Origin of the sequence: Pseudomonas brassicacearum, from assembly GCF_003732265.1 — a bacterium.
In the GTDB taxonomy this organism is placed as follows: Bacteria; Pseudomonadota; Gammaproteobacteria; order Pseudomonadales; family Pseudomonadaceae; genus Aquipseudomonas; species Aquipseudomonas brassicacearum_D.
This window is the reverse complement of sequence record NZ_MOBK01000013.1, coordinates 57,672-229,632: the sequence shown is the minus strand read 5'-3', so window position 1 is coordinate 229,632 and position 171,961 is coordinate 57,672. Positions and strand designations below refer to the sequence as shown.

The 171,961-nt window shown below is 60.4% G+C and carries 148 protein-coding genes and 3 pseudogenes (1 of these 151 running past the window's edge); 90 read left to right on the top strand and 61 right to left on the bottom strand.

Translation table 11 applies throughout. The features are described from left to right. Positions 1-324: 324 nt before the first annotated feature. Positions 325-1,818 (bottom strand): CoA-acylating methylmalonate-semialdehyde dehydrogenase, encoded by a 1,494-nt coding sequence (locus BK660_RS27765; protein ID WP_123436029.1) that lies wholly within the window; start codon positions 1,816-1,818, stop codon positions 325-327. 65 nt (positions 1,819-1,883) lie between these two features. Then, a complete protein-coding gene (aptA, locus tag BK660_RS27760; protein WP_123436028.1) occupies positions 1,884-3,233 on the bottom strand; it encodes an omega-aminotransferase AptA in 1,350 nt (449 codons plus the stop codon). A gap of 123 nt (positions 3,234-3,356) precedes the next feature. Here aptA and BK660_RS27755 point away from each other — a divergent pair, with 123 nt between their 5' ends. The 6 genes from BK660_RS27755 to BK660_RS27730 all read left to right on the top strand — a co-directional run bounded on the left by BK660_RS27755 (position 3,357) and on the right by BK660_RS27730 (position 9,751). Next, on the top strand, positions 3,357-4,277 hold the full coding sequence (locus tag BK660_RS27755) for a LysR family transcriptional regulator (protein ID WP_123436027.1): 921 nt from the start codon (positions 3,357-3,359) through the stop codon (positions 4,275-4,277). A 95-nt stretch (positions 4,278-4,372) separates the two neighbouring features. Next, positions 4,373-5,023: a TetR/AcrR family transcriptional regulator gene (locus tag BK660_RS27750; RefSeq protein WP_123436026.1), complete on the top strand. Its 651-nt coding sequence runs from the start codon at positions 4,373-4,375 to the stop codon at positions 5,021-5,023. 7 nt (positions 5,024-5,030) lie between these two features. Continuing rightward, positions 5,031-5,612 carry an IMPACT family protein gene (locus BK660_RS27745; protein ID WP_123436025.1) on the top strand — a complete coding sequence of 194 codons (582 nt, stop codon included), beginning with the start codon at positions 5,031-5,033 and terminating at the stop codon, positions 5,610-5,612. Between the two features lie 532 nt (positions 5,613-6,144). Beyond that, positions 6,145-7,710 carry an ABC transporter ATP-binding protein gene (locus tag BK660_RS27740; RefSeq protein WP_123436024.1) on the top strand — a complete coding sequence of 522 codons (1,566 nt, stop codon included), beginning with the start codon at positions 6,145-6,147 and terminating at the stop codon, positions 7,708-7,710. Positions 7,711-7,721: 11 nt separating this feature from the next. Further along, complete coding sequence (locus BK660_RS27735; protein WP_123436023.1) at positions 7,722-8,825, top strand: ABC transporter permease; 1,104 nt, start codon at positions 7,722-7,724, stop codon at positions 8,823-8,825. After that, complete coding sequence (locus tag BK660_RS27730) at positions 8,825-9,751, top strand: ABC transporter permease (protein ID WP_123436022.1); 927 nt, start codon at positions 8,825-8,827, stop codon at positions 9,749-9,751. Before BK660_RS27735 ends, BK660_RS27730 begins: the two co-directional genes overlap by 1 nt. A gap of 83 nt (positions 9,752-9,834) precedes the next feature. Here the strand turns inward: BK660_RS27730 and BK660_RS27725 are convergent, their stop codons facing one another. Beyond that, positions 9,835-10,257 (bottom strand): hypothetical protein, encoded by a 423-nt coding sequence (locus tag BK660_RS27725; protein WP_123436021.1) that lies wholly within the window; start codon positions 10,255-10,257, stop codon positions 9,835-9,837. A gap of 82 nt (positions 10,258-10,339) precedes the next feature. Between BK660_RS27725 and BK660_RS27720 the strand changes: the two genes are divergently transcribed. The 3 genes from BK660_RS27720 (at position 10,340) to BK660_RS27710 (ending at position 13,032) form a co-directional block, all read left to right on the top strand. Next, complete coding sequence (locus tag BK660_RS27720; protein ID WP_123436020.1) at positions 10,340-10,690, top strand: MerR family transcriptional regulator; 351 nt, start codon at positions 10,340-10,342, stop codon at positions 10,688-10,690. Between the two features lie 24 nt (positions 10,691-10,714). After that, a complete protein-coding gene (locus BK660_RS27715) occupies positions 10,715-11,401 on the top strand; it encodes an SDR family oxidoreductase (protein ID WP_123436019.1) in 687 nt (228 codons plus the stop codon). Positions 11,402-11,673: 272 nt separating this feature from the next. Then, positions 11,674-13,032 (top strand): 8-oxoguanine deaminase, encoded by a 1,359-nt coding sequence (locus BK660_RS27710; protein ID WP_123436018.1) that lies wholly within the window; start codon positions 11,674-11,676, stop codon positions 13,030-13,032. Between the two features lie 125 nt (positions 13,033-13,157). On the opposite strand, the gene BK660_RS27705 is transcribed toward BK660_RS27710, so the two are convergent. Then, positions 13,158-14,246: a calcium:cation antiporter gene (locus tag BK660_RS27705; RefSeq protein WP_123436017.1), complete on the bottom strand. Its 1,089-nt coding sequence runs from the start codon at positions 14,244-14,246 to the stop codon at positions 13,158-13,160. Positions 14,247-14,544: 298 nt separating this feature from the next. On the opposite strand from BK660_RS27705, the gene BK660_RS27700 reads away from it, so the two are divergent. From BK660_RS27700 to BK660_RS27690, 3 genes are all read left to right on the top strand, one after another. Beyond that, a complete protein-coding gene (locus tag BK660_RS27700; protein ID WP_123436016.1) occupies positions 14,545-15,627 on the top strand; it encodes a BMP family ABC transporter substrate-binding protein in 1,083 nt (360 codons plus the stop codon). A 142-nt stretch (positions 15,628-15,769) separates the two neighbouring features. After that, positions 15,770-16,735 carry an isopenicillin N synthase family dioxygenase gene (locus BK660_RS27695; protein WP_123436015.1) on the top strand — a complete coding sequence of 322 codons (966 nt, stop codon included), beginning with the start codon at positions 15,770-15,772 and terminating at the stop codon, positions 16,733-16,735. Positions 16,736-16,817: 82 nt separating this feature from the next. After that, positions 16,818-17,771 carry an adenosine deaminase gene (locus tag BK660_RS27690; protein ID WP_123436014.1) on the top strand — a complete coding sequence of 318 codons (954 nt, stop codon included), beginning with the start codon at positions 16,818-16,820 and terminating at the stop codon, positions 17,769-17,771. A 118-nt stretch (positions 17,772-17,889) separates the two neighbouring features. Here the strand turns inward: BK660_RS27690 and BK660_RS27680 are convergent, their stop codons facing one another. The 3 genes from BK660_RS27680 to BK660_RS27670 form a co-directional block, all read right to left on the bottom strand. Next, a complete protein-coding gene (locus BK660_RS27680) occupies positions 17,890-19,272 on the bottom strand; it encodes an MFS transporter (RefSeq protein ID WP_123436013.1) in 1,383 nt (460 codons plus the stop codon). A 135-nt stretch (positions 19,273-19,407) separates the two neighbouring features. Continuing rightward, entirely contained in the window at positions 19,408-20,142 is a 735-nt protein-coding gene (locus tag BK660_RS27675) for an ArsR/SmtB family transcription factor (protein WP_123436012.1), read from the bottom strand. A gap of 316 nt (positions 20,143-20,458) precedes the next feature. Next, positions 20,459-21,388: a LysR family transcriptional regulator gene (locus BK660_RS27670; protein WP_123436011.1), complete on the bottom strand. Its 930-nt coding sequence runs from the start codon at positions 21,386-21,388 to the stop codon at positions 20,459-20,461. A 118-nt stretch (positions 21,389-21,506) separates the two neighbouring features. Here BK660_RS27670 and BK660_RS27665 point away from each other — a divergent pair, with 118 nt between their 5' ends. From BK660_RS27665 to BK660_RS32695, 3 genes are all read left to right on the top strand, one after another. Further along, positions 21,507-21,800, top strand: a complete 294-nt coding sequence (locus tag BK660_RS27665; RefSeq protein ID WP_027921853.1) for a putative quinol monooxygenase — start codon at positions 21,507-21,509, stop codon at positions 21,798-21,800. Positions 21,801-21,834: 34 nt separating this feature from the next. After that, the gene (locus BK660_RS27660; protein ID WP_123436010.1) at positions 21,835-22,848 is read left to right on the top strand and encodes a zinc-binding alcohol dehydrogenase family protein; all 1,014 of its coding nucleotides are present in this window, start codon (positions 21,835-21,837) and stop codon (positions 22,846-22,848) included. A 150-nt stretch (positions 22,849-22,998) separates the two neighbouring features. Further along, positions 22,999-23,172: a hypothetical protein gene (locus BK660_RS32695; protein WP_172825920.1), complete on the top strand. Its 174-nt coding sequence runs from the start codon at positions 22,999-23,001 to the stop codon at positions 23,170-23,172. A gap of 8 nt (positions 23,173-23,180) precedes the next feature. Here BK660_RS32695 and BK660_RS27655 read toward each other — a convergent pair whose 3' ends face one another. Continuing rightward, positions 23,181-24,377 (bottom strand): multidrug effflux MFS transporter, encoded by a 1,197-nt coding sequence (locus tag BK660_RS27655; protein ID WP_123436009.1) that lies wholly within the window; start codon positions 24,375-24,377, stop codon positions 23,181-23,183. Positions 24,378-24,610: 233 nt separating this feature from the next. Then, positions 24,611-24,808 (bottom strand): cation transporter, encoded by a 198-nt coding sequence (locus tag BK660_RS27650; protein ID WP_054043979.1) that lies wholly within the window; start codon positions 24,806-24,808, stop codon positions 24,611-24,613. A 147-nt stretch (positions 24,809-24,955) separates the two neighbouring features. On the opposite strand from BK660_RS27650, the gene BK660_RS27645 reads away from it, so the two are divergent. The 3 genes from BK660_RS27645 (at position 24,956) to cueR (ending at position 28,411) form a co-directional block, all read left to right on the top strand. After that, positions 24,956-25,339, top strand: a complete 384-nt coding sequence (locus BK660_RS27645; RefSeq protein WP_123436008.1) for a hypothetical protein — start codon at positions 24,956-24,958, stop codon at positions 25,337-25,339. A 268-nt stretch (positions 25,340-25,607) separates the two neighbouring features. Beyond that, complete coding sequence (locus BK660_RS27640; protein WP_123436007.1) at positions 25,608-27,998, top strand: heavy metal translocating P-type ATPase; 2,391 nt, start codon at positions 25,608-25,610, stop codon at positions 27,996-27,998. Continuing rightward, positions 27,998-28,411, top strand: coding sequence for a Cu(I)-responsive transcriptional regulator (gene cueR / locus BK660_RS27635; protein ID WP_027921859.1), 414 nt, complete (start codon positions 27,998-28,000; stop codon positions 28,409-28,411). The genes BK660_RS27640 and cueR overlap by 1 nt, the downstream gene beginning before the upstream one ends. On the opposite strand, the gene BK660_RS27630 is transcribed toward cueR, so the two are convergent. Then, entirely contained in the window at positions 28,365-29,582 is a 1,218-nt protein-coding gene (locus tag BK660_RS27630) for an MFS transporter (RefSeq protein ID WP_123436006.1), read from the bottom strand. The two genes, cueR and BK660_RS27630, sit on opposite strands and share 47 nt — an antisense overlap. Positions 29,583-29,939: 357 nt before the next feature. Further along, complete coding sequence (locus tag BK660_RS27620; RefSeq protein WP_123436005.1) at positions 29,940-30,833, bottom strand: PA4780 family RIO1-like protein kinase; 894 nt, start codon at positions 30,831-30,833, stop codon at positions 29,940-29,942. A 445-nt stretch (positions 30,834-31,278) separates the two neighbouring features. Between BK660_RS27620 and BK660_RS33735 the strand changes: the two are divergent. Continuing rightward, positions 31,279-32,367 (top strand): annotated as a pseudogene (locus BK660_RS33735) (cache domain-containing protein); the annotation flags it as partial. A gap of 90 nt (positions 32,368-32,457) precedes the next feature. After that, positions 32,458-33,225 (top strand): methyl-accepting chemotaxis protein, encoded by a 768-nt coding sequence (locus tag BK660_RS33730; protein WP_404942960.1) that lies wholly within the window; start codon positions 32,458-32,460, stop codon positions 33,223-33,225. 142 nt (positions 33,226-33,367) lie between these two features. Here the strand turns inward: BK660_RS33730 and BK660_RS27605 are convergent, their stop codons facing one another. Both BK660_RS27605 and BK660_RS27600 read right to left on the bottom strand, forming a co-directional pair. Further along, on the bottom strand, positions 33,368-34,159 hold the full coding sequence (locus BK660_RS27605; RefSeq protein WP_123436003.1) for an AraC family transcriptional regulator: 792 nt from the start codon (positions 34,157-34,159) through the stop codon (positions 33,368-33,370). Positions 34,160-34,355: 196 nt separating this feature from the next. After that, positions 34,356-35,633, bottom strand: coding sequence for an acetyl-CoA C-acetyltransferase (locus tag BK660_RS27600; protein ID WP_123436002.1), 1,278 nt, complete (start codon positions 35,631-35,633; stop codon positions 34,356-34,358). A 303-nt stretch (positions 35,634-35,936) separates the two neighbouring features. Here BK660_RS27600 and BK660_RS27595 point away from each other — a divergent pair, with 303 nt between their 5' ends. Beyond that, positions 35,937-37,289 (top strand): 3-oxoacyl-ACP reductase, encoded by a 1,353-nt coding sequence (locus tag BK660_RS27595; RefSeq protein WP_123436001.1) that lies wholly within the window; start codon positions 35,937-35,939, stop codon positions 37,287-37,289. Between the two features lie 2 nt (positions 37,290-37,291). Beyond that, on the top strand, positions 37,292-38,146 hold the full coding sequence (locus BK660_RS27590; protein ID WP_123436000.1) for a MaoC family dehydratase: 855 nt from the start codon (positions 37,292-37,294) through the stop codon (positions 38,144-38,146). Positions 38,147-38,273: 127 nt separating this feature from the next. Here BK660_RS27590 and BK660_RS27585 read toward each other — a convergent pair whose 3' ends face one another. Then, positions 38,274-38,678, bottom strand: a complete 405-nt coding sequence (locus tag BK660_RS27585; RefSeq protein ID WP_123435999.1) for a response regulator — start codon at positions 38,676-38,678, stop codon at positions 38,274-38,276. 68 nt (positions 38,679-38,746) lie between these two features. Beyond that, the gene (locus tag BK660_RS27580; protein WP_123435998.1) at positions 38,747-38,959 is read right to left on the bottom strand and encodes a Flp family type IVb pilin; all 213 of its coding nucleotides are present in this window, start codon (positions 38,957-38,959) and stop codon (positions 38,747-38,749) included. Positions 38,960-39,281: 322 nt separating this feature from the next. Here BK660_RS27580 and cpaB point away from each other — a divergent pair, with 322 nt between their 5' ends. The 9 genes from cpaB to BK660_RS27535 all read left to right on the top strand — a co-directional run bounded on the left by cpaB (position 39,282) and on the right by BK660_RS27535 (position 47,575). Then, positions 39,282-40,226: a Flp pilus assembly protein CpaB gene (gene cpaB / locus BK660_RS27575; RefSeq protein ID WP_123435997.1), complete on the top strand. Its 945-nt coding sequence runs from the start codon at positions 39,282-39,284 to the stop codon at positions 40,224-40,226. 21 nt (positions 40,227-40,247) lie between these two features. Then, on the top strand, positions 40,248-41,510 hold the full coding sequence (locus tag BK660_RS27570) for a type II and III secretion system protein family protein (protein ID WP_123435996.1): 1,263 nt from the start codon (positions 40,248-40,250) through the stop codon (positions 41,508-41,510). Continuing rightward, positions 41,507-42,697, top strand: coding sequence for a CpaE/TadZ family protein (locus tag BK660_RS27565; protein WP_123435995.1), 1,191 nt, complete (start codon positions 41,507-41,509; stop codon positions 42,695-42,697). Before BK660_RS27570 ends, BK660_RS27565 begins: the two co-directional genes overlap by 4 nt. Further along, positions 42,694-43,974 carry a TadA family conjugal transfer-associated ATPase gene (locus BK660_RS27560; RefSeq protein WP_123435994.1) on the top strand — a complete coding sequence of 427 codons (1,281 nt, stop codon included), beginning with the start codon at positions 42,694-42,696 and terminating at the stop codon, positions 43,972-43,974. The genes BK660_RS27565 and BK660_RS27560 overlap by 4 nt, the downstream gene beginning before the upstream one ends. Positions 43,975-43,983: 9 nt before the next feature. Continuing rightward, positions 43,984-44,868: a type II secretion system F family protein gene (locus BK660_RS27555; protein ID WP_123435993.1), complete on the top strand. Its 885-nt coding sequence runs from the start codon at positions 43,984-43,986 to the stop codon at positions 44,866-44,868. Then, positions 44,865-45,755 carry a type II secretion system F family protein gene (locus BK660_RS27550; RefSeq protein ID WP_123435992.1) on the top strand — a complete coding sequence of 297 codons (891 nt, stop codon included), beginning with the start codon at positions 44,865-44,867 and terminating at the stop codon, positions 45,753-45,755. Before BK660_RS27555 ends, BK660_RS27550 begins: the two co-directional genes overlap by 4 nt. A 10-nt stretch (positions 45,756-45,765) precedes the next feature. After that, positions 45,766-46,479 (top strand): tetratricopeptide repeat protein, encoded by a 714-nt coding sequence (locus tag BK660_RS27545; RefSeq protein ID WP_123435991.1) that lies wholly within the window; start codon positions 45,766-45,768, stop codon positions 46,477-46,479. 13 nt (positions 46,480-46,492) lie between these two features. Further along, positions 46,493-46,765 (top strand): DUF3613 domain-containing protein, encoded by a 273-nt coding sequence (locus BK660_RS27540; RefSeq protein ID WP_123435990.1) that lies wholly within the window; start codon positions 46,493-46,495, stop codon positions 46,763-46,765. A 432-nt stretch (positions 46,766-47,197) separates the two neighbouring features. After that, the gene (locus tag BK660_RS27535) at positions 47,198-47,575 is read left to right on the top strand and encodes a DUF6124 family protein (RefSeq protein ID WP_123435989.1); all 378 of its coding nucleotides are present in this window, start codon (positions 47,198-47,200) and stop codon (positions 47,573-47,575) included. 843 nt (positions 47,576-48,418) lie between these two features. On the opposite strand, the gene BK660_RS27525 is transcribed toward BK660_RS27535, so the two are convergent. Both BK660_RS27525 and BK660_RS27520 read right to left on the bottom strand, forming a co-directional pair. Beyond that, a complete protein-coding gene (locus BK660_RS27525; protein ID WP_123436032.1) occupies positions 48,419-49,198 on the bottom strand; it encodes a response regulator transcription factor in 780 nt (259 codons plus the stop codon). Positions 49,199-49,312: 114 nt separating this feature from the next. Then, positions 49,313-49,783: a prepilin peptidase gene (locus tag BK660_RS27520; RefSeq protein ID WP_123435987.1), complete on the bottom strand. Its 471-nt coding sequence runs from the start codon at positions 49,781-49,783 to the stop codon at positions 49,313-49,315. A 75-nt stretch (positions 49,784-49,858) separates the two neighbouring features. Here BK660_RS27520 and BK660_RS27515 point away from each other — a divergent pair, with 75 nt between their 5' ends. Beyond that, the gene (locus BK660_RS27515) at positions 49,859-50,299 is read left to right on the top strand and encodes a TadE/TadG family type IV pilus assembly protein (RefSeq protein ID WP_123435986.1); all 441 of its coding nucleotides are present in this window, start codon (positions 49,859-49,861) and stop codon (positions 50,297-50,299) included. Next, a complete protein-coding gene (locus tag BK660_RS27510; protein ID WP_123435985.1) occupies positions 50,296-53,064 on the top strand; it encodes a PAS domain-containing sensor histidine kinase in 2,769 nt (922 codons plus the stop codon). The genes BK660_RS27515 and BK660_RS27510 overlap by 4 nt, the downstream gene beginning before the upstream one ends. Here BK660_RS27510 and BK660_RS27505 read toward each other — a convergent pair. From BK660_RS27505 to BK660_RS27480, 5 genes are all read right to left on the bottom strand, one after another. Further along, positions 53,034-54,875 (bottom strand): pilus assembly protein TadG-related protein, encoded by a 1,842-nt coding sequence (locus BK660_RS27505; RefSeq protein WP_123435984.1) that lies wholly within the window; start codon positions 54,873-54,875, stop codon positions 53,034-53,036. The two genes, BK660_RS27510 and BK660_RS27505, sit on opposite strands and share 31 nt — an antisense overlap. Before the next feature lie 219 nt (positions 54,876-55,094). Further along, the gene (locus tag BK660_RS27495; protein ID WP_123435982.1) at positions 55,095-55,661 is read right to left on the bottom strand and encodes a DUF4136 domain-containing protein; all 567 of its coding nucleotides are present in this window, start codon (positions 55,659-55,661) and stop codon (positions 55,095-55,097) included. A gap of 53 nt (positions 55,662-55,714) precedes the next feature. Further along, positions 55,715-56,329, bottom strand: a complete 615-nt coding sequence (locus tag BK660_RS27490; protein ID WP_123435981.1) for a DUF4136 domain-containing protein — start codon at positions 56,327-56,329, stop codon at positions 55,715-55,717. 12 nt (positions 56,330-56,341) lie between these two features. Beyond that, positions 56,342-57,091 (bottom strand): methyltransferase domain-containing protein, encoded by a 750-nt coding sequence (locus tag BK660_RS27485; RefSeq protein WP_123435980.1) that lies wholly within the window; start codon positions 57,089-57,091, stop codon positions 56,342-56,344. Continuing rightward, complete coding sequence (locus tag BK660_RS27480) at positions 57,091-57,393, bottom strand: MazG-like family protein (protein ID WP_007947666.1); 303 nt, start codon at positions 57,391-57,393, stop codon at positions 57,091-57,093. Before BK660_RS27480 ends, BK660_RS27485 begins: the two co-directional genes overlap by 1 nt. A gap of 155 nt (positions 57,394-57,548) precedes the next feature. Here BK660_RS27480 and BK660_RS27475 point away from each other — a divergent pair, with 155 nt between their 5' ends. Together BK660_RS27475 and BK660_RS27470 are read left to right on the top strand one after the other, a co-directional pair. Then, positions 57,549-57,842 (top strand): hypothetical protein, encoded by a 294-nt coding sequence (locus tag BK660_RS27475; protein WP_123435979.1) that lies wholly within the window; start codon positions 57,549-57,551, stop codon positions 57,840-57,842. Positions 57,843-57,998: 156 nt separating this feature from the next. Continuing rightward, entirely contained in the window at positions 57,999-59,348 is a 1,350-nt protein-coding gene (locus BK660_RS27470; RefSeq protein ID WP_123435978.1) for an MATE family efflux transporter, read from the top strand. Here BK660_RS27470 and BK660_RS27465 read toward each other — a convergent pair. From BK660_RS27465 to BK660_RS27435, 7 genes are all read right to left on the bottom strand, one after another. Further along, positions 59,342-60,217, bottom strand: a complete 876-nt coding sequence (locus BK660_RS27465) for an alpha/beta hydrolase (RefSeq protein WP_123435977.1) — start codon at positions 60,215-60,217, stop codon at positions 59,342-59,344. The genes BK660_RS27470 and BK660_RS27465 overlap by 7 nt on opposite strands. 18 nt (positions 60,218-60,235) lie before the next feature. Next, entirely contained in the window at positions 60,236-61,033 is a 798-nt protein-coding gene (locus BK660_RS27460; RefSeq protein ID WP_123435976.1) for a DUF4123 domain-containing protein, read from the bottom strand. After that, positions 61,030-62,097, bottom strand: a complete 1,068-nt coding sequence (locus tag BK660_RS27455) for a contractile injection system protein, VgrG/Pvc8 family (protein ID WP_123435975.1) — start codon at positions 62,095-62,097, stop codon at positions 61,030-61,032. Before BK660_RS27455 ends, BK660_RS27460 begins: the two co-directional genes overlap by 4 nt. A gap of 233 nt (positions 62,098-62,330) precedes the next feature. Then, positions 62,331-64,244, bottom strand: coding sequence for an arginine decarboxylase (gene speA, locus BK660_RS27450; protein ID WP_027921890.1), 1,914 nt, complete (start codon positions 64,242-64,244; stop codon positions 62,331-62,333). Positions 64,245-64,463: 219 nt separating this feature from the next. Continuing rightward, complete coding sequence (locus tag BK660_RS27445; RefSeq protein ID WP_027921891.1) at positions 64,464-64,835, bottom strand: translation initiation factor Sui1; 372 nt, start codon at positions 64,833-64,835, stop codon at positions 64,464-64,466. 177 nt (positions 64,836-65,012) lie between these two features. Beyond that, positions 65,013-65,570, bottom strand: coding sequence for an NUDIX hydrolase (locus BK660_RS27440; protein WP_123435974.1), 558 nt, complete (start codon positions 65,568-65,570; stop codon positions 65,013-65,015). Between the two features lie 3 nt (positions 65,571-65,573). Beyond that, complete coding sequence (locus tag BK660_RS27435) at positions 65,574-66,641, bottom strand: DUF2333 family protein (RefSeq protein ID WP_123435973.1); 1,068 nt, start codon at positions 66,639-66,641, stop codon at positions 65,574-65,576. 286 nt (positions 66,642-66,927) lie between these two features. Here BK660_RS27435 and BK660_RS27430 point away from each other — a divergent pair, with 286 nt between their 5' ends. The 13 genes from BK660_RS27430 (at position 66,928) to BK660_RS27370 (ending at position 84,900) form a co-directional block, all read left to right on the top strand. Beyond that, the gene (locus BK660_RS27430; protein WP_123435972.1) at positions 66,928-68,598 is read left to right on the top strand and encodes a response regulator; all 1,671 of its coding nucleotides are present in this window, start codon (positions 66,928-66,930) and stop codon (positions 68,596-68,598) included. A 52-nt stretch (positions 68,599-68,650) separates the two neighbouring features. After that, positions 68,651-70,597, top strand: coding sequence for a methyl-accepting chemotaxis protein (locus BK660_RS27425; protein WP_123435971.1), 1,947 nt, complete (start codon positions 68,651-68,653; stop codon positions 70,595-70,597). Between the two features lie 181 nt (positions 70,598-70,778). Continuing rightward, complete coding sequence (locus tag BK660_RS27420) at positions 70,779-72,524, top strand: protein-disulfide reductase DsbD (RefSeq protein WP_123435970.1); 1,746 nt, start codon at positions 70,779-70,781, stop codon at positions 72,522-72,524. 131 nt (positions 72,525-72,655) lie between these two features. Then, a complete protein-coding gene (aroQ, locus tag BK660_RS27415) occupies positions 72,656-73,111 on the top strand; it encodes a type II 3-dehydroquinate dehydratase (protein WP_007947649.1) in 456 nt (151 codons plus the stop codon). A gap of 24 nt (positions 73,112-73,135) precedes the next feature. Then, entirely contained in the window at positions 73,136-73,600 is a 465-nt protein-coding gene (accB, locus tag BK660_RS27410; protein WP_027921898.1) for an acetyl-CoA carboxylase biotin carboxyl carrier protein, read from the top strand. A 17-nt stretch (positions 73,601-73,617) separates the two neighbouring features. Beyond that, positions 73,618-74,976, top strand: a complete 1,359-nt coding sequence (gene accC / locus BK660_RS27405) for an acetyl-CoA carboxylase biotin carboxylase subunit (RefSeq protein WP_027921899.1) — start codon at positions 73,618-73,620, stop codon at positions 74,974-74,976. A gap of 265 nt (positions 74,977-75,241) precedes the next feature. Continuing rightward, positions 75,242-76,120, top strand: coding sequence for a 50S ribosomal protein L11 methyltransferase (gene prmA / locus BK660_RS27400; protein WP_123435969.1), 879 nt, complete (start codon positions 75,242-75,244; stop codon positions 76,118-76,120). A 30-nt stretch (positions 76,121-76,150) separates the two neighbouring features. After that, entirely contained in the window at positions 76,151-77,368 is a 1,218-nt protein-coding gene (locus BK660_RS27395; protein ID WP_123435968.1) for a DUF3426 domain-containing protein, read from the top strand. A gap of 185 nt (positions 77,369-77,553) precedes the next feature. After that, positions 77,554-78,564 carry a tRNA dihydrouridine synthase DusB gene (gene dusB, locus BK660_RS27390; protein ID WP_027921902.1) on the top strand — a complete coding sequence of 337 codons (1,011 nt, stop codon included), beginning with the start codon at positions 77,554-77,556 and terminating at the stop codon, positions 78,562-78,564. Further along, positions 78,561-78,881, top strand: coding sequence for a DNA-binding transcriptional regulator Fis (gene fis, locus BK660_RS27385; RefSeq protein WP_007907419.1), 321 nt, complete (start codon positions 78,561-78,563; stop codon positions 78,879-78,881). The genes dusB and fis overlap by 4 nt, the downstream gene beginning before the upstream one ends. Before the next feature lie 81 nt (positions 78,882-78,962). Beyond that, positions 78,963-80,570, top strand: coding sequence for a bifunctional phosphoribosylaminoimidazolecarboxamide formyltransferase/IMP cyclohydrolase (gene purH / locus BK660_RS27380; RefSeq protein WP_123435967.1), 1,608 nt, complete (start codon positions 78,963-78,965; stop codon positions 80,568-80,570). A gap of 156 nt (positions 80,571-80,726) precedes the next feature. After that, the gene (purD, locus tag BK660_RS27375; RefSeq protein WP_123435966.1) at positions 80,727-82,022 is read left to right on the top strand and encodes a phosphoribosylamine--glycine ligase; all 1,296 of its coding nucleotides are present in this window, start codon (positions 80,727-80,729) and stop codon (positions 82,020-82,022) included. Between the two features lie 100 nt (positions 82,023-82,122). Then, positions 82,123-84,900, top strand: a complete 2,778-nt coding sequence (locus BK660_RS27370) for a hybrid sensor histidine kinase/response regulator (protein ID WP_123435965.1) — start codon at positions 82,123-82,125, stop codon at positions 84,898-84,900. A 51-nt stretch (positions 84,901-84,951) separates the two neighbouring features. On the opposite strand, the gene BK660_RS27365 is transcribed toward BK660_RS27370, so the two are convergent. The 3 genes from BK660_RS27365 to BK660_RS27355 form a co-directional block, all read right to left on the bottom strand. Continuing rightward, complete coding sequence (locus BK660_RS27365; RefSeq protein WP_123435964.1) at positions 84,952-85,647, bottom strand: hypothetical protein; 696 nt, start codon at positions 85,645-85,647, stop codon at positions 84,952-84,954. Between the two features lie 54 nt (positions 85,648-85,701). Next, entirely contained in the window at positions 85,702-86,508 is an 807-nt protein-coding gene (locus BK660_RS27360; protein ID WP_123435963.1) for a hypothetical protein, read from the bottom strand. Positions 86,509-86,668: 160 nt separating this feature from the next. After that, positions 86,669-87,340 carry a hypothetical protein gene (locus BK660_RS27355; RefSeq protein WP_123435962.1) on the bottom strand — a complete coding sequence of 224 codons (672 nt, stop codon included), beginning with the start codon at positions 87,338-87,340 and terminating at the stop codon, positions 86,669-86,671. A 158-nt stretch (positions 87,341-87,498) separates the two neighbouring features. Between BK660_RS27355 and BK660_RS27350 the strand changes: the two genes are divergently transcribed. Further along, a complete protein-coding gene (locus BK660_RS27350) occupies positions 87,499-88,095 on the top strand; it encodes a MarC family protein (RefSeq protein WP_007937197.1) in 597 nt (198 codons plus the stop codon). Between the two features lie 14 nt (positions 88,096-88,109). Here the strand turns inward: BK660_RS27350 and BK660_RS27345 are convergent, their stop codons facing one another. The 5 genes from BK660_RS27345 to cobG all read right to left on the bottom strand — a co-directional run bounded on the left by BK660_RS27345 (position 88,110) and on the right by cobG (position 99,899). Then, positions 88,110-95,210 carry a TcdA/TcdB pore-forming domain-containing protein gene (locus BK660_RS27345; protein WP_185045229.1) on the bottom strand — a complete coding sequence of 2,367 codons (7,101 nt, stop codon included), beginning with the start codon at positions 95,208-95,210 and terminating at the stop codon, positions 88,110-88,112. Positions 95,211-95,538: 328 nt separating this feature from the next. Next, positions 95,539-97,242: a precorrin-3B C(17)-methyltransferase gene (gene cobJ, locus BK660_RS27340; RefSeq protein ID WP_123435961.1), complete on the bottom strand. Its 1,704-nt coding sequence runs from the start codon at positions 97,240-97,242 to the stop codon at positions 95,539-95,541. Further along, entirely contained in the window at positions 97,242-97,973 is a 732-nt protein-coding gene (locus BK660_RS27335) for a precorrin-2 C(20)-methyltransferase (RefSeq protein ID WP_123436030.1), read from the bottom strand. The genes cobJ and BK660_RS27335 overlap by 1 nt, the downstream gene beginning before the upstream one ends. Beyond that, positions 97,973-98,599, bottom strand: a complete 627-nt coding sequence (locus tag BK660_RS27330) for a precorrin-8X methylmutase (RefSeq protein ID WP_123435960.1) — start codon at positions 98,597-98,599, stop codon at positions 97,973-97,975. Before BK660_RS27330 ends, BK660_RS27335 begins: the two co-directional genes overlap by 1 nt. Beyond that, positions 98,592-99,899, bottom strand: a complete 1,308-nt coding sequence (gene cobG / locus BK660_RS27325; RefSeq protein ID WP_311202913.1) for a precorrin-3B synthase — start codon at positions 99,897-99,899, stop codon at positions 98,592-98,594. The genes BK660_RS27330 and cobG overlap by 8 nt, the downstream gene beginning before the upstream one ends. A gap of 144 nt (positions 99,900-100,043) precedes the next feature. Here cobG and cbiE point away from each other — a divergent pair, with 144 nt between their 5' ends. From cbiE to BK660_RS27260, 12 genes are all read left to right on the top strand, one after another. Then, positions 100,044-101,255 carry a precorrin-6y C5,15-methyltransferase (decarboxylating) subunit CbiE gene (cbiE, locus tag BK660_RS27320; protein ID WP_123435958.1) on the top strand — a complete coding sequence of 404 codons (1,212 nt, stop codon included), beginning with the start codon at positions 100,044-100,046 and terminating at the stop codon, positions 101,253-101,255. Continuing rightward, the gene (locus BK660_RS27315; RefSeq protein ID WP_123435957.1) at positions 101,248-102,345 is read left to right on the top strand and encodes a cobalt-precorrin-5B (C(1))-methyltransferase; all 1,098 of its coding nucleotides are present in this window, start codon (positions 101,248-101,250) and stop codon (positions 102,343-102,345) included. The genes cbiE and BK660_RS27315 overlap by 8 nt, the downstream gene beginning before the upstream one ends. Next, the gene (locus tag BK660_RS27310; RefSeq protein WP_123435956.1) at positions 102,342-103,076 is read left to right on the top strand and encodes a cobalt-precorrin-6A reductase; all 735 of its coding nucleotides are present in this window, start codon (positions 102,342-102,344) and stop codon (positions 103,074-103,076) included. Before BK660_RS27315 ends, BK660_RS27310 begins: the two co-directional genes overlap by 4 nt. A gap of 162 nt (positions 103,077-103,238) precedes the next feature. Further along, positions 103,239-103,550 (top strand): hypothetical protein, encoded by a 312-nt coding sequence (locus tag BK660_RS27305; RefSeq protein ID WP_123435955.1) that lies wholly within the window; start codon positions 103,239-103,241, stop codon positions 103,548-103,550. A gap of 47 nt (positions 103,551-103,597) precedes the next feature. Continuing rightward, complete coding sequence (locus BK660_RS27300) at positions 103,598-103,996, top strand: DUF2946 domain-containing protein (protein WP_123435954.1); 399 nt, start codon at positions 103,598-103,600, stop codon at positions 103,994-103,996. A 48-nt stretch (positions 103,997-104,044) separates the two neighbouring features. Continuing rightward, positions 104,045-104,524 carry a copper chaperone PCu(A)C gene (locus BK660_RS27295; RefSeq protein ID WP_123435953.1) on the top strand — a complete coding sequence of 160 codons (480 nt, stop codon included), beginning with the start codon at positions 104,045-104,047 and terminating at the stop codon, positions 104,522-104,524. A gap of 20 nt (positions 104,525-104,544) precedes the next feature. Continuing rightward, on the top strand, positions 104,545-104,994 hold the full coding sequence (locus tag BK660_RS27290; protein ID WP_123435952.1) for a DUF2946 domain-containing protein: 450 nt from the start codon (positions 104,545-104,547) through the stop codon (positions 104,992-104,994). Positions 104,995-105,218: 224 nt separating this feature from the next. Further along, positions 105,219-107,336 (top strand): TonB-dependent copper receptor, encoded by a 2,118-nt coding sequence (locus BK660_RS27280; protein WP_123435950.1) that lies wholly within the window; start codon positions 105,219-105,221, stop codon positions 107,334-107,336. A gap of 129 nt (positions 107,337-107,465) precedes the next feature. After that, positions 107,466-108,848, top strand: coding sequence for a PepSY-associated TM helix domain-containing protein (locus tag BK660_RS27275; protein WP_123435949.1), 1,383 nt, complete (start codon positions 107,466-107,468; stop codon positions 108,846-108,848). 240 nt (positions 108,849-109,088) lie between these two features. Continuing rightward, positions 109,089-109,877, top strand: a complete 789-nt coding sequence (locus tag BK660_RS27270; RefSeq protein WP_123435948.1) for an ABC transporter ATP-binding protein — start codon at positions 109,089-109,091, stop codon at positions 109,875-109,877. Beyond that, complete coding sequence (locus tag BK660_RS27265) at positions 109,874-110,821, top strand: ABC transporter substrate-binding protein (RefSeq protein ID WP_123435947.1); 948 nt, start codon at positions 109,874-109,876, stop codon at positions 110,819-110,821. The genes BK660_RS27270 and BK660_RS27265 overlap by 4 nt, the downstream gene beginning before the upstream one ends. Next, on the top strand, positions 110,818-111,828 hold the full coding sequence (locus BK660_RS27260; protein ID WP_123435946.1) for a FecCD family ABC transporter permease: 1,011 nt from the start codon (positions 110,818-110,820) through the stop codon (positions 111,826-111,828). Before BK660_RS27265 ends, BK660_RS27260 begins: the two co-directional genes overlap by 4 nt. A gap of 58 nt (positions 111,829-111,886) precedes the next feature. Here BK660_RS27260 and BK660_RS27255 read toward each other — a convergent pair whose 3' ends face one another. Then, positions 111,887-116,497: a DUF4329 domain-containing protein gene (locus BK660_RS27255; RefSeq protein ID WP_123435945.1), complete on the bottom strand. Its 4,611-nt coding sequence runs from the start codon at positions 116,495-116,497 to the stop codon at positions 111,887-111,889. A gap of 572 nt (positions 116,498-117,069) precedes the next feature. Between BK660_RS27255 and BK660_RS27245 the strand changes: the two genes are divergently transcribed. The 12 genes from BK660_RS27245 to ureC all read left to right on the top strand — a co-directional run bounded on the left by BK660_RS27245 (position 117,070) and on the right by ureC (position 128,138). Beyond that, positions 117,070-117,441, top strand: coding sequence for a DUF6124 family protein (locus BK660_RS27245; RefSeq protein WP_123435943.1), 372 nt, complete (start codon positions 117,070-117,072; stop codon positions 117,439-117,441). Between the two features lie 397 nt (positions 117,442-117,838). Next, the gene (gene urtA, locus BK660_RS27240; RefSeq protein WP_123435942.1) at positions 117,839-119,104 is read left to right on the top strand and encodes an urea ABC transporter substrate-binding protein; all 1,266 of its coding nucleotides are present in this window, start codon (positions 117,839-117,841) and stop codon (positions 119,102-119,104) included. Positions 119,105-119,266: 162 nt separating this feature from the next. Continuing rightward, complete coding sequence (urtB, locus tag BK660_RS27235; RefSeq protein ID WP_123435941.1) at positions 119,267-120,769, top strand: urea ABC transporter permease subunit UrtB; 1,503 nt, start codon at positions 119,267-119,269, stop codon at positions 120,767-120,769. Next, positions 120,769-121,848, top strand: coding sequence for an urea ABC transporter permease subunit UrtC (urtC, locus tag BK660_RS27230; RefSeq protein WP_123435940.1), 1,080 nt, complete (start codon positions 120,769-120,771; stop codon positions 121,846-121,848). The genes urtB and urtC overlap by 1 nt, the downstream gene beginning before the upstream one ends. Beyond that, a complete protein-coding gene (gene urtD / locus BK660_RS27225) occupies positions 121,845-122,714 on the top strand; it encodes an urea ABC transporter ATP-binding protein UrtD (protein WP_123435939.1) in 870 nt (289 codons plus the stop codon). Before urtC ends, urtD begins: the two co-directional genes overlap by 4 nt. Positions 122,715-122,845: 131 nt before the next feature. Next, positions 122,846-123,544: an urea ABC transporter ATP-binding subunit UrtE gene (urtE, locus tag BK660_RS27220; protein ID WP_123435938.1), complete on the top strand. Its 699-nt coding sequence runs from the start codon at positions 122,846-122,848 to the stop codon at positions 123,542-123,544. 43 nt (positions 123,545-123,587) lie between these two features. Beyond that, on the top strand, positions 123,588-124,427 hold the full coding sequence (locus tag BK660_RS27215; protein WP_123435937.1) for an urease accessory protein UreD: 840 nt from the start codon (positions 123,588-123,590) through the stop codon (positions 124,425-124,427). A gap of 159 nt (positions 124,428-124,586) precedes the next feature. Then, positions 124,587-124,889 (top strand): urease subunit gamma, encoded by a 303-nt coding sequence (locus tag BK660_RS27210; RefSeq protein WP_007945249.1) that lies wholly within the window; start codon positions 124,587-124,589, stop codon positions 124,887-124,889. Between the two features lie 9 nt (positions 124,890-124,898). Continuing rightward, positions 124,899-125,432 carry a GNAT family N-acetyltransferase gene (locus BK660_RS27205; RefSeq protein ID WP_123435936.1) on the top strand — a complete coding sequence of 178 codons (534 nt, stop codon included), beginning with the start codon at positions 124,899-124,901 and terminating at the stop codon, positions 125,430-125,432. A 6-nt stretch (positions 125,433-125,438) separates the two neighbouring features. Continuing rightward, entirely contained in the window at positions 125,439-125,972 is a 534-nt protein-coding gene (locus BK660_RS27200) for a GNAT family N-acetyltransferase (RefSeq protein ID WP_123435935.1), read from the top strand. Continuing rightward, positions 125,972-126,277, top strand: a complete 306-nt coding sequence (locus tag BK660_RS27195) for an urease subunit beta (RefSeq protein ID WP_123435934.1) — start codon at positions 125,972-125,974, stop codon at positions 126,275-126,277. The genes BK660_RS27200 and BK660_RS27195 overlap by 1 nt, the downstream gene beginning before the upstream one ends. Before the next feature lie 160 nt (positions 126,278-126,437). Then, positions 126,438-128,138: an urease subunit alpha gene (gene ureC, locus BK660_RS27190; protein ID WP_123435933.1), complete on the top strand. Its 1,701-nt coding sequence runs from the start codon at positions 126,438-126,440 to the stop codon at positions 128,136-128,138. Positions 128,139-128,205: 67 nt separating this feature from the next. Here ureC and BK660_RS27185 read toward each other — a convergent pair whose 3' ends face one another. Further along, on the bottom strand, positions 128,206-133,491 hold the full coding sequence (locus BK660_RS27185) for an NEL-type E3 ubiquitin ligase domain-containing protein (RefSeq protein ID WP_123435932.1): 5,286 nt from the start codon (positions 133,489-133,491) through the stop codon (positions 128,206-128,208). Positions 133,492-133,728: 237 nt separating this feature from the next. On the opposite strand from BK660_RS27185, the gene BK660_RS27180 reads away from it, so the two are divergent. After that, on the top strand, positions 133,729-134,856 hold the full coding sequence (locus BK660_RS27180; RefSeq protein WP_123435931.1) for a sensor histidine kinase: 1,128 nt from the start codon (positions 133,729-133,731) through the stop codon (positions 134,854-134,856). A 141-nt stretch (positions 134,857-134,997) separates the two neighbouring features. On the opposite strand, the gene BK660_RS27175 is transcribed toward BK660_RS27180, so the two are convergent. Both BK660_RS27175 and BK660_RS27170 read right to left on the bottom strand, forming a co-directional pair. Next, positions 134,998-135,303: a chaperone modulator CbpM gene (locus tag BK660_RS27175; protein WP_123435930.1), complete on the bottom strand. Its 306-nt coding sequence runs from the start codon at positions 135,301-135,303 to the stop codon at positions 134,998-135,000. A 23-nt stretch (positions 135,304-135,326) separates the two neighbouring features. After that, positions 135,327-136,274 carry a DnaJ C-terminal domain-containing protein gene (locus tag BK660_RS27170; RefSeq protein WP_123435929.1) on the bottom strand — a complete coding sequence of 316 codons (948 nt, stop codon included), beginning with the start codon at positions 136,272-136,274 and terminating at the stop codon, positions 135,327-135,329. Between the two features lie 294 nt (positions 136,275-136,568). Between BK660_RS27170 and BK660_RS27165 the strand changes: the two genes are divergently transcribed. Next, positions 136,569-137,843: an Hsp70 family protein gene (locus BK660_RS27165; RefSeq protein WP_123435928.1), complete on the top strand. Its 1,275-nt coding sequence runs from the start codon at positions 136,569-136,571 to the stop codon at positions 137,841-137,843. A 143-nt stretch (positions 137,844-137,986) separates the two neighbouring features. On the opposite strand, the gene BK660_RS27160 is transcribed toward BK660_RS27165, so the two are convergent. The 4 genes and pseudogenes from BK660_RS27160 to BK660_RS27150 all read right to left on the bottom strand — a co-directional run bounded on the left by BK660_RS27160 (position 137,987) and on the right by BK660_RS27150 (position 140,558). Next, positions 137,987-139,000, bottom strand: coding sequence for an AI-2E family transporter (locus BK660_RS27160; RefSeq protein WP_123435927.1), 1,014 nt, complete (start codon positions 138,998-139,000; stop codon positions 137,987-137,989). A 252-nt stretch (positions 139,001-139,252) separates the two neighbouring features. After that, positions 139,253-139,348: pseudogene (locus tag BK660_RS33725) on the bottom strand (PsiF family protein); the annotation flags it as partial. A gap of 45 nt (positions 139,349-139,393) precedes the next feature. Next, positions 139,394-139,699: pseudogene (locus BK660_RS27155) on the bottom strand (PsiF family protein); the annotation flags it as partial. 64 nt (positions 139,700-139,763) lie between these two features. Next, positions 139,764-140,558 carry an AraC family transcriptional regulator gene (locus BK660_RS27150; protein WP_123435925.1) on the bottom strand — a complete coding sequence of 265 codons (795 nt, stop codon included), beginning with the start codon at positions 140,556-140,558 and terminating at the stop codon, positions 139,764-139,766. Positions 140,559-140,655: 97 nt separating this feature from the next. Between BK660_RS27150 and BK660_RS27145 the strand changes: the two genes are divergently transcribed. After that, positions 140,656-141,531: a DMT family transporter gene (locus BK660_RS27145; protein ID WP_123435924.1), complete on the top strand. Its 876-nt coding sequence runs from the start codon at positions 140,656-140,658 to the stop codon at positions 141,529-141,531. Between the two features lie 38 nt (positions 141,532-141,569). Here BK660_RS27145 and BK660_RS27140 read toward each other — a convergent pair whose 3' ends face one another. From BK660_RS27140 to BK660_RS27130, 3 genes are all read right to left on the bottom strand, one after another. Beyond that, positions 141,570-142,460 carry an esterase/lipase family protein gene (locus tag BK660_RS27140; protein WP_123435923.1) on the bottom strand — a complete coding sequence of 297 codons (891 nt, stop codon included), beginning with the start codon at positions 142,458-142,460 and terminating at the stop codon, positions 141,570-141,572. A 97-nt stretch (positions 142,461-142,557) separates the two neighbouring features. Continuing rightward, entirely contained in the window at positions 142,558-142,863 is a 306-nt protein-coding gene (locus tag BK660_RS27135) for a DMT family transporter (RefSeq protein ID WP_123435922.1), read from the bottom strand. After that, entirely contained in the window at positions 142,864-143,502 is a 639-nt protein-coding gene (locus BK660_RS27130) for an FMN-dependent NADH-azoreductase (protein WP_123435921.1), read from the bottom strand. 120 nt (positions 143,503-143,622) lie between these two features. Here BK660_RS27130 and BK660_RS27125 point away from each other — a divergent pair, with 120 nt between their 5' ends. Then, complete coding sequence (locus BK660_RS27125) at positions 143,623-144,525, top strand: LysR substrate-binding domain-containing protein (protein WP_123435920.1); 903 nt, start codon at positions 143,623-143,625, stop codon at positions 144,523-144,525. 114 nt (positions 144,526-144,639) lie between these two features. Then, complete coding sequence (locus tag BK660_RS27120) at positions 144,640-145,170, top strand: ferritin-like domain-containing protein (RefSeq protein WP_123435919.1); 531 nt, start codon at positions 144,640-144,642, stop codon at positions 145,168-145,170. A 136-nt stretch (positions 145,171-145,306) separates the two neighbouring features. Here BK660_RS27120 and BK660_RS27115 read toward each other — a convergent pair whose 3' ends face one another. Continuing rightward, positions 145,307-147,382 (bottom strand): AsmA family protein, encoded by a 2,076-nt coding sequence (locus BK660_RS27115; protein WP_123435918.1) that lies wholly within the window; start codon positions 147,380-147,382, stop codon positions 145,307-145,309. 389 nt (positions 147,383-147,771) lie between these two features. On the opposite strand from BK660_RS27115, the gene BK660_RS27110 reads away from it, so the two are divergent. The 7 genes from BK660_RS27110 to BK660_RS27075 all read left to right on the top strand — a co-directional run bounded on the left by BK660_RS27110 (position 147,772) and on the right by BK660_RS27075 (position 152,973). After that, the gene (locus BK660_RS27110; RefSeq protein ID WP_123435917.1) at positions 147,772-148,200 is read left to right on the top strand and encodes a hypothetical protein; all 429 of its coding nucleotides are present in this window, start codon (positions 147,772-147,774) and stop codon (positions 148,198-148,200) included. Between the two features lie 157 nt (positions 148,201-148,357). Then, on the top strand, positions 148,358-148,990 hold the full coding sequence (locus tag BK660_RS27105; protein ID WP_027921952.1) for a TetR family transcriptional regulator: 633 nt from the start codon (positions 148,358-148,360) through the stop codon (positions 148,988-148,990). 269 nt (positions 148,991-149,259) lie between these two features. Next, positions 149,260-149,760, top strand: a complete 501-nt coding sequence (gene ureE, locus BK660_RS27095; protein ID WP_123435915.1) for an urease accessory protein UreE — start codon at positions 149,260-149,262, stop codon at positions 149,758-149,760. Beyond that, positions 149,757-150,431, top strand: a complete 675-nt coding sequence (locus BK660_RS27090; protein WP_123435914.1) for an urease accessory protein UreF — start codon at positions 149,757-149,759, stop codon at positions 150,429-150,431. The genes ureE and BK660_RS27090 overlap by 4 nt, the downstream gene beginning before the upstream one ends. Before the next feature lie 23 nt (positions 150,432-150,454). After that, complete coding sequence (gene ureG / locus BK660_RS27085) at positions 150,455-151,069, top strand: urease accessory protein UreG (RefSeq protein WP_007947546.1); 615 nt, start codon at positions 150,455-150,457, stop codon at positions 151,067-151,069. Between the two features lie 29 nt (positions 151,070-151,098). Further along, positions 151,099-151,671 (top strand): HupE/UreJ family protein, encoded by a 573-nt coding sequence (locus tag BK660_RS27080; RefSeq protein ID WP_123435913.1) that lies wholly within the window; start codon positions 151,099-151,101, stop codon positions 151,669-151,671. Positions 151,672-151,845: 174 nt separating this feature from the next. After that, on the top strand, positions 151,846-152,973 hold the full coding sequence (locus BK660_RS27075; protein ID WP_123435912.1) for an AGE family epimerase/isomerase: 1,128 nt from the start codon (positions 151,846-151,848) through the stop codon (positions 152,971-152,973). Positions 152,974-153,067: 94 nt separating this feature from the next. Here the strand turns inward: BK660_RS27075 and BK660_RS27070 are convergent, their stop codons facing one another. The 9 genes from BK660_RS27070 to amaB form a co-directional block, all read right to left on the bottom strand. Further along, on the bottom strand, positions 153,068-153,835 hold the full coding sequence (locus BK660_RS27070; RefSeq protein WP_027921957.1) for an SDR family oxidoreductase: 768 nt from the start codon (positions 153,833-153,835) through the stop codon (positions 153,068-153,070). Between the two features lie 901 nt (positions 153,836-154,736). After that, positions 154,737-155,051 (bottom strand): HdeA/HdeB family chaperone, encoded by a 315-nt coding sequence (locus BK660_RS27060; RefSeq protein WP_185045227.1) that lies wholly within the window; start codon positions 155,049-155,051, stop codon positions 154,737-154,739. Positions 155,052-155,344: 293 nt separating this feature from the next. Continuing rightward, positions 155,345-156,061 (bottom strand): ABC transporter ATP-binding protein, encoded by a 717-nt coding sequence (locus tag BK660_RS27055; RefSeq protein WP_027921958.1) that lies wholly within the window; start codon positions 156,059-156,061, stop codon positions 155,345-155,347. Beyond that, positions 156,058-156,933, bottom strand: coding sequence for an ABC transporter ATP-binding protein (locus BK660_RS27050; protein ID WP_123435909.1), 876 nt, complete (start codon positions 156,931-156,933; stop codon positions 156,058-156,060). The genes BK660_RS27055 and BK660_RS27050 overlap by 4 nt, the downstream gene beginning before the upstream one ends. Continuing rightward, entirely contained in the window at positions 156,930-158,213 is a 1,284-nt protein-coding gene (livM, locus tag BK660_RS27045; RefSeq protein ID WP_027921960.1) for a high-affinity branched-chain amino acid ABC transporter permease LivM, read from the bottom strand. The genes BK660_RS27050 and livM overlap by 4 nt, the downstream gene beginning before the upstream one ends. Positions 158,214-158,216: 3 nt before the next feature. Next, positions 158,217-159,131, bottom strand: a complete 915-nt coding sequence (locus BK660_RS27040; RefSeq protein ID WP_027921961.1) for an ABC transporter permease subunit — start codon at positions 159,129-159,131, stop codon at positions 158,217-158,219. A gap of 170 nt (positions 159,132-159,301) precedes the next feature. After that, positions 159,302-160,435, bottom strand: coding sequence for a branched-chain amino acid ABC transporter substrate-binding protein (locus BK660_RS27035; protein WP_123435908.1), 1,134 nt, complete (start codon positions 160,433-160,435; stop codon positions 159,302-159,304). A 364-nt stretch (positions 160,436-160,799) separates the two neighbouring features. Further along, positions 160,800-162,083 (bottom strand): L-pipecolate oxidase, encoded by a 1,284-nt coding sequence (amaA, locus tag BK660_RS27030; RefSeq protein ID WP_123435907.1) that lies wholly within the window; start codon positions 162,081-162,083, stop codon positions 160,800-160,802. Positions 162,084-162,312: 229 nt separating this feature from the next. Beyond that, positions 162,313-163,803, bottom strand: a complete 1,491-nt coding sequence (amaB, locus tag BK660_RS27025) for an L-piperidine-6-carboxylate dehydrogenase (protein ID WP_123435906.1) — start codon at positions 163,801-163,803, stop codon at positions 162,313-162,315. Positions 163,804-163,978: 175 nt separating this feature from the next. Between amaB and BK660_RS27020 the strand changes: the two genes are divergently transcribed. From BK660_RS27020 to nadE, 3 genes are all read left to right on the top strand, one after another. Beyond that, entirely contained in the window at positions 163,979-164,890 is a 912-nt protein-coding gene (locus BK660_RS27020; protein WP_027921965.1) for a LysR family transcriptional regulator, read from the top strand. 230 nt (positions 164,891-165,120) lie between these two features. Continuing rightward, entirely contained in the window at positions 165,121-166,347 is a 1,227-nt protein-coding gene (pncB, locus tag BK660_RS27010; RefSeq protein ID WP_123435905.1) for a nicotinate phosphoribosyltransferase, read from the top strand. A 4-nt stretch (positions 166,348-166,351) separates the two neighbouring features. Further along, entirely contained in the window at positions 166,352-167,179 is an 828-nt protein-coding gene (gene nadE, locus BK660_RS27005) for an ammonia-dependent NAD(+) synthetase (RefSeq protein WP_123435904.1), read from the top strand. A gap of 181 nt (positions 167,180-167,360) precedes the next feature. Here nadE and azu read toward each other — a convergent pair whose 3' ends face one another. Beyond that, positions 167,361-167,807: an azurin gene (gene azu, locus BK660_RS27000; protein WP_123435903.1), complete on the bottom strand. Its 447-nt coding sequence runs from the start codon at positions 167,805-167,807 to the stop codon at positions 167,361-167,363. A gap of 344 nt (positions 167,808-168,151) precedes the next feature. Between azu and BK660_RS26995 the strand changes: the two genes are divergently transcribed. Continuing rightward, positions 168,152-168,739, top strand: a complete 588-nt coding sequence (locus BK660_RS26995) for an LOG family protein (protein ID WP_123435902.1) — start codon at positions 168,152-168,154, stop codon at positions 168,737-168,739. A gap of 68 nt (positions 168,740-168,807) precedes the next feature. After that, a complete protein-coding gene (locus BK660_RS26990; protein WP_007947526.1) occupies positions 168,808-168,996 on the top strand; it encodes a hypothetical protein in 189 nt (62 codons plus the stop codon). A 137-nt stretch (positions 168,997-169,133) separates the two neighbouring features. Here the strand turns inward: BK660_RS26990 and BK660_RS26985 are convergent, their stop codons facing one another. Beyond that, entirely contained in the window at positions 169,134-170,024 is an 891-nt protein-coding gene (locus BK660_RS26985; RefSeq protein WP_123435901.1) for a transglutaminase family protein, read from the bottom strand. Then, positions 170,024-171,961 carry the 3' portion of a circularly permuted type 2 ATP-grasp protein gene (locus BK660_RS26980; protein ID WP_123435900.1) on the bottom strand. 549 nt of this gene lie beyond the right edge of the window, so only the last 1,938 of its 2,487 coding nucleotides appear in the window; its start codon lies beyond the right edge, outside the window; it ends in the stop codon at positions 170,024-170,026. The genes BK660_RS26985 and BK660_RS26980 overlap by 1 nt, the downstream gene beginning before the upstream one ends.

The following is a 171,961-nucleotide window of genomic DNA, read 5'->3' as shown; positions in this document are numbered from 1 at the left end:
CTTGGAAATCTTTAACAACTTCAACCACTTGCGCTTCCGATCACTCGGTAGCGGGAGGCGAATCCTACAGCGTTACACGCTGCTGTCAACACCTCTTTTTCAACTCCCTTTCGGGCTTCGATGACCTGAAGCCGCTCACTGTCGAAAACTGCGTAACTCTTTGTTTACCAAGGAGTTTTCCGTTTCGACTGCGCCGGAAGTGGGGCGAATTATAGACATCCAGAATCTGCCGTCAACCTTTAATTTCACAATTCTGTCATATGAGTCAAAAACCCTCGTAAACACAAAGGCCGGCCCCAAGGGGCCGGCCTTCTTCCCCTCTACTTACAAGCTAGGGAATGCGAATTGCGACGCTTCATGGCTCGCACGTTGCGGCCAGCGCTGGGTGATGGCTTTGCGGCGAGTGTAGAAACGCACACCGTCCGGGCCATACGCATGCAGGTCGCCAAACAGCGAACGCTTCCAGCCACCGAAGCTGTGATAGGCCACTGGCACTGGCAACGGTACGTTAACGCCAACCATGCCCACCTCGATCTCATCGCAGAACAATCGCGCCGCTTCACCGTCACGGGTGAAGATGCAGGTGCCGTTGCCATACTCGTGATCGTTGATCAGCTGCATCGCCTCTTCCAGGCTGTTCACCCGAACGACGCACAGCACTGGCCCGAAGATTTCTTCTTTATAGATGCGCATCTCTGGCGTGACGTTATCGAACAGGCAGCCACCCAGGAAGAAACCTTCCTCATGGCCGGCCACGCTCAGACCCCGACCGTCGACCACCAGGGTCGCGCCGGAAGAAACGCCGTCTTCGACATACCCGCTGACCTTGTCGCGCGCCTGACCGGTGACCAGTGGCCCCATGTCCAGGCCACACGTAGTCCCCGCGCCGATTTTCAGCGCCTTGATCTGCGGCACCAGTTTTTCCACCAGCGCATCCGCCACCTGGTCACCGACGCACACAGCCACCGAGATCGCCATGCAACGCTCGCCGCAAGAACCGTAGGCCGCGCCCATCAGTGCGCTGACCGCGTTATCCAGATCCGCATCCGGCATCAGCACCGCATGGTTCTTCGCGCCGCCCAATGCCTGGACGCGTTTGCCGCGCTTGGTGCCTTCGGCGTAGATGTATTCGGCAATCGGCGTCGAACCGACAAAGCTCAGCGCTTTGACTTCCGGCGCTTCGATCAGCGCGTCCACCGCAGCCTTGTCACCGTGCACGACGTTCAGCACGCCTTTAGGCAAACCGGCTTCCAGCAACAGTTGAGCGATCAACAGCGTAGAGCTCGGATCGCGCTCGGACGGCTTGAGGATAAAGCAGTTGCCGCAGACGATCGCCAGCGGATACATCCACAGTGGCACCATCGCCGGGAAGTTGAACGGGGTAATACCGGCCACCACGCCCAACGGCTGGAAGTCCGACCAGGCATCAATGTTCGGGCCGACATTACGGCTGTATTCACCCTTGAGGATTTCTGGCGCTGCGCACGCGAACTCGACGTTCTCGATACCGCGCTTCAATTCGCCCGCCGCATCTTCCAGGGTCTTGCCGTGCTCTTCGCTGATCAACTGAGCAATGCGTGCTTCGTTCTGTTCCAGCAGTTGCTTGAATCGAAACATCACCTGGGCACGTTTGGCCGGTGGCGTGTTGCGCCAGGCAGGGAATGCGGCCTTGGCCGAGTCGATGGCTTTTTGAATGGTTTCGCGGCTGGCCAATGGCAGCTTGTGGATCGCCTGGCCGGTGGACGGGTTGAACACGTCAGCCGTGCGACCGTCTTCGGTCACCAGTTCGCCATTGATCAAATGCGGGATAAGGCTCATGTAACGCTCCTGAAAAGTTGTCCACAGGCGCCCCGTAAAAGGACGCCTCTATATAGAAGAGAAAATCAGTCGATCTTGTTCAGCACTTCGCCGACCGCGTCGAACAGACGATCAAGGTCTTGCGGCTTGCTGTTGAAAGTTGGGCCGAACTGCAGGGTGTCGCCGCCGAAGCGCACATAGAACCCGGCTTTCCACAGCGCCATACCCGCTTCGAATGGACGCACGATCGCGTCGCCATCACGCGGCGCGATCTGAATCGCACCGGCCAGGCCGAAGTTACGAATGTCGATGATGTTCTTCGAACCTTTCAGACCGTGCAGCGCATTTTCGAAATGCGGCGCCACCTCGGCCACGCTCTGCACCAGGTTTTCCTTTTGCAGCAGGTCGAGTGCTGCCAGGCCAGCGGCGCACGCCACCGGGTGCGCGGAGTAGGTGTAGCCGTGCGGGAATTCCACCGCGTACTCAGGCGTCGCCTGGTTCATGAAGGTCTGGTAGATCTCGGAGCTGGCAATCACCGCGCCCATCGGGATCGCGCCGTTGGTGACTTGCTTGGCGATGCACATCAGGTCCGGGGTCACGCCGAACGTGTCGGCACCGAACATTTTGCCGGTACGGCCGAAACCGGTGATCACTTCGTCGAACACCAACAGGATGTTGTGCTGATCGCAGATCTCGCGCAGACGCTTGAGGTAACCCTGTGGCGGAACCAGAACGCCAGCGGAACCGGCCATCGGCTCAACGAATACCGCGGCGATGTTCGATGCGTCGTGCAGCTCGATCAACTTCAGCAGCTCATCGGCCAAAGCGATACCACCCAGCTGCGGCATGCCGCGAGAGTAGGCATTGCTCGCCAGCAGCGTGTGCGGCAGGTGATCAACGTCCATCATCGCCTGACCGAACATTTTACGGTTGCCGTTCACACCGCCGAGGCTGGTGCCGGCGATGTTCACGCCGTGGTAACCGCGAGCACGGCCGATCATTTTGGTTTTGGTCGCCTGACCTTTCAGGCGCCAGTAAGCGCGGACCATTTTCACCGCAGTGTCAGCACACTCGGAACCCGAGTCGGTGAAGAACACGTGATTCAGGTTGCCCGGGGTCAGGTCGGTGATTTTCTCGGCCAATTGGAACGACAGCGGATGGCCGTACTGGAAGCCTGGCGAGTAGTCGAGCGTGCCCAGTTGCTTGGCAACCGCTTCCTGAATTTCCTTGCGAGTGTGCCCGGCGCCGCAGGTCCACAGACCGGACAGCGAGTCATAAACTTTGCGGCCCTTGTCGTCGGTCAGCCAGCTGCCTTGCGCCGCAACGATCAGACGCGGGTCGCGCTGGAAGTTACGGTTCGCGGTATAGGGCATCCAGTGAGCATCAAGCTTGAGCTGGCTGGCCAGGGAAGACGGGGCGTTTTCAGGCAAGTTCATGGGCAAAACCTCGCAGGCAATAAGCGGCATAGAGATCAAAAGCGTTCTTGCAGCTAAATTGCCACGGGGATAAAGTCTGTGAAATCCAACTTTTCTAACGTTCAGTCAGGCTGCTACTAAACTATGAGCACGCGTCGTCCCGATCCACTGGCGCAAGTCAGCGACTTTGATATCCGCTTGTTACGGATCTTTCGCAGCGTGGTCGAGTGCGGCGGCTTCTCGGCGGCGGAAAGCGTGCTGGGGATCGGTCGCTCGGCGATCAGTCAGCAAATGAGCGATCTGGAACAACGCCTGGGCTTGCGGTTATGCCAACGCGGGCGCGCCGGGTTCTCCCTGACCGAAGAAGGTCGCGAGGTGTACCAATCGGCCTTGCAGCTATTAAGTGCGCTGGAAAGTTTCCGCACCGAGGTCAATGGCCTGCACCAACACTTGCGCGGCGAATTGACCATCGGCCTGACCGACAACCTCGTCACCCTCCCCCACATGCGCATCACCCACGCCTTGGCACAATTGAAGGAGCGCGGCCCCGACGTGCAGATTCAGATCCGCATGATCGCGCCCAACGAAGTGGAACAAGGCGTGCTCGACGGGCGCTTGCACGTCGGCGTCGTGCCCCAGGCCAGCGCGCTGTCGGGACTGGAATATCAGCCGCTGTATAGCGAACGTTCGCTGTTGTATTGCGCGGTTGGGCATCCGCTGTTTTATGTCGACGACAAACAACTCGACGATGATCGCCTCAATAGCCAGGACGCAATCGCGCCGACCTTCCGACTGCCAGCGGACATCCAGGCCCATTACCAGGCACTCAACTGCACCGCCAGTGCTTCGGACCGTGAAGGCATGGCGTTCCTGATTCTGACCGGCCGTTACATCGGCTATCTGCCGGATCATTACGCCAGCCTCTGGGTGCAACAAGGTCGCTTGCGTGCACTGAAACCGAAGGCGCGTTTCTATGACCTGAGCCTGGCATCGGTCACGCGCAAGGGCCGTCGCCCGCATCTGGTGCTGGAAAGCTTCCTGGAGAGCCTCGCCGCGACGCGCTGAACAACCAAAGAAACCTGTGCCCCGGGACTTGTCTGAAGCCCAAGGGTGCGCTATCAACGCACTGGTTGCACCCACCTACTTGTCTGGAAGTGCCTATGACCTTTGAAGTCCCAGCTCACGGCGGTAAACCTGCCAGCCGCATTCGTCAGAAGAACGAAGAGACCATCATCAAAGCCGCCGAAGACGAGTTTGCCCGTCACGGGTTCAAAGGCACCAGCATGAACACGATTGCCCAGAATGCCGGGTTGCCCAAGGCGAACCTGCATTACTACTTCACCAACAAACTCGGTTTGTACGTGGCGGTGCTGAGCAACATCATCGAGTTGTGGGACAGCACCTTCAATACCCTGACGGCCGAGGATGATCCGGCCGAGGCATTGACCCGCTACATCCGCGCAAAAATGGAATTCTCCCGGCGCCAGCCTCAAGCCTCGCGAGTCTTCGCCATGGAAGTGATCAGTGGCGGCGAATGCCTGACCGAGTATTTCAACCAGGACTACCGCGCCTGGTTCCAGGGCCGGGCAGCGGTGTTCCAGGCGTGGATCGACGCCGGCAAAATGGACCCGGTCGACCCGGTCAACCTGATCTTCCTGTTATGGGGCAGCACTCAGCATTACGCCGACTTCGCGACTCAGATCTGCCGAGTCAGTGGCCGCACCAAGCTGACCAAGCAAGACATGGAAGAAGCCGGCAACAACCTGATCCGCATCATTCTCAAAGGCTGCGGCCTGATCCCATCTATTTAAGAAACTTATGCCTTTTACCCTCAGCGCCTTTTGCGAATACCGCGAAGAGATTCGCAAAAGTCGCTTCATCACCTTCGCCGCGCCGATCTCAAGCCCGGCTGACGCCCAGGCGTTCCTCGAACAGCACAGCGACCTCAATGCCTCGCACAATTGCTGGGCGTGGAAACTCGGCGACCAGTACCGCAGCAACGATGATGGCGAACCCGGCGGCACCGCAGGCCGGCCGATTCTGGCAGCGATCGAAGCGCAGGACTGCGACCAGGTCGCGGTGCTGGTGATTCGTTGGTACGGCGGCATTCAATTGGGCACCGGCGGCCTCGCACGGGCGTATGGCGGCGGTGCCAACAAGTGCCTGCAAGCGGCACCCAAGGTTGAGCTGATCAGTCGGGTGCCGGTCAGTTGCGCTTGCGCCTTCAGTGAACTGGCGCTGGTGAAACTTCGTGTGACGGAAATGGGCGGACTGGTCGTGGAAGAAACGTTCACCGCCAACGGCGTTGAACTGCAATTAGCGATGGGAAAAGCGCAGATCCCTGCCCTGCAAACGCAGCTGGCGGACTTGAGTCGCGGACGCATCGTGTTGCAGCACTGAGCGCACCAACAACGTTCACCCTTATTCCGTCGACGTCGGGATTTTGCCCACATCTACTGTGCACCCGGCTGTGGATAACCTGAGCACATGTGCCTGTAACCCTTCTGTCATGCGGGTTTGCGGGCTTTGTTCATTTTTCGTCCAATTCGCCACCGCTAACGTTAATTTCACGTAAAAACAAACAGTTAGCGCGGGTTATCACCTTTAGAAGATAGCCGCACAGTGCTTATGCCCGTCGTTTGAGCTTGCGCACAAATACTGTGGAGCAATCTGTGGATAACCCGTTCATGGTCGTCGCGGCCCCATGTCCGGCATGGCTTGCGGGCTACTGTTCATTTTTTAACCAGTTGCCTGCGAGCAAAACTGGAGCCTGATCAACGGCTTCGCCCTCAAGTGGTGCTTGATTCGGCGTCGATAGATCGCAACGCATTGTCCTTGAGGCCTGTGGTTGCGCGGATTTTCAGCTTTCCTGACCCAATGGCCAGGAAATTGCTTTATCCACAGGCATCACGCCCATCGACCCGAGTCAGTCATGCCCAACCCCGTGCCGATCCCCGATCAAACGCCCCGTCTGCAATTGCGCCACATCAGCAAACGCTATCCCGGATGCCTGGCCAACGACGCCATCGACCTGACCATTGCGCCTGGCGAAATCCATGCCCTGCTCGGGGAAAACGGTGCCGGCAAAAGTACGCTGATGAAGATCATCTACGGCGTCACCCAGGCCGATTCCGGGGAGATGACCTGGCAAGGGCAACGCGTGAACATACGCAACCCTTCCCAGGCCCGGGGTCTTGGGATCGGCATGGTGTTCCAGCATTTCTCGCTGTTCGAGACATTGAGCGTGGCACAGAACATTGCCCTGGCGATGGGCGCAGCGGCCGGCACACCGAAACAGCTTGAACCGAAGATTCGTGAAGTGTCCCGCCGTTATGGCATGGCGCTGGAGCCGGAGCGACTTGTCCACAGCCTGTCGATTGGCGAGCGGCAACGGGTGGAAATCATTCGTTGCCTGATGCAGGACATCCGCCTGTTGATCCTCGATGAACCAACCTCGGTACTGACCCCGCAAGAAGCCGAAGAACTGTTCATCACCTTGCGCCGGCTCGCGGCCGAGGGCTGCAGCATTCTGTTCATCAGCCACAAGCTCGGTGAAGTCCGGGCGCTGTGCCACAGCGCCACCGTGTTGCGCGGTGGTCGAGTGGCTGGGCATTGCCAGCCGGCCGAATGCTCGGACCGGCAATTGGCGCGGCTGATGGTCGGCGAAGCGGCCGAGACGATTACGGACTATCCGAAGGTGGTGGGCGCTGCTTCGTATCTCAGCGTGAACCAGTTGTCCTGGCTCAATCCCGATCCGTTCGGTTGCTCGCTAAAGGACGTTGATCTTGAGGTGCGCAGTGGTGAAATCGTCGGCATCGCCGGGGTCGCTGGGAATGGTCAGGATGAATTGCTGGCGTTACTCAGCGGCGAAGAACGGCTGAGCCAAAACGACGGCGCAACGATCAGTTTCGCCGGGCAAGCGGTCGCCCACCTGCGACCCGATGCACGACGCGAACTCGGCCTGGCCTTCGTCCCCGCTGAACGGCTGGGTCACGGCGCAGTGCCAGAACTGAGCCTCGCCGACAACGCGCTGCTCACGGCGTTCCAGCAAGGACTGGTCAGCCATGGCTTGATCCAGCGCCGCAAGGTCGAAGCGTTGGCCGAAGAGATCATCCATCGTTTCGGGGTCAAGACGCCCGATGCCCAGACACCGGCCCGCAGCCTGTCCGGCGGCAATTTGCAGAAATTCATCCTCGGCCGGGAAATCCTCCAGCAACCCAGACTGCTGATCGCCGCACACCCGACCTGGGGCGTGGACGTCGGCGCTGCGGCGACCATTCACCGAGCGCTGATTGCCTTGCGCGATGCCGGCGCGGCGATCCTGGTGATCTCCGAAGACCTCGACGAATTGTTCCAGATCAGCGACCGCCTCGGCGCGTTGTGCGGCGGTCGCCTGTCGCCACTCAAAGCGACCGTCGACACACGCTTGATCGACGTCGGCGGCTGGATGGCCGGCCAGTTCGACGCCTCTCACTCACCTGCACCCGCAACGGCTTAACGGAGTTTTCCATGCTGCTTTCTCTCGAACCCCGTGGCCAGCAATCGCGCCTGATGCTCTGGTGCTCGCCGTTGCTCGCGGCGGCGCTGACGCTGGGCTGTGGCTCATTACTGTTTATCGCGCTGGGCCACGATCCGTTGCTGACCTTGCACACCTTGTTGATCGCGCCGATCAGCGACTGGTATGGCGTCTCGGAACTGTTGGTCAAAGCGTTGCCGATTTTGCTCTGTGCGTTGGGGCTGGCCGTGGCCTATCAGGCGCGCATCTGGAACATCGGCGCCGAAGGTCAATTGCTGCTCGGCGCGCTGGCCGGAAGTGCCTTGGCGGTGAACATCATCGACCTGCAAAGTCGCTGGGCACTGGTGTTGATTCTGCTGGTCGGCACCCTGGCCGGCGCGGCGTGGGCCGGACTGACCGCGTGGTTGCGCACGCGCTTCAATGCCAACGAAATACTCACCAGCATCATGCTCAATTACATCGCCCTGAACCTGCTGCTGTTCTGTGTCCATGGGCCGCTTAAGGACCCGGCCGGGTTCAATTTTCCGGAGTCGGCGATGTTCAGTGACTTCAGCCGATTGCCATTGCTGATGGAGGATGGCCGGGTTCATGCCGGGGTGTATTTCGCCTTGCTGGCGTTGGTCGCTGTGTGGGTGTTGTTGCAGAAAAGCTTTATTGGTTTCCAGATCAAAGTGCTGGGGCTGGACAAGCGCGCAGCGGGTTTCGTCGGGTTTCGCGAGAAGCGCCTGATCTGGCTGGCGCTGTTGATCAGCGGCGGTTTGGCGGGGCTGGCCGGCGTGTGTGAGGTGACCGGGCCGATCGGCCAATTGGTGCCGCAGGTCTCGCCGGGCTATGGCTACGCGGCGATCACCGTGGCGTTTCTCGGGCGACTCAATCCCATCGGCATTCTGTTTTCCAGCCTGCTGATGGCGCTGCTGTACATCGGCGGCGAGAGCGCGCAGATGAGCATGAACCTGCCGCAAGCCATCACCCAATTGTTCCAGGGAATGATGCTGTTTTTCCTGCTGGCCAGCGACGTGTTGATTCTCTACCGACCCCGTTTGAACGTGCGCTGGGCTCGCCGTGCGCCAGCCACCGTACCTGCAGGAGCGCTGTGATGGATATCGATCTGCTGAGCAATATTTTCTACGCGATGGTGCGTTGCGGCACGCCGTTGCTGCTGGTGGCGCTGGGGGAATTGATCTGCGAGAAAAGCGGCGTGCTCAACCTCGGTCAGGAAGGGATGATGCTGTTTGGTGCGGTGATCGGTTTTATCGTCGCGCTGAACAGCGGCAACCTGTGGCTCGGTGTGTTGCTGGCGATGCTCGCCGGGATGTTGTTGTCGTCGCTGTTTGCCTTGGTGGCGTTGGTGTTCAACGCCAATCAGGTGGCCACCGGGTTAGCGCTGACGATCTTCGGCGTTGGGTTGTCGACGTTTGTGGGGGCGGCGTGGGTTGGTAAACCGCTGGCCGGGTTCGAGCCAGTGGCGATCCCTTACTTGAGCGAGATCCCGCTGATCGGGCGGATGCTGTTTGCCCAGGATCTGTTGGTGTACCTGTCATTCGCGCTGTTTGCGTTGGTGGCGTGGGTGATTCTGAAAAGCCGCGTCGGGTTGATCATTCAAGCGGTCGGGGAAAACCCGGACGCCGCCAGCGCGATGGGTTTGCCGGTGCTGGGTGTGCGCACGCTGGCGGTGTTGTTTGGCGGTGCGATGGCCGGGTTGGCCGGGGCGTATTTGTCCCTGGCGTACACGCCGATGTGGGCGGAGAACATGAGCGCCGGGCGCGGCTGGATTGCGCTGGCGCTGGTGGTGTTTGCCAGTTGGCGGGTGTGGCGTTTGCTGCTGGGCGCGTACCTGTTCGGGCTCGCCAGCATCCTGCATTTGGTGGCGCAGGGGTTGGGGCTGGCGATTCCGTCGAGCCTGCTGGCGATGTTGCCGTATGTCGCGACGATTGTGGTGTTGGTGTTGTTGTCGCGAGATGCCGTGCGGACCCGGTTGTATGCGCCGGTGTCGTTGGGGCAGCCGTGGCAGAGCGGGCATTAAAGGGGACCAGGCCGGCCCCTTCGCGAGCAAGCCCGCTCCCACATTTGACCGAGTCAACCCCATTTCCTGTGACCGGCATAAATCTACTGTGGGAGCGGGCTTGCTCGCGAAGAGGCCCCAACAGGCAACACTTGAGCCACGCCCCACGCCAATTCAAAGGCTAAGAAAACCACCAACAGCGAACTGGCCCCATGCAGCAAGGCATACAGCTGCCAAGCCGCAAACAGAAACCTGCCAACCGCGTCATACCGCCCAAACACCTGCTGCGGATCCCGAATCCGCAGCACCGCCCAAACGCACACAATCGACCCCAACAGGTTCGCCATCAGCATGTGCATCGGCTCAAATGCCGGCAGCGCTCCAGGTAAATCAAAGGCCTGGCTTACCCCCGTCAACCCTCCATGCAAAACCGCAAAACTCCATGGCGTGACAAATGCCGCCGTCACGATCAAGTCATACCAGGCACTGCCCCGCACCAACCGGCGATATTGCGCTGAAGTCCACATCGGCGTTGCTCCATACATTCGAGAAGCAACAAGGCTAAAGCCTGGAGTATGCTCCAGGGTCAAGCCCTCTCGAGACGTCAACATGCGCATCGGTGAATTAGCCCAGGCCAGCGCCGTCAGCCGCGATACGCTGCGGTTTTACGAGCAACGCGGATTGATCGCGGCGCAACGCAGCGCCAATGGTTATCGCGACTACCCGTCAGACATGGTGCAACTGGTGCAGTACATCAAGACCGCCCAACGGCTCGGTTTTACCCTCGGCGAGATCGGCAACAGTGTCGCGGCAATCTGGCAGTCCCCAGACCCGGACAGTGCCGTCACGCAACTGCTGCAAGACAAACTCAAACTGATCGAAACCCGGATGGATGAACTCGGCGCGTTGCGTCACGAGTTGCAACAACGGCTCGGGCAACGCTGTCCACTGAATCCGTGAACCTCTTTTTTAAGGAAGCCACTCATGTCCAAGGCAAAAACCGCGCTCATCATCGGAGCCTCCCGTGGCCTGGGCCTCGGCCTGGTGAAAACCCTGCTGGCCGACGGCTGGCAAGTCACTGCCACCGTGCGTAACCCGCTAAACGCCGACGCCCTGCGGGCCGTGGGCAACGTACGGATCGAGAAACTCGACATGGACGATCAGTCTGCGGTGGTCGCCCTCAGCCAACAACTCAAAGGCGAAGTGTTTGACCTGCTGTTCGTGAATGCCGGGGTCAAGGGCCCGGACGTTCAAACACCGGGCGGTGCGACGCTGGCCGAGGTGGGCCAGTTGTTTTTCACCAACGCCGTGGCCCCGATCAACCTGGCCCAGCATTTTGTCGGGCAGATTCGCCCGGACAGCGGCGTGCTGGCGTTCATGAGTTCAGTGCTCGGCAGCGTGACCATGCCGGACGCGCCGGAACTGGCGCTGTACAAGGCGAGCAAGGCTGCACTGAACTCAATGACCAACAGCTTTGTGACGCAACTGGGCGAGCAGAAACTCACCGTGCTGTCGCTGCATCCGGGCTGGGTGAAAACCGACATGGGCGGTGAGGGTGCGGACATTGATGTGGAGACCAGCACCCGTGGGCTGCTTGATCAGGTGAATGCCTACACCGGCAAGGGCGGGCATCACTTCGTGAATTACCGAGGTGAAACCATTCCCTGGTAACCCCCACAATCCCTATGTAGGAGTGAGCCTGCTCGCGATGGCGGTGTGTCATTCAACATCGATGTGACTGACACGGCCTCATCGCGAGCAGGCTCACTCCTACAAAGGATCATTCCACACAGGGATTTGTGTTGTCTGGTCGGGTCGGGCTTGCCCGGCGCTACGTTTTGTCCGAAACTCCGCACCTCGCCCCCGCGGCGATCCTGGATCAGCAGACAGGGTAATCACTGAGCTGGCAACCCTGAACCCAACTTTCAGAGGAGCCGGCCAACATGCCCGCATCCCGTACCTGGTTAAAAAATCCCCTCGCGATCTTCACTGCCAATGGCCTCGATGCCCGTGGCGGTCTGGTTGTGCAAGACGGTGTGATCGTCGAAGTGCTCGCCGCCGGCCAGCAACCGTCCGCGCCCTGTGGACAAGTGTTCGATGCCCGCGAGCATGTGATCCTGCCGGGGCTGATCAACACCCATCACCACTTCTATCAAACCCTGACCCGTGCCTGGGCGCCGGTGGTCAATCAGCCGTTGTTCCCGTGGCTGAAAACCCTGTACCCGGTCTGGGCCCGCCTCACCCCGGAAAAACTCGCCCTCGCCACTAAAGTCGCGCTGGCCGAGTTGCTGCTGTCCGGCTGCACCACCGCCGCCGATCACCATTACCTGTTTCCCGAAGGCCTGGAAAACGCGATCGACGTGCAAGTCGAAAGCGTTCGCGAACTGGGCATGCGCGCCATGCTCACGCGCGGTTCCATGAGCCTCGGCGAGAAGGACGGTGGCCTGCCACCGCAGCAGACCGTGCAGGAAGGCCAAGTCATCCTCGACGACAGCCAGCGCTTGATCGCCGAGTACCACGAACGCGGTGACGGTGCGCAAATCCAGATCGCCCTCGCGCCGTGCTCGCCGTTCTCGGTGACTCCGGAAATCATGTCCGCCAGTGCTGAAATGGCAAACAAACTCGACGTGCGCCTGCACACCCACCTGGCCGAAACCCTCGACGAAGAAGATTTCTGCCTGCAACGTTTCGGCCTGCGCACCGTGGATTATCTGGACAGCGTCGGCTGGCTCGGCCCACGTACTTGGCTGGCCCACGGCATCCACTTCAACCCGGACGAAATCGCCCGCCTCGGCGCTGCCGGCACGGGTATTTGCCATTGCCCAAGCTCGAACATGCGCCTCGCTTCCGGCATCTGCCCGACGCTGGACCTGACGGCGGCGGGCGCATTGCTCGGGCTGGGCGTGGACGGTTCGGCGTCCAACGATGCGTCGAACATGATGCTCGAAACCCGCCAGGCGCTGTACATCCAGCGCCTGCGTTATGGCGCGGAGAAGATCACACCGGAGTTGGTGCTGGGCTGGGCGACCAAGGGTTCGGCGAGCTTGCTGGGGCGTGCCGATATCGGTGAACTGGCGGTTGGCAAGCAGGCGGATCTGGCGTTGTTCAAACTCGATGAGCTGCGCTTCTCCGGCAGCCACGATCCGGTGTCGGCGCTGCTGCTGTGCGGCGCGGATCGGGCGGATCGGGTGATGGTTGGCGGCAAGTGGCGGGTGATTGATGGGCAGGTTGAAGGGTTGGACCTCAAAGGATTGATTGCCGATCACAGCCAGGCCGCTCGCCAACTGATTGCCGGGACCTGACACAACACAGGTCAAAACTGTAGGAGTGAGCCTGCTCGCGATGACGGAGTGTCAGTCGACATTGATAGTGTCTGACACAACGCTATCGCGAGCAGGCTCACTCCTACAGGGGATTTGTGGTGTGGTCAGAGACCCAGCAGCGACAACATGATGAATGTCGCGAACAGCACAAAGTGGGTCATGCCTTCGATGGCGTTGGTTTCCCCGTCGTTGAGGTTGATCGCGCTGACGATCAGCGTCAGGAAGATCATCACCGTCTGCACCGGCGTCATCGCCATCTGAAATGGCTGACCGGTATACAGCGCCATCGCCTCCATCACCGGCACCGTCAGGATCACCGTCGATAGCGACGCACCCATCGCGATGTTGACCACCGACTGCATACGATTGGCCAGTGCCGCGCGCAATGCCGTCAGAATCTCCGGCGCCGCCGAAATGGCCGCCACCAGAATCGCCGTAATCACCGGCGGAGCGCCCGTCCCTTCCAGCCCCAGATCGAGGGTCTTGGACATCACTTCAGCCAGCGCACCAATCACCATCACGCCAAACACCAACGTGCCGATACTCAGCGCCACATTGACCGGTTCAGGTTCCTCTTCCGGGACTTTCCGGCGGCGTTTTTCCGGGTAGCTGTAGCTGAAAAAGTAACTGTGCGGCCCGACCTGCATCCGCAGGAACAACGCATAAAGCACGACCATCGCACCGATGGTGAAGCCCGAATACAGCTTCCAGTTGGCCTCGGGAATGAACTCCGGCACCACCATCGACACGCCCATGGCCGTGAGGATCATCACGCTGTAGCTGCGCGCCGAATCATCGTTGTAGGACTGCTCGCCGTGCTTGAGCCCGCCCATCAATGCGGCGAGGCCGAGGATGCCGTTGATGTCGAGCATGACGGCCGAGTAAATCGTGTCGCGCACCAAAGTCGACGAGGCTTCGTTGCTCATCATGATCGCCAGGATCACCACTTCCACCAGCACCGCGGCCAGCGTCAGGATCATCGTGCCGTAGGGGTCGCCGACTTTTTCCGCCAACAGCTCGGCGTGATGGGCGACGCGCATGGAGGCGACGACAATGAACCCAATCAACACCAACCCGGCGCCCAGCGCGACCGGTTGGCCGCTGTGGAGCATCCAGTGCTCCAGCGGGTACGCGACGACGGCGGCGAGCACGGCCAGCAGCAGAAATGTTTCTTGCTTGAGGTGTGTGAACATTGCGGGCCTTTTTGCGCAGTGGAGCGAAAGCAGAGTGATGAGCTACTGACTGCGGTGCAGCGCTAACGTTTCGTTACACCTTAGCGCACCAGTGGATGGCAGCTGTGCCCGGCCATGCACTTTTATTGGCCTTGCGGGCCCCTTCGCGAGCAAGCCCGCTCCCACATTAGATCGCGGTCCCCTGTGGGAGCGGGCTTGCTCGCGAAGGCCGCGACTCGGTTGCGGGCTGTTTGTTGTCTTGTTGGTCAGTAATTTGCATTGGCCTTTCCAACCTCAAAACAAAATGGAGTTGGAATTCATGCATAAACGTCCGCTGAAGAAGCTGCTTTGCGCCGTCGTCGCCGCCATTGGTCTAAGCGCCAGCCTGACCGCCAGTGCCGCCGACCCGCTGAAAGTCGGCTTCGTCTATATCGGTCCGATCGGTGACCACGGCTGGACGTATCAGCATGAACAGGGGCGCAAGGTGCTGGCCGAAAAATTCGGTTCGCAGATCACCACCAACTATGTGGAGAACGTCGCGGAAGGCGCCGACGCCGAGCGGGTGATCCGCAACATGGCCAAGGACAACTACGACCTGATCTTCACCACCTCATTCGGCTACATGAACCCGACCCTGAAAGTCGCCAAGCAATTTCCCAAGGTGACCTTCGAACACGCCACCGGCTACAAGCAGGACAAGAACCTCGGCACCTATCTGGCGCGAACCTATGAAGGTCGCTACGTCGGCGGTTTCCTCGCGGCGAAGATGACCAAGACCAAGAAAATCGGCTATGTCGCGTCCTTCCCGATTCCCGAAGTGATCCGCGACATCAACGCCATTCAACTGGCCCTGAACAAGTACAACCCCGGCACCGAGATCAAAGTGGTGTGGGTCAACTCGTGGTTCGATCCGGGCAAGGAAGCCGACGCCGCCAACGCGCTGATCGACCAGGGCGTGGACGTGGTGTTCCAGCACACCGACAGCCCGGCGCCGATCCAGGCGGCTGAACGTCGCGGTGTGTACGCCGTCGGCTACGCTTCGGACATGGCGCATTTCGGGCCGAAAGCGGTGCTGACGTCCATCGTCAACGACTGGGGCCCGCATTACGTTCAGGCGACCCAAAGCGTGCTCGACCACGACTGGAAATCCCAGGATTACTGGGGTGGCTTGAAGGAAGGCACGGTTGAGTTGCCGATCAGTGACGTGGTGCCGGCACCGGTGAAAGCCGAAGCCGAACAGATCATTGCCGACATCAAGAGCGGCGCACTGCACCCGTTCACCGGGCCGATCAAGGATCAGGCCGGCGCAGAGAAAATTGCCGCAGGGGCGACGGCGAGCAATGCGCAGCTGGCATCGATGAACTACTACGTTGAAGGCATGAAGGCCGAGATTCCGAAGTAATCCTTCAACCCAACACAAAACCCTGTAGGAGTGAGCCTGCTCGCGATAGCGGAGTGTCAGACGCTATCAATGTCGAGTGACACCCGCTATCGCGAGCAGGCTCACTCCTACAATGGATTTTCAGCGTTCTTGAGAATTGCGCATGAACCAACTCCCGATCATCGACATCGCCCCGCTCTACAGCGATGACCAAGCCGCCTGGCAGTCCGTCGCTGCAGAGATCGACCACGCCTGCCGCGAATGGGGTTTCTTCTACATCAAGGGCCACCCTATTTCCGCGCAACGCATCGCCGCCGTACTCGTTCACGCCCAACGCTTCTTCGCCCAACCCACCGCCGAAAAGCTCAAGATCGACATCACCCAAACCCGCCACCACCGCGGCTACGGTGCCATCGCCACCGAACAACTCGACCCGAGCAAGCCCAGCGATCTCAAGGAAACCTTCGACATGGGCCTGCACCTGCCGGCAGATCACCCCGAAGTCCTCGCAGAAAAACCGTTGCGCGGCCCAAACCGCCATCCCTCGCTGCCCGGCTGGGAAGCGCTGATGGAGCAACACTACGTCGACATGCAGACCCTCGCCCAAACCCTGTTGCGTGCGATGACGTTGGCCCTGGGCATCGAGCGGGATTTTTTCGACAGCCGTTTCAACGAACCGGTCAGCGTACTGCGCATGATTCACTACCCGCCGCGCCACACCGCCAGCTCCGCCGAACAACAAGGCGCCGGCGCTCACACCGATTACGGTTGCATCACCCTGCTGTATCAGGACGCCGCCGGTGGCTTGCAAGTGCGCAATGTGAAAGGCGAATGGATCGACGCGCCACCGATTGAGGGCACGTTCGTGGTCAACCTCGGCGACATGATGGCGCGCTGGAGCAACGATCGTTACCTGTCGACGCCGCATCGGGTGATCAGCCCGTTGGGGGTGGACCGTTATTCGATGCCGTTCTTTGCCGAGCCGCACCCCGACACCCGCATCGAATGCCTGCCCGGTTGTCAGGATGACCTGCACCCGGCGAAATACCCGGCCACCACTTGCGCCGAATTCCTGCTCTCGCGCTTCGCCGATACCTACGCCTATCGACGGGAACCGGAGGCGGTGTAATCAACCGGCTGGTCAGGTTTTGCTAAATGTTTCTCCGAGCATCTGTAGAATGCTCGCCATCTGCACCTGATGAGAAAAGACCATGTACGACTGGCTGAACGCCCTGCCCAAGGCAGAACTGCATTTGCACCTCGAAGGCTCGCTGGAGCCTGAGCTGCTGTTCGCCCTGGCCGAACGCAACAAGATCGCCCTGCCGTGGAGCGACGTCGACACCCTGCGCAAAGCGTACGCCTTCAACAACCTGCAAGAATTCCTCGACCTGTATTACCAGGGCGCCGACGTGTTGCGCACCTCGCAGGATTTCTACGACCTGACCTGGGCGTACCTGTTGCGTTGCAAGGCGCAGAACGTGATTCACACCGAACCGTTCTTCGACCCGCAAACCCATACCGACCGTGGCGTACCGTTCGAAGTGGTGCTCAACGGCATCGCCGCGGCCCTCAAGGATGGCGAGCAGCAACTGGGCATCACCAGCGGTTTGATCCTCAGCTTCCTGCGCCATTTGAGCGAAGACGAAGCGCAGAAAACCCTCGATCAGGCGCTGCCGTTCCGCGACGCATTTGTCGCCGTGGGCCTGGACAGTTCCGAGATGGGCCACCCGCCGAGCAAGTTCCAGCGTGTGTTTGACCGTGCCCGTCACGAAGGCTTCCTGACCGTGGCCCACGCTGGTGAAGAAGGCCCGCCCGAGTACATCTGGGAAGCCCTCGACCTGCTGAAAATCCAGCGCATCGACCATGGCGTGCGCGCCATCGAAGACGAGCGTTTGATGCAGCGGATCATCGACGAGCAGATCCCGCTGACCGTGTGCCCGTTGTCAAACACCAAGCTCTGCGTGTTCGATCACATGTCCCAGCACAACATCCTCGACATGCTTGAGCGTGGCGTGAAAGTCACCGTGAACTCGGATGACCCGGCGTACTTCGGCGGCTACGTGACCGAGAACTTCCATGCGCTGTACACCGATCTGGGCATGACCCAGGATCAGGCCAAGCGCCTGGCGCAGAACAGCCTGGATGCCAGACTGGTCAAACCGTAAGCCACACCGCATAACCCCTTGTAGGAGTGAGCCTGCTCGCGATAGCGGTGTGTCAGACACTTAAATGTCGACTGACACACCGCTATCGCGAGCAGGCTCACTCCTACAAGGATTGTGATCAGTTGACGATCACTGCCTCAGTCAACTCCTCCAGCGTCTTCCCTCGCGTCTCCATCCCGAACACCCACACCACCCCCGCCGCAATCGCAAAACACATCGCCCCCAACGCGAAGACCCCGCCCTGCCCGGTCACCGGAAACACCAGCCCCGTCACCAATGGACCCAGCAACGACCCTACCCGGCCAATCGCCGAGGCAAAGCCCGAGCCCGTGGCGCGTGCCGACGTGGGGTACAACTCCGGCGTGTAGGTGTAGAGCACCGCCCACATGCCGAACAGGAAGAACTGCATCAACAGCCCCGAGGCAATCAACAGGCTGACATTGCCGCCAAACACCGCGCTTTGCCCATAAAGAAACGCCATCACCCCGCCGCCGAGCAAGGTCACGACGCACACCGGCTTACGCCCCCAACGCTCCACCAGCCAGGCCGCCATGAGGAAACCGGGAATCCCGCCGAGGGAAATCAGCACCGTGTAATACACCGACTGAGTCACGGCAAAACCCGACTGCTGCAGCAAGGCGCTGAGCCAGGATGTAAGGCCGTAAAAACCCAGCAAGGCAAAGAACCAGACGCTCCAGATCATCATCGTGCGCTGGCGATACTGCGGCGACCAGATCTGCCGCAACGCCGAAAAGAAGTTACCTGGCGTCGTCGCCACGTGCGGCAGGCGAATCGGCTCAGGCAAGTCCGCACGCCCCAGCGACACACGCACACGCTGTTCGATCCGTCGCAGCACCGTGTCGGCCGCCGCATGATGCCCGGCCTGTTCCAGCCAGCGTGGTGACTCGGGAATGAAAAAACGGATCGCCAGCACAAACACCGCCGGCACCGCCAGAACGAGGAAGATGTCCCGCCAGCCGATCACCGGCAACAGAAAATAGGACAGCACCCCGGCCGCGACAAAACCCAGCGGCCAGAAACCGTCCATCAATGCGATGTAGCGTCCACGCCCCTTGGCCGGGATCAGCTCGGACAGCATCGACTGGGCAATCGGAAACTCCATGCCCATGCCGATGCCCAGGAGGATTCGGAACAAAGTCAGCGACTCAACGCTCTGCGCCGTGGAACACAGGTAACTGGCGATGCCCCACAGCACGATGCTCCACTGGAACACCGGCTTGCGACCAAAGCGATCGGCCAGCATGCCCGACAGTGATGCGCCCAGCACCATGCCGAAGAAGCTCGAACTGGCCAGCAACCCGGCCTGCGCCGAACTCAGGCCAAACTCGGTTTTGATCGAGCCGAGCAGGAAGGTCATCATCGCCAGGTCCATGGAGTCGAAGAAAAACGCCAGGGCAATGATGATGAAAATGATCCGGTGATAACCGCTGATGGGCAGACGTTCCAATCGTTCTGCCGCGCTGAAGCCTCGTGTTTCCATGCCACATCCCCCCATCCGAAAGTCCCTGGATCGAGTGTGCGCGATAGCGTCTGGCGGATTTTGCTGGATACGACCTGTCCACAGCTCTGAACGACGCCTGAACCCGCTGGCGGCAGACGTCGGCAGCAGGACCCTCTAAAGCGCCATTTCCAGCTCGGTTTCCTTGGCGAAACGATGGATTTCACGCTGCCCTGTGGCGGTGACCTGCAAGGCGCGGGATTCGTTGGGCAGGCTCAACCAGCCCGATTGCATGAACAGCTGCAACAGCGCCGCCCCCAGTGAACCGCCCATGTGCGGGCGTCTTTCGCTCCAGTCCGGGCAGGCGCAGGCCACTCGACTGTTGCGATGGGCCAGCGCCTGGATGAACACGCCGCGTGTCGCCAGTTGCGTGGAGCCTTTGTGGGTAATCAGGACCCGCTGATCGACCTGTTCGATCCAGCCCGCATCCAGCAATCGCTGGTAAAGGTCGGCGGCCAGGGTGCCGCCCAAATGGTCGTCGCACAGTCGCGCCCGCAGCAGCGATGAAGGCGCCGTCTGAGGTTTGGCGATGGGATTGGGGCGTTTGAACACTTCAGGGACTTCCCGCGGCGTACTGGCCAGCGTTGCGCTGGCCAGTGCTTCGATGGCCGCGCCGACTTCGGGGGCGGCCAGGCGGAAAAACCGCTTTCGCCCGCGAACGTCAACTTTCAACAGACCGCCTGCGGACAATCGCCCCAGGTGCGCGCTGGCCGAAGAGGGTGACAGGCCGGCCAACAACGCCAGCTCTTCGGTATGCCGCGCCGCGCCGTCCATCAAGGCCCACATCATTGCGCTGCGCTTTGGGTCAGCCAGTAACGTGGCGATCTGGCTGATGCAAGGTGCATGTTCCATGTATTCACTCCCTGTTGAATCGTTTCGTCTGCTGCTCAGAGACATCTTGACCAGTAATGTGTCGTCGGCCAAGACGCGGAAACCGCCATTAGCCGGGCAAAGTCCCCCGCTCACCCAAGCCATTGCTCCGCAGCCAGGGCGAAGGTCGGGAACTTGAACGGAGTGCCAGCCGACTGTAACGCGGACTCGCCATCGCGAGATCGACGGTGCGTACATGAGGCGGGCGCTAGTATAAGCGGGTTGACCGCCGGTTCCTGCCCTTGGGAAACCGTGGGTGCTGATAGTTGCTGACAGAAATTTCGCTATTTGCCTGCGACTAATGATCATTGCCCGATATCGTCGGGAATTGCCGGCCCAAATCAGCGCATCGACTGGCAAGCATTTCCCGTAGCAGGTTCACAGGCTTACTCAATTGTGCGCGATGGGCGCACAGCAAATTCAGCGGTGCGCGCTCACAGAGCAGTTCCGGCATCAACACTTTCAACCGTCCGGCGAGCACATCGGCGGCGACATCGAGCCAGGACTTGTAAGCGATCCCGGCGCCGGCCACCGCCCACAGGCGCACCACATCAGCATCGTCACTGAAACGATCACCGCTGACCGTCAGGCCGACTTCGCGCTTGCCGTCATGAAAGCTCCAGTGATCGTGGACCCGACTGCCGAGCATGAACAACAAACAATTGTGCTGAGCCAATTGCTCCAGTTGCCGGGGCTCGCCATGTCTGGCCAGGTAACCCGGCGCGGCGCACAGGACGCGGCGGTTCTGTGGGGCGATGGGCAGCGCCACCAGGCTTGAGTCTTCCGGCTCGCCATAACGCAGGGCGATGTCGACCGGTTGGCGGAACAAATCGGCGATGCGATCACCCAGCAGCAACCGCACCGTCAGTTTCGGATGCTCGCGCTGAAACTCGTCCAGCCACGGCAACAGCAGGTTGCGGCCAAAGTCCGACGGAGCGGACAGCTGCAGAATCCCGCTGACCTGGTCCTGACCGCTGGCCAGCAAGCGGCGCCCTTCATCCAGATTGCTCAGGGCCGCCCGGGCATACTCCAGAAAGCCCTCGCCTTCGGCGGTCAGGCGCAGGCTGCGGGTGGACCGCGCGAGCAAACGTGCGCCGAGTTGTTGCTCGATGCGCTTCAACGCCGCGCTGGCCACCGCAGCCGACATGTCCATCACTCGCGCCGCCGCCGACAGGCTCCCCAGGTCGGCAGCGCGGACGAACAGCTGCAAGTCATCGAAACGCAGCATTTTCAGCCTCGATTATCAAAAAAATATTGAAAGAGACTGCTCTTTTAGCGGATTTTATCTTGCGGCGAAATAGCCAATCATCTGTGCCATCGAATTCATCACGCTCCCGGAGTCGTCCATGTCCCAGCCATTTACCGCCATCGCCACCCTCATCGCCAAAGCCGGCCAGCAAGACGCCCTCGAACAACACCTGCGCGCGCTGCTTGAACCGACCCGCGCCGAGGCCGGTTGCGGCCAATACGATCTGCACCAGGACCTCGCCAATCCCCTGGCCTTTTACATGATCGAACAGTGGAGCAGCGACGAAGCCCTGCAAGCGCATGACGCCAGCGCCCACATCCAGAATTTCCGCGCCAAGGCCGGTGACTTCCTCGAACACTTCGACCTCAAGCGCCTGCGAACCGTGGCCTGATCCCTTTCTTTATTACCTTTTGGGAATTCTTTAAATGAAAGCCATTGCCTACTACACCTCGCTGCCAATCAGTGACGAACAATCCCTGCAAGACATCGAGCTGCCAGAACCGGTTGCCGGCCCGCGCGACCTGCTTGTGGAAGTCAAAGCCATCTCGGTCAACCCGGTGGACACCAAGGTCCGCCAGAACGTCCAGCCCGAAGAAGGCGCGGCCAAGGTACTGGGTTGGGACGTGGCCGGCGTGGTCACGTCCGTCGGCAGCGACGTGACCTTGTTCAAGGTCGGCGACAAGGTTTTTTACGCGGGCTCCATCGCCCGTGCCGGTGGCAACAGCGAACGCCATGTGGTGGATGAGCGGATCGTCGGCCACATGCCGAAAAGCCTCGGTTTCGCCGAAGCCGCCGCACTGCCGCTGACCGCCATCACCGCTTGGGAATTGCTCTTTGAGCGTCTGCAAGTGCGCGAAGGCAACACCGATGAAGGCCAGAGTCTGCTGATCGTCGGTGCGGCCGGTGGCGTGGGTTCGATCCTCACGCAACTGGCCAGCCAGCTCACCGGGCTCAAAGTCATCGGCACTGCCTCCCGCCCGCACACCCAGGACTGGGTACGTGAACTGGGCGCAGACCTGGTGATTGATCACAGTCAACCGCTGAGCGAAGAGCTCAAGCGTGCCGGCGTGGACGCCGTGACCCATGTCGCCAGCCTGACCCAGACTGATCAGCATCTGGACCAATTGGTCGAGGCGCTGGCGCCGCAAGGCAAACTGGCGCTGATCGATGATCCCAAGTCGCTGGACGTGACCAAGCTCAAACGCAAGAGCCTGTCGCTGCACTGGGAGTTCATGTACACCCGCTCGCTGTTCGAAACCGCGGACATGATCGAGCAGCACAAACTGCTGAACCGCGTTGCCGGGCTGATCGACGCCGGCACACTGAAAACCACGGTCGGCGAGCACTTCGGCACCATCAATGCGGCCAACCTGCGCCGTGCACACGCGCTGCTGGAGAGCGGCAAAGCCAAGGGCAAGATTGTGCTGGAAGGCTTCTGAAATATGATGAAACAGTGTCGCCCGGCAATGGGCGACACCGTCAGTCCGAAGGTTGACGTCTGTCACAATAGCGATCGTATTCGGGTCTACAATCGAAACCTCTGCGGCACAATCTTTAAGTAGCAACTTTTACGAGAGGAGAGATCAGCAATGAAGATCCTGATAAAAGAAGTGGCTAAATCTCAGTGGCAAGTCCGTCTGGACCAGCATGCCGTGACCTTTCGCAGTGAAGCCGAAGCACTGGCCTTTACCCGAACCCTCGAAGCCCGCCTGTACGCTCCCCACCAGATTCCCGGTCGCCAACAGCAGCGAGCTGCTGGCTGAACCCGTCCTCAAACCTGGGCTTGCGCCAACGCCCGGGCATTTTGCAAATGACGGGTGAGCATCGCCATGCTCACCACCAACACTCCGCACAGGCTGATGACCATCGCCATCGGCACGGCGCTGCCATCGTGTAAAACACCGACCAGCGCAGCCGCACCGGCCGCGACGGTGAACTGCAGGCACCCGAGCAATGCCGACGCACTGCCAGCGCGGGCGCCCTGCCCGTTCATGGCACACGCCGACGCATTGGGCAGGATGCAACCGAGGCTGGAGATGCAAATAAACAGCGGGATCAGCAACGGCCACAAATGTTCGGGGTGGAGCGCACTGACGGCGAGCAGCGCCAGGCCGGCGGTCAGGTAAACCCACACGGCACGCACCAGCAAGAATGCCGGACCGCGCTTGGCCAGCAATCGCGCGTTGACTTGCGCCACCAGAATGAACCCCGCCGCGTTGGTGCCGAACAGCCAGCCGAAATGCTCGGCCGGTACGCCATAGAGTTTGATGAACACGAATGGAGATCCGGCGATGTAGGAAAACATCCCGGCGATGGCGATACCACCCGTCAGGGCGTGACCGAGATAGACCCGATCCGACAACAGGCGGCCGTACTGCCGCAAAGCCCCCGCCAACGGCTGGCGCGGCATATGCGCGGGCAGACTTTCCGGCAACCCGAGTGCCACAGCCAAGGCGGCCAGGGCACTGAAACCGGACAACACGAGGAAGATCGACTGCCAACCCGTGGTGTTGACCAGCAAGCCACCGAGCATCGGCGCAAGAATCGGCGCCAGGCCCATGACCAGCATCAGTTGCGAATAAACTTTCGCCGAGCCCACGGCGTCGCATTTATCGCTGACCACCGCGCGGGAAATCACCATCCCCGCACAACCGCCCAACGCCTGGACAAAACGCGCGCCGATCAGCCATTCGAGGTTTGGCGCATAGGCGCAGGCCAGCGAAGCGAGGGTGAACAGACCGACCCCGGTCAGCAACGGGATACGCCGCCCAAAACGATCCGCCACCGGGCCGTAGGCCAATTGACCAATCGACAGACCGAGGAAGTACGCCGCCAGGGTCAGTTGAACGTGTTTTTCATCGGTGCCAAAGGCCAGCGCCATCGCCGGGAAGGCAGGCAGATAGAAGTCGATCGCCAGCGGACCGAAAGCGGTCAGGGCGCCAAGAATCAAAATGGTACGGAAATTCATCAGGCATCCAGTTGAGCATGCGTCGGCAGGCCCCACAGTCTAGCCGCGCATGAACGCCTTGAACATTCCGATAGCTCGCTAACTATTAAAAACCCACTGAATATTGCAGATCCTGTGTGGTAGACCTATGTGGGAGCGAGCCTGCTCGCGATAGCGGTGTGTCATTCAGCATTGTTGTCGACTGACACACCGCCATCGCGAGCAGGCTCACTCCTACAGGGGATTGCATTGGGTCAGGCGACTTTGGCGTCGTAGCCTTCTTCAGTGATCGCGGCGATCACTTGCTCAGTAGTCAGCGCGCTCTCAACCCCGACTTCCTTGGCCGCCAGGTCAACCCGTACGCTGGCCGCCGGATCCTTGGCCTGCAGGGCCTGGGTGATGGCTTTGACACAGTGACCGCAAGACATGCCTTGAACGTTGAACACTTGCATGGTGTGGCTCCTTGATTGAGGTTGCGAGCAGTCTCGAGCTTGCCACCATGGCAAGGTCAAGTTCTTCGACAATCTGCCGGGCTGGCATTCGGCGGCGTGCTCGGCCAAGCTGCGTGCATCAATGACTCGATTTCAGGAGATTCAGCCATGCGCTGGTCAGCTATCAGCCTGTTTGGCTTCCTCAGCCTCTTTGCCGCGACTCCTTCGGTTCAAGCTTCCGGGGAGGACTATGGCGTACTGATCATTTCCCGCGAGCGCCTGGAAGTCGCGACCTCCTGCGAAATCGGTGTGTACATCCAGGATCAACTGTCCGCGCGGCTGTTCCAGGAGCAAAGCACCTCGTTCAACCTGCCACCAGGCCCTGTCTCCCTGCGTCTCAAACTGCTGCCGGGCCAGGCGCCGGGCTGCAACCCGGGCATGCTCGCGCCGGGTTCGCAGATCATCTCGCTCAAGGCCGGTGATGTGCTGAAGTTCCGGATTGCGATGACGCAGGAAAGGATGTACCTCAAGCCTGCCGCTCTCGAATACTGACATTCACCTTTGATGTTGGATGACAGGGCCCCTTCGCGAGCAAGCCGAATCGTCGCACCGCCGCTCCCACATTTGACCGAGTTTTTTCAGACAGGACTCGATCGAATGTGGGAGCGGCGGTGCGACGATTCGACTTGCTCGCGAAGGGGGCAACCCGGTCTTCTTGCTCACCTCATATCCGGCCTCCCAGTAACTTTTAGATTGGTGCTTGACCTTGCCCACATGGCAAGGTTGATCCTGTAGGCATCTACTACAGGGAGCGCGACCGATGTCCGAATCCACCACGTTCGATCTGCCGATTGCCGGCATGACCTGCGCCAGTTGCGCCGGGCGTGTCGAGCGAGCCTTGAGCAAAGTCATCGGCGCCACCGCCGTCAGCGTCAACCTCGCCACCGAACAGGCCCGCGTCCAGGCGCCCAGCGACAGCCTGCCGGCGTTGATGGACGCTGTTGAACAGGCCGGTTATAGCGTGCCCCGCCACAGTCTGGAACTGAGCATCGACGGTATGACCTGCGCCTCGTGCATCGGCCGGGTCGAACGTGCGCTGACCAAGGTGCCGGGGGTCCAGAGCGTCAGCGTCAACCTGGCCAACGAACGCGCCCACCTCGAATTGCTCGGCCAGATCGATCCGCAGACCTTGATCGCTGCAGTGACCAAAGCCGGTTACTCGGCCAGTGTCTGGGAAATCGAACATCCGCCCACCGACACTCAACAACAGCGCCTGCACCGTGAGCGTTGGGCATTGATCATGGCCCTCCTCCTCGCCTTGCCGCTGGTGCTGCCCATGCTGCTGCAACCGTTCGGCGTGCACTGGATGCTTCCCGCCTGGGCGCAATTCGCCCTGGCAACACCGGTGCAATTGATCTTCGGTGCACGTTTTTATGTGGCAGCCTGGAAAGCCGTGCGCGCCGGGGCCGGGAATATGGATTTGCTGGTCGCCCTCGGCACCAGCGCCGGTTACGGCCTGAGTCTTTACGAATGGGCCACCGCCGCTGGGCGCATGCCGCACCTGTATTTCGAAGCCTCGGCCGTGGTGATTGCCCTGGTCCTGCTCGGTAAATACCTGGAAAGCCGCGCCAAACGTCAGACCGCCAGCGCCATTCGCGCCCTCGAAGCCTTGCGCCCGGAGCGGGCGATTCAAGTGATCGAGGGTCGCGAACAAGACGTCGCCATCAGTGCCCTGCGTCTCAATGACCTGGTCATGGTCAAACCCGGTGAACGCTTCCCGGTGGATGGCGAAGTGGTCGAAGGCCAGAGCCACGCCGACGAAGCGCTGATCAGCGGCGAAAGCCTGCCGGTGCCCAAGCAACCCGGCGACAAGGTCACCGGCGGCGCGATAAACGGTGAAGGGCGATTATTGGTGCGCACCCAGGCCTTGGGCGCGGAAACCGTGTTGGCGCGGATCATTCGTCTGGTCGAAGACGCCCAGGCCGCCAAGGCACCGATCCAGAAACTGGTGGATAAAGTCAGCCAGGTGTTCGTGCCCACCGTCCTATTGATCGCGCTGGCGACCTTCATCGGCTGGTGGCTGTACGGCGCGCCGATCGAAACCGCGCTGATCAATGCCGTCGCGGTGCTAGTGATTGCCTGTCCGTGTGCCTTGGGACTGGCCACGCCAACAGCCATCATGGCCGGGACCGGCGTGGCCGCACGTCACGGGATTCTGATCAAAGACGCCGAAGCGCTGGAACGCGCGCATGAAGTCAGTGCGGTGGTGTTCGACAAGACCGGCACGCTGACCTCCGGCGCACCGCGCATTGCGCATTTGACGGCCATCGACGGTGACGAAGCCGCCCTGCTGAAAATGGCCGGCGCGCTGCAACGGGGCAGCGAACACCCGCTGGCCAAGGCCGTGCTGGACGCCTGCGCTGAACGCGGCTTGACCGTGGAGGATGTCAGCGACAGTCAATCGCTGACGGGGCGAGGCATCGCCGGCACGCTTGAGGGGCGTCGACTGGCCTTGGGCAATCGTCGTCTATTGGAAGAAAGTGCTTTAAACGCGGGTTCGTTGGAGGACTCGGCAACCGCCTGGGAAACCGAAGGCCGAACCCTGTCCTGGCTGATCGAACAAAGTCCCGAACCGAAAGTGCTCGGCCTCTTCGCCTTTGGTGACACCCTCAAACCCGGCGCCCTGCAAGCCGTGCAACAGCTCAACGCGCGGCACATCAGCAGCCACCTGCTGACCGGTGACAACCGTGGCAGCGCCAAAGTCGTCGCCGAGGCGCTGGGCATCACCGATGTCCACGCCGAAGTGCTGCCCGCCGACAAAGCCGCCACCGTCGCCACACTAAAAAAAACCGGCGTGGTGGCGATGGTCGGCGATGGCATCAACGACGCCCCTGCGCTGGCTGCGGCGGACATCGGCATCGCCATGGGTGGCGGCACCGACGTGGCGATGCACGCGGCCGGGATCACGCTGATGCGTGGCGATCCACGGCTGGTGCCGGCGGCGCTGGAGATCAGCCGCAAGACCTACGCGAAGATCCGCCAGAACCTGTTCTGGGCGTTCGTCTATAACCTGATCGGTATTCCGCTGGCGGCGTTCGGCTTCCTCAACCCGGTGCTGGCCGGTGCGGCCATGGCGTTGTCGAGCGTCAGCGTAGTGAGCAATGCGTTACTGTTGAAAACCTGGAAGCCCAAGGACCTGGAGGACAATTGATGAACATCGGTCAAGCAGCCCGTCAAAGCGGCCTGAGCGCGAAGATGATCCGTTACTACGAGTCCATCGGCCTGCTCAAGGCGGCCCATCGTACTGACAGCGGCTACCGGGTTTACGGCGACGATGACCTGCACACGCTGGCGTTCATCAAGCGCTCCCGGGACCTGGGGTTTTCACTGGAAGAGGTCGGCAAGCTGCTGACCCTCTGGCAGGACCGCCAACGCGCCAGCGCCGACGTGAAGGCCCTGGCCCGTCAGCACATCGACGAGCTGAACCAGAAGATCCGCGAACTCGGCCAGTTGCGCGACACCCTGCAAGACCTGGTCGAGCATTGCCAGGGCGACCATCGACCCGACTGCCCGATCCTCAAGAACCTGGCGTCGGGCTGCTGCGCCGAACCTGTGCGCCCCTGATCGCCAGGCCCTTCACTACCAGCAAGGTGGTGAGGGGAATGCCGTGGAACAGCAACACCACCGCACCCGGTGTCCACCACGAATAAAACGGCGCGGCGATCAACATGCCGACGCCGAACCCGGTCATTTGCAGCAGGGTCAGGAGGCTGAAAATCGGCAGACGCAGGTTGTCCGGCTCACGTTGCAGACGTGACATCAGGCCGACTTCCGAGAAGCCGTCGCCCAATCCTGCTGGCAACGAAAACAACAGCAAACCGTAAAGGGTCTGCTGCTGAAACATCAGGATGAAGCCGCAGGACATCAGCAACACCCCGAAGAAAAATCGCCGCTCCAGATTGATGTTGTCCGAGCCTTTCAGGCGACTGGCGATTCGCGCACCGATCAGTTTGCCGCACGCCCAGACTGCCAGCGCCAGGCCCAACGTGGTGCTGGCTGATTCGGGGGTCAGTAGTTTGGAAACGATGGGCAACCCTACGTTGTGCGCGGCACTGCCGAGGGTGTCGGCCATGGTGACCGCGAGCATCGCCGCCACTACCGGTGCGCTGCGCAACCCTTGGCGCAGGGCCGACCATTCGCCTCCCTTGTGGGCCGATTCATCACTGGCCACCGGGACGGAAAAGCGCAGCGGCAGGATGAACAACGCGGCCAACAGGTACGTCACCACGTTCAGCGCAAACACCGTTTCAAACCCAAACGCCGCCACCAACAGCCCCGCCACCAGACTGCCGCCGACCATCGCGGCCGAGGAGGCGGAGGTGATCCAGGCGTTGGTCTTGAGCAGGTGATCGCCATCGATCAAGTGCGGCAGCTGACTGTTCAGGCCGATGGCAAACATCGAGTTGCCCAAGCCCAGGCCGAACGCGATGACGGGAAGCAGCAGCGCCTGTTGATCAACCGGCAGCACCAGTAACAAGCCGAGCAATCCTGCACGCAACAGGTCGAAGGCAATCAACGGCATGCGCCCGCCCAAGCGGCGGTAGAACGTGGTGCCGATCAGACTGGCGAAAATCCCGCCACCCACACGGCTGGCGAGGAAGATGCCGACACTCATGGCGCTGTTGCTGAGCAGGTAAACGTAAGTGGCCAGGGCGACCATGTTGAGGAAAGCGCCAAAGTCCGAAACCAGACGGGCGGCGATGATCAGTCGGGCGTTGCGGGTGGAGGTGTTCACATTCAATCCTTGAGTGTGGGAAGTCCGGGAAACTCAAAACTCAGCTACACCGGAAATCCAGTGTAGGAGTGAGCCTGCTCGCGACGAGGCCATCACATTCAGCATCATCGTCGCCTGACAGTCCGCTATCGCGAGCAGGCTCACTCCTACAGTCGTTTTGCGGCGAACACACATCTGCGTATGGCACCGATTTAGTGTGGGAGCGGGCTTGCTCGCGAAAGCGGTGGATCAGTCGACATCACCTTTGAATGACACACCGCATTCGCGAGCAAGCCCGCTCCCACATTAATCTTCAGTGTTTGGGAAATTGGGGGCACTACAAAAAACCCGGCCGAAGCCGGGTTTTTGTTCAGCCCATCACTGCATCCACGGCGGAGGCGGTTCTTCGGCTTTGCTCGGTGGCGCGTCGTCGGCAGCGCGGATCGCTTGCTTACGCTCTTCGTCCAGCCGTGCGGCCTCGATTTCACGGATGACCCCACCGACGTCGGCCAACTCTTCCGGCTCGTCGAACTCGCCGGTCAAGATGCTCGCCGGGTGCAAGGTGCCGGCTTCGTACAACGCCCACATTTCCTTGGCGTATTTGGTCTTTTTCAACTCCGGCGCAAACCGCCCGAAGTAGGACGCCATGTTGCCCACGTCCCGCTCCAGCATGTTGAACGCGTGGTTGTTACCCGCCGCATCCACTGCCTGAGGCAAGTCGATGATGACCGGGCCGTCCGGGGTCAACAGCACATTGAACTCGGACAGGTCACCGTGCACCAGACCGGTACACAGCATCAGCACGATCTGCGAAATCAGGAACGCGTGATATTCGCGCGCCTGGTCCGGCTCCAGCACCACGTCGTTCAGACGCGGCGCGGCATCGCCGTATTCATCGGCCACCAGTTCCATGAGCAGTACGCCTTCGAGGAAGTCATACGGCTTGGGCACCCGCACACCGGCACCGGCCAGACGGAACAGGGCCGCCACTTCGGCGTTTTGCCAGGCGTCTTCGGTTTCTTTCTTGCCGAACTTGGAGCCTTTGGCCATGGCGCGAGCCTGACGGCTGTTGCGCACCTTGCGGCCTTCCTGGTACTCGGCCGCCTGACGGAAACTGCGTTTATTCGCCTCCTTGTAGACCTTCGCGCAACGTAACTCGTTGCCGCAGCGCACCACATAAACAGCTGCTTCTTTACCACTCATGAGTGGGCGCAGCACCTCGTCGACCAGACCGTCCTCGATCAGGGGTTCAATGCGTTTTGGAGTCTTCATCAGCTTTTATTGTGGGTCCTTTATTACCAAACACGCGAAAGTCATTCGTTATACGGCAATCCACTCGTTCGGGGGAGGGGTTGCCGACCTATGAACGTCGTGATGCACACAATGTGCCGGATTAATCGCTCATCCGCCGCCGGTCGTCAATGACCGCCGCAGATCATAGCTGAGCCGACGACATGCGTAAGCGAATGGTTTTGAGGGCATTTACGACAGAAGCTGACATCTGAATTCGCACCCTTCGTAGGATTTTTCCAAACAGGCCTAAATTTCCCCTGCCAGCTGCCGAAGTCCTCAGTGACAAAAGGTATTTGTCCGACAATCGTTCCTACAGAAAACGACGGCGCACTCACGGACCCGAGAAAAAAAACAACGTTTTCGGCTGCCAATATTCCGCGAGTCATCTGCACTGCGTGGGCCTACAAGAAAATCTGGAGCGCGGATGAACATCAAACAGAAGTTGACCTGGGCGTTTGCAATCATCGCCTGCTTGCCCGTGGTGCTGGTCGCCACCCTCGTGGTGATGAACCTGCGCAGCGATGCCAAGGAGAGTTTCGTCGACGGCAGCGGCCGCGAAATTCGTCAGGTCAGCAACGCCATGCAACTGTTTTTCGACGGCATCAGCCAGAACGTCGATTACCTGGCCAAACAACCGCTGATCAAGAACTCCGACGACAGCCTCAAGACCTACATGGCCGCCAACGCCGAGAGCATCCCTCAGGGCGAGATGGACAAAAAAGTCTTCGGCCTCCTGCAGGACCTGGGCAACAGCCACCCGTCCTACGCCTATGCCATTCTCGGCACCGCAGCCGGCGGATATGTGTCTTGGCCGGACGATGCGAAGCTGAACAACTACGACCCGCGCCAGCGCCCTTGGTACAAAGCGGCCCAGGCCAAACCGGGCAAGCCGTTCCGCACTGAAGCCTATTATTGGGCACAGGACGATGCGACTTACGTCAGCACCGTGCGCACCATCGACAACAAGTTGGGCAGCAACGGCGGCGTGGTCAGCATCGACGTGACGCTCAAGCAGCTCACCGAAATCGTCAAACAGATCAAGCTCGGTGAAACCGGCTACCTGATGTTGCTGGAAAACACCGGCATGGTCCTGGTAGACCCGAAACAACCGGAACACAACTTCAAGCCGCTGAGCAGCCTCGGCGAGGGTTACGCGCAACTGGCCAAGGCCGGCAAAGGCCTGGTGGAAGTCGAGCTCAACGGCGAGCGCTACATGGCCAACGTCTGGCCGTCGGAGCAACTGGGCTGGACCTTCATCGGCCTGATCAAGCAAAACGACGTGATGAGCTCGGCCACCCAACTGACCTGGCTGATCGCAATCATCGCCGCCGTGCTGGCGGTGTTCTTCGCCATCCTCGGCGCCAGTTTCGCCAGTGTCATCGTGCGACCGATCCGCAGCGTGGCCAGCGGTCTGGAAGGCATCGCGCAAGGCGAAGGCGACCTGACCAAGAACCTGGAAATCCGTGGCAGCGACGAAACCGCGCAGCTGGCCAGTTGGTTCAACCAGTTCTTGACCGCGATTCGCAACCTGATCCAAAGCATCGGCGGCGCCGCGACCAAGATTCTCGCGACTTCCAAAAGCTCGACCCAAGTCTCCAACGACATGGCCGAAGCCGCCGGGCGTCAGCGTGAAGCGGTGGACATGGTGTCCACGGCGTTCCACGAAATGGTCGCCACCGCCAACGAAGTCGCGCGCTCTTGCAGCCAGGCGGCGGACTCTGCCGACAGTGGCCAGCGCCAGGCACGCGAAGGTCAGCAGCAAATTGATGCGGCGGTGAGCAGCGTTGATCGCTTGAGCCAGGAAATCGAACAGTCGGCGCAGTCGATGCAGCAACTCGAACGCGACAGCAACGACATCCAGTCGATCCTGGGGACGATTCGCTCGATCGCCGAGCAGACCAACCTGCTGGCGCTGAACGCGGCCATTGAAGCGGCGCGTGCCGGTGAGCAAGGTCGCGGGTTTGCGGTGGTGGCTGACGAAGTGCGGGCGCTGGCCAAACGCACGGCGGACTCCACGGCAGAAATCGACGGCCTGCTCGGCAACCTCGCCAAGCGCACCAGCCAGGTGACGCAACAGATGCACGCGAGCCTGGAAGTGTCGCAGCAGTCGGTGACCCGCATCGGCGAAGCGCGCAACAGTTTCGGGCTGATTCGTGAATCGGTGGACGTGATCCGCGACATGAACACGCAGATCGCGACAGCGGCCGAAGAACAGCATCACGTGGCCGAAGACATCAACCGACACATCAGCCAGATCCATGGCGATGCGCAATTGGTGGCGGAACTGGCGAACTCGGCGCGTCTGGATTCCCAGAGCCTGGCCGGGCTTTCGAATGAACTGGACGGGTTGGTTCGACGCTTCAAAACCTGATCTCATAAACACCGCACATAAAATGTGGGAGCGGGCTTGCTCGCGAAGGCGGAGTGACAGTCGACATCTTCATTGACTGAAACACCGCCTTCGCGAGCAAGTCGAAACGTCGCACCGCCGCTCCCACACTCGACCTGCGGTGTTATTGCTTGAAGAGCTCGCCAGGGGTAAACCCGAACAGCCCTTTGAACGCCGCAATAAACGCCGACGTCGAGTCATACCCACACGCCAGCGCGGCATTGGTCACGCTGTCGCCCTCCTCCAGCAAACTCAACGAAGACAACAGCCGCATCCGTTGGCGCCAGCCGCGAAAGCTCAGCCCCGTCTCGCGCTGAAACAGGCGCATCAGGGTCTTTTCCGACGTACCCAAGCGCTCTGCCCACGCCTGCAACGTCACGTTCTGCTCAGGGCTTTCAATCAACTCGTTGCACAAACCCAGAAGCCGCTCATGCCGTGGCAGCGGCAGGGAAAACCCCACCTCCGGCAAATTCGCCAACTGATCCAGCAACACACCCACCAACCGCGCTTCCTGGCTATCGCCCTGTGGATATTCCACGGGCAGCAAGCAAAAACGCTTGATCAACTCCCGCGCCAACGGCGTGACCTCCAGCACCCGGCAGCGCCCGTCCGCCCACTCGCAATCTTCGCGGCGTACGTACAGGCTGCGCATTTCGGCGCGCATCGAGGTTACGACTTGATGTTCAAGGTCCGCCGGAATCCAGATGCCCCACTGCGGCGGCGCATAGAAACTGCCTTCGGCAGTGTGCACGCCGAGGACGCCGCTGATGGCGTAGGAAAACTGCACCCAGTCGTGACGATGGGGCGGTGTCCAGGAACCGGCGTTGAGGCTTTCTACCCGGGCGAATAGCGGACGGGGCAACGACGACAGGGTCGGGATTGTTCGTTCGAGGGAAAGTTGTCCGTTGGACGTCATAGAGGGGCCTTATGTCGCATGACGGCTGATGGGGCCGACGTTAGGCCAAGTAGCGGATCCATACAAATCTATTTTTTGCACAGAGATCTAATGTGGGAGCGGGCTTGCTCGCGAATGCGGTGTGTCAGTCAACAATTAAGCTGAATGACACACCGCATTCGCGAGCAAGCCCGCTCCCACAGGTTCCGTGCTAGCTTCAGCGCTCGATTATGGCGGTGACGCCCTGGCCGCCCGCCGCGCAGATCGAGATCAATCCCCTGCCCTTGCCCGCCGCATCCAGCAACTTCGCAAGGTTGGCGACAATGCGCCCGCCGGTCGCCGCAAACGGATGCCCGGCCGCCAGTGAACTGCCTTTGACGTTGAGGCGGCTGCGGTCGATGGAGCCCAGCGGCGCATCAAGCCCCAGGCGGGTTTTGCAATACTCAGGATCTTCCCAGGCCTTCAACGTGCAGAGCACCTGCGCGGCGAAGGCTTCGTGGATTTCGTAGTAATCGAAGTCCTGCAAAGTCAGGCCATTGCGCGCCAGCAAGCGTGGCACCGCGTAGACCGGCGCCATCAACAGGCCTTCGGCACCGTTGACGAAATCCACCGCCGCCGCTTCGCCGTCACGCAAGTACGCGAGGATCGGCAAGCCACGTTCCTTCGCCCATTCTTCACTGCCCAACAGCACCAGCGACGCACCGTCGGTGAGTGGCGTCGAGTTGCCCGCCGTCATCGTGCCCTTGGCACTTTTCTCGAACGCCGGTTTCAGCTTGGCCAGTTGTTCCAGGGTCAGGTCCGGGCGCAGGTTGTTGTCGCGGGTCAGGCCGAGGAACGGGGTCATCAGGTCGTTGTGCCAGCCTTCGGCGTAGGACGCGGCCAGGTGGTGATGACTTTCCAGCGCCAGTTGATCCTGCTCCTCGCGGGGGATGTTCCAGGTCTGCGCCATCAGCTCGCAATGTTCGCCCATGGACAATCCGGTGCGAGGCTCGCCGTTGCGCGGAAATTCCGGAATCAGATGCCGGGGCCGCAATTGCAGGAATGTTTTCAGCTTGTCGCCGGTGGTCTTGGCGCGATTGGCTTGCAGCAAAATCTTGCGCAGGCCTTCACTGACGCTGATCGGCGCATCCGAGGTGGTATCAACGCCGCCGGCAATGCCGCAATCGATCTGCCCCAAGGCAATCTTGTTCGCCACCAACAACGCTGCTTCCAGCCCGGTGCCGCATGCTTGTTGAATGTCATAGGCCGGCGTTTGCGGCGACAGCCGCGAGCCGAGCACGCATTCGCGGGTCAGGTTCATGTCCCGCGACAGTTTGAGCACCGCCCCCGCGACCACCTCACCCATGCGCAAGCCGTGCAGGTTATAGCGTTCGATCAAGCCTTCGAGCGCTGCGGTGAGCATCGCCTGGTTACTGGCGGTGGCATACGCCCCGTTGGAACGGGCGAAAGGAATACGGTTACCGCCGATAATCGCGACGCGGCGCAGCTGAGTCATGAAAAGCTCCTTGTGAAAATTAATGTATGGATGCGGTCCATTGTGGGAGCGAGCCTGCTCGCGAAAGCGGTGGGTCAGTCACCTCAATGTTGGCTGACACACCGCTATCGCGAGCAGGCTCGCTCCCACAGGGGTATGCATTCCAATTCGGGGTTTTGCATTCCAATTACGGTCTGCGATCACCCTGAAAGTGCCGCTACAAACTACTCTGCAATGTTCAAGCGTAGGCCTTATCTCGTGGATCGAACGACTGATTGCCATTCGTGGTCCACACTTTGAACCCCAGCCGCCGGAGCACGTTCCATGTCAGACCGTTATATCGACTTCGCCAATTCGTCCATTGGCCATCGCCTGGTCGGGGCCTTGGGTTTGCCGTCGCCGGTTCGCCTGGAGCGCTGGCAGGCAGGCCGGCTGCGGCCTGTCGAAGGGGCGCTGTTGATCGGTGGCGGTCCGCTGACGGAGAAGGTCAACGCTTTCGCCAATCGCCTGACCGACGCGATCTACAGCTACGGCACCGAGCCGTCCCTGGCCACCGCGTGGATTCCCGGCCACGGTCCGAAACTCAAAGCCGTGGTGTTCGACGCCAGTCATTTGCTGCAGACCGATCAGCTCAAACAGCTGCGCGAATTCTTCCAGCCACTGATGAAAAACCTCGATCACAGCGCGCATGTGGTGATTCTGGGCCGTGCGCCGGAGACCTTGAGCGACCCGTTCGCCGCCAGCGCCCAGCGCGCACTGGAAGGTTTCAGCCGTTCGCTGGCCAAGGAACTGCGCAGCGGCGGCACGTTGCAGTTGATCTATGTCGGCGACGGTGCGGACGATCAACTGGAAGGACCGCTAAGGTTTTTCCTTTCGCCGAAAAGTGCGTTTGTGTCCGGGCAAGTGATTCGTTTGAAAGCGTGCGCCACGCCCGTTCAGGACTGGACGCGACCGCTGGCCGGGCGCAAGGCGTTGGTAACCGGTGCCGCGCGTGGCATCGGCGCTTCGATTGCAGAAACGCTGGCCCGTGACGGTGCCGAGGTGATTCTGCTCGACGTGCCACCGGCCAAAACCGATCTCGACGCCCTCGCCGCGCGCCTCGGCGGGCGCAGCATCACCCTCGACATCTGCGCCGAAGACGCCGCTGCACAATTGATCGAGCACCTGCCCGACGGCGTCGACATCGTGGTGCACAACGCGGGGATCACTCGCGACAAAACCCTGGCCAACATGACCCCGGAATTCTGGGACGCCGTGCTCGCGGTCAATCTCAATGCGCCGCAAGTGCTGACCAAGGCTCTGCTCGACAGCGGCACCCTGCGCGACAACGGTCGGGTGATTTTGCTGGCCTCGATCAGCGGCATCGCCGGCAATCGCGGGCAAACCAATTACGCCGCGAGCAAGGCTGGACTGATCGGTCTTGCGCAAGCCTGGGCGCCGCTGCTGGATCAGCGCGGCATCAGCATCAACGCGGTGGCGCCGGGGTTTATTGAAACGCAGATGACCGCGCACATTCCGTTCGGGTTGCGTGAAGCGGGCCGACGCATGAGCTCGCTGGGCCAGGGCGGCTTGCCGCAGGACGTCGCCGAAGCCGTCGCATGGCTGGCGCAACCGGGCACCGGCGCGTTTACCGGCCAGGCGCTGCGGGTCTGTGGACAAAGTGTTCTGGGGGCCTAGTGATGATCACCGACTGGCACACACTCAACCGCGAACCGAGCCTGCCGGCGTTGTACGTGCGAGCGGCGACGCGACGCAAAATCACCGGCACCACCTTGCCCGACACCGGGTTGCACTGCTGGGTCAATGTCGATCCCAAACGCCTGGCGGCGTATCGCACTGTCTGCGGATTTGCCGACGACGGTTTGCTGCCGCCGACCTATCCGCACATCCTCGCGTTTGCCTTGCAGATGCAATTGCTCACGGCCAAAGAGTTTCCGTTTCCCCTGTTGGGGCTGATTCACCTGAGCAACCGCATTCGCGTGTTGCGACCCATGGGCGGGGTGAATCGGGTACGGGTCAGCGTGCAGGTGCAGAATCTGCAACCCCACGCCAAGGGTGCGACGTTCGATCTGCTGACCACGCTGGACGACCAATTGGGAACACTCTGGGAAGCGCAAAGCATGATGCTGTGCCGGGGCGTCAAACTGGACGGCGAACCGGTCGAGGAGGTGCTGGCTCCGACGCTGGAGATGATGGAAGTGACCCGCTGGAATGCACCGGCCGACATTGGCCGCCAGTACGCCAAGGTGTCTGGCGATTACAACCCGATTCACTTGAGTGCCGTCAGCGCGAAACTGTTTGGTTTCCCGACCGCCATTGCCCACGGGTTATGGAACAAGGCGCGCACGTTGGCGGCGCTGGCTGATCATTTGCCGACGGCGAACATCGAGATTGCCGTGCAGTTTCGCAAACCGGTGAGGTTGCCCAGTGAGGTGACATTGCTGGCGAGTGCGGCGGGGTCCAGCGGGGATTTTCGGTTGGTGGGGGCTGGGGATCTTGAGCACATGGTCGGGCATTGGCGGCCGGTGGCCTGAGGGCTGGCAGGGAAGTCTTGGGTGAGTTTGAAATGGCTATCGCGAGCAGGCTCGCTCCCACACTGGATTTGCGTAACAACACAAATCCCTGTGGGAGCGAGCCTGCTCGCGAAAGCGGTCGTCCAGACTAAGCCTGAACCAGAGGCTGCGGAAACAGGTTATCCAGCGTCTCCAGTAATCGAACGTGATAAATCGGCTTGCGAAACAGGTCGAGCACCTGCAAGCGCAGCATGTCGCTGACGTCCTCCATGTCCGCATGCCCCGACGTGACGATCACCGGCAAATGCTGACGCGACGTGTGCTCGCGCAAGCGCTTGATCAGTGACATGCCGCTTTCCTCAGGCATACGCAGATCCGTGATCACCAGGGCAATGTCCGGGTGACGGGTCAAGTGCTGCAAGGCGAGCTTGACCGACGTTGCGGTAAAACAGCAAAAACCCTCCCCTTCCAGCAACTCCGCCAGTTCCATCAATGCATCCTCCTCGTCATCGACCAGGAGCAGCTGTTGGCGTTGCGGCAAAGGAGCGGTCATGGGGGATTCCTGCAATGGGCTCAGTGCTGAAGTTAGTTGTGCCATGACAGGTTAGCAAGCTGCAGCGATCAAGGAGCAGGCGCCGGCAGTACAGCTTTGATGCTGTTGAAAATAGTGGTGATCGAACCCGAAATTGGCGTCATGAACGCAGCCAGTGCAACCGCCGCCATTCCCGCGATGATGGCGTACTCGATACCCGAAGCGCCTTCGGTGTCTTTGGCCAGGTTGTAGTAAAAAACGATCTCGCTCTTGATGTGCTGAACAGCGCTTTTAAAGGACATGACGACTTCTCCTGAGACTGCGGGTGTTGCACGGCCGCAACATGATTCCCCTGTGCCAGCATCAGCATTGTCGGCATTCCTCATCCCAACAACTGTAAGAACGTATTAATACTTAAGTAGTACCCCACCCGTTTTCGGCAAAAAACGGGGTTTGGCGGATCAGTCACCCACTTTCGTCGGTTTTTTGCCAGCCGGTAATGGCATTTTGCTCTAGCTGAACTACCTTCAAATAGCGAAATAGTTCCATGAATTTACGTGCTTTTTTGGGAAATTTTCGCGTTTGACGGTACGGATCATCCGCCATAGGAAAGGGAGAGCCCTCATGAACAGCCGCGTCACCATGGGACTGGCCGGATTGTTTCTGGTGGGTGCCATCATTGCCGGTTACTGGGGACTTGCCCTGAGCCGTCAACCCGCTCCCGAGCCTGTCGTGCAACCCGTCGTCACCTCATCGCCAACCAATCCAACACCTGTGCCAGTGGATGACCCCACACGCCAACCGGTGGTGGTCCTGCTGCACGACGTAGCGCCCTTCGTTGAAATCACCGCCGCCGACGTCACCCTCGAAAAACTGCGTACCGCCCCGGCCGGCAGTTTGACCACGCTTGAGCAAGCGATTGGCCGCACGCCGTGGCACGCCCTCACCGCCGGCACCTGGCTGAACGATCAAAGCTTCGAAGCCGGCAGCTCGCTGGCACGGATGATCCGCCCGAATGAACGCGCGCTTGCAGTCGCAGTGGATGAAGTGACCAATGCCGGCGGACAACTGAGCCCCGGGGATTATGTCGACGTGATGCTGTTCCTGCGCGCCGACGCCAACAACACCCAGCAGTCAGCCCAGGTAGTCGTCCCGGCGTTGCGCGTACTCGGGGTCGGCGAACAGTTGGGGCTGACCAACGACGGGCGCCCCGCCAACCCGGCGCGCAGCAGTGAAGAACAACTCAAGCAGGACCAACTTCGGGCCAACGCCCGCTCGGTGTTGCTCGCCGTCCCCGAACCCTTGCTGAGTCGCCTGACGCTCGCGGCCCAGGCCGGCACATTGCGCCTGGCCGTGCGCAGCGCCGAAGAAAAACGCCTGGCGCATTACTGGGCCGGCGAAAGCGCTGCGCCGGCCAATCTCGCCAGCGCCAATCGCGACCTCGTGCAATTCAGTCAACTGGCCCTCGTCGGCACCCCCAAACCCCTCACCCTCGGTGCCAGTTCGGCGTCGCAGAAAAAAGGTGTGGAAGTCATTCGCGGCAATCAGATCACTCAACAAACTCCCTGAATTGAGCAAGGACGCATCTACATGCGCAGAAGTACCATGTTCATGTTTCAAGGCCTGCTCTGGGGCTCGCTGCTGAGCAGCTTGCCACTCACGGCGACCTTTGCGGCTAGCGGTAACTGCGCCGCACTCGGCCAATTGCCGGCGACACTGGAAGTCGGCGAAGGCTTGCAGCAGGAAGTGCAATCCCCGGTGGCGATTACGCGGCTGGCCGTCGGTGACCCGAAAATCGCCGACGTGCGGGTCAACGGCAACCAGGCCTTCTTGCTCACCGGCATGGCGCCCGGCGCCACCAGCCTGATGGTCTGGACGGCGTGCGCCAGCGCCCCGCGTCAAAGCATGGTGTTCGTGAAGGGGCGGGCCACGGCGGCCATGACCGGCAGTTCTTCCCTGCCCTCTCAGGACCCGTTGCTGCCGTCGCAAGTGCAGACCGACATTCGTTTCGTCGAGGTCAGCCGGACCAAGCTGAAAGAGGCCAGCACCTCGATCTACGGCAAAAGCTCGAACTTCCTCTTTGGCTCCCCCGGCACCGTGCCGAACACCGCCGTGACCCCGCGCGTGCTGCCATTGCGCAACCTCGATCCGCGGATCGCTGTGCCGAGCATTCCGCTGGCCAATGACATGTACAACATCGTCGCCGGTGGCGGCAATTTCCTCGCGATTATCAACGCCCTGGAAGGCAGCGGCTTCGCCTACACCCTGGCGCGGCCGAGCCTGGTGGCGATCAGCGGGCAGAGCGCGAGTTTTCTCGCGGGCGGCGAAATCCCGATCCCGGTGCCGAGTGCCAACAGCAACAGCTACTCCATCGAGTACAAGGAGTTCGGGGTCCGCCTGACGCTCACGCCGACCGTGGTCAGCAACGATCGCATCGCCCTGAAAGTGGCGCCGGAGGTCAGCGAGCTGGATTTCGCCAACGCCGTCACCATCGGTGGCACCACCGTCCCGGCGTTCACCATTCGCCGCACCGATACCAGCATCTCCCTGGCCGATGGCGAGAGTTTTGTCATCAGCGGTTTGATCAGCACGCAAAACTCCTCCCAGGTCGACAAGTTTCCGGGGTTGGGGGATATCCCGATCCTCGGCGCATTTTTCCGCAGTTCATCGATCAGGCGCGAAGAGCGTGAACTGCTGATGATCGTCACGCCGCACCTGGTTCAACCGCTGGCCGTCAATGCGCCCCTGCCGTCGTTGCCCGGTGAACAACTGCGCAACTACGACCCCGGTTTCTATCGCATGTTCTTCCTCGAAGACGGCAACTTCGATAAACGCAGCGGGTTATCGCAATGAGCCAGAACCTGAGCCAGACCTTCCTCGCGATCACGCGTAACGACACTGACCTTGAGTGGCTGCAAGGCGCCCTCGCCCCGTTGGGCCAGGTGGTCAGCGCCGGCGGCGGCAGCCTTGACGAACTGTTGGCGCTGGTCGACGTCACCTTCGCCAGCCTGGTGTTCGTCGGGCTGGACCGCGAACACGTGGTCGCGCAAAGCGCACTGATCGAAGGCGCACTGGAAGCCAAGCCGATGCTGGCGATCGTGGCCCTGGGCGATGGCATGGACAATCAGCTTGTGCTGAATGCGATGCGTGCCGGCGCGCGGGATTTTGTCGCCTATGGCTCGCGCTCCAGCGAAGTCTCGGGGCTGGTGCGCCGCCTCGGCAAACGCTTGCCAACGGTGGCGCCGAGCACCCAGCTCGGTGGCCTGACCGTGCTCTACGGTGCGCAAACCAACGCCGACGGTGCGCTGCTCGCCAACCACATGGCGCAAGTGGTGCAGAAAAGCGGCCAGCAAACCCTGTTGCTGGATTTGGGTTTGCCGCGCGGCGACAGCCTCGCCTTGCTCGGGCTGGAGAGCTCGTTTCACTTCGGTGATGCCCTGCGGCATCTGCGGCGCCTCGACGCCACGCTGATCGACAGCGCGTTCACCAGTAATGAGGCGGGACTGCGAATCCTCGCCTACGCCAGCCACGATGAACCGCTGGAGCGCACCAGTGCCGCCGAGTTGTACATGCTGCTCAGCGCCCTGCGCCAACACTTCCAGCACATCGTGGTGAATCTCACCGGTCAACCGGACAGCGAAGCGCTGCGCACTTTTGTCAGCCATTGCGACAAGTTGCTGTGGTACACCGATCAGAACGTGCTCGACTGCCGGCGCAACCTCGCGGTGCTCAACCTGTGGCGCGAAAAAGGCATGAAGCTCGATCACGCCCGGCTGCTGGTCGACCGCTATCTGCGCAATGTCGCCCCCGACGCCGACACCCTGGGCAAAAGCTTCGGCATGGAAGTCTTCGCGATTCTGGCCTTCAGCCCGGAAGTGCGCCTGAACGCGAAAAACCAGGGCGTGAGCCTGTTCGAACTGGCCCCGCGTGAAGGCCTGACCCAAAGCCTGCGCACCCTCGGCGAACGCCTGGCCAAACGCTCCGAAGGCCTGGCCAAACCCAAGACCGGCTGGTTCAACCGGCTGAGGGGTGCGCAATGAGTACGGAAAAACTCTTCGGCGCCCCGTCGCGCACGCCGGCCGGCAACACCGACAACGAAGGCCTGAAACTGGTGTTGCACCGCTACATCATCGACGCCATTGAAGAGTCCGGAAAAAACCTGTTGGAAGGATCGCGGCCAGCGCTGTCGCAGTTCGTCATCGACAAAGTGGCCGAATACATCGCCCGGCTGCACCTGGCGATTTCCCGCTATGAAATGGAGCGCCTCGCCGAAGAACTGGTCGACGAACTCACCGGTTTCGGCCCGCTGGAAGTGCTGCTGCGCGACCCGTCCGTGACCGAGATCCTGGTCAACGGCCCGCACCGGGTGTTCATCGAACGCGACGGCGTGCTGCATCAAAGTGACTTGCGCTTCATCGACTCGCACCACGTCGAACGCGTCATGCAACGCATCCTCGCCCCTCTCGGACGACGGCTCGATGAGTCCTCGCCGATGGTCGATGCGCGTCTGCCGGATGGCAGCCGGGTCAACGCGATCATTCCGCCGATTGCCCTAGACGGGCCGTGCCTGTCGATTCGAAAATTCCGCAAGGACATGCTCAAAAGCAACGACCTGATGGCGATGCAAACCATCGATCAGGCGATCTTCGATTTCATTCAGGAAGCCGTGGGCAAGCGCTGCAACATCCTGATCAGTGGCGGGACCGGCACCGGCAAAACCACGTTGCTGAACATCCTCAGTCAGTTGATCAACCCGCACGAACGCCTCGTCACCATCGAAGACGTCGCCGAACTGCAACTGGGCCACCCGCACGTCGTGCGCCTCGAAACCCGGCCGCCGAATGCCGAGGGCCATGGCGAAGTGAAGTCCAGCGACCTGATCCGCAACGCCCTGCGGATGCGCCCGGACCGGATCATCCTCGGTGAAATTCGCGGCGTCGAAGTGCTCGACGTCCTCACCGCCATGAACACCGGTCACGACGGTTCGATGAGCACCGTGCACGCCAACAATGCCCAGGACGCGCTGCTGCGCCTGGAAACACTGGTCGGACTGACCGGCCGCACCATCGCCGAAAAGACCTTGCGCCAGATGATCTGCGCCGCGCTGGACGTGGTGATCCAGCTCACTCGCATGCCAGACGGCCGCCGCTGTGTCAGTGAAGTGGTAGAGGTGGTCGGCGTGCGCGATGACGTCTACGTCACCAACACCTTGTTCAGGCTGGACCGTCGCACCGGTTTCGGTTTTATGCGCGAGGCGGTCAACCCCGCCGGCGACAAACTGCGCCGCGAGACGGCACTTGTTTCCTCACCGCACTGAGGCCACGGCATGCTCAAACCGGCGCTGCTGATTGTCGTTTGCCTGATCCTGTTCGGGCTATCGATCCGCTTGTTGCTCCGTGGATTACGTCAGACCGGGACCGAACGCGTGCTCGGCCGTCTGACCCAAGGGCAACCGCAAATCGTGGTCGAGAAAACGTCCTGGGCCGGACCGGAACGGGCGTTTCTGCGTGCCGGTCTCGGGCGTCCGACCGAACGGCTGGGGCGCTGGTTGCTGCTGTGGGCCCTCGGCATTTTGCTGGGCTTTGTCGTCGGTGGCTGGATCGGTGCACTGGTGTTTGTACTGGTGCCGCCGGTACTCCTGCGACTGTATGTGGGCGTGCGGTATCAACGTCGACTCAAGCGCATGATCGAGCAACTTCCGCCGTTGCTCGATCACACCGTGCGCAGCCTGAAATCCGGGCGCACCCTGGCCGATGCCCTGCTCGGCGCCATCGAGGCCGCCGACGACCCGCTGAAAAACGCGATGGGCCGGGTCCAGCGCAACGTGCAGTTGGGCGTCAGCCTGCCCGACGCCGCGTCGGACTTCGCCGAGCTGTATGAGAAAGATGAACTGCGCCTGCTGGCCCTGGGTTTGAAGGTCAATCACCGCTACGGCGGCAATGCCAGTGAACTGCTGGAGAACCTGATCAAGATGATCCGCGAGCGCGAGCAGGCCGCCCGCCAGCTCAGCGCCATGACCGGTGAAACCCGGGTGACCGCGTGGGTGCTGGGCTGTTTGCCGCTGGGCCTGGCCGGTTATTTTCTGGTCGCCAACCCTGCCTATTTACTCGCCATGTGGAATGACCACTCGGGACAAATCATGCTCGCGACTGCGTTTGGTTTGCAGGCCGTGGGCAGTCTGGCGCTTTGGCGCATGTTGCGCAGCGTATGAAAATACCTCTGCTGATTAGCGCGCTGCTGTTTCTGGGGGCCACGCTGTTGCTGCTCAGCAGTCTGCTGGACCAGCGCCGACGGGCGCGCCAAGTAGCCCAGCGGCTGGACGGCAAGCCGCTCGGCCACAGCCAGTTGGGGCTCTGGTTGCAGGCGTTGGGCAATAGCCGGATCGGTCAGCGCTCGGTCAATCTGGACAACGAAACCCAGGCACTGCTCAACCGCCTCGGCTGGCGCAGCACCCGCCGGCGCTCACTGTTCGCCGCGTGCCAGGTGGGCGTGCCGGTGTTGGCACTGGCCATGAGTCTACTGATTCAGGGGGTTTTCTATCCTGATGCGCAGAACCACTGGATGGCCCCGCTGTTTGCCACGGCCATCGGGTATTTGCTGCCCAAGCGCTTACTTGCCGCTGCCGCACAGCGTCGACAAAAACAACTGGCGTCCGAGATCTCCACCTTCATCCCGCTGCTGCGCATCCTGTTCGAATCGGGGATGGCGGTGGAGCAGTCGTTGCGTGTCCTGAGCACCGATGGAAAACAACTCATGCCGGCGCTGACCCATGAACTGCGCCTGGTGCTGGCCCGTGTCGACTCCGGCCTGGAACTGGGCGAGGAATTGCACAAGGTCAGCCGTTTGCTGGCGGTTGATGAATTCACCGACACCTGCGTGATCCTTGAGCAGTTGATCCACCAGGGCGGCGGCGCGATGAAATCCCTGCTGACGCTCAAGCAATTATTCGATGACCGGCGCCTGACGCGCCTGCAGGAATACATCTCCAAGATGTCCGCCAAAATGTCCGTCGTGATGATGCTGTTTCTCTTCCCGGCGTTATTGATCGTGCTGGCCGGCCCGGGCTTCACTGCCCTGGCCCGGGCCATTGGTTCGTAGAGGGATCCTGATGAAAGCAATGATTGCCGGTTTGAGTTTGCTGTTATTGGGCGGTTGCGCCACCGACGGCCAGGCACCGTGGAACGCCCTGACCAGCAGCGCCAGTTGCAGCAAATTGAGTGGCGATGAACAGCTGAAATTGAACCTGGCCGATGACATGGCCAACGACGGCAAACTGCACGCCAGCCTCGCCAATTTGCAAAGCCTGCCGGAAAACGTGGCCGACGTGCGCCTGCGCCGGGCCAAGGTCTACCGCCTGCTGGGCCGCAGCGAAGCCGAGCCGTTATACCGCGGCCTGCTCGGCACCTGCATGGCCGCCGAAGCCGAACACGGCCTGGGCCAACTCGCCGCCGCCAAGGGCGATAACGGCCTGGCCCAGGCCCACCTGCTGCGCGCCGCACGGCTGGCGCCCACCGACGACAAAATTCGCAACGACCTCGGCGTGGTGTACCTCAATCAACTGCGCGTCGACGATGCCCGCTTCGAATTCCTCACCGCCATGGAGCTCAAACAAGGCGATCAACTGGCTGCGTTGAATATGGTGACGCTGCTGATCTACCAGGACGACTGGAGCCGCGCCGCCGAACTCGTCAGCCGCCTCGGCCTCAGCCCCGCCCAAGTCACCGCAGCCCAGGAACGCGCACAAAAACTCAAGACCCCGGGCAAGACAGGCCCGATTCCTGCGAACCAGGTCGCCGTCGTCACGACGCCGAGCCTTCAATAAGGAGTCCTTTGCGATGAAACCAATCGTCCTCTGCTGCCTCGGCCTGCTGGTCCTGCCCCTCACCGCCCATGCGCTCGACGGCCCATCCTCGCCACAACAAGCGGAAACCGAAGGCTGGCTGCAGCTGCAAAGCAGCAACAAGGCTGCTTCGCAGAAACCACAGACCTCGACGGCGACTGAACGGGAACTGAGCATGCAGCGCTGGTTGAAGAGTTATGAGCATGAGATCCCGCAGTTTTTTGATCAGGATCAGGGAGGGACGGTGAGCAGTGGCTCGGGGGGGTAGGTTTTGATTTTTTTGTGTCTGAGCTGCCGTCTTCGCGAGCAGGTCGAATCGTCGCACCGTCGCTCCCACATTTCGAGTGAGATCAGTCTGAAAATTTTGCGCTGGTCCTACAGCCGGGACGGTTTTTGAGGGGGATTCCGACAGGTTGTGTCGGTTGTTGGGTCAGACGGGAAATGGGTAGGCTTTGGGTGTCGCTGCAAATTCAGCGACCGGGCGTCGCAGTCCGTCTTAGCTTACTTGGTGCATAATCACCGTCCTCAATCGACTCTCCTTCATAGATTGTCGATTGGTTTTATGGTGGCTGTGCGCGGGATACCTTCGGGTATGCCGGGTTTACCAAGTAGCTCGGTCTGCGACCCCGCGTACAGCTGCCTCCTTCAAATCGCGTCGCAGCGATCAGTGGCAGCTCCACAATTTACTTGGAGTCTCACCATGTTCAAAGAAACACCAAATCCCCCGGAAACCGACGACGTTTCCCCCTACGAATCCGTCGATTCCAAAAAATTCCACGACGCCGCCGAACGCGCGCTGAATCACTACCTCAACCCCGCGGCCCTTAAATCACCACCCACCCGCAAACCCAGCACCATGTTCATGCTTGCACCGGACCTCAAAGACGAAGACCTGCTGGCCCACACCTGTGAATCCCTGGCCCAGGCCAGCGTTATGGCCGGCGATTTCGCCGCTCACCTGGAAGGCCCGCATCGCAATACGGCAATGGCCATCCAGCAAATCGTCATGCTCGCCGAACTGGCCGCGAACCGGATGATGGACAACCTCGAAATACCCAAGTCCATGCCGCACCGCTAATCCCCAGCAACCCCCAATCTCCTGTGGGAGCGAGCCTGCTCGCGAAAGCGGTAGGTCAGACAACATTGATGTTGAATGTTAAATCGCCTTCGTCGGAACGCCGCCCGGAGCCGGCTCGCTCCCACAATTGGATTGGGTACATCTGATGGGGATTGGTTAGCTGTGAGGCAGTCTTCGCGAGCAAGCCCGCTCCCACATTTTGAGTTGAGTACATCTGATGGAGATTGGTCGGCTGTCAGGCCGCCATCGCTGGCAAGCCAGGCTCCTACAATTGATCGGCGTACAGCCCTTGCTCCTCACCACTCAACAGGCCGAGCGTTAGCTCGCCTGCCGCTTTTGATCTGCCCGCCCCTTCGGGAGGCTGAGTGGAGGTGTGCATCCGGGGAGTGGCGCGCAGCGCCGTTCGACGCAGTCGAACACGCTGCATGTAGGTCGTAGCGAAGCAGACCGGAGGGCAGTGTCCCCGGATGGATACCGGAGCGAAGGAACGCCGAGCCTAAGCGAGGGGCCGGACGCTCGGGGCGAGACCTTTGGTTACTTTGGGGCGTTTGCCAAAGTGACACGCCGTAAGGGCGGAACCATTAGTGGCCGTTACCGCAGGAATGGATATGTACACCGAGGAAGAGAATGGTCGTCTGTCAGGACGCCATCGCGAGCAGGCTCGCTCCCACAGTTTGATCTGAGTACATCTGATAGAGATTGGTCGCCTGTCAGGACGCCATCGCAGGCAAGCCAGCTCCCACAGTTTAATCCGGGTACATCTGGGAGAAATTGGTCGGATGTGAGGACGCCATCGCGAGCAGGCTCGCTCCCACAGGTCAAACAGTGTGCAGCGGAGGAAAATCAGTGAGCCGTAACCCGCTGGCGCATCCCGGAACTGCTGGGCGACAACGCCAACGCCAACTGCGTCCGGTTATGCATATGCGTCAAACGCAACACCTGCGATACATACAGCTTCACCGTGTTCTCGGTAATCCCAAGCTCACAGGCAATCTGATAATTGGTCTGCCCCTTGCCCACCAACCGCGCCACATCCAACTGACGAGGCGACAACTGATTGAAAATCGCCGGCATCTCCACCCGATCCACATCACTGACCTCAGCATCGCCAACATCCGCCTGAGGCCCACGTCGAACCTTATCCAGATCCTGATACAAATCATCGATCGACTCGGAAAGGTACTGCAACTTCTGATTCAAATGCCCCAGTTGCAGATTTTTCTGCCGCTCATGCAACGCCACTTCCTGACGCTGAACCCCTTCCAGCAACTCACCCAGATCGACCGGCTTCTGATAGTAATCAGCAAACCCGGCCCGCAGCGCCTTGATCACATCCTGCTTGTCCGCGCGCCCCGTCAGCATGATCGCCTCAAACGCCCGGTGCTTGCCGGACAACCGCTGCAACGCCTGAACCAGCTCAATCCCGTCCAGCCCAGGCATCTGCAAATCACACAGCACCAGACCGATATCCAGATCCTCCTCAAAACGCTCGATCGCCTGCTGGCCAGACCCACACGGAATACAGCCATAGCCCTTGCTCTCGAGGAATTCGCACAGCTCCTCCACGATCAAAGGCTGATCATCGACCACCAGGATTTTTATCGCAGACGTAAACTTATTCACGCGCCACTCCATGCTCAGGCCAACGCTGACCGCTCCTGTACCGACAGCCCGAGGCTGTACAACCAGTGATTTGAAAGTAGACGCACTTTTTGACTCTGTACATAGAGCGGGCGACTAGTGAATCCAGGCGAACGTGAACAACAACCCCACCAGCACAAAGGGCGCAAATGGCTGCTTCCTTGACACTCCCGGCTCCAGGTAGCGAAGACGAGCCCTAAGCCCTTGACCCAAATGAAGCCAGACTCTTGGCGCCACCAGCAGCCATAAAATGCTCGCCAGCGCGGCGCCGATAAAGCTGCCCAGCAGGTGCATACCGTCCGTCGCAAGCCCCAGGGCGCCCATCAGTTTTACATCGCCTGCGCCCATGCGACGCAGCGCATAACCGGGCAAGGTGAAGGCCAGCGCCAGCAACAACGCCCAACCGCCCTGCGCGGCCTCGGCGCCCAGCCAGGTGGTGTCGGTCCACAGCAGCCAAGTCAGCGCCAACGCACCTGCGCCGAGGGTCAGGCTGTTGGCGATGTGCTTTTCCCGAGCATCCTGTGCCGCGCAAAGCGCCAGCCAGATCAATAAAACAAGGCTTTGCATTCGGTAAAAAACATCCGTTATGGCTGAATGATTCTATGCTGATATCACGCTGTGTCAGTCAGGGTAGACGCACTCATGAAATCAAGCCTCCCCCGCAAGCAAAAAGGCGCCGTTGCGATTGAGTTCGCCCTGGTGTTCGTGCTCTTTTTCGCCGTGTTCTATGGAATCGTGAGCTACAGCTTGCCGCTGTTGCTGATGCAGTCGTTCAATCAGTCGACTGCTGAAGCGGTGCGCCGCAGCGTGGCGGTGGACCCCAGCGCACCCGGTTACGCAACCGTGGTGCAAGCGACTGCTGCAGCCGAACTGACCCGGCAGCTGGCCTGGATTCCTGCCGCACTGAACTTCAATGCCGCCACCGATTCCACCATCTCCTTTGTCGGCGGAGTGCTGAAGGTGCAAATCAATTACCCCACCACCAAGCTCAACCAGGTGGTGCCGTTTCTGGTGCTGCCGGGGATCGGCTCGGTGCCCAATCTGCCGGCTACCCTCAGCGCCAGTTCGAGTCTGCAATTTTGAGTTCCGGCGACAAACTGTTCGGCCGTCTGCTGAACCGCCATCCACCACAACCTGTGGCCATGCCCGACACCCTGTGCGTGCAGAGTGTCGGCTTGCAGTTGTACCTGGATGCCGAAGGCCGGGTGATTCATCAGACCGGACCGCTGCGGCATATGCTGGCCCAACAGATTCCAGCCGCGCAGTCTCCGCTGCTGGTGGATTACCTCATGCCTCACAGCAGCCTCGCGGTCGAAGGCGTGCCCGCCGACTGGCAGGGACAGACCCTGGACCTGGACTTCTACACCGTCAGCGGCCAACCGCTGCACCTGCGCGGCTGGGTCCAACCGGTGGAAAAAAACTGGTTGTTGCAGTTGCTCGACATCGGCGACGTGTTGCTCGAGCGCCGACAATCGCGCAGCCGCGAACACAATCAGTTACTCGCGGCGAAGATCAGCGAACAGCTGCGCCTGTGCAGCCTGGCGCGCCTTCCCGATGTGTTGCTGGATCAGCTGCAGGTGCTGGCGCAACGTTTTCACATCCCGTGCATCGCGGTGGCGTTGCTCGATGAGCAGGCACAGGGCTGGCAAATTCATCAGCACTACGCCGCCCTCGATGCGCCGAAGCTGTGGCAAAACGCTCAGCGCCTGGGCACCGGGCTCGACAGTTTGAACGGCTCGGCCGCACAACACCTGACGCCCGCCGCACACCCGCGCCTGCAAGACATCTTCGGGCATGCCGACGGCTTGGCGGTGCCCTATTACGATGCCCACGGCGTGGTTGCCTGGTTACTCTGCGGTGTCTATACGGCGCAGCAACGTGCCCCGGACCTCAACGACAGCGACTGGTTGCAACTCTGCGCTTCGCTGGCCAGCCCGCTGCTGGAACGCCTGCGCGAGCATCGTCATCAATTGCAACTGGAGCGGCTGGAGTCGCTGCAAGGATTGCTCGGCACCGGTTGGTGGGAAGTGTTCAGCGACAGCGCCGAGGTGCAATTGGCGCCGTCGCTCGCCAGTGTGCTGAACCTGACGAGCACGCAATTACCGCTGAGCGAATGGCTCGACCACATCCACCCCGCCGACCGCGAAGAACTGCGCAGTCGCCTGCAGGATTTGCAGGACGCCGGCACCCCGTTGTTGCTGTGTGTACGCCTGCACCGACCCGAATCAACACAAACGCCGATCTGGTATCGCCTGCAAGGCCAGGCCCTGGGCGCCGGCAAACAGCGGCGTTTGGTCGGTTTCATGCTCGACATCAGCGACATCAAGAACCAGGAACAGAACGCCGCCACCGCCCATGCGCGGCTGGACAATCTGATCGCCAGCTCACCCGCGGTGATCTACGTGCAGCGCTACGTCGAAGGCGCGCTGCAACCGACCTTTTTCAGCGACAGCCTGTTGCCACTGCTCGGGCTGACCCTCGCCGATTGCAGCGCCGGGGCCTTGATCGAACGTATTCACCCGCTGGACCGCGATCAGTATTTCGAGCGCACCCGGCAGTTGCTGCGCGAAGGCTCGGTGCGTGCCCGTTACCGACTGCGCGACCATCGCGGCGATTACCACTGGCTGCTCGACGAGGCCAAGCTGCTGCGCGACGACCTCGGCCTGCCGGTGGAAGCCGTCGGCTTGTGGCTGGACGTCACCGAAGCGACCCTGGCCGCCGAACAGGTAAAACAGAGTGAAGAGCGCTACCGGATTCTGGTGGAGGATTCGCCAGCGATGATTTGCCGGTATCGCCCGGACCTGACGCTGACCTTCGGCAATCGGCCGTTGGCGACCTATCTGGAATGCCAGCCCGACCAATTGCCCGGGGTGAATCTGGGCCAATGGATGTCGGACGAACAGCGCGAGGCGTTCGTGCAGCGGCTCAGTCAACTGAGCCCGGAATTCCCGGTGAGCACCGCGGAAATCAACCTGCAACTGCCCGGCCGGGAGCACGCGTGGTGGGTCTGGTCGGATCGCGGGGTGTTCGATGACCAAGGGCACCTGCTGGAAATTCAGGCGGTCGGCCGCGATAACACCGAAGTCCGGCGCTCGCAGCAGCAGCTCACGCAGAGCGCGAAAATGGCCACCCTCGGCGAAATGGCCACCGGCCTGGCCCACGAAATCAATCAGCCGCTGAACGTGATGCGCATGGCCATCGTCAATGTACTCAAGCGCCTGAGCACGGGCGAAGTGCAGATCGACTACCTGACCGACAAGCTCAACCGCATCGATTCACAGGTCCAGCGCGCCGCGCGGGTGGTGGATCACATGCGGGTGTTTGGTCGCCGTTCGGAGATCGAACAGCATCCGTTCAACCCGGCACAGGCCATCGAGGGCACGCTGTCGCTGCTGGGCGAAGGCATGCGCGGCAAAGGCGTTGAACTTCGCGTCAGCGAGACCGGTTTTGACGTGCAGGTGCGCGGCTACGTCGATCAGCTGGAGCAAGTGTTGATCAACCTGATGGTCAACGCCCGGGATGCGCTGCTGAGCAAACGCGAGGCCGACCGCGAGTTCAAGCCGTGGATTTCGGTGTACGCCGAACGGGACAAGCAGTCGGTGCGACTGTGGGTCGAGGACAATGGCGGCGGCATTGATCCGCGGTTGATGGAGAAAATTTTCGAACCGTTCTTCACCACCAAACCGGTCGGCATCGGCACGGGGTTGGGGTTGTCGGTGAGCTACGGCATCGTCGAGAACATGGGCGGACGCCTGAGCGTTCGCAACTCGGTGGAGGGTGCACGGTTTTGCATCGAGCTGCCGGTTGCATTGGATGATCAGAGCAGCAGTGATGCACGACCGGAGTGACAGCTGAGGTTGGCGCCGACCTGAATTTTCCCGACCTCGATCCCTAGGGTTTTCAGGACGGTGTTGAGCAGGTTGTCCAGTAGCGGGCTGAGGATCGAGTTCAGCGTTGTCGTCAACAACGAAAACACGCCGGTGAGCAGCGAGTTCAGCAGGTCGAACACAACCTGTAACAGGAAGCCGGGACTGAATGACGGCGTGTGGACAATCAATGGCAAGGGATTGATCGCTTGCGACAAACCGGAGATCGCATTGGTGGCGGTCAAGGTGTAAGGCGGATTGGAGGGGGCCAGCCCGACTTTCGGCGGGTTGATGAACGTGGTTGATGCGCTGGTCGGTACGACGGGGCTGTCGATCCTGAGTTCAGCACCACCGCCGGAAAAGGGCACGCCGGCGTGCCGGATATCGAGCAAGGTGAAGGGCGTGACGCTCAGAGGTGCCGTTGAGGAGGCCCAATCCGAATTGACCCGCCCGACCCGTAACTCAGCCACCGTGGTGGTGGTGAAGGCGGTCAGGCTTTTATTGGTCTCGCTGGCGCAGGTGTAGTCGGTGACGTAACTGCTGCCGCCACCGGCTTCAAGACTGATGTCCAGATTGGGATTGGGCAATACGCGCAGATCGAGTCCTAGCGGCGCGACGACAACGGACAGGATGCCCGGCACTACACTGGCCAGGCTGGTGACCAACGACAAATCCAGGCTCACCAATACCCGGACCTGCCCAGTGCGCACATAGATTCGATTGGCCCCCAAAGGCGCCAGTTTTGCCAAGGCCGGGTTACCGACCACCGACAACTGCGGCGGCTCGATCACTTTGATATTTGCCGTGGCCCCGAGGCCGAGCCCCAGCAAACTCACTGGAAGCGTGCCAGTCACCGCACTCTTGCTGTTGCCCAGTTCGATAAACGCCTGTACCAGTTGAAAGGCATTCACGTTGGCGTTCAGACCGGACGCGGTACTGCCCGTTTGCAACTGCAAGATGTCACCCAAATGCACTTTGAGCGGGTTGACGACGGTGTTGGCCAGCCCATTCAGACCAGTCTGTACGTCCGCCGTCGCGCCGTTGGCCTGGGCTACCGTCGCGGCGGCTCGCAGCAATTGGCCCACAGTGGCGTCGGCACCGAGCAGTTGCGTGTAGTCACCGGCGGTGACCTGCAGATCGATAGCGAGTTGATCCATGAACTTGAGCAGGTTGATGTTGGCGGCGACCAAACCGTTCCAGCTTGCGACTGTCAGGTTGATAGGCGCACCGCTCAAGCCGGACATAATGCCGTTCAACAAATTAACGTCCGCCAGGGTGCTGCGAATACTCAGTTGGGCCACCGGCGGCCCCGCAACACCCGCGACGGCCGTGGCGCTCAGGTTAATGGTCGAGTTGGCAGGGGCGCCGCCGAACATCGCACCGAGACCACCGACCAGACTTTGCGGCACCACATGGCTGGCGATTACCTGGATTGCTTCGCTTTTGCTCGCGTCAGCCGCGAACACCCGAATATTGCCGGCGCTCACGTTCACCACGCCACAGGCAACGGCCAGGGCGCGCCCGGCGCTGGGGATGGCGAAACCATTGCGTTGGGCGCTGGCGGTGGCGTAGGTGACGGCGGATGTGCCGGCCAAACAGTCACCGCCCCGTGTGGCGGCTTCGAGCGCGGCCATGTCGGCGACCCGTTGCAGGTTGCGTTTTTCCAGGTAGAGCCGACCGCTGTCGATCACCACCAGCAAGAACACCAGCGCCATCGCCAAGGTCAGCGCGGCCATCAAACCAATCGCCCCCCGTTGCCGGGCCGGTCCACGAAACTGCAAGCGGGGAGACATCGCGCACTCCTTTGCCGGTGCACCGCCGGGGGCTTTCTCCGATCGTGAAGAGCAGTGTAGACAAGGCTTGGACAGACTGCTGGCAACTCGCCAGCAAAAACACCACAAATCAAAATGTGGGAGCGGGCTTGCTCGCGAAGAGGCCATTACATCCAGCATATTTGTTGGATGTTAGTCCGCCTTCGCGAGCAAGCCCGCTCCCACATTGGATCGGTGGTGTTAGTGAGTCAGCTTCGGTGGGTAGTTGGCGAGGATGCGCGTCACGGTTTCGTGGATCGCATTGCTGCGATCCGACGGGTTCGGCGAGCCGCTGAGCAGTTGCTCGTCGCTGCCGCGCCACACCAGTTTGCCGTCCTTGCCGTCGAGCAGGTCGATCTGGATGGTCGCCACTTTGTAGGTGACGTTGCGGGTTTCGTTGTACATCGGCGCGCCCCAGTAACCGTTCCAGGGGTTGCCATAACCGCCGCCATAGCTGGTGGTGACTTGTTGCTGGCGCTCTTCGACGATCAGATAAGTCTGTACGTTCAAATCGCCCCGGGTGCCGCTGGCGGCTGGACGCAAGCCACGCTGATCAAGCTGATCGGTCACCGATTCGCGGATGCGTTGTTCAGTCAGGTCACTCTTGATCCGCGGATCATCCGGGCGGTATTGCAGGGCGGGTTCTTTCCAGCTCCAGCTGCGGTAGGCGGCAAAATCGCGGCTGGCGTCAAAGTCATGATTGACCTGGTTGGCGGCGCAGGCGCTGAGCAGCGCGGCCACGGCCAGTACAGCGAGACGGCGGAACATGATGTTTCTCCGGTTATAGGCAAAACCAGCGCAATGCTTCTTATCCACAGAAGCTAACTGGGAGGATACGCCGACATTGCCTTTTCTACAGCCTTTCGCAGGGCATCGGCTTGTTCGCTCTGGCTGCCGCTTTGGCCGGTTTCAGCGCTGCCGCTCCACACGGGCTGACCGGTGCCGGCGTCGTACAGATCCACTTGCACCACCAGGACTTGCTCCTGATACGTGCGCACGATCGGCACGCTGCCGTACATGCCGTAGCCGTTGCCATAGTGGTTGTAACCGCCATAGCCCGCGCCGTAGTAACCATAGTCGTCGCGGTCCTGGCGCCAGCGGGTTTCCTGGTGCAGGTTGGCACTGACAAACAGGTCGGCCGGACGGTTATCGTGCAGCGGACGCAAGCCGCGCTGATCGAGGGCATTGCTGACCACTTCGGCCACCTGCGCCGGGTCTGCCCAAGTGGTGCCCGGCGGCAGGTGGCCGTCGAGCCACGCCCAGCTGCGGTAACGCCCGTAGTCATGCGGTGGCGCCGGGTAGGCGCTGCGATCGAAAACCTTGTCCGCGCCGGGCGGCGCCGGCGGAATCGGGTTGGACGATGCCACATACGGGTTGCTGCCCTGACAGGCCGCCAGCCCGAGACAGATCACCAGTAACCCTGAACGACTTTTCATTTCGACCTCCGATCAGACCGGCCGACAGATCCAGTGCAAATAACGCCCGAGCCCGGCAAAGCTCGGGTGACGACGGTGGGCCAGCTCCATTTCGAGCAGGTCCACCAGCTCGGCGCGGGCCTGGAATTCCACCGGCATGTAGTCATGAAAAACCCGCACTCCACTCTGGGTTTCGACCTGCCACAGGCCTTCAAGTTGCGCCGCCAATTCACGCGGGTCGAGCGGTTGTTGCGGGGTCAGGCTCTGCTTTTCGCCGGCCATGTCGTTCTTGCGCATCTTGCGAAAGTGGCCCTTGAGCAGGTTGCGGTAAATCAACGCATCGCGGTTGTAGAAGGCCAGGGACAACCAGCCGTCTTGCTTCGTCAATTGATGCAATACCGGCAAGATCGCGTGGGGTTCGGCGAGCCATTCCAGCACGGCATGGCACAGCACCAGGTCGTAGGGTTCGGTGAGTTGACCGAGCAGTTCCTGCCACGGTGCCTGAATGAAAGTCGCGCTCTGCCCGGCCTCGGCGAACCGTTGGCGGGCGCCTTCGAGCATCGGCTCGGCGGGCTCGGCCAGGGTGACGTCATGACCACGTTGTGCCAGCCACAACGACATGTGGCCCAGACCGGCGCCGATGTCGAGCACCCGCAGCGGCCGGTCCGGCAGGGTTTCGGCCAGGTCGGCCTGAAGCACCGCCAGGCGGATCGCGCCTTTGGCACCACCGTAGATTTTTTCGGCGAAGCGAGTCGCCAGTTGATCGAAATGACGATCACTCATCAGCTGAACCTCTTTTCGCTGTCCGCGAGTTTGCTGCGCACGACTTCATTCATGTCCAGCCCCAACTCGCTACACAGCAGCAATAAATAGAGCACGATGTCGCCGACTTCCTGCCCGGCGTGAGCGAGCTTGTCGGCCGGCAACTGACGCGACTGGTCTTCGGTCAGCCACTGGAAAATCTCCACCAGCTCGGACATTTCCACGCTGGCGGCCATGGCCAGGTTTTTCGGGCTGTGGAATTGGCGCCAGTCGTTGCGGTCACGGATGGCGTGCAGGCGTTCGGTCAGTTCAACAAGGTTCATCGGGCTCTCCTGAAGGCGTATAGCTTCGGGGGGATGGCCGGGGATGGCAAGGGCGCTTTTCCCACAGGTGCAATGCAACCCTCTATGCTTGTGGGGAACTCGCCACCGCGATCAATGGCCCAAGGCTCAATCACTTTCATCAGGACGTTAACAACATGCAGGTAGAAGGTTTTTTCGAATGGCTCGGCCAGGCGCTCGGTTCGGTCATCCGCTTTATCGTTGACGCCCTCAGTGGCTTGTTCAACCTGTTGAGCCACGCCGGCAGCAACTTTGTCGACGGGTTGTCCCGGACACTGGGGATGGACACTTCGATCATCAGCATCATTGCGCTGATCCTGGGGTTGATGCTGTTGTGGTCGGCGATTCGGGCGTTCATGAATGCGTCGGTCATCATGGGGATTATCTGGCTGTTGCTGGGGCTGTGGCTGCTGAGTTGGATCATCCACTGACACCCAAAAACCCCTGTAGGAGCGAGCCTGCTCGCGAAAGCGGTGTGTCATTCAGCATTAATGTCGACTGACACTCCGCTTTCGCGAGCAGGCTCGCTCCCACACTCGCTATGCGCTCGCCTACCGCTACAATGCCGGCTTCGCCAAGGAGCCTGCATGTCCAACCTGATTGCCGACTGGCGTGACCGCCCGACCCATCGCCGGGTCTGGGCGCTGGCTGCGCCGATGATTCTGTCGAACATTTCCGTACCGCTGGTGGCGCTGGTCGACAGTACGGTCATCGGCCACCTGCCCCACGCCCATCAGTTGGGCGCCGTCGCGGTCGGGGCCAGTTTGTATACCTTCCTGGCCTGGGCCATGGGTTTTCTGCGCATGGGCTCCACCGGTTTCGCGGCGCAGGCTGCCGGACGCGGGGATGGCGCGGCGTTGCGGCAGATTTTGCTGCAAGGCCTGTTGCTGGCCATGGGCCTGGCGATTGTCCTGGGGGCTGCGGGCGTTCCCTTGAGCGGCGTCGCGCTGCACTTCATGCAACCGTCGGCGGAGCTGGATCACCTGACCCGCGAGTTTTTCCACACCCGGCTGTTCGGACTGCCAGCGGCACTGGCCAGTTATGCACTGGTCGGCTGGTTCCTCGGCACCCAGAACGCCCGGGCGCCGCTGGCGATTCTGCTGAGCACCAACCTGGTGAACATCGCGCTGAACCTGTGGTTCGTCCTCGGGCTGGAATGGGGCGTGGTCGGTGCAGCCCGCGCCTCAGTGATTGCCGAATGGACCGGTGCACTGATCGGCCTGCTGATGACGCGCAAAGCCTTGCGCGCCTACCCCGGTCACATCGTCTGGGCCGCGTTGGCGCTGTGGCAGAGTTGGCGGCCCTTGCTGGCGGTCAATCGCGACATCTTCATCCGTAGCCTGGCGCTGCAATCGGTGTTCTTCCTGATCACCGTGCAGGGCGCGCGACTCGGCGATGCCACTGTTGCCGCCAACGCGTTGCTGCTGAACGGCTTGTTGCTGACGGCCCACGCACTGGACGGTTTGGCGCATGCCGTGGAAGCCCTGTGCGGGCACGCCATTGGCGCCCGTGATCGAGAGGCGTTGCGCCGTTCTCTGGTGGTCGCCTGCGGCTGGTCATTGCTGGCAAGCCTGGGCTTTGCCGTGCTGTTTGCGTTCGCCGGGCATTTGTTTATCGAGATGCAGACCAACATCCAGAGCGTGCGCGACACCGCCTTCATTTACTTGCCCTACCTCGCCGCGCTGCCGCTGATTGCGGTGTGGAGTTACTTGCTCGACGGGCTGTTCATCGGCGCTACTCGCGCCCGGGAAATGCGCAACGGCATGCTGCTGACTGTGGTCCTGCTGCTGCCCTTCGCCTGGGCGCTGCAAGGTCTGGGCAACCATGGACTGTGGATCACCTTTTTACTGTTCATGGTGTTGCGCAGCCTGACCCTCGGCGCGATAGCCTGGCACTTGCGCACGAACGATGGCTGGTTCACCGGCAAGGTTCACTGAGTCGGCGTGGCGTTGACGAAGGCCGTGACCTCATCCAGCACAGGCGCCAAACCGCGCAGGGGCCGGGACAGCGTCGCTACCAGCGTGGCGTGACTGGTGCGGGCAAAGTAAAAGTCCTGAACCGGCACCCCGGCCTGGCGCAATTTCAGTGCCAGGCCTGCGGTGTTGCGGGTCGGATTGACGACATCATCATCGCGTGAAGCCATCAACAGCGCGGGTGGAGCGCCTCGACTGACGTGGTTGATCGGCTGGGATTGGGGGGGAGAATCTGGCCAGAAAAACACCGGGCGCACCTCCGGATTTTGTATGGGTAAAAAATCATAAGGCCCGGCCAGGCCAATCCACCCACTGAGGTCGTGCGGCGACATGCCCTGCGCGCCCAGCAACCTCGAATCCAGCGCCAGCATTGCAGCGTTGTAGGCCCCGGAGCTGTGTCCCATCAGGTACAGGCGCTGCGGGTTTGCGCCAAACTGGCGAATGTGTTCATGCGTCCAGACCACGGCTTTCGCCGCATCTTCGAGAAACAACGGATACCGCACCTGCGGATACAACCGATAGTCCGCCACGACCGTCACCATTCCCCGAGACGCCAGCGCCTCGCCGACAAAAGCGTAATCACTACGCGACCCGCTGTTCCAACTGCCGCCGTAGAAAAATACCACCACTGGCGTGTTTTCAATGGCGTGTCGCGGCACGTAAACATCGAGTTTCTGTCGCGGGTCATCGCCATAAGCAATGCCCTCGGTTTTGTCGAACGTACCGTCAGGGGTCAGGACATTAAGCATGTTCAATGGCGAGCACGCCGTTATCAGGGTCAGCAAAAGTGCGCCCACGACCAGTCCGAACCAAACGCGGATTTGACTCACCATCAATGGGTAACCTCGTGTTCAGGGCTGATCGTTCTGCCACAGGTTGCGCAGGCTATCGAGACGCTCCTGCTGGGTGAATCCCGACAACGGCTGCTCAGGCGAAGCGTCGGGGTACTGCAAGCGTAGCCATAACCAGCCATCGAGCACGGGCCGCTCGCTGAAGCCCAGCACCAGCCCTTCCATCAGATGGGACCATAGACGGGTGTAATCGCGACCGGTGGATTGGCTCCAGCGCCAGGCATGCTGCTCCAGCAGGCAGGTTTGCAAAGCGTCCCGCTGACGCGCACTGAGGTCTTCCTCGATGCCTAGCGGTTGGACGACAAGCCCCGGATTGAACAATTGCTGCCAGCCCTGACAACCGATGGCCCGATCAGCCCAGGTGCCACCGAACCAGCGCATCTGCCTGATCGGGCCGAGCCAGCGACTCAATTCCCGGGCATCGCACGCATCGAAAAAGTAACTGGCCGTGTGCGGGTTGTAGTAACTCAGCAAGGCGCGGTGATGCAGGCCAACGGTGACGGTGAGCATGCGGCGCAAATGCTCGAGCAATTGCGACGGCGATGCTTCACTGACCAGCCACAATCCATTCCAGAGATGGGGTTCGCACAGGCAACGTTCGGCCAATGCCGGGCAGTCCTTGAGGTCGACCAGCACCGGCCCGTGATCCCGTAACGACTGCCATTCGGTATCGTCAAACAGCCCGTACTGTCGGGCGTCGGCAAATTGTTCCTGCAGCGCCGCCCCGGCCCCGGGTTCGCCCGGCGCATCGAGCAACAGCCATTGTGAGGTTGGATCGGGAGCCAGGGTGGCAATCATGGTGCACCGCTCTGGCCAAGCTGCGTCGCTGCCCGGCACGCACAAAGGACGTGTGTGCAATGTACGAAACTGCCCCCGCCGGGCAGCAGACACAGCAACACCAACGGCTCGCTGGATTGCAGCAGGTGCAACAATCCGTCAACCGACACATCGTCGTCCGCAGCAGCAGCAGCAGCAGGTTGAGGATCGGCCGCTTGGGTGACTGGCGCACCGCAAAGAAATCCGGTGATCAGCGGTTGATCGGGATCGCCTTCGATAAAGCTCACCAGCACCTCAAGACCTTCTCTCAACGGCATGGTGTGGTCGCCGCTCAATTCAGGCGCCATCGACAACCAACAGTGGCTGGGGGCCGCGCCTTCGCCCTGATAGAGCCAATCAAATTGCACCGCGACGGGCCTGGTTGCATCGGGTTGAGGCTCATCGACCTCAACCACCCAAGCCCGTTGCAAGCTGTGCATCCGCGGACCAATGACCTTCGTCACACAGGGCAACTCTGCGCCGTCCTGAACCTGCCCGTCCCCCATGACCAGACAATGACCACGCCTGCGGTGCTCGAAGTGGTAGTGCAAGCGTTCCTGCGCGCATAGCCGCTGGAAAAATTGCAGGTCCGATTCCTGATACTGCGTGCAGAAATCCCGAGGCGGGTAATCGCCGGTCAACTCGAAACGCCGATCCTTGCCCGCAATGCCATGCTCCTTGAGCACTTGGGCGAGGATCTCCGGCACCGAACGGTTGCTGAAAATACGCTGGCTGAACCGCTGGGCCAGGCAAGCCAGTTTCGGCTTCAGGCGCACACGACAACGCCTGAGTGTGGCGCCCTGCCCGGTCTGGACAAGCTCATGCAACTGTCCGTGAAAACCGTTTCCCGGCGGACCGACATGCAAAAAGGCCGGCCGGTACAACAGGCTTGCCAGGTCGAGTGCCGGATCGCCGATCAGCAGATCCATGTTGAACTCAAAGGGTTCGCTGATCGCTTCACTGCCGGTAAGGGCCAAGACCGCAAAGGGATCGGGCAGACCCTCTACATCCAGACGAAATGACGGCTCGTTGGCTGGATCGAACATCGGCGATTCTCTACAGGAAGGGCGGCTGAGGATTCTCTCCGAGAGAGTTGGCCGAGTAGAGAGCTGAACGACAACTTAGGAAATGACCTACGCGAAAAGAGGACCACATCGCCGGGATAGACGAGGATGTGAGTCATTTCGCGGGAAAACAAAGACGCGTCGCACCAGGTCATCTGAAATTTCCGCAGCGTGCGGGACATTTTCAGACAACCTGATGGGAGCGGTGCCCTACCTTACGAAGACAGGTAAGACGAACGGGTCAGGCCCAGGCGCAGAGCGTCGAGGAACTGGGTGCGCTCGGCAGCGGTGATGCGGGCACTGGCGCACTTGTCGCGGTAGTGGGTCATCAACTCTTCCGGCGACAAGTGCACGTAACGCAGCATGTCTTCGATGGTGTCGTGGGTTTCGATACCAGCGTGGTACACGCTGCCATCGGCGTTCTGGTAGATGTTCACTGAGTCAGTGTCACCGAACAGGTTGTGCATGTCGCCGAGGATTTCCTGGTAAGCGCCGACCAGAAAGATACCCAGCAGGTAGTCTTCACCCTCGTTCAGCGCGTGCACCGGCAGGCTGGTTTCGATGCTCTGCTCGTCGACGTATTGCTTGATCTTGCCGTCGGAGTCGCAGGTCAGGTCTTGCAGCACGGCGCGGCGCAGCGGCTCTTCGTCGAGACGGTGCAGCGGCAGGATCGGCAACACCTGGCCGATGGCCCAGGTGTCCGGCAGGCTCTGGAACACCGAGAAGTTGCAGATGTACTTGTCGGCCAGCTTGTCGTTGAGCTCGTCCAGCACCTGACGGTGCGAACGCTGACGGGCTTTCAACGAGTTGTGCAGGCGACGGCACACGGCAAAGTAGCATTGTTCGGCCAGGGCTTTTTGCGCCAGGGTCAGCTTGCCATCGGCGTACTGGGTGGCCACGTCGCTCATGTAGTGCGTCGCGCGCCAGTAGGTTTCGGTGACCATTTCGATGTCGGTCGGGCCCAGCAGGTCAACCAGCCACTGCACTGTTTCCGGCAGTTCTTCCTTGTTGTCGATCTGCGGCACGTCGTCGTTGTGTTTCTCGACGTCGGTGACCTGCACCACCAGCATGGCGTGGTGAGCGGTCAGGGAGCGGCCGCTTTCAGAAAAGATGTTCGGGTGCGGCAGGTTCTGCGCGTCGCAGAATTCCTTGAGCATCCCGACCACGACACCGGCGTAATCGTCCATGTCGTAGTTGATCGAACTGGCGTTACGCGAATGCGTACCGTCGTAGTCCACGCCCAGGCCGCCACCGACGTCGATGTGATCCACCGGCAGGCCGAGGTTGCGCAGTTCGCCGTAGTAACGAATCGCTTCCTTGAAACCGTGCTGGTAGTCCGCCAGGTTGGCGATTTGCGAACCCATGTGGAAGTGCAGCAGGCGGATGCCCTGGTCCAGGCCAGCAGCGCGGAAACGCTCGACCACCGACAGCAACTGCGCCGCCGATAGACCGAATTTGGATTTCTCGCCGCCGGTGTCCGCCCACTTGGACGAAGCCAAGGACGACAGGCGTACGCGCAGTCCGACCTGAGGCTTGACCTTGAGCGACGCCGCTTCTTCGATCACCAGGCCGACTTCGGATTCTTTCTCGATCACGATAAAGACGTTGTGGCCCAGCTTCTGGCCCATCAGCGCCAGACGAATGAACTCGCGGTCCTTGTAACCGTTGCAAACGATGGTGCCGCCCTTCGGCGCCAGCGCCAGCACGGCCAGCAACTCAGGCTTGGAGCCGGCTTCCAGGCCGATGGAGACGTCCTGGGTGGCAATGATGTTTTCGATCACCGCTTCTTGCTGGTTCACCTTGATCGGGTACAGCGCGGTGTACTTGCTCTGGTATTCCAGACGCTCGATGTTCGCATCGAAGGCGCCGGTCAGCTGACGCACGCGGTCTTGCAGGATATCCGGGAAACGCACCAGCAATGGCAAGGACAAACCGCTTTTGCGCAGTTGGTCGACTTGCTCGAACAGATCAATAGGCGAACTGGTCGGACCGTTCGGACGAACTTCGACGCGACCGGCGTCATTGATCGCGAAATACCCGGCCCCCCAATGGCGAATCCCGTAAACACTGCGGCTGTCCGCAACTGTCCATTGGCTGCCATCGTCTTTGCGTGTGCGTCGTACGGACATTGAAGTCCCCTATAAAGAAGTCATAGAGCGTCGCCTGGGTTCAGGCCGGCGCAGTCTAAAGAATGAAAATGACGATTAGCCTGCATGCAAGGGCGATAGACCTCACATTCAGGTTTGAGTTTAGAAACCGGTCAGAACAGGCTCTGTGAAAACCATGTAGACGACGCCAGAACTGTTGTCAGGACTGGATCAAGCCGAGGGTGGTTTTCACAGAGGCTGCTAGCCGCCGGACTTCTTCGCTTTGAAACCGAGTTTGATCAGCTCGCCCAAGAGTAGCTCGACATGATCGCCCTGGATTTCAATGATCCCGTCTTTCAACGCTCCGCCTGTGCCACAACGCTTCTTCAACGTAGTGGCCAGTTCCTTGAGAGCGTCTTCGGCCAACGGCACGCCGGTGATGGTGGTCACCGTCTTGCCGCCACGGCCCTTGCTTTCGCGACGCACGCGAGCGATGCCGTCGCCGGCCGGGATAACGGTCTGTTTGCAGATACAGGCGTCCACCGGTTTACTGCAATCCGGGCAATGACGACCTGCGTCGGTGGAAAATACCAGGCCACCAAGGGCGGCGAAGGATGCGGCTTTTTTGGCCACCGGCAATCCTCTTGGGAGGACAAAGACTGGTCGCGGCGACTTGGGAAGCCGCCATCGACCGCGAAGCCCCACTCAGGCAGGGGCAGCGCTACTGAACCAGACATGCCGGTTCAGCTTGAAAAGGTCGCGCAGTGTAACGGCAAAAAGCCGACTTGCTAAGAGCCAATCGGCGCCAATTTACAGCTCTTTTGCGACGCCATCCCGTTGCGCACGCAGATAGCGCTTCAATGCCGCCAGAGAGTCCGGGCAATAAGGCTTTTGCTGGATTTCCAGCATGACCTGATCGATGGGCATAAAGCGTGCTTCAAGCACCTCTTCGGGCTGCAGAATCAATGGTCCGTCCCAGACCGCCGAAAACGCCGAACACCAGAGCCGGTTGTCGGTGTCTTCAAAGAAGAAGTGATCGTGGGCGGTGAGTTGCACGCCGCTCACGCCCAGCTCTTCCTCCAGTTCGCGGGCGGCTGACTCGGCGTAGGTTTCACTGGCGAGCACCATGCCCCCCGCCGCCACGTCCCAGTACCCCGGATAAATGGCTTTGCTCAGGGTTCGGCGATGCACGCAGAGTTCACCGGCCGAATTAAACAGCATGATGTAGGTGCCGCGCCCGATCAGCCCGCGCTCGCGCAAGTCGGAACGGACCAGGGCGCCGAGCAGGTTGTCCTGCTCGTCGACCCAGGCGATCTGTTCGGCATCCGAGGCCGCTCGATGGGCGGCTTCTTTGGCGTTATCAACCATGACTCAGCCTTGATTGAGCAATTGACGCAGATCGATCACGGCGGCGTTGGCCCGGGAAATGTAGTTGGCCATGACCAGCGAGTGGTTGGCCAGCACACCGAAGCCGCTGCCGTTGAGAATCATCGGGCTCCAGACCGGCTCTTGCGAGGCTTCCAGCTCACGAATGATCTGGCGCACGCTGACCGTGGCGTTCTTCTTGGCCAATACATCGGCGAAGTCGACTTCGATGGCGCGCAGCAAGTGCGAGAGCGCCCAGGCCTGACCGCGCGCTTCGTAGAACACGTTGTCGATCTGCATCCACGGCGTCTCGACGATTTCTTCGTCCACCTGTGGCACTTGCCCTGGCGCGAGGACTTCGGTCTTCAGCGAAGTGTTGAGTTTGACCCGGCCAACGCTGGCCGACAGGCGTTGCGATAGTGAACCCAGACGGGTACCGACGTCACCGAGCCAGTTGTTCAGGTTGTCGGCGCGGGCATAGAACAGCGCGCTTTTCTGGTTCGGATCGGACAAACGCGCCTGATAGCGGCTCAGGGAATTGATGCCTTCCTGATACTCGGACTCACTGGAAGGCAGCACCCAGCTCTTGTTGTCGAAGTTGAAACGCGGCTCGGCCTTGGCCAGGTCGGCGTCTTCGGCCGATTGCGACTGGGAACGGGCGAAGTCTTTACGCAGCGCGCGGCTCAAATCGCGAACCTGGACCAGCACGCCATATTCCCAGCTCGGCATGTTGTCCATCCACAAGCCCGGCGGGAAACGGTCGTTGGAAATGTAGCCACCCGGCTTGGTCAGCAACGTGCCGGCGACGGTCTTGAGGGTTTCCACCGTGGTGTAGCCGACGACCATTTGCTTGCCTTCTTTCTCGGCAGCGATCTGGGCATTCTGCTGGACCGGAAACAACGCGGGCTCCTCGCTCCAATACCAACCCAGGGCAATCGCCACCAGCAGGTAAAGACCGATCAAGGTGGCCAGCGCCCGGCTGAACAGCAGGCCGCCGATATAACTGCGGGTGGCCGACTTCGGTTCGGCGGCACGTTCAGGGGCGCTGCCCGCGCGGTTCTTCCAGTCCAGCATGGCGATATCCTTTCAATCACTTGAGTTCATCGGTTCGACCACAACCCTACGCCATCGTGCCTCGTTTTGCCGCGTATTAATCCGCGCGCTGCCGTGAGCCAGGATTGCATCGTCGAGGCGCCACTATAAAGGAAGCACACGCCTTGAGCCTATCCGACCGACCGGTCATAAACTGAATGACGCCGCATTACAGATTATTGACGTCCGACACTCGTGCAATTGCAAAGAGGTGCTAGCATAGAGCCACCAGTCGATCTCAGCTTTTACCCTAACTAGTAGTCAGGATATGACCGAGCCAGAAGACCCCAGCCGTGAGCGCCTCAAGCACCACTTTGCCCAGCGGGTAATTCATCAGGCACGTCAAATTCTTGAGATCTGGCAGCGCCTGCAACGCAGCGAGTGGTCCGCCACCGACTTATCGGAACTGAGCGAGGCCAATCTGCGCCTGCTGCGGTTTGCCGAGCGCTTCGAACAACCGGAACATACTCAACTGGCACGTCACATCGGCCAGTCGCTGGAGGCTGTCGAAGCCAATCGCGGACGCCTGAGCAGCGGGCTGATCACCGATCTCAATCGCTTGATGCAGCGCCTGTCGCGCACCGGCCTGCGCCATGGCGATCAGTACGAACAAACTTTCCTGCCGCCGTTGCGCAAGCCGATCTACGTGATGCTGCAGGATCACGACCGCGCCGAGCGCCTGGCCAAGCAACTGGAATTTTTCGGGCTCAGCGCCCAATCCCTCGACAGCGTTGCTGCATTCCGCTCCGCGATGGTCGAGCGCTTGCCGGCGGCGATCGTCATGGACGTGGACTTCAGTGGCGCCGGTATCGGCCTGAAACTGGCCGCCGAAGCCCAGGAAGGTCTCGATCATCGCCTGCCGCTGTTGTTCTTCAGCCTGCACGAAACCGACACCCCGACCCGCCTCGCCGCCGTGCGCGCCGGTGGCCAGGAGTTTCTCACCGGCACCCTGGAGGCTTCGAGCCTGCTGGAGAAAATCGAAGTCCTGACCTGCGTCGCGCAGTACGAACCTTATAAAGTGCTGATCATCGACGACTCCCGCGCACAGGCCCTGCACACCGAACGCCTGCTCAATAGCGCCGGGATCGTCACGCGCACGTTGATCGATCCGATTCAGGCCATGGCCGAACTCTCGGACTTTCAGCCAGACCTGATCATCCTCGACATGTACATGCCGACCTGCACCGGGACGGAACTGGCCAAGGTGATCCGTCACAACGACCGTTATGTCAGCGTCCCGATCATTTACCTGTCGGCCGAAGACGATCTGGACAAGCAGCTCGACGCCATGAGCGAAGGCGGCGACGACTTCCTGACCAAGCCGATCAAGCCGCGCCACCTGATCACCACCGTGCGCAACCGCGCGGCACGGGCGCGCAATCTGAAAGCCCGAATGGTCCGCGACAGCCTGACCGGTTTGTACAACCACACGCACATTTTGCAATTGCTCGAAGACTGCAGCTTCCGCTCCCGCCGCGAGGGCAAGCCGCTGAGCTTTGCGATGCTCGACATCGACCACTTCAAGCGAGTCAACGACAGCCACGGCCACCCCATGGGCGACCGGGTGATCAAGAGCCTGGCGCTGTTCTTGAAGCAACGCCTGCGCAAGACCGACTTCATCGGCCGCTATGGCGGTGAAGAGTTTGCGATCGTGATGCCGGACACCGACCTCGCATCGGCTTACGCCGTGCTGGATGAAATTCGTCAGCGCTTTGCCGAGATTCACTACCCGGCCCAGCCACAGGACCTGTGGTGCACGTTCAGTGCTGGCGTGGTGGAATTGTGCGAGCACTCCGACAGCCTGATGATGGCCAGTCAGGCAGACGAGGCGCTGTACCGCGCCAAGGACGCCGGACGAAATCGCGTTCAGGCGGCGCGAACGTCACAGCAAAGTGCCACCTTTTCATCTGAATTCACCGATTCGGTCATAACCCTGTAACACAAACGCAATAAATTCAGACGCTTACCATTCTGCCGTTGGTAGATCCGCCATGCGCCTGAAGTTGCTGACCAATCTCAATACCCTCCTTTTAGTCGCCGTGTGCGTGGCCCTTGGCGCCACGCTGTGGTGGTCGCAAAAGGCTCTGGAACGCCCGTATCTGTTGATGGAGCGGTATCTGGGGCTATCCCAGCAATTTCAGAATGAAGTCGCGCGCAATATCGAGGATTACCTCGCCAGTGGCGATGCCCTGCGCCTGAGCAGCGCCAGCCAGGCGATTGATGTCCTGCAAAAAGAGCTCGGTGAGTTGCCGCCGGCCCTGGCCGACACCCTGCGCCCGAGCCTGTCGACGCTGGAGGAGTTCAGCAAAACCGATCTGTTGGCCGCCGGCAAACTCGCGGGCGATCCGCAAGCACTGTTGCTGCAAGCCGAACGCGAACTCGGCGCCAGCCTCGACCAGCTCAGCCAGTATGCCAGCTCGAACGCCGCCTACCTGACGCCGCTGCTCGCCGCTTCTCAACACCTGGGCAAACTGTCGCTGGCCCGGGACAAACTGGTCAGCAGCGGCCGCAGTGAACTGGCCGCCGACGTCGAGCGCGAAGTGGCCAACATCCGTACTCAGGCAGAGCTGTTGAGCGGCCTGCCACTGCTCGGCGTAGCCGCCAAGACCGAATCCAGCACCGATGATTTCGCCTCGATGATGGGGCTGGAGAACAACGAGAAAGCCACTGCGGAAGACGCCGGTGTCGGCCTCAAGCGTGAACTCAACAGCCTGCTGACACGCTACCCGGCCGAACTGTCACGCACCCGTGATCAGATCCAGAAACGCACTGACCTCAGCGCCGCCACGCACCTGAAAATCGCCGCCGTGCAGCAAGCGATTGCCGGGCTCGAACCGGTGGTCCGCGCCCAGCACGGGCAGATTCAGGGCGAAGTGCGCTTGATGCAGGGCGTGATGATTGGGCTGATCCTGCTGATCGCCCTGCTCATCGACACCCTGCAACGGCGTCTGGCACGAACCCTGACCAACCTGGCACCGGCCCTGTCCACTTGGGCCGAAGGCGACTTCAGCCGGGACATCGAGCTGGGCAACACCAATCGCGAATTGCATGACATCCAGGCGTCGCTCAATCGCTTGCGCGCCTACCTGGTGGATCTGGTCGGGACCATTCGGCTCAATGCCGAACAAGTCGCCGGCAGCAGCCGAACCCTGGCGGATTTGAGCAATGACCTGCACAGCGGCGCCGAACATCAAGCAGGCGACACCGCCCTGATCCGCGATTCCCTCGGCGAACTGGAGGCGACCATTCAACAAGTTGCCGGCGATGCCAGCCAGGCCGCGGACGCCAGTCGCCATGCCGGCCTGGCGGTCGAGCACGGGCAGAAAGTCATCGGCCTCAGCCTGACCGGCCTGCATGCACTGGTGGGTGAAGTGCAGGGCAACGCGCAAATGATCGAGCACCTGGCAGAAGAGTCGGCGACCATCGGCGGCGTGCTGACGGTGATCCGCTCGATTGCCGACCAGACCAACCTGCTGGCCCTGAACGCCGCCATCGAAGCGGCCCGCGCCGGGGAAATGGGTCGCGGGTTTGCGGTGGTGGCGGAAGAGGTTCGCTCACTGGCGCAACGCACCGCAGGCGCGACGGCAGAAATCCAAACGCTGATTGCCGGCCTGCAAACCGCCGCGCGTCAATCGGTAGAAGGCATGCGCGCGCAGGTCGAACACGCCGAAGCCACGGCCAATCAGGCGCAAGCGGCGGATGGTGCGCTGGATAAAATCGTCGGCGCGATCCAGACCATTGCCGACACTGCGGTGCGCATCGCCGATGTCACCGCCCAGCAGAGCGGCGCGGTCAGCGAGATTCGCGACCACAGCGAGCGCATTCACCAATTGGGCGGGGATAACTTGCTGCGCATTGGTGAAGGGCGTGAGCAAGGGGAGAACCTGTTGGTGCTGGGTGGGCGGCTGCGTACCGCTGTTCAGGCCTTCCGCGTCTGATAGACCGCCTTCGCGAGCAAGCCCGCTCCCACATTTGACCGCATTCTCATTGATGAACTCGGTTGAATGTGGGAGCGGGCTTGCTCGCGAAGGCGCCAGTACAATCACCGCATAACTCCCTACCCTGCACACCCGCCCGCCGTCCGCTATCATGCCCCCAATTCCGATACGCGAGATTGTCATGCGCCGTTTGCTCTGCCTGCTGCTTTTAGTGCTCGCCCTGCCGGCCACCGCCGCCGGGTTGCTGGACACCCGGCCCAGCTCCACCCTGGGCTCGACCAACAACAGCGCCGACTTCCTGCCGGTGCGCGAAGCCTTTCAACTGAGCCTGGTAGACAGCACGGCGCAATCGATCAAGCTGCGTTTCGTCGCCACCGAAGGCTATTACCTCTATCGCCATCGTTTCCAGTTTCGGGCTGACCCGGCCGAGGTAACGCTGGGCACCGCCCAACTGCCCAAGGGCGAGCAGAAGCACGACGAGTACTTCGGTGATGTCGAGGTCTATCACGGGATCATCGAGGTGCAACTGCCGCGTACCGATCAGCGCGCCTTCACGCTGGCCGTGACCTATCAAGGCTGTGCCGACAAAGGCCTGTGCTATCCGCCGGAAACCGAACGCCTGAGCATTGATGGCATCGGCGCTCCGGCTCCGGTGCAAAACTGGGGATGGCGCGAACTCGCGCTGTTCTTCCTCGCCGGCCTCGGTCTGACATTCACACCTTGCGTATTACCGATGCTGCCCATCCTGTCCGGCGTGGTGTTGCGCGGTCAGGTCGGTGGTTTGCGCGGCTTCAACCTGTCCCTGGCCTATGTGCTGCCGATGGCCGCCTGCTTTGCCCTGCTCGGTGCACTGATGGGCCTGTTCGGCGCACAACTCAATCTTCAGGCGCGCCTGCAATCGGCGTGGGTGCTGGTGCCGTTCGCGACGTTTTTTGCGGTGTTTGCCCTGGCCATGTTCGGCGTATTCGAACTCAAGCTGCCGCACGCCATCAGCAGTCGCCTGGATCGCATCGCCGGGCGCACGGAAGGCGGTTCGCTGTGGGGCGCCGCAGTGCTGGGCGTGGTCTCCAGCCTATTGGTTTCGCCTTGCGTTTCGGCGCCGCTGGCCGGTGCGTTGCTGTACATCAGCGCCAGTGGCGATGCGTTGGGCGGCGGTTTGAAGCTGTTCATGCTCGGCCTCGGCATGGGTGCGCCGCTGTTGCTGGTGGCCACCGGTGGCGCGGCGTGGCTGCCGAAAAGCGGGCCATGGCTGGTCTACGTGAAAAACGCGATAGGCGTGTTGTTGCTGGGACTGGCAATCGGCCTGCTCAGCCGCGTACTGCCGGGCCAGATCACCTTGCTGCTGATCGGTTTGTTGGCCGGTGGCGTCGGCTTGTTCATGGGGGCGCTGGAGTTCGTCTACAAACCTCCACGAAAACGCCTTGGCCAATTGCTCGGGATGTTCCTGCTGTTTTACGCATTGGCCTGCTGGTTTGGGGCGTTCAGCGGTCAGACCGATCCGCTCAATCCGATTGGCCAATCACGTGCGATTGCAGGTAACGCCCCTGCGCAAAACACCGGCGCCTGGCAAACCATCAACACGCCTTCAGAGCTGGACCGCGTGCTCGCCGACGCTCAATCCTCCGGCACCCCGCTATTGCTCGACTGGTACGCCGACTGGTGCATCAGCTGCAAAGTCATCGAACACGAAGTGCTCAACGACGCCAAGGTCATGGAGCGCCTGCAAGGCTATCGACTGGTTCGTTTCGATATCACCGCCAGCAATGCCGAACAACGCGCCCTGCTCGACCGTTACAAATTGTTCGGTCCTCCGGCCCTGATGTTTTTCGGCAAGGACGGTGTTGAACGTGCCGATGTGCGAGTGATCGGCGAGATCAACGCCAAGGACTTCGCCGAACGTGTTGCGAAGGCAAATGACCGGATTTAATCAGCTGGTCACATATTTCGCGCAAACATCGGCTATCGTGCTGGCTATTGCATAGAACTGGACAGTCACAAAGGCTTTGCGGCATAGTCGCCGGGTTCTGACACTTGCACACAGATAACAAGGAACCGCAGATGGCGACCCTATTGGTGCTGCACGGCCCCAACCTGAACTTGCTCGGCACCCGTGAACCGGGCACCTACGGCGCTACGACACTGGCGCAGATCAACCAGGACCTGGAACGCCGCGCCCGTGAAGCCGGCCATCATCTGCTGCACCTGCAAAGCAACGCCGAGTACGAATTGATCGACCGCATTCACGCCGCACGTGGCGAAGGTGTGGACTTCATTCTGATCAATCCAGCAGCTTTTACACACACAAGCGTCGCATTACGTGACGCGCTGCTGGCGGTGAGCATCCCATTCATCGAAGTGCATTTGTCTAACGTGCACAAACGCGAACCTTTCCGCCATCACTCTTACTTCTCCGACGTAGCGGTGGGAGTGATCTGCGGCCTTGGCGCCAGCGGTTACCGACTGGCCTTGGAGGCTGCACTAGAGCAGCTTGAACAACAAGCTATACGCCCCTGACCGACCCTTGGGAGTTGATGATTCATGGATATCCGTAAAGTTAAGAAACTGATCGAATTGCTGGAAGAGTCCGGCATCGACGAGCTCGAGATCAAGGAAGGCGAAGAGTCCGTTCGCATCAGCCGTCACAGCAAGACGCCGGCTCAGCAATACTACGCACCTGCTCCAATGCAGCACGCTCCGGCACCTGCGCCAGTTGCCGCTGCTCCTGCTGCCGCCGCTGCACCTGCTGCACCGTCCGCACCCGTCCTGAACGGCACCGTTGCCCGTTCGCCGATGGTCGGCACCTTCTATCGCAAATCTTCGCCATCCTCGCCTTCGTTCGTTGAAGTTGGCCAGACCGTGAAGAAAGGCGACACCCTGTGCATCGTCGAAGCCATGAAGATGATGAACCACATCGAAGCTGAAACCAGCGGTGTGATCGAATCCATCCTCGTCGAAGACGGCCAGCCGGTTGAGTACGACCAACCGCTGTTCACCATCGTTTGAACCGCGGAGAAACTTTGATGACTGCGAAGTTGGAAAAAGTTCTGATCGCCAACCGCGGTGAGATTGCCCTGCGGATCCTGCGTGCCTGCAAAGAGATGGGCATCAAGACTGTCGCCGTTTACTCCAAGGCTGACAAAGAGCTGATGCACCTGGGCCTGGCAGACGAATCCGTCTGCATCGGTCCGGCCTCGGCCGCGCACTCTTACCTGCACATCCCGGCCATCATCGCCGCGGCTGAAGTGACCGGCGCTACCGCCATTCACCCCGGCTACGGTTTCCTTGCGGAAAACGCTGATTTCGCTGAACAGGTCGAGAACTCCGGCTTCGCCTTCATTGGCCCGAAAGCCGACACCATTCGCCTGATGGGCGACAAGGTATCGGCCAAGCACGCCATGATCGCTGCGGGCGTTCCAACCGTTCCGGGTTCCGACGGCCCGCTGCCTGAAGACGAAGAAACCGCTCTGCGCATCGGTCGCGAAGTCGGTTACCCGGTGATCATCAAGGCCGCTGGCGGCGGTGGTGGTCGCGGCATGCGCGTTGTGCATAAAGAAGAAGACCTGATCTCCTTCGCCAAACTGACCCGCACCGAAGCTGGCGCGGCGTTCGGCAACCCGATGGTCTATCTGGAAAAATTCCTGACCAACCCACGTCACGTGGAAGTGCAGGTGCTTTCCGACGGCCAGGGTCACGCCATCCATCTGGGCGACCGCGACTGCTCGCTGCAACGTCGTCACCAGAAAGTTCTCGAAGAAGCGCCGGCACCGGGCATCGACGAGAAGGCTCGCCAGGAAGTCCTCGCTCGCTGCGTCAAGGCGTGCATCGACATCGGCTACCGTGGCGCCGGCACTTTCGAGTTCCTTTACGAGAACGGCCACTTCTACTTCATCGAGATGAACACTCGTGTCCAGGTAGAGCACCCGGTTTCGGAAATGGTCACCGGCATCGACATCGTCAAGGAGATGCTCAGCATCGCCGCTGGCAACAAGTTGTCGTACACCCAGGACGACGTGGTGATCCGCGGTCACGCCCTGGAATGCCGTATCAACGCCGAAGACCCGAAAACCTTCATGCCGAGCCCGGGCACGGTCAAGCATTTCCACGCACCAGGCGGCAACGGCGTTCGCGTCGATTCGCACCTGTACAGTGGTTATGCCGTTCCGCCGAACTACGATTCGTTGATCGGCAAGCTGATCACCTACGGCGCAACCCGTGACGAAGCCATGGCGCGCATGCGCAATGCGCTGGACGAAATCGTTGTCGACGGGATCAAGACCAACATCCCGCTGCACCGCGACCTGGTCCGTGATGAAGGCTTCTGCAAAGGGGGCGTGAACATTCACTACCTCGAGCACAAGCTGGCAGGCGAGAAGCACTAAGCTTCGACCCGACCAACAAAGCCGCCTTCGGGCGGCTTTGTTGTTTCTGGACATTTCACAAATCCCCCTGTGGGAGCGAGCCTGCTCGCGAAGACGGCGGCACTTTCAACATTGATGTGATTGAGACACCGCTTTCGCGAGCAGGCTCGCTCCCACAGGGAACTGCGAGACCAAGCGACTCCCACAAAACCTCCGCGCTCGCGTAAACTTGCGCGCTTCTCGCAGCCCGCTAGGCTGCAATCAATATTTTTCAAAGGTGCCCGCCATGCCTTGGCTGCAAGTCCGTCTCGCCATCAGCCCAGAACAAGCCGAAACCTACGAAGACGCTTTCCTTGAAGTGGGCGCCGTGTCGGTGACCTTCATGGACGCCGAAGATCAGCCGATCTTCGAGCCAGAACTCAACACCACGCCGCTGTGGTCGCACACGCATTTGCTGGCCCTGTTCGAGGGCGGCACCGAAGCCGCCAGCGTGTTGGCCCACCTTGAGCTGCTGACCGGCAGCCCGCTGCCCGAGCATCACAGCGAAGTGATCGAAGACCAGGATTGGGAGCGCAGCTGGATGGACGATTTCCAGCCAATGCGCTTCGGTCAGCGCCTGTGGATTGTCCCGAGCTGGCACGCCGCCCCTGAACCCGACGCTGTGAACATCCTGCTGGACCCGGGCCTCGCGTTCGGCACCGGCACCCACCCGACCACCGCGCTGTGCCTTGAATGGCTCGACGGTCAGGACCTGAAAGACTGCAACGTGCTGGACTTTGGCTGCGGCTCGGGGATTCTGGCGATTGCCGCCCTGCTGCTGGGTGCCAAGGAAGCCGTCGGCACCGACATCGACGTGCAGGCGCTGGAAGCCTCCCGCGACAACGCCGGGCGCAACAACATCGACGACGCGCTGTTCCCACTGTACCTGCCGGAAGACCTGCCACAGGTGAAGGCCGACGTACTGGTCGCCAACATCCTCGCCGGCCCACTGGTTTCCCTGGCACCGCAGCTGTCCAGCCTGGTCAAGCCGGGCGGTCGCCTGGCGTTGTCCGGGATCCTCGCTGAACAAGGCGAAGACGTTGCCGCCGCGTACGCTCAAGACTTCGATCTGGACCCGATTGCCAATCGCGATGGCTGGGTGCGCATCACCGGCCGTCGGCGCTAGAATGAACGCCTGCATAAACCGGATCGCCGCATGACCGACAGCTTCGTCACCCAGTGCCCGCATTGCCAAACCAGCTTCCGCGTCAGCCATGCTCAGTTGAGCGTGGCACGCGGAGTGGTTCGTTGCGGCTCGTGCCTGCAAGTGTTCAACGCGGCCAAGCAGTTGCTTGAGCAACGGGCCGGCAAGGAAGCTGTCACGCCGGTCACCCCCGCCATCGTTGAACCGCCAGCGCCACGCGCGATCAGCCAAAAGCAGTGGACGGCCTCCGAACTGGACCTGGACAGCCTGGACCTGGACGAAGAACTCGCCCGGCTCGAACAGCGGGAGATCCAGCCGACCAAGGAGTTTGGCCGGCACCGCGAAGACGGCCTCAGCGCCCGACGCGACGCTAACGAGCACGACGAAGAACAGTGGCCCGACAGCCTCTTCAGTGAATCGGCCGCTGACCGCGCCCAACCGGTAGAAACCAAACAACCGGAAACAGAACCCGAACCGGACAACCACGAACGCACCGAGCCTTCGTTTTCGCTGGAACCGGTTGATCTCGATGATGAACCCCAGGTGCCTCATCTGCGCCTGCACGACCCACTCGACACCCCGCTCCACCACGAACGCCTGTCGGCAACCGAAGCGCTCGACGACGACCTGCCGTCGATCGAACCGCTGCGCAAACGTCGCGAGCGCAGTGAACCAGGCGTGCGCGCCGAGGTATTGCAGGACCTGACCGACGATCCGCTGCAACTGGACTGGCAAAAACGTCGCTCCCCCTGGGGCCGCCGGTTGTTCTGGTTGCTGCTGGTCTTGCTCGGCGCCGCTGCGCTGGCTGGTCAATACATCGCTTACCATTTCGACGAATTGGCCCGTCAGGACCAATACCGCCCCTGGTTCCAGCAACTGTGCCCGCAACTTGGCTGCACGGTGCCGTCCAAAGTCGACATTGCGAAAATCAAGAGCAGCAACCTGGTGGTCCGTAGCCATCCGGAGTTCAGTGGCGCACTGGTGGTCGATGCGATCATCTACAACCGCGCCCCGTTCTCGCAGCCCTTCCCGCTGCTGGAACTGCGTTTTGCCGACCTCAATGGCCACTTGATCGCCAGCCGTCGCTTCAAACCCGGCGAGTACCTCAACGGCGACCTCGAAGGCATGGCGGAAATGCCACCACAAACGCCGATCCACATCGCGCTGGATATTCTCGACCCCGGCGCCAAAGCGGTGAACTACAGCCTGAGCTTCCACTCCCCCGAGTGAAACGGTTCACCGTTACAGGCTTGGCGGCAGATTTCTGACTGGCACCGTCCGTACCAAACTGCTGGCAATAACAGAATAACTGTTCAGATTTTGTTCAATTCAGCCTTTATCCAGTCATCGAGAGCGGGTATCATGCCAACCCTTTTTCGAACTCTAATGATCCGGCCCCACAACAGGGAAGTCCTATGTCGGCGGTACGCATCGGTCCATACACATTGCAGAACGGCTTGATTCTCGCCCCGATGGCGGGAGTCACCGACCAACCCTTTCGTCAGCTGTGCAAACGATTGGGCGCGGGACTAGTAGTCTCGGAAATGGTCACCAGCGACATGAGTTTGTGGAACACCCGCAAGTCGCGGATGCGCATGATCCACGAAGGTGATCCCGAGCCACGCTCGGTACAGATCGCCGGTGGTGATGCGCAGATGCTGGCGGACGCGGCCCGGGCCAACGTTGAGCTGGGTGCACAGATTATTGACATCAACATGGGCTGCCCGGCGAAGAAGGTCTGCAACAAGGCTGCCGGTTCTGCGCTGTTGAAGGATGAAGCATTGGTCACCGAGATCCTGCAGGCCGTCGTGGCTGCGGTGGATGTGCCGGTGACCCTGAAGATCCGTACCGGCTGGGACCGGGACAACAAGAATGGTTTGACGGTGGCGAAGATCGCCGAGCAGGCAGGCATTACGGCGTTGGCGGTCCATGGCCGCACCCGTGCCGACCTCTACACCGGTGAAGCCGAGTACGACACCATTGCCGCGATCAAGCAGGCGGTGTCGATGCCGGTGTTTGCCAACGGCGATATCGATTCGCCAGAGAAGGCCCGTTACGTGCTCGACGCGACCGGTGCCGATGGCTTGTTGGTAGGCCGGGCTGCCCAGGGGCGGCCATGGATTTTTCGCGAGATCGACCATTTCCTGCGTACCGGCGAGAAACTCCCGGCGCTGGAATTGATCGAGGTGGAACGCATTCTGCTAGAGCATCTGGCTGCCCTGCACGTCTTCTATGGCGATGTCATGGGTGTACGGATCGCTCGAAAGCATGTGGGCTGGTATCTCGCAACCTTGCCGGGCGCCAGGGAGTTTCGCGCCCACTTCAATCGTTTGGAAGATACGGAAGCACAATGCGCCAACGTTCAGGGCTTCTTCGCCGAACGTTATAAGAGCCTGACAGGGGACGGAGAAGGGGTGGCCGCATGACGATGATGACCGAGACTTTAGTGAGTGGAACAACACCCGTGAGCGACAACGTGAATTTGAAACAGCACCTCAATACGCCCAGCGAAGAAGGTCAGACCCTTCGCGGGAGTGTCGAGAAGGCGCTGCACAATTATTTCGCCCACCTTGAGGGCGCTGCCGTCACGGATGTGTACAACCTGGTGCTCTCCGAAGTCGAGGCTCCCCTGCTCGAGTGCGTGATGAACTACGTCAAGGGCAACCAGACGAAGGCCAGCGAGCTGCTCGGACTCAACCGGGGCACGCTGCGCAAGAAACTCAAGCAGTACGATTTGCTGTAAGCATTCAATCAAACCAGAAAGGCGCCCGCGTAAAACCGGTCGCCTTTTTTGCTGACTCCTTTGCTTTTGATGGAAATTGAAATGACCGACCAGACTACCCGCCTGCCGATCCGCCGCGCCTTGATCAGCGTTTCCGACAAGACCGGGATCCTCGAATTCGCCAAAGAGCTTGAAGCCCTGGGCGTCGAGATCCTCTCTACCGGCGGGACGTTCAAGCTGCTGCGTGACAACGGCGTCGCCGCAGTGGAAGTCGCGGATTACACCGGTTTCGCAGAAATGATGGACGGTCGGGTGAAAACCCTGCACCCGAAAATCCACGGCGGGATCCTCGGTCGTCGCGGTATCGACGACGCGATCATGAACGAGCACGGCATCAAGCCGATCGATCTGGTTGCGGTCAACCTGTACCCGTTCGAAGCCACCATCAACAAGCCAGGCTGCGACCTGCCGACCGCGATCGAGAACATCGACATTGGCGGCCCGACCATGGTCCGTTCCGCGGCCAAGAACCACAAAGACGTGGCCATCGTGGTCAATGCCAGCGATTACGCCAGCGTCCTTGAAGGCCTCAAGGCCGGCGGCCTGACCTACGCTCAGCGTTTCGACCTGATGCTCAAGGCGTTCGAACACACCGCGGCCTACGACGGCATGATCGCCAACTACATGGGCACCGTGAACCAGGCCGCTGACACCCTCAGCACCGAAGGTCGCAGCGAATTCCCGCGCACCTTCAACAGCCAGTTCGTCAAGGCTCAGGAAATGCGCTACGGCGAGAACCCGCACCAGAGCGCGGCGTTCTACGTGGAAGCCAAGCCTGCCGAAGTCGGCATCGCCACCGCGACTCAACTGCAAGGCAAAGAACTGTCGTACAACAACGTGGCCGACACCGACGCCGCGCTGGAATGCGTGAAGAGCTTCGTCAAGCCAGCCTGCGTGATCGTCAAGCACGCCAACCCGTGCGGCGTGGCCGTGAGCCCGGACGCCGAAGGCGGTATCCGCCAGGCCTACGAACTGGCCTACGCCACCGACACCGAATCGGCGTTCGGCGGCATCATCGCCTTCAACCGCGAACTGGATGCTGAAACGGCCAAGGCCATCGTCGAGCGTCAGTTCGTCGAAGTGATCATCGCCCCAAGCGTCAGCGAAGAAGCCCGCGCCATCGTGGCTGCCAAAGCCAACGTGCGCCTGCTGGCCTGCGGCGAATGGTCGGCTGATCGTGCCGCTGCCTGGGATTACAAACGTGTCAACGGTGGCCTGCTGGTACAGAGCCGCGACATCGGCATGATCGGTGCCGACGACCTGAAAGTCGTGACCAAGCGCGCCCCGACCGAACAGGAAATCAACGACCTGATCTTCGCCTGGAAAGTCGCCAAGTACGTCAAGTCCAACGCCATCGTCTACGCCAAGAACCGCCAGACCATCGGTGTCGGTGCCGGCCAGATGAGCCGCGTGAACTCTGCCCGTATTGCTGCGATCAAGGCTGAACACGCTGGTTTGCAGGTAGCCGGTTCGGTGATGGCTTCCGATGCGTTCTTCCCGTTCCGCGACGGCCTGGACAACGCGGCCAAAGTCGGCATCACTGCGGTGATCCAGCCAGGTGGCTCGATGCGTGATAACGAAGTGATTGCTGCCGCTGACGAAGCCGGCATCGCCATGGTCTTTACGGGCATGCGCCATTTCCGTCACTAATACGACAGATCAACTGTGGGAGCGAGCCTGCTCGCGAAGACGGCGGCACATTCAGCAATGATGTGACTGACACACTGCTTTCGCGAGCAGGCTCGCTCCCACAGAAAAGCAGCTCCAGTGCTGCCTCCAGAATTAGCGTCATCCGAGGTTTTTGAAATGAATGTTTTGATCATTGGCAGCGGTGGCCGTGAACACGCACTGGCCTGGAAAGTGGCTCAGGATCCTCGCGTGCAGAAAGTGTTCGTGGCCCCCGGCAACGCCGGCACCGCCATCGAAGCCAAGTGCGAAAACGTCGCCATCGACGTGCTGGCTCTCGAACAGCTGGCAGACTTTGCCGAGAAAAACGTTTCCCTGACCATCGTTGGCCCGGAAGTGCCGCTGGTTGCCGGCGTCGTCGATCTGTTCCGCTCCCGCAACCTGGATTGCTTCGGTCCGACCGCTGGCGCTGCCCAGCTGGAAGGTTCGAAGGCCTTCACCAAGGACTTCCTCGCGCGCCACAAGATCCCGACCGCCGACTACCAGAACTTCACCGAGATCGAGCCTGCCCTGGCTTATCTGCGTGAAAAAGGCGCACCGATCGTGATCAAGGCCGATGGCCTGGCCGCCGGTAAAGGCGTGATCGTCGCCATGACCCTGGCCGAAGCCGAAGACGCCGTGCGCGACATGCTCGCGGGCAATGCCTTCGGTGATGCCGGTTCGCGCGTAGTGATCGAAGAATTCCTGGACGGCGAAGAAGCCAGCTTCATCGTCATGGTCGACGGCAAGAACGTGCTGCCAATGGCCACCAGCCAGGACCACAAACGCGTCGGCGACGGCGACACCGGCCCGAACACCGGCGGCATGGGCGCTTACTCCCCTGCACCGGTCGTGACTGCCCAAGTGCACCAGCGGGTCATGGACCTGGTGATCTGGCCGACCGTTCGCGGCATGGCCGAGGAAGGCAACGTCTACACTGGCTTCCTGTATGCCGGCCTGATGATCGACAAGGCTGGTAACCCAAAAGTCATCGAGTTCAACTGCCGTTTCGGCGATCCTGAGACCCAACCGGTGATGCTGCGTCTGCAGTCGAGCCTGGTATTGCTGGTCGAAGCGGCTCTGGCGCAAGCGCTGGACAAGGTCGAAGCGCAATGGGATCCACGTCCGAGCGTCGGCATCGTGTTGGCCGCTGGCGGTTATCCGGGTGACTACGCCAAAGGCGTGGCCATCAACGGTCTGGATGCAGCCGCCGCACTGGAAGGCAAAGTCTTCCACGCCGGTACTGCACTCAAGGACGGTCAAGTGGTGACGGCCGGTGGTCGGGTGCTCTGCGCCACTGCCATGGGCGCCAGCGTCGATGCGGCTCAGCAGCAAGCCTACAAACTGGCGGCAAAAATTGACTGGGTAGGCTGTTTCTACCGCAAGGACATTGGCTACCGTGCCATTGCCCGTGAACGTGGCGAAAGCCAGGAGTAAGGCCATTCATTTGGCCGGGCAAGGGCCGCTGGTCCTTGCCCCACTGTTCCGGCACTGCGCATCGTTATAATCTGGCATCAACCTACGAAGGGATTTCGCCGTGCGCTGGCTCAGGATCGCCATAAGCCTTACCGTCACTCTGCTGACCTTGCTCTGCATGCTCCCGGCCCAGTCCGCGCAAGGCAGTGGCTGGGCAGTATTGCTTGACGAACAGGGCGATCTGCAGCTCAGCGACATCCGTTCCGCTCGCTACACCAACCAATTCAGCCCCATCGAGCTTGATCGCCTCAACGCGGCCGAGCCCGATGGCGCGTTATGGCTACGCTTCAGGCTGGCCCCCGGCAAGCATGAACAATTGCTGCGGGTGTTCGCACCCGACCTGTCGTCGCTCAAACTGTTTGTCCTCGACGGCGACAAGCTGATCGATCAAGTGCAGACCGGCACCGGGCAGCCCCAGGCTGAGCGCCCCCTGCCCAGCAGCGAGTTCATGTTGCCGCTGCCGCAAAGTGACACGCCCCTCGACGTCTACGTGCGACTGGTCTCCGACCATCAGCTACGGCCTTATATCACCCTGCAATCGGCGGTCATGACCGCGGCCAGCCAGAACCAGACGCTGATTTACGGTCTGCTGTTCGGTTGCCTTTGCATGCTGATCCTGCACAACTTCGTCCGCTACGCCTACACACGCTCGCGCAGCAGCCTTTGGCTGGCCTGGTGTGAAGGGTTGTTGATGCTCAGTCTGCTGTTGCTGCTGAACCTGGCCGGGCCCTGGTTGCCGAACTGGCACGCCATCCAGACGCCGGGCGCCTACATCGCGTTATTGCTGACGGCGCCGAGCGGCTTGATGCTCGCCTGGCGCTTCTTTGCCCCGCTCGGCCCTCACCCGCTGAACAAACTGCTGCTGGCGGACATTCTGTTCATCGTCGTCTGCGGCCTTCTGTTGTTGTTCGTCAACACCCTGCCGCTGAACATCATTACCTACGCCCTGGTGGCTCTGGCAGGCCTGAGCATGTTGTTCGTCAGCGCCTATCACTGGCAAAAAGGTTATCGGCCGGCGCGCTTTTTCGTCGCGGCGATGGTGGTGTTCAACATTGGCACCCTGATCATATTGCCCGCACTGCTGGGACTGACCCAGGTCGCGCCGCAAGGCCTGATCACTACACTTCTGGTGTTCATCTGCATCAGTGGCCTGCTGATGAGCATTGCCCTGAGCGAGCGCCAGCGCAGCATCACCGAAGATCGCTTCAGCATCAGCCGCGACCTGGCCGCCAGCAACGCCGAGATCAACGCCAAGGCTGAATTCCTGGCGAAAATCAGCCATGAAATCCGTACCCCCATGAACGGCGTACTGGGCATGACCGAGCTGCTGTTGGGCACGCCTCTGTCGGTCAAGCAACGCGACTACGTGCAAACCATTCATAGCGCCGGCAACGAACTGCTGACGCTGATCAACGAGATCCTCGACATATCCAAGCTCGAGTCAGGGCAGATCGAACTGGACGATGTGCAGTTCGACCTCAATGCCTTGATTGAAGACTGCCTCAGTATCTTCCGCGCCAAGGCCGAGCAGCAGAACGTCGAACTGATCAGCTTTATCCAGCCGCAAGTGCCGCGCGTCATCAGCGGTGACCCGACACGCCTGCGTCAGACCCTGCTCAGCCTGCTGGAAAACGCCCTGAAGAAAACCGAAGAAGGCGAGATCCTGATCGTCGTCGCCCTTGATGAGCGCAGTGTCAAACCACGCCTGCGCATTGCCGTGCAGGACAGCGGTGTGCCGATGGAAGCCGAAGAGCGCGATGCCCTGATGCACGCCGAACTGCACAGCAAGCACTTCCTCTCGGCGACGAGTCTGGGCGGCAATCTGGGGCTGGTGATCGCGCGTCAGCTGATCCGTCTGATGCAGGGCGAGTTCGGCATCAAGACCGGCGCCAACCAGGGCAGCACTTTATGGCTGACGCTACCACTGGACCCGGACCGGCTTGAACACCCGACCTCCGACCTCGATGGTCCGCTGCAAGGTGCGCGCGTACTGGTGGTGGACGATAACGACACCTGCCGCAAAGTGCTGGTGCAACAGTGCAGCGCCTGGGGCCTCAACGTCAGCGCCGTGCCGTCCGGCAAGGAAGCCCTGGCGTTGCTGCGCACCAAGGCGCATTTGCGCGACTACTTCGACGTGGTCCTGCTGGACCAGAACATGCCTGGCATGACCGGCATGCAACTGGCGGCCAAGATCAAGGAAGACCCGAGCCTCAATCACGACATTCTGCTGATCATGCTGACCGGCATCAGCAATGCACCGAGCAAGATCATTGCGCGTAACTCCGGGATCAAACGCATCCTCGCCAAACCCGTGGCCGGCTACACCCTCAAGACCACCCTCGCGGACGAGTTGAATCAACGCAACAAAGGCCCGACCGTTGCGCATCACCTGTCGGCCGGCCCGGCACTTCCGGTAAAAGTCCCGAGCGACTTCCGCATCCTCGTGGCCGAAGACAACACGATCTCGACCAAGGTGATTCGCGGCATGCTCGGCAAACTCAACCTGCAACCGGACACTGCCAGCAATGGCGAAGAAGCCTTGCAGGCGATGAAAGCCCAACGCTACGACCTGGTACTGATGGATTGCGAAATGCCGATCCTCGATGGTTTCTCTGCCACCCAACAACTACGCGCCTGGGAAGTCGGCAACCAGCGGATTCGCACCCCGGTGGTGGCGTTAACCGCGCACATCCTTGCCGAGCACAAAGAGCGTGCGCGCCAGGCCGGCATGGACGGGCACATGGCAAAGCCGGTGGAGCTGTCGCAGCTGCGCGATTTGATCGAGCATTGGGTGGCGCAGCGGGATCAACAGAACCGGGTAGCCATTAATACGCCCTGATCCGACAGTGCAGTCCTGCCAAAGCGACGAAACTTCGGCGGCAAGCGTGCCTTACCACTTGGTATCTGGCGAGGACACCGCCCGTATCTGCTCCTCACGAAAAGGAGTTACAGCCATCGCAATCCGTCCACGCCACGAGTCATAAGCAGCTGAATCCAACACAGCGACACACCCTTTAAACTCGATTTCCCCGATGACGTCATCAGTTTGAAAGTTTTGCTCGATGATCGAACTCGAAAGCGCTTCACGGGTAATGAAACTTACCGTCAGACAGATTAGCCGAGCACCAGCCACGACAACTCCAAACTGCAACCGGACCGTGGTCAGTTTCGAGACCGGATCCTCGGCGATCGAATAATATCGCAGTAACGTACGGGCCAAGTGATGCGGTGAAAGTCTCGACACCTCGACAAACGCGCGACCAACAGCATCGACATATTCTGCGGAAAGAAAACGACGGACTTTGGACGCCATTGCCTGGCTAACCGTCTGGGACAAGAGGTCTGGATCAGACCTGAACGAGCCTTCGAAATCCTGAATACGCGACCAACCAAATTTATTAAGCTGCGAGCGATAAAACCCCCACCATTGCTCATACCCGACCAACCCAGGCTGCTCTGCTGCTGCCGCAAGCTGCATGAATAACGTTGAATCCAGCACATCAGTACACTCACGCGCACTGAGTTCATGCGACAGGAGTAATACGCTCCCACCATCAATATAAACGGCGTAATTAAAATCCAGCATAAGATTCACTTCCGGACTAAAAAAAACCGGAGACAAATGCCTCCGGCCTTATTGTTACTTACTGGCTAAAATGGCTTGAAACGCACGCTCATCAAGCTCGTCCAGATAGGCATTCACAGTCGCCTCCCTTGCACCAGGGTAGTCTTCCTCATGAATGACCAAATACGCTGTGTCCTGATAAACTTCCACCTCCGAACTTTTCCACTCAAAGAACAACACACCGCCATCTTTACCAGGCTCTTTGGAATAGTTGACTGCTGCGACAGCCATGTTGACGGAACCATCCTTGTCCTGTGCACAGGAGGCCATACCAAAGCGGCGACCCTGATCTTTCTCTACAGAGCGATTGAAAAGATTGAGCGCCTTTTCATCCTGTTTGAGGGATCCCAGTGTGTCAGCGACAAGCGAGGGGATACCAATACCTCCAGCGACGCCCTTCACTACGCCACTAATAATATCGACCGCTACATTGGCCATGGTCAGACTTTGTGTCTTCTTTTCATACGCCTTGGACACCTGAACGACTTTGGTCCACTTCATCGCTGTCAGTACACTGATCAGAAACTGAAAGCGTTGTTCGATCTGATGCTTGGCCGGGTACTTGTTAGTGGCCATGATTTCGGCAAACCGATAAGTATTTAGTGCGATTCGTTTGTTACGACGACTCATCCCGTCAAACATACCGATGACGTTAGGGCCGTCGACAACTGCTTGAATATCGTCGAGATTGATAATGCTCGACCCCGAACGCGCGGACAAACCTGCAACCCGCAGTTTAGCCTCGGATGCAGGATAACTTTTAACCAAGTCATAAATAAACGCAGTTTGTTCCGATTCAGTCAACATTTTTACTTCATTCACAATTCAACTTCCTGTTGTTAATAAGAGCCAATCCAGCTCGAAGACAACACTACTCAACCCCAGTTCACAACTCAACTCGGAACACATACAAATAATTACCAATCGAGGAAACAACACTTAAGAATCCAACTAAAACCCAACTCGACTTTTTGAACATGCGTTAGTCACGAAACAGCAAATCGATAAACTCCTTATCCCCCCACTCTGTTATTGCGTCCTGCAACTCCTTGCGGTTTTTCTCAATGACTCGCTGCCGAATGGTAAATTGTCGAACACGGATATCCAGTTGCGCCATCGAGTGCCCCACGCTCCAAAAGCCCGTCGACCAATCCAGTTTCAGTAGACGAACATGGCTCAAGAATATGCCCAGGGTGCCGTCCGGCTCACGGTTGGCGGGCAATACTTCAAACTCACCTGAGGCTCTCACTGTGGCGGCGAACGTTCCTTGCAACACTTCATCGCTCTGCAGCATGTTTAAGGCACTTTCAAGTGTTGCAAGCTTGCTGCGTGAAACCCTGCTGGACATGACGTCCAGATAAGCTCGCGTCACACTTCCGGAGAACTTCCTGTCAATCACCTCCACCAGAGGTTGATCAAGTCCCCAGCCGATAGACCACATTACCCCGGAGTAGTATTCGAACCACTCAGCCGCGTGTTTGACACTGTTGTATTTTTGGTCCGCCCGGGCTTTGGCATATCGAACGCTGTTTTTGACGAACTGCTTGTCCTGACTCGACAGCTGAGCGCTTAAACCCAGCAAACTATTGTGCAAAACCGCAGCGCCATTTTGCGGCGTAATGCTCCGAGTAATTTCTTGTGACGCAAATTCCATTTTGATGCTCCTTTTTACATTCCATTGATTGATTTAACGCTGCGCAGAATCTTCTCCTGCGCTTGAAAAAACGCTTCACAACTCCCCGCCTGTTAGCCGACAGCCCCCGTACCGCCTGATAGACTCCCTTCGACTTCCCTGACCTAAGAGCGACCACCATGCTCCACGTGTTATTCAGCGTTTACCTGAAGATGCTGGTGCTCTACAGCCCATTCTTCGTGTTGTCCTGCTTCATCAGCCTGACCCGCGGTTATTCACGCAAGGAACAGCGTCGGCTGGCCTGGAAAGTGGCCACCGCCACGCTCGTGTCCAGCGTCTTGCTGTACTTGTTCGGACGGGTAATTTTCAGTGTCTTCGGCATTACCGTGGATGCGTTCCGCATCGGTGCCGGCAGCGTGCTGTTTATCTCGGCACTCGGCATGGCCCAGGGCAAGTCGGCGGTGCAGACCGACAATGTGCAACAGGACGTGACGATCGTCCCGCTGACAATTCCATTGACGGTCGGCCCCGGCACCATCGGTGCCTTGTTGGTGATGGGCGTGAGCCAGCCGCACTGGGACGACAAACTCACGGCCATTCTCAGCATTGCCCTGGCCAGCTTTACGGTCGGCGTGGTCCTTTATTTGTCCAACCGCATCGAACGCATTCTCGGAGACCAGGGCTTGCAGATTGTCAGCCGATTGATGGGATTGTTTGTGTGCGCGCTGGCGGCACAGATTATCTTCACGGGTGTGAAAGGTTATCTGGTGCCGTAATCAGTCCGGGAACGCTACGCCCAGGAATTTGCCGGTTCGGCGACCACCTCGACCTGAGAACTCGACATCAGCTCCGTTAACGTGGCGCTGCCGGCAACGCCTTTTAACCTCAGTAACTCGGTCACTATTTCCGAAACCGCACGTGACCGATAGCCATTGAGCGAAAGGAACACGTCACCTCGCAACGCCACATCCGCGGAGTAAACACCGCGAAAAATCAGGCTGTGCCCGCTGTCCAGGCCGTTCATCACCAAGTGTTCATCGACCAGGCTTACCCATAACTGATCCATGATTGAAGGGTCCAGAATCAGTTTTCCCGGAATCGAGGGTGGCCGCTCAAGCGAATAACGACAATCGACGATGACCGAGTCAAGTTTCAACCAGGCCGCTCGGGTCAGTCGGCTTGTCGTAGTCCCCTGACCCATTTTGAGCACCAGGATGCTGACATCATCGGCAATCAACGGCAGAAGGTCATGGGCCGTTTTCGGCCCCTCGACCACCAGCACTTCGGCGTTACGCTGGACATAGTCGAGCGGCCCGACCGTGCTCTTTTGCGGATAGGTGTGCAACAAACCATCTTCGCGTTCGTGCAGCATCACACTGGTTTGATCCCGGGTGCCCACCAGCGTGTAGTGCGCAGTAACGGCGGCCTTCGGAATCCGGATCAATCGTCCGCTGCGGACCACATACCATTGAAGGCTGTCGGGGTCTTTGACGGACAGGAAATCGGCGCAGCGATATTCGTTCGCCAGCGCTGCCAGCCCCTCACTCAATGGCCCTTCCAGTGCTGCAACCCAGCGGCTGTCCACACCCGTAATCCGGACCGGTTCGTTGTGCTGTAAATCCACCTCCATGCCATCAAGCGTTGTTGCCTTCAGGCCCGCCCCCTCCACTTTCACGTCGGTAAAGAGCCAGGGCGCCCATTCCTGCATCGGAGCGGGCAATGCCTCAGCGTGCAAAAGCCGGGTTCCCTGGCCAAATGCAGCGTCCAAGTGTGTCGTTTCGATAAAGCGCTGGCTGAAAATCTTGCCCGTTGAAAGATCGAACAACCAAGCGGCCTGATTGTCCGGAACAATACTCAGCAACCGCACTTCTTTGCCATGACCAAGGTCTGCGAGCAACAGTCGATCCTCCAGGTACCAGGCGCACACACCGGCGTCCCCCGTAAAGTTGCTCAACCCAAGGAGTGCGAAACTCGACACCGGATACCGCGTCGACACCGCCGCCAGTTCGGACCACCACCGGGCTCGATCCTTGAACCAGGTTTCGCTCAATCCGCCCAAGCGCAGATAGCCTTCTGGCGTCATATTGAAAAACAGGCCCGCGTCGGTCAGGGCGAGATGCCCCTGCTCAACGGCGACAACATTTTTCAGCCCTGTGGGGGCAATTTCTGTGGAAGACCATTGCACGCGCCCCTCGACCATCGACCTTTGCTGGCGCACGAGGCGTTGAATCTCCTTGTCGTAGGTCACGAACACCTCGCCCTCGGCACCGTCAGCAGCAATAAGCAAAAGGGTATTCAAGGCCTTGATGGAATCCTTCCAGCCCCGCACATGGTGACGCCGGGCGGGTGCACGGATGATCAACCCGTCAACATCGCGGACCCAGACCAGATCACGGGATTTGTCTTCGCGCTGCCAACAGATCGAAACCAGCGCACCGGGACGCCAGTCCACGGTATCGATGGACGCTGGCGGCACCAAATAATTGCCCAGTACCTGTTTCCAGTCCGTCAGGGTGTCAGCCTCTAAAACCGCCTGCAGTGCTGGATCCTGACCAAGGGTGATCGAGCCGAGCAACACGGCTTGCCCATGGATCAGGAAAGTCAGTTCATCGCGCTGGCCGTCCTTGGGAACGGACTGCTGCACAATCTGAATACCGCCGTTGGCCACGGCCTCACAGCGGGCAATGGTCAAGCCATCCCTGACTAGCAAACGGTAGCGCTGAACCAGCGTGCCGGTGATCGCGTCGACCTGCCAGACATCGAAACTCGCGGGGTGATAGAAATAGGCCGAGCCCTCGACCACTGCGCCCAGCACAGCTTCATCGGCCAGCAGGACATTCGGGTCGCGGATATACAGAAAGCGATCCTGCGCCGAGTCGTAATACGCAGCCACCGTTCTCGGTTCGTCCGGTTTTTCGAACGGCACCACGAAGTTGTGAACGGACGTGTAAGGCATGGCCAGTCGATGTTCGCGGGCCAATGACTTGAAGTGATCCAGCAGCGCTTGTTCCCCGAGCGCCGGATCGGCCTCTGCCTCGACCACCTCCAACTTCAGGGCAACAAGATCAACGCGCATGATTGTGTTGCCCGCCAGTTTGAGCAACACATCGTGAACGCCGGCGCCACTGAACTTCACACCCAGCGTATCCGAAACGAGCCTGCCCGCAGCGGCTATCCGGATGTCTGCCTCCGTCAACCAGGGAGCCTGCAGTACCCAGCGCATGGCCGTGTGACCGGGTGCGTCGAGTACAAGGCTCACCCCGGGATTGAGCAGTACAGAACATTGGGCGCCGGCGCCTTCGATCCGGTAGGAAACCAGTCCATGCCACGCTTTTGGCAGGGCTGGCACCACCAGCGAACGTTCGATGTTGTCGAGACGCACGTTGAACACCGTGGGCTTGTAGACCGGGTTCAGCCGGCTGACCACGTACTCGCCGGGAAACGAGTAGAACGAAAACAGAAACTGCCATTGTCCCTGTTCATTCTTTTTCTCCAGCCGACGGGCCGTATCGAAGCCGCCAGCATGACGAAACGTGACAAACGGCAGCAACGTGTACTCATAGCCGTACCAGGTTTTGGGTGTGCCAGGCAAAACGATCGCCTGCCCGGGCTGCGGCGCGAAAGGCGCGGAGTCGGGCAACCCGAGGCCCACGCGAATGTCGGTGGCGCGGTCGTAATTCACATCGAAATCGGGAACCCCGAAATGGTCCCGCAGCGGGAACAGCCTGGGGCTGTCGAAACGGACGCAGGATGCGCGCAAATCGAGCTCGGCAAATACCGGCAAGGGGTGCGCAATCCAGGCATTCGAGGCCTTGTCCAGATGATAGCCGCCCTCTCGATAAGCCTTTTCCAGCCCCTCAAAAAACCGGGCGACTTCCTTGGCTTCCTCGGCAATGGTGGCAAACCCTTCGGCCAGCGCAGCGACGCCTACCGCCAGCCCCCCCAGAATCACTCCGGCACCGCCCAGCACCGCCGCCACCGTACCCGCCCCGGCCAATGCCGCACCCAGTCCGGCGGCGCCCAACACGGCGCTCGCGGAGTCGAACGCCAGCTGTGTGCCGAACTGCGCCTTCTCAATGTCATTGGTGGCACGGCTTAACTGGTAAATATCAAACCCGACATTCACCATCCCCAACACCGTGCCGACGCCTTCATTGGCCACATGCCCCAACGCCTTTTGCACCAACGGCGCGCTGGTGCGGGCGATCAGTTTTTCATCGTCCAGTGCCTGACGCACAAGCGTCACAACGCCAACCACATCCACCACGTTGCCGTGGACCAATTGGGCGTAATTGACATAGGCATGCAAACGAATGGCCGTGGTCAGCGCCTTGTCACCCCCGCTGGCCGCGCCCTCGTGATGGCGCAGCGCGTTCATCAAGGCTTGCACGGTGAAACCGGCATTGAGGGTATGGACACTGCCCGCCTCCGTGGGGTCAGACACGCTCGCCGATTCATGCGGTTGCGCCGCCAGCGTACGGAAGGTTTGCGAGAGGTAGTTCTTGATTCTCAGGAATCGCGGATCATCGGTGGTGAGACGCACAATGGTCTGCGCCGGATCAGCATCGACCAGACTGATTTTGTACTCGCCTGCGGGGGTGATCTCCAGCGTCTCGAACAACGCCACAGCGCTCGACGACAGCCCGTGCTGCGCCTGCAACTGGCGGGTCGCCTGGGCGATCTGACCACCCCACCAGTGGGCGTCCAGTTCCAGCAACGAACTGCCCAGTACCCCATGGGTGACCAGCGACTGCCCTCGCGCGCTCGCCAGCCGCTGTCTTACCCGCGGCGCCTGTTCTGGCAGGCTGCCCGAATCGGAAAGACTCGACACCGGGACACCCGACGACAACACCGTTGCATTAAGGCGGTCAGCGTCGAGCTCGATCAAATCAAAGGCTGGACGACCGGGCTCCCCGTAAGCGGCGTAAGGCCCGGCCATCTCTTGGCTAACAAAAAAATGGGTCAATGCGGCACTGAGCGCTTGCGCGGTATTGAACTCGAAAACACCAAAGTTCGGATCGTAGAAATGATAAGTACTGCGCTCGTCCACAACACTTTTGGCCAGCAGCATCGAGTGGTTATCCGAGTTGAGCATCAACGTGCTGCTGCCGGCTTTCGCTTCAAGCGTCGCAATCACCTGTGCCAGATCGGAGCGCACTACCAGCCCGCCGAGGTCATGGATATCGACGTCACGAAGTTCTTCGATAACGCTCACGAATGCATTCGAATCGCGGGTACCGGGTTCAATGACCGCCAGGTAAAACCGCTCGCGAAGGAGGTTGCCCGCTTCGCTCCCCTTGCTGATCGCCGCCGCCATGGCCAATGCCAACGGATAGCAACGCCCGGCGATCCGGTCACCGACGCCCTGGAGCAACAAGTCCTGTGGCACCAGTTTGAAGGTGCCTTGATCGAAGCTTTCCAGCACATCGGTCATGCGCTCGCTGATGCGGTCACGGAATTCGAGTTTGGCGACTTGCTGAATCCGGGCGACCTGGCGTCCCCATTGCAGCAAGGTCAGCGACTGCTCCAGTGCCTGCTTCTTCAGTTCAATGCTGGTCTCGGACAACGCCACTGACGGTGTCGAGGCACTGGCCAAACCGTTAACGAACGCCGGATGATTTTCTTTGAACAGCTCCCGCTCAATGGCCCCGTAACGGTGTGACACGCCCAATTCAGACACATTGTTAGCGAGGTTCTCCAGCCGCGCGCGGACGTGATCAAAGTTGCGTTGATCCATGGCCCGCGCGCCCAGCAATGAACCGATCAGCAGCCGCTGTCGCGGATCAAGTTGCTCAACCTGCAACATCCCTCGGCCAATTCGATGAAGCAATTCATCCAAAGCCAACTCTGCGGAGGCCGACTCACCGACCAGCAACGGCGGTGGCGCGATCTCCTGCGCAAGGATGGATTGACGCTCGTCAAAACTCAGCTGCAATGGTTTGTCGAAAGTCACCTCACCGCTGGTCCGCTGACTCATCGCACGCAAAAACGGTTCGCCAAGCTGTTCCGCCAGGGATTGCAGCAGTTCAGTCGACAACACATGTCGACCTTCAATGACTGGCCAGCCTTGGTCGAAATGAACCGTCTGCCCCCTTAGCAACTGATCCACTTTACCCAGGTAACGCGCCTTGAATTGCCCGGTTTCCCACCGTTGCTTTTCGTTCTTGAACCACGCCTCGGTGTCACTTTCATTTTCTTTCCAGGAGTGGTCCAACTCCTCCTCGGTGGCCCGGTTCACCGTTGCGGTGGGGTCAATCGCCACATCCGTTCGCCAGGCGCCCGCTGCGCGAGGGGTGAAATGTCTGCTTGCGTAATCCGCGAGCGCATCGCGCATCGCAGCGGGCCCGGTCAGATAGATGGTCACTTCGCTTTGCGGGCGAATACCGTCGCTGTAGTAGAAGGTCGCAGCTTTTGCCAGAAAATACAGGGCGAGCTCTACATCCATTGGCAGCGCTTGCAACGAACCGAATTGTTTTTCGACGACCTCCAGCGCGATACGACCTACCACCTCAACATCGCCCGAGACCTGCTTCTCCATAGCCAAGCGGGCCGTGGCATCAACGATTTCATAGTTGAGATTGAAGCGATTGATCACCGCGCTGACCATCGCGGATCCGGAATGCGCCATCAGAAACGCATTACTCAGGCTGCCCCCTTCGGCAACCGCTCGCAGTCCGTCCGGCCGCACGAGACGTTCTGCGGGCGCGCGAAAAACGCTATTCAACCCTGGACGACTTTTCGCGAACCGTTCCAGCGCCGGGCGATGTTCTTCAGGGATGCGCTCAAAGTAGCTTGTGTACTTGCTTCTTGATGCCTCACGACCCGGCATCCATTCCGGGTTCTGATCCAGCAACAACTGCAATACGCCCAGGCACGCATCCTTTCTGAATTGACTGATGTCCACCCCGCCCAGCGTCTCCAGAAGAGGTGGCAGGTTATCGACATCCGCATAACTTCCGCCTTCAGCCATCAAGGCCTCGATGCGCACCACATCGGAGGCTGCGGCAAAGTTGCCTCGCAGACTGATTTCCCGTTGGTAAATGGCCTGCATGTGCAGCGGTGTTTCATTCGCTGCAATATCACGGAGTTCCACACCGCCCTCGCCCATTGACGAAATACTCTGGCTATTCTTGTCCCGCAAGGCTTTCAAGTTCGCTTCATTCTGGCCATATCCACGAACCAGAAGATCAATTCGCGCATCATCGGCATTAATACCGCGCGCTACCGCCTTGTTGATATGTGCGAACATTTGTTGCTTGAGAACAATGGCCCGCTCCTCATACTTATCAACAAGATCAAGATACGATTCGCTGCCATGACCGCCATTCACCATCGCATCGGCCTTCGCGGCCTCGACAATGATCCGGTTGGTTTCATAGGCCAGTAATGCATCACTGTCGTACCAGAGTTTTACGGTATAACCCTGCCCGGCCAACACCTTTTGCCAGACATTAATATAGTCGCGCTGAATGTTTCCCAAGCCACCACCCAGCCAGACGAAGTGGAGATTTTTCGGCACTTCGGTAGCGGCGGTACTCAGCTGTTCAATGCTATTGGACAAGCGCGAGTGGAAGCCTTCGACCCTGTCGCGGATCTCAGTCAGCCCCGGCGCTGCGTCGCCCTGCTGTGCAGTGGGCTGTTCCACGCCTGCTGCGCGTCGACGCCGGCGCTTGGGCTCAACGAAAGACCCGAGGGCCTCGCGCAGCAAACCCAGCGGCGCAAACATTCTTGGAAAATCGAGCACTGTGATACAAGCAAAGTAATATCGAAATACCGCGTCGTATTCATCTGTACCTTTATGTTCCTGCAACGCCTGTTCAAGATCGGACAGTTTGAATAGATCAATAAAATTGACGTAGCCGTGTACGTGACGAACTGCTTGTTCACCCATAAAGATACTTCCCTGTAAAAATAAAAGCGGGTTACCCACCAGGACGGAGAACCCATCCAGTTATAAAACAACACTAACCTAACGATTTATCAGCTTCAAAGAAGAAAACAAACAATTAATGACCAACCAAACATTCAGAAACTTTAGACATTAAAAAACAACAGGCAAAAGACCAGAAAAAGAACAACCGCCAACAAATTCGACAGTGCACTTACACTTGAACAAAACATCGACTTACATCAAAACATCGAACGACCTGCCGCAATGACTTCCTGTTCATTAACGGCAGACCGTTATAAAAGCGGCCTCAGAAAGAGGCCGCCGACACTCACGAAGAGGGCTTGTCGCCGTACCAACGAGGCGTATACACCCACTGGCCACCCTCGGCACGCGGGAACACACAGGTCGTGGATGAGCCGATCAGCACCATGGTGCGCATGTCCACCTGCTCCGGGGTCAACTGCCCCAGCGTAGTGACGCGCAAGGTCTGGCCCGGGCGACCAATGTCCCGCCCCAGTACCACGGGCGTTTGTGCGGTGCGGTGCTGCGCGACAATCTCCAGTGCCCGCCCCAATTGCCAGGGACGCGAACGCGAGATCGGGTTGTAGAACGCCAGCGCCAGGTCAGCCTGAGACGCCAAATCCAGGCGTTTCTCGATGATTGCCCAAGGCTTGAGGTTGTCCGACAGGGACATCACGCAGAAGTCGTGCCCCAGTGGCGCACCGGCCTGAGCGGCGGTTGCCAGGGAAGCGGAAACGCCCGGCAGGATCTCCAGATCAACGCTGTGCCAGGTCGGCTCACTCGATTCGTGCAACGCTTCGAGCACCGCGGCCGCCATGGCGAACACGCCGGGATCGCCGGACGATACGACCACCACCGAGCGCCCTTGGGCTGCCAGTTCGAACGCATGGCGAGCGCGCTGCATTTCCTCACGGTTGTCGGTGCAATGCAGCACTTGATCTTCGCGAAACGGCCCGGCCATGCGCACGTAGGTTTCATAACCCAGCACGTCATTGGCGCGCGCCAGTTCGGCCTTGACCGCCGGCACCATCAGTTCGGCAGCGCCAGGACCCAGGCCAATCACGGCCAGACGACCGCGTGCACGCCCGATCTGTGCAAGCTCCAGTGGCTCGTTGGCTACCGCGATGGCGAGGCCGGTATCTGCCGACACAACGGTAGCGTTCGGCACGGTGTGGCGGGCCAGCTCGCTGACGCCGCCGTTGACCGACGCAAACCGCAGCGGCACGCCCAGCTCAAGCGCCGCTTCGCGTAAGGCCGGGCTAGCCATGTGCAGATCGCTGGCCAACAGGCACGCCAGCGATTGCACGGCGATGTTGGCCTGATGCAGCGCTGCGCGAATCGCAGTCGGCAGGTCCGCCACATCGGCGCTCACCGCCACCAGCACGCTGCGCGGGTAGATCAGCAATTCGTTGGCCGCTGGCGTGCGTTCGGCACTGCCGACATGGATCGACAATGGCGCCTGGGGATCTTCCGGCAACTGCGCCTGCGCCAGCCACGGCGCCGCGCCTTCGATGCGCACGCTCTTGCCCGAGAGCAAATCCGAGACGAAGCGTTTACCCAGTTCCAGATCACCGAGCGCGTAACCGCTGGGTGGATTGAGCAGGCAAGTGCCAAAGCGCAATTCACCGCTGGTGGTAATCGCCGCAGCGACCTCCAACCCCGCCGCAATTTCTCGCGCCATGACGTTCACGCCACCCAGCCCGCCGAGCAGCGGCACCACGGCGCTGCCGTCTTCGGCCACGGCCAGCACCGGCGGTTCGGCGCCTTTTTCCAGCAACAACGGCGCCAGCGTGCGAATGACAATGCCGGCCGCACACAGGGCAATGATCGGCGTGTCCTGTTGATAAAACTCACGCAAGGTTGCGCCGAACTCGTGATAGACACGGTCCGCGCCTTCAACCCGTTCAGCCAGGCCATGGATCAATGCGCCGGGATAAACCTGCTGAATTTTGCGCGCCGTTGCGAGGCTGCCGTTGCCCAGAATGACAATCGCCGGAACGGGACGGGCCATCAGCCTTGCCACCTTTCGCCGGGAACGATAATCAGCGAGAAGTACGGCGAAGACATCGGCTCGACTTGGTCCAGCGGGACGATTTTCTGATTGGCCATGGTTGCGCGTTCAACGTACAGCGCACGCTCCGCCAGGCCGAGTTCTTCGAGCACCTGACGGACTTTGGGAAAGTTACGCCCCAGCTTCATGATCACCGCCGCATCGGCATCGGCTAGCCGACGCTTGAGCTCGTCGTGCGGCAGCACGCCGGACAGCACCGACAGACTCTGATTGCGGTACACCAACGGCGCGCCCAGCACCGAAGCGCCGCCGAGCATCGAGCACACGCCCGGCACCACTTCAGCTTCATAGCGTTCGGCCAGACGATCGTGCAGGTACATGTAGGAGCCGTAGAAGAACGGATCGCCTTCGCAGATCACTGCCACGTCACGGCCGGCGTCCAGATGCGTAGCGAGTTCTTCGCCGGCCGCATCATAGAAATCGCTGATCACTTGCTCGTACGACAACGGCGCCGGCAGTGCTTCGGTGGTCACCGGGTACACCAACGGCAGCAGGGTTTGCGCGTCCTGCAAATGGGCTTCGATGATGCCGAAGGCGTTGCCCTTTTTGCCTTTGGCGACGAAGTACGCCACCACCGGCGATTCACGCAGCAGGCGCAGGGCTTTGACGGTAATCAGTTCCGGATCACCGGGGCCGACGCCCAGGCCGATCAAGCGTCCAGGTTGCTGCATCATTCGATCTCCGTGGCGAGGGCGTTGACGGCGGCGGCAGCCATGGCGCTACCGCCCAGCCGGCCTTGCATGATCACAAACGGTACACCGCGACTGTCGGCGGCGAGCGCAGCCTTGGATTCAGCAGCACCAACGAAGCCCACCGGGAAGCCGAGGATCAGCGCCGGTTTCGGCGCACCGGCGTCGAGCATTTCCAGCAAGTAAAACAGCGCGGTCGGCGCATTGCCGATCACCACCACGCTGCCTTCCAGGTGCGGACGCCACAGCTCCAGCGCAGCGGCGGAACGGGTGTTGCCCAACTCGCGGGCCAGGTCCGGAACGCTGTCATCGCGCAGGGTGCAGATGACCTGGTTGTTCGCCGGCAACCGCGTGCGGGTCACGCCTTCGCTGACCATCCGCGCGTCGCACAGAATCGGCGCGCCGGCGGCCAGCGCCTCACGCCCGGCCTTGCCCGCGCCTTCGGAAAACTGCAGGCCGTCGATGGCATCGACCATGCCGCAGGCGTGGATCACGCGTACCGCGAGTTTCTCCAGATCGGCGGGGATGCGCGCCAGGTTGGCCTCGGCGCGAATGATCGCGAAGGAGTTGCGATAGATCTCCTGACCGTCGCGGATGTAATCAAGCATCTAGGGGGCTCCGTGAGCGGTCGTCGAGCAAGGCTGCGACCGCTTCAATAGTAAGATTGCGTGCGTGCAGCGCGCCGAAACCGGGCTGTGCTGCATCGCGAAAATAGAGGTCGTAATGACCGGCAGAAACCGCCAGCAAGGTGATCGGCGCGATGTGCGCAGCGGCGCAGGAACGCGAGCACCCCGACAGGTGAACATTCAGCGCCTGCCCTTGGCGTTGCAACAGCGCGGCCAGTTGCCGGGCATCGCCCTTGGTGTCGGCCAGGCCTTTGCCGCAACCGGTAGCGCCGGTGCAGGCGATCAGGTTCGCCAAGGCATCGTCGGCCGAGCAGCGCAGCCCAAGTTGTTCGAGGCTGTGGATAACTTGCGCTGCATCGTCGAGAAGCACACCGGGCAGCAACAGGCTTTGCCACGGCGTGAAACGCAGGCTTGTATCGCCATGTTCCCGTGCCAGTTGTGCGACACCGCGCAGCATCGCCGGATCGAGACGCCCCAGCGGCGGCACTGCGCCGATGTACACGCGCTCGGCGTCACGCTGCGCATGTGCGCCGATGTGCAAGGCATTCGGACCTGCGATGCGCTGCCAACCCTCGATGGCTTTCAGCGGCACTCGCTCGGCCAGCCGAGCAAGAAACTCGTCGAGTGAACATTCAGCGAGCAGATGGCGCATGCGTGTCTGCTCGGGACGTGCCGCTTCAAGAAACAACTCCAGCACCGCGACGACCAGCGCATGGCCCTGATCCAGCGCCACCGAACCGGCGGGCACGTCTGTCGGGCACCCGGCCAGGCCGAACGCCCAGCGTTGTTCGCCGTCACACTCAACCGCTGCAAGCCACAGGTCATGGGGATGTTCGAGCATCGCCAAGGCTTCGCCGCCATCCAGCTGCACGGCAAATTTGGCGCTGAGGTCGTGCAAGCGTGCATCGCTTTGCAACGTGGCGAGAACCTGCCCGGCCAACGGGCGCGTGTCGATCAACAGGTGCTGGTCGATCCCCGCGCTCGGGCTGAGCATCAAGTTGCGCACATCATCGCCAGCGGCGCTGCTCGGGCCCAGCCCGGCCGCCATCAGTCTGTCGATCAAGGCTGCGTGTTCACCACCGATCCCGCGAATTTGCAGGTTGGCGCGGTTGGTCGCCTCGATCACGCCCCCGGCATAGCGTTCGGCAGCATTCGCCACCGCATCAGCCTGATCGGCGCTGATCGAGCCGCCATTCAACTTGATCCGGCAGATGCCGCCATCCAATGCCTGAACAATACGCAGCAACCCCGGGCAAGCCGAGGGGCGTAAGGCAGTGGACATCGGACGTTCGTTCAAGGGGGCGACCGGCTGTGTGGGAAAGGCGCTTCGCGGGCGAAGGCGCGGTATTATGCCTGCTTTGTCAGGCGGCATGAAAAGCCTGCCCGTCGGAACCGTCCGTTTCAGGACTATTTTTAAGGACTGCAGATGTCACCCTGGCTGACAGTAGTGGGAATCGGTGAAGACGGCTTCAAGGGCCTGGGCAGAAACGCCCGGCATGCCCTGCTGCGCGCTTCGCGGATCATGGGCGGTCAGCGGCAACTGGATCTGCTGCCGGTGTGCATCCGTGGTGAACGCCAGTTGTGGCCCAGTCCTTTTTCCCTTGAGCCGCTGTTGGCCCGTCGCGGTGAACCGGTGTGCGTACTGGCAAGCGGCGATCCGATGTTCTTCGGCGTCGGCGCCAGCCTTGCACGCCACGTATCCGCTGAAGACATGCAGATCCTGCCGGCGCCCTCTTCCTGTTCGCTGGCCGCCGCGCGAATGGGCTGGCCGCTGCAGGAGGTGGTGACACTTTCCGTGGTTGCCCGGCCGCTCGCCGCCCTCAATGCGCAGTTGTTCACTGGCGTGCGTTTGCTGGTGCTGAGCAACGACGGTCAAAGCCCGGCGGCGATTGCTGCCCTGCTGCGCGAGCGCGGTTTTGGTCCGAGCCGCCTTACTGTGCTGGAACATCTGGGCGGTGCAGCCGAACGGCGCGTCGATGGCGTTGCCCATGACTGGCATGATCCGCTGATCGCCGACCTCAACCTGATCGCCATCGAGTGCATCGCCGAGCCGAACACGCCGCGCCTTTCGCGACTGGCCGGGTTGCCGGACTCATCCTTCAAGCACGATGGTCAACTGACCAAACGCGACGTGCGCGCCATCACCCTCGCGCGCCTCGCGCCGGTGCCGGGTGAACTGCTGTGGGACGTCGGCGCTGGCAGCGGCTCGATTGGCATCGAATGGATGCGCGCCCACCCGACGTGTCGCGCACTGGCCATTGAAGCCGATGAAGGTCGGCAGCTGCTCATCGAACACAACCGCGACGCCCTCGGCGTCCCCGGCCTGCAACTGATTCGCGGCAACGCGCCACAGGCCCTGGCCGGCCTCGAGCGCCCGGACGCGATTTTCATCGGTGGCGGCGTCACCCGCGAAGGCGTGCTCGACACCTGCTGGGCGCAACTCAAACCCGGCGGTCGATTGATTGCCAACGCGGTCACGCTGCAAAGTGAAATGACCCTGATGGCCTGGCGCGAACAGCATGGCGGCGAGCTGACCCGTATCCACATTGCCCAGGCGCAGCCGCTGGGCGAGTTCGACACTTGGCGCCAGGCGCTGCCGATTACCTTGCTGGACGTGACGAAGCCCTGCGATGCGTGACGAAACCGCCGAACAACCCGCCCCGCTGCGCAGCGGCCTGACCACCGGCAGTTGCGCTACCGCGACCAGTCTTGCGGCCGCGCGCCTGTTGTTGGGCGGCATGGAGGCTGATGCGGTCGAGATCGTGTTGCCCAAGGGCAAGCACGTGCAGATGCGCCTGGAATTTTGTCGCCTGACCGACGACGGCGCTGAAGCCGGAACCATTAAAGATGCTGGCGACGACCCAGACGTGACTCACGGCGCCCTGCTGTACACGCACGTGCGCCTGAGCGTCGAGCCGGGCATTCATTTCAAGGCGGGGCGTGGAGTCGGCACGGTGACGCGCCCCGGCTTGGTACTGGCCGTCGGCGAACCGGCGATCAACCCGGTGCCGCGCAAAATGATCAGCGATCACCTGACCTTGCTGGCCGAAGAACTCGGCTACCGCGGCGGCTTCGAGGTCACCGTCAACGTCGAGGACGGCGAAGCCCTGGCGCTGAAAACCATGAACCCACGGCTGGGGATTCTCGGCGGTTTGTCGATCCTCGGCACCAGCGGCATCGTCCGGCCGTTTTCCTGCGCGGCCTACATCGCCTCGATCCACCAAGGCATCGACGTCGCGAAAACCAACGGTTACCTGCACATCGCCGCCTGCACCGGCAACGCCAGCGAAGACACCATGCGCCGGGTCTACGACTTGCCGGAAATCGCCCTGATCGAAATGGGCGACTTCGTCGGCGCCGTGCTCAAACACCTGCGCAAAGTGCCTGTGGATAAACTCAGCCTGTGCGGCGGCTTCGGCAAAATCAGTAAACTGGCGGCCGGGCACATGGATTTGCACAGTCGGCATTCGAGCATCGACCTGCCGCAACTGGCGGAATGGGCAGCGGCGGTCGGCGCTGATGAAGCGCTGCAACAGGCCATTCGCGAGGCCAATACCAGCCAGCAGGCCCTGGCGATGGCGGCTGCTGCGGGCGTCGCCCTCGGTGATGCGGTGTGTCAGCACGCGTTGGATTTTGCCCGCAGCGTGGTGCCGGCGCAGGTTCAGGTCGAAGTGTTTGCCATCGATCGTCAGGGCGGGATTGTCGGCCATGCGGGGGCTTTTCAATGAAGCGCATTTTGCTGCTCGGCGGCGTGACGGAAGCGCTGGCCATCGCTCGCACCCTTGGGCCTGAACACATTTACAGCCTGGCCGGTGTGGGCCGGGTGCCGACGGATCTGACTTGCCAGGTTCGTGTTGGCGGCTATGGCGGCGCGGAAGGTCTGGCGCAATTTATTCGCGAAGCAGGCATCGACCTGCTGCTGGACGCGACCCACCCCTACGCAGCCCAAATCAGCCAAAATGCCGCGACGGCCGCGCAGTTGACCGGTGTCACCTGCTGGGCGCTGCGCCGTCCGGCGTGGCAACCCCAGGCCGGGGATGACTGGCGCGAAGTCGGCGACTGGGCCGAACTGATCGAAGCCCTGAAACCCTTCCACCGCCCCTTGTTCACCCTCGGCCGCGAACCCCTGCAGCACTTGCACGAAATCCCGCCGGAGCAATTCTGGACCCTGCGCGCGCTGGACGTTTACCCCGGCAACGACCGCTGCGAAGTCATCGGCGCACGCGGACCGTTTGTGATCGAGGATGAACGCGAGCTGTTTGAGCGTCGGCAGATTGATGTGCTGATCAGCAAGAACAGCGGCAGCACCGCGACCGAGCCGAAGCTGGAAGTGGCGCGGGAGCGTGGGGTGCCGGTGATTGTGTTGAAGCGGCTGGTGTTGCCACAAGTTGATCGGGAGTTTAGTACGGTGGCGGACGTGCTGACAGCCCTGCCCCAGAGTCCGACACAAATCCTGTAGCAGCTGGCGAAGCCTGCGTTCGGCAGCTGCTACATAAATTGTGCAACGTCTTACATGTCTATCGGACCGCTCACACAGCATTATCCAAATCGGCTGACTCGTAAGGGCGTGACCCTTCCTCTATGTTTCCGGGCTCCATGAATGTAGCGCTCGGAGTACCGAATGACTGAGAAATTCTCCCGTTACGATATCGCTGAGTTTCTCCAGACGCCTGCGGAAATGTGGAACTACCTCCAAGCCAGTAAAGAGGAAGATTTGGGTGACGGACGCTTCATTCGCTTAGCGTTCAGAGACGTCAAACACACCATCCGCGCGCGGATTCAAAGTGACCCACATTTTGCTCAGGCAATCCGAATCGAAGTCGCTACACTCTTTCATAACGGCGAGCCGGAAATGGCTCACAGCATGCTGCTCCTGTTAACTCAGGCACTGCGACACCACACCGCACGCCGCTTTTTTACTTATCGGCCCTGATCAGGCTAAATAGCCGCGCTTGATCGCCCACCCAAACGGATTTCCCCATGTCCCGACATCGGCTTGCAATTGCCTGGATCGCCTGCTTCGCAGTGCTGTTCAACATGCTCGCCATGCCGATGAGCAATGCGATGGCGCAGTCGGCGAAATCGCCGGCCGAGCAATTGTTGTGGGGCAGTTTCTGCACCTCCAGCGGCACGAAAATGGTGGCGATTTCCCTGGGCGATCTCGAGCAGAAAGCGCCGCAAGGCGACGATCATTCCAACATGCAGCATTGCTGGTGTTGCTCGGGCGCAGCGCCTGTCGTGGCGCTGCCAGGGCATGAGCCGCAGCTGTATTTCGCGCAGTTCGAGGCCAATCGAAGCCTCCCTGCCGCTACACTCGATACCCCCACGCCGCGCCAGCAATGGCCGAGCCTCAACCCCCGCGCTTCCCCTCTGGTGTGATTCCTTCTCGCAATTGACCTGCGTTTTGAATCGCTCTGGAGAACTGCCATGTTGAACAAACTTATCGTTCTGGCCGCGTTGCTGCTGCCTGCCTGCTTTGCCAATGCCCACGAATTCACCGTCGGTGAGCTGGAAATCGCTCACCCATGGTCGCAGGAGTTGCCGCCCAACGCGCCAACCGTTGCTGCGTATTTCGTGATTCAAAACAGTGGGAAAACCGCTGATCGGCTGGTCAGTGTCGACTCGCCCATCGCAGGCGAGGCCCAGTTGCACGAACACGTGATGCAAGGCGATCTGATGAAGATGCAACAGGTGCCGAGCGTCGATGTTCCGGCGGGCGGCAACGTCACGTTTGCGCCGATGGCCTATCACGTGATGCTGGTCAACCTGAAGGACCGCAGCCTGTTGAGCGACGGCAAACGCTTCCCGCTGACGATGCATTTCGAGAAGGCCGGTGACGTGACGGTCGAAGTTGCCGTGCAGAAGAAGCCGCCGGAAGACATGCAGATGCACGCTCACGCCCAGTAACCGGCTGAGCAGACTCCGCCATGCGCCCGTCTAGCGCCAGGTCATCCGCGTCACGCCGTCAGTCATTGAGCCTGACGCGCGGCAGCTGGATCAGCCTGTTCGCCATGCTGATGATCTTTATCGGTCCGCTGATTTCTCAGTCGATGCCGATGGATCAACGCGCCTCGGCAATGACCATGAACATGTCGATGGACATGAGCATGGACATGTCGGCGATGGAGCACGCCGACCACGGTGCGCAACCCGCTGCCGAGCACTGCCCGCCCGAAGCCTCGCATCATGCGCTCTGGGAAAAATGCGGCTATTGCAGCCTGCTGTTCAACTGCCCGGCGCTGACCGGCGGTGTTTCATTCACAGCTTTCAATACCCCGCCCGCCAATACCTTCACCACCCCGTCCCCCCGCCTGGGCCACGCCCGGCAAACCGTCTTCCCCGGCGCCCGAACCCGCGCCCCGCCCATCGTCGCGTAAACACTCACCTCTGATCTCACACGGTTAAGAAGCTAGCCAGGCAAACCTGTGGGAGAGAGCTTTTGTGGCGAGGGAGCTTGCTCCCGCTTGAGTGCGCAGCACTCACAAAAGGGGCCGCTACGCAGCCCAGCGCGAGCAAGCTCGCTCGCCACAACAACTCGCTCCCACAGGGACTCTGCCTTGGCAGTCGGCCGTGTCGTTTATGCCGTTCGATGGAAATTGTCATGTCCAGGTTTTCTGCTGACTCACGCTTGAGCACTGCCCAAGCTTCTTTTGCCCTGAACAACGCCAGTGTTCGTTTCAGGCACGCCACCGCCTTCCTTTGTGGCGCTCTGTTAACACCCATGGCGCTGGCCGATGAACACGCGGCCCACATCGAGGAACTGAGCCCGACGGTGATCACCGCGATCGCCCCCAGCTCGCCGCTGACCATCGTCACCAACCCCAAGGACCCGCGCCAACCGGTGCCGGCCAGCGACGGTGCCGACTATCTGAAAACCATCCCCGGCTTTGCCCTCGTGCGCAACGGCGGCACCAACGGCGACCCGGTGCTGCGCGGCATGTTCGGTTCGCGGATGAACATCCTCACCAACGGCGGCCAATTGCTGGGCGCCTGCCCCGGCCGCATGGACGCGCCAACGTCGTACCTCTCGCCGGAAACCTACGACACACTCACCGTGATCAAAGGTCCGCAAACCGTCCTCTGGGGGCCGGGCGCATCCGCCGGAACCATCCTCTTCGACCGTGAACCGGAAAGCTTCGGCGAACTCGGCACGCGAGTGAACGCCAGCGTGCTGGGCGGCTCCAACGGCCGTTTCGACAAAGTGGTGGATGCCGCTGCCGGCGGGCCACTGGGCTACGTGCGAGTGATCGGCAACACCGCGCACGCCGACGATTATCGCGATGGCAACAACGACACCGTGCCCTCGCGCTACGACAAGTGGAACGGCGACGTCATGCTCGGCTGGACCCCGGACGCCGACACCCTGCTGGAACTGACCGCCGGCAAGGGCGATGGTGAAGCGCGTTATGCCGGGCGCGGCATGGACGGCTCGCAGTTCAAGCGCGAGAGCCTGGGCCTGCGTTTCGAGAAATCGAACATCGGCGACGTGCTGGACAAGGTCGAAGCGCAGATCTACTACAACTACGCCGACCACGTGATGGACAACTACACCCTGCGCACGCCTTCCGGGACCGGGATGATGTCCGGGCCGATGGCCTCCAACGTCGACCGCCGCACCGTCGGCGCGCGGATCAAAGGCACCTGGCGCTGGGCCGATGTGCAATTGATCAGCGGCCTCGATGCGCAAACCAGTGAACACCGCCAGCGCGGCAGCATGGGCGTCGACACTTACAAAGACTTGCCCTATACCGAGGACGCCGACTTCCACAATTACGGTGTTTTCAGTGAACTGACCTGGTACGCCGCCGACCGTGACCGGCTGATTACCGGCGCGCGCCTGGACCGCGCCTCGGCCAAGGATTACCGGCAAACCATCGGCTCCGGGATGACGACCCGCCCCAACCCGACCGCCGACGACACCCGCGCCGACACCCTACCAAGCGGCTTCGCCCGATATGAGCATGATCTGGCCGACAGCCCGACCACCCTCTACGCCGGCCTCGGTCACACCGAGCGTTTCCCGGATTACTGGGAGCTGTTTTCACCCAAGCTCGGCCCAGTCGGCTCGGTGAATGCCTTCGATTCGATCAAGCCCGAGAAAACCACCCAGCTCGACTTCGGCCTGCAATACAAAACCGAAGACCTCGACGCCTGGGCCTCGGGCTACGTCGGCAAAGTCCACGACTACATCCTGTTCAACTACCTCCCGACCCCGATGGGCACCACCTCCCAGGCGCAAAACATCGACGCGCGAATCATGGGGGGCGAGCTCGGTGCGGCTTACCGGTTGACCTCCAACTGGAAGGCCGACGCGACCCTGGCCTACGCCTGGGGCAAGAACAGCAGCGACGGCAACGCACTGCCGCAAATGCCGCCACTGGATGCGCGTTTCGGCCTGACCTACAGCGAAGACAACTGGAGCGCCGGCGCCTTGTGGCGGGTGGTCGCGGCGCAAAACCGCATCGACCGGAACAAGGGCAACGTCGTCGGCAAGGACTTCGACAAGACCCCGGGCTTCGGCGTGTTCTCGCTCAACGGTGCCTACCGGATCGACAAGCACTGGAGGGTCAGCACCGGCGTCGACAACCTGTTCGGCAAGGCCTACGCCGAGCACTTGAACCTGGCCGGCAACGCCGGTTTTGGCTACCCGGCCAATGACCCGCAGGCCATTAAGGAACCGGGGCGAACGCTCTGGACCAAGGTGGACATGAGCTTCTAAAAGCATCGCGAGCAGGCTCGCTCCCACAGGTACACCACCGTCCATGTAGGAGCGAGCCTGCTCGCGATCGGTTGCAACGCAACCGCCAACAAACAACTAAAAGATCCAAGCCAAAGCGGAGCACACGTGATGAAACAGCCCAAAGTGAATTTCTACAACCTGGCCTGGCGCTGGCATTTCTATGCCGGTCTGTTCGTGGCCCCCTTCATGGTGATGCTGGCCCTGACCGGCACCCTTTATCTGTTCAAACCGCAACTCGATCCGTTGATGTACGCCAGCCTGATGAACGTCCCGGCCGGCCACCACACCGTGTCCGCCGACGACTTGCTCAAGCGCGTGAAAGAGGCGTATCCACAAGCGACGATCAAACAGTACCTGCCACCGGTCAACGCCGAACGCAGCGCGCAATTCGTCGTGATCAACGGCGGCACTGAACTTAACGTGTTCATTGATCCGTACCACGGCGACATCCTCGGCGAGCAAGACGCCAAGAAAAACCTGCAGGCCATTGCGCGGGCGATTCACGGCGAGCTGATGATCGGCACCGTCGGTGATCGACTGATCGAAATGGCCGCCGGCTGGGGCATCGTGCTGGTGGTGTCCGGGGTGTTCCTGTGGTGGCCGCGCGGCCAGGCAGCGGGTATTTTGTGGCCACGCCTGAGCAGTCGCGGTCGCGTGTTGTGGCGTGACCTGCACGCGGTCACCGGGTTCTGGGGCGCGTCGTTGCTGCTGGTGATGTTGCTCAGCGGCATGACCTGGACCGGTTTCTGGGGCCAGCAATATGCCGGCGTGTGGAACGTGTTCCCGGCCGCCATGTGGGACAACGTGCCCACCTCCGATGTCGAGGCGCGCAGCCTCAACACCGCCACGCAACAGACCGTGCCTTGGGCGATGGAAAACACGCCGATGCCGATGTCCGGCGGCGACCACGCCGAACACATGGCTCACGGCGGCGCACAGGCCGGCCCCGCCGCCCCGACCATCAGCCTGCAAGACGTGCAGGACATCGCCGTGCAACGCAAGGTCGAGCCGGGTTACAGCATCACCTTCCCGAAAACCGCCACCGGCGTGTTCACCATTGCCGTGTTCGCCGACGACCCGCGCAACGATGCCACGCTGCACGTCGATCAATACACCGGCGACGTTCTCGCCGACGTGCGTTTCGAGCACTACGGCACCGTCGCCCGCGCCACGGAAATCGGTGTGATGCTGCATGAAGGCAAGATGTTCGGGGTGGTCAACCAGATCATCGTGCTGCTGATTTGCCTGATGATTTTGCTCAGCGCCGTCAGCGGCGTAGTGATCTGGTGGAAGCGTCGGCCACAGGGCAAATTCGGTGTGCCGCCGCTGCGTCATGACCTGCCGAAATGGAAAACCGCGATGGTCATCATGTTCGCGTTGGGGGTGATGTTTCCGCTGGTGGGAGCTTCGATGGTGGTGGTCTGGGTGCTGGATCGTGTGCTGTTGTCGCGTTTCAGCCGACAAACTGAATCGGCCTCATCTTCATCATGAAACAGGCGAGATGCGCGGGTTAGAGGGGCCTGTAGACTTCCAGCGCTTATCTCGCGCTCATATTTAGTGTTACTGTGTAACGCAGGATAGCGTTCTGATCCTAAGGCCCCTTCGCGAGCAAGCCCGCTCCCACATTTGATCTGTGTCGGTCACAAAATTTGTGTACAAACAGATCAAATGTGGGAGCGGGCTTGCTCGCGAAGAGGCCATCAGCATGACCGAACATCTCAGAGTTAACGCATGACCTCGCTGAACCTCAAACACCTCGCCTGGACACCCCTGGGCCACGGCCATTGTCATCACCAGTTCCAGCTGCGTGATGCCTCGCTGCACGTGGCCGCCGGCGAGTTCGTCGGGTTGATCGGCCCCAACGGCAGCGGCAAGACCAGCCTGTTGCGCTGTGCCTGGCGCTTCAGCAAACCCGAGAGCGGCGAGGTCCAGCTCGATCACCACAACGTCTGGAAGCAATCCTCCCGTTGGTGCGCGCAACGCATCGCCGTGGTCTTGCAAGAATTCCCCGACGCCTTCGGCCTGACTGTTGAAGAAGTGGTCGCCATGGGCCGCACGCCGCACAAAGGCCTGTTCGATGGCGACACCCTCGAAGACCGAAAGCTCGCGACCCAGGCGCTGGAATCCGTCGGCCTCAACGGCTTCGAAGACCACGCTTTCGCCACCCTCTCGGGCGGTGAAAAGCAGCGGGTGATCCTCGCCCGCGCCCTGGCGCAACAACCGCAATTGCTGATCCTCGACGAGCCAACGAATCACCTCGACCCGCGCTATCAGCTGGAACTGCTGCAACTGGTGAAACGCCTGCAGATCGGCACCCTCGCCAGCATCCACGACCTCAACCTCGCCGCCGCTTTCTGTGATCGGCTGTACGTGATTAGCCACGGCCGCATCGTCGCCAGCGGCCCCCCCAAAGAAGTCCTGACCGCCCCGCTGCTGCGCAACGTTTTCGGCGTCGAAGCCTTGATCGACGAACACCCCTTGCACGGCTACCCACGAATCACCTGGATCACCCAACCATGACGTTGCGCCCCCTGCTCTGTGCCGCCCTTCTGCTGGTCAGTGCCCAGGCCTTGGCCGAGGCCACTCACTACCCGCTGACGATTCAAAGCTGCAACCGCGAAGTGACCTTCAAGCAAGCGCCGAAACACGCGGTCAGCCACGACATCAACATGACCCAAATGATGCTCGCCCTTGGCCTCAAACCGAGCATGGCCGGCTACAGCGGCGTGAGCGGCTGGAAGTCGGTGACGCCCGAAATGCAGAGCATCCTCGACGGCTTGCCGGAGCTCGCGGCCAAATACCCGTCGGTGGAAACCCTGCTCAATGCCAACGTCGATTTCTTCTTCGCCGGGTGGGATTACGGCATGCGCGTGGGCGGCGACCTGACGCCGCAAACCCTGCAACCGTTGGGCATCAACGTCTACGAACTGACCGAGTCCTGCGCCTTTGTGATGAAGCGCCCGGCCGCCAGCCTCGAAGACACCTACAACGATCTGCGCAACCTCGGCAAAATCTTCGACGTGCAGGACCGAGCCAACACCTTGATCGCGCAGATGCAGGCGCAAGTCGACGAGGTGCGCCAGGACCTGCCGGCGGACAAGCCGCGCGTATTCCTTTACGACAGCGGTGAAGACCGCGCCATGACCTCCGGCCGCCTCGGCATGCCGCAAGCGCTGATCGATGCGGCGGGCGGGCGCAACATTCTCGATGACGTCGACGCGAGCTGGACGCGGGTCAACTGGGAGAGCGTGGTCGAGCGCAATCCGCAGGTGATCGTGATCGTCGACTACGGCGAAGTCACTGCCGAACAGAAGGAGCAATTCCTGATGAACAACAAGGCGCTGCAATCGGTGGACGCGATCAGGAACCAGCGCTTTATCGTCATTCCTTACGTGCAGGCCACGCCCGGTATCGACAACGTGTTGGCGGTTGAAACCCTGGCCAAAGGGTTCCACGGCGAATGATCAATCGTCGCTACGCCCTGTTGCTGCTGGCCCTCGGTGCGTTGTTGCTGGTGTCGTGCGTGATGTCGCTGGGTTTCGGCCCCGCGCGAGTGCCGGTGGACGTGGTGTGGCGAATTTTACTGCACAAGGTGTTTGGGTTTGGCGAGGTGAGTTGGTCGGCCGGGCAGGAACACATCGTGTGGCTGATCCGTGTGCCGCGCATGCTGCTCGGCGCATTGGTCGGCGCCGGGCTGGCGTTGATCGGCGCGGTGCTGCAAGCGGTGACGCGCAATCCGCTGGCCGATCCGCACCTGCTCGGGGTCACGTCCGGCGCGACCCTGGGCGCGGTGATTGTGGTGTTGCATGTCGGTGAGATTGTCGGGCTGCTGACCTTGCCGATTGCGGCGTTTATCGGTGCGTTGGTCAGCATGTTGATTGTGCTGGTGATCGCTAATCGTCATGGGCGGCTGGACAGTGACCGGTTGCTGTTGTGCGGGGTGGCGGTGTCGTTCGTGATGATGGCGATGGCTAATCTGCTGCTGTTTCTGGGCGATCACCGCGCCAGTTCGGCGGTGATGTTCTGGATGCTCGGCGGGCTTGGGTTGGCGCGCTGGGAATTGCTCGCGGTGCCGGCGGCTAGCGTGTTGCTGGGGTTGGGATTGCTGTTGGGCATGGCTCGGCCGTTGAATGCGTTGATGGCCGGCGAGCAGACAGCGGTGACCCTCGGGCTCAATGCGCGCAGCGTGCGGTTGCGGGTGTTTTTGATTGCGTCGCTGATGACCGGGGTGCTGGTGTCGATCAGCGGGTCGATTGGATTTGTCGGACTGATGGTGCCGCACATTGCGCGGCGAATGGTCGGGGCGGAGCATCGGCGATTGCTGCCGGCGTGCGTGTTGCTTGGCAGCTTGTTCCTGGTCTGGGTCGACGTCGCCGCCCGCACCCTGATCGCCCCCGAGGACTTGCCGATTGGCGTGGCCACGGCGGCGATTGGCGGGTTGTTTTTCATCGGTCTTATGCGACGCCGATGAGCCGTGCCAGCCCGGAAGGCACGGCTCATCCGGCGCTCAGATCAATCAATGCTGCACTTCACAGTTCGTCACGATCCGGCTTCGCCGTCGGCTGCACAGGTGGCTGCCAGGTCGCCTTCAATCGCCCGCGAAGCTGCCAGTAGCCATCGGTGTCCAGTACCTCAAGCCGGCCGACGCCTGCGAGTCCGGCGAGGTAGGCTGCGACCCCTTCCTTTGCCTCCTCGTTGAACAAAGCCGTTTCCTGCGACGAGAAGCTGGGGGTGAATTTGAACAGGGCCCCGCCACGACCGGTGAAATAGCAACTGCCCCCGGAGACGCCGCTCTTTTTCACGACGTCTCTGCAAAACCACAGGTCGGCGAGGGCCAGGTTGTCCATCAGTAGTCGATCAGACGCAGTCGGGTCCTGCACGAACAGGTTGAAGCGTTTGTAGAACTGATGAACAGCCACCCATTTGTAGTCCTGCGGAAAAACCGGCAATGGCAAGGGCTGTGCACCCGGCACCGTGACCGGTGCAATGGGCCCGCCCGGCCCTGAGTAAAACAGCGAACTGGCAGCGCCACTGTCGAGGCCGTCTTCAAGCGGCTCGACGGCGACGAACGAAGATGACGCCGGGTGTATCAGCACGCCACCCAGAAACTGCTGGCCGACGTATTCGCCAATCTGTCTTTGGGCCGAGCGAGCCGCATCATCGGCATGTGCGAATGCAGGCCCGAGGGCAAAGCGGTTATCCGATGCCCACCTCACCAGCCCTATGCCGGTTTTGACACCCCGGGCATCAACCCTGAATGGCGACCAGAAAGCACTGCGCACCACGACCTGCAACTCACCGTTGGCGATCACTTTGCGTAGATACTCGAACAGCGACTCCTGCCCTGATTGCACAATTTTCTCGTAGGCCTGCGTGGTATGAAACAAGGTCCATTCCGGGGCCTTGCTCCTGGGTGCGTAACGCAACAAGGCGCCATCGGCGCAGGAGATGTAGACGTTGAGGTACGTAGATCCTTCAGCGGTGCGCACACCGATAGCGTCCAGCCCGTAAGACAGATCCCGTGGCGAGATGAAGCTGTGCGTCACGTCATGGGGCAATCGTCCCGGGCTTGTCGACGGACACAAATAAATGCCCTCGACTCGATAACCCAAAGGTAACAACCCTTCGGGAAACACCCGCTCGACCGTGAGATGCCCTTGCCTCCCGTCGATCGGCAGCGTCGTCACGTACCGTTCACCGTTCAGCGCCTTGAGCACAAAGCCGAACATCAGGCTGGCACGGGCGCCCACCGTGCGATGGACATGGCGCATGGCATCGTCCATCTGCGTAAAGACCGGGCTGAGCGCCGGCTCGGCAATGGCAAATCGATGCACGTCCGACGAGATAATTCCCGGATAAGCACTCCAGTGCGACAGTGGGCGGGGCTCGCCCCACAGTCGGCTCCCCTGAACCACTTGCAACCGGCCGGCGCTTGCCACCTGATTGACGTATTCACTCGGGGTTAGCGTGCCGTTGCGCATGTGCAGTTCTATCGGGGTGTGCCGGCGCTGCAACTGGCTGGGTGGCACCAATGCCCGGGCGAGTTGCTTTTCACCGGCACTTGCACTGAGGGTGTAGCTGATCAGGCTGCCGTCGAGGCCCAGCAGGTATTCCTTGCCGGGCGACAGGGACGGGGAGCGCCCGGAGCCGGTCAGGATGTCCGCCAGAAAGTCGGTGGAGAACATATTGAGATACACGTCCCGTTCGCGGTTCGACAGCGCGAAAATCGGTTCGACCTGAATTCGGGAATGGTAGCGGGCGACGACCGTACTCCCTGCCAGAAACAAGCCCTGTTCAGTTAATTCGTCCAGACGAATCCAACTGGCAGGGAAGTTCTCGACCTCGACGGCCACCGGCAACGTTGCGACAAACAAACCGTCGGCGCGACGCAGCACCAAGCCACCGTAGACCCGCTCACGCCGTGACCCCAACTGCGCCAGCGCATAACGCGCGGCATCGTCCGGCGACAGAAAGACCGGACTGAGGGCTCGCCGCTGGATTTGCACGAAAGGTGTCCAGTCAGGGCCGACACTGCCCGGCTCGTCCCACAGCTCACTGGTGCGCAGCGCCTCCAGTTCTCCGGCCTTGACGAGCATTTGAATGACACTGGCATAGGGTGGCGTGTCCTTGCCCAATGCTGACGTCAGTTGCTGCACACCTTGATTGTCGAATTGTGTTGATGAGGCCGAGTACTGGTAACGCAACAATGCCCCATCCAGCGTCGCTATATAAATGTTCAAGTCCTGAAAATGCGTCAGACGTTGCGTGCCCTTGTCGTCGTAGATCGCTGCTGCCAGGTCGCTGATGGGCGCAAAATGCCGGGCAAACCAGGCCTGCGTTGTTGATAACCCTTTAGGCATCCAGCTTGCCGCGTAGTAAAGCCCGAGGGTCCGAAACTCGTCGATCAATACGGGAGCGCCAAAGTCACTCGCCTGGTTCAGCCCGCCCAGGCGCCTGGGCGTAACCGTTTCGGTCGCCACGTACTCATCGCGTTCTTTGTGCTTGAGGATAAATCCCCAACCCGCCGCCGCTGCGCGGTAGTCAAGCCTGGCTCGATGACGGGCGTTCAGCACCGCGTCTTCGGCGCTGGTAAAAATCGCTCCCAACGCCGGAGCGGAAACGTCTGCGCGGGTAGCCTCGTTGATTGATTCATCACCCAACACCGTTCCCCGCGGTCCCCACACATCGTTGCCGACCACCACGCGCAATCTGCCCGTATTGGCCAGTTCCTCGACCACTGCACCGGGCTCCAGTGTGCCGGCCGTCAGCTCCCGATCTATCAGCGTTTTGCCATCAGCGAGTACGGCTACCCGCTGCTGCAGGCGGTTGCGAGCCGCCACTTTCGCTACGTCGGGGCTGTAAACCAATAGCGAGTCGGCCGAGCCAGACAGGTAAAAATCGACAACATGCGCGTGGCTGTCGAACATCGAGCGAATGTCTTCGGCAGTGAACATTTGCACATGCGTCAGTTGCTCGTGCAAGTCAGTACGCGCAATGGCTCCGGCATCCGCTTGCCAGCGCGAAGCGTACAGCCCATGAAACGAGTGCCCCTCGACCAGCACAATCGGAGCGCCGTTAGCGTCGAGGGGGCAAAGCCTGTCCAGTGCAAACCGTCTGACAGCAAACACTGGCTCGGTGGCGACGAAGCGTTGGTTTCGATCCTGCAAAATCATCCCGACAAAGCCCTGTGCACGGCGGCTGCCGATGTACTCATGGGCAAAACGTGCGGCATCGTCCGCCATAAGGAACGCAGGACTCAAACGCCGCGACCTGGCATAGGGTTGCCAGTCGGGGCCAACGATCCCGACCACATCCCACAACGCGCTGTCCTTCAGCACCGTCAGCTCGCCGGCTGCGACCACCTGCCTGATGTAGTCCGCAGGCTTGAGCGTGCCTGCCTTCAGTCGGACATTGAAATCCGCGCTGTCCTTCAGCGGAGCTTCACGCTGGTGCGCCGAGGGGCGGTACTGCAACACGGCACCGTCCCGGGTCCGGGCGTACACCTTCAGATAGTCCGGGTATTCCTGCCGATAAACATCCCACAGCGAAAACTTGATGCCCGCCGCCAATTCGTCCGGTGAAAAAAACCGCTCATAAAGCCAGGGCTCACTGGCACTCTGAGCCGTATCGCCCTGCGGCACGAAGTAAACGCCGTTCAAGTCGAAATCGAGCAGGCGCTCCAGCGTGCGATCAGCTTTCATCGGAAAAGTCTTGAACAGTTCGGCTGCCGGCTCGCTGGAAAGCACCGGATAGGTCGCCATGCACTCCGAGCTGTCGGCAGAGGTCACGACAAACCCCAGATAAACGCTGCCGGTGGACGGGGTTAGCGTCGCGGCGGCCGCTTCGATGGCCTTGTCCACCTGGTTGGACACCGCACAAAAAAACGGCTGTACCGGGGACGGACTTCGCACCGCAGCCGTACCGAGCGTCCAGTTCGCCGGCACGTTTCCTCTTGCGCCGCCCCATGGCGCATTAGCCACCAGTACGCTCAGCGTGCCGGTCTGGGCGACTTTTTGAATCAGGTGTTCAACGTCGGAGAATGGACCGAAAGCCTTGAACCCTTGCTCAAAGAGTTTTTTCTCTTCTGCCGGCTGAGTGGACTCGTACTTGATCAGTGAACCCTCCGGCCCCGACAGATAATGACGTTGGCCATAGGCACCCGGGTCCTGCATATGACTCAGGATATGTCCTCTGGAAAAAAATCCGAGGCTCAACGTGATCTGCTCGCTCGTCCAGCCTGGATGAACACGCAGGACTTCAGCGTGATTGGCCGAATGGGACAGGTAATACGCCGCGCCACTGTAGCCTGGTGGAGCAAACAGCTGTCGGGGGGCTTCAGTAGACAGCAGGAAGTCGAAATCGAAATGCCCCATCCTCCCCGCCACTGGCAACGTGGGCTGAAATTTTCCGTCGCCACGCTGCACGATCACACCGCCGTAAGCCTTGTCACGGCGCGCGCCGATCTGCCGGTGAACCCAGTAGGCCGCGTCGTCCGCGCTGATGAATGTCGGCCCCAGGGCAGGAAAGGTTGCCGCCCTTCGGGGTGTTGAAGGTGTGCTGATTGAGGTGCCGTTCATGCGCTGCTCACTCGATTGAGAAGCCACGATGATCAAGATCCCGGAGCGCAGCGGGTGGTACATATGTATCGCCCTCCGGGTTTTTGCTTTTGATGCAGCCAGCACCAACGCTGCGCACGCCGGTGCACCGAAAATAAATCTGTCCCCTTTTTTCCTTTGTCGCTGATCCCGCATGCACCACAAATCCAATGTGGGAGCGGGCTTGCTCGCGAAGGCGGCGGCAAAGCCAACATCTATGTGACAGACACACCGCTTTCGCGAGCAAGCCCGCTCCCACAGGGGATTTGTGATTCTGGAGTTGTTTATGTGTGTTTATACGGACGCAAAAATACCGGACGTTTCCCACGACTTTTTCAGGTTGTTCGTCGGACGTTGGCTGTCTAGTCTGTGGCTGTCACTGCACATCAGTGATCGGGTGTGAGAGCCCGGTAGAGGTTTTAATCCATCGCCAGTACCACCATAATTGCCGCCAGCTCATTCGCCGCCTGCAATTTTCTATGGCGGCTGTGTGCGGGCGGACTTCGGTCCGGCCGGATGCCGTTCCTCTACCGGTTTCTCACCCCGCACATAGCTGCCACCACTCCGTCGCGTGAGAAACGACGAGTGATGGCTCCAATTGCTTAGAGGACGTTTCAATGAATAAGAAGATTGTTCCCGATCCACCCATCGACACCACCATTCCCGAATCCGAAACATCTCACAACGAAGACCTGCTCCGAGACCGCGAAGCCATCAAACGCGCCCTCGACTACTACCTCGATCCCCCAGAGCTCTTCACCGAAAAACCCCGTCGCCCCAGCACCATGTACATGATCGCGCCAAACAACGACAGCGAAAGCCTGTTGGTCCATGCCTGTGAATCCCTGGCCTCCGCCAGCGTCCTGGCCAGCGACTTCGCCACCGAACTGATCGGCCCGCAGCGCCACAAGGCGATGGCCATCCAGCAGATCATCATGCTCGCGGAACTGGCGGTGAATCGCGCGGTGGATAACGTCGTTCCCACTTAGAAACACCGCAAAAAACAATGTGGGAGTGAGCCTGCTTGCTTCCACAGTTTTTTTGTAGTCCACGAACTCAGCACCCGACACCAATCAAATGTGGGAGCGGGCTTGCTCGCGAATGCGGTGCGTCAGTCACATTGATGCTGGATGTGCCGCCGTCTTCGCGAGCAAGCCCGCTCCCACATTTGATCGGTGTTGTCTCCAAGGTCTGCGCCCCAATGTGGCGCACCCTCTCGCACCACCGCCCCGCCCTCGTCCCTTCATGGTGCGCCGCCACACCGCGCGACCGCTCTAAACCGACATTTCCCTGCCTTTTGCCGACCGGGCACAGCCTTTGCAAAACACCCTTCAGTAGTCCGCATCTGCCAACCAGAAAAATTCATAAGTTCATGGAGATCGCACAATGAAGCGTCGTAGCTTGATCAAGGCTTTCACACTCTCGGCAAGCATTGCCGCGATGGGCATGACCTGGACCATCCAGGCCGCCGAGACCATCAAGGTCGGGATTTTGCATTCGTTGTCCGGCACCATGGCGATCTCCGAAACGTCGCTCAAAGACATGGCGTTGATGACCATCGACGAGATCAACGCCAAGGGCGGCGTGAACGGCAAGATGCTCGAACCGGTGGTCGTGGACCCGGCGTCGAACTGGCCGCTGTTCGCCGAAAAGGGCCGGCAGTTGCTGACTCAGGACAAGGTCGCCGTGGTGTTCGGTTGCTGGACCTCGGTGTCGCGTAAATCGGTGTTGCCGGTGTTCGAAGAACTCAACGGCTTGCTGTTCTACCCGGTGCAATACGAAGGTGAAGAAATGTCGCCGAACGTGTTCTACACCGGCGCCGCGCCGAACCAGCAAGCGATCCCCGCCGTTGAATACCTGATGAGCGAAGAAGGCGGCAGTGCCAAGCGCTACTTCCTGCTCGGCACCGACTACGTCTACCCGCGCACCACCAACAAAATCCTGCGCTCGTTCCTGCATTCCAAAGGCGTGGCAGACAAGGACATCGAAGAGGTCTACACCCCGTTCGGCCACGCCGATTACCAGACCATCGTCGCCAACATCAAAAAATTCTCGGCCGGCGGCAAGACGGCCGTCATTTCGACCGTCAACGGCGACTCCAACGTGCCGTTCTATAAAGAGCTGGCCAACCAGGGCCTGAAAGCCACTGACGTTCCGGTCGTGGCGTTCTCGGTCGGCGAAGAAGAACTGCGCGGTATCGACACCAAACCGCTGGTGGGCAACCTCGCGGCATGGAACTACTTTGAATCGGTCGAGAACCCGGCGAACAAGAAGTTCGTTGCCGACTGGAAAGCCTACGCCAAGAAACACAACCTGCCGGGCGCCGACAAAGCGGTGACCAACGACCCGATGGAAGCCACCTACGTTGGCATTCACATGTGGGCGCAAGCGGCGGAAAAAGCCAAGTCCACTGACGTCGACAAAGTCCGCGAAGCCCTCGCCGGCCAGACCTTTGCCGCGCCGTCCGGCTACACCCTGACCATGGACAAGACCAACCACCACCTGCACAAACCGGTGATGATCGGCGAGATCCAGGCCGATGGTCAGTTCAACGTGGTGTGGCAGACCGAAGGCCCGATCCGCGCCCAGCCGTGGAGCCCGTTTATCGATGGCAACGACAAGAAGCCGGATTATGCGATGAAGAGCAACTAAGCCACTGGATGTCGGGCCTGACACGTCACTCGGGACCGACACATATCCCTGTGGGAGCGGGCTTGCTCGCGAAGACGGCGGCACATCCAACATTAATGTGACTGACACACCGCTTTCGCGAGCAAGCCCGTTCCCACATTTAGTCCGCGCAAGGCCATACATATGCCCAGTGCCCTTTACCGTTTTCTCTTCGCGATCACACTATTACTGCCGATGGCCGTACAGGCCAGCGACACCGAAGACTTCGTCGCCGCCAACCCCGTGCAGCAAGCCAAACTGCTGGAAGCCTGGGCCGCGCAGCCGGAGCCGGCCCGTATCGAACTGATCAACGCCCTGCAACTAGGCGAACTGACCGTCGACGGCCAAGCCAAAACCCTGCGCCTGAACAATCGCCTGCGCGGTCTGATCGACACCGCACTGGCCAGCCATCAACTGCTCGCCGCCGACCCGAAAACCCGTCTGGCCGCCGCGCAGCAACTGCAGAAAAGCGCCAAACCCGCGCAGTTGAAATTCCTCGACCAGCAACTGGCCGGCGAAAAAGACGAAAGCGTCCACGCCGCCCTCAGCCTCGCCCTGGCCAATCTGCAACTGGTCGACACCGACCCCGCCGTGCGCCTCGCCGCTGTGCGTTTGCTCGGTGAAACCGGCGACCCACTGGCCCGCACCCGCCTCGAGACCTTGATGGAACCGGGCGTCGAAGCCGACGTCGCCGTGCGCACCGCGGCCGAAACCAGCCTCGCTCAAGTCAAACGCAAACTGCTGATCGGCGAATTGCTCGGCCAGGCGTTCAGCGGCATGTCCCTCGGGTCGATCCTGCTGCTCGCCGCCCTCGGCCTGGCGATCACGTTCGGCTTGCTCGGCGTGATCAACATGGCCCACGGCGAGATGCTGATGCTCGGCGCGTACTCAACGTATGTAGTGCAGATGATGTTCCAGCGCTATGCCCCGCAAGCCATCGAGTTCTACCCGCTGATCGCGTTGCCGGTGGCATTCTTCGTCACCGCCGCCATCGGCATGGCGCTCGAACGCACGGTGATTCGTCACCTCTACGGCCGCCCATTGGAAACCTTGCTCGCCACCTGGGGCATCAGCCTGATGCTGATTCAACTGGTGCGCCTGGTGTTCGGCGCGCAGAACGTTGAAGTGGCCAACCCGGCGTGGTTGTCGGGCGGGATTCAAGTGCTGCCGAATCTGGTGCTGCCGTACAACCGCATCGTCATCATCGCCTTCGCCTTGTTTGTGGTGGTGCTGACCTGGCTGCTGCTGAACAAGACGCGCCTGGGTTTGAACGTGCGCGCCGTCACCCAGAATCGCAACATGGCCGCGTGCTGCGGCGTGCCCACCGGGCGCGTGGACATGCTCGCCTTCGGCCTCGGCTCGGGCATCGCCGGCCTCGGCGGCGTGGCGCTGAGCCAGATCGGCAACGTCGGCCCGGACCTCGGCCAGAGCTACATCATCGACTCGTTCCTGGTGGTGGTGCTCGGCGGTGTCGGCCAGTTGGCCGGTAGCGTCCTGGCCGCGTTCGGCCTCGGCATCGCCAACAAGATTCTCGAACCGCAGATCGGCGCCGTGCTCGGCAAGATCCTGATCCTCGCGCTGATCATTCTGTTCATCCAGAAGCGTCCGCAAGGCCTCTTCGCACTGAAAGGACGGGTGATCGACTGATGAACCAGCCCCTGCTCGTTACCGCTACACAAAAAGCCGGCCCCAAAGTCACCATCGCGGTCGGCGCGGTGATTCTTGTTTTGCTGCTGGCGATGCCGCTGATGTCGCTGTTATCGCCGATCAGTGTGTTTCACGTTTCGGCCTACACCCTGACGCTGGTGGGCAAGATTCTTTGCTACGCCATCGTCGCCCTCGCGCTGGACCTGGTCTGGGGATACGCCGGTTTACTGTCCCTCGGCCACGGCCTGTTCTTCGCCCTCGGCGGTTATGCGATGGGCATGTATTTGATGCGCCAGGCCTCGGGCGATGGCTTGCCGGCGTTCATGACATTTCTGTCGTGGACCGAATTGCCGTGGTACTGGACCGGCACCAGCAGCTTCCTCTGGGCCATGTGTCTGGTGGTGTTGGCGCCGGGATTGTTGGCGCTGGTGTTCGGCTTCTTTGCCTTCCGATCGCGGATCAAGGGCGTGTATTTCTCGATCATGACCCAGGCCCTGACCTTCGCCGGGATGCTGTTGTTCTTCCGCAACGAGACCGGGTTTGGCGGCAACAACGGCTTCACCAATTTCCGCACCATTCTCGGTTTCGGCATCACCGAACCCGGCACCCGCGCCGTGCTGTTTTTCGCCACGGTGGTGTTGCTGGTGGCGAGCCTGTTCATCGGCTGGCGCCTGGCGCAGAGCAAGTTCGGTCGGGTGCTGACCGCGCTGCGCGATGCGGAAAACCGCCTGATGTTCTGCGGCTACGATCCGCGCGGTTTCAAGCTGTTTGTCTGGGTGTTGAGTGCGGTGTTGTGCGGTCTGGCCGGGGCGTTGTACGTGCCGCAGGTCGGGATCATCAACCCGAGTGAAATGTCGCCGACCAACTCGATTGAAGCGGCGGTCTGGGTGGCCCTCGGTGGTCGCGGAACCTTGATCGGTCCGCTGTTGGGTGCCGGTGTGGTCAACGGCATGAAGAGCTGGTTCACCGTGGCGTTTCCGGAGTACTGGCTGTTTTTCCTCGGTGCCCTGTTCATCGTCGTGACCTTGTATCTGCCGAAGGGCGTGATCGGTCTGCTGAAGAAAAGGGGCGAACAATGAGAATCACACCCACGGCGGAATTCATGCTCGAACCAGCCTTTTTTCCCGTAGAGCCAAACAAGGACGCCGGCACCAGCCGCGACGCCATCAGTCACGGCCAACGCGTCGGCCCCGGCCTCGATACCCGCCACGGCACAATCCTGACCCTGGAAGACATCAGCGTCAGCTTCGACGGTTTCAAGGCGCTGAACAATCTGAACCTGTACATCGGCGTCGGTGAATTGCGCTGCATCATCGGTCCCAATGGCGCGGGCAAGACCACGTTGATGGACGTGATCACTGGCAAGACCCGGCCGAGTCATGGCAAGGCCTGGTTCGGTGAAACGCTGGACCTGACGCAGATGAGCGAAGTGCAGATCGCCCAGGCCGGCATCGGTCGCAAGTTCCAGAAGCCGACGGTGTTCGAAGCGTTGAGCGTGTTCGAGAACCTGGAACTGGCGCAGAAAACCGATAAATCGGTGTGGGCCAGCCTGCGGGCGCGCCTGAGTGGCGAGCAGAAAGATCGCATCACCGACGTGCTGGAAACCATTCGCCTGACCACGTCGGTCAATCGTCCGGCCGGGCTGTTGTCTCACGGTCAGAAGCAGTTTCTGGAGATCGGCATGCTGCTGATGCAAGACCCGCAACTGCTGCTGCTCGACGAGCCGGTGGCGGGCATGACTGACGCTGAAACCGAATTTACCGCTGAGCTGTTCAAGAGCCTGGCCGGCAAGCATTCGTTGATGGTGGTGGAGCACGACATGGGGTTTGTGGGCTCGATTGCCGACCACGTCACCGTGTTGCACCAGGGCAGCGTGCTGGCGGAAGGGTCGCTGGAGCAGGTGCAGGAGAACGAACGCGTCATCGAGGTTTATCTCGGTCGCTAGAGCTGCGAACACATACCAATGTGGGAGCGGGCTTGCTCGCGAATGCGTCGGCACATTCAACATATAAGTTGCCTGACACACCGCCTTCGCGAGCAAGCCCGCTCCCACAGGGGATTGGGGAGAATTTGAGAATGCTGCAAGTCGACAAGTTGCACCAGTATTACGGCGGTAGCCACATCCTGCGCGGCCTGACGTTTGACGTGAAGGTCGGCGAAGTCACCTGCCTGCTCGGGCGCAATGGCGTCGGCAAAACCACCCTGCTCAAGTGCCTGATGGGTTTGCTGCCGTCAAAAGAAGGCGCGGTGAACTGGGAAGGCAAACCGATCACCACGTTCAAGCCGCACCAACGCGTGCATGCCGGGATCGCTTACGTGCCGCAAGGCCGCGAGATTTTCGGTCGGCTGACCGTCGAAGAAAACCTGCTGATGGGCCTGTCACGCTTCCCCGGCAGCGAAGCCAAGGAAGTCCCGGCGTTCATCTACGAGCTGTTCCCGGTGCTGTTGCAAATGAAGCAACGGCGCGGCGGTGACCTGTCGGGCGGGCAACAGCAGCAATTGGCGATCGGCCGGGCGCTGGCCAGTCGTCCTCGCTTGTTGATCCTCGACGAACCCACCGAAGGCATCCAGCCGTCGGTGATCAAGGAGATCGGCGCGGTGATCAAGAAGCTCGCGGCCCGGGGCGACATGGCGATTTTGCTGGTGGAGCAGTTCTACGATTTTGCCGCCGAACTGGCCGATCAGTATCTGGTGATGTCTCGGGGCGAGATCGTGCAACAGGGTCGCGGTGAAAATATGGAAGCCGAAGGTGTGCGCGGGCTGGTAACGATCTAAGGCAACGATCTAATCTGTAGCGTCCTAACGATAATTAAAAAATATGAATGTACCTCTTCCTACTGTCCTGTTTACCCCCAGCTGGCACGCCGAGCTGGAGCTGGGCTACGCCCGTTTCGGCGACAGCACGCGCCCGGTCCAGCGCCGCCACAAAGGCCCGCTGCGGGTGCAAAAGCACCTGTATGCCGAAGGCCCCGAGGTCTGCCAGCACATCATCGTCCACCCGCCGGGCGGGATTGCCGGTGGTGATCGGCTGGATATTTCGGCCAGTGTCGGCGCGAATGCCTGGGCGCAAATCACCAGCCCCGGCGCGGCCAAGTGGTATCGCGCGGCGGGCCCGGCCTATCAGCATCTGGACTTGAAAGTGGCGGCGGGCGGAACGCTGGAATGGTTGCCGCAAGAGACAATTATCTTCAGCGATGCCCAGGCGCAATTGAGCACCTCGATTGAGCTGGAAGGTGACGCGCGGTTGTTCTACTGGGACGTTGTGGCGCTGGGTCGCCCGGCCAGTGGCGAGCGTTTTGATCTCGGGCATTTTCAGGCGCAGCTGGACATTCGCCGCGACGGCCAGTTGCTCTGGCACGAACGCCAGCGCATTGTCGGGAATGACGGGTTGCTGGATTCGCCGATCGGGCTGGACGGGCAACCGGTGTTTGCGACGTTGCTGGTCACCGGGGAGATCGACAGTGAACTGCTGGAAACCTGTCGGTCGCTGCCCAATGCCGTGCGCGGGGATTTGACCCAGTTGCCGGGGCTGTTGGTGGCGCGGTGCCTGGCCAGTGAAGCGCTGTTGGCGCGCGGTTGGTTGATTGAATTGTGGCGATTGCTCAGGCCTGCCTTGCTTGGCCGGGAAGCAGTCCCCCCAAGAATATGGAGCACCTGAAACACTGTCCAAATGTGGGAGCGGGCTTGCTCGTGAATGCGGTGGGTCATTCAAATTGATGTTGGCTGACCCACCGCATTCGCGAGCAAGCCCGCTCCCACAAGGGGTTTTGTGTTTACAGATCCGAATACTTTTTATCTGCCCAGATGGATTCCAACGATGGACCTGACACCACGCGAAAAAGACAAGCTGCTGATCTTCACCGCCGGCCTCGTGGCCGAGCGGCGTTTGGCGCGCGGCGTGAAACTCAATTACCCGGAAGCCATGGCCTACATCTCCGCCGCCCTGCTCGAAGGCGCGCGTGACGGCCAGACCGTGGCCGACTTGATGCACTTCGGCACCACGCTGCTGACCCGCGAACAAGTCATGGAAGGCATCCCGGAAATGATTCCGGAGATCCAGGTCGAGGCGACGTTCCCCGACGGCACCAAACTGGTCACCGTCCACCAACCCATCGCCTGAGGAGCCGCCATGACTTACCACATTCGTGACGCGGTGCATGCCGACCTGCCGGCTATCCGCGACATCTACAACGACGCGGTGCTCAACACCACGGCGATCTGGAATGAACAGGCCGTCGATCTCGGCAATCGCCAGGCCTGGTTCAGCGCCCGGCAAGCTCAGGCTTATCCGATTCTGGTGATCGTCGACGGCGACAACAGCGTGCTGGGCTACGCTTCATTTGGTGACTGGCGGCCGTTCGATGGTTTCCGCCACACCGTCGAGCATTCGGTGTACGTGCGCAGCGACCAGCGCGGCAACGGCCTCGGCCCGCAATTGATGACGGTGCTGATCGAACGCGCCAAGGATTGCGACAAGCACGTGATGGTCGCGGCCATCGAAAGCGGCAACGCCGCTTCCATTCGTCTGCATGAACGCGCCGGTTTCATCACCACCGGGCAAATGCCCCAGGTGGGCACCAAGTTCGGCCGCTGGCTGGACCTGACCTTCATGCAACTGACCCTCAATCCTGGCGCGGAGCCGCCTGTCGCCAGCAAGGAGTAATGCCCGATGAACGCCGCCCAACTGCGACGCGTCAATGTTGAAAGCTTTGCGCACTACCGCCAGGGTTTGATTGATCTGCTGCTCGACGCCGTCGGTTATGGCGCCAGTGTCGGCTTCATGGCCGAACTGGACGCGACCCAGGCCCGCGCCTATTTCGATGAGGTTCAGGAGAACCTGAACAAGGGCAACGTGCTGCTGTGGGTAGTGGTTCGCGATGAACAAGTGGAAGCCAGTGTGCAACTGACCCTGTGCCAGAAAGCCAATGGCCTGAACCGCGCCGAAGTGCAAAAACTGCTGGTGCGTGAACACGCCCGTCGTCGAGGCTTGGGCCAACAATTGATGAGCGCTCTGGAACAGGCCGCGCTCCAGCACAAGCGCGGCATGCTTTACCTCGACACCGAAGCCGGCTCCCCTGCCGAGGATTTCTACAAGGCGCTGGGTTACACCCGGGCGGGCGAGATCCCCGACTACGCCTGCGACCCGAGCGGGCGCTACAAACCGACCGCGCTCTACTACAAGATTCTGCAAGGAGCCCATTGATGATTCCCGGTGAATACCAGATCCAGCCCGGCGACATCGAACTCAACGCTGGCCGCCAGACGGTCAGCCTGAAAGTGGCCAACAGCGGCGACCGGCCGATCCAGGTCGGCTCGCACTACCACTTTTTCGAAACCAACGACGCCCTGACCTTCGACCGCGCCGCCAGCCGCGGCATGCGCCTGAACATCCCGGCGGGCACCGCAGTGCGATTCGAGCCGGGGCAGAGCCGCGAGGTCGAGCTGGTCGATTTGGCCGGGCATCGCCGGGTGTTCGGGTTTGCCGGGCGGATCATGGGTGACCTGTAAGTAATGCGGTGTCTGCACCGGCCCCTTCGCGGGCAAGCCCGCTCCCACACTAGACCGAGTTTCTTCATTTGGAATGCGGACGAATGTGGGAGCGGGCTTGCTCGCGAATCTGTGAGCGAAGCGAACAGTCTCAAAAACAATTGAATTTCAAGGCGAACGAATGAAGATCTCCCGTCAAGCCTACGCCGACATGTTCGGCCCCACCGTCGGCGACAAGGTTCGCCTCGCCGACACCGAACTGTGGATCGAAGTCGAAAAAGACTTCACCACCTACGGCGAAGAAGTGAAATTCGGCGGCGGCAAAGTCATCCGCGATGGCCAGGGCCAGAGCCAACTATTGGCCGCGGAAGTCGTCGACACGGTGATCACCAACGCGCTGATCATCGACCACTGGGGCATCGTCAAAGCCGACGTCGGCCTCAAGGATGGTCGCGTGGCGGGCATCGGCAAGGCCGGCAACCCGGACGTGCAGCCGAACGTGACCATCGCCATCGGCGCCAGCACCGAAGTCATTGCCGGTGAAGGGATGATCCTCACCGCCGGCGGCATCGATACGCACATCCACTTCATTTGCCCACAGCAAATCGAAGAAGCGCTGATGAGCGGCGTCACCACCATGATCGGCGGCGGCACCGGCCCGGCGACGGGCACCAACGCGACGACCTGCACCTCCGGGCCGTGGCACCTGGCGCGCATGCTTCAGGCCGCCGACGCGTTCCCGATGAACATCGGCCTCACCGGCAAGGGCAACGCCAGCCTGCCGGAACCGCTGATCGAGCAGGTCAAGGCCGGCGCCATCGGCCTCAAATTGCATGAAGACTGGGGCACCACGCCGGCGAGTATCGACAACTGCCTGAGCGTCGCCGACCAGTACGACGTGCAGGTGGCGATCCACACCGACACGCTCAACGAGTCCGGTTTCGTCGAAACCACCCTCGCCGCGTTCAAGGGCCGCACCATCCACACCTACCACACCGAAGGCGCGGGCGGCGGTCATGCCCCGGACATCATCAAGGCCTGCGGCTTTGCCAATGTGCTGCCGAGCTCGACCAACCCGACCCGGCCATTCACTCGCAACACCATCGACGAACACCTCGACATGCTGATGGTCTGCCACCACCTGGACCCGAGCATTGCCGAAGACGTGGCCTTCGCCGAAAGCCGCATCCGCCGCGAGACGATTGCCGCCGAAGACATCCTCCACGACCTCGGCGCGTTCTCGATGATCAGCTCCGACAGCCAGGCCATGGGCCGTGTCGGCGAAGTCATCACGCGCACCTGGCAAACCGCCGACAAGATGAAAAAACAACGCGGCCCGCTTCCCGGTGATGGCGAGGGCAACGACAATTTCCGCGCCAAACGCTACATCGCCAAGTACACGATCAACCCGGCGATCACCCATGGCATCAGCCATGAAGTGGGTTCGATTGAAGTGGGTAAATGGGCTGATCTGGTGCTGTGGCGGCCGGCATTTTTCGGGGTCAAACCGACGCTGATCCTCAAGGGCGGCGCCATTGCGGCGAGCCTGATGGGCGATGCCAATGCCTCGATTCCGACACCGCAACCGGTGCATTATCGACCGATGTTCGCCAGCTACGGCGGCTCGCTGCATGCCACCAGCCTGACCTTTATCAGTCAGGCGGCACAGGAGGCGGGCCTGCCTGAGGCGTTGGGCTTGAAGAAAAAAATCGCCGTGGTCAAAGGGTGCCGCGAGGTGCAGAAAACCGACTTGATCCACAACGATTACCTGCCGCACATCGACGTCGACCCGCAGACCTATCAGGTCAAGGCCGACGGGGTACTGCTGTGGTGTGAACCGGCGGATGTGCTGCCAATGGCTCAGCGATATTTCCTGTTTTGATCGATTGATCGGACTGGAATTCCCGAGGGCCTCGGCGTACCAGGTTCCCCGGGGAAAGCTGCAGCAATCAGGTGTCCGTCTGCACGACAAAGGGGAGTTCTAGCCTTTGCAGTTTTGCCCGGTCGATCGCCTGCTGGGTGAAGGTTTTGACCAACGTCTTCTTTTCTTCATCGATCGCATTCAACTCAGTGGCGTATTCCGCATCGGTCATGGTACGTCCCGGTGCAAAGTCGCTTTCCGGTTTATTCAGTTCAGCACCAAGTACTCTGAGTTCTTCCTTCAACCGAGCCTTTTGCTCAAGGGAAAGCGTTGTGTCGTTCGCACGATTGTCCAATGCCATATAAAAGTCTGTCGTGGCATCGATTCGGCGCCTGAACACTTTGAAAGCACGTCGATTGACACCCTCGACGTAGGATGACCAGAACGGCTGTTCGACGAGTAATTCACCGAGCAACTCCCCTTCCTCAAGGTCCAGCACACGCAGGCAAGCATCGTCAATCATCTCCGAGGTGACACCCGCGATCCCTCTGAACTGCATGTTTCGAGACTGCCAGGGCAGGTCCAGCCGTTCGGCAAGATCGGTCATGAACGCCAGGTGAACTTCCACCTCATCAATCGTGCCCGTCACCTCCCCCGCGGCATTAACGCGCCTGAACGCCTCGCCCGTCGCCTCGCGCTCGGAGATGGTTTTGCGGGCAATCCTGCTCAGTTCATCCAGACGTGACTTGCCTCGCGCCAGCGACACCAGCTCACCCTCCACCAGCGAGGGATTGGCCAGTTCATAGGCCTCATGAATCAGCACCTCCAGCCCCATCGAATTGAACAGCTGCGCACCGGCATCGACACACTCCGTGGGCGCCGAGGTCATGGTGAAGAGTTTTTGCCGAAGCTCGGTATTTTTGGACATTGCCTCGATCATGCGCCAGACCTTGGCGGTCATGTCGACCCGAAACCCGGTGTCGTTCCTGAAATGCCCCGATTCGGTAAGTTTGCGAATCTCGTTGAAAAAACCGACCGATCCATGCTCATCCTCGACGCTGTTCCAGACTTCCTGTTTCGCCACCCATTCCGGCCGTGTCATGCCCGCCTCCCAGTCGAGACTATCGCGCACACCGCGGGGTGGATACGGACGATCCGGGTCCATGCCGACCGATTCGATGTAGTCCCTGAGCGTCTGCAGATTGTCCTCGGCCAACCACTGCGGATCGCGGCTCAATACCGTGCGCGCCAGCAGTTCCGCCTGAACGGAACCAGGGGGCACCGCAGGAATGTGCGTGATTTCGTTGCGCTGCATATCCAGGAAAAAATGTCGAAACCGCGGTTGTGCGAACAACCCTTGCGGCCAGGTATGAATCCCGGTGTCAGTCAGGATCAGCGTATGCAGCATTCTCATGCTGCCAATGTCCGGCACTTGCCCCAACGGATTGCCAAACAGGTCCAGGGCCTCAAGTCGTGTCAGGTTGCGCAGGTCTGCGACGCCTTGCGCATCCAGGACAATACGGTTGCCTCGCATGTTGAGCTCCGTCAGCGCGCGCATGCGGCCGATGGCACGAGGAACACCGGTGAGCGTATTGCCGTTGATGTTAAGCGAACGCAATCGGGGAAAATGATCAAGGAAGGAGCTGTGTGCGTCGGTCAATTCGGTCAGGTTCAGATTGAGGCGGGTGACGTGATCGAAATTACCTTCCAGCGTGGGCATGGTGCCCAGATGACGCCCAAGCGAAAAGTTTTCCAGGTCGAGCATCACGCCGCGCAGATCGCCGAATGAGTCCATATCGCGTAACCCGGTGTGCTGCCAGCACTCCCTGACCGCTTTGTACAAGGCGTTTCTGGATTGCCATTCGGCGACGCCGGCAGGCGTGAAGCTGTAAGCCTCGGTCGGCGATTTCAGCCAGCGTTGAAAATTGGCGTTGAGCCGATCGAATTCGGCTTCGAGTGCGCTCGCCCTCTGCTCCAGACTGACGTCACTGCCACCCGCCTCCAGATAGGCCAAGGCTTCGGCCTCTGTCCATCCGGGGCGCACGACACGGACCCGTTCTTGCGGCGTTATGGGCTCGTTGACGCGTCGCAACCCCTGAGCAACCCCGCGCATGCCGCCCCGCAGGCGCATCGAGGCGGGGTCATACGCCGGTTTGCGCACAGGGTTATCCGCGAGCAGCGCGCTGAACGTGTCCCGTGGCAATGGCGCTTTTTGAACGGCGAGCTTGAGCGTGGCGCCTTGACTGACGTCATACCCCAGCGCGTTTCGTTCGGCATCAGGCAGAGCATGCAACACCGAAGCGTAAAGATCATCGGCCCCGTGCAAATGAAGATCATCGGCATCGCGTGCCTGGTACTGGCCGTCCTCGCTGACCAGGACTCTGCGGTGGACGGCATCCGCCGGGCCGACGCTGTCGCGCAACGCTCCGTCGAATGAAAGTTCACGGATTTCGATCCGAACGTTTTCGGGCCAGCCGGGAAGCGCCTGCATCGAGTGCAACGCCAGCCGCTCGGTGTCCACACCGTAGGGCGTATCGAGGAAGAGCCCTTCATAAGCACGCGCGGTTCGTATCGCCCGCAAAGTGATTCTCACCCGTTCCTTGAGTTGCAAGGGGATGCGTGAAGGCTCGGTGATGTTGAGTAGGTCTTGCGGTTCGATGTCGGCCAGCAGTTCCCGGGCAACCGCCGTGGGGAGCCCGCTGAATGCATCCTGAAGCACCCGCACTTGCGGGTTGTCGGTCTGCTGTAAATGACGATTCAGCGCGTCGAACAAAGGTCCGCGGCGATTGCCTGCTCGCCCGGCCAGCTGATTTTTCAAGGCGTCGATGCGGATCTGCTCGTCCGTTGAAATGCCCTGCCCGAGCATCGCATGGATGTCGGTCTCGCTCGCAAACTTCACGGCAAGTTCCGGCAGTTTCCCTGTACTGACCTCGGCACGGCTTATCTTCAGCGTGTCGGCCGGCAGTGAATCGATGTTGCCAAACTTGATCGAGCGCCCGCCGTGCCCGGGGCCGTCAAACAGCTCGATGCTTTTTTGCGCGGGCCATCTCGGCAGTTCAACCAGCAAGCGGGGCACCTGTTCGACGAACGCGTCCGGAACCTCATTGAGCCATATCTGCCCGGGCAGTTTTTGCACCTCGGCCCAGGCCTGAAAGCGTTCGATCGTGTCGGTCAGCAACGCGGGCGGCGGATCGCCGACGACATGCAACCGGCGCAATTGGTCCTCTTCCTGTCCACTGACGAGACGAATCTGTTCCAGAGTGTTGTCAGAGAAGCCCTCGACCGTCGGGCCCAAACGCCGCATGAGGGTGGTGGTGTCCCACTCGATGGGACGGTCGAGTTCGGTTTTCCATGCACCGCAAGCGTTGTGCTCCAGTGTCGGCTGATAAGCCTGTGGCCGGGTCGGATGTCGCAAGCGTGCCTGGCCGGTGCGTGGATCGTTGATGACGTCGAAATGTTTATTGTCATGCTTCAGGATGTCTTTTTCGCTGTGCCGGTACAGGCCCTGCTCGCCTGGCTTCGCCTCGGCGGGCAACACCATGTCATGGGCATAAGGCGAAAGGTCCGGTTTCCAGAGGCGCGTCTTGCCGTCAGGCAGCTCAACCTTTTTCAATCGGTCGATAAACGCCGATGGTTTGACAGACGCCGCCGCACCGGACGGCAAGACATGCCCGGCAAACATAATGGCCAATTGCGCGAAATTGATCATGACACCGGTGAGATGGACCGCCGCTTCCTCCTTGTCCCCCTTGCTCCAGTCTTCGATGCCTTCCAGGGTTTCGAAGGCCATTTGCCCGGCCATAATGGCCAGCATCGCTTCGCCCAGGCCGGGAACCAGCATGGCGCCAAAGTTGAACACGTTCCAGCCGATGTTCAGATAACTGGTCAGACGATTCCAGCGGGTGGTAGCGTCTTCATCGCCGGTCGGCACGGCGATTTGTCGCGCGTCTGCAATCGCTTTCTCCCTGCGCCACAGACTGGTCTGCGTCCAGAGATCGCCTGAAAGGGTATGGGTGACAGGCTCTGCGTTGGCATTCTCAACCGCGGTCTCCCGCCACCACGGCCCCATGTCCAGCGGCTCGCGCTGTTTCCAGGTGAATGTCGAGAGGCGCTCACGAACCCGGGCAAAGAACTTGCCCTTGTCTTTTTGCGCGACGAAGCGGCTGAAAAACTGCTGATAACCCGGCGAGCGCAACTGGCTCGTCAGTTCCTTCATGAAATCAGTGAAGGAATCGTATTCCTTGAAGGGGTGGTCGGGATCATCGGGAACATACGCAATCAACGTACCGTCGAGACGACTTTGTTGATAAGCATCGGCCCGCTGCAACATGGCCTCAACAAGACCACTGGGGCCATTGGCGAAGAACGCCTGGAGCAGCTTGAACTGTTCAAACTCCTGCCCCGGAAGCAGTGCCAGACTTCGCGACCATTCGAGCATCGTTCGTTGATGCTCTGGAATCAGGGCGTCGTAGGCTCTTTTGATTTTAGAGGGGTCCGCCACGGCACTGAACAATACAATACCGGACAGCCTGAACCCCATGATCGAAAGCTGGTGGCATTGCAGGGGGAGATGCCCCATCAAAATGCCTTGTTCGTTGTCACGAATCTGTCGAAGTTTCCCGTAGCCATAGGACGTGATGTCCTTTTTCAGGTACGCAATCAGCGCCGATTCGTGGAATGCGGCTTTTTCACTGGCCGTACATTGCCGCACGACGGTCGCTCTGGCCGTGACGTCTTCGGGCATCAGCAATGCCTTGATGTGACGCTGATATTGCGCACCGATATCGAGCGTCCGGCACAGGGCCGCAAATCTTTCGACCATCAGCGTATGCCGTTGAAGTTCGTTTTCGCCGTCCCTGGTGAAAATGCCCGAGCCATCGCGAAACGTACCCACCTGCGCTTCGTGGGCCTCGAAATTGTGCAGGGCCGCTTCCAGCAATGACGATTGTCTGAGCCGACTGGCATGGGTATCGATGCCAATAGCCAGATTGGCAGGGATGTACAGCCGGATCAGCGTCGCGTTGACGTCCAGCTCCAGGTTCAACTGCTCTTTCAATGCCTGGACCAGCAAGGGCTCGGCAAAGGCAAGAATGTCCTGTTGCACGTTCTTCAGCGTATCGTCCAATGGCCCCTGAAGGCGCCAGTGTTCGTCGATCAACTCCTTGAGGTACTGCCGATCAATGGCCCTTGAATTGAAATACCATTCAGGAAACTCCGGTTTCGAATGGGCAAAGGCAACAAGGCGCGAGGCGGGGGCGTCTTTGACCGGCGGGGGCAGTTTACCCAGCAGATAATCACGATAAACATTGCGCTCTACGTCTCTTGCATGCCCGGCAATGACGGGTCGATCCGGAGTGTCCGAACGTTCGCTCATTTCGCAAATCCTTATGCGATGAATTGAACCACCAGATTATTGGCTGGCGACGAAAACAAAAGATCAAAAAACAGTGCTGAAATCAGGCATACCTGAAAGTCGCATTCGATTTAAGGATCTAAAAAACAGGTAATTACCGCCCGAGCCCCACACAAAAGTGCGCCACCGCGTAATGGTAGTTTTTAGCAGGCAGCAAAGGGGCTAAGATGCGCCAGACTTCCCATCAGGAAACCGGACATGCGCCTACCCGAATTCATCAGGCAACACGTGGACCGTATCGTCGATGAATGGGAGCAGTTCGCCAAAACCATCACGCCAGCGGCCGAAAACATGGATCGCGTGGCCTTGCGAGATCACGCCAAGGCGATCCTGTTAGCGGCAGCACGAGACATGACCACTGCGCAAACCGCCAGCGAACAGCTCGCCAAGGCCAAAGGAGAAGGCCCGGAGAAGACCCCGAGCCTGGACGAGGCCGGCGCCAGCCATGGCGAACTGCGGCATACCGTGGGATTTGATCTGGTGCAGATGACCTCGGAGTTCCGGCATCTGCGCGCCTGTGTGATCCGTTTGTGGGTCGCCACCCTGGAATCCCCGGACCTGGCTTACTTCCAGGACATGATCCGCTTCAACGAGGCTATCGACGAAGCCCTCGCCGAGTCCACGGCTGCCTATGCCGATCAGGTCAATCGTTCACGGGACATCTTCCTGGCGATTCTCGGGCATGACCTGCGCGCGCCGTTGCAAGCGGTGAGCATGTCCACCGAATTGCTGATGCGAAAAGTAGTGCTGGAAGGTGACGCACTGGCCTGTGCGAACAACATCAAGCGTGGCGCACGGCACATGGCGGTGATGGTCAGCGATTTGCTGGAGCTGGTGCGCAGTCGCTTGGGCAAGAGCCTGCCCATCGAACCGGCGCCCATGGATCTGGCGGATGCTGTGCACACCGCGATTGCCGAAGCCTGCGCCGGTAACCCGGAGTGCGATCCGACGGTAAGCGTCGTGGGGAACACCCAAGGTAACTGGGATGCCGGGCGAATCGGTCAACTGTTGCAGAACCTGATCGGCAACGCTTTGCAGCACGGCTTGAACAAACGTGATGTGACCGTCACTGTGAGCGGGGAACTTCAGGCAGTGCGCCTGTCGGTGCACAATTTTGGTGTGCCGATTCCCGAGGAGGCCATCGGCACCCTCTTCGACCCGCTGGTGCGCAGTGCCGACGAGGAACTCGGCCAGCCAACGACCAGCCTTGGCCTGGGGTTGTTTATCGTCAAGGAAGTGGTGAGTGCCCATGGCGGGACGATAGAGGTCAGCTCCAGCGAGGCGGGTGGGACGCTGTTTACTGTGGTGTTACCTCGGAAGGTGTAGTGCAAGAGACCGCGTTATCGTTCTTCGCGAGCAAGCCCGCTCCCACATTCGACCGAGTTCTTCCAGTTGAAATGCAGTCGAATGTGGGAGCGGGCTTGCTCACGAAGAGGCCTTGCCAAGCAATACAAAACCCCGGAAAACCTACTCGACCACCAACCGCCCCAACCGCTGCTTCAACATCCGGTTCTCGGCCCGCAACTGCTGAACCTCTTCCAGCAAGTCCAGCGCCAAGGCAACACCTTCCCATTCCAGCTCCAGGTCGCGCCGCAACTTGGCGGCGCGCTTGGCCAGTGCCAGCTCGTAATCGTTGAAACGCCAATCCTTGGGCTGCTTGCCCTGAGGTTCGAGGATGCCGTGTTCGACGATTTCGATCACGTAGACGTCCGACAGGTCGGTCGCCTCACAGAATTCTGCCAGGTCCAGGTGAACGATCAGGGGGTTGCTCATGATGGGCTACTCCGTCTCTTGGATCAGAAGTTTTCTCTTGGGTTGAACTCGGCTTTTTTCGCCAGTTCCTGCCACAACGCCTTGACCTCATCGTTCGAGGTTTTCGGCATGACCGCTTTCAATTGCACGAACAGGAAGCCACGTTCGCCCGCCTTGTTCAGCAGGCCGTGGCCCTTGGCGCGCATGCGCTGGCCGTTCTGGCTGCCGGCCGGGACCTTGAGGTTGATCTTGCCGGTCAGGGTCGGCACCGCCACTTCGGCACCCAGCGCCAGTTCCCACGGTGCCAGTGGCAACGTGATGATCAGGTTCTCGCCTTCGACGTCGAATTTAGGGTGCGGCGCAAAGCGGATGATCAGGAACAGGTCGCCATTGGCGCCGCCACCAATCCCCGGAGCCCCCTGGCCCTTGAGGCGGATGCGCTCGCCGTCGGTCACACCGGCCGGGATCTTTACGTTCAGGCTCTTGGTGGTGTTGCTGACATGCTGGCCGGCCGCGTTGTACTGCGGCACCTGGAAGGTGACCTTCTTCGATTCGTTCGAGAGGGTTTCTTCCAGAAAAATTGCGAGTTCCATTTCCACGTCTTGCCCTCGACGTCCCGCACTGCGACGCGACTCTCCACCGCCAAAACCAGGCCCACGGTTACCGAAGATCGAACTGAAGAAGTCCGAAAAATCGCCCGTGTCCTGACCACCACCAAAACCACCGGCACCCCGACCCTGCCAACCCGGCGGGCCCTGGAACGGTTGGCCGTGCTGGCCGTATTTGCGCAAGTCGTCGTATTCAGCGCGCTTGTCGGCGCTTTTCAGCGCTTCATAGGCTTCCGAGGCGTCCTTGAACTTGGCCTCGGCGTCCTTTTCCTTGCTGACATCGGGGTGGTATTTGCGCGCCAGCTTGCGATAGGCGGCCTTGATCGCCTTATCGTCAGCGGTCGGTTCCACTCCGAGAATCTTGTAATAGTCTTTGAAGTCCATCTAAGGATCACCATCCGTTATCAATTCGCGCTGCCACGCACAGCATGCTCTTGTTTGCAGCATTTGGATTGACCGATCTCAATTTTGTGACCGGGCAGCGCGTCAGAAGTTTATCGGCAGCGGGCGGCGGTTCTTGCGACCGCCGGTTGGCTACCAGGCCCATGCCAGCAAGTTTGGGGCAAAGCTGAGTGTTTCAAGCACTAATGGCGGCGAATTAGCGGATAGTCGGCCTTCGAATATTCGCCTTCCTGACATACACTGCGCGGCCGTTTTTTAACCGGAACCTGTAAAGACATGAAAAACGCATCTCCAGCCCGTGCCTGTGGTATCGACTTCGGCACGTCCAACTCCACCGTCGGCTGGCTGCGCCCCGGCATGGAAACGCTGATCGCGCTGGAGGACGACAAGATCACCCTGCCCTCGGTGGTCTTCTTCAACATGGAAGAACGCCGCCCGGTGTACGGCCGTCTGGCGCTGCACGAGTACCTGGAAGGCTACGAAGGCCGCTTGATGCGCTCGCTCAAGAGCCTGCTGGGCTCCAAGCTGATCAAGCACGACACCAGCGTTCTGGGCACGGCGATGCCGTTCAAGGACCTGCTCGGGCTGTTTATCGGCCAGCTGAAGAAGCGCGCCGAAACCGCCGCTGGTCGGGAGTTCGAGGAAGTGGTGCTGGGTCGCCCGGTGTTTTTCGTCGATGACGATGAAATGGCCGACCAGGAAGCCGAAAACACCCTGGTCGACGTGGCCCGCGCCATTGGCTTCAAGGATGTGTCTTTCCAGTACGAACCGATTGCAGCGGCATTCGACTATGAGTCGACCATCGAAAAAGAAGAGCTGGTGCTCATCGTCGATATCGGCGGTGGTACCTCCGACTTCTCGCTGGTGCGCCTGTCGCCTGAGCGCCGCAACCACGACAACCGCCACGACGACATCCTCGCCACCGGCGGCGTGCACATCGGCGGGACCGATTTCGACAAGCAGTTGAGCCTGCAAGGCCTGATGCCGCTGTTCGGCTACGGCAGCCGCATGAAGAGCGGCGCCTACATGCCGACCAGCCACCACATGAACCTGGCGACCTGGCACACCATCAACTCGGTGTACTCGCAAAAGTCGACCCTGGCCCTGGGCAGCATGCGCTACGACATCGAAGACACCGGCGGCATCGATCGCCTGTTCAAGCTGATCGACCAGCGCGCCGGCCACTGGCTGGCCATGGAAGTGGAAGAAACCAAGATCCAGCTGACCCACGCCGACACCCGCCATGTGCCGCTGGACCGGATCGAGCCGGGGCTGAGTGTGGAACTGAGCCGCGCCCTGTTCGAATCCGCCATCGAAGCGTTGCTGGAGCGCGTGCGCAACAGCGTGACGCAGATGCTCAACGACGCGAACGTGCGGGTCGATCAGGTGGATACGGTGTTCTTCACCGGCGGCTCGAGCGGGATCCCGGCACTGCGCAACAGTGTTTCGGCGATGTTGCCGAAGGCGCGGCATGTGGAGGGGAACATCTTCGGCAGCATTGGTAGCGGGTTGGCGATTGAAGCGTCGAAGCGTTACGGCACGATGGACTGATCCAAAAATTGCGGCGCGCCCTTCGCGAGCAAGCCCGCTCCCACATTCGACCGTATTCCATCTGGAGGAACTCGGTTAAATGTGGGAGCGGGCTTGCTCGCGAAGGCGTCAGTTCAGGCAATACACATCTACCGGATGCCGGATCAAACCATCCCCACCTGCCGCAACTCGCTCTTCAGATACGCGTAATAAATCGGCCCCGCCACCACCCCCGGCAGGCCGAACGCAGCTTCGAACACCAGCATCGCCAGCAGCAACTCCCACGATTTGGCACTGATCTGCCCGCCGACAATCCGCGCGTTGAGGAAGTACTCGAGCTTGTGGATAAAGATCAGGTAACCCAGCGCCGCCACTGCGACCCAGATCGACAGTGACAAACCGACAATGGTGATTAGCGTGTTCGACATCAGGTTGCCGATCACCGGCAGCAAGCCAAGCAGGAAGGTCAGCACGATCAGGGTTTTGGTCAACGGCAGCTTGATGCCGAACATCGGCAGGATCACCGCCAGGAAGATCCCGGTGAAGAAGGTGTTGAGCAGGGAAATCTTGATCTGCGCGAACACGATGTTCCGAAATGCCTGGACCAGCAAATGCAGACGATCAAACAACGCAGCGGCCAGCGGCTTGCGTTTGGTCAGGTCCGGCACGCGCTGCAAGGCAATGATCGCCCCCAGCACCATACCAATCAGCAGCGTCACGAACATGTGCGCCGCATCCTTGCCGACCAGTTGCAAATCGCTCAAGTGCTTGCTGATCCACTCGCCGATGGCCACGCGGAATTCACCGGCACTGGCGGGCAGATAGGCGTCGATGAACGGCGGCAACTGCCCCCGCGCCTTGTCGACCACGTGCATGAATTTATCGAGGGAGGCGCCGGGGTTTTCCGCTTCGTGCAGCAGGAAACTGAAGGCGCCGGCAAAGATCAGCGCCAGCACACTCACCACCAGGGTCCCGAGCAGCGCCACCGCCAGCCAGCGCGCACGCCGGCCTTCGATCAGCCGCTGCAATTGCGGCGTGAGCATATTCACCAGCTCGAACACCAGCAGGCCGGCCAACAGGCTAGGCAACAAGCGCAGCGGGATCACCAGCAGCAAACCACCAAAAATGATGATCCAACTGATCAGCAGCAAAACGTGGCGTTGAGAAAACGTTGGCATACAGCCTCAAAACGAACGGCGTAAAAAGGATTGGCAGTCTGCCAGCGTTCCGGTGGCAGCACTAGGAATTGTATAGGTCGACTTTGGTCGGGGCTCGGGCGGATTTTTGTAGTGACCCGACTGGCCTCTTCGTTGGAACGCCGCCCGGAGACAGGCTCGCTCCCACAATGGATCTATGTTCACAGGACCAATGTGGGAGCGGGCTTGCCCGCGAAGAGGCCCTCTCAGCCCCCACACCTTGTGGATCAGAACTTATTTTTTCTTCAGGCAATCACTCATGAACGCCTTGCGCTCATCGCCCTTGAGCGCCTTGGTCGCGGCATCGGCGTTGCAGGCTTTCATCTTCTCTTGCTGAGGGGTCATGGCTTTCACGTCAGTGGCGGCCGGCTCGGCTTTGAGGCAGTTACTCATGAACGCCTTGCGCTCATCACCTTTCAACGATTTGGTGGTGGCGTCGGCATTGCAGGTTTTCATCTTCTCCTGCTGCGGCGTCATGGCCTTCATTTCAGCGGCGGCGGGTGCGGCGGGCGCTGCTTTGAGGCAGGTACTCATAAAGGTATTGCGCTCATCGCCCTTGAGACTTTTGGCCGTCGCTTCGGCATTGCAGGTGGTCATCTTGTCCTGCTGGGCAGTGGCCGCGAAGCCCTGGGAGCAGAGCAGCAAACCGATCATCAACAACGGGGCACGCAACATCTTCATGGAGTTTTCTCCTTGTTGCCGCACCGAGGGGCACGGCCTCATGCTGGAGTGTAGACAACCCCTGTTACACCTTCCTGTTCTCCAGGTGACTGCGTCGATACTGCTCCGGTGTACACCCGGCCTGGCGCTGAAACATCGCGATAAAAGCCGAGCCGGTGCTGTAACCCATGTCGAAGGCGATGTCCTGAACACTGCGCTGACTGTCCAGCGCCTCGATCGCCGCGAGGAAGCGCAAGCGCTGGCGCCATTCACCGAAACTCATGCCCAGTTCGCGAACAAACTGCCGGGCCAGGGTGCGTTCACTGGCATGGATCTGCGCAGCCCAGTCGGCCAAGGGGCGGTTATCGCCCGGCTCGGCTTGCAAGGCTTCCAGTATCCCGAGCAACCCCGGACTGCTGGCGTAGGGCAGATAGCATTCATGCACCGGCGCCAGTTGCAGTTGATCCACCAACACCTGGCCTAGACGAACGTCCGCCTCGCGCTCGGGAATTTTTACGTCCCGCACCGCGAAGTCCTTGAGGATCGCCTTGAGAATGTCGCTGATCGCCAGCGTGCAGGCCTGTTGCGGCAACTCGCGGCACAGCAACGGCGCGAGGCACACCGCGCGATAGTTGATCGGTTGGTTGCTATAGAAGCTGTGCTCGGTTTCGGGCGGCACCCACACGGCGTATTGCGGCGGCGACATGAAGCGGCTTTTGCCGATTTCCATGTGCAACACGCCATTGGCCGAATACTCGAGGGTGCCCCAAGGGTGGCGGTGAGCCGAGGCGTATTCGTGGGTGTTGAAGTCGGCGTAACGGAAATAAATAGAGGCCGGCAGTTCGGCAAAATCCAGCAGGTCGATGTGTTTGCTGCTCATGCTGTCCGTAATCCGCGGCAGGTTGTCTGGATCGAAGTATAGGCTTGTATCCAGACAAGCGGATAATCGCCCCTCATTAACGTTCTGGTTTTTTCCGATGCAATACGCTTATCCCCTGCTGGCCATTTTCATTTGGGCTGGCAACACCGTGATCACCAAAATGTCGGCCGGGGCGATCTTCCCCGCCGAGATCGGTTTCTACCGCTGGCTGCTGGCCGGGATGCTGTTCACGCCGTTCATGCTCAAACCGGTAATCGCGCATTGGCCGCAGATTCGGCCGAACCTGGGCAAGATTTTCGTTCTCGGTGTGCTGGGCATGGCGGTCTATCAGAGCCTGGCTTACTTCGCCGCGGCGCTGACGTCGGCCACCAACATGGGGATCATCCTGTCGCTGATGCCGCTGATGTCGCTGGCCATGGCGATCATCAGCCTCGGCCAACGCCTGACTGTCGGCGCATTGGCCGGTGCCGTGCTGTCGTTTGCCGGTGTGTTGGTGGTGGTTTCTTCCGGCAGCCTCGGCGCGCTGCTGGAACATGGCGTGAACCTGGGTGACGCGATGATGTTGATCGCCACGCTGGCCTACGCGATTTACAGCACCTTGCTGAAAAAATGGCAGCTGCGTTTGCCGCCCTTGGTGTTGTTGTATATGCAGGTGTGGGTGGCGGTGGTGGTGCTGTTTCCACTGTTTGTCATTTCACCGAAAGTCGGGCTGACGCTGCAGAATATTCCGCTGGTGCTTTACGCGTGCCTGCTGGCGTCGATGTTGGCACCGCTGGCGTGGATGCAGGCGGTGGTGCGGTTGGGACCGAGCCGGACCACATTGTTTTTCAATTTGCTGCCAGTGATTACGGCGCTGATTGCGGCGGTGGTGCTGCATGAGCAGTTGGCGATGTACCACCTGGTGGGCGGGCTGTTGACGCTGGGTGGGGTGGTGCTTTCTGAGCGCTGGACCACGGTGATTGGCCGCACATAATCCCCTGTGGCGAGGGGGCAAGCCCCCTCGCCACAGGTCTAAACGCCTGCCGCTTTCAACCGGGCGGCATGCTCGACGAACAACCGAATCGGCTCGGCCCCCTTCCCCACCAGCCCCAGCGACTGATTGACGATGTCGAAGTGGTCCAGCGGATACTCATCGCCAATCACCGTCCCCAGGTGCGAGCTGTACCGCCCGACCATCCCGTCGCAATGCCCGACCTCCCTCACAAAGGTTTTGGCAAACAACCGGCAACTGCGATTAGTCCCGTCCAACAGGTTGCGCCCGCGATCGGTAATGCCGGGCTGCAACGTCCCGGACCACGAGTAATAACGCACGCCATTGACCTCCTCCGGCCCGTACCCGCCCCAGGTTTCAGGCAGGCCCTGTGGATAACGCTGATTGAACAGCGCCACGCCTTCAGTGGTGAGCGAGTGATGGGAAGCATGGACATCCACCGGCAGCTTCGGCCCGCGATAACCGGTGTCGAGCAGGCTCATCAACGCGGCAATCATCCGCAATAGAAAGGTCAGCAAGCGGCCCATGGCGCTGTCATGCGGATAGTGTTTGTGCAGGTAATCGGCCAGTTCCGAACCGTGATTCGGCCCGGCCACCGAGGTCACCGATGCCACAAGGTCCGGGCGTTTAGCGGCCGCGTATCGGGCCGTCAGCGAACCCTGGCTGTGACCGAACAGGTTGACCTTCTCGGCCCCGGTCTCGCGCAGGATTTCCTCGATCCGCACCAGCAGTTGCTCACCGCGCACTTCACTGGAATGGAGCGGCGAAACCTGCACCGCAAACACGGTTGCCCCACCCTGGCGCAACGCCGAGACGATGCCGTACCAGTAGGGGTAGAGCACCAGTCGGATAAACCCGAGCATTCCGGGGACCAATACCAACGGGTAACGCGTGGCGGAACCTTGCGACATGGGCGAACGTCCTTGTGGTCGGTGAGATGAAGCAAGGCGCGATGCAAGACGTCAGCCAAGCATCGTCACCGAAGATGACCAGTCTATGACAACTGCCCTACTTCAACCCAACCACACCCGCCACGATCAGCCCGACCGACACCAGTTTGATCGCCGTCAGGCTTTCGCCCAGCAACGCAAACCCAAGGAATACCGTGCCCAGTGAACCGATGGCGGTCCAGATCGGATACGCGATGCTCACCGGCAACTCGCGCATGGCCAGGGTCAGGAAGTAAATCCCGCCCACGGCGGTCACCACAGTGATCAGCGATGGCCAGAGCCGGGTGAAACCTTCGGCGTACTTCATGCCCATGGCGAAGGTGACTTCGAACCCGGCGGCGATCAGCAGAAACAGCCAGGCCATCTAGAACGCCCTGGCCAGCGCCAACAGGCGCTGCTCGGCCTCGGCGGCGGAGATCCGGAAGGTGCGTTCTTCGGACTCTTCGCCCTCGGCGGCGACCACCGTGATGTCGGTGATGCCGATGAATCCCAATGCCGTGCGCAGCAAGGGATCAGCGTGGTTCATGGCTTCCAGCTCACCGCCCGGACCGAAACCGAAGCCGCCGCGACTGGTGACAATCAAGGCTTTTTTGCCTCGTACCAGCGGCTCGTATTGAGCCACACTGTTGTCCAAAGTGTGATTGAACGTCAGGCCGAGCCGCACAATCTGATCGATCCACGCCTTGAGGCCGCTGGGCACGCTGAAGTTGTGCATCGGCGTGGAAATCACCAGCAGATCATGGTCGAGCAACTCGCTCACCAGTTCATCGCTGAACGCCAGATCAGCCTGCATCGACAGCGGTCGCGCATCCGGTTCCGGGTAAAACGCGGCGGCTATAAAGGCTTCGTTGACCGGTGGAATCAGCGCCCGGCCGACTTCACGACGGGTCAACTGAGCGTGCGGATGGCGCGCCTGCCAGGCTGAAACAAACACTTCAGCCAAACGGCGGGAGTGAGAGCGGTCGCCACGGGGGCTGGCGTGAATGGCAAGAATTCTACTCATCTGAATCTCCTCGGGATTACACTCGAACGGCGTGTGGTTTGCAGCTTGAAGCTCACCGCCCACCGCTTCAAATGAGCAGAAATCAGTCAGGATGAATTCATTTCATCCGTGGAGCCTTGAATGTTTGCCTCGTTACCGCTGACCGCCCTGCGCGCCTTTGAGTCCGCGTCCCGCTTGTTGAGCTTCAAGGCTGCCGCCGAAGAACTCTCGGTGACGCCGACGGCGGTGTCCCATCAGATTCGATCCCTGGAAACCTGGCTCGGCGTGCCGCTGTTCGAGCGCTTGCCCCGGCAAGTGCGCCTGACCGACGGCGGCGAACGGTTGTTCCGCAGCCTGCACGGTGCTTTTCTGGACGTGGCGCAAAGCGTTGACACCTTGCGTCCGCAACGCAACGGCGCGAGCCTGACGGTTTCCACCACGGCAGCCTTCGCGGCGTTGTGGCTGGTGCCGCGCCTCGGGCGCTTTTATGCGCGCCATCCCGGCATCAGCCTGCGCCTGGACACCCATTGTGAAGTGATCGATCTGCATCAGGACGCCAGCGTCGATCTGGTGTTGCGCTACAGCCTCGATACCTATCCCAACCTCTATGGTTTGTGCCTGTTCGATGAGTCCTTCGGCGTCTACGGCTCGCCCGAGCAAGTGGCGCTGGCCGCCACTCGCACGCCGACGCTGATCAGCGTGCACTGGCACAACTCCAAGCTGTACGCCCACGGCTGGGAGACGTGGTGCGCGCAGTCAGGCGAGTCATGGTTGGCAGGCAAACCGGCGGTCCGTGAATACGACGAAGAGCATTACGCCCTGCAAGCAGCGATTGCCGGGCAAGGCCTGGTGCTGGCGAGCAATATTCTGGTGTCGGAAAGCGTGGCCAGCGGGTTGCTGGTGGCGTATCGCGGCGAGATTCAGGTCGATGGCGCCGGCTATAGCGCACTGTGTGTGCCGGGGCGCGAGCGGCATCCGCCGGTCCGGGCATTTTTTGCGTGGTTACGCGAGGAGGCGTTGTTGTCCGGGCATGCGTTGGCGTGATGCCGTCGATTACAAATTACATCAAACTTTTCGCCGCGCGCATGACTCACAACTTTCGTAGCGATCACTTCTCTAGAAGGTGACGCAAACCGGATTAGCCTCCAGGAGAACGAAATGAGTGACATGCATTTGTCTGATGTAACCACCCTTCGCGAACGGGCTCGCAAGAATGTCGAGAATGGCGCGGTCACTGAAAGCTACAGCGCCGACCGTGATGAAGTCCTGCGCCTGCTCAACGCCTCGTTGGCCACCGAACTGGTCTGCGTGTTGCGCTACAAGCGTCACTACTTCATGGCCAATGGCTTGAAGGCCCATGTAGCCGCCGATGAATTTCTCGAACACGCGACCCAGGAAGCCGAACACGCCGACCGCCTGGCCGAGCGCATTGTGCAGCTGGGCGGTGAACCGGAGTTCAACCCGGATCTGCTGTCGAAAAATTCCCATGCCCAGTACGTGGCGGGGAACAACCTCAAGGAGATGGTCTACGAAGACCTGGTGGCCGAGCGCATCGCCATCGACAGCTATCGCGAGATCATCCAGTACATCGGCGAGAAAGACCCGACTACGCGGCGGATCTTTGAGGACATCCTGGCTCAGGAAGAAGAGCATGCGGATGACATGGCGGACATTCTGAAAGATTTGTAGCGCCTGTTACACCGCCTTCGCGAGCAAGCCCGCTCCCACATTCGACCGTATTCCATCTGGAGGAACTCGGTGAAATGTGGGAGCGGCGGTGCGACGATTCGACTTGCTCGCGAAGGCGTCTTCATTGACGCCGCATTTACTTGGTGGGCTTGACCGTCACAGGCGCCTTGCCCGCCTTCATCTGCTCCAGCAACGGCGCACACTGGTTCGGCTCCCCCCCACTCGGTGCCACCAGCGCCAGCAACCCGGCCGCCGGCGCGGCAATCACGCCCAACGCCACCATCCCCGCCCCGCGCAGCATCAGCGGCACGGCTTTCACCCCCGCGTCCGGCTTGATGAACTTGCCCCGCACGTATAGAGGCGAGCGCAGCGAAATCAGGCGCCAGCCCTTCGACTCCGGCGTAATGGTCAGGTCCAGTTGTTCGGTCGCCATGTTCGCGGTGCCATCGATGTAGATGATCGCGTTCTCGGTATCGAAGACGAACAGGCGCGTGTTGGCGAGCCCGGTCTTGATATCGAAGTCGGCCGCCGCGCAATTGATCTTCACTTCCTTGTCGCCAAAGATTTTGCCGACCACGTAGTTACCGACGTTGAGCCCGGCCAGCTCCATCAGCTCGCGGCTGATCGCGCCGTCATTGATCAGCAATTTCAGATTGCCGTTGGCACTGCCCAACAGCTTGGCCACCGAGTTGCCGCGCCCGGAGATGTCGGCGTCGCCGTTGAGCTCGCCGAAACTGGTTTTCATCGGTTCGAAGGTCGGGAACAGTTGCTTGAGTTTGAACTTGCGCGCTGTGAGTTTGGCCTGTCCTTCCAGCGGTTCAGTCCGGCCATTCAAGCGAATCTGCGCTTCCAGATTGCCGCCCGCCACGCCAAAGCGCAGGGGTTCGAGGCTGAGTTGGCCGTCGGTCAGCACCAAATGCGTATAGAGGTCGGTGAACGGCAGTTTTTCGCTGTGGACGATGCGCTTGCCGGTGAATTCAACGTCAGCGTCCATTTCACGCCAGCGCTCGGTCTTGAACTCTTCGACCGGCAACACTTTGTCCGCCGGCTGCTGGCTGTCAGCGCCGCGGGCCTTTTGCTTGGCATTGGAATCGGCACCGATCAGCGGTGCGAGGTCGGCAAACAACAGTTGGTTGGAGAGCAACGATCCACTGAGCTTCGGCCTTGGCTGACTGGCGACGTACGCCAGGCTGCCATGAATGTCACTCTCGCCGATCTTGCCGTTGAATTCTTCATAGCGGAACACCGCGCCACCGGGCTCATGCAGCTTGGCAATCAAATGCCCGTCGGTGGCGTACGGCGGCGTATCCGGCAGTGTGACGCCGGTCAACGGATACAGATTGCCGAGGCTGGTGCCGGCCAGTTTCAGTCGCAGGTCCAGCGCGCCGAGGTTCAGCGGATCGGTCAGGGTGCCGGCCAGTTCGACGCTGGTATCGGCAATCTTTAGCTGCGCCTGCAGCGGGAACGGTTTGGCCGCATCCTGCAGGGCCAACAAGCCGCCGATCTTTCCAGAGCCTTCGAGTTTCTGCGCGTGGTATTGGCCTTTGACCTTGAGGGCGAAGGCGTAGTCCTGAGGCGCAGCACCCTTCTCAAGGGCGCTTTTCGCGGCTTTGTCACCGACGATGTCGCTGAACGGAATCGGCTTGCCCAGCGGATCGATGAGCACATCGAGCTGCGTCTTCAGGTGCTGGTCGTCAAGGGTGACGTGGCCCTTGTCGAAGCCGATGGCGCCGATATCGACCACCCAGTTCGACGGTTCGGCGTTGGGGTCTTTCGGGTCGAATTTGAAGGTCCAGTTGGCGCGGCCATCGGCCAAACGCTGGAGCTGCGCGTTCGGTTCGGTCAAGTCGATGCGCGGGATCACTACCCGCTGCGCCAGCAGGGCCAGCGGCGAAATACGCAGCTCGACGCGCTTGAGGGTGACCATCTGCGGTTGTTTCGACCAGTCCGGGTTGCCGAGGCTCAGGTCTTCGGCCACCACATGCGGCCACGGCACCCAGGCCCGCCAGCCACCCTCGTCAGGCTCGCGCTGCCAGATCACCGCGAGGTTGCCATTGATAGCAAACGCTCGGTGCAGCTCTTCGGAGACCTTGGTGTTGATCGTAGGTTTGATCCGGTTCCAATCGAAGAACACGATGATCAGCACGAGTATCGCCAGCAGAATCACCAGACTGGCAAAGACCCAGGCAAAAATTTTGGGGGTGCGCGTCATTGCACAGGACTCCTGAATACGACTGAGCGCCCTGACTGCGACGCACGTATGAAACGTTAGGCCAGAACCGGCCTGCCATGACAGCTAGGACTGGGAAAAGCCGCGCAGGTTTAACCGAAAAGCCTATTAACGTTCAAATAATCCCCCGCGATCACTCTGCGCGCTCCAAACGGTGTTACCGCCACCCGCACTGTTGTGCGGCGCTAGTGAGTCGAAACTACCCACTCCAGTGCAAAAACACTCGCCGGAAAGGCCCGTTCTAGAGCGCTCCAGCAGAACAATCAATTCTGTTGATTATTACCATTGCGTTTATGAACTTTCATATCGACTTATCGAGAGTAGCATTGCCCTCGTACCCACTTTATCGCCCTCCCAAGGAGCAACCCATCATGAAACGCCAATTACTGCTTAGTCTGACCCTCTCGATGCTAGCCAGCACCGCTTTCGCTCTGCCAGCCGCTGATCAGGCCACTCCGCAAGTCAAAGACAGTCACTCGGTGTTCAGCCAAACCGTCGCCGCCGATGGTTCCGAGCGCACTCCACAAGGCCAGACCCTTGCCGAAGGCGGTAACGATCGCCTGAAAGAAAAAGGCCTGATCACTCAAGATGGCTCGGATCGCACCCCACAAGGTCAAACCCTGGCTGCCGACGGTTCCGAGCGTACTCCACAAGGCCAAACCCTGGCTGCCGACGGTTCCGATCGCACTCCACAAGGCCAAACCCTCGCTGCCGACGGTTCCGACCGTACCCCACAAGGCCAAACCCTGGCTGAAGGTGGTGGTGACCGTGTGATCGAACGCAACAGCGCTTTGAGCTAAGCCTCATGGCCGCCCTGAAAAAAAGCCCAATCCCCGGATTGGGCTTTTGACTTATAGAGAAGCCGCAATTCCCCGCCTGCCCCCCGATAGTCGTTCGACGCCAGCGAAGCCGATTTGCTAGAGTGCGCCGCTGTCCTGTCCAGAAAACACCCTTGCGATGCTGCCCCGCGCCGAACAGAAACAACAAACCCGCAACGCCCTGATGGACGCTGCCCGTCACCTGATGGAGTGTGGCCGAGGATTCGGCAGCCTCAGTCTGCGCGAAGTGGCGAAAACCGCCGGCATCGTGCCCACCGGTTTCTACCGGCATTTCGCCGATATGGACGAACTGGGCCTGGTACTGGTGAGCGAAGTCGGCCAGACCTTCCGCGAAACCATTCGCCTGGTGCGCCATAACGAATTCGTCATGGGCGGCATCATTGATGCCTCGGTGCGGATCTTTCTCGACGTGGTCAGCGCCAATCGTTCGCAATTTCTGTTTCTTGCCCGCGAGCAATATGGCGGATCGCTGCCCGTGCGGTTGGCGATCGGGCGGTTGCGTGAGGACATCAGTTCGGATTTGGCGGCAGACTTGTCGTTGATGCCAAAGCTGCAGCATCTGGACATTGCCGGGTTGAGCGTGATGGCGGACCTGATTGTAAAAAGTGTGTTCGCGACACTGCCGGACATCATTGATCCGCCCGCCGAAGCGCTACCGGAGCATCTGACGCCGCAAGCGAAAATCACGCAGCAACTGCGCTTCATCTTCATCGGCCTCAAACACTGGCAAGGTTTGGGTAGCACCGAATAACCCCTGTGGGAGCGGGCTTGCTCGCGAAAGCGGAGTGTCAGTCAGTAGATTTATTGGATGTGTCGGCGCTTTCGCGAGCAAGCCCGCTCCCACAGGGGAATTGCTTCGCTGCAAATTGGTGCACCACAGCCTTCCCCGCACCAATTTCAGCCAACTTTCTGCAACATCCAGAAACACCCACTAAGCTCCGACAGGCATTTCCTACGTATCGCCCAATTGGCAAGCCCCTTGCTCTAGCCTGAGCATTGCCCATTGCTGGAAGCCTTCCGATGCTGGTGATTCATCGCAGAATCGACCCTCAACCCGTCTGGGCCGCAGAATTGCACCTGACCTTCGAAGCCCGGAGTAAAAGCCGTTTGCGCTGTTTCAGTGCCGAAGGTGAAGACGTCGGGTTGTTTTTGGAGCGCGGTCAGCCGCCCCTGTATGACGGCGAGTGCCTGCAAGCCGAAGACGGGCGCATCGTGCGTGTCTGCGCCCGCCCCGAACAATTGCTCCACGTCACCTGCGCCAATGCCTTCGAATTGACCCGCGCCGCCTATCACCTCGGCAACCGCCATGTTGCCCTGCAAATCGGTGACGGCTGGCTGCGCCTGCTCGACGATTACGTGCTCAAAGCCATGCTCGAACAGCTGGAGGCCAAGGTCGAAAACATCGAAGCGCCGTTCCAGCCGGAGCACGGCGCCTATGGCGGCGGCCATCACCATTCGCGGCATGGCGACGAAGATTTCAATTACCCACCGAAACTGCACCAGTTCGGCGTCCGCTTATGAACCCGGCCTGGGCGCTGCTGCGCCTGGCCAGTCCGCAGTTGCCAATTGGCGGCTACAGCTATTCCCAAGGTCTGGAAATGGCGGTGGATAACGGCCGGGTGAGCGATGCAGATGGCGCGCGACGCTGGATCAGCGATCAATTGTTGCTGAACCTGGCGCGGTTCGAAGCGCCGCTGCTGCTCGCCCATTGCGTGGCCGCCGCGGAGGAAAACTGGGCCGAATTGCAGCAACGCTGCGAAGAACATCGGGCCAGTCGGGAAACCCGCGAATTGCATCAAGAGAGCCGGCAGATGGGCTACTCCTTGCAACAACTGCTCACCGGTTTACCGGAACTCGACGCCCCCGCCCGCGCCTTCCTCGAACAACGCCCCGAACCGCATCTGGCCCTCGGCTGGGCGCTGGCCGCCCGGGCCTGGGGAATCAGTCCACAGGATGCGCTGGCCGCATGGCTCTGGAGCTGGCTGGAAAACCAGTTGGCGGTGCTGATGAAAACCCTGCCGCTGGGCCAGCAAGCCGCGCAACGCCTGACCAGCGAACTGCTGCCGCTGCTGCAACAAGCCCAGCAGGACGCCACCCGAATCCACCCCGAACACTACGGCAGCGCCGCGTTTGGTCTGTCCCTGGCCTGCATGGCCCATGAGCGCCAGTACAGCCGTCTGTTCCGTTCCTAGGGCCTTTTAACTTGGAGAACCACATGAACACACAACCCCTGCGCGTCGGCATCGGCGGCCCGGTCGGTTCCGGTAAAACCGCGTTGACCCTGGCCTTATGCCTGGCCCTGCGCGAGCGCTACAACCTGGCCGTCGTCACCAACGACATCTACACCCGCGAAGACGCCGACTTTCTGGTACGCAACGAAGCCCTGGCGCCTGAACGGATCATCGGCGTGGAAACCGGCGGCTGCCCGCACACGGCGATCCGCGAAGACGCCTCGATCAACCTCGAAGCCGTGGATCAACTGAACCGCCGCTTTCCGGGTCTGGACCTGATTCTGGTGGAGTCCGGTGGCGACAATCTCTCGGCAACCTTCAGCCCTGAACTGTCCGACCTGACCATCTACGTGATTGACGTTTCGGCCGGCGACAAACTGCCGCGCAAGGGCGGGCCCGGCATCTGCAAATCCGATCTGCTGGTGATCAACAAAGTCGACCTCGCGCCATTGGTAGGCGCATCGCTGGAGATGATGGACAGCGACACCAAGCGTATGCGCAACGGCAAACCGTTTGTCTTCAGCAACCAGAAAACCGGTCTGGGCCTTGAAGAGATCATCGCCTTCATCGAACGCCAGGGCCTGCTGACCGCGGCCTGACCACGACTTATCAACAAGGAAGCTTATCCATGACACTGAAACGTATTCTGGGCGCCGTGGCCCTGCTGCTGACCCCAGCCATCGCCTTCGCCCATCCCGGTCACGGCGACAACGGCTTGATCGCCGGCATCAGCCACCCGATTGGAGGCCTCGATCACTTGCTGGCGATGGTTGCCGTCGGCTTGTGGGCAGCGCAGCAAAAAGGGGCGGCGCGCTGGGCGCTGCCGTGTACGTTTGTCGGCACCATGCTGATTGGCGGATTGCTGGGGTTTGAAGGGCTGAACCTGCCGGCGCTGGAAGGCGGGATTGCGGCGTCGGTGTTGGCGCTGGGCCTCGCGGTGGCGTTGGTGGTGCGTCCGCCGTTAAGCGTAGCGATGGCGGCGACGGCGTTGTTTGCGCTGTTGCATGGTGTGGCGCATGGGCTGGAGTTGCCCGACATGTCGAGCCCTTGGGCCTATGCGGCCGGTTTTGTGGCGGCGACAGCGGCGTTGCATGGGTTGGGTTATGCGGTTGTTCGTGGGTTGCCGCAAGCGGCTGCTCCGCTGGTTCGAGTGGCGGGCGCGGCGTCGGCGGCGACTGGTGTGTGGTTGTTGGCGGGCTGATTTCTTTATCGCCTGTGATGGCCTCTTCGCGAGCAGGCTCGCTCCCACATTTGTTCTGTATGCACAGCTCCAGTGTGGGAGCGAGCCTGCTCGCGAAGGCGGCCTGACAGACACCGCATCTCTCAGGCCTGCTAACATGTCGCGCAATCAACCCTGCCGTGACGACGCCAGCCAATGCCGCCTGTTTCCCGCTCCGCCTCCCAGCCTGAATTGACCGCCCTGTTCGCCTCGGTGCAACAGCACTTCCAGGACGTGATCGTGCCGCTCTGGCAAGGCCCCGGCTGGAATGCCGACCTGGCGTTGCCGTATGAAGCACTGGATTCGGAGCATCAGCCGCTGCCGCCTCAACGCTACCGGGCCATGGCCTGCGCACGGCAGCTGTATCTTTTCTCAAGCCTGATCGGCCAGGTGCCGGGCGCCCAAGAGCGTGCCGCCGCGTTGTTCCGTTCTCTGCAGCAGCATTTCCACGATGCCGAACACGGCGGCTGGTTCTACAGCATCGACCCGCAAGGCGTTCCACTCGACCCGCGCAAAGACCTTTACACCCACGCGTTCATCCTGTTCGCCTGTGCCCATTACTGGGACAAGGTTCGCGAACCGCTGGTGGAATCGGTGCTCAATGCTGCGCTGGAAGTGATCGCTCAGCGTTTCGCGACAGGCGACGGTCTGTACGAAGCCAGCCTCGACCGTGACTGGTCCTCGCTGAATTCCGGGCCACTGCAAAATCCTCTGATGCACCTGGCCGAAGCCTTCCTCGCCACCCTGTCGGTGCGTGAAGACGCCGCTGTGCAGCGTGCGCTCGTCGACTTATGCACAGGCATGCAGAAGCGCTTCATCGACCCGCAACTGAGCGTGTTGATGGAGAAGCCGCTGGGGGCTGTGGATAACTGGTTTGAACCGGGGCATCAGTTCGAGTGGTATTTCCTGTTGGAGTCTTCACCGTTGCTGCGAGGCTCGGCATTACATGCTTCGCTTGATCGTGCATTTGCGCTGACCGAGCAGATGGGTGTCGATCCGCAGACGGGTGCCGTGGTGGCGATGCTCGTTCTGGAGGGATCTGCAAAGGATGCCACCCAGCGCATCTGGGCCCAGGCTGAATACCTGCGCGCCCTGACCTTGCGGCCCGACAGCGAGGCCTCTGTGCAGCGTCAATTGCAGGCGCTGCAACAGCGTTTTCTGCATGCGGGCGGCTGGTATGAGTGTCGCGATGAGAAAGGCGAAGTGAGCCGCAAGGACATGCCGTCGACGACGCCTTATCACTTGGCGACCTGCTATCGCGGGCTGCTCGACTATCTGCGCTGACTGATAGATAGCTATCGCGGGCAAGCCACGCTCCCACAGAGATCACACTGTACCTGTGGGAGCGTGGCTTGCCCGCGATGGCCGTTACGCGGTCTTAAGCCTTGGCATTACGCTCGATCGAAAAACCAGCCCAGGTCTGGCTCACCGGCATCAATTCAAGGCTATTGATGTTGATGTGTGCCGGCGCATTCATCACCCAGAAAATAGTCTCGGCGATATCCTGCGGCTGGATCGGCTCGGCACCCGCATACGTCGCGTTGTAACGTTCCTGGTCACCGGCAAAACGCACCAGCGAGAACTCGCTTTCACACAGGCCCGGCTCGATGTTGCTGACGCGCACGCCAGTGCCTTGCAAGTCGCAACGCAGATTCAACGAGAACTGCTTAACGAACGCCTTGCTCGCGCCGTACACATGGCTGCCCGGATACGGATAGTTGCCGGCGATAGAGCCAAGGTTGACGATGCCGGCGCCGCGACCATGGGCAATCAGGCGCGGCAGCAGCAGACGGGTGCTGTACATCAGGCCTTTGATGTTGGTGTCGACCATGGTGTCCCAATCGTCGAGATCGCACTTGGGTGCCGGGTCCACACCGAGCGCCAGGCCGGCGTTGTTGATCAGCCCGCGCAACTTGGCGAAGGACGGCGGCAGGTTGGCAATCGCTTCCTCCATGGCTTTGCGATCACGCACGTCGAGCACCAGGCCATGCACCTCGGTCTGCTTCGACAACTCGGCGCACAGGGCATTCAGGCGCTCTTCACGACGGCCTGTCAGCACCAGTTTCCAGCCAGCCTCGGCAAAACGGCGGGCACAGGCTTCACCAAAACCGGAGGTCGCGCCGGTAATAAACAGGGTGTTGGACATCGTGTTCTCCTTGCTTCGGCTGACGGACAGCCCTTGGAATAGAAAATCAGCTGGCAGCATGCCCGGCCTTGCTCACAGCGGCAACCACGGCAAAAGCTGAACAAAAAACAACCAACCCGGTGAACGCCTTACGCACCGTGGCCTGCAGCCATGTACGCGCATGTTATCCACAGGCCGGTCCACAGTTTCCGGGGGCAAGTGGAAAAGCTGGAAGCCGCTGTGCACAAGGCTTTGCGGGGAGTTTTGAAAGTTTTTCGCTTGACCCTCGAATGCTCGCGGTGTAGCGCAGGGCATTTTGCACGATTTGCCCTACGGAGCAGCGATGGCGCCAAGCCAGTAACTACGGCCCTCAGCCGAGTCTTTCCAGAGTTTGATCACAGACTTATCCACAGGCTTGCCCTGCCCGTTTCGCCTCGCTTTTGCCTCCAATAAAAAGGTTGACAACGACGCTTCCTCCCCACGCAAAAACGCCTGATCAAAAAATAACCACATCGCTACAAGCCACGGATTTAAAGGCGCCCAGCCAGCTACTCCCACGTTATTCACAGCCAGTTCCACAGCAAACGGGGACAAGTCAAAACCGTGACAAAACAACTATTTGCAGCGGCTTTATGTCGCGCTTTCAGAGCTTGTGAATATTGTTTTCCACAATTTCAAAAAAGCACTCAGCACGCCCTATGGGAGCGAACCTGCTGATGATGGCGGAGTGTCAGTCCGAACGCTTTTCACTGACCCACCGCCATCGTCGGAACGCCGCCCGGAGCAAGCTCGCTGCCACAGGGAATGGTTGTGAATTCAAGTCTTCACCTGGCAAACGGGTTAATAGGTTTTATACAGAAAAATTAATCTTGGCTTGGCGCTCGCCGACATCAAAAATGTCGACGAGCGCGTGAACATGCAATTACATTTTATTGAATAGGTTTTTAATTTCCTGTTTAAAACTGGATACTTTTTTCTCTGGGTTTTTCTTGCACAACGCTACAACTTGAGGAAGAACCGTTGCATCAACGGTTGTCTTTTTGAAAGAGCCACCGTTTGAATTTATTGTATCGTCGGTTGTAACCCAAAGCAGGACAGGGGACTGCGCACTCGGAGTTACATCGAGGAATTCCTGACACGTCATATTATCCGCGTTAGTGGATGCAGCATATACGACGCTGACGGAGGAAAGAATCAAGCTAGCCAACGCCATTTTGTAAAAGACTTTATGAGCCATCGTCGACATCTCCAGGGACTTGGATAATACTTCTTATATAAAGAAGTAAAATTGCTTGTTGATTAACGCTAAAAATAAAGAACTTAGATTCAGCTTTATTACAAGCATATTCCGATTGAGTATAGACGGCCTGACACAGTATCAATGTCTATTTTTTCCACCTGACTTTCTTCATGAATGCGACAGCACTGACAACTTAATTAGCGCTGCACTTGTTATAACTGCGCTTGCTCTTTCCGCCATAAAAAAGCCCCGGCGATTGCGCGCCGGGGCTTTTGTTTAACGCCACAGACTCAATGACCGCCGAGATAAGCGTTACGCACTTCCTCGTTCACCAGCAGCTCCTTGCCGGTGCCCGTGAGGCGGATCTCGCCGTTGACCATCACATACGCCCGGTCCGACAGCTTGAGCGCGTGGTTGGCGTTCTGCTCGACCAGGAAGATGGTCATGCCGGTTTTCGCCAGCTCGCGCAATGTTGCGAAGATCTGTTTCACCACGATCGGCGCCAGACCCAAGCTCGGCTCGTCGAGCAATAGCAGCTTCGGCCGGCTCATCAACGCACGGGCGATGGCGAGCATTTGCTGCTCGCCGCCGGACATGGTCATTGCCCGCTGGTTGCGCCGCTCTTCAAGTCGCGGGAACAGCTCGAACATGCGTTGCATGTCTTCCTTGGCGTACTTGTCACCGATAGGGATGGTGCCCATCAGCAGGTTTTCCTCGACGGTCATGTCGGGGAACACCCGCCGGCCTTCCGGCGATTGTGCGATGCCGTTGGACGCGATGTAGTGGGACGACTTGTGGGTGATGTCCACGCCCTGATAGATGATCTGCCCGTCCGCCGCACGCGGCTGACCGAAGATCGACATCAGCAGGGTCGACTTGCCGGCACCGTTGGAGCCGATCAGGCTGACGGTTTCACCTTCATTGATGTGCAGCGAGACTTTCTTCAGGGCCTGGATCGGCCCGTAAAACACGTCCAGTTCCTTGAGTTCGAGGATCGGTTGACTCATAACACCACTTCCTCTTCATCAGCGCCCAGGTAGGCCGCAATCACTTTCGGGTCGTTGCGGATCGCATCGGGGCCGCCTTCGGCGATGACGATGCCGTGGTCCAGTACCACGATGTGGTCGGAAATACTCATCACCATGCCCATGTCGTGTTCGATCAGCACCACGGTCAGATCGTGCTCGTCACGCAGCAGCCGGATCATCGCGCTCAGTGCTTCGGTTTCCTGAGGGTTGAGGCCGGCGGCCGGTTCGTCGAGGCAGATGATCTGCGGACGGGTGCACATGGCCCGGGCGATTTCCAGACGGCGTTGCTGGCCGTAGGACAGTTCGCCGGCGAGGCGGTTGGCGCAATCCACCAGGTCCACCACTTCCAGCCAGTAGAAGGCATGGTCCAGCGCATCACTTTCAGCCTTGCGGTAGCCTTTGGTGTTGAGGATGCCGGCCAGCATGCTGCGGTTGACCCACATGTGTTGGGCCACCAGCAGGTTTTCCAGCACCGACATTTCCTTGAACAGGCGAATGTTCTGGAAGGTCCGCGCCAGGCCGGCACGGTTCACCAGGTGGGTACCGCCGAACATCTTGTAATACAGCCGACTGGCGAAGGACGCCGGCGAGACGAAGTCGGTCGGTTTGAACGACTCGCCCAGCAGCTTGATGACGTTGGTTTTTTCCCCACGCACGCTGAGCTCGATCTTGCCGCCGGACGCTTTGTAGAATCCGGTCAGGCAGTTGAACACCGTCGTCTTGCCGGCGCCGTTAGGACCGATCAGGGCGAAGATCGAATTGCGTTTGACCTGCAGGCTGACATCATTCAATGCCTTGATGCCGCCAAAGTGCATCATCAGCTTCTCGACCGAGAGTACGACTTCGCTCATGGCGCTACTCCTTTACGCGGGGTCACACCGGTACGGCTGATCCGAATCAGGCCGCGCGGTCGCCAGATCATCATCAACACCATCAGGATGCCGAACAGCAGCACGCGGTATTCCGCGAAGCCACGCAGCAGCTCCGGGGCGACGGTCAGCACGAAGGCTGCAATCACCACGCCGATGGTCGAGCCCATGCCGCCGAGTACCACGATGGCGAGGATCAGGGCCGATTCAAAGAAGGTAAACGAGGTCGGGTTGACGAAGCCTTGATAGGTGGCGAAGAACACCCCAGCCAGACCGGCCGTCGACGCGCCGATGGTGAAGGCCGAGAGCTTCACCAGCACGTGGTTCAGGCCCATGGAGCGGCAGGCGATTTCGTCTTCACGCAAGGCTTCCCAGGCGCGGCCGACCGGCATACGGGTCAAGCGATGCTTGATGTACAACACCGCCAGCACAACCATGAACAACACCGCGTAAATGAAGTAGTACTTCACGTCGGGGTTGTAGGCGATGCCGAAGAACTCGTGGAACGGTATGCCACCGTCTTTCGCGCGCTTGCCGAACTCCAGACCGAAGAACGTTGGCAGCGGAGCCGGCATGCCGTTAGGGCCACCGGTCAGCGACAGCCAGTTGTTGAGGATCAGGCGGATGATTTCACCGAAGCCCAGGGTCACGATGGCCAGGTAGTCACCGTGCAGACGCAACACCGGGAAGCCGAGGATGCACCCGGCAAGCCCGGCAGTGATCGCCGCCAGCGGCAGCACCGTCCAGAAACCCAGGCCGAGGTACTGGTAACCGAGTGCCAGGCCATAGGCGCCGATGGCGTAGAACGCCACGTAACCCAGGTCGAGCAGGCCGGCCAGGCCGACCACGATGTTCAGCCCCAGACCGAGCAGCACGTAGATCAACCCGAGGATGACCACGCCCAGCAGGTAGGAGTTGGAGAAAAACGGAAACACCACGGCAATGACGATCATCAGCGGGATGATCCAGCGCAACCGGGATTTGTAATCGGGCGGCAGTACATGAACCCCGGAGCCGGTGGTTTCAAACCCTTCGAGAATTTTCAGACCCTTGGGTGTTTGCAGGAACAGGCTCAGGGCAAAACGGCCCGCCATGACGATGGCGACAATCCACGCCACACGTGTTGGTTGCAGGTTGAAGCCATAGCCGTCGAGGACAATGCCGACAATCGGACCAAACACGATGAGCGCTACAAGGCCGGCAAGAATCGCGTCAACCAGGCTTCTTTTGAGATCAATGGTTTTTTTAGTGGTTGAAGACATCGCTTACACCTTCGACACAAGAGGACGGCCGAGCAGGCCTTGAGGCCGAAAGACCAGAACGAGAACGAGCAGCGAGAAGCTGAAAACGTCTTTGTAGTCCGAGTTGACCAGACCAGAGAACAGCGACTCGGAGATCCCGAGAATGATCCCGCCGAGCATCGCACCCGGCAACGAGCCGATCCCGCCGAGTACCGCTGCGGTGAACGCTTTGATGCCGATGACGAAACCTGCGTAGAAGTCGAACGTGCCGTAGTTCATGGTGATCAGTACGCCGGCCAGGGCCGCCATCGCTGCACCGATGATGAACACGTAGGAAATCACGCGGTCGGTGTTGATCCCCAGGATCGAGGCCATCTTGCGGTCTTGCTGGGTCGCGCGGCACATGCGGCCGAGCTTGGTGTACTTGATGACGTAGGTCAGCAGGCCCATCCCGACAAACGCGGCGACCAGAATGAAGATCTTGGTGTAGGTCAGCTGGACGAAGCCAGTGCCGACTTCAACGCGCCATGCACCGGTCAGCAGTGTCGGAACACCTTGCTGGCGAGCGCCCTGGGCGATCTGTGCATAGTTTTGCAGGATCAGGGAAATACCGATGGCGCTGATCAGCGGTGCCAGTCGGGTGGAGTTGCGCAACGGCTTGTAGGCGACGCGCTCGATGACCCAGCCATACACCGCCGTGACAACGATGGTGAAAACCAGTGTGCCGAGCATCAGCAGAGGGAAGGATTCAATACCGAAGTAAGCCAGCAGAGCCAGACTGATTGCCGCCAGGTAAGCAGAAATCATGTAAACCTCGCCGTGGGCGAAGTTGATCATGCCAATGATGCCATAGACCATTGTGTAGCCGATGGCGATCAGGCCATAGACCGACCCGAGGGTCAGGCCGTTGACCAGTTGCTGCAGGAAAATACCATCCATAACGCAATCTCACGCATTTGAGAGACTGCACAGAAGCCGGGTGCGACGGACCGGGGTTCAGCCGCCGACGCTAACCGGTTGTGTGCAGCTCTACGAGAAAAGACAGGTACTGCACGGACATGTTCTTTGAGTGCCCGGCGCACAAGGCGCCGGGCAATCAGCAGGTCATATCACTTCTGTTTTTCCAGCTGGTGGTATTTGCCGTCCTTGTCCCACTGGTAAACCACGTAGTCGGAGACTTTCAGGTCGCCCTTGGCGTCCCAGGTCTTCTCGCCCATCACGGTTTTGACCGGGTGCGCTTTCAGCCATTTGGCAGCGTCTTCGCCCTTGTTGGACTTGGCGCCATTGAACGCAGCGGCCAGGGTCTGGACCGAAGCGTATGCGTAGAGGGTGTAGCCTTCAGGCTCGGTACCGGCCTTGCGGAAAGCGTCTACCACGGTCTTGCTGTCTGGCAGCAGGCGTGGGTCGGCGCCAAAGGTCATCAGCACGCCGTCGACGTATTGCGGGCCGCCAGCGGTGGTCACCAGTTCGTCGGTCACGATGCCGTCATCGGACATGAATTTCACGTCTTTCAGGCCTTCGGTACGCAGCTGTTTAACCAGTGGACCGGCTTCCGGGTGCAGACCACCGAAGTAGACAACATCGGCGCCAGCGGCACGGATCTTGGTGACCACGGCACTGAAGTCTTTCTCGCCACGGGTCAGGCCTTCATACAGCACTGGCGTTACGCCACGCTTGACCAACTGAGCCTTGGTGGCGTCAGCCAGGCCTTGGCCGTAGGTGTCCTTGTCGTGCAGCACGGCAACTTTTTTGCCCTTGAGCACGTCGACGATGTAGTCGCCGGCCACGATGCCCTGCTGGTCGTCACGCCCGCACATACGGAACATGGCGCTCAGGCCGCGTTCGGTAACAGCCGGGTTGGTGGAACCTGGGGTGATTGCGATGATGCCCGCTTCGTCGTAGATCTCGGAGGCCGGGATGGTCGACGAGGAGCAGAAGTGACCGACCACGCCAGCAACCTTCTGGTTGGTCAGGTCCTTGGCGACCGTCACAGCCTGTTTCGGTTCGCAGGCGTCATCGCCCTTCACCAGTACGATTTTTTCCCCGTTAACGCCGCCCGCCGCGTTCACCGCGTCGGCTGCAGCCTGTGCACCCTTCATGTACTGCTCGCCAAATGCCGCGTTGGCGCCTGTCATCGGGCCCGCCACACCGATTTTCACATCAGCCTGTGCAAACGCAGAAACACCCAGCGCAGCTGCCACTGCGAGGGCCAGAAAGCCTTTCTTGTAAAACGTCTGGGACATGAGGTGGTGCTCCAAGGTTTTTTTTTAGTTGGCACTGCGATTTCACTGATTGCTCAGAGCAAGGGCCGTGCCATCGGTTTTTTATTCTGAAAAAAGTCGCTGCATTATTGTTTTTACGACTGTTTTGTTCCCATTTTCATTGGGCGTGCAACCGTCTAAACCGCGGAAGGTGAAACCATTTATTTTTAAAGGCGCAACCCGCATGCGCCATCATTGCAACCGCGGTGTTAAACGACGTGCAACCAGCCTGTAACAACGTGCGTCACCGAAGTGCACACTGCTGGTGCGGGACTGCTACAACCCGCACCATTACAGGCTAGTCGCTGCGCCGAAAAGCGCCGCTTCCAGCAACAAATTTCAACAATCAGATGACGATCCGCAAGCACTGGCCTGCGTGATACAGCGAGAATCCAGCCTCGTACAGACAACTGCGCAACCCTACTCCCGCCAGGGGCTGCATCGGTGCGAACGGAATCGGTAGCGCTTGAGGATTTCCGTTACACAAATAATCGGCAAAGGCTTTGCCGACGACGGTCCCCGTGGTCACGCCCCGGCCGTTGTAGCCAGTGACTGCCACTAAACCGGGCGCCGGTTCGAACAGACGCATCAAATGATCGGGGGTGAACGCGATGCAACCGGTCCAGGTGCATTCCCACTCCACCGGTTTGAGGTAAGGGAAATAGTGTTGCTGAACGCGGTCCGCCCAGGCTTTGAGGAACCAGGCCGGTTTCTGATTGCCATTACCGAGACTGCCGAGCAACAGACGCCCGTCCTTGTCCCGACGAATGCTGCTGAGCACCTGACGGGTATCCCAGGAACCCTGGCCACCGGGCAGAATCTGTTGCGCGGCGTCTTCGGTCAGCGGGACCGAAGCCACCTGGTAGTAGTAACCGGGGAAGAAATTGCGCCGCAGCTCCGTCCAGTCGCCTTCGGTGTAAGCGTTGGAGGCGATGACGACTTTCTCGGCCATGACCGAACCCTGAGCGGTTTGCACCGACCAGCGCTGGCCCTGGCGTTCGAGTCGGGTCACCGGGGAATGATCGAACAGCTGACCGCCGAGGCTGATGGCCGCTTTGGCCAGCCCGGTGGTGTATGCCATCGGATTGAGGGTGCCGGCACGTCGATCGAGCAAGGCAGCGGCGATTTTCTTGGTGCCCGTCGCCTGCTCGCAGGCCTGGCCGGTCAACAGTTCGACCGGCGCCCCGCGACGTTTCCATTGTTCTTCACGACTGCGCAAGTCCGCCTCGCCACGGGCGTTGTGCGCCATGTGCAGCGTGCCTTCGCGGCGTAACTGGCAATCGATGTTGTATTTGTCCACAAGGCTGAACACCAGGGACGGTGCCGCGCCGAGCATGCGGTTGAGCTGGCTGCCCACCGCTTCGCCGAACCCGGCTTCGATGTCGTCCGGTGGAATCCACATGCCGGCGTTGACCAGGCCGACATTGCGCCCCGAGCCGCCATGGCCAGCGCGATGAGCTTCCAGCACACACACCGATTTACCTTGTTCCAGCAGATGCACCGCCGCCGACAGACCGGTGAACCCGGCGCCAATGACGCAGACATCGACTGTCACTTCACCCTTGAGCGCCGCGTTGTCGGGCCTTTGCGGCGTCAGTTTTTCCCACAGACACTCTTCGCGTAACGGCATTGCCAGACTCCAGCAGAAACCTAACCAACACACCATTCAAGTGTGGGAGGGAACTATGTGGCGAGGGGGCTTGCCCCGTTCGGCTGCGAAGCAGTCGTAAAACCATTGGATTCGGTGTACCTGATACACCAGGATCGCAGGTTTTAGGGCCGCTTCGCGACCCAACGGGGGCAAGCCCCCTCACCCCAAGGGCTCGCTCCCACAAGGGGATTGCTTTTCGACTTGAGAGTTAGTCGAAGGTAATCCCTTGAGCCAACGGCAACTCCAGCGAGTAGTTCACGGTGTTGGTCTGGCGACGCATGTAGCCGCGCCATGCATCGGAGCCCGACTCACGACCACCGCCGGTTTCTTTCTCGCCACCAAACGCGCCACCGATTTCGGCACCGCTTGGGCCGATGTTGACGTTGGCGATGCCGCAGTCACTGCCGACCGCCGACATGAATTGTTCGGCTTCACGCACGTCGGTGGTGAAGATGCACGAGGACAGGCCTTGTGGCACGGCGTTGTTGAGGCGCAGGGCTTCGTCGAAATCCTTGTAACCGATCACGTACAGAATCGGCGCGAAGGTTTCGTGGCAAACCACAGGGCTCTGCTCCGGCATTTCAACGATGGCCGGTGCGACGTAGTAGGCATTAGGGAATTTGTCTTCCAGTTGGCGCTTGCCGCCGAATACGCGGCCGCCTTCGCTCAACGCCTGCTCCAGCGCGTCCTGCATGTTTTCGAAACTTTGTTTGTCGATCAGCGGGCCAATCAGATTGCCTTCCAGCGGATGGCCGATGCGCACTTTGGAATACGCGGCTTTCAGGCGGGTGACGATTTCTTCCTTCACCGACTCGTGCGCAATCAGACGACGCAGGGTGGTGCAACGCTGGCCGGCAGTCCCGACGGCGCTGAACAGGATGGCGCGGACAGCCATATCCAGGTCGGCGCTTGGGCCGAGGATCATGGCGTTGTTGCCGCCCAGTTCCAGAATGCTGCGAGCGAAACGTGCGGCGATTTTCGGTGCCACTTCGCGGCCCATGCGGGTGCTGCCTGTGGCGCTGATCAGCGCGACACGCGGGTCATCGACCAGCGCTTCGCCCGCGTCGCGGCCGCCGATGATCACCTGGCTCAGGTGTGGCGGAGCATCGCTGAAGTTTTTCAGCACGCGATCGAACAGCGCTTGGCAGGCCAGCGCGGTCAGTGGGGTTTTCTCGGACGGTTTCCAGATCACCGGGTTGCCGCAGACCAGCGCCAGCGTGGTGTTCCAGGCCCAAACCGCGACCGGGAAGTTGAACGCACTGATCACGCCGACGACGCCCAGCGGGTGCCAGGTTTCGCGCATATGGTGGCCAGGACGCTCGGACGCAATGGTCAAACCGTACAGCTGACGGGACAGACCGACGGCGAAATCGCAGATATCGATCATTTCCTGAACTTCACCCAGGCCTTCCTGGGTGATCTTGCCGGCTTCCCAGGAGACCAGCTCGCCAAGATCGGCCTTGTATTCGCGCAGGATGTCGCCCAATTGGCGCACCAGTTCGCCACGGCGCGGCGCCGGAACCTTGCGCCACAATTCGAACGCATGATCGGCACGACTGATGTGCTGCTCGACTTCAGCAGCGCCTTCCCAGTTCACGGCAGCAATCTGGCTGCCATCGATCGGCGAATGCACCGGCACTTTGCCGTTCTGGTACAGGGCCGGGTTTACACCAAGACGATCAAGCAATGCGGCAACCATGGGTCACTCCTCAAGCGAAAAACACAAAGGGTGCAGCCGGAATAATCACGGCTGATCAGACCTGTAGTTTTAGCTCCCCGGAGGTTACCCAACAAACGACCTTTAAGAGAGATATCATTCCGTTTATTCATGCTGCGAATTGCTGGTAAGAAAGAAACAAGAAAAAGGACTACCCATGCTGAATAAACGCTACCTGCCGTCGATCACAGCACTGCAGTGTTTCGAGGCCGTGACCCGGCATTTGAGCTTCACCCGGGCCGCCGAAGAGCTGAACCTGACCCAGAGCGCGGTCAGTAAACAGGTCGCGCAACTTGAAGAATTGTTGCAGCACTTGTTGTTCCGCCGCGTGCGCCGACGCCTGCAAATGACTCCGGCCGGTGATTTGTACCTGGTGGAAGTCAGAAAAATCCTCACGCAGGTCGAGATGTCGACCCATTACCTGCGTTCTTACGGCGGTGAAACCGAAGTCTTGCGCGTCTCGACCCCACCGACGTTTGGCGCGCGCTGGTTGGTGCCGCGCCTGAAAGGCTGGCGCCTGCGCCATCCTTCGATCCATCTGGACCTGTGCAGCGAGCAGGAAGCCGACGATTTGCTGCAAGGTCGCAGCGATCTCGCGTTCTACTTCGGCCAGGGTTCACGGCCCGGCACCGAATGCCTGAAGCTGTTCGGCGAGGAGCTGGTGCCGGTTTGCGCACCGGGCAGCCTCCCCGACAAGCCGTTCACCGACCCGACGCAACTCACCGACCTGGTTCTGCTGCAAAACGCTTCCCGCCCGCAGGCCTGGCATGACTGGTTCGACAGCCAGGGCTACCACACCGAACACAGCTACCACGGCCCGCGTTTTGAAACGTTCTACATGTGCATCCGCGCCGCCCAGGTCGGCTGCGGCGTGGCGCTGCTGCCACGGTTTCTGGTGGAAGAGGAATTGGCCGACGGCAAACTGGTCATCCCCTGGAAACACGCGATGCCGAGCACGGATGCCTATTACCTGGCGTATCCCGAGCATTCGGCGGAAGTGCCCAAGGTGCGTGATTTTGTGAAATGGATGCTGGAGCAGATTGATAGCCCGGATGGGGCACAAATCTAAAGTCCCACCCAAACCCTGTGGGAGCGAGCCCTGTGGCGAGGGGGCTTGCCCCCGTTGGATTGCGCAGCAGTCCCGGCTTCAGATTCTTTGGGGCCGCTCCGCGACCCAACGGGGCCAGCCCCCTCGCCACAGGGCTCATTCCTACAAGGATCTGCGTTGTCCAAAAAATCGCTGGCAATCTTTACCAGTGATATGCGCCACTACCCCCATTCAATGCGGAGAACCCCGTTATGAGCGAGAGCGTGTTTGGCGATCGCATCGTGCAGAACCTGCTCGACACCGACTTCTACAAACTGACGATGATGCAGGCGGTGCTGCACAACTACCCGAACGTCGAAGTTGAATGGGAGTTTCGTTGCCGCAACAGTGAAGATTTGCGCCCGTACCTGGCGGAGATCCGTTTTCAGATCGAGCGTCTGGCAGAGTTGAGCCTGAGCCCTGATCAATTGGGTTTTCTGGAGCGCATCAGTTTTCTGAAGCCGGATTTTTTGCGGTTCCTCGGGTTGTTCCGCTTCAACCTGCGCTACATCCACACCGGCATCGAAAACGGCGAGTTGTTCATCCGCCTGCGTGGGCCGTGGCTGCATGTGATTCTGTTCGAAGTGCCGCTGCTGGCGATTGTCAGTGAAGTGCGCAACCGCTATCGCTACCGGGAAATCGTCCTGGAACAGGCGCGCGAACAGCTTTACCGCAAGTTCGACTGGCTGACCGCCAACGCCAGCAGCGACGAATTGTCCGAGTTGCAGGTCGCTGATTTCGGCACGCGCCGGCGTTTTTCGTACCGCGTGCAGGAAGAAGTGGTGAACGTGCTCAAGCACGACTTCCCCGGGCGCTTCGTCGGCACCAGCAACGTGCACCTGTCCCGGGAACTGGACATGAAACCGCTGGGCACCATGGCCCACGAATGGATCATGGCCCATCAGCAACTGGGGCCACGGCTGATCGACAGTCAAATTGCAGCGCTCGACTGCTGGGTGCGCGAATACCGTGGCCTGCTGGGGATTGCCCTGACTGATTGCATCACCATGGATGCCTTCCTCGGTGATTTCGATCTGTTTTTCGCCAAGCTGTTCGACGGCCTGCGCCACGACTCGGGTGACCCGGTGGTATGGGCGGAAAAAGCCATCGCCCACTATCACAAGCTCGGCATCGACCCGATGAGCAAGACGCTGACATTCTCCGACAGCCTGACGCTGCCCAAGTCGCTGGAGATATTCCGCGCGCTGCGGGGTCGGATCAATGTCAGCTTTGGCATCGGCACCCACCTGACCTGCGATATTCCGGGTGTCGAACCGATGAGCATCGTGCTTAAAATGACGGCCTGCGACGGCCAGCCCGTGGCAAAGATTTCTGATGAGCCTGGCAAGACTCACTGCAAAGACCCGAATTTCGTCGCCTATTTGCGACACGTTTTCAAAGTACCTGCCGCCCTTTCAAGCACATCTAGCAAGGAGTGAATTCATGCAAGCCGTACAGCGTGAGATTGCTGAGCAGCTCAATGTTCAACCACCGTTTGCCGACGAGGCCGCCCTTGAGGCAGAAGTCGCCCGGCGGGTGAGTTTCATTCAGGATTGCCTGGTCAATTCCGGGCTCAAGACCCTGGTGCTGGGCATCAGCGGTGGCGTCGACTCCCTGACCGCCGGCCTGTTGGCCCAACGGGCGATGCGCGAACTGCGTCAGCGCACCGGCGACAAGAGTTACAAATTCATCGCCGTGCGTTTGCCGTACGAGACTCAGTTCGATGAACACGACGCCCAGGCCTCGGTGGATTTCATCGCCCCGGACGAACGCCACACCGTGAACATCGGCCCGGCGGTCAAATCCCTGGCCAATGAAGTCGCTGCCTTCGAAGGCAAACATGCGGTTTCGGTGGATTTCGTGCTCGGCAACACCAAGGCGCGCATGCGCATGGTCGCTCAGTACACCATCGCCGGCGCGGCCCATGGCCTGGTGATCGGCACCGACCACGCGGCAGAAGCGGTCATGGGTTTCTTCACCAAGTTCGGTGACGGCGCCTGCGACCTGGCACCGCTGAGTGGGCTGGTGAAGAATCAGGTTCGCGACATTGCCCGCAGCTTCGGGGCGCCGGAATCGCTGGTAGAGAAAATCCCTACAGCTGATCTGGAAGACCTGTCGCCGGGCAAACCGGACGAAGCGTCCCACGGCGTGACCTATGCCGAGATTGATGCGTTCCTGCACGGCGAGCCGGTACGTGAGGAAGCGTTCAAGATCATTTGTGAGACTTACAAGAAGACGCATCACAAGCGGGTGATGCCGTTTGCGCCTTGATTTGTGAGTAATGAAAAAGCCCGCTGAAGTGTTGATCTTCAGCGGGCTTTTCTTTGGCTGGAGCATTTGTAGAGGCTGCCGGCCCCTTCGCGAGCAAGCCCGCTCCCACATTTGACCTGTTTTCGCAGGACTAATGTGGGAGCGGGCTTGCTCGCGAAGAACGATTACGCGGTATTCAGACTTACTTCAGGGTAACCGTGCCTTTCATCATCGAGATGTGCCCAGGGAACGAGCAGAAGAAGCCGTAGCTTTCGCCCGCCGCCAGCTTCGACACGTCGAAGGTCACCGAATCCGTTTCGCCAGCACCGATGATTTTGGTGTGGGCAATGATTCGATCGTCACCTTCTTTCAGGTAGTTCTTGTCGATGCCGGCCGCCATGCCGTCAGTAGCGATCGGCTGCATGTCAGCGGTTTTACTCAGCACCCAGTTATGGCCCATGACGTTCTTCGGCAGGCTGCCGGAGTGTTTCAGCTCCACGGTGAACGTCTTGCAGCTCTTGTCGATGCTGATGTCCTTGGTATCGAAGGACATCTGGTCAGTGGAGTCGATAGTCGTCTTGCACTCGGCAGCCATCAATTGACTGCTGGCCAGTGTCAGCAGGGATACCGCAACAAGTTTGGCAAACATGGTGAATCTCCAAGGCAGGGTTAACGAAAAGTGCGAATGGACAGAAGACTGCCTGAAAACTTCGCAAGTTCCTATGACTTGAATCAAAAATTGTATACAACTTTAGCGCTATGACACCTATCGAAACAATCTACCAGCCAGGCGTCTGGCCCGGCCCTATGATCAGGCCATCATCCTTTACCCGGAGCGACGGTCATGTCCTTGAATAGCCTGTTGTGCAGTTTGCTTGCCGCCTACGCCTGTGGTGCCAGCGGCACCTATGAAACACCTCAGCGCGAGGTTTAACCCTTGGAGCGTAGCTGAGCTGCCTTTACTCTGTGGCCATCCTGCCCCTGGAGAAACGCATGTCTTTGAAGTCTGTTTGTGTATTTTGCGGCGCCAGCACCGGCACCCATCCAGCCTATCGTGAAGCGGCGGTTGCCTTGGGGCGCGCCTTGGCCAAACGCAATTTGACCCTGGTCTATGGCGGCGGCGCCGTCGGCCTGATGGGGATTGTTGCTGACGCTGCACTGGCGGCCGGCGGTGAAGTGATCGGGATCATCCCGCAAAGCCTCAAGGACAAGGAAATCGGCCATAGCGGCCTGACGCGCCTGGAAGTGGTCGACGGCATGCATGCGCGCAAGGCGCGGATGGCCGAACTCAGCGACGCGTTTATCGCCCTGCCCGGTGGCCTCGGCACGCTGGAAGAACTGTTCGAAGTCTGGACCTGGGGCCAGCTCGGCTATCACGGCAAGCCGCTCGGGCTGCTGGAAGTGAACGGCTTCTACAGCAAATTGACCGGTTTTCTTGATCATATCGTCGGCGAAGGCTTCGTTCGCGCACCGCACCGTGACATGCTGCAAGTGAGCGAATCACCGCAAACCCTGCTCGATGCCCTGGACGCCTGGCAACCGTCGGTCCTGCCAAAATGGACCGATCAAAAACCCAGCTAACGGCTCGGCACCGATACAGGGCAGAATATGCGCCGCTCAACCTCACCTTCGACCCCAGAGGATCGCCCATGGCTAAACCTAATTATTCCTTCGCCAAACGTCAGAGAGACTTGGCCAAGGAGCAGAAGAAAGAGGAAAAGCTTCAGCGCAAGAAAGCTACAGCTGAAGAAGAAGCAGCAGCACTGAACCCGGATGCCGAAGGCGAAGTGGCTACAGACGAAACTGAAGCACCGAAAGATCAGGCGCCCGACGCCTGAGACCCTCAGGGCCGGATGATCTGATCAGGCCCACCGGATCTGTGTCCAGGGTCAGCAGTTACTTTTGCTGACCCTCACAGTCCCCCTCTGAATTATCCCAATCCAAAGAACACACACAGTCCCCCTGTGGGCCTTTGTTAATCCAGTGGCATCACGGTGACGCGCACCTCAGGGTCGTGATTACCGCCCCCCAGAATCACCCCACGCAACGGCGAGACATCGGAGAAATCCCGGCCCCAGGCCAGGGTGATGTGTTCGAGTGCCGGCTGAACGTTGTTGGTCGGGTCGAAATCGACCCAGCCCAGCACCGGGCAAAACACCGAGACCCAGGCGTGGGACGCATCCGCGCCGATCAATCGCGGCTGGCCGGGCGGCGGCTGAGTCAGCAGGTAACCGCTGATATAGCGCGCCGCCAGACCACGGGAACGCACGCACGCGAGCATCAGGTGGGCAAAGTCCTGACAGACCCCGCGCCGGCGCTCCAGCACTTCCACCAACGGCGTCGCCACTTGGGTCGCTTCGGCGTCGAAGGTGAACTCGCTGAAAATTTTCTCCATCAGTGCCTGAACACCCCGCAGCAACGGTCGCCTCGGCGGAAAGCAGCTCTCGGAGAACTCGACAAAATTGCGCTTCAAATGCACGTAAGGCGATTCGAACCGATACCGACAGGCTTCCAGTATCTCGAGTGACAGCGGCTGGCTGCTGTAGGTCAACGCATGGCGGGTATCTTCCCAGGGCGGCGACTGATTGAAGTCCAGCGCGGGCCGGGGCAGCACCTCGACGGTCAGGCTGGCATTGACCAGCAATTCATCGTGCGGACGCTCGAAGGCCAGTCGCGTGAGCGGATTGCCAAACACATCCAGCTCATCCCGGCGCGTGGTGGGGTCGGGGCTGATCTGCAATTGCCTGGCCGTGCATCGCTGCCAGGCGCAGGGCCGCGGCCAGAGATGGGCGAGCTGCTGGGCCAAGGAAACCGGGCTGTCATAGTGATAATGGGTGTCGTGAAAAATCTGGTAGTGAGCACTCATCAGACGGACACCGTGCGCTGGCTGACATCATCGACATGGGCGAAATGGCGCAGGGCCAGGCGATCCGAGACTTGGCCACTGGCGTCGGCAATCTCTTGCAGCAAATCGGCGAGCCCATCGAGCGCGGCACGAACGCTGGCTTCGCCGAACAGGGCGTTTTCCAGGCAACCCAGATCGAATTGAGCCAGCCGCTCCACCAACAGCGGCAAACCGGCTTCGCGTGGCACGCCAAAGTCATCATTCAAGCGCTTCAGGGTTCGCGTCACCAGCTTCAACTGGAACAGCACGGCGTGAGGGTTCTGCTCATCGAGCAGCAAGAGGTCGAGCACCGGCAGCAATTGCGCCACCGCCAGATACCGCGACCGGTAGGTGATGCTGCTGTTACCCAACTCCAGCAGCCATTCCAGCCCGGCCTGATCGAAAGCCCCGGCACCGCGCAAAAACGCTGCCAGGCTGGCGCTGAGAAATTGCAGGCGCTCGATCCGTCGGCCAATCATCAGGAAACGCCAGCCTTCGTCGCGAGTCATATCGTCCAGTGCGAAACCTGACAGCGCCGCCAGCGACATCACCAGACGGTTGAGGAAATCCAGCAGCTCGCCGAAATCCGGCTCTTCGGTTTCCAGCTCCATGGCTTCGCGCTGCAATTCCACCAGCGCTTGCCAGTTTTCCCGCGAGAGTTTGCCGCGCACTTGCGAGGCCGCCCACTGCAAGCGTTGTAGGTTGGAACGCAGGCTGAATGGCCAATCGTCACCGAGCAAGGCGGCCAACAAACGCTCCGGCAACTCGCCTTCATCGGGCAACAGGTTCAGCCGCTCACCGAGGTCGACAGCCGCCTGCAGGGCCTGTGGATCATCGCCGTCGACGTAGCGCGCCAGCACAATCCGCAGCAGTCGCGCGCTGTCATCACAACGCTCGCAATAGCGGCCGAACCAGAACAGGTTTTCCACCACCCGCGAGGGCAGATAAGGATCTCGCCGAACCAGATCATGCACACCGATCGTGCGCTGGGTTTTCCATTGCTCGCCGCTGGGCGGACGATCCCCCAGTACCCACGTGTCCTTGCTTGCACCGCCGCGCTGCATCGACACGACTTCAGCGTCTGCCTCGGCGGCCACCCGGGTCAGACCGCCCGGCAAAACCCGGTAGCCGTCATGGCTGGCCACGGCGTAGACGCGCATGCCGATGGCTCGCGGTTGCAATTGACCGTCCTCGGCCTGCCAGATCGGCGCCTGGGACAACTGGGCCATTTCCTGCGCCACATAGGCATACGGGCGCGCCTGCATGCGCTCGGCCAGGGCATGACGCTGTTTTTCACTCAAATCACGGCCAAATACCGGTGCGAAGCTTTGTGACGGGAAGGCCGGTTTGATCAACAGTTCCGGCAGTTTTTCCAGCGCTTGAGCCAGCACCGGCGCCTCGCCGCACCACCAGGTGGCGATGGACGGCAGGATCAGTTCTTCGCCGAACAGGAACTGATTGATCTTCGGCAGAAAACCCAACAACCCCGGCGACTCCAGCACGCCGCTGCCGAGGGCGTTGGCCACCAACACCCGTCCTTGTCGCACGGCTTCGAGCAGCCCCGGCACACCCAGTGCGGAATCGGTGCGCAGCTCCAGCGGGTCGCAGAAGTCATCGTCGAGCCGACGCATGATCGCGTGAACCCGGCGCAAGCCGCTCAGGGTTTTCAGGTAGACCGTGGCATCGCGCACCGTGAGGTCGCCGCCCTCCACCAGCGGATAACCGAGCTGTCGCGCCAGATACAGGTGTTCGAAATAGCTTTCGTTGAAGCGTCCTGGCGTCAGCAACACGATCAGCGGTGCTTCGTCATCACGGGGGGCCTGCCGCGCCAAGGTTTCCTGAAGCGTGCGGAAGAACCCGGCCAGATGCTGCACTTTCAAATCGCGATACAGCTCGGGAAAGGCTCGGGAGACGATGGT

Excerpts from the sequence above, each read along its gene's own strand:
- BK660_RS27130 (WP_123435921.1), bottom strand. The coding sequence starts at position 143,502 with ATGAGTAGAATTCTTGCCATTCACGCCAGCCCCCGTGGCGACCGCTCT.
- BK660_RS33730 (WP_404942960.1), top strand. The coding sequence starts at position 32,458 with ATGGCCGAAGCCGCCGGGCGTCAGCGTGAAGCGGTGGACATGGTGTCC.
- BK660_RS27595 (WP_123436001.1), top strand. The coding sequence starts at position 35,937 with ATGTCAGACCGTTATATCGACTTCGCCAATTCGTCCATTGGCCATCGC.
- BK660_RS27540 (WP_123435990.1), top strand. The coding sequence starts at position 46,493 with ATGAAACCAATCGTCCTCTGCTGCCTCGGCCTGCTGGTCCTGCCCCTC.
- BK660_RS27295 (WP_123435953.1), top strand. The coding sequence starts at position 104,045 with ATGTTGAACAAACTTATCGTTCTGGCCGCGTTGCTGCTGCCTGCCTGC.
- BK660_RS27310 (WP_123435956.1), top strand. The coding sequence starts at position 102,342 with ATGAAGCGCATTTTGCTGCTCGGCGGCGTGACGGAAGCGCTGGCCATC.
- BK660_RS27185 (WP_123435932.1), bottom strand. The coding sequence starts at position 133,491 with ATGAGCGAACGTTCGGACACTCCGGATCGACCCGTCATTGCCGGGCAT.
- BK660_RS27670 (WP_123436011.1), bottom strand. The coding sequence starts at position 21,388 with ATGCTGCGTTTCGATGACTTGCAGCTGTTCGTCCGCGCTGCCGACCTG.
- BK660_RS27260 (WP_123435946.1), top strand. The coding sequence starts at position 110,818 with ATGATCAATCGTCGCTACGCCCTGTTGCTGCTGGCCCTCGGTGCGTTG.
- BK660_RS27495 (WP_123435982.1), bottom strand. The coding sequence starts at position 55,661 with ATGTTCCGCCGTCTCGCTGTACTGGCCGTGGCCGCGCTGCTCAGCGCC.
- BK660_RS27455 (WP_123435975.1), bottom strand. The coding sequence starts at position 62,097 with ATGTTCGATCCAGCCAACGAGCCGTCATTTCGTCTGGATGTAGAGGGT.
- BK660_RS27585 (WP_123435999.1), bottom strand. The coding sequence starts at position 38,678 with ATGACCGCTCCTTTGCCGCAACGCCAACAGCTGCTCCTGGTCGATGAC.
- BK660_RS27435 (WP_123435973.1), bottom strand. The coding sequence starts at position 66,641 with ATGCTGGACTGGAAGAACCGCGCGGGCAGCGCCCCTGAACGTGCCGCC.
- BK660_RS27675 (WP_123436012.1), bottom strand. The coding sequence starts at position 20,142 with ATGGAACATGCACCTTGCATCAGCCAGATCGCCACGTTACTGGCTGAC.
- BK660_RS27640 (WP_123436007.1), top strand. The coding sequence starts at position 25,608 with ATGTCCGAATCCACCACGTTCGATCTGCCGATTGCCGGCATGACCTGC.
- BK660_RS27430 (WP_123435972.1), top strand. The coding sequence starts at position 66,928 with ATGACCGAGCCAGAAGACCCCAGCCGTGAGCGCCTCAAGCACCACTTT.
- BK660_RS27135 (WP_123435922.1), bottom strand. The coding sequence starts at position 142,863 with ATGGCCTGGCTGTTTCTGCTGATCGCCGCCGGGTTCGAAGTCACCTTC.
- BK660_RS27590 (WP_123436000.1), top strand. The coding sequence starts at position 37,292 with ATGATCACCGACTGGCACACACTCAACCGCGAACCGAGCCTGCCGGCG.
- BK660_RS27490 (WP_123435981.1), bottom strand. The coding sequence starts at position 56,329 with ATGAAAAGTCGTTCAGGGTTACTGGTGATCTGTCTCGGGCTGGCGGCC.
- BK660_RS27125 (WP_123435920.1), top strand. The coding sequence starts at position 143,623 with ATGTTTGCCTCGTTACCGCTGACCGCCCTGCGCGCCTTTGAGTCCGCG.
- BK660_RS27060 (WP_185045227.1), bottom strand. The coding sequence starts at position 155,051 with ATGGCTCATAAAGTCTTTTACAAAATGGCGTTGGCTAGCTTGATTCTT.
- BK660_RS27475 (WP_123435979.1), top strand. The coding sequence starts at position 57,549 with ATGCAGGTAGAAGGTTTTTTCGAATGGCTCGGCCAGGCGCTCGGTTCG.
- BK660_RS27745 (WP_123436025.1), top strand. The coding sequence starts at position 5,031 with ATGCCTTTTACCCTCAGCGCCTTTTGCGAATACCGCGAAGAGATTCGC.
- fis (WP_007907419.1), top strand. The coding sequence starts at position 78,561 with ATGACGATGATGACCGAGACTTTAGTGAGTGGAACAACACCCGTGAGC.
- prmA (WP_123435969.1), top strand. The coding sequence starts at position 75,242 with ATGCCTTGGCTGCAAGTCCGTCTCGCCATCAGCCCAGAACAAGCCGAA.
- BK660_RS27145 (WP_123435924.1), top strand. The coding sequence starts at position 140,656 with ATGCAATACGCTTATCCCCTGCTGGCCATTTTCATTTGGGCTGGCAAC.
- BK660_RS27660 (WP_123436010.1), top strand. The coding sequence starts at position 21,835 with ATGAAAGCCATTGCCTACTACACCTCGCTGCCAATCAGTGACGAACAA.
- BK660_RS27200 (WP_123435935.1), top strand. The coding sequence starts at position 125,439 with ATGAACGCCGCCCAACTGCGACGCGTCAATGTTGAAAGCTTTGCGCAC.
- aptA (WP_123436028.1), bottom strand. The coding sequence starts at position 3,233 with ATGAACTTGCCTGAAAACGCCCCGTCTTCCCTGGCCAGCCAGCTCAAG.
- BK660_RS27160 (WP_123435927.1), bottom strand. The coding sequence starts at position 139,000 with ATGCCAACGTTTTCTCAACGCCACGTTTTGCTGCTGATCAGTTGGATC.
- BK660_RS27740 (WP_123436024.1), top strand. The coding sequence starts at position 6,145 with ATGCCCAACCCCGTGCCGATCCCCGATCAAACGCCCCGTCTGCAATTG.
- BK660_RS27535 (WP_123435989.1), top strand. The coding sequence starts at position 47,198 with ATGTTCAAAGAAACACCAAATCCCCCGGAAACCGACGACGTTTCCCCC.
- BK660_RS27205 (WP_123435936.1), top strand. The coding sequence starts at position 124,899 with ATGACTTACCACATTCGTGACGCGGTGCATGCCGACCTGCCGGCTATC.
- BK660_RS27520 (WP_123435987.1), bottom strand. The coding sequence starts at position 49,783 with ATGCAAAGCCTTGTTTTATTGATCTGGCTGGCGCTTTGCGCGGCACAG.
- cbiE (WP_123435958.1), top strand. The coding sequence starts at position 100,044 with ATGTCACCCTGGCTGACAGTAGTGGGAATCGGTGAAGACGGCTTCAAG.
- BK660_RS27650 (WP_054043979.1), bottom strand. The coding sequence starts at position 24,808 with ATGCAAGTGTTCAACGTTCAAGGCATGTCTTGCGGTCACTGTGTCAAA.
- BK660_RS27605 (WP_123436003.1), bottom strand. The coding sequence starts at position 34,159 with ATGACGTCCAACGGACAACTTTCCCTCGAACGAACAATCCCGACCCTG.
- BK660_RS27335 (WP_123436030.1), bottom strand. The coding sequence starts at position 97,973 with ATGCAGCAACCTGGACGCTTGATCGGCCTGGGCGTCGGCCCCGGTGAT.
- BK660_RS27300 (WP_123435954.1), top strand. The coding sequence starts at position 103,598 with ATGTCCCGACATCGGCTTGCAATTGCCTGGATCGCCTGCTTCGCAGTG.
- ureC (WP_123435933.1), top strand. The coding sequence starts at position 126,438 with ATGAAGATCTCCCGTCAAGCCTACGCCGACATGTTCGGCCCCACCGTC.
- accC (WP_027921899.1), top strand. The coding sequence starts at position 73,618 with ATGACTGCGAAGTTGGAAAAAGTTCTGATCGCCAACCGCGGTGAGATT.
- BK660_RS27215 (WP_123435937.1), top strand. The coding sequence starts at position 123,588 with ATGAATGTACCTCTTCCTACTGTCCTGTTTACCCCCAGCTGGCACGCC.
- BK660_RS27750 (WP_123436026.1), top strand. The coding sequence starts at position 4,373 with ATGACCTTTGAAGTCCCAGCTCACGGCGGTAAACCTGCCAGCCGCATT.
- accB (WP_027921898.1), top strand. The coding sequence starts at position 73,136 with ATGGATATCCGTAAAGTTAAGAAACTGATCGAATTGCTGGAAGAGTCC.
- BK660_RS27175 (WP_123435930.1), bottom strand. The coding sequence starts at position 135,303 with ATGAGCAACCCCCTGATCGTTCACCTGGACCTGGCAGAATTCTGTGAG.
- BK660_RS27055 (WP_027921958.1), bottom strand. The coding sequence starts at position 156,061 with ATGAGTCAACCGATCCTCGAACTCAAGGAACTGGACGTGTTTTACGGG.
- BK660_RS27515 (WP_123435986.1), top strand. The coding sequence starts at position 49,859 with ATGAAATCAAGCCTCCCCCGCAAGCAAAAAGGCGCCGTTGCGATTGAG.
- BK660_RS27265 (WP_123435947.1), top strand. The coding sequence starts at position 109,874 with ATGACGTTGCGCCCCCTGCTCTGTGCCGCCCTTCTGCTGGTCAGTGCC.
- azu (WP_123435903.1), bottom strand. The coding sequence starts at position 167,807 with ATGTTTGCCAAACTTGTTGCGGTATCCCTGCTGACACTGGCCAGCAGT.
- BK660_RS27565 (WP_123435995.1), top strand. The coding sequence starts at position 41,507 with ATGAGCCAGAACCTGAGCCAGACCTTCCTCGCGATCACGCGTAACGAC.
- BK660_RS27705 (WP_123436017.1), bottom strand. The coding sequence starts at position 14,246 with ATGTTCACACACCTCAAGCAAGAAACATTTCTGCTGCTGGCCGTGCTC.
- BK660_RS27555 (WP_123435993.1), top strand. The coding sequence starts at position 43,984 with ATGCTCAAACCGGCGCTGCTGATTGTCGTTTGCCTGATCCTGTTCGGG.
- BK660_RS27255 (WP_123435945.1), bottom strand. The coding sequence starts at position 116,497 with ATGTACCACCCGCTGCGCTCCGGGATCTTGATCATCGTGGCTTCTCAA.
- BK660_RS27315 (WP_123435957.1), top strand. The coding sequence starts at position 101,248 with ATGCGTGACGAAACCGCCGAACAACCCGCCCCGCTGCGCAGCGGCCTG.
- BK660_RS27305 (WP_123435955.1), top strand. The coding sequence starts at position 103,239 with ATGACTGAGAAATTCTCCCGTTACGATATCGCTGAGTTTCTCCAGACG.
- BK660_RS27070 (WP_027921957.1), bottom strand. The coding sequence starts at position 153,835 with ATGTCCAACACCCTGTTTATTACCGGCGCGACCTCCGGTTTTGGTGAA.
- BK660_RS27440 (WP_123435974.1), bottom strand. The coding sequence starts at position 65,570 with ATGGTTGATAACGCCAAAGAAGCCGCCCATCGAGCGGCCTCGGATGCC.
- BK660_RS27655 (WP_123436009.1), bottom strand. The coding sequence starts at position 24,377 with ATGAATTTCCGTACCATTTTGATTCTTGGCGCCCTGACCGCTTTCGGT.
- BK660_RS26985 (WP_123435901.1), bottom strand. The coding sequence starts at position 170,024 with ATGAGTGCTCACTACCAGATTTTTCACGACACCCATTATCACTATGAC.
- BK660_RS27040 (WP_027921961.1), bottom strand. The coding sequence starts at position 159,131 with ATGGATGGTATTTTCCTGCAGCAACTGGTCAACGGCCTGACCCTCGGG.
- BK660_RS27620 (WP_123436005.1), bottom strand. The coding sequence starts at position 30,833 with ATGAAGACTCCAAAACGCATTGAACCCCTGATCGAGGACGGTCTGGTC.
- BK660_RS27140 (WP_123435923.1), bottom strand. The coding sequence starts at position 142,460 with ATGTCGCAAGGTTCCGCCACGCGTTACCCGTTGGTATTGGTCCCCGGA.
- BK660_RS27485 (WP_123435980.1), bottom strand. The coding sequence starts at position 57,091 with ATGAGTGATCGTCATTTCGATCAACTGGCGACTCGCTTCGCCGAAAAA.
- BK660_RS27570 (WP_123435996.1), top strand. The coding sequence starts at position 40,248 with ATGCGCAGAAGTACCATGTTCATGTTTCAAGGCCTGCTCTGGGGCTCG.
- BK660_RS27115 (WP_123435918.1), bottom strand. The coding sequence starts at position 147,382 with ATGACGCGCACCCCCAAAATTTTTGCCTGGGTCTTTGCCAGTCTGGTG.
- pncB (WP_123435905.1), top strand. The coding sequence starts at position 165,121 with ATGAGCGAGAGCGTGTTTGGCGATCGCATCGTGCAGAACCTGCTCGAC.
- BK660_RS27725 (WP_123436021.1), bottom strand. The coding sequence starts at position 10,257 with ATGTGGACTTCAGCGCAATATCGCCGGTTGGTGCGGGGCAGTGCCTGG.
- cobJ (WP_123435961.1), bottom strand. The coding sequence starts at position 97,242 with ATGGCCCGTCCCGTTCCGGCGATTGTCATTCTGGGCAACGGCAGCCTC.
- BK660_RS26995 (WP_123435902.1), top strand. The coding sequence starts at position 168,152 with ATGTCTTTGAAGTCTGTTTGTGTATTTTGCGGCGCCAGCACCGGCACC.
- BK660_RS27170 (WP_123435929.1), bottom strand. The coding sequence starts at position 136,274 with ATGGACTTCAAAGACTATTACAAGATTCTCGGAGTGGAACCGACCGCT.
- BK660_RS27545 (WP_123435991.1), top strand. The coding sequence starts at position 45,766 with ATGAAAGCAATGATTGCCGGTTTGAGTTTGCTGTTATTGGGCGGTTGC.
- BK660_RS27165 (WP_123435928.1), top strand. The coding sequence starts at position 136,569 with ATGAAAAACGCATCTCCAGCCCGTGCCTGTGGTATCGACTTCGGCACG.
- BK660_RS27090 (WP_123435914.1), top strand. The coding sequence starts at position 149,757 with ATGAACCCGGCCTGGGCGCTGCTGCGCCTGGCCAGTCCGCAGTTGCCA.
- BK660_RS27715 (WP_123436019.1), top strand. The coding sequence starts at position 10,715 with ATGTCCAAGGCAAAAACCGCGCTCATCATCGGAGCCTCCCGTGGCCTG.
- BK660_RS27035 (WP_123435908.1), bottom strand. The coding sequence starts at position 160,435 with ATGTCCCAGACGTTTTACAAGAAAGGCTTTCTGGCCCTCGCAGTGGCA.
- BK660_RS27730 (WP_123436022.1), top strand. The coding sequence starts at position 8,825 with ATGGATATCGATCTGCTGAGCAATATTTTCTACGCGATGGTGCGTTGC.
- BK660_RS27665 (WP_027921853.1), top strand. The coding sequence starts at position 21,507 with ATGTCCCAGCCATTTACCGCCATCGCCACCCTCATCGCCAAAGCCGGC.
- BK660_RS27120 (WP_123435919.1), top strand. The coding sequence starts at position 144,640 with ATGAGTGACATGCATTTGTCTGATGTAACCACCCTTCGCGAACGGGCT.
- BK660_RS27195 (WP_123435934.1), top strand. The coding sequence starts at position 125,972 with ATGATTCCCGGTGAATACCAGATCCAGCCCGGCGACATCGAACTCAAC.
- speA (WP_027921890.1), bottom strand. The coding sequence starts at position 64,244 with ATGTCCGTACGACGCACACGCAAAGACGATGGCAGCCAATGGACAGTT.
- BK660_RS27425 (WP_123435971.1), top strand. The coding sequence starts at position 68,651 with ATGCGCCTGAAGTTGCTGACCAATCTCAATACCCTCCTTTTAGTCGCC.
- BK660_RS27075 (WP_123435912.1), top strand. The coding sequence starts at position 151,846 with ATGCCGCCTGTTTCCCGCTCCGCCTCCCAGCCTGAATTGACCGCCCTG.
- BK660_RS27600 (WP_123436002.1), bottom strand. The coding sequence starts at position 35,633 with ATGACTCAGCTGCGCCGCGTCGCGATTATCGGCGGTAACCGTATTCCT.
- BK660_RS27470 (WP_123435978.1), top strand. The coding sequence starts at position 57,999 with ATGTCCAACCTGATTGCCGACTGGCGTGACCGCCCGACCCATCGCCGG.
- amaA (WP_123435907.1), bottom strand. The coding sequence starts at position 162,083 with ATGCCGTTACGCGAAGAGTGTCTGTGGGAAAAACTGACGCCGCAAAGG.
- BK660_RS27365 (WP_123435964.1), bottom strand. The coding sequence starts at position 85,647 with ATGCTGGATTTTAATTACGCCGTTTATATTGATGGTGGGAGCGTATTA.
- BK660_RS27420 (WP_123435970.1), top strand. The coding sequence starts at position 70,779 with ATGCGCCGTTTGCTCTGCCTGCTGCTTTTAGTGCTCGCCCTGCCGGCC.
- urtC (WP_123435940.1), top strand. The coding sequence starts at position 120,769 with ATGAACCAGCCCCTGCTCGTTACCGCTACACAAAAAGCCGGCCCCAAA.
- urtD (WP_123435939.1), top strand. The coding sequence starts at position 121,845 with ATGAGAATCACACCCACGGCGGAATTCATGCTCGAACCAGCCTTTTTT.
- BK660_RS27080 (WP_123435913.1), top strand. The coding sequence starts at position 151,099 with ATGACACTGAAACGTATTCTGGGCGCCGTGGCCCTGCTGCTGACCCCA.
- urtB (WP_123435941.1), top strand. The coding sequence starts at position 119,267 with ATGCCCAGTGCCCTTTACCGTTTTCTCTTCGCGATCACACTATTACTG.
- BK660_RS32695 (WP_172825920.1), top strand. The coding sequence starts at position 22,999 with ATGAAGATCCTGATAAAAGAAGTGGCTAAATCTCAGTGGCAAGTCCGT.
- nadE (WP_123435904.1), top strand. The coding sequence starts at position 166,352 with ATGCAAGCCGTACAGCGTGAGATTGCTGAGCAGCTCAATGTTCAACCA.
- BK660_RS27695 (WP_123436015.1), top strand. The coding sequence starts at position 15,770 with ATGAACCAACTCCCGATCATCGACATCGCCCCGCTCTACAGCGATGAC.
- cpaB (WP_123435997.1), top strand. The coding sequence starts at position 39,282 with ATGAACAGCCGCGTCACCATGGGACTGGCCGGATTGTTTCTGGTGGGT.
- BK660_RS27020 (WP_027921965.1), top strand. The coding sequence starts at position 163,979 with ATGCTGAATAAACGCTACCTGCCGTCGATCACAGCACTGCAGTGTTTC.
- BK660_RS27690 (WP_123436014.1), top strand. The coding sequence starts at position 16,818 with ATGTACGACTGGCTGAACGCCCTGCCCAAGGCAGAACTGCATTTGCAC.
- BK660_RS27330 (WP_123435960.1), bottom strand. The coding sequence starts at position 98,599 with ATGCTTGATTACATCCGCGACGGTCAGGAGATCTATCGCAACTCCTTC.
- BK660_RS27280 (WP_123435950.1), top strand. The coding sequence starts at position 105,219 with ATGTCCAGGTTTTCTGCTGACTCACGCTTGAGCACTGCCCAAGCTTCT.
- BK660_RS27700 (WP_123436016.1), top strand. The coding sequence starts at position 14,545 with ATGCATAAACGTCCGCTGAAGAAGCTGCTTTGCGCCGTCGTCGCCGCC.
- urtA (WP_123435942.1), top strand. The coding sequence starts at position 117,839 with ATGAAGCGTCGTAGCTTGATCAAGGCTTTCACACTCTCGGCAAGCATT.
- purH (WP_123435967.1), top strand. The coding sequence starts at position 78,963 with ATGACCGACCAGACTACCCGCCTGCCGATCCGCCGCGCCTTGATCAGC.
- BK660_RS27755 (WP_123436027.1), top strand. The coding sequence starts at position 3,357 with ATGAGCACGCGTCGTCCCGATCCACTGGCGCAAGTCAGCGACTTTGAT.
- BK660_RS27480 (WP_007947666.1), bottom strand. The coding sequence starts at position 57,393 with ATGAACCTTGTTGAACTGACCGAACGCCTGCACGCCATCCGTGACCGC.
- purD (WP_123435966.1), top strand. The coding sequence starts at position 80,727 with ATGAATGTTTTGATCATTGGCAGCGGTGGCCGTGAACACGCACTGGCC.
- BK660_RS27710 (WP_123436018.1), top strand. The coding sequence starts at position 11,674 with ATGCCCGCATCCCGTACCTGGTTAAAAAATCCCCTCGCGATCTTCACT.
- BK660_RS27270 (WP_123435948.1), top strand. The coding sequence starts at position 109,089 with ATGACCTCGCTGAACCTCAAACACCTCGCCTGGACACCCCTGGGCCAC.
- BK660_RS27720 (WP_123436020.1), top strand. The coding sequence starts at position 10,340 with ATGCGCATCGGTGAATTAGCCCAGGCCAGCGCCGTCAGCCGCGATACG.
- BK660_RS27345 (WP_185045229.1), bottom strand. The coding sequence starts at position 95,210 with ATGGGTGAACAAGCAGTTCGTCACGTACACGGCTACGTCAATTTTATT.
- BK660_RS27550 (WP_123435992.1), top strand. The coding sequence starts at position 44,865 with ATGAAAATACCTCTGCTGATTAGCGCGCTGCTGTTTCTGGGGGCCACG.
- BK660_RS27180 (WP_123435931.1), top strand. The coding sequence starts at position 133,729 with ATGCGCCTACCCGAATTCATCAGGCAACACGTGGACCGTATCGTCGAT.
- BK660_RS27350 (WP_007937197.1), top strand. The coding sequence starts at position 87,499 with ATGCTCCACGTGTTATTCAGCGTTTACCTGAAGATGCTGGTGCTCTAC.
- BK660_RS27395 (WP_123435968.1), top strand. The coding sequence starts at position 76,151 with ATGACCGACAGCTTCGTCACCCAGTGCCCGCATTGCCAAACCAGCTTC.
- dusB (WP_027921902.1), top strand. The coding sequence starts at position 77,554 with ATGTCGGCGGTACGCATCGGTCCATACACATTGCAGAACGGCTTGATT.
- BK660_RS27505 (WP_123435984.1), bottom strand. The coding sequence starts at position 54,875 with ATGTCTCCCCGCTTGCAGTTTCGTGGACCGGCCCGGCAACGGGGGGCG.
- cueR (WP_027921859.1), top strand. The coding sequence starts at position 27,998 with ATGAACATCGGTCAAGCAGCCCGTCAAAGCGGCCTGAGCGCGAAGATG.
- amaB (WP_123435906.1), bottom strand. The coding sequence starts at position 163,803 with ATGGTTGCCGCATTGCTTGATCGTCTTGGTGTAAACCCGGCCCTGTAC.
- BK660_RS27245 (WP_123435943.1), top strand. The coding sequence starts at position 117,070 with ATGAATAAGAAGATTGTTCCCGATCCACCCATCGACACCACCATTCCC.
- aroQ (WP_007947649.1), top strand. The coding sequence starts at position 72,656 with ATGGCGACCCTATTGGTGCTGCACGGCCCCAACCTGAACTTGCTCGGC.
- BK660_RS27560 (WP_123435994.1), top strand. The coding sequence starts at position 42,694 with ATGAGTACGGAAAAACTCTTCGGCGCCCCGTCGCGCACGCCGGCCGGC.
- ureE (WP_123435915.1), top strand. The coding sequence starts at position 149,260 with ATGCTGGTGATTCATCGCAGAATCGACCCTCAACCCGTCTGGGCCGCA.
- BK660_RS27680 (WP_123436013.1), bottom strand. The coding sequence starts at position 19,272 with ATGGAAACACGAGGCTTCAGCGCGGCAGAACGATTGGAACGTCTGCCC.
- BK660_RS27290 (WP_123435952.1), top strand. The coding sequence starts at position 104,545 with ATGCGCCCGTCTAGCGCCAGGTCATCCGCGTCACGCCGTCAGTCATTG.
- BK660_RS27110 (WP_123435917.1), top strand. The coding sequence starts at position 147,772 with ATGAAACGCCAATTACTGCTTAGTCTGACCCTCTCGATGCTAGCCAGC.
- BK660_RS27275 (WP_123435949.1), top strand. The coding sequence starts at position 107,466 with ATGAAACAGCCCAAAGTGAATTTCTACAACCTGGCCTGGCGCTGGCAT.
- BK660_RS27465 (WP_123435977.1), bottom strand. The coding sequence starts at position 60,217 with ATGGTGAGTCAAATCCGCGTTTGGTTCGGACTGGTCGTGGGCGCACTT.
- BK660_RS27765 (WP_123436029.1), bottom strand. The coding sequence starts at position 1,818 with ATGAGCCTTATCCCGCATTTGATCAATGGCGAACTGGTGACCGAAGAC.
- BK660_RS26990 (WP_007947526.1), top strand. The coding sequence starts at position 168,808 with ATGGCTAAACCTAATTATTCCTTCGCCAAACGTCAGAGAGACTTGGCC.
- cobG (WP_311202913.1), bottom strand. The coding sequence starts at position 99,899 with ATGTCCACTGCCTTACGCCCCTCGGCTTGCCCGGGGTTGCTGCGTATT.
- livM (WP_027921960.1), bottom strand. The coding sequence starts at position 158,213 with ATGTCTTCAACCACTAAAAAAACCATTGATCTCAAAAGAAGCCTGGTT.
- BK660_RS27735 (WP_123436023.1), top strand. The coding sequence starts at position 7,722 with ATGCTGCTTTCTCTCGAACCCCGTGGCCAGCAATCGCGCCTGATGCTC.
- BK660_RS27580 (WP_123435998.1), bottom strand. The coding sequence starts at position 38,959 with ATGTCCTTTAAAAGCGCTGTTCAGCACATCAAGAGCGAGATCGTTTTT.
- BK660_RS27645 (WP_123436008.1), top strand. The coding sequence starts at position 24,956 with ATGCGCTGGTCAGCTATCAGCCTGTTTGGCTTCCTCAGCCTCTTTGCC.
- BK660_RS27210 (WP_007945249.1), top strand. The coding sequence starts at position 124,587 with ATGGACCTGACACCACGCGAAAAAGACAAGCTGCTGATCTTCACCGCC.
- ureG (WP_007947546.1), top strand. The coding sequence starts at position 150,455 with ATGAACACACAACCCCTGCGCGTCGGCATCGGCGGCCCGGTCGGTTCC.
- BK660_RS27460 (WP_123435976.1), bottom strand. The coding sequence starts at position 61,033 with ATGATTGCCACCCTGGCTCCCGATCCAACCTCACAATGGCTGTTGCTC.
- urtE (WP_123435938.1), top strand. The coding sequence starts at position 122,846 with ATGCTGCAAGTCGACAAGTTGCACCAGTATTACGGCGGTAGCCACATC.
- BK660_RS27050 (WP_123435909.1), bottom strand. The coding sequence starts at position 156,933 with ATGAGCGAAGTCGTACTCTCGGTCGAGAAGCTGATGATGCACTTTGGC.
- BK660_RS27105 (WP_027921952.1), top strand. The coding sequence starts at position 148,358 with ATGCTGCCCCGCGCCGAACAGAAACAACAAACCCGCAACGCCCTGATG.
- BK660_RS27150 (WP_123435925.1), bottom strand. The coding sequence starts at position 140,558 with ATGAGCAGCAAACACATCGACCTGCTGGATTTTGCCGAACTGCCGGCC.
- BK660_RS27355 (WP_123435962.1), bottom strand. The coding sequence starts at position 87,340 with ATGGAATTTGCGTCACAAGAAATTACTCGGAGCATTACGCCGCAAAAT.